A 230686-nucleotide genomic window follows, 5' to 3' on the forward strand; every position below is an offset into this window, starting at 1 on the left:
TGAAGGGTAAAAGGCATATTTGTATTCTATGGGTAATTCACAAGCATCGCAGAAGCCTCTAGAATGACCCTATGACAAATAAAGTACAACTGAATGCGGCAACTCAGCTTGCCAATCTGGGCGAAGAGCTTAATGTCCCCTTTTTAAAGTTACTAGGGGTGCGTCTAATTAGCGCTGAAATGGGTAAGGGCGAAATACTCCTCGCCTTAAAGCCAGAACACACAAACACTTGGGATGTGGCCCATGGTGGCGTATTGCTCACCCTAATGGACGTTGCTATGGCTGTTGCCGCTAGGTCTAGTGATCCCGATGATCGCAGTGTTGTGACAGTCGAGATGAAAAATAATTTCATGCAAGCCGCCAATGGTGTTTTGCGCGTCAAAGCAGATACTGTCCGTCGTACTGCCACAATGGCTTTTTGTGAGGCTAAGCTTTACAACGATCAGGGTGAGGTCTGCTGTATGTCAACAGGAACTTTTCAATTTTTAAAGCGATTAGCTAGCAAAAATGCGAGTGGGGAACGGGTCGTCAATGCGGACTCACGCCAGAAGTAACGATTTGGCGGGTATTGAATGTCTAGACTGAAAGGTTTGATCCTGGTACTGCGCTCAGTTCTCCAGTAACAACGTCATGGCCTACTGTGCCATTGACATCAAAGCGCCTTTCTACCATTTCAAATTGACCATCTTTGCGTACCCGCAAAATGGTACTTGAACGTGTTCCGTAAGAGGGTGTCTTAATAAATGCAGCAGATAAAGCCCTCTCCCAATCTGGATTGACGCCGGTACTAGGCAACTCTTGCGGACTTGCCTCATGCGTGTCGGCCAAGAGGCGTAAATAGTGATCGGAGTTCTTGAGTTGACCACTATCCATTGCTAGCGTCTGAGCAAAAGCTGCAACCCGGTGATTGACTTTGGGCCAGGGTGTGTCGAGCATGGCATTCGATAGACCATATACCCCAGGACTTAAGGCCTGCTCAGGAAAAACTTTTCTTGGGCGAATATTTTGCCCCATCATCAGGCGATTGCTAACCCAATGCATTTCTGCATTTTCTGGATCGCTAAGATCCGCCATTAAGAGATTAAAGCCGTTGTATTGCTCAAACTGTTTGGCATTTTCTTGAATGTAGGCATGGGGTTTATGTTGCCCCGTCAGGTAGCGCAAACTCAACTCCCCACGAGTGCGTGCATCAGGTTTTTTTTCACTAGGCGCCCTTACATTAGTAAGCGCTGCGAAGCGACCTGTCTTTGTAAAACCAAGCCAAGTGCCCGGGCTACCTAAGACATCTGCCCGATCCTTCCCCGCTAAGACGTGCGGGTGTTCCGGCCACCATCCCATGGGCTCAGTTTTGCGCTCGTAGAATTCATCTCGATTCGCAGCTACCACTAATGGATAGTCTGGATGTGATTTCCAAGCAAAGAGAATGAGGCACATAAAAAATAAAAGTTGATGAGATCGAGTTAAATTTCTATCAAAGGGTAGGGTAGTGATTCCATTTTTAACACGGGGCCATCACTACTACCTAGATGAATTTCTCCAGCAACTAAGGCATCGAGCTTGCATTCGATCTGAAAGTCTATGCGATCAGGGTGGTCCGGGTTTAATGCTGCAAGTACTACCATACCGCAAGGCTGGGCAGCATCAGCCTCATGAAACAACTCTATACCCGGTTTAGCTAATTCCTTTGAGGACAGGCTTGATGCATTGTGTGCGAGCTGTAGCCTTCTCTTTACAGCGCCACGATATTGGCTGCGGGCAACGATTTCTTGACCCGGATAGCAACCTTTCTTGAAATCCACACCTGCAACAGATTCAAAGTTCACCATCTGGGGAACAAATTGTTCTTGGGTAGCTGAAACAATGCGGGGGATTGCGCTTAGTACCTCCAATGAGTTCCAGTGCGCTAGAGCAGATTCATCGGTTTTTAGTGAATCAGATTCGGTTTTCTTTTGAGCAATCAGTACACGCTTGAATAACTGATTGCCACTCAATACATCGGGCATCTGTAATGCGAGTGAGTGTTTAGGTGTAGAAATGAGGTCTTCCACTTGATTTTCTTGATAGGCGCCGCAAACCTCCCAATCATTTGAAGCATCAAGTACTTTTACTTTTGATCGCAGGACGTACATCGATAGCCGTTTTGCCGTACTAGCCGCGATATCTTTAGAAATAAAGAGGGCAAAACGATCATCTGATTCTATCGATTCAGGACAGAGAGCTAGCCAAGCGCTAGCCAAAAGACGGCCTTTTGGGTTGCAGTAGCCGATCAGGCGGACCGCATCAGAACCCTCAGCAGTTTCACCGGGAATGGTTCGCTTCAGGCCCAAAACAGAATTACTCAGTTGATTTTGAAGTAGAGCAGCAGCATCTGGGCCTTCCACCAAGATCAAACCCCAATCAGAAAGTGCGGTAATTCCGGAGTTCAGGTGGGTATTGGGCATAGTGTGATTTTTCGAGCTGAGCGTCATGAGCTTTTATCATAGCTTGATGAGCGGAAAATTTCAGAGAAAAAGTCTCTTTTTAAAAAGGACCAATGGTAGAGGGTCTTGGCGAACTTACTTGATTTATCTGCTGGGTCTTATCAGCGTTTTCTACGGAGCAATTTTTTTAATTCCCGTTGTTCCTATTGCAAGTAATAGCTCAGCAGATAGCGTTTACAGGGTAAAAATAGCCCCTCAATCAGGCTTAAGCGCGATTTCGCAACAGTTATCTGACCAAGGTATTCCATCGAATGCTCTGATTTTTCAGTTGGCTGCAAGAGGGCTTTTCGTGGGCTCAAAACTGAAGCCGGGGACTTATCTGCTGCCAACCCACGCGAGCCTAGGGATCATCCTATTGCAAATAGCTCGGGGTGACCGTGTTCGGGAAAGTATTGCGATTATTCCCGGCATGACTATTTGGCAACTCAGGAAAATAATTGACGCACATCCAGCGCTAATCCATCAAACTAAAGGTATGGGTTCTCAGGAGCTATTGCAGGCCTTAAACCTTTCTTATCCCGGTGATGAGGGGCTTTTCTATCCAGATACCTATATTTTTGACCCAGATGACTCCGATCTTTCCATTTATAGACGCGCTTCTCAAGCTATGCAAAAGCAATTGAATACAGCTTGGGAGCAAAAAGAGGCGACTAGCCCCTTAAAAAACCCTTACGAATTACTCATTTTGGCCTCGATTGTCGAAAAAGAGACTGGGCGGTCAAGCGATCGATCCCAAGTAGCCGCAGTATTTATCAACCGCCTCAACTTAAAAATGCCGCTACAGACAGATCCAACAGTCATTTATGGCATTGGCCCGAACTTTGATGGCAACCTTCGAAAAGCTAACCTTCGCAAAGACAGTCCCTACAATACTTATATGAACAAAGGTTTGCCACCAACCCCTATCGCAATGCCGAGTAAGGAGTCCCTCCTCGCGGTTATTCATCCAGCAAAAAGCGATGCTATTTATTTCGTGGCTCGAGGCGATGGCAGTAGTCATTTTTCCAAAACCTTGCAAGAGCATGAAAAGGCAGTTGATCAATTCCAACGAAAACGCAGTCCTACCAAAACATACTCAAAACCCTAGTTATGACAGATCAATTTTTAGGTTACTTTATTACCTTTGAAGGCATCGATGGTGCTGGTAAGAGCACGCATATTGAATCCTTCGCTAAGCTGATGAAAGAGCGTTATCCAGAGCGCAATATTGTTGTGACTAGAGAGCCAGGAGGCACTCAATTAGGTGAGCAATTACGCGCCTTATTGCTAGATGCTCCTATGAATTTAGAAACTGAAGCATTATTAATGTTTGCCGCACGTCGTGAGCACATTGCACAAGTAATAGAGCCGGCATTGATGGCCGGTAGCATCGTGATATCCGATCGCTTTACAGACGCCAGCTTTGCCTATCAGGGTGGTGGACGTGGCTTAAGTCTAGAAAAGTTAAATAGTTTAGAAAAATGGGTTCAAGGGCGTTCAGATGGCACTTTGCTTCAACCCAATCTCACTTTTTTATTTGATTTGCCAGGCTCGATTGCTGAAGCCAGAAGATCTAAAGTCCGTGTCCCAGATAAGTTTGAGCAGATGGATTTAGATTTCTTTGAAAAAGTACGTCAAGAATATTTACGCAGAGCAAAAGCAGACCCTCAGCGCTTTCACTTAGTCGATGCTACTCAAAACCCAGAAGCGATCTGGAATGAGCTTAAGTCATTAGAGATCAAGCTCTAAATGGGTGATGCAATGTTTTCAGAAATCTCTGATAAGAAAATAGCACCCTGGCTTGAACCCATTTGGAATGGTATCGACCTATCCGCATTTCCAAGTGCAGTATTGATTCATGGTCAATCAGGTATTGGTAAGTTTGAATTTTCAATCGAGTTAGCTAAGGCACTATTGTGTGAGGCTTCGGCTTCAGCCAAACCCTGCAATCAATGTGAGGGCTGTCGCTGGTTTGACTCCGGTAATCATCCCGACTTTATTGCGCTGGTACCAGAAACACATCGCAAACTATTGCCTCATGGTGACTTTGATACCGATGTCGATACGCCTAAAAAATCGAAGGCTAGCCAAAGTGATGCCGATGGTGATTCACCAGAGAAAAAGGAAAAGAAAAGTATTTCTATTGAGGATGCTCGTAGCGCAATTGAAGGTCTTTCGATTGGCTCACATCGCGGAGGCAATCGAGTGATATTGGTTTATCCACTCGAAATGCTAAGGTCTGACTCAGCAAATACCTTACTGAAGTCTCTTGAAGAGCCGCCCAAAAATACAATCTTTATTTTGTTGGCTGACCGCCTTGATCGAGTTTTGCCAACCATTCGCTCTCGTTGTCGTTTGCTATCAGCACCAAGACCAGATCGTGTCAGTGGATTACATTGGTTACGCGCTCAATTGAATAATGTGCCCGGGTTAAAAATAAGTGATACGGATGTTGAATCTATTTATGACGAGCAGGGTGGGGCGCCATATGCAGTTTTAGATTCTTTAATTGCCCGTCATCTTCAGGATGATAAAGACGAGCTCACTATTAGTATCCAAGCTTCAAAATATTTATTGCAAGCAATGTCGCAGGGCGCTCGCATGAATTGGTTGGATACCGCTGATAAGATTCAAAAAGCGCGTTATGCAGTTTTATTGGCGACTATGCAACGCTGGATTTCTGACTTACAAAGTTGCGTGCAAATGGGCAACCCTCGTTATTATCCTAAACACCAAGCCTCTCTAGTTGCCCTTGCAAAACAAGCGCGCCTATCCAAGCTACTGCGTTTTTGGAAGTCTCTCATTCAGGCGCGCCGCCATGAAAATCACCCTCTGGCTACCCGTATTCAATTGGAGGCCCTACTTTCTCAATACCAACAGGTATTTGAAGACTAAAATGGTCAGCAATGTTCATAGACTCCCATTGCCACCTCGATTTCCCTGAATTTCAATCCCGTTTACCTGAGGTTTTGGAGAATATGGCCGCAAGCAAAGTGAGTCATGCCCTTTGCGTATCGGTTGATATTCCTGACTTTCCAAAGGTTCGCAAATTAGCTGAGGATCATCATCATTTGTTTGCCTCTGTTGGGGTCCATCCTGATTATGAAGACACACCAGAGCCTACTTTTGAGTTTTTGGTCGAGGAAGCCAAGCATCCGAAAATAATCGCCATTGGTGAAACAGGGCTTGATTACTACCGCATGGGTGATCGCAGTTACGAGTCCATGGAGTGGCAAAGAGAGCGGTTTCGGACCCATATTCGAGCATCTATTGCTTCTGGTAAGCCCTTGATTATTCATACTCGGTCATCCTCTGAGGATACTCTGAGGATACTAAAAGAGGAGGGTGCAGATCGCATTGGTGGGGTAATGCACTGCTTCACAGAAACCACTGAAATGGCCAAAGCGGCGATTGATATGGGATTTTTTATTTCCTTTTCAGGCATCGTGACCTTTAAGAGCGCCAAAGACTTGCAAGAAACCTGCAGGCAGGTGCCTTTAGAGCGCATGTTGATCGAAACAGATTCTCCTTACTTGGCGCCAATTCCATATCGCGGTAAAACTAATGAGCCTGCTTGGGTTTCTAAGGTGGGTGAATTTGTAGCCGATCTCAAAGGTGTGACTGTAGAAAGATTGGCTGAGCAAACTTCAAGTAATTTTTTCCAATGTTTTCAATTAAATAGAGCATTATCATGAGAATTCCGTTTAAATTAAATCAGCTAATTAATGCTAGCTTGCTGAGTATCTCTAGTGCAGCTTTTGCCCAAACTGCAGCTCAAATTACCGATTTCACAAAAGCGGCTAAGTTTGATGATGTTTCTGAGGTACAAGCTCTCATTAAAGCGGGAGTTAGTCCAAATACCCTGGATCCTAAGGGTAACCCAATGTTGATCCTAGCTATACGTGATCAGTCGCTTAAGGTGACAGATTTACTTCTTACTAATAAAACAATTGACGTCAATTTAACCAACCAGAATGGCGAAAACCCACTCATGATGGCGTCTATTGAAGGTCAATTGCCTCTAGTGGAGACTTTGGTACTTAAAAACAAAGCTGAGATCAATAAGACTGGTTGGACTCCATTGCATTACGCCTGTACTACCGGAAAATTGAGTGTTGCCGAGTTCCTAGTATCTAAAGGTGCGAAAGTAAATGCATTGAGTCAGAGCGAAACAACGCCTCTAATGATGGCTGTTGGCTCAGGTAATGATCAATTAATAAAATTCTTATTGGACAACGGCGCTGATTTACGGATGCGCAATCATGAAGGTTATTCAGCGATTGATGTTGCAACATTATTCAGTAAAGACGATATTCGTGAGGGCTTAATGTCACGCTGGCAGAAGCTTTACAAAGAGCCATATCCAGGCGGTCCAAAGAAGTCTCCTACATAAATATCATATGCTATACCTGCGTATAATCATTATTATGTCAAATAAGAAATTACACCAATACGCCGGCCCTAATCTCTAGTAATTCATGTCCATATTTGAACACATAACAAATCTTCCCGGCCTGAACAATTTACCCAGTTTCAGCACGCTGTTTGCTGAAATTAATACAGATATGGGTAATAGTGAGATCTGGTTCGTGTTGGTTTTGGCCTGTTTGATGCTGACATTTCATGGTTTAGCTGTATTGATGATTGCAGGTGCATTCCATTGGCTTGATAGTAAGCTTGAAAACAAGCGCGTTTATGGAGCTAATTTCCTCTCGTACTTCATGGCTATTTTGTTAATTATTGCCAGTCATTTGTCAGAAATCGTTGCGTGGGCTTATGTCTGCGTTGCTTTGCAAGTGTTTCCCACTAATCCCCAAACTTTTTATTTCGCCGGCGAGATGTACACCACGGTTGGATTTGGCACCTACAACTTATCTGAACAATGGAGAATCTTGCCCATCATCATCTCCTTCACGGGTATTTTTGCCGTCTCCATGTCTGGTGCAGCGCTTTACTCAATGATGGGCGCTTTACTTGGCAGATCCAATAAGAGCCCAAAATCAGGCACTGGATTCTAGGCCTGTCTACTTCTGAGCGTTAGTTGAAGAGCTTTGCTTTATCAACAGGTGCTCTCTGCTTGAATACTAGCTCTAGAACACGTCCATTGGACTCTAGAGAGCGCATTCTTCCTGGTAGCCAATCCAGATCCTTAGCCAGCCAAATATCTACCTGGCGCTTATAAGGACTGCTTTCACGTTGCATTAAGGCGTAATGGCGGTTAACTGACTTACCGAGGCTCGGAATATCTTCCGAATCCTTCTCACCATAACTTTTAAACTGCCACATCTCTAAGGTGTCATAGTCGACAACTGGTATACCTCGAATACTTCCAGCCTCGTCAATCTGATCGCTGCCATTGAGTAGAGAGGCAAGTTGAAACATCAGACTAAATCGGTCTTGGGTGCCTGGAAGTAAATCAGGGGTAAATTCAGGCTTCTCTGAGAAATACATCTTCCCTGCCCCATTTTGATCTCGATCGAAGCGAGAGAACCGTGGTGGTTTTGTACCCCGCTGTGTCCAGTAAATCGATGGCGCTATGCCATATGCATCAACAGAGCCGCGAGATTCGAATACAAATGGCCCAACTACCGCATAAGGGATATTGATGTAGAGGCGATAGTTGTTGCCCTCGGTGATCCAATCAAGTTGTGCCGTTTGAAGTATTTGCCCATCAAGATAAGCATCAAAATAAAACGTTCCAGATTCAGGAAGGCGAAAAGCTTGTCCAGATTGATTGCCTAAGGCGCCAGACTTCCCTACCCCCTCACCATTTGAATCTGGTAGAGGATCAGCAGAGATTGATGATGAGGTTTTGGGCTGCGCTTTCTTTTTTGGCGCACTCGTGAGCAGAATCTTTTTAAGGGGCTCTACTCGAAGCTCTGTTTTGATAATCAAATCTTCAGGAATAGGAGGCGCACTACCGAGCGAGAAAAATGGCAAGCCAAAAAATACAATCAAATGCCCAAAAACTGAAATGACGATGGCAGCCACCAATATCCACAGCGATCTTCTGCGAATAAATTGAATGAACTTGCCAGATGCATCCATTACAAAATCAATGCTCGATAAATTTAATTACTGCTGGCAAGTGGTTTGCATAGTCAGCAATACCATGATCGCTACCCTCTAAAACAAGTTGCTTGGCTCCTGAATAAAAAGCCACCATTTCCTTCCAGTCGAGTAACTCGTCGCCCTTAGCTGCGATTAAGAAATAACGTACTGGATTTGAAATTGCATGTACTTGTAAGTCTCGAAGCTCTTCAATGTACTCGGCCTTAAAGTCGAACGGCTCCTCGCTATCGTAAGCGGTCATCATACCGACATGAGGCTCCAATTCTCTTGGGGCATACACTGCAGGATTGAGAGCAACACCCTTGCATTGGTATTTCTCGGCAAGGTAGTTGGTATAAAAGCCACCCAAGGAGGACCCAATAATCACTACACGGTCAGCGCTCGATTGATCAATATGCTTGACTACCATTTTCATACTCTCTTTCGGCGAAGCGAGTAATTGCGGGCAATACCATTCATATAGATCACTGGCCGTCGACAGTGCCTGCACCGCCTTCCCAGTCATGACCGCCTTGCTTGAATTCGGTGATGAACGAAAGCCATGAAGATAAACGAGTAGAGTTTTGCGCATGAAATCTCTTAAACTTTCTGACCAATTTCAAAGTTGGCCATCTTCTCAAGGGCTTTCACCATAGCAGAGTGATCCCAAGCCTTACCACCATGTGCGCTGCAGGAGTTCAATAGCTCTTGGGCAGTTGCGGTATTAGGCAAAGAGACGCCCAAAGCCTTAGCACTGCTCAGTGCAAGATTAAGATCCTTTTGATGCAATTCAATCCTAAAGCCCGGATCAAAGGTTCTTTTGATCATGCGCTCACCATGCACTTCTAATATCTTGGAGCTAGCAAAGCCGCCCATCAATGCTTCACGAACCTTGGCTGGGTCAGCACCTGCCTTAGAAGCGAATACCAGCGCTTCAGCAACGGCTTCAATATTTAAGGCCACAATGATTTGATTGGCTACCTTAGTGATTTGACCAGTACCGTTGCCGCCTACCAAAGTAATGTTCTTACCCATTAACTCAAAGACAGGCTTTACCTTAGTAAAGGTTTCTTCGCTACCACCCACCATAATAGTGAGAGTTGCACCTTTAGCACCAAGCTGACCACCGGAAACGGGAGCATCTACATATTCACACCCAAGAGCATTAATTTTTTGGGCAAATACTTTTGTGGCAATTGGAGAAATTGAGCTCATATCCACCACAATCTTGCCCTGGGTTAAACCAGCAGCAATACCGTGCTCGCCAAACAGAACTTTTTCTACATCGGGGGTATCGGGCACCATCGTGATAATGATGTCTGCTTTTTGCGCCACCTCTGTAGGGCTAGCGCAAATAATTGCTGCGCTATTGGCAAGTTCTGCAGGAACCTGGCTGCGGGTGTTGACAAACACTTCATGGCCTGCAGCAACCAAATGGCCTGCCATTGGGGCACCCATAATACCTAGACCAACAAAACCGATTTTTAATTTACTCATGACTGCATTCCTAATGTATTAATTTTTAATGTGAATTGATGTCAGCTGTATTACATGATCAATGTTGCTCGTATTGACCCATCCATCCTAGACCTGCTGCAGTAGTTTTAAGGGGCTTGTATTCACAGCCGATATAACCTGAATAGCCTAAACGATCTAAGAGATCAAATAAGTAGGCGTAATTAATTTCACCGGTACCAGGTTCATTGCGGCCCGGATTATCAGCCAGCTGGATGTGTGCAATACGACTTAAGTGCTTCTGAATCGTATTAGCCAGCTCCCCTTCCATGCGCTGGGCATGGTAGATGTCGTACTGTAAGTAAGCATTATCTGAACCAACAGCGTCCAGAATGGCAATACCCCGCTCTGTTTTAGAGAGGTAAAAGCCAGGGATATCAAAAGTATTAATCGGCTCAATGAGAAGTTTGAGGCCAGCTTTTTTAAGCTCACTGGCTGCATATTGAAGATTACCCACCAAGGTGTCATGTAACACTTTTGAATCAACTCCTGCTGGGGCTTTCCCAGCAAGGCAGTTTAATTGGGGGGCGCCAAGGACAGAAGCGTACTCAATGGCCTTAGTCACTCCAGAGCGAAACTCTTCAATACGATCTGGCAAGCAGGCAATACCACGCTCTCCTGCATCCCAGTCACCCGCAGGTAAATTGTGCAAAACCAACTTTAAAGCGTTGTTATCTAGAGCAGATTTAATCTCTTGCACATCATAGGCATACGGAAAAAGGAACTCAACTGCGGTAAAGCCTCCAGTTTTCGCTAGCGCAAAGCGCTCTAAGAATGGGACTTCATTAAAAAGCATAGTGAGATTGGCGGCAAAACGGGGCATTTGATTCCTTTGGTTTATTGCTCTATGTAAGGTGTTGATGTTATCAAAGAAGCCCATAAGTTTCCTTAGCTGTCAAACACTGCTACTTAATGCAAATTTGGGGCTGAAAATACGCTAATATTGATATAGAACTACTCAATACTAAGGAAAGCCATGAAAATGAAATTCGCCCCAATTACCCTCGTCGTTGCCGCCTTGTTTGCAGGCCCAGCATTAGTAATGGCTCAGACCCCCGTTGCGGCAAATGCTGTTGTGGTTGATGCAGCAATGACGGACACTGTTTTCCAGCTTTATGAGGGCACTGTTACTAAGATTGATAAGAAAACACGTACGATTTTCTTTCAAAACAATGATGGTGAATCTAAGTTTATTGCCGGCCCTGAGATCAAAAACTTTGATCAGATTAAAAAAGGTGATCGCCTCAATGTGACCTATGAGCTTGCTGTTGCAATTGAGTTGATCAAAACCAAGAGCGATGGTATTCGCAGTAAAGTTGAAACATCATCAGAAGCGACTTCAAAAGCCGGTGAAAAGCCAACACGCACAATTAGCAATACCACCACTATCATCGCCGATATCGTTGCCGTGGATCGCGCTAAGAAGCTGGTTTCAGTTAAGGGTCCGAGCGGTAAGGTCACTGTAGTAACCGTGAAAAACCCACAGCTTTTAGCCGACGCAAATGTTGGCGAGCAGGTTAAGGTGATTTACTTTGATGCCATGGCTGCATCGATCACCACTCCGAAGAAGAAGTAGCATCAAAAGAAATGTGCTGTAAATGCAAGGGCTCAATATAAGCTTCTTCAATACCAAGCTATTATTGCTTCTTGCATTTTCTACTCTCCTCTCGGCTTGTGCTAACACTACTCGCCCTGGGGCAGTTGGTGTCAATCGCTCTCAATTCATGATGATCTCTTCCGCTGAAGTTGATCGTCTCTCTACCGTTAGCTATAACGAACAAAATCAAAAAGCAAAAGAGAAAAATGTCTTGGTAACATCGGGGCCGACTTTTGATCGACTTAAGACTATTGCTAATCGCTTAATTCCTCAAACTGAAGCGTTTCGTGACGATACAAAGCAATGGGACTGGCGTCTCACCTTAATAGATGCACCTGTTCTGAACGCGACTTGTGCGCCTGGCGGAAAGATTACCTTCTACACAGGAATCATTGAGCAACTGAATCTCAGTGATGATGAGATTGCCGCCATTATGGGTCATGAAATTGCTCATGCCTTGCGAGAGCATGGTCGAGAACGGGTTTCACAGGCGATGGCTCAGAACCTGGTGGTAAATGTTGCCATGGCCGCAGCAGGTAGTTTCGGTTCGGTAGTTGGTGCAGCAAATCAAGTTGCTCACTATGTTCTCGTATTACCCAACTCAAGAGAGAATGAATCAGAGGCAGACGCCATTGGTTTGGAACTAGCAGCAAGAGCGGGGTACAACCCCATGGGTGCTATTACCGTTTGGGAAAAAATGATCAAGGCTACCAAAGGTAAGAGCTCCCCAGAGTTCTTATCAACCCACCCTTCTGGTGAAACCCGAATTGAGCAATTGTCTGCACTCATGCCGGCAGTAGAGCCACTGTACAAGGCGGCCCCAAAACCACCACCCACTAAGAAGCTGTAAAGAGAATCTGCAGGAATAAAAAAAGCCCCTCAAAGAAGGGGCTTTTTAAACACTACTGGCGGAGCGGACGGGACTCGAACCCGCGACCCTCGGCGTGACAGGCCGATATTCTAACCAACTGAACTACCGCTCCAAGTACATCGATTGCTACTTGTGTCACAACTACTACTTCTCACAACTAGCCAAAATTTTGGCGTCCCCAGGGGGATTCGAACCCCCGTACTCACCGTGAAAGGGTGATGTCCTAGGCCTCTAGACGATGGGGACTTGGACTACTACTAAAACTAATGCAGCTATCTTAAATGCTTGGTGGAGATAAGCGGGATCGAACCGCTGACCTCTTGCATGCCATGCAAGCGCTCTCCCAGCTGAGCTATACCCCCGTAATCTCATAAAACAACTACAAGACACTCAAAACAATCCAAGATTTTATCCTATTTTTGTACCGAAGCGCAAATTCTGCATCAGACGACCTTGGAAAGCCTTTGTATAACCTCTTCCTTACCCAAAACAACCAAGACAGAATCAATCGCTGGCGTCTGGGTAGTGGCAAATAAAGCGTAGCGAACAGGCATAGCTAATGCCGGCATTTTGATCTGATGCTTTGCTAATACTTCTTTAAAAACTGCGCCATAAGCCGACTTTGCATGATCCGATGATTGGATTGCAACTATCAAATCTTTTAATGCAGGAACAATTTCCGATGGAATATTGGCGGCGATATTTTCAGCGCTATGTGTAGGCGCTGGTAGGTAGAAAAGTTTTGCGCCTTCTGCGATTTCAATTAAGGTATTGGCACGATCTTTGAGGAGTGCAACGACCTCGACAAAGTTAGGACCCTTCTCTGTATCAATGCCTAGTTCATGGGCAAATGGTTTAGCGGCTTCGGCCAAAACCACAGAATCTGCATTCTGAATATATTGGTGGTTTAACCACAGCAATTTTTCAGGGTTGTGCTGTGCCGGAGATCTTCCAAGACTAGCTAAGTCAAACCACCCTACAAACTGATCTTTAGTAAATATCTCAGCATCACCATGTGACCAACCTAATCTTGCAAGGTAATTCAAGATTGCCTCTGGCAAGTACCCCGCCTTTTGATAATCGCGCACACTCATGGCACCATTACGCTTACTCATTTTTTCACCAGAATCATTGAGCACAGTGGGTAGGTGTGCATATACCGGTGGTGTGCCACCAAGCGCCTTCATGATGTTGATCTGACGGGGCGTATTGTTTACATGATCATCACCACGGATCACATGGGTGATGGTCATATCCAAATCATCAACTACGACACAAAAGTTATAAGTTGGGGTGCCATCAGGGCGAGCGATGACTAGATCATCTAGCTCATCATTACTAATTTCAATTTTGCCTTTAACGGCATCTTCCCAAATAACAGAACCACCGATCGGGTTCTTAAAGCGAATGACTGGTAAAACACCCTCGGGAACTGTCGGCAGCATTTTGCCAGGCTCGGGACGCCATAAACCGTTGTAGCGCGGCTTTTCTTTATTAGCCATCTGCTGATCACGTAGCTTGTTAAGCTCCTCTTCACTCATATAGCAGGGATAGGCTAGGCCAGCATCCAACATTTGCTTTACAACTTCACGATAACGATCGATACGCTGCATTTGGTAGATTGGGCCTTCGTCTAAATCCAAGCCAAGCCAAGCCATGCCTTCAATAATGACATCTACTGCTTCTTGAGTGGAACGCTCTACATCAGTATCTTCAATTCGTAGGATGAAGTCGCCCTGATTGTGACGGGCAAACGCCCAGGGGTATAAGGCGCTGCGGAGGTTGCCCAAGTGAATAAAGCCCGTTGGACTGGGGGCGAAACGTGTACGTATATGCATAAATCACATTATCTCAGGTTGGCTCTGAATTTTGCCATTTAGCACCCTCGCCCTCAAAAAAGTGGATACTTTCACTTATGAATGAATTACTTGTATTTATCTGTGATGGCGCCCCGGTTCGAGGGGAAATTGTTTCCATTAGTAGTGCCTGGCAGGCTGTTTTAGAGCGCCGTAATGATCCACCTGCAGTTAAACGAATTCTTGGTGACTTCGTTGGCGCCGCCACTCTGTTGAGCGCTAGCCTCAAATTTGATGGAACCTTGATTATTCAAGCTCAAAGTAAGGGCCCCATTCAGCTCCTCGTGGTCGAATGTAAATCTGACCTCACCATGCGGGCTACAGTAAAGCTATCGGTTGATGCCTCTACAATTCAACCGGATGCTACCTTAGGCGAATTGTTAGATGCAGACAACACGGGCCGTCTCGTGATCACTCTTGACCCTTCTAACCGCGAGCCAGGCCAACCCCCTTACCAGGGCATAGTAGCCCTTCAGGAGCATCATGGCACGATAGTCAGGCCGGTTACTAGTGCTGCGGAAGCAATTGCGCTTTATATGCAAAACTCCGAACAACTCGATACCCGAATTTGGCTTGCCTCGAACGATACGCATGTGGGCGGCCTTCTTTTGCAACGCCTACCGGATTCTGGTGGCCATGCCCATCTGGACCCTCAACTTGCCGCCGAGGGTTGGTCGCGTATTCAGACGCTTGGTGAAACCATCACCAATGAAGAGTTACTCACGCTTTCCCCGGAAACCATCTTGCGCCGCCTCTTTTTGGAGGAATCCGCTGAAAATGGCGTACGCAGCTTCCCTGCCCGTCCTATCCAATTTTCATGCCGTTGTTCACGGACCAAGGTTGCTGATGTATTGAGGATGCTAGGCGAAGAAGAGGTAGAAAGTATTCTTGCTGAGCAGGGTGTTGTTGAGACTGAATGTGATTTCTGTTCAAAAGCCTACCGCTTCGATGCTGTGGATTGCAGACAAGTATTCAAAACGGATCTTTTAGCAGATGCAACTAGACCACCATCTAGCGGGCATTAAATAGTACTTATTATTGCTTAGTAGTTTCAGGCTTAACGCCGTCAGATGTATTTGTGGTCGGCTTTTCACTTGGTAATATCTGCACAAAGAATTCACCTTCTTTGATCATGCCATGCTCGATGCGAGCACGCTCTTCTATTGCTCGGGTACCATCTTTCAGATCTTTGACATCGCCGGTTAACTTTGCGTTGCGCAAGCTCAGCAGGCTATTTTTAGCCTGCTGTAACTCAAGTTGTTTCTCCATCTCGTAGACTTTAAGCCAGCCACCCTTGCCCAACCACAATGGATACTGTATCGCGATGAGCAATAGCAGCATAGAGTAGATAACGATACGCATAATCTAAAAGATGGCGATCAGTTAACGTTTTAAGTTGTAAAAAACCGACTTCCCTGGATAGGTGGCAATATCACCCAAGTCTTCTTCGATGCGCAGTAATTGGTTGTACTTTGCAATGCGATCCGACCGAGACAAAGACCCTGTCTTGATTTGACCAGCATTGGTGCCCACGGCAATATCAGCAATCGTACTATCTTCAGTCTCACCAGAGCGATGAGAAATCACAGCCGTGTAATTGGCTCGTTTAGCCATTTCAATTGCAGCAAAGGTTTCAGTCAGAGTACCGATTTGATTAATCTTAATCAGAATGGAATTAGCAACACCCTTCTCGATACCTTCTCTAAGAATGCGAGTATTGGTTACAAAGAGATCGTCTCCAACCAGCTGGATTTTCTTGCCCAGCTTTTGTGTGATGTCAGCCCATCCATCCCAATCGCTTTCATGCATGCCATCTTCAATCGACACGATAGGGAATTGGTCGGCCAAATTACCAAGGTAATCTGAAAACTCACTGGAGGTGAGTTGTAAGCCTTCACCGGATAAGTGATACTTGCCGTCCTTGTAAAACTCGCTAGCAGCGCAATCTAGTGCTAACAAGACATCTTCGCCAGCTTGGTAGCCTGCACCCTCAATCGCCTTCATGATGGTCTGCAAACACTCTTGATTACTCTTGAAGTTAGGGGCAAAGCCACCCTCATCGCCAACAGTTGTTGGCATGCCTTGCGCACCTAAAATTTTCTTGAGCTCATGAAAGATCTCAGCGCCACATCGCAGGGCTTCACGAAAGCTTTGGGCACCAACGGGCATCACCATAAATTCCTGAATATCCAAGCTGTTATTGGCGTGAGCGCCGCCGTTCACAATATTCATCATAGGAACAGGTAATTGCATACCGCCGGAGCCGCCAAAATAACGATACAAAGGTAGGCCAGCTTCTTCAGCTGCAGCGCGCGCCACTGCCATAGAAACAGCCAGCGTTGCATTGGCGCCTAAGCGGGCTTTGTTATGCGTTCCATCCAGATCATTTAAGGTGTGATCTAAAAAAGCTTGCTCACTAGCATCAAGCCCTAAGATGGATTCAGCGATCTCAATATTGATATTTTGTACGGCTTTCAGAACACCTTTACCCAGATAGCGATCTTTATCGCCATCTCGGAGTTCAATGGCTTCGCGTGAACCAGTCGATGCACCCGAAGGCACAGCTGCGCGTCCCATGACGCCAGACTCCAGCAATACATCGCACTCCACAGTGGGATTGCCGCGGGAATCTAAAATTTCTCTACCGATGATGTCAACAATGGCGCTCATGCACCTTCTCCTAAATGATTTGAATTTGAGGTGTTACTTAAAACTGTCTTCTAAAAATGATCCTGATTTTTTAACAACTGAATCAATTGCCACCAAAGATTCAAGTAGTTCTTTCATGCGATTCAATGGCACCGCATTAGGACCATCTGAAAGTGCCTTGGAAGGATCTGGGTGCGTCTCCATAAACAAGCCACTAATTCCTACTGCCACAGCAGCACGGGCCAGAACCGGGACAAACTCTCGCTGTCCCCCACTCGCAATACCTTGGCCGCCAGGAAGCTGAACGGAGTGGGTGGCATCAAAAACGACGGGGGCCTTAGCTTCTCGCAAAATTGCTAGGCTACGCATATCTGAAACTAAGTTGTTGTACCCAAATGAAGCGCCACGCTCGCAAACCATGAATTGATCCGGAATATGGGCTTCGGCAGCGGCTGCACGTGCTTTGTCGATTACATTGAGCATTTCATATGGGGATAAAAACTGACCTTTTTTGAAATTCACTGGCTTACCACTTTGTGCGCAAGCCCTGATGAAATCAGTTTGTCTACATAAGAATGCTGGCGTTTGAAGTACATCTACTACTTTAGAGACTGGTGCAATTTCACTAATGTCGTGAATATCAGTCAACACGGGTACACCAATATCGCGTTTAACGCGTGCCAGAATTTCCAGCCCTTTTTCCATGCCTAGACCACGAAAAGAAGTCCCTGATGAACGATTGGCTTTATCAAAAGATGATTTGTAGATAAACGGGATGCCTAGTGAGCTAGTCATTTCTTTAAGCTCGCCTGCAATATCCAAGGCAGATTGCTCAGACTCAATAACGCAAGGTCCCGCAATCAAAAAGAAACGGTGATTTAATCCGACATCAAAACCACACAGCTTAAATGCACTCATATCAATCTCCTAGGCTGCTTGCTGAATAGTGGCATTTTGATGGACCAATGACGCTTTGATGAATGCGGAAAATAATGGGTGGCCATCCCGCGGTGTTGAGGTGAACTCAGGATGAAACTGCACACCAAAGAACCAGGGATGCATTGAGCTAGGCAGCTCCATCATTTCAGGCAGAGACTCATTGGGTGTTCTAGCAGAAATAATTAAGCCAGAGTGCTCAAGACGAGGGACATAAATATTATTGACTTCATAACGATGGCGATGACGCTCGTTTACTTCAGCTCCGTAGATTTCATGAGCTAAAGTGCCTGCTTTTACTGGGCAGCGCTGTGAACCTAATCGCATCGTTCCACCCAGATCGGATTCATTAGTGCGCTTCTCAACACGACCTTCGCGATCAACCCATTCTGTAATGAGAGCAACAACTGGACTCTCGGTCTCGGGGTCAAACTCGGTACTGTTGGCCTGAGCAATATTAGCAACATGACGGGCAAATTCGATGACTGCCAGTTGCATGCCTAAGCAAATACCTAGATAGGGAATGTTGTTTTCGCGGGCATAACGAATAGCGGCAATTTTGCCCTCAGTGCCACGCTTACCAAAGCCGCCTGGCACCAAAATGGCATCTAAACCCGTAAGGCAATCGATGCCATCTTTCTCAATTACCTCAGAATCAATGTAATTGATATTGACGCGCGTGTGATTGTGAATACCCGCATGACGCAAAGCTTCAATGAGTGACTTGTAAGACTCTATCAACTCAACATACTTGCCGACCATACCGATGGTGACTTCATGCTGTGGGTTAGCTAATTCATAAACTAACTTGGCCCAAACAGATAAATCTGCTGGCTTTGCTTGAATATCGAGTTCACGACAAATCAAATCATCCATGCCCTGGGCCTGGAGCATCTCGGGAATCTTGTAAATAGTATCTACATCCCAAACTGAAATCACTGCTTCTTCGCGCACGTTTGAAAAGAGAGATATCTTTGACCGCTCGTCTTCAGGAATTGGGCGATCAGCTCGGCACAACAAGACTGTAGGCATGATGCCAATTTCACGAAGCTTTTGTACAGAGTGCTGCGTCGGTTTTGTTTTTAGTTCTCCGGCACTGGCAATATAAGGAACTAAAGTGAGGTGCACAAACGCGCAACTATGCTTTGGTAGGCGAATACTCATCTGGCGCGCCGCTTCAAGGAAAGGCAAAGATTCGATATCCCCTACCGTGCCACCAATTTCGCAAATAGCAATGTCAGCATTGCCATCATGACTTGCTTTAGCGCCCCGCTCTACAAACGCCTGAATCTCATTGGTAATGTGTGGAATAACCTGAACAGTTTTACCAAGGTACTCACCGCGACGTTCTTTACTGATTACTGATTCATAGATCTGACCAGTAGTGAAATTATTACTTTTACGCATCTTTGCCGATACAAAGCGCTCGTAATGACCCAGATCAAGATCCGTTTCAGCGCCATCTTCAGTAACAAAGACTTCACCATGTTGAAGCGGGCTCATGGTCCCAGGGTCAACGTTAATATAGGGGTCTAATTTTAGGAGGGTGACTTTCAGGCCGCGGGATTCGAGAATCGCGGCAAGCGAGGCAGCTGCGATTCCTTTCCCTAAAGAAGAAACCACACCACCAGTGACAAAAACGTATTTGGTCATCGCTTAAGCTCTGTTGGAAAAAGTAATTATAACGATAGCGACTGTGTAATCAAAAAATCTTCCGCCCTCTCAATGACACAAAGGCTGCGCTGGGTTGTTCTTGATTGTGAGACCCTATTTTTTATCTTTTGTAATTATGGAAGACCTTTCCCAGAAGAGCTCACTCAAAAGTAAGGCTCTCTTTCCCCTGCTTACAGAACACAATAAATCGAAAAATTGACATTAGAATCAACTAAATAACTTGTAAATGCTTAAATTTTAAGCATTTTGGAGTATTTTGATAATTAAGTCTTATATAAGACATGAATTAGGAATTACAATAGGAATCTAGGGGACAACACCCTGCTTAGCCTTACTGTTGATAACTCTTACCCAATAGGAAACACGATGCTAGAAGCTTACAACGCCCAAGTTGCTGAACGCGCAGCCCTAGGAATTCCAGCCCTGCCCCTGACAAAAGATCAAACTGCCGAGTTGGTTGGTTTGCTCAAAAATCCTCCAAAAGGTAAAGAGGCGGAGCTAGTTGAGCTCATAACAAATCGCGTACCTGCTGGCGTTGATGAGGCAGCTAAAGTAAAGGCGGAATTTTTAGATGCCGTTGCCAAAGGGCTTGAGAAATCCCCTCTGATTTCACGCATCAAAGCAACTGAGCTCCTAGGAACCATGCTTGGTGGTTACAACATTAAGCCTTTGGTTGAGTTATTGACCGATGCTGAGTGTGCTGCGGCTGCCGCTGCAGCTCTCAAGAAAACCCTGCTGATGTTTGATTATTTCCATGATGTTCAAGAATTGGCAGAAAAAGGAAATGCTGAAGCTAAGGGCGTTCTACAAAGCTGGGCTGATGCTGAGTGGTTTACCAGTCGCCCTGCCGTTCCAGAAAGCATGAAGCTCACTGTTTTCAAAGTTACTGGCGAAACCAATACTGACGATCTGTCTCCAGCCCCTGATGCTTGGAGCCGTCCAGATATTCCATTACATGCGACCATCATGTTGAAAAATCCCCGTCCAGGTATAGAACCAGACGAGGTAGGTATTCGTGGCCCAATGAAACAAATTGAAGTACTGCAGAAAAAAGGCAATCAAATTGCTTACGTAGGTGACGTAGTTGGAACCGGATCTTCACGCAAGTCTGCGACGAATTCAGTACTCTGGTGGACCGGTCAAGATATTCCCTTCGTTCCAAACAAGCGTTTTGGTGGTGTTTGCTTAGGTACGAAAATTGCCCCAATTTTCTTTAACACCATGGAAGATGCTGGCGCACTGCCTATTGAGCTAGATGTCTCCGATATGAATATGGGCGATGAAATTGAGTTGCGCCCATTCGAAGGCAAGGCCTTTAAAAATGGTAAAGAAATTGCATCCTTTTCCCTGAAGTCTCCAGTCATTCTCGATGAAGTGCAAGCTGGTGGACGTATTCCTTTGATCGTAGGTCGAGGACTCACTGCAAAAGCACGCGCTGCACTGGGTTTACCTGCATCAACAGTATTCAGAATTCCGGTCAGCCCTCCAGATAATAAAAAAGGTTTCAGCTTGGCTCAGAAAATGGTGGGTCGCGCTTGTGGTCTACCAGAGGGTCAAGGCGTTCGCCCGGGCACTTACTGTGAGCCACACATGACAACTGTAGGCTCGCAAGATACTACCGGCCCAATGACGCGCGATGAATTAAAAGACCTCGCTTGCCTAGGCTTCTCCGCTGATTTAGTAATGCAGTCCTTCTGTCATACCTCTGCTTATCCAAAGCCGGTAGACATTCGCACACACCATGAATTACCAGCCTTTATGACCAACCGTGGTGGCGTTTCATTGCGCCCAGGTGATGGCGTGATTCATAGTTGGCTAAATCGCTTGCTAATGCCTGATACTTGCGGCACTGGTGGAGATAGCCACACCCGTTTTCCAATCGGAATCTCATTCCCTGCGGGTTCAGGCTTAGTTGCCTTCGCAGCCGCTACCGGTGTGATGCCATTGGATATGCCAGAGTCCGTATTGATTCGCTTTAAAGGCAAGATGCAACCTGGCATTACTTTGCGCGATATGGTTAATGCAATTCCCCTGTACGCAATCAAAAAAGGTTTATTGACTGTTGAGAAACAGGGCAAGAAAAATATTTTCTCTGGCCGCATTTTAGAGATCGAAGGTTTGCCTGATCTAAAAGTTGAGCAAGCATTTGAATTGTCTGATGCCTCTGCTGAACGCTCTGCCGGTGGTTGCGCAGTGCAACTAAGCAAGGAGCCAATCATTGAATATATGCGCTCTAACATTACTTTAATGAAGTGGATGATCGCTAATGGCTACGAAGATAGGCGTACTTTAGGTCGCCGCATCAAGGCAATGGAAGCATGGATTGCTAAGCCTGAATTACTCAAGGCTGACGCCAATGCTGACTATGCTGAAATCATCGAAATTGATATGGATGATATTAAGGAGCCGATTTTGGCTTGTCCTAACGATCCAGATGATGTGAAATTCTTGTCCGAAGTTTCTGGTGAGAAAATTGATGAAGTATTTATTGGCTCTTGCATGACCAATATTGGCCACTTCCGTGCTGCCGGCAAGGTTCTTGAAGGCAAAACAGATATGCCGACGCGTTTGTGGATTGCCCCTCCAACCAAAATGGATCAAATGATTTTGACTGAAGAGGGTTACTACGGCATCTTAGGTCGTACGGGCGCCCGCATGGAAACCCCAGGTTGCTCACTTTGTATGGGTAATCAGGCGCAGATCCGCAAAGGCTCTACTGCCGTTTCAACATCCACACGCAATTTCCCCAACCGCTTAGGTATTGATACACGAGTTTATTTGGCTTCTGCTGAACTTTCTGCGGTTGCAGCACTCTTAGGTCGCTTACCTACCCCGAAGGAATACTTCGAACAAGTGGAGTCATTGAATGCTAAAGCTGGTGAAGTTTATAAATATATGAACTTCGACAAGATTAAGTCATTCAGTGATGTTGCTGATACCGTAACAATCTAAGTCTCAATCAACCCAAAATATTGGGAAGCAAAAAGGCGATCAGTTGATCGCCTTTTTCTTATCTTTATTTTTATTAAATGAACAATTTATTTTCTTGATTGGCGTTTTCGCGATTTAGGCCAGAAGCCCACGAATTGGTGGGCAAACCCGTCTTCTCTTGAATGAGCTTAGCGCGTTTAGACACTTCTTTCCACTCCACATCTAATTGCGGACCTTTGAAAGCCATCGCTACAACATTGCAATCATGAGACTCCGGGAACAAGAGCACTCGATTATCAAAAGCCTCGCAAATATTATTCAAATTGAGATCAAAGCTCTTGTGCCGCGAAAACAGATTCACCGTCAATACGCCAGGCGACTTCAAAACATCCCGGCAGCCTTTGTAAAAGTCTAGCGAGCTTGCGGCAGGGCCATCACAAATAGCGTCGTACAAATCGACTTGGATGGCGTCAAAATGATTTTGATACTGAGCGTTTTGAACAAACGTCTTAGCATCTATCTGCAGAGTCTTCAGACGACGATCATCATTTGGAGTAGAGAACATGCTCCGAGCAGAAACAATCACAGCGGGATTGAGTTCAACTACTGTCGTTTTTACTGCTGGGCAATAGCGATGGGTAAACTTCGTTAAGGCACCAGTTCCGAGACCCAGTTGCGCAATGCACATCCCTGGCTTAGTTTCTAGAAATAGGAGCCATGCCATCATCTGTTGGTTGTATTCAAGATAAATCTCATCGGGATCCCGAATGCGCATAGCGCCTTGAATCAGCTCACTACCAAAATGAAGGTAGCGAATACCCCCACTCTCAGAAAATGTGACTGGCTCCATGACCAATGATGCATCTGGCATGAATTACTTTGCCCAGACTCTAGCGTTACGGAATAGACGCATCCAAGGGCTAGCACCGTCAGGCGTGCTCAACCATTCCTTTGGCGCCCAACTCATCTGCACGGACCTGAATACACGCTCTGGGTGGGGCATCATGACGGTGAATCGTCCATCAGGCGTAGTAACGCCTGTTAAGCCACCTGGTGAGCCATTGGGATTCAAAGGATAGATTTCTGTAGGGGTGCCTTGGTGGTCCACAAACCGTAGAGTCGCTAAACCTTGGTTTTGAAGTGCAGTTAAATTGCCTTGCTGACTAAAGTTGGCAAAGCCTTCGCCGTGGGCAATGGCAATCGGTAACTGACTACCCACCATGCCTTGCGTAAAAATTGAAGGTGAGGCCATCACTTCAGCCATCACTAAACGCGCTTCATATTGCTCAGACTGGTTACGAGTAAATTTAGGCCAAGCTTCAGCACCCGGAATAATTCCGGCCAAATTACTCATCATTTGGCAGCCATTACATACGCCTAGCGCAAAACTTTCTTGGCGATGAAAGAATGCAGAGAACTGATCACGCAATTGGGTATTAAAGAGGATGGTCTTTGCCCAACCCTCGCCAGCACCTAATACATCTCCGTAACTAAAACCACCACAAGCAACTAGGCCCCGGAAATCAGCTAAGCTTGCTTTACCTGAGAGTAAATCGGACATATGTACATCGTAGCTATCAAAACCAGCCCAGTTCATGGCATAAGCCATCTCTACATGAGAATTAACACCCTGCTCGCGCAAGATGGCAATCTTCGGACGAGCATTTTGATTAATGAATGGCGCAGAAATATCATCTGCAATATCAAAAGTAAGTTTTGGAGACATACCAGCATCAGCAACCTGATCTAGCAAAGAAAATTCGCTATCGGCACAGTCTGGGTTGTCGCGTAGACGAGCAATTTGGTAGCTAGTGTTGGCCCACATCTTTTGCAGGACTTCACGGGGCTCTGCAAAAATATTTTTTGCATCACGCCAAATTTCAATACGACCAGTGGTGTTTGGTTTGGCAATGACGTGGCTATAGGCGCTAAGACCAAGCTTGCGAAGCACTGTAAATACCACATCACGATCCGCCTTGCGAATCTGAATAACTGCACCGAGCTCTTCATTAAACAATGCGCGTAAAGTTTGCTCGTGACGTAGACCAGAGACTTGATCAGCCCAGTTTTTTGCATCACCCCAATCGGGCTCCTGTCCAACGTCAACTGCAATCATGTCAACATTCATAGAAATGCCAACGTGGGATGCAAAAGCCATTTCGACGATGCAGGCAAATAGCCCGCCATCTGAGCGATCGTGATACGCCAGTAAACAATCTTCCTTACGCAGCTCAATGATGGCCGAAGCGAGGGCTTTGAGATCTTCCGGATGGTCGACATTAGGTGTCGATTTTCCAGATTGATTGAGAACTTGAGCCAAGATGCTTCCGGCCATACGATTCTTACCACGACCCAAATCAATCAGAATCAATTCGGTTTCTAGTGGAGCACCAGACTCGTCTTGAAGTTTGAGCAAGGGCGTTGTCGTTTTACGAACATCTTGAACTGCTGCAAAGGCAGAAATGATCAATGAAACTGGGGATATCACCTTCTTATCCTGGTTACCTTCTTGCCACGCGGTAGCCATAGATAAAGAATCCTTGCCAACCGGAATCGAAATCCCTAAAGCTGGGCATAAATCCATGCCGATAGCTTTAACCGAGTCATAGAGCTTTGCATCCTCACCTGGAGCACCGCAGGCTGCCATCCAGTTGGCAGAGAGCTTGACATCTTCCAGGCGACGAATATCGGCAGCCAGCAAATTAGTAAGCGCTTCACCAACCGCCATTTTGGCTGCAGCAGGTGCATCGATAACAGCCAGTGGAGTCCGCTCGCCCATACTCATTGCTTCACCACGATAACCCTGGTAATCCATCAGCGTGACTGCGCAGTCAGCTACCGGAACCTGCCAAGGACCTACGAATGGATCACGAGCATTGAGACCGCCAACGGTACGATCACAAATGGTGATCAAAAAAGACTTACTAGCAACGGTGGGTTGCTGCAAAACCCAAGCGATACATTGAGCTAACTCGGCATCAGTAACATTGAGTTCATCAAAATTTTGAGTAACGCGTTCGACATCACGATGCATCCGTGGTGGTTTGCCGAGCAACACTTCCATTGGCATATCAATTGGCAATGAAGCATCGCTATCAGCAATCTCTTTACTATCCGAAAGCTGGAGTTGGCGCTCTGTAGTCGCCTCGCCCACTACCGCAAACGGACAACGCTCACGTTCACAGAGGGACTGGAATAAATCTAAGTCATGAGCGTCGATAGCCAATACATAACGCTCTTGAGACTCGTTACACCAGATCTCTGCTGGACTCATACCACTTTCTTCCAGTGGTACTTTACGAAGTTGAAATTGTGCACCCAGGCCGGCACCATCTGCAAGCTCTGGGAATGCATTAGATATGCCGCCGGCTCCAACATCATGAATCGAGACAATTGGGTTCTTGTGACCCATAGCAATGCAAGAATTAATTACTTCTTGTGCACGGCGTTCCATTTCAGGGTTACCACGTTGTACAGAGTCAAAATCCAAGTCAGCTGTGTTGGTCCCTGTTGCAACCGAACTACCAGTGGCGCCGCCCATACCAATACGCATGCCGGGACCACCTAATTGAATAAATAAATGCCCGGCTTTAATCTGCCCCTTGGCGGTATGAATGGAATCAATACTACCGATACCGCCCGCAATCATGATGGGCTTGTGATACCCGCGACGAACGCCATCTAAGGTTTGCTCAAATACGCGGAAATAACCACCCAGAATTGGACGACCGAATTCATTATTAAAAGCGGCGCCACCCAAAGGACCGTCAATCATGATCTGTAGAGGCGTAGCAATACGCTCAGGCTTGCCATATTTCTCGGACTCCCAAGGCAGATCGGTGCCCGGGATATTGAGATTAGAAACCGTGAAGCCAGTAAGACCAGCCTTTGGTCGACCTCCAACTCCAGTAGCACCCTCATCGCGAATTTCGCCACCCGCTCCAGTAGATGCCCCAGGAAAGGGAGCAATTGCAGTCGGATGATTGTGTGTCTCTACCTTCATTAAGGTATGTACTAAACGCGTATCTTTTTCATAGAGGTGATTTGGACCTTTTGGAGCCCAAGTCTCTGACTCACAACCTACCATGACAGCAGAGTTATCAGAATAGGCAACGATGGTGCCTTCAGGTTGAAGCTGATGGGTATTGCGAATCATTGCAAACAAGGATTTTTCTTGATCATCACCATCAATTGACCAAGTAGAGTTAAAAATCTTATGACGGCAATGCTCGCTGTTGGCTTGAGCAAACATAATCAGCTCGACGTCGCTCGGGTTGCGCTCTAAACGGAGGAAATTTTCAACGAGATACAGCACCTCATCTTCTGAAAGCGCCAATCCTAATTCTTGATTGGCTTTATCTAAGGCTGCCCTGCCTTCAGTAAGAACCGGAATACGTACAAATGGTCGATCGGGAAGTGACTGATATAGATCACTTGCATGCGAAGAATCAGTAATGACTGCTTCAGTCATCCGATCATGCAGCTCTGCTAGTACTAGTTGCTCTTGTACTGGGCTGAGCAGTTTTTTGCTTTGCCATCCGTACTGAATGCCACGCTCAATCCGCAAAACATCGAGTCCGCATTGACGAGCAATATCAGTTGCTTTGCTGGACCATGGCGAAACAGTACCAAAGCGAGGGATCGCAATGGCGGACTGTCTCTCAGAAGATTTACTAAATAAGGAGCTCGCTACCTTCATTCGCGATTCGAAGGGCTGCCCATAAGTCAGCAGACTTTCGAGAACACCTTGATCTTTAGGGTTGAGTTCAGACTCTGTCCAAATGAAATGAAGGTATTGAGCCTCAATAGACTCAAGTTGAATTCCTTGGGCGGCGAGCGAAGCTAAAAGTCGCTGTTGGCGAAAGGCTGAAAGGGCATTTGCCCCGGGCAAGCAACAGAATGATGGCATCCCTAGATTATAAGGTTTTGATTAAGCCAAGCGCCCGCCTTGTAGACTTAATTGACGACCACACCGTGCAGCCAAGGCTGGATCATGGGTGACCAAAACTAGTGTTGAGGAATTCTCTCGATTTAACTCAAAAAGAAGCTCAATCACCTTATTTCCACTGGCCTCATCAAGACTTCCAGTTGGCTCATCGGCAAAAAGGATGGCTGGTTTATTAATAAATGCCCGAGCCAGAGCCACACGTTGTTGCTCGCCACCAGAGAGAGTTCTAGGAAAATGATTTGCTCTTTCGGCTAGTCCAACCTTTTCAAGCCATTTCTCAGCTGATTGTTTTGCCTCCAATTGGCCATCTCCCGCAATTTCTAGAGGAAGCATCACATTTTCCAGCGCCGTTAAATGAGGCAATAATTGAAAGGATTGGAATACAAAACCAACGAACTGACCCCGCAAACGTGCCCTTCCATCCTCATCCAGGAGATTGAGGTTTTGCCCCATTAAATCAATTTGTCCATGCGTTGGAAGATCTAAACCAGCCAATAAGCTTAACAAAGTGCTTTTGCCAGAGCCAGAGGCGCCGATGATCGCTACACTCTCTCCCCGCTCAATCTCGAAGCTAATGTCGTGCAAAATAGCAAGATCACCATCGGTCGTATTGACTAGCCTGCCTACTTGATTGGCAACTATAGATTTAGACTGCTTGTTCATGTTGAAAATTTTCTAGAATTGAAAAATGCAAATTCAGCCTTTATTAGCCAATAAATTCATTACAGCCCTATTTTGCCTCTTAATGAGTTTTTGCTCTTGGGCTCAAACAAATCCAGTGATCCTGGTTTTGGGGGATAGCCTCTCTGCTGAGTATGGCCTTCCCCGCGGCACAGGTTGGGTCACTCTATTGGAGAGGCAGCTTCAGAATGAAAAAAGCCCTTGGACCGTTTTTAATGCCAGCATCAGCGGAGAAACTAGTTCAGGCGGACTGACGCGATTACAGCAACTTCTAAACCAAAAGAAGCCAGGAATTGTCATGATCGAGCTGGGAGCAAATGATGCTTTGCGCGGACTCCCACCAGCCCAAACCGAAGCCAATCTGCGCAAGATGATTCAAATGAGCAAAAAAATAGGTGCACGGGTATTGCTGTTTGGAATTCAAATCCCCTCAAATTACGGTCAGAATTACACCACCCAATTTAAGGAGATTTATCCTAAATTGCAATCTGAAGAGCGTATTGAATTGCTGCCATTTTTTTTAGAAGGCGTTGCTACTAAAGCACAGTATTTTCAAGCAGATCGTTTACACCCCAATGAAGAGGCACAGCCCATCCTCTTTAAAAACGTATGGGGCTCAATGGCCCCATACAGTAATCTTCTAAAGAAATCGCCTTAGTAATTACTTGGTAATTAACTACCCGCACTACCGGAATTGGCTTGCTTAAGGGAGTTAATCACCTTTACGTTAGCACCATTACGCCAGTAGCTCATAAAGCCGGCAAATTCAGATTGTGCTGCTAGTGACTGAATCTGTTGCGCTTGAGCCTTGTGAACTTTCGCATCTGCTGCAGGAGGCTGACGAACTTGATCGATACGATAAATCGTAGTACCAACACCAGGGTTGGCAACAGAAACCAGGGCTGGTAATTTATCCGGGCTAATTGACATGATCTCATCCATGGATGAACCGACGAGATTGCCCGGCTTATTCCGAGAGATCCAATTGGCACTGCTAAATCCAGCGGAGTTCTTGGGATCCTTCTCTAGAGCGGCCAATTTTTCATCGGCTGTGGCAATTGCTAATTTCTCAGCAGCGCGCTGAGTAACTTGACGTTTTACCTCAGCAGCAACATCTGGATAAGGCAAGATTTGCGCCGGATGCAATGTTACAACACGTGCAGATACAAATACACCTGGAGATAATTGCATGGCTTCAGTATTACGTTTATTCCTCAAAGCTTCATCACCATACAGAGACTGTACCAACTTGGGATTAGCCAAAGGGTGATCCTTAGTTACGCCGGTAGCGCCACCGCGTGTAACACCTTTCTGAGATTGGATGCTGAGCTTCAGTTTGTCCGCAGCCGGCTTCAAGCTGTCCGCTTGATCATAAGTGATGTTGGCAAACTGATCCGCCTTCTCGTTAAAGACTTTGGAGTCTTCTTTTGGATCGGCTCTCAGAACAATATACTCAACATCAATATATTCAGGACGCTCAAAAAGCTTAGAATTAGCTTCATAAAAAGCCTGCAGCTCTTGCAGGCTGGGATTTACTTTAGCCAAGTAGTCTTTGGCATTAAATTGCAGAGTCTGAACCTGTCTCTCTGTTTCATACAGGGAGGAAATGATTTCAGACAGCTTGGGGCTGGACAGTTCGGTTCGAGCAACAGAGTTCACCAACTGTTGGATCTTCAGATCAAAGCTTTGACCAGCATAGAACTGCTCTTCATTCATGCCATTGCTTGCTAGCAATTGTTTAAAGCGTGCATCATCAAATGAGCCATCTTGGCGATACAAAGCACGAATTTGTGGAATCTTTTGCAAGCTATTGACGAGCTCCTGCTTACCTACTTGTAAGCGTAAATCGCTGACTGCAAATCCTAAGACACGCTGCTGGAGTAACTCATTCAGAATAGCTTGACGAAAAGGCAGGCTCTGAGCAATCTGCAAATTCCCACCAACACGCTCAGCCTGATGTTTAGCCGCCATGTCCACCTCTTGAGCGGTAATAGGCTTGCCATTCACCTTAACGATGTCGGTCTCTTTATCCATAAATTCGGTGTAACTGGAGACGCCAAACAAAGCAAAGGACGGAACAATAAACAGCAACAGCACAAACTGAAGAATTTTTTGATGCTTACGTACGGAATCAAACATGAATTAATCGCTCGAAAATAAAGTCAATGATGCGAGTGTACAAGGCGCGAGGTCTAGAGGAGCTAGAAAGCCTAATGAAGGAGGAAAACTGCGTTTTGGGAAACTGGTGGGCGCTGACGGGATCGAACCGCCGACATTCTGCGTGTAAGGCAGACGCTCTACCATCTGAGCTAAGCGCCCCAAATTAATACAGACGAGATTGTAACCTAGTGTCGGAATAACGGAGGGATTCTTTATCAAGATGGAGATTAATTTACGGTCCAAATTGACTCAAAATCTCTCAGCATCCCTAAACATTAATGTTTCAAGGCCTCTCCAGAAGAAATTTTCTCACTGGCTTTGCTAGCTTCAGCAGCCTTTTTAGCAAGCTCTTCTGGGGTGGGGTCTAGCAAAGCTACAGGCTTACGCTCTAAAGCAAGCTCCAGTACTTTATCAATCCAGCGAACTGGCACGATTTCGATTGCATTCTTGACGTTATCAGGAATATCAATCAAATCTTTGACGTTTTCCTCTGGAATTAAAGCCAGCTTTATGCCGCCCCGATGTGCTGCCAACAACTTCTCTTTCAGTCCACCAATCGGTAAAACTTCACCGCGTAAGGTGATCTCACCCGTCATGGCGACATCTGAGCGAATTGGAATGCCTGTAAATACAGACACCAAAGCAGTGGTAATCGCAATACCAGCCGATGGACCATCTTTTGGTGTTGCACCATCCGGGAAGTGAATGTGAATATCTTTCTTCTCGAAGGCTTCATCAAGAATGCCAAGTGATCTTGCTCTGGAACGAACCACTGTTTTTGCCGCCTCGACAGACTCTTTCATGACATCGCCAATCGAACCCGTACGAGTAATTACACCCTTACCAGGCATAACAGCTGCTTCAATCGTGAGAAGATCACCACCCACCTCTGTCCACGCCAAACCAGTTACCTGACCCACTTGATTCTCTTTTGCGGCGAGACCAAAGTCATACATCTTCACAGATAAGAATTTCTCTAGGTTGCCAGCATTCACAGTAACTGGAGCAGCTTCCTTTTTGAGCAGAAGTAACTTGACGACCTTACGGCAAATCTTGCTGATTTCTCGCTCTAAAGAACGAACGCCAGCCTCACGCGTGTAGTAACGAATCATGCTGCGCACAGCACTTTCCTCAATCTTCAGCTCATCCTTTTTGAGGCCATTATTTTTAATCTGCTTAGGGATTAAATAATTGGTAGCAATGCTAGTCTTTTCATCTTCTGTGTAGCCAGCCAAGCGAATAATCTCTAGACGGTCCAACAGTGGGCCAGGAATATTCAAAGAATTGGAGGTGGCAACAAACATCACATCCGACAGATCAAAGTCGACTTCAACATAGTGATCTTGGAATGTATGGTTTTGCTCAGGATCTAACACCTCCAGCAACGCACTCGCAGGATCGCCACGGAAATCCATACCCATCTTGTCAACCTCATCCAAGAGGAATAAAGGATTGCGGACACCAACCTTAGTTAAGCTGGAAAGGATCTTTCCAGGCATCGAGCCAATATAGGTACGACGATGCCCACGAATTTCAGACTCGTCGCGTACACCGCCCAAAGCCATGCGAACAAACTTACGATTGGTTGCACGAGCAATAGATTGACCCAAGGAAGTTTTGCCAACACCTGGGGGACCAACCAAACAAAGAATTGGAGCCTTCACACGATCGACACGTTGCTGAACCGCGAGGTACTCTAAGATGCGCTCTTTTACCTTATCCAAACCGTAATGATCTTCATCCAATACTTTTTCAGCATTAGTCAAATCGTTATTGATCTTGGTTTTTTTCTTCCAAGGAAGATTGACCAAGGTATCAATGAAATTCCGAATCACGGTGGCTTCAGCAGACATAGGTGACATAAGCTTGAGTTTTTTCAGTTCAGACTCTGCCTTCTTTAAGGCTTCCTTAGGCATGCGAGCAGCCTTGATTCGTTTTTCTAGCTCCTCAAGATCAGCACCCTCCTCACCTTCGCCCAACTCTTTTTGAATCGCTTTAACCTGTTCATTCAAGTAATACTCACGCTGACTCTTTTCCATCTGACGCTTTACACGTCCACGAATGCGCTTTTCTACTTGCAATATATCAATCTCACTTTCGAGATCAGCTAGTAGACTTTCTAAGCGCTGAACAACATCAGTCATTTCTAGTAAGCGCTGCTTTTGCTCAAGCTTGACTGGCAAATGTGCGCAGATCGTATCTGCTAAACGACTAGGATCATCAATACCGCCTAGTGAGGACAGAATTTCTTGAGGAACTTTTTTGTTGAGTTTGACGTACTGATCAAACTGCGCCATGATGGCGCGCCGCAAGGCTTCCGTTTCATGTGCGTCTAATGAGGACATTGCAGTTGGAGTAGCCTCACAACCGAAGTAGCCTTGACTATCTTCAACTTGACTTACCTCAGCACGTTGGATGCCCTCTACCAGGACCTTCACGGTGCCATCAGGAAGTTTGAGCATTTGCAGAATATTGGCAATACAACCAACCTCATAGAGGTCATCAATACCTGGTTCATCCTTAGCAGCCGTCTTTTGGGCTACTAAAAGGACGTTTTTGCCACTCTCCATGGCAGCTTCAAGAGCTTTAATCGATTTTGGTCGACCCACAAACAAAGGGATCACCATATGTGGGAACACCACAACATCTCTTAATGGGAGAAGCGGTAGTTGAATGGGTTCAGAGGGTAGTAACAAGTGGCCAGGCATGGGGCAATTCCTCCAAAATAGTCGTTCCGTAAAAGTCTCTAAAAATGCCGCACTACTACATACGGACACTGTTAATGACTAGGATACTACCTATATGGATGCCAGCTCATGTAAAACAAGGGGTAAATATGCGAAAAAAGAGCAAAAAACTAAGAAAAACTACTGAAAAAACCTAAAAATTAGGCTTTTTTACTCAATTCAGGGGTTTGGTCACCTTGCTTGTAGACCAAAATCGGCTTACCGCCCTCGGCAATCGTGCTTTCGTCGATAACAACCTTTTGGACATTTTTCAGCGATGGCAAGTCATACATGACATCCATCAAGGAGCCCTCCAGAATCGAACGCAAACCTCGAGCACCAGTCTTGCGTGCAATTGCCTTTTTAGCAATGGCAGATAAAGCTACAGGGCGAACTTCGAGCTCAGAGCCCTCCATTGTCAACAGGGCTTGGTATTGCTTTACTAAGGCATTCTTAGGTTCAGTCAAAATCTGAATCAGGGCCGGCTCATCGAGCTGCGCTAGAGTAGCCACCACCGGTAGACGACCAATTAACTCAGGAATGAGACCAAACTTAATTAAATCTTCAGGCTCAACCTCGACCAAGAGGTCACTTACGCCACGATCATCTTTACCTGGTACGGTTGCATTAAACCCGATTCCCGTCTTGGCAGTACGCTGCTGAATGACCTTCTCTAGACCATCAAATGCACCGCCGCAGATAAAAAGAATATTGGTAGTGTCTACCTGCAAGAAATCTTGATTGGGATGCTTACGTCCACCTTGTGGCGGAACCGAAGCCATCGTACCTTCAACCAGTTTTAACAAAGCTTGTTGGACACCCTCACCCGATACATCGCGGGTAATTGAAGGGTTATCTGACTTACGAGAAATCTTATCGATCTCATCAATGTAGACGATACCGCGCTGTGCTTTTTCTACGTTGTAATCGCAGGCTTGCAACAGCTTTTGAATAATATTTTCAACATCTTCGCCAACGTAACCCGCTTCAGTTAGCGTTGTTGCGTCAGCCATAACAAAAGGCACATCGAGCATGCGCGCCAAAGTCTGCGCTAACAATGTTTTGCCAGAACCCGTTGGGCCGATGAGCAGGATATTACTCTTAGCGAGCTCGACCCCGTCTACCATTGCTTTAGCGGGAACTTTAGTTTCTTTTTTATCGACAGCTTTATCGCTAGCCTCAATAGCCTTGCCGTCTTTATCCAACTTCACCTGCTTTGGCTTGGGCAAATACTTCAAACGCTTGTAATGGTTGTAAACGGCTACAGCCAGAGTCTTCTTAGCATGATCTTGTCCGATAACGTATTGATCTAAGTTTTCACGAATCTGATGAGGCGTTGGCAAAGAGTCATCGCCATCTACTTTAGGAAGCTTTGCTAGCTCTTCTTGAATGATGTCGGTACAAAGTTCGATGCACTCATCGCAAATAAAAACGGAAGGCCCAGCGATGAGCTTCTTAACCTCATGCTGACTCTTGCCACAAAAAGAGCAATAAAGAATCTTGTCTGTACTGCTGGGAGTGTTTGTATCGCTCAAGGTAGATTATAGAAATGGGTGCTGTATTAAGGACGCTTATCGATCACTTTGTCAATCAAGCCGTACTCTTGGGCTTGATCAGCAGACATGAAATTATCACGGTCGGTATCTTTAGCGATCGTTTCAATCGATTGGCCTGTGCGGTCAGCCAAAATTTTATTCAAGCGCTCACGTAAGTAAAGAATTTCACGAGCTTGAATTTCAATATCAGAAGCTTGTCCACGTGCACCGCCTAATGGCTGATGAATCATTACACGAGAATTTGGCAATGCATAGCGCTTGCCCTTCTCACCGGCGCACAACAAGAAGGCGCCCATACTAGCAGCCATGCCCATACATAAAGTACTGACATGTGGCTTGATAAATTGCATTGTGTCGTAGATTGCTAAACCTGCTGATACAGAACCACCAGGAGAGTTGATATAGAGAGAGATCTCTTTATCTGGATTTTCACTCTCTAGGAATAAAAGCTGGGCAATGACCAGATTTGCAGTCTGATCATTAACTTCACCAACTAAGAAAACTACGCGCTCTCTTAGTAAGCGAGAGTAAATGTCATAGGCCCTCTCACCTCGACCAGAGGTTTCAATCACCATGGGAACTAAACCCAAACCTTTGGGCTCTAAATTCTCAGACTGGAAATGATTCTGGTTCATGTGATCGTACCTTTATTTAATGAATTCTAAAACTTAATTGAGTTTACTGAGTTCTTCGAAAGTAATCGCTTTGTCAATCACTTTAGCTTGCGAAGTGAAATACTTGATCACGTTATCCTCCAGCACCATGTTCTCAACGTCTTTGAGGCGACTTGGATTGCTATAGAACCATCGAACGACTTCTTTTGGATCTTCGTAAGTCGCAGCCTGCTCATCGATCTCTGCTTTGATCTGATCTGCAGTTGCAGCTAAATTCTGCTGCTTGACTAGATCACTCAAAATAAGACCAAGACGAACGCGCTTGAGGGCTCGTTCAGCAAACATCTCAGCAGGTATAGGCGCATCTTTAGCATTCGGGATGCCACGTTGAATCAAATCTTGACGGGCGGACTCAGCTAGACGCTCTTGCTCTTGAGCAACCAAAGACTTTGGTACATCAAGCTCGCAAATGCTATCTAACTTATCCATTACTTCGCTTTTGAGCAAAGAAGTAATGCGACGCTTTGTTTCACGATCAAGATTTTCCTTAACCTCTTCACGCATTTTTGCAACGCCACCCTCTGTAACACCCAAAGACAATGCAAATGCATCATCGATAGCAGGTAAGTGAGCCCAGTTCACTGACTTAACAGTAATCGTGAAATCAGCAGTTTTGCCAGCGACATCTTTACCATGGTAATCAGCTGGGAAACTTAATGGAAAGGTTTTGCTCTCACCTGCTTTGAGGCCAAGGGTAGCTGCCTCAAACTCGGGGAGCATGCGGCCTTCGCCGAGCACGTACTCAAAGTTTTCCGCCTTACCACCATCAAATTCAACGCCATCAATTTTGCCTACAAAGTCGATGACCACTTGATCGCCAGCTTGTGCAGCTGTACTAGTACCGCCATCACCATGGGCTCCGGATTCGCCACGTGGGTGATAGTGAACCTGTTGCTTGCGTAACACATCTAAGGCACGATCGATTTCTGCATCAGAGATAGCCGTTGTGTATCTGGTCACTTCGGCTTTGCTGAAGTCGCCGATTTTTACTTCTGGCAATACTTCAAAGTAGGCATCAAATACAACTTTATCTGCATCTAATTCGCTCTTAGGGTCCAAGCGTGGCTGACCAGCCAACAAGAGTTTTTCATTTTGAGCTAAGTCATAGAACAGTTCGGAAGCTTTATCGAACTGAAGTTCGAAATCCACTTGCATGCCGTATTGCTTTTCGACCATATTCTTAGGCACTTTGCCTGGACGAAAGCCTGGGGCTTTCATGGACTTACCCAATTGAGCCAAACGGGCTTCTCTTGCCTTAGCCAAATCGGCACGAGCGAACTCTAAGGTTACTTTGCGGTCTAATTGACCTAAATTTTCTATCTGCACAGCCATTCTCGTCTCTCAATTGAAAATCTGAATATATGAAGCCCAAGCCAAGTAGCTATCTTGTGGTGCGAGGAGGGGGACTCGAACCCCCACACCATTGCTGGCGTCAGGACCTAAACCTGGTGCGTCTACCAATTTCGCCATCCTCGCGCGAATTCCGCAAACACTACTAAGCTCAAGCTTCACTCTAAAGACCGTAATTCTACAATGCTTGGCGGTTTTGGAGGATATTTAGGCCTTGTACAGCAACGCTACAGCATGGACAGCAATGCCCTCACCTCGACCAAGGTGCCCCAGGGATTCATTTGTTTTGGCTTTGAGGTTCACGTGGCTGGGCGTAACGGCTAAATCTGCTGCAATATTTCGGACCATATCAGGCAAGAAAGCAGCCAATTTGGGCTTTTGGCAAATAATGGTTGCATCTACATTACCTATTTGAAAGCCCACAGCCTGCACTTTTTGCAATGCGGCTCTGAGCAAAATACGGCTATCCATATCCTTAAACTGGGGATCAGTATCCGGAAAAAGTTGGCCAATATCATTCAAGCCTGCGGCCCCTAAGATTGCATCTGTCAAAGCATGAAGCAGAGCATCTGCGTCAGAGTGACCTAATAGACCTTTTTCATTCGGAATATGAATGCCGCCCAAAATTAACTTACGGTCAGCTACCAAGGCATGAACGTCATAACCTTGACCAATTCTAAATTGTGGGATGTGAAGGGTGCTTGTGGTCATTTATTAGCCTGAAGTATTGGCAAGGAATTTACTGTGCTGAAGCTTGCAATAGGGTCTGCATTAGTTGCCAGTCTGCAGGATGGGTTACTTTAAAGTTGCTTGTCGCCCCTTCAACGAGCAGTGGGCTTGAGCCCGCCAACTCCATGGCGCTGGCTTCGTCAGTAATGTCAGCCTCCAAACGAATGCCCTCCTCAATCGCATCATGTAAACGTTTTAAATTAAACATTTGGGGTGTTTGAGCCTGCCATAGATGCACTCGAGAAATTGTTTTCAATGCGCGAGGTGTATTGCCTGCAATGGCTAAGTTGCTATCAGCCATTTTGAGCGTATCGGCTAAAGGCATTGCCAATAAACCACCCTCACCCGACTGGGTGACCACGCCAATGAGTTTTTGAATCAGTGCGGGCGAGATTCCTGGGCGAGCGGCATCGTGGACCAGCACCCAATCATCCTCAGGAATACCCGCCTTGAGCATTGCCGCAAGGGTATTTCTGACAGTTTCTTGGCGTGTGGGCCCGCCGCTTGCAATGAATTTCACGCAAGAGAGATTATTGGTGAGGGTGCTGAAAATCGGGTTATCCATAAAACTTGGACTCACACCTACCCAAATGGATTCAATCTTAGGGGTATTGATAAAGGCTTCCAGAGCATAAGCCAGCATCGGCTTGCCTGCAAGCTCCTGAAACTGCTTAGGCAAAAGTCCGCCAAGTCTTGAACCCGTTCCAGCTGTCGGGAGCAAGGCGTGACATTGGCGCAAAGATGACGAAGATTGAATTCCTGAATCCATACCTGATTCTATAATGAGCCTAGATGTCTGATGGATTAAAACTAGCACCCCCTATACCTGCGCCGCGGGCTGGGCAGCGCTTTACCTTTTCAGGCCTAGTTGGCTCTGCAGATGCTGCCCTCATTGCCCAATCCGCCCTCCGCTACCGCTCAAAATTCTCAGTCATGGTGATTTTTTGCGCTCAGGCGCAAGAAGCTCAGCGACTTTTAGAGGAAATTCCTGCCTTTGCGCCACAGCTTAAGACACGCCTACTCCCCGATTGGGAGATTCTGCCGTATGACCATTTTTCTCCGCATCAAGATTTGGTATCTGAGCGCCTAGCGACGCTATATGAATTATTAAATGGTAGCTGCGACATTGTCTTAGTACCAATCACTACAGCCCTACAAAGACTGGGTCCTCCCAACTTTTTATCAGGTCATACTTTTTTCTTTAGGCAAGGCGACAAGCTCAATGAGGCAGCACTAAAGCTACAGCTACAACAAGCCGGATATGATCCGGTGAGCGCAGTTATGCGCCCTGGTGAATACAGTATTCGCGGAGGCTTGATTGATCTATTCCCCATGGGCTCCAGCTTGCCGTATCGCCTCGATCTCTTTGGTGATGAGATAGAGCAAATACGAGCTTTCGATCCCGATACCCAGCGTAGCTTGTATCCAGTTAAGGAAGTGCGCCTCTTACCGGGCCATGAATTTCCGTTTGACGATGCGTCACGCACCGCCTTCCGTGGCCGCTGGCGTGAAGTATTCGAGGGTGATCCGACGCGTTGCTCCATCTACAAAGATGCCAACTTGGGTATTCCGAGTGCCGGCATTGAGTCTTATCTTCCCCTCTTCTTTGAAGAGTCCTCCAGCGTGTTTGATTACTTCCCGCGCTCAGGTGATCCAGTATGGATTGTGAGTACTGGTGATGTCGAAGAAGCGATTAAGAGTTTTTGGAAAGATACACTTTCTAGATATGAATTTTTAAAACACGATCTTGATCGCCCTATTCTTCATCCCTCTGAATTATTTCTGGATGTAGATCAATTCTTTACTGCAACTAAATCCAACGCAAGATTAGGGCTAGAAAAAGAAACAAAAGAACCGCCACAATTTTTAGCGGTACCAGATTTAGCAGTACATCGGAGAGATACTGATCCAATAAATCGACTGCGAGCTTTAGTTTCTCAAGAAAAAGTGCGCATACTGATTTGTAGCGATAGCAATGGCCGCAAAGAATCTATTCGCCAGCTATTTGAAGAGAGTAATGCGATCGCCGGTCAAAATGGACGACCTCTTTACTCGCTAAAACCTGAAAGCTTCGAGGGTGTTGCTGATTTCATCAAGAGCGATGCTTTGTTTGGGCTGGTTACCGCCCAACTATTTAATGGTTTTACTTGGCCTTCTGAGAACCTCATCATCGTTACAGAGGCCGAGCTGTTTACTACAACAGCGCGCCAGCGACGTAAGGGCAAGGTAAGCGAGAGTGCTGATCCCGATATGTTGTTCAAGGATTTATCTGAACTCAAAATCGGTGATCCCGTAGTACATTCCGACCATGGTATTGGCCGTTACCAGGGTTTAGTGCTGCTGAATTTAGCGCCCCCCAAGGAAGAGCCTATTTTTGAAGAGTTCTTGCACCTAGTCTATGCCAAAGAGGCTACCCTGTACGTGCCTGTGCAGCAACTACAGATGGTCACGCGCTATGCAGGTTCTGATCCTGACTCAGCACCATTACATCAACTCGGTAGTGGGCAGTGGGATAAAGCAAGACGCAAAGCTGCACAACAAATTCGAGATACCGCTGCAGAACTATTAAGCCTCTATGCAGCCAGAGCGATTCGCAAGGGTCACGCTTTTGAATTCTCAGCTCATGATTACGCTGCTTTTGCAGAAAGCTTTGGCTTTGAAGAGACGCCAGATCAAGCCAATGCGATTGCTGCAGTCATTGGTGACATGACGAGTGGCACCCCCATGGATCGTTTGGTGTGTGGTGACGTAGGCTTTGGGAAAACTGAAGTTGCTCTACGTGCCAGCTTCGTTGCAGTCATGGGCGGCAAACAGGTAGCCATATTAGCCCCAACCACATTGCTCGCTGAACAACATGTTGCCACCTGGAAAGATCGCTTTGCTGATTGGCCGGTACGGATTGTTGAGCTCTCCCGCTTTAAAACCACTAAAGAAATCAATGCCGCTTTAGAAGCTATCGCCAAAGGCGATGCTGACATCATTATTGGTACTCATAAGCTCCTCTCAAAAGAAACCCAGTTTGCTAACTTAGGCTTAGTGATCGTCGATGAAGAGCATCGCTTTGGTGTGCGCCAGAAGGATGCACTCAAAGCATTGCGTGCTGAAGTCGATATTTTAACTTTAACAGCGACACCTATCCCGCGAACTCTAGGCATGGCGATGGAAGGCTTGCGAGAATTCTCTGTCATTGCCACGGCGCCTCAAAAACGTCTTGCGATTAAAACTTTTGTACGGCGTGAAGGTGATGGTGTTATTCGAGAGGCGGTCCTCCGTGAGATTAAGCGCGGCGGCCAAGTCTATTTCTTGCATAACGAAGTAGAAACTATTCAAAATCGTAAGCATGCTTTACAAGAGCTCATACCCGAAGCGAGTATTAGCGTTGCTCATGGCCAAATGCATGAGCGGGAACTAGAATCAGTGATGCGTGAGTTTGTTACACAACGCACAAACATCTTGCTATGTACTACCATTATTGAAACAGGCATTGACGTTCCGACTGCAAATACCATCATCATGCATCGCGCCGATAAGTTTGGCTTAGCGCAGTTACACCAATTACGCGGTCGCGTTGGACGCTCGCATCACCAGGCATATGCCTATTTATTGGTTCCCGATCCTGAGGCTTTAAGCAAGCAAGCACAGCTTCGCTTAAATGCAATTCAAGCGATGGAAGAATTAGGCTCTGGCTTCTATTTAGCAATGCATGATCTTGAGATTCGTGGTGCGGGTGAAGTCCTAGGCGATAAGCAATCAGGTGAGATTCATGAAATTGGCTTTCAGTTGTATACCGAGATGCTAAATCGCGCTGTTAAGTCCCTGCGTAGCGGTAAAGAACCGGACCTTTTATCGCCCTTGCAGGCTACAACGGATGTCAATCTAGGTGTTCCCGCCCTATTGCCCAGCGATTACTGCCCAGATGTTCATGAAAGACTCTCGATTTATAAGCGATTTGCAGGAACAAATGATTTTTCAGAACTAATGGGCCTCAGAGAGGAATTGGTTGATCGTTTTGGTGATTTACCCGATCAAGCAAAATCCTTCTATGAAACCCATCGCCTACGACTCGAAATGGATGGATTTGGTATCAAAAAAATTGATGCGACCCCAGCATCCATTCAGATTCAGTTCATCCCCAATCCGCCCATTGATCCTATGAAGATTATTCGGCTAATTCAGTCCTCAAAACATATTCAACTCAATGGACAAGATAAGCTCAAGATTCTTCCGCAAAAAGAGAAGGATTTCGAGAAGCTAGAGCAGCGTTTAGACCATATCCGCAAGATACTCAGGAGCCTCAATGAATCGGCTATGCTTAATACGGTGCATGTTAACTAATAAGCAAATATTCTCTCACCATGTCTAGCCACATTACCCTTGTAGCCCTTGCGAATAAGCCGATTCCCACTGAGTTTAGTGCGGCACTCATTGAACACGCAAATGTTCTGGGTATACAAATTACAAAGGACAGCAAGGTACTTTCCCAATCAAAATACTTTACTAGCCGCTGGATCAGCAATCAAGTCTTAATGCCTGAGGCACGGATTGCTATGCGCAATATTGCTGCAGCTCACGATACGGATTTAGCCTTCCTATCGCCAGGATTCAAACCGAGTGAAGTAACAGTCTTAGCGATGGACATGGATTCCACTCTGATTAACATCGAATGCATTGATGAGATCGCCGATTTCACCGGCAAAAAAGCTGCTGTTGCAGAAATCACTGAAGCCACAATGCGTGGTGAGATTAAGGATTTCAAGGAAAGCTTACGTCGTCGTGTAGCACTCTTAGCCGGCGTTTCATCCAATGTACTGGAGTCTGTCTATCAAGAACGTTTACGTCTTAACCCTGGCGCATCTGAATTGCTTGCTGGAGCAAATGAGCAGGATCTCTACACCCTACTTGTTTCTGGGGGGTTTACTTTCTTCACAGAAAAGCTGCAAAGAGAGTTAGGCTTTAAGCAAGCACAAGCCAATACACTTGAAGTAATTGACGGCAAACTCACTGGGAAAGTTATTGGTGACATTGTTGATGGTGCCGCTAAATCGGGCTACCTTGACCAAGCTTGCGCTCTCCTAAATTGCCACAAGACCAACGCCATCACCATAGGTGACGGCTCTAATGATCTACCCATGATGCATGGATCTGGCATCAGCATTGCCTATCGAGCAAAGCCCATTGTGAAAGAAAAAGCCGACGCGGCTTTTGACCGAGTCGGCTTGGATGCAGCCTTACTACTAATTGCTTAGTTAAAAAGCAAACCCCGCAACAGTAGCAAGCGCTTCTTAGAGGCGCTCAAAAATGGTTGCAATACCTTGCCCGCCACCGATACACATCGTGACTAAAGCATATTTACCTTGGACGCGATGTAGTTCATGAATAGCTTTCGTAGCGATTGCAGCGCCTGAACAACCGATTGGGTGACCCAAAGCAATTGCGCCTCCGTTGACATTGGTCTTAGCAGGATCTAAACCCAAGCCCTTAGTAACGGCCAATGCTTGAGCTGCAAAAGCCTCATTCGATTCAATGACATCAATTTGATCTAAGGTCAGACCAGCGCGCTCTAAGGCAATTTTAGTTGCAGGAATTGGTCCTTCACCCATGATGTGATTGGGTACGCCGGCAATGGCATAAGACACCAAACGGGCGATTGGCTTGTGACCAGCCTTCTTAGCCGCTTCAGCTTCCGCCAATACAAAGAAAGCTGCGCCATCGTTAATGCCTGATGCATTTCCTGCAGTTACGCTACCGCCTTCTTTTTTGAAGACAGCCTTCATCTTCGCCAAAGTTTCCATGGTGGTATCTGGCTTGCAATGCTCGTCAGTATCAAACACCACATCACCCTTGCGAGTTTTGATCGTGATGGGGACAATTTGTGACTTGAATCGACCTTCTTTAATGGCATGCGCCGCACGACGATGAGATTCCACCGCCAAGGCATCCTGCTCTTCACGGGTGAGCTTCCACTTTTCAACGAGGTTCTCTGCAGTAACGCCCATATGACCAACCCCAAATGGATCTGTTAAGACGGACACCATTAAGTCGATCATTTTGGTATCGCCCATACGAGCACCGCTGCGCATTGCTGGGGAGCCGTACATACCTCTTGACATCACCTCAACACCACCGCCAACGCCATAGTCGCAGTCACCCAACATAATGGCTTGCGCCGTTGTAACGATAGCTTGCAAACCAGAGCTGCATAAGCGATTTAATCCCATTGCCACAGATTCCATTGGCAGGCCAGCTTGAATAGAGGCAACACGCGCCACATAGGCATAGCGATTGTCAGTAGGAATCGTATTGCCGACAGTGATGTAATTAATCAAAGCTGGATCGACTCCAGAGCGGGCTACCGCTTCTTTCATGACGATACCGCCGAGCTCACAAGGCTCAAGGCTACTCAATGATCCATTGAATGCACCAATTGCTGAACGTACAGCACTTAAAACGACGACATCACGACTCATAACCATCCCCTTTGCTGTGCCTTGTTAGGCAAATAAACGACCTTAACTTCAGACTGAATTAATATTTTTATTCCAATAGTCAAGTTTCGGCTATTAGGTCATGCCCTTGGGAGCTAATCACCATCACTTTGATGATTTCACCAGCACGGAAGCGCTTAGATGGCTTGCTTGGGGGTAAAACCCGCACTAAACCATCTATTTCAGGGGCATCACCAGTAGTTCGACCAATACCACCAGATTCGTCTACTCGATCAATCAGAACCTGAATGCGTTTACCGACCTTTTTAGCCAGTCGCTTGACCGAAATTTCCTCTGCCTTGGCCATAAAGCGTGCGCGACGCTCTTCACGAATCTCAATTGGTACGGGATTGTCTAGTGCATTAGCTGTTGCCCCATCAACGGGCGAGTAAGCAAAACAGCCAGCACGGTCAATCTGGGCCTCATCTAGGAAATCCAGCAGATACTGAAATTCTTCCTCGGTCTCCCCAGGAAACCCTGCGATAAAAGTACTTCGAATGACTAAGTCTGGACATGCTGCGCGCCAAGCTTGAATGCGTTCCAAATTTTTCTCACCACTCGCAGGACGCTTCATGCGCTTGAGCACATCAGGATGGGCATGCTGCAATGGAATATCTAAATAAGGCAATACTCCGAAACCGTACTCAGAAAACTCTGCCATCAAGGGCAAAATGTCATCCACATGAGGATAGGGATAAACATAATGCAGGCGTACCCAGGCTTGATGCTCTCGTGCAATAAGATTTAGCGCGTTTACCAAGTCAAACATCCGAGTCTTCACAGGCTTGCCATCCCAAAAGCCGGTACGGTATTGAACGTCAACGCCATAGGCACTCGTATCTTGCGAAACAACCAGCAATTCTTTCACGCCTGACTCAAATAATCGTTTGGCCTCAAGCAGCACCTCTCCGATTGGTCGGGAGACTAAATCGCCACGCATGCTCGGAATAATGCAAAAAGTGCAGCGGTGATTGCAGCCCTCAGAGATTTTTAAATACGCATAATGCTTTGGCGTTAACTTCACACCAATTGGTGGGAGTAGATCCGTAAAAGGATCATGTGGCTTAGGTAGATGCAAATGAATAGCCTGCATCACCTCTTCTGTAGCATGCGGGCCAGTAACTGCCAAGACTTTTGGATGAATACTCTGAATGAGATCACTGCCATCCGCATTTTTACGGGCACCCAGACAACCGGTCACAATTACCTTGCCGTTCGCTGAAAGCGCCTCACCAATCGCCGCTAGGCTCTCCTCAACTGCAGAATCAATAAAGCCGCAAGTGTTCACCACCACGAGATCTGCACCAGCGTAATCTTTAGCCGTCTCATAGCCCTCGGCACTCAATTGAGTCAGAATCAATTCAGAGTCAACCAATGCCTTGGGACAACCCAAGGAAACAAAACCTACTTTTCCAGCCACGACTATTCTTTTTCTGTTTTATTGGCTTGCGCCGGGAACGGGAAGCCGCTAAATATTGCCGGGGAATTTTGCATTTGCTCCTGCATCTTCACAAACAAATCTTTACTTTGCTCCATATAGCTACCCATCAAGCCTTGCATCATCGGGTTTTGGAGGTTCAGCATATTGGCCCAAGCTTCTGGCGTACTTCCTGAACCCAAACCTTGAGTTTGGTCACCAAGCTTATTGTGAATATCCACAAACGATTGCATGGTCTTTTCTAGATAGTTACCCATCAGACCCTGCATCGAGTTTCCGTAAAAGCGAATAATTTGAGACAGCATTTGAGTAGAAAAAACAGGCGCTCCACCCGCCTCTTCTTCCAAAATAATTTGCAGCAAAATATTGCGAGTTAAGTCATCCTCAGTTTTTGCATCGACAACGCTAAAAGTATCTCCTGCCATCACTAAATTCTTGATGTCGACTAAGGTCACATAGGTACTGGTTTGGGTATCGTACAAACGCCGATTCGGATACTTCTTAATCAAGCGACTATCGCTGGTTTTTTTGGAGCGTGTGACCATGTAATTTTCCTAAATTCAATACCGCAATGCAACATCGGCATAGTTTATCCCTAGATTTGAGCTAAAGGTAAAAAATGCCGACGAGGATGGCTTAGTTAATACATTAATTGGGTTGATTTAACCCGTATGCAGACCGCCATTTAATGAAAAGTCTGCCCCAGTGGCATAACCGCCATCATCTGAAGCTATCCAACAACAAATAGAAGCGATTTCCTCAGGGGTACCAAGGCGCTTGACTGGAATGCCAGACACAATCTTCTCAAGAACATCCTCACGAATCGCCCGAACCATATCAGTGCCAATATATCCAGGGGAAACCGTATTGACCGTAACGCCTTTAGAGGCTAATTCTTGTGACAAGGCCATCGTAAAACCATGTAAACCCGCTTTAGCTGTGGAGTAGTTGGATTGTCCAAACTGACCTTTTTGACCATTTACTGAAGAGATATTGATAATACGACCCCATCCGTTATCAGCCATACCATCGACCACTTGCTTGGTCACATTAAATAATGAATTGAGGTTGGTATCAATTACCGCCTTCCAGGCCTCTGGAGTCATTTTACGAAAAACGCTGTCTTTAGTAATGCCGGCATTGTTAACCAGCACATCGACACGCCCTACTTCAGCCTTGACTTTATCAAAGGCAGCAACGGTGCTATCCCAATCGGAAACATTTCCCTCCGAGGCGATAAAGTCATAGCCCAAGACTTTCTGCTCACCAATCCAGCGATCCTTTCGCGGAGAATTCGGGCCACAACCAGCGATGACTTTAAAACCATCTTTAGCCAGACGCTGACAAATAGCGGTACCGATTCCACCCATACCACCGGTGACATATGCAATCTTTTGTGACATGTATTCCCCTTTTGAAAATATTATTGAGCAGCTGTACTAATTTTTTCTTTCACGTACTTACCAGGCGCTGCCTCTAGTTTTTTGTACTGCTTGTTACCAAACGTTTTACTAGCTTTTATCTTCTTACCGCCGAATTGCCCTAACCACTGTGCGTAGTCAGGCCACCAGCTACCTTTGATGTCCTTAGCTCCTGATAACCACGCATCAGCAGTTTTGGCCAGTTTGTTGTTTTCAAAATAATGACGTTTATTTTTTACTGGCGGATTAATCACGCCCGCAATATGACCAGAAGCCCCTAAGACAAATCGATTCTTACCCTTGAGGAGTTGAGTAGATTCATAGGCAGACTTCCAGGGAACAATATGATCATCATGCGACGCATAAATATAGGCAGGGACAGTAATCTTGCCAAGATCTACCTTTTCACCACACATAGTGAGTTTGCCTGGCTTAATTAACTCATTTTGCAAATAGGTATGGCGCAAGTACCAGCAATACATAGGTCCCGGCAAATTAGTCGAGTCACCATTCCAATACAGGAGGTCAAATGGTGGCGGTGAATTTCCCTTGAGATAGTTCTCTACTACATAATTCCATACCAAATCATTGGGGCGTAAGAAGGAGAATGTATTGCCTAAGTCAAGACCTGACATCATGCCGTAATTCCCGCCCTCTCCACCTATGGTGCTCTCGCGAAGCTTGACCATGCTTTCGTCGATAAAGACATCCAAGATACCGCTATCACTAAAATCCAGCAAAGTTGTGAGCAAGGTTAAGCAAGCAACATAATCTTTTTTGCGTGCGGCCAAAACTGCCAATGCGCTAGAAGTTAATGTGCCGCCAACACAAAAACCCAGTATATTAATCTGCTCTGTTCCGCCGATATCCCTGGCGACCTCAATCGCCTTGATGACGCCATCGCCAACATAGTCATCCCAAGTGACCTGAGACATAGTGACATCTGGATTTTTCCAAGAGACTAAGAAAACGGTATGCCCTTGCTCAACCATATAACGTACAAGCGAGTTATCCGGCTGCAAATCTAAAATGTAATATTTATTAATACAAGGCGGCACCATTAGATAAGGACGCTCGTACACTGTCTCGGTTAAAGGGGTGTATTGAATCAACTCAAAAAGCGCGTTACGAAACACGACCTGGCCTTCAGTAGTGGCAATATTTTTACCTACTTCAAAAGCACTTTCATCCGTTTGGGATACTTTGCCTTTTTTTAAATCACCCAACAGGTTGACGATTCCATTTTGAATCGATTGACCCTGAGAGCTAATAATATTTTCCAGAACTTCTGGATTAGTTGCGATAAAGTTAGATGGTGAAAAAGCGTCGATCATTTGTTCGGTAGTGAACAAAATTTTAACTTTTGTCTTTTCATCAGCCTCTACTGCTTTAGCCAGTGCTAACAAATGCTTTGAGTTCAGCAAGTAGGTTGCTGCAATCATCTTGCTCCAAGAAGAATGCCAAGCCTTACCTGAGAAGCGACGATCTTTTACTTCAATTTCTTCAGGATTCGTTGCTAGATGCGCAAACTCAGCGAAATATTCTTTTTGAATTTCTGACAAACGCTCTGGGGGAATTAGCGCCATATGGTGCGGTGCCAGGGATGGCGCAACACCTGTATTCATACCTGCGAACATAATGATCCCGTCAATTGATTAAGACCATTCTCCATCTATCAGGCTATAAGGGTTATACGCACTAACCCTAGCCCTAAAGCTAATCAGGTTCTTACGCCATGATTAGATCTATGCAGAAATCCAAATCAAAGAAGCGAAACGCCCTGTTTGCTTATCGCGTCGATAGGAGAAAAATTGATCTGGATCGCTAAAGGTGCAGTAGTCGCCACCGCCAATCTGCGCAATACCCAAAGAATCGAGGCGATCCCGAGCCAAAAGATAAAGGTCGGCTAAGTATTTGCCTGGCTGACCGCTGATGGGGGTAAATGCCCTTGATAGGATGGATTGAGGCTGTTCCGAGAAAGCTTGTAGTACATCCTCGCCCACCTCAAAATGCGTGGGCCCAATTGCTGGACCCATCCAAGCTGAAATATCTTGTGGGGCCAGCTTGGGAGAGATCTCACGCATTGCTTTAACAGTCTGCTCCAAAACTCCCCCACTCAGACCTCGCCAGCCAGCATGTGCCGCACCAATGACATCGCCATTGTTGCTTGCAAACAATACCGGCATGCAATCTGCGGTCAGAACCACTAATACTTCATTGGGAATGTTGGTCACCGAGGCGTCAGCCTCAAAGGGCCCAGCACCCATTGAATGCCTTAAGGCCGGAGTACTGACGTTGATACCGTGAATCTGCCTTAACCAAAGAGGCTCAGATGGAATAGCTGTCCGCAAGATGCTCCGATTTTGCAAGACAGAGCTCGGATCATCGCCGGCATTTAAGCCCAAATTCAGGCTGTTAAAGGGCTCTTGGCTCACTCCGCCCAATCTCGTTGTGCAGAAGGCTTGAATTGACGGGGCCGTGACCCAACCCGGCTGAATCTTTTTACTGGCGCTGGTCATTTTTAATGGAGGCCAATAAAGCCTCCTCCCGAGGCAGATCCAGCTCGCTCATCCCCACTGTAGGCAGTAAATCCATTAAATCTTGTGGGGGCAATCTAAACCAGGTCATGATCTCTTGAGTGGCAGGATGTTGCAAACTCAGGGCAAAGGCATGTAGCGCTTGACGATGAAAAGGGAGGGTCTTAGCGACGCCCGGAGTCCTTTTGCGATAGACGGGATCGCCCAGCAAGGGAAATCCGAGAGACTCAAGATGAACTCGAATTTGGTGGGTACGCCCGGTTTCTAAGCGGCACTCCAGTAAAGCTACGGGACTTTCAGCGAATAGGCCTTTGGCAAGACGACGAAATAAGGTAGCAGCAGGCTTACCTTGAGTAGATCCGGCAGCCATTTTTAAGCGATCTCGCTGGTCGCGACCAACGGTTGCAAGAACCTTGCCTTGAGAGGGAGCATCGCCCCATACCCACGATAGATAACGACGGCCAACAGTACGTTCTTGTAACTGCCTAACCAAGGACGTTTGGGCGATATCGGTTCGAGCAACCACCATCAATCCAGAGGTATCTTTATCCAGACGATGCACAATCCCCGCCCTAGGCAGTAGCTTTAGCTCCGGAAATCGATATAACAAGCCGTTGAGTAGTGTTCCAGTCCAATTGCCTGCTGCGGGATGAACCACCAATCCAGCAGGCTTATTAACCACAATAATTGTGTCGTCCTCGTAGACCACGTCCAAAGGGATGTTTTCGGGGGCAAAAGCAAACTGTTCGGGCATTTCTTGAGGAAATACCTTGATACTCTCGCTCCCACGCAGCAAATGGCGAACTTTGGTGACCTTTCCATCAACAGTAACAGCACCAGCCTCCACCCAGGCCTTAAGCCGGTTCCGTGAATAATCGGGTAAAGCACCCCCTAAAAATTTGTCCAAACGCTCGCCGCTCACATCATCGGGAACTTCTAGGGCTATGAAATCCTCTTCATCGATATAATCGGTGGGATTCGAATCGGGAGTATGCGGCAATGCCACGCTTAAAGAGCCTTTTAGTTATGTCGGACGTTATTACAGACGCCAGTTTAAGGCTTGCTGCCAAACTTGGGCTATCTTCTAGAAAATCCCTCGTCAATCTGATTGCCGGCACAAGTGTCGCCTGCCTCATACTCAGTGGTTGTGCTGGTAGCGATGGCCAAAAAGACGATACCGATATTTGGTCAGAAACCAAGCTGTACTCAGAAGCAAATGCCAAACTTAATGATGGTGATTTTGCAAAGTGCGGTAAATACTTTGAGAAACTAGAAGGTCGCTTTCCCTTCGGACCTTACTCGCAACAAGCACAAATTAATGCGGCTTATTGTTACTGGAAAGCACAAGAGCAAGCTCAAGCGCAAATTGCGATTGATCGCTTCATTAAACTCCATCAAGGAAGTCCTAGTTTAGATTATGGCTACTACCTCAAAGGTCTCATTAGCTTTAATGATGATTTAGGTTGGCTTGGTAAATTTACAGGCCAAGATCTCAGCGAGAGAGATCCAAAGGCAGCTAAAGAAGCTTTTGAATCTTTTAAAGTAGTGGTTGAACGTTTCCCCGATAGTAAATATGCGCCGGATTCTTTGGATCGCATGCGCTATATTGTCAACTCACTGGCTGAGGCAGATGTGATTGTTGCCCGTTTCTACTATCAGCGTGGCGCTTACCTAGCGTCCGCTAATCGAGCGCAAATGGTAATTCGTGATTATGATCGTGCGCCAGCAGTTGAAGAGGCACTCTACTTATTAGTGAAATCCTACGAAAAGCTTGGCATGGTTGATCTGAGCAATGACTCAGCACGGGTCTTCAAATTGAACTTCCCTGATAGCCAAATGTTAGTGACTGGCCAACGCGTTCAAAAAGAGCGTCGCTGGTGGCAAATCTGGAATAAGTAATGCGCTCCCCAGTAATCAAGTTGCCCTACTTGATTACTACCGGCACCCTTTGCGCCAAAGCGCAAATGAGCTCATAGCCAATGGTTCCGCTCATTTGGGCCACATCATCTACTGGCACCTCACTACCCCATAGTTCGACGATACTGCCAATTTTTGCATTGGGCGCGCCTCGCAAATCAATAGTCAACATATCCATCGATACTTGACCAACGATTGGACAAATCACGCCGCCGCCCTGAGCATCGGCAGCTTCAACCCACACTGGCGTTCCATCCCCAGCATGACGGGGATACCCATCAGCATATCCACAGGCAATCACACCGATCAACATATCTTCCGGTGCTTGATAGCGGCCACCGTAACCTACGTGATCACCTTTTTTCAACTCCTGAATATCAATAATTTCACTGCGTAATTGCATAACAGGATGAAAGTCAGAGCGCACAATGTCAGCATGAACTCCAGTAGGCGAAACGCCGTACAACAGAATTCCGGGGCGAACCCAATCGCCTAAGGCATTACGGTGCCAAAGGATTGCCGCGGAGTTGGCTAGGGAACATGGTGCATCTAAACCAGTAGTGACTTTCTCAAAACACTCCATTTGCTCACCAACGGAGGGCGATCGCTCGACTTGATCCGCGTTAGCAAAGTGGGTCATGTGATGCAGGCGATAACCAGCGGCGTGCAAGCGATGAAAAGCTGCGCGGTATTGCTCAGGCTTAAAACCGAGGCGATTCATACCAGAATTCAATTTCAAGAAAACATTGATTTGCTGGTTCGAGCGGTTCTGAAAGGACTCGAGCCACTCTAGCTGTTTTTGACTATGAATAACCAAGTCACATTTGAGCTTAACGGCTAATTCAAGCTCTTGTTCGCTAAAAAGTCCTTCTAGCAACAAAATACGCCCACCCCAAGCATGGTCTCTCAACCATTGTGCATCTGCAATATCCAGAAGTGCAAAACCATCAGTAGATTCAAGACCCTGCAAAACTGCACCTAAGGTATGGCCATAGGCCTTCGCCTTTACAACCGACCAAATCTTGGATTCCGGGGCAAGCTCACGAATACGGCCTAAGTTATGACGAAAGGCGTCTGTGTGTATAGTTGCGATGATTGGTCTATTAATCAAGCGATTTACTAATGTGCTCATATTCACCCCTCCTTTCATGCTTTAATAACATTCATGACTAGATTGTACGAATGAACCGCAGTTTTTACACCATTATGGCGGCGCAATTTTTTTCGTCGCTTGCTGATAATGCATTGCTGATTGCAGCGATTGCCCTCTTGGTCCAGCTCGAAGCTCCGGCCTGGATGACTCCTTTACTCAAATTGTTCTTCGTTCTCTCATATGTTGTCTTAGCAGCCTTTGTGGGGGCCTTTGCAGACTCCCGCCCTAAAGGTAATGTCATGTTCATTACCAATACGATTAAATTCGTTGGCTGCGTAGTGATGCTCTTTGGAAGCCACCCTTTGCTGGCCTATGCGATCGTGGGTTTAGGCGCAGCCGCCTACTCTCCAGCTAAATACGGCATCTTGACAGAATTACTCCCCCCGGAAAAACTGGTAGCAGCTAACGGCTGGATTGAAGGGCTGACTGTAGGCTCAATCATTATGGGCACCGTACTTGGTGGCGTTTTGATTAGCAAGTCGGTTTCTCAAAGTCTGCTGGGGCTGGATATGCCCATCCTTGAGACTAATATAGACACTGCAGCAGAATCGGCCATTTTGATCATCATGATGATTTACGTGCTTGCGGCACTGATTAATCTTCGCATTCCAGATACTGGAGCGCGATATGAGTCACAAAAGACCAACCCAATTGAGTTGATAAAAGACTTTTCGCATTGCTTTACGACGCTTTGGAACGATAGGCTTGGTCAGATTTCACTTGCAGTGACCACCTTGTTTTGGGGTGCCGGTGCCACGTTGCAATTTATTGTGATTAAGTGGGCTCAGGTGTCCTTGCACATGACCCTATCCCAAGGGGCCATTCTGCAAGCAATCTCCGCTTTTGGTGTTGCGGGTGGGGCCGTTTATGCAGCTTGCCGCATTCCTCTTCGCAGTTCGCTCAAAGTGCTCCCATACGGTATTGCTATGGGTTTAGTGGTCTGTGTAATGGCTGTATACAACTCCGATATGCTACCAAATACAACGATTTTCTCTATTGCCGGTTTTGACATCTCGCTCAATTTATTGCCGGCGTACTTCTTACTTATTTTGGTTGGCTGGTTAGCAGGTTATTTTGTGGTGCCAATGAATGCACTACTGCAACATCGTGGCCATGTACTCATGTCTGCCGGACACTCTATTGCAGTGCAAAACTTCAATGAAAATATTTCTGTGTTGATGATGCTCTTAATCTACTCTGGATTAATTTGGCTTGATGCGCCAATTCAAGGAGTCATCATTGGCTTTGGTGTAGCAGTTAGCATCATCATGTGGCTGGTTATTAAGCGCCATACCGCCAATCAAGCTGAGTATGACTCAATGCACCTGATTGGTGAGCACAAACACTAAACTGTAGGCTTAGGTGTTTTGTAATACCGATTTGGCAAGTAATAGATCTTGCCAAAACAAGGCCTTATTCTTTGGACTTGCAAGCAGCTGATTGAATTCAAAAGTAGCAATCAGCGGTAAATCTTCAGCACCATCAGCACTCATGGCCAAGACAGTTTCTCGTAATTCAGCCAACCCATCGCGCTCACCCGATAACTTTTGTGCGGCAGGGCCACCAAAAGCTAACGCCACTATGGGCGTTCCATCTTGCGGCAATAGTTCAGGGTTGAATGTTTCCAAAGGACTTTTCCAAGTCCACTCTTGTGGGGTTAAGCCCAGCACCCGAATCGTATTCTGAAAAAGGACTTCTGCTTCACCTTGAGGCTTGCTACCAAAAAACCACCAGATTCCATAAGACACTCTTACTTTTGCTTCAGTGGTCGAAGTAGTTTCATTTGCCACCATCGTTTCATTGACAGCATTGAGTGCCTGACTACCACTTTCCTCTGCAGCAACTATCGCTTGGCTTGTATTTGGAGAAGCATCCCGTAAAGTCCACTCGGTAATACCCATCTCTTTAAGAAAAGTGGAGTTGGCAGGCATGTTCATACCTCAAGCTTAATCGATTTAGCAAAAACCCATGCATCTTCACGCAAACCACTTGCGACATCTACAGGGTAATAGTTTTTACGCGTACCAATTTGCTCATAGCCCAAGCTCTGGTAAAGCTGAAGCGCATTCATATTGCTTGGTCTAACTTCTAGGATGATCCGTGGCATGCCTTGCTGAGCGGCAACGCCTTCAATCGCATGCATCATTTTTGCGCCAATACCCAGACGACGTAGTTTTGGTGATACGGTGATGTTGAGGAGATGCAACTCATCTACTCCAGGAAACAAGATGCAATAGGCCCACAGAATCTCTGGATCCAAATAACTGCCTTTTACCGCATCAGCTAGTTGTGGTCTCACGCAATAGGCCCAATGCCCTGCAGCAAGGGAGTCGGAAAAATTACCTTTAGTCCATGGATGTATATGTGAAACCGATTCAATTGACAAAACTGCATTAAGGTCTGCAGTCGTCATCGGCAAGAAAGAAAGCTCGGATACCCCTTCTGCACCAGACTGTAATGCGCTGTTGTTATCAACCATGTTGTTGGCTGCGCTCTACAGAGGTCAGTGCAACTTTATTACGAACATAGAGGGGCTCTAGCAGATGAACATCTTGCTGCAGACCTTTGCGCCACATATCTTGTGCGCAAGCCAAAACACCTTGTGCATTAACACGAATATCGAGACCCAAGTGGCTAGCGGGAGGTGGACTCTTAATGGATGCAAACAGACGGTCTCCAAACTCCAAAATGGCATTACCGGCAAGATACTCGATATTACCCAACTCCACTAATTCCGGGCTACTTAAATGGATATCCCCCAAACGCTGCGGCACTTGATTGTGAACTGTTCGATACTTTGCCCAATAGACTTCACCCATGCGAGCATCCACAGCAATAGCGAAAGATTGGGCGCTGCTGCTAATAAATCCAGGCTCTAGTACCAATTGGTTAGCCATGGCATCCAAACTGGCTACAGGCAATACGGGTAACTTGGCAGCAGTTGCTAGACCCTGGACAACAGCAACACCCAAACGAACGCCAGTGAAAGCACCGGGACCAATGTCAACAGCAATGGCATCAAGTGAGGAGAGTTTGCTGGCGGTCTCATTGAGCAATTCTTCAACCCAAGGCAATAGGAGTTGACTAGCGCCCGCCGACACCTGGCGGTGACGGACTAACGGGCTTTCATCATCTAAAGATAAGGCCACCGAACACCATGCAGAGGAGGTGTCGATGGCCAGTATGCGGGTCAATTTAGGCTCACTTTATTGCTTATGTACTTAGACCCGCAATGATAGCTGGTGGAGCCTGAACCAGCTCTATTAATACGCCCTCACCGCAAAATGGAAATTCTTCATTTCCCTTAGGGTGCACAAAGGTGATGTCATAACCTGCCGCCCCCTTACGAATGCCACCGGGTGCAAAACGTAGACCTTGTTCTGACAGCCATTCCACAGCAATCGGAAGATCATCAACCCAGAGGCCAATATGATTTAAAGGCGTCTGATGAACAGCAGGTTTTTTGTCGACATCTAATGGCTGCATGAGATCGACTTCAATCTCATGTGCACCATGGCCAATTGCGCAAATATCTTCATCCACGTTTTCACGCTCAGATACAAAGGTACTCTTGTATTCAAAACCCAATAAATCTACCCAAAGCTTTCGAAGGCGATCCTTATCTGCACCGCCAATAGCAACCTGCTGAATACCTAATATTTTAAATGGCTTATTCACGATGCGCCTTATTCGAAACGGATAATCAATTGATCAACTGCCAGACTTTCGCCTACATTAGCGCAAACTTCAGCAACTACGCCGTCTTGAGCAGCAAGCAAAGTATTCTCCATTTTCATTGCTTCAATCGCAGCTAATTTTTGACCGGCTGTGACTGTATCACCAGCTTTGACAGCAATATTGGTTAATAGCCCGGGCATCGGTGACATCACTAATTTAGAGGTATCCGGTGGAACTTTCACCAACATGCGACGCTGTAACTCTGCGCCTAGAGGACTTAAAACCATGCATTCGTATTGCGCGCCATCTAAAATTAATGTGTATTTGACGCCATTTCGCTCGACTTGCGCCGTGACATGTTGAGCGCCATTAATAGTTGCGCGCAAACAAATCTCGCCTGGGCGCCAATTGCTAGCGATATCGTAACGACTAATATCGCCTTCTTGTTCAATATAGACAGAGTAAATACCATCTTTCAACTCAACTCGAATTGGAATCTCTTGGATATCTTCACTAGAGCCAACACGCGCACCAGTCACAACGACAAACTGTTTTGCTATTGTCATTTCATGACCAGCTAATTGACCATCAATCATCTGGATATGCTCAAGATAACGATAACGCATAAAAGCAGCGAGCGCTGCTAAGCGTCTAGGATCCGAGGGTTGTACAGAATCTTTTTTGAAACCATCCGGGTATTCTTCAGCAATAAAGCCAGTAGTGAAATCGCCAGATACGAAGCGTGGGTGTTGCAATAAAGCCGCCTGAAAAGGAATATTTGAATGAATGCCGCGAATCACGAAATCATTCAGTGCGGCACGCATCTTTTCAATTGCCTCAGTACGATCTTTGCCATGAACAATTAACTTCGCAATCATGGAGTCGTAGTACATCGGAATCTCGCCACCCTCGTAGACACCGGTATCTACACGAACGCCATCCTTCTCGGCTGGAGGTCGATATTTCACCAATCGTCCAGTCGATGGTAAGAAATTGCGAAATGGGTCATCGGCGTTAATACGGCATTCCATTGACCAGCCATTGAGTTGAATATCTTCTTGCTTAAATGCTAACTGCTCACCAGCAGCCACCCGAATCATCTGCTCTACTAGATCAAGACCCGTGATACCTTCCGTGACTGGGTGCTCTACCTGTAAACGGGTATTCATCTCCAGGAAGTAGAAGGACTTATCCTTGCCCACCACAAATTCCACAGTACCTGCAGATTGGTAATTCACAGCCTTCGCCAAAGAAACGGCTTGCTCTCCCATTGCCTTACGAGTGGCAGGATCAATAAATGGGGATGGGGCTTCTTCAATCACCTTTTGATGACGCCGTTGAATCGAGCAATCACGCTCACCCAGATACACAATGTTCCCCTTCGAGTCACCTAGCACCTGAATCTCAATATGGCGCGGACCTTCTACAAATTTCTCAATGAAGACACGGTCATCTCCAAAACTATTGAGCGCTTCAGTACGGCAAGCCGTAAATCCCTCGAAAGCCTCTTTGTCGTTAAAGGCTACCCGCAATCCCTTGCCGCCACCACCTGCAGAAGCCTTAATCATGACTGGATAACCAATGCCCTGAGCAATCTTGACAGCATCTTCTGCCTTTTCAATCGCTTCATTAAAACCAGGAATCGTATTAACCTTCGCTTCTATGGCTAATTTTTTGGAGGCAATCTTGTCGCCCATAGCTGCAATCGACTGATATTTAGGGCCGATGAAAACGATACCCTCTTCCTCGCAGCGACGGGCAAACTGTTCATTTTCAGACAGAAATCCGTACCCAGGATGAACTGCTTCAGCACCAGTATCTTTACAGGCCTGAATGATGCGATCGATCAGTAGATAGGATTCACGTGATGGTGCTGGCCCTATACACACAGCCTCATCAGCCATTTGCACATGACGCGCCTCTCTATCCGCTTCGGAATACACAGCCACCGTCTTGATGCCCATCTTCTTGGCTGTTTTCATCACACGGCAAGCAATCTCACCGCGATTCGCAATCAAAATCTTCTTAAACATTTTCGTAGTCATGATGTATCGGCGCCTTAAAGGGGAATATTGCCGTGTTTACGAGCTGGGTTAGTGAGCTCTTTATCTTTAAGCATGGCCAAGGACCGTGAGATACGCTTGCGGGTTTCATGTGGCAGGATCACATCGTCAATATAACCACGACGGCCTGCAACAAAAGGATTGGCAAACTTGGCTTTGTATTCAGCTTCACGTGCAGTGATTTTCTCGGGGTTTGACTTCTCCTCTCGGAAGATGATCTCTACAGCACCTTTCGGACCCATGACAGCAATTTCAGCTGAGGGCCAGGCAAAGTTAACATCCCCACGCAGATGCTTAGAGGCCATCACGTCATAAGCGCCTCCATATGCTTTGCGAGTAATCAATGTCACCTTCGGCACCGTGCAATCAGCATAGGCATATAGCAATTTGGCGCCGTGCTTAATAATTCCGCCGTATTCTTGCGCTGTCCCCGGCATAAAACCAGGCACATCTACCAATGTCACGACAGGAATATTGAATGCATCACAAAAACGCACAAAACGTGCAGCTTTAATGGATGCCTTGATGTCTAAGCAACCTGCCAACACTAAAGGCTGATTAGCAACAATCCCAATCGAGCGACCTTCCATACGGGCAAAGCCGATCAAAATATTTTTTGCATAGTCTGGCTGTAATTCAAAGAACTCACCATCATCGACAATCTTTTCGATCAACTCTTTCATGTCGTATGGTTGATTGGGGTTGCTTGGAACTAGGGTATCCAGTGAAAAATCAGGCTCTTCAGTACGCATCGCTCCATTGATCATGGGCGGTTTTTCACGATTAGATAATGGCAGGTAGTTAAAGAAACGACGGAGCATCATGATTGCATCCACGTCATTATCAAATGCCAAATCACAAACACCTGAGATGGTAGAGTGTGTAATAGCACCACCCAGCTCTTCTGCAGTAACATCTTCATGCGTCACAGTCTTGACCACTTCTGGTCCAGTGACAAACATATATGAGCTATCTTTAACCATGAAAATGAAGTCCGTTAGCGCTGGCGAGTAGACAGCGCCGCCAGCTGATGGCCCCATGATCAGAGAAATTTGTGGAATGACGCCAGAAGCAGTTACATTGCGCTGAAAAATTTCTGCATAGCCACCTAAAGATGCAACACCTTCTTGGATGCGTGCACCACCAGAGTCGTTCAAGCCGATGACCGGTGCACCAACTTTAATTGCTTGATCCATGATCTTGCAAATCTTCTCTGCATGGGCCTCCGAAAGAGAGCCACCCAAAACAGTAAAGTCTTGTGAGAATACAAACACTAGACGACCATTAATCATGCCGTAACCCGTCACAACGCCATCGCCAGGGACGGCTTGATCAGCCATACCAAAATCATGGCAGCGGTGTTCTACAAACATATCCCATTCTTCAAAAGTTCCCGCATCCAACAAAAGCTCAATGCGCTCACGTGCAGTGAGCTTACCCTTTGCATGTTGAGCGGCAATACGCTTTTGACCGCCACCGAGTCTGGCAAGTTCACGCTTGGCTTCAAGCTGCTGAATGATTTCTTTCATAACTATTCCTTAGAAAAATTCGTGCCCCATTGCCTCAAGTAAACGCCTTGCCGCAACTGAAGCAGCCATAGTTCCTTGATTTACTTGAGCGCTTAAATCAGGCAACAGTGCCTGAACTGCTGGGTGGTTCTGAAAAGCATTTTTAAGTCCAGCATCAATTCGATCCGACATCCAAGCGCCTGATTGTGCTTTGCGACGAGCCTGTAGGAGACCGTTTGCATTTTGTAGTTCTTGGAAACGTAGAATTTTTTCCCACAACTCTGGCAGTCCCACTCCTTCTAAAGCACTCAGAGTCATTACGGTGGGATGCCAAAACTCTTGATTGTGAGAAGCGTGTTCAGGGTTTCCCTGAAAACCCAAAAGACGAAGCGAACTCGTAATAAATAATTGCGCACGCATGGCGGCATCAGGATCGATATCCGCCTTATTGATCACAATCAGATCGGCAATTTCCATAACGCCTTTTTTAATGGCCTGAAGATCATCGCCAGCATTAGGTAATTGCATTAGCAAGAACATGTCTGTCATGCCAGCAACTGCAATCTCACTTTGCCCAACCCCGACCGTTTCTACGATCACAATGTCAAAACCAGCTGCCTCAGCAACCAACATGGCTTCACGGGTTTTTTCAGCAACACCGCCTAAGGTACAGGAAGATGGGCTTGGTCGAATGAACGCGTTATCCAAAACGGATAGCCTTTCCATACGAGTTTTATCGCCCAAAATAGACCCCCCAGATAGACTGGAAGAAGGATCGATTGCAAGCACAGCAACACGGTGGCCCTTGTTAATCAAATACAAGCCGAGGGTTTCAATCAAAGTCGATTTACCCACACCAGGGACTCCAGAAATCCCAAGACGAAACGACTTTCCGGTCTTCGGCAATAAAGCATTGAGCACGTCATCCGCACGTTTGCGGTGATCCATGCGAGTAGATTCAAGCAAAGTAATAATCTTAGCTAAAGCACGGCGCTGTAATGACGAAGGCTCGCTAGTGAGATCATTCACTAAAGTTTGGTCGACTACATTAAGCATGCGGATGCGTCCTTATTTAGTCTGCGCTTACTGTGGCTTTGTAGATTTACGAATCTGCTCTAGTACATCCTTAGCTGAAGCCGGAATCGGGGTACCGGGTCCATAAATGCCTTTGACACCAGCTTCGTACAAGAACTCGTAATCCTGTCTTGGAATAACGCCGCCAACGAAAACGATGATGTCATCGGATCCCTGTCTTTTGAGCTCCGCGATGATCGCGGGAACTAAAGTCTTGTGACCTGCTGCTAACGTAGAGACTCCAAGAGCATGAACGTCATTCTCGATCGCTTGTCGAGCACACTCCTCTGGAGTTTGAAACAAAGGACCTATGTCCACGTCAAAACCCAGATCGGCAAAGGCGGTCGCCACTACCTTGGCGCCACGATCATGGCCGTCCTGGCCTAGTTTTGCGATCATTACGCGTGGACGACGGCCGAAGTCTTTTGCAAATTCAGCGATTTCTACTTTCAATTTTTCCCAGCCTTCCGCTGAATCGTAAGCAGCTGCATACACACCAGTCACTTTTTGAGTATCGGCGCGATGGCGCCCGTAAACTTTTTCTAACGCATCAGAAACTTCACCAACCGTGGCACGTAAGCGAATGGCTTGAACAGCCAACTCTAGTAAATTGCCGGAACCATCTTCTGCAGCTTGAGTTAATGCAGCTAATGCATCCTCTACCTTATGAGTGTCGCGCTTTGCTTTGATATTTTTCAATCGGACAATTTGGCTCTCACGAACCTTATCGTTATCGATCATCAAGACATCGACTAAATCTTCTTTATCGAGCTTGTATTTATTTACCCCAACAATTACATCAGAACCAGAATCAATCTTGGCCTGCTTTTCGGCAGCAGCCGCTTCAATCTTCAGCTTAGCCCAACCACTTTCTACCGCCTTCGTCATACCACCCATAGCATCAACTTCTTGAATAATCTCCCAAGCTTTGTCAGCCATTTCTTGGGTGAGGTTTTCCATCATGTAGGAGCCGGCCCAAGGATCGATCACGCTCGTGATGTGCGTCTCTTCCTGGAGAATCAATTGGGTATTACGAGCAATGCGACTGGAGAACTCGGATGGTAAGGCAATTGCCTCATCAAATGAGTTCGTATGCAAAGACTGTGTACCACCAAACACCGCTGCCATTGCCTCTACAGTCGTACGCACAACATTGTTGTAGGGATCTTGCTCTGTTAATGACCAGCCTGATGTTTGGCAATGTGTACGTAACATTAAGGACTTTGGATTTTTAGGTTCAAATGATTTCATGATGCGCCACCACAGTAGTCGTGCTGCGCGCAACTTGGCTACTTCTAAGTAAAAGTTCATGCCAATAGCAAAGAAAAAAGAAAGGCGACCGGCAAAGCCATCGACATCTAATCCCTTGGCCAGTGCGGTTTTGACATACTCTTTACCATCCGCCAAGGTAAACGCTAATTCAAGAACTTGGTTCGCACCCGCTTCTTGCATGTGGTAACCCGAAATTGAGATCGAGTTAAATTTAGGCATATGCTTGGCGGTGTACTCAATGATGTCACCAATGATTCGAATAGAGGGCTCAGGTGGATAGATATAGGTATTACGCACCATAAACTCTTTCAGAATGTCATTCTGAATGGTCCCTGATAGCAATTCTTGTTTAACGCCCTGCTCTTCACCAGCCACAATGTAGCCTGCTAGCACAGGTAAAACTGCGCCATTCATCGTCATCGAAACAGATACTTTGTCCAATGGAATGCCATCAAACAAAATCTTCATATCTTCTACGGAATCAATTGCGACACCAGCTTTACCAACGTCACCGGTAACACGCGGATGATCAGAGTCATAACCGCGATGTGTTGCCAAGTCAAATGCTACGGAGACACCTTGGCCACCCGCATCCAGCGCTTTTCGATAAAAGGCATTCGATTCCTCCGCGGTTGAGAAACCCGCATATTGGCGAATAGTCCATGGACGCACCGAATACATCGTTGCTTGAGGTCCGCGAACAAAAGGCTCAAATCCTGGCAATGAATGTGTGTACTGAAGGCCATCGATATCTTCTGCTGTGTACAAGGCTTTTAGATGAATTCCATCCGGGGTCTGCCAGCCCAATTTATTAATATCGCCATTAGGCGCAGACTTTTGGGCAGATTTTTTCCAGTCATCCAGATTGCTATCCGGCACATTGGGCCAACTGTTTGTTGAATTCGTTGCAGGCTTTTTTCCACTCGCACTCATAAAGCGCTCCTTTGGCTTTACTACGTTGTCACTAAAAATGAACACCCATTTTGCTTGACATTTCTGAATTTGTCTAGATACTGTATACATAATTATGAATACAAAACTCATTAACAGGCCACTTTACGAAGATGTTGCCGAACGTCTGCGAGAGCAAATCTTTGCTCATGAATTAGCTCCAGGTAGCTGGTTGGATGAGCAAAGTCTGGCTTTAGCATTTGGCATTAGCCGCACACCCATGCGTGAAGCAATCAAAGTACTTGCCTCAGAGGGGCTCGTAACCACCAAAATGAATAAAGGTGCTTACGTTACTGAGGTTGAAAGGCGTGATTTAGAGCAAATCTTTACTGTTCTATCCCTCCTGGAGGGTCAGGCTGCAAAAGAAACGGCTCTCAAGGCAACTGAAGCGCAACTGACCCAGCTAGATGATCTGCACCACCGCCTAGAAAAGGCTGCAGCTGACAGAGATATGGGCCAATTTTTTGAGATTAATGTCAAATTTCATGAATTGATCCAAGAAATTGCCGGCAACCCTTGGATGAATGGAGTCATCGCTGATTTACGCAAAGTTCTTAAACTACAAAGGCGAGATTCATTAAGTAGGAATGGTCGCTTGCTAAGCTCACTAATTGAGCATCGCGAGATTCTCCAAGCCATCCTCAAAAGAGATCCTTTAGCTGCCGAAGCAGCTATGCGTAAACACCTGGCTCATGGACTGGAAGCAGCCCAGTAATCTAACCTTAGATACAGGGAGTGAAACCCCTTAAAGAACAAAGGCTTAGGTGATCAACCTAAGCCTTTCGGTAAATACTAGAGTGCTGGAATTCTATTTCTTTACTACGAAATTTCCAGGCAGTGATGCGATATAAGCAGCCATATCCTTAAGATCGGCATCGGAAAAGGGTTGGGACTGAGAGCTCATAATTGCATTATTGCGACCAAATTGAGGATTGGAATTGCCCACTTGATAGGCGCGTAAGGCATAGTAAAGATATTCTGGATATTGTCCAGCTAGCTTTGGATAAGCAGGTAGGATTGGCGCATTGAGGTTGGCACCGTGACAGGCGGCGCAATTGGCCTTCTCTACCAGAGTCTTACCTTTGTCAATGCTAGAAGCTTGAGCAAAGCCAATGCTGGAAAATAAAATAGCAGTAATCAGTGCGAATTTCATAAACGTGTCTCTAAAAATCACTTCAATGGGTTTTTGGGCGAGCTAGTGGTTTGCGCGGCGTAGTACTCACCAATATCGGCCATGTCCTGATCAGACAGGCTAGCTGCGATCGCTCGCATTGTTGGATGCTTTCTTTCGCCCTTCTTGTAAGCCGCTAAAGAACCGGCAATGTAGGCAGCGTTTTGACCGCCAATCATGGGTACTTTGTAGACCAAAGGATAGTCGGCGCGGTAATCAGGAATTGCATGGCAACCAATACAGAGCCAAACTTTGCCTTGGCCAGCTTGGGCCGAGCCCTTGACATCCTGAGCTTGAGCAGCAAAACCAACTAGAGCCAAAGCTGCGCAAAGGGTCAATTGGGAAAGAATGAGGTGTTTTTTCATAGAAATCATTGTTAACGAGTTTGATTTAAATCAACATCAAGATTATAGCGGAGACGGGTTGAGAGTCCCCATTTCAGATGCTGAAAACGCTAAAAACGCAGGAACAGTCGTATGCCCACTTTCGAAGTAAGATTTGTTAGTTACCTAAAACCCACAAACATACTGCCAAGCCATGACAAACCACATTAGCGATCGACTGAAGACCCTTGGCATTGAATTGCCACCCTCTGGGGCCCCTGCCGCCGCCTACGTGATGGCTGCCACCACTGGTAATACAGTGTTTCTTTCCGGTCATATTGCCAAGAAAGATGGCAAGCCTTGGGTTGGTAAGCTCGGTTTAAATATGGATACAGATACAGGCAAGGAAGCTGCAAAATCGATTGCGATTGACTTGATCTCCACCTTACAGAATCACTTGGGTTCATTGGATAGGGTAAAGCGCATTGTCAAGGTAATGGGCTTAGTCAACTCCACTAGTGAATATACCGAGCAACACTTGGTTGTGAATGGCTGCTCAGAATTACTCTTCGAGGTATTTGGCGATGCGGGAAAACATGCCAGAAGCGCATTTGGTGTCGCTCAAATTCCTTTGGGTGCTTGCGTTGAAATTGAACTCATTGCTGAAATTTAGAAATCTAAGGCAAGCTTAATTTGTATTTAAGGATGTCCTCTGGCGTGTCAACATCCATTACAAAAGCTGGATTTTGCGTTTCCATGATTCGCACCCTCTCAGGGTGCATATCCATATAAGCTCGACAAACCATTCCTGGTATTGTTAAAACCGCTTGCACTGCCGCTTTGGAAAATAGGACTGGGTTGCCGCGCCGTCCACCCAACATCGGTAGGATTATTTCCTCACCTGGATTGCGCCTAGAAAATGCTTCTAGTAACTCTTGAATTTCTCGAGCGCCAATCTGAGATTGGTCTGATAGCGCGACTAATAAAACGTCAAATTCACTTTGGAGTGACTCCAAACCCAAACGCACAGAGGATGCTTGGCCTTTTTCTGGGGTGATATTACGAACAGTCTTGAGTAGAAAAGTGAGAGCGGTATTGATCTTGGCTATTTCGGACTCAATCGTCTCGGCATGAAAACCTGTTACAACAAGGTATTCAACAGGGGCAAATTGTTGAATTGCAATTGAAAATCGCTCTAGGAGAGTGTGTTTATCTTTACGAAGTAAGGCTTTAGGGTGTCCACCCAAACGACTACCCTCACCGGCAGCAAGCAAAAGAACGGCAAGTCGTAACTTCGAGGTTTGAGCGGATGGGCTGGAACTTGTCATTAGAGTGATAATAATTACATTAGCAGCAAATAATAAGTATAAAAATATTTAAGACATGAAATGAATAGCACCGATTTAAGCGTATTAAAAGCCTCCGTCGATTGGCTTAAAGGCGGCCATCCCGTTGCTATTGCCACTGTAGTGCAGACTTGGGGTTCAGCCCCTAGACCTATTGGCTCTTGGCTTGCTATTAGGGGCGATGGTCAAGTGACCGGATCAGTTTCTGGTGGATGCGTCGAGGATGACTTAATTCGGCGTGTTCAAACTGAAATATTGACTAATGACTTGCCAGAGATGGTCGTCTATGGCATTAGCCAACAAGAAGCCGCTCGCTTTGGCCTGCCCTGCGGTGGGACACTGCGATTGCTAGTGGAACCAAAACCTGAGCTCGCTGTTTTAGAGGCAATCCTGGCCTCGATCTCTGAACACCAAATCACCTCACGTACGGTTGACCTACTCACTGGTAAATCTCGACTTGAATCTGGTGATCGTAATGAGGCCTTTATTTGTAATGATCACCTGATGAAAACTACTTATGGACCGCGTTGGCGCATGGTGATCATTGGCGCAGGACAGTTATCGCTTTACACGGCAGACTTTGCCCTGGCATCGGATTTTGAAGTGATCGTGATTGATCCACGTGAAGAATATGCCGAAGGGATGAATCGCGAGCATATTCAATTTATCAAAGGGATGCCCGATGATGTACTACTAGAAATTGGTGTCGATTCACATACGGCTGTGGTGGCCTTAACGCACGATCCCAAGCTGGATGACATGGCGCTGATGGAGGCTTTAAAGTCGACCGCCTTTTATGTTGGGGCGCTAGGTAGTCGAGTCAATACTCAAAAGCGCAAAGCCCGCCTAATAGACTTTGATGTTACGCAAGAGCAAGTAGAGCGACTTCATGGCCCTGTTGGCTTATTCATTGGTGCCCTCACACCACCAGAAATCGCTGTTTCAATTCTGGCAGAAGTCATTTCCGCCAAATATGGCGTACCCATACCCAAAAAGATGTGAGTGGAAAATAAAAAACCCGATCAGTTGAAGACCGGGTTTTTAAGCTCTGAAAACGATTTAGCTTCTTAATTCGCTTTTAGCTTCCCATCTTTTAATCTAGGTTCGACAAAGTGGCCTTTACGAGCACGATTACCTGCGAACGATTTCAAGGTTTTAGCATCCAGATTGAGCTCGGTTGGCTTACCAGCACGTCCAGCCCCAGAGTAGGTAGCGCCTTGGGCACTAACCGCAATTGCGGAAGCCAGCTTCTCTTTATCATCCAAGCCCATCAAGATCACACCCTTGCCACCAGTGGGCAGACGCTTGAGTTCATCCAATGGAAACACCAATAATTTAGAGCCTTCAGACAGACAAGCGACCTGCTTCATACCAGCAGTAACCTTAGCGGCCCCCAGAGGCGCATCACCGCCCGGGAATTTACTATCGATACCAACGAAGGACTTACCTGCTTTATTACGGGTAGTCATATCAGCCACATTAGCCAAGAAACCGTTTCCAGATCTGGTGGAAATCAATACCAAATCATCAGCTTGACCAGCGTAATACGCCACCATCTGCGATCCAGCAGCGAGGTTCACAAAGCTCGTTAGTGGCGAACCATCGCCTCGGGCGCCCGGCAACTCGCTTACTGGGACCGTGTAAACGCGACCATCACTGCCAAAGCCCTGTATGACATCGACAGTACGACATTCAAAGGTGCTGTAGAGGGCATCGCCTGCTTTAAAGCCGAACTGAGTTGCATCATGCTCATGGCCTTGTCGAACGCGTACCCAGCCCTTTTGAGAGACGATCACTGTAACCGGTTCATCCAATACTTTCGTCTCTGCGATAGCGCGCTTATCTTCTTGAATCAAGGTACGACGATCATCGCCAAAATCCTTCATATCAGATTCAATTTCTTTGATGATGCGTTTACGAAGAACGATATCACTCTGTAACAAGCCTTGGAGATCATCACGCTCAGACTTCAGCTCTTTAAGCTCTTGTTCAATCTTGATGCCTTCGAGACGAGCCAATTGACGCAAGCGGATATCGAGGATATCTTCTGCCTGTCGATCGCTGAGCTTGAATTCTTTAATCAGATCTACTTTAGGCTCATCGCTATTGCGAATAATCTTAATGACCTTATCAATATTCAGAAGAACAATTAAGCGCCCTTCCAAAATATGCATCCGGTCATTCACTTTTCCTAAGCGATACTGAGTACGACGTGTAACCGTACCCACCCTGAAAGAAATCCACTCAGCAATGATCTCTTTTAAACCTTTTTGACGTGGACGACCATCGGTTCCGATCATCACCAAGTTCATTGGCGCATTGGACTCTAAGGAAGTGTGGGCAAGTAATAAGTTGGCGAACTCGTTGACATCAATATTTTTACTCTTAGGCTCAAATACCAGACGAACGGCAGCGTCTTTACTAGATTCATCGCGAACGCCATCGAGCACATTCAAAATAGTCGACTTGAGATTACTCTGCTCTGGAGTCAAGGTCTTCTTACCGACTTTGACTTTAGGATTGGTGATCTCTTCAATCTCTTGTAGCACGCGCTGGGATGAAGTAGATGGGGGCAATTCATTGACAACAATCTGCCACTGACCGCGTGCCAATTCTTCAATAGACCAACGTGCGCGCACTTTCAGACTGCCACGACCAGCTTCATAAATCTGTGCAATTTCTGCCGGGGAAGAAATAATTTGGCCGCCACCTGGATAGTCTGGTCCAGGAATAATTTCAAGCAGCTCTGCAGTGCTCATCTTTGGAGACTTCATAAGTGCAATAGCAGCACTAGCGACCTCACGTAAATTATGTGAAGGGATTTCAGTTGCCATACCCACAGCAATACCGGATGCGCCGTTCAATAGAACAAACGGCAAGCGCGCTGGCAATAACTTGGGCTCCTGGAAAGAGCCGTCATAGTTCGGTGCAAAATCTACCGTACCTTCATCAATTTCACTGAGCAATAGACCAGCAATTTTTGTTAAGCGTGCTTCCGTATAACGCATGGCAGCAGCACCGTCTCCATCACGAGAACCGAAATTACCCTGACCATCAATTAGCGGGTAACGCAAAGAGAAGCTTTGCGCAAGGCGAACTAATGCGTCATAAGCCGATTGATCGCCATGAGGATGAAATTTACCTAATACATCCCCCACAACACGGGCGCTCTTAACGGGCTTTGCATCAGCTCGCAAGCCCATTTCGCTCATCGAGAACAAAATGCGGCGCTGTACTGGTTTTTGGCCATCGGATACATCAGGCAATGCGCGGCCCTTTACAACACTAATTGCGTAGTCCAAATAGGCACGCTCTGCATAGACTGCTAGCGTGAGGCTATCTTTGTCATCCTCATTCAGCTCGACTATTTTTGGATCATGTGGATCCCGAGGACCACCTACTTCTGCAGGGATTGACTCGCGGACTTCAGTAATATTCATTTCAACTGACTCACCAGCAAATAGGTCTGCTTGGTCAGTCGTAGCATCACCTGGGGTTTTTTTGATCGCCATTAGATATCCGCCTCTACTTCGTTACCGCGCTCTTCCAACCAATCACGGCGTGCCCCCGATTCAGATTTACCCATCAGCATATCCATTGTTTTAATTGTTTCATCTTCCGTCCAAGTACCTAGCGTCACTGGTAATAAACGACGGGTATCTGGATTTAAGGTGGTATCCCATAGCTGCTCTGCACTCATCTCACCCAGGCCTTTAAAGCGGGAGATTTGCCAAGCAGATTCTTTAACACCATCTTTACGTAACTTATCTTCAATAGCTTGAAGTTCGTTGGCATCTAGGGCATAAATTTTTTGTGCGGGCTTTTTACCCCGTGCTGGTGCATCAACCCTAAATAATGGCGGACGTGAAATATGAATGTGGCCCAACTCAATTAACTTAGGAAAATGCTTGTAAAACAGGGTCAACAGTAGCACCTGAATATGCGCACCATCAACGTCCGCATCTGACAAAATGCAGACTTTACCGTAACGTAAGTTCGATAAATCGGGGCTGTCATTAGCGCCATGTGGATCCACACCAATTGCTACAGCAATATCATGCACTTCATTGTTAGCAAATAAGCGGTCGCGTTCAGCTTCCCAAGTATTTAGGACTTTGCCTCGCAAAGGCAAGATGGCTTGATATTCTTTATTGCGGCCCATCTTGGCAGAGCCACCTGCTGAATCACCCTCGACAAGGAAGATTTCATTGAGGCCAATATCTTCGCTTTCACAATCAGTTAGCTTTCCAGGTAGAACGGCTACACCAGAAGATTTTTTCTTTTCTACCTTCTGACCAGCGCGGGTTCTTGCCTGGGCTTGCTTGATGACTAAGTCAGCCAGTTTGCGGCCGTAATCTACGTGCTCATTTAGCCAAAGCTCTAATGCTGATTTTGCATATCCAGAAACTAAGCGCACTGCATCTCTAGAATTCAAACGCTCTTTAATTTGACCTTGGAACTGCGGATCTAATACCTTAGCGGACAATATGAATGAAGCACGAGCGAAGACATCTTCAGGCATTAACTTGACACCCTTTGGCTGCAAAGCATGCATCTCAATAAAACCTTTGACTGCGTTAAAGAGGCCTTCACGCAAACCGCTTTCATGGGTTCCGCCTGCAGGAGTCGGAATCAGGTTCACGTAGCTCTCGCGCACTGGCGCACCATCTTCGGTCCAGGTCACGACCCAAGCCGCACCCTCGCCTTCGGCAAAAGAATCGTCTTCACCATTCCCGGTGGCATATTGCTCACCCTCAAAAGGCGGAATGACTTCTGCGCCATGACCTGCATGAGCCATCGCTTCATTTAAATAGCCACGTAATCCTTGGGCGTATTGCCAAGTTTGGCTTTCACCAGACTTTTCTTGAATGAGCGTGACTTTAACGCCGGGTAGCAAAACTGCCTTAGAGCGCAGTAAACGAATGAGCTCTGGCATTGGTATACCCGGGCTATCAAAATACTTACCATCAGGCCATGCACGCACACGAGTGCCGTGTGATTTATCTTCTTTACCAGCAGCGCTGATCTTGAGTTTCTCGATTACCTTGCCATCAGCAAAGGTCAGAGTCGAGATTTGGCCTTCACGCCATACTGTGACCTCTAAACGTTTTGACAAGGCATTGGTGACGGATACGCCGACGCCATGTAAACCACCTGAGAAGGCGTATGCGCCACCGCTACCCTTTTCAAATTTTCCGCCAGCATGTAACTGGGTAAAGACGATTTCAACAACAGGTAATTTCTCGGTGGGATGCATTCCTACTGGAATACCGCGCCCATCATCCTCTACGCTCACACTACTATCGGCATGCAAAGTCACGATGATGTGCTTGCCAAATCCGCCTAAGGCCTCATCAGAAGCGTTATCCAACACCTCCTGAATGATGTGTAAGGGATTATCAGTTCGGGTGTACATTCCCGGCCGTTGACGGACGGGTTCAAGCCCTTTGAGGACTTGAATCGATGATTCGCTGTATTCGGAAGTTTTACGGGTAGCCATGCGCGCAAATTGTAGTCATGTCTGAGTCAAATCCAGAATTTTCCTGAATTACCCCTCTATTCATGCCAAAATCTAGGAATGGGAGCCTTAAGTCATATTCGCGTTTTAGACCTCAGCCGTGTTCTTGCCGGCCCGTGGTGCGCACAAAATCTTGCCGATCTCGGCGCCGATGTCATCAAAGTGGAGCGACCAGGTGTTGGAGATGACACTCGTCATTGGGGCCCTCCCTTTGTGAAAGATGCTCAAGGCAATGAAACTGCAGAAACGGCATATTTCATCTGCATTAATCGCAATAAGCGCTCTATTACGGTCGATATCAGCAAGCCAGAAGGCCAAGAAATCATTCGTCAGCTCGCTAAAGAGTCTGATGTGGTGATTGAAAACTACAAAGTCGGGGATTTGGCCAAATACGGCCTAGATTATGAAAGCCTGAAAGGGCTCAAGCCAGACCTGATTTATTGCTCCATTACGGGTTTTGGACAAAACGGGCCGTATGCCCAACGTCCCGGATATGATTTCATCATCCAGGGAATGGGTGGTTTTATGAGTGTTACCGGAGAAGCGGACGACTTTCCGGGCGCTAGCCCCCAAAAAGCTGGTGTCGCTATAGCGGATATCTTCACTGGCATGTATGCCAGCACAGCTATCTTGGCTGCAGTAATACATCGGGACCAAACTGGTCAGGGTCAATATATTGATATGGCCCTACTAGATACTCAAATTGCGGTCATGGCTAATGTTTCTAGCGCCTACCTATGCTCTGATAAGGTGCCTCGTCGCTGGGGTAATGCCTCGCCCATTATTGTTCCCTATCAAACCTTTCCCACCGCAGATGGCTGGATGATTGTGGCGGTTGGTAATGACGGTCAATTTAAGCACTTTGTCACAGCGGGTGGCGAAGCTCACTTGGCACAAAACCCCCTCTTCATCAATAACCCTTTGCGCGTTGAAAATCGTAAATCATTGGTTCCGTTATTAGAAGTGATGACCCGTCGAAAAACGAAAGCTGAATGGATTGCCCTTTTGGAATCAGCCAATGTACCTTGCGGTCCAATCAATAACTTTGAAGAAGTCTTCGATAATGAACAGGTGAAAGCGCGAGGCGTTCAAGTTGAAGTTCCTCACCCAACCGCAGGCACTATGAAATTAGTTGCCAGTCCAATGAGGCTATCTGAGACCCCAGTAGATATTCGTCTTGCGCCTCCAACCCTTGGGCAGCATACCGATCAGATTTTGCGGGAGCGATTAAAGCTCGATCCTGAGACAATTGCCGCATTACAAGAAAAAGGCATCATCTAACTCCTAACAAGCGCTTGTAATGCTGATCATGACGCCGATGCAGTCATTGCAGTAATTTCCAGAACTTCTCGCCGTAGCACAATGGATAGTGCACATGCCTCCTAAGCGTGGGATACAGGTTCGATTCCTGTCGGCGGGACCACTCCTTAATAAAAAACTTATCCACAGCCCATGTGGATAAATCTCTAAAAGTTTTCGTAAGTCTCAGATTTGTATGGAGCGACCTAGATTGCTTAAATTATGTGCATCTGTCTCTGATAATAAAATCAGAAAAGATCTGTTGACAATTCAAATTTGCTTATGAATTTAAAGGCAGATTTTTTAAAAGTTGGCAATTTCTCTTACACTGAAGCCATGCATAAGATCACTACTAGCACCATCGCAGCTCTCGAGGAGATGCTCCAAAACTCAGCACGGCCAGCCCCGCAGGACTTTTTACCCATTTACTTTTTAGGTGGCGCTACAGTGAGGCTAGTTATTGGGCACCTAAACCCGGATTTCGCTCCTTATTTACTGGAATCCTTGGCTAAAAACCCGATTGCTCATGTAGAAATGGGTCATGATCAAATGACTATCGGTCGCGCAAGGCCCCTAGCACTCTCAGGGAGTCTGGCGAAATTAGCCGATCGGATGCACCAAGGCGGGTTCATTCCTGGCTGGCGAAAAGAGGATTTTGCGTGGATTGACGAAAATGGTCATGAATACTTCCGTTTAGAACGTTCAGCCTTCCGGACTTTTGGCTTTCGTAGCATGGCAACCCATATCAACGGCTATACCAAGGCCGGCAACCTCTGGCTTGGACGCCGGAGCGAAACCAAGGCTACTGACCCTGGTCGCTTAGATAACCTGGCGGCAGGCGGGATTGGAGCTGATGAAACACCGTGGGTGAACGCCCGACGTGAACTTTGGGAAGAAGCGGGTGTTCCTCCCCAGATTTCTGATCAAATCGAGCCGATCGGTCGTATTCATATGCGCCGCCCCATTCCGGGACGGGGTTTTCATGATGAGCAGCTCTATATCTATGATTTAGAGCTTGCCGAAAACTTTGTACCCACCAACCATGATGGCGAAGTCAGTAGTTTTATTGAAATCTCACTTTCTGAGGCTGCAGCGCGCATTTTGGCCGATGAATTCACAGGCGATGCTGCCTTTGTAACGGCCGATTTCATTTTGCGCAATACCAAGGCCAGCTGAGTTTGACCGACTAAGCTGGTAACTTGATTTTGATCATCCATGCCAGAACTAATTCGTGGTTAAATGTGTCTTAAGGATGAAACAGGGGTGCCCTCCAGCGTTGTTTGCTACGAGGAGCTGAGAAAGACCCTATAACCCGATCCAGGTAATGCTGGCGTGGGGAGTTTTTATCAGACCGTCACCCGGTTTCGTCCATCTAAATTAAGTCAGGAGATGGACATGAGTGCGAACAATAAAACAAAACAAGAGATTCCAAGTTTAAAGAGCTTGGAGCGCGATTTCGGCCAGAAATTTGCCTACCCAGCGTCTACGAAAACCTATCTAGAGGGATCACGCCCAGATATCAAGGCGCCGATTCGAATGATTGAACAGCTATCGACGCGCGTTGGTGAAGAGATGGTGGCCAATCCCCCTATTCCTGTTTATGACACCTCTGGTCCTTATAGCGATCCTGAAGTGTTAATTAATCTTGAAAAAGGTTTGCCTTTATTGCGCAAAAATTGGATCGAAGAGCGTGGCGATACTGATCAACTAACAGGCCCCTCTTCTGAGTATGGGGTTGCTCGGTCCATCGATGAGGCAACACAAAGCTTGCGTTTTGCCCACATCAATCCCCCGCGCGTTGCGAGAGCCGGTAATAACGTAAGCCAGATGCATTACGCCCGCAAAGGAATCATTACCCCTGAGATGGAGTATGTTGCTTTGCGTGAGTCCATGGGCCTTGAGCAATTACGTAAGAATCCGGAATACAAGCAATTACTTAAGCAACATGCCGGCAAGAGCTATGGCGCCAACCTACCAGACATCGTTACTGGTGAATTCGTGCGCTCAGAAATCGCAGCTGGTCGCGCAATCATTCCGGCAAACATTAATCATCCAGAACTAGAGCCAATGATTATTGGCCGCAATTTCAGGGTAAAGATTAACGGTAATTTGGGTAATTCTGCTGTGACTTCCTCGATCAATGAAGAGGTCGAGAAGATGGTGTGGTCCATACGTTGGGGTGCAGACACCATCATGGATCTGTCTACCGGCAAACACATTCATGAGACTCGTGAGTGGATCATTCGTAACTCTCCAGTTCCTATTGGTACAGTTCCGATTTATCAGGCATTAGATAAAACTGGTGGTATCGCTGAGGACCTGACTTGGGAAATGTTCCGTGACACCTTAGTTGAGCAAGCTGAGCAGGGCGTGGACTATTTCACAATTCATGCGGGTGTATTGCTGCGTTATGTTCCATTAACAGCAGATCGTATTACCGGCATTGTCTCTCGCGGCGGATCTATCATGGCCAAGTGGTGCTTAGCCCACCATAAAGAAAACTTCCTTTATACGAAGTTTGATGAAATTTGCGAAATCATGAAAGCCTATGACGTGTCATTTAGTCTAGGCGATGGTTTGCGTCCAGGCTGTATTGCCGACTCCAATGATGCAGCGCAGTTTGGTGAGCTCCATACCCTCGGTGAATTAACTGCTAAGGCCTGGAAGCATGATGTTCAAGTCATGATTGAAGGCCCTGGTCATGTTCCAATGCAGCGCATTGAAGAGAATATGACAGAGGAGTTAAAGCACTGCTTAGAGGCGCCTTTTTACACTCTCGGACCACTCATTACCGATATCGCTCCAGGTTACGATCACATCACTAGCGGTATTGGTGCTGCGCAAATCGGTTGGTACGGCACAGCGATGCTCTGCTATGTCACACCAAAAGAGCATTTAGGTTTACCCGATAAAGAAGATGTCCGCACTGGCATCATTACTTACAAGATTGCAGCGCATGGCGCAGACTTGGCTAAAGGTTTGCCGGGTGCTCAGGTGCGAGATAACGCCTTATCGAAAGCGCGTTTTGAGTTCCGCTGGGAAGATCAATTTAATCTAGGCTTAGATCCAGAGCGTGCCCGTGAATACCACGATGCCACCTTACCTGCTGAAGGCGCAAAGATTGCACACTTCTGCTCGATGTGTGGTCCGAAGTTCTGCTCTATGAAGATCACTCAAGAAGTGCGTGATTACGCGGCAACATTAGATGCAGACGGCAATCCAAAAGCGAAAGTCATTCCGATCACCGCAGAGGCAGCTAGCGATCCTGCAAAAGGTATGGAAGAAATGTCAGCAGAGTTTCGTAAGCGCGGTAGCGAGATTTATCAGTAAGTGAACAACGTATTCTCAAGCGGTAAGTACGCCATCGTTGGCGCCGGCCTCATGGGCCGGCTGCTGGCGGTCGCACTTGCTAAGCGCGGTGCTCAGGTAGAGTTGTTTGAGAAAGGTAGCTCTGATGCTTCGGGTTCTGCTGCCCGCATTGCTGCTGCGATGTTAGCCCCGCTCGCCGAATCAGCCATTACTGAAGATAACGTTGTGCGCATGGGTGTCCATAGCCTTCCGCGCTGGAAGCAGCTGATTAATGAGTTGGCTAAGCCAGTCTTCTTTCAGCAAGATGGCACCCTGATTTTGTGGCATCGGCAGGATGCGAGTGATGCGGAACGCTTTGCCTCTCACCTAGAGAGAAATTGCGATCGCAATACAGCCTTATCCAGACCATTACATTTGGATAGTCAGTCTTTAGAGAAGATTCAGCCTGGTATTGCCGATCGATTTGCGCAGGGACTTTACCTTCCCAATGAGGGCCAGTTAGATAATCGTCAATTATTGGAGGCCTTGTTAGTCGAATTAACACTGATGAAGGTTCCTTGCCATTGGCAACAATCTGCTAATCCAGAGCAACTTCGTAAAGATGCAAATGGCTTCAATTGGGTTATTGATTGTCGCGGGCTTGGCGCAAAGAACTCTTGGAAACATTCCGGCGATGCTTCCAAAGATTTGCGTGGCGTACGTGGTGAAGTGATTCGTCTGTATGCCCCAGAAGTAAAACTGTGTCGCCCCACTCGTTTGATTCATCCACGCTATCCAATTTATATTGCGCCTAAAGAAGACGATGTCTATGTTGTTGGCGCTACCGAGATTGAATCGGAAGATCTATCCCCAATGAGCGTGCGATCTGCCATGGAACTACTCAGCGCCACCTATACCGTCCATAGCGGATTTGCTGAAGCGCGTATTTTGGAAATGGCTACGCAATGTCGCCCTACGCTCAAAGATAACCTTCCCGAAATTGCCATCGATCGCAGCTCAAGTAGTGCTGACCTCATGATGATTAATGGGCTGTATCGACATGGCTTCATGATCTCACCAGCTATTCTGGATTGCGCTCTTGAACTTCTCAGTGAAGGCACTAGCGCTACGGCGATGAGCTTAGGTTTGCAGGTGACAGCCGCTAACACTCATCAGGAGATGAGCGCATGCGCGTAATCGTTAATCAGATTGCAAAAGAAGTTTCTGACGGTAGCACTATTGATGATGTTCTCTTGCTCATCGATGCAAAGCCGCCTTTTGCTGTCGCAATTAATTATGAATTCGTCCCGAAGACTCGCCATGCCGAAGAAGTTTTGCGTGAGGGCGATGAGATGGAAGTGATTTCACCAGTCACTGGTGGCTGATTTACAGAGATCTTTATAAGTAATTTATTAACATGACTGCTCCCTTAGCCATCCCAACGAATACATCAGATCCCTTGGTACTGTATGGTGAAACTTTTGCTAGCCGTTTATTGCTAGGTACATCACGCTACCCTTCCCCACAAGTTCTGGAGAATGCCGTTAAGCAATCGAACCCCGGCATGATTACTGTGAGCTTGCGCAGACAAGGCACCTCAACCACTGAAGCCCATTCGGGATTTTGGGAGCTACTCAAGAAGATGGCTGTCCCTGTCTTGCCCAACACTGCTGGCTGTCATAGCCCCAAAGAAGTCATTACGACTGCACAAATGGCGCGTGAAGTATTTGAAACACATTGGATTAAGTTAGAACTGATTGGTGATGACTACACCTTGCAGCCCGATACTCTGCGTTTAGTCTCTACAGCGGAAACATTAATCAAAGATGGATTCAAGGTCTTACCTTACTGCACCGAAGATCTGATTTTGTGTCAGCGTTTGGTCGATGTGGGATGCCAGGCAGTGATGCCGTGGGCTGCCCCCATTGGCACAGGTCAGGGCCCTTTAAATCCATATGCATTGAAACTGTTGCGTGATCGCCTAAAAGTTCCGTTATTAGTTGATGCTGGCTTAGGCCTACCATCTCATGCCTGCAGCGTGATGGAGTGGGGTTTTGATGGCGTACTGTTAAATACTGCGGTTGCGCTAGCTGATGATCCCGTTGCCATGGCCAATGCTTTTGCATTGTCAGTGAGTGCTGGTCGTACCGCTTATCTTTCAGGCGCTATGAAAGCCCAGCAATCTGCTCAAGCAAGTACTCCTTTGGTTGGTACGCCTTTCTGGCATCAAAGCTAATAAAGAAATATTCATGAGCTTAGTGCGAGACCTTGCAGATCAAATTATTGCCGCCCACAGTGCGGATGATTTATGCCTGCCGATTCCAGCGTACAGTATGTCATCGCCACCACCTAAAATTGATAATGAGCATGCAGCCGACCACTACGAACTTGCGGGAATGGTTGCCGCGATTACGATGGGCTTTATCGAGAACGATGCCAAAGTATTAGGCAAAGCCTGGTCGCGGATGGTGCATCAAGATGGTGGCTTTAATCCCTTTAAATGGCCCTCAAGGCCTGAGCATTTCGATCTCCTGCCGTGGACTCGGAATATGAATCCCAATGCCTTCGCGGAATGTCCAAAGCGTTTAGGTTTGTATGCCGTGATGCCCGATGCCGATTGGGTTAAACGCATGGTTGAGGCTGAAGTACCGACAGTGCAATTGCGATTAAAGTCTTCAGATCGACAACTGATACGCCAGCAGATTTCAGAATCAGTGAATGCGGTTAAAGGCAGCAAGACCCTTCTGTTTATTAATGATTTTTGGCAGGAAGCCATTGAAGCTGAAGCTTACGGCATTCACCTAGGACAGGAAGATTTAGAGACGGCAGATTTGGATGCCATTCGATCTGCAGGTCTACGTCTAGGTTTGAGTACCCATGGCTATGCGGAGATGGTGCTTGCAGATCGTTTTTGCCCTAGCTACATCGCTATGGGCGCGGTTTTTCCAACCAATCTCAAAAAGATGGCTACTGCCCCACAGGGCTTAGGGCGCCTCTATCAATATGCCAAACTGATGGGTCACTATCCTTTAGTTGCTATTGGCGGCATCGACGAAAGCAGCATTCATGCGGTGGCACAAAGTGGCGTTGGCTCAGTGGCGGTGGTGAGAGCTATTAATGGGGCAAGCGATCCGAAGGCGGCAGTGAAGCATCTTCAAGAATTGATGAAAACTTAATATTGACTTTCCTCGCCCGGCAATGCTGTTGGGTAAAAATCATGCATGTGCCACAAAGGTCCTGGACCTTGTCCGATATTCAAGAAACGTCCCGCTTCTAAGCCAGCCTCTACATAAGAAATACCTTTAGCAACAGCATGCGCAAGATCATGACCATCAGCTAAATAAGTCGCAATGGCTGAGGCTAATGAACATCCTGTGCCATGGGTATTGGAGGTATTTACGCGATAGTGCTTGAACTCTTTTGATTGAACTACTTCCAATCCATCTTCAATGGTTTTCCACATCAGGAAATCCGTGAGTTGGGTATGAGTAGCATCTAAATGACCACCCTTAATTAAGACAGCTTGCGGGCCCATATCGAGCAACTCTTGAGCGGCTAGCTTGAAATCTTCTGGCCCAGTAATTTCACGGCCCAACAGCAAGGAGGTCTCCTCTAAATTGGGGGTAACGAGAGTTGCCATCGGAAATAAATCCGCAATCATGGCTTGAGCAGTGTCATCCCCGCCAAGACTGGCACCCGAAGTTGCTCTTAATACGGGGTCCAAGATGATTCGCTTAGCTCCATGGCGTTTGAGGGCTTTTGCAACTATGCGGACAATTTCTGGGCTAGCCAACATGCCAATCTTGACGATATCCACACCAATGTCTAGAAACACAGCATCGATCTGGGCCTCGACCACATCTAGGTCAATATCCTGAATACGACTGACCCCTAAGGTGTTCTGGGCCGTGATGGCCGTGATAACTGACATGCCATATCCACCAAGGGCCGCGATGACTTTGAGGTCCGCCTGAATGCCAGCGCCACCCCCACTATCGGACCCGGCAATGGTCAATACTTTGGGGATCTGCACAGAACTGGGAGTAGATGATTTCATCTTGCTATAATATCGGCTTATTCCTCGATAGCTCAGCGGTAGAGCAGCAGACTGTTAATCTGTTGGTCCGTGGTTCGATCCCACGTCGAGGAGCCAGATACAAGAAAACCACCTTTTTGAACTGACCCCCAAAAGTTGGACGTTATGTCCAACCAAGGGGGTTTTGTTTTATGAGCAAGTACAGCAAGCAGTTCAAGCTAAAGGTAGTTAAAGAGTTTCTAAAGTCAGGTGGTCTTAAGCGGGTAAGTCACTTATTTGAGATTAGTCACTCAGATGTCCGCAAATGGGCTTTAGCCTATCAAGCACGTGGCCATAGTGGTCTTAATCCTAGCTACCAACGCCACTCCCCGCAGTTCAAAGTACAGGTTCTAGAGTACATGGCACAGTATCAGATATCAGCTAGGCCAGCTGCTGCCCACTTTGGGATTGGTAGTATGACCACCATTTTGCAATGGCAAAAACTCTACAATGAAGGCGGTATTACAGCCCTTGCCAATCGACAGAGAGGACAACCGCCGATGTCCCAATTTAATATCAAAGCATTACTCAAAAAGCCTATCTCGGAGCTCACGCCGGCAGAGTTGCGAAGACGTTTGGGGTATGCCGAAGCACAGGCTGCCTACCTAAAAAAGTTAGAAGCCTTAGCTCAGAGCAAAGCAGTAAAAGAGAACAAGCCCAAGTAATTACTGAGCTAAGGCCGCATTACCGTTTACCAGACTTACTACTCATCGCCAAGATGGCTAAAAGCGTTTACTACTACTGGCGGGCAGCCAGTAGTAAAGCTGATCCTTATCAGGGGGCTAAAGAGCATATCACCCAGATCTTTAATGCCCATCGGGGTCGCTATGGCTATCGGCGGGTACATTTAGAGCTGCGTAATCAACAGCAATACCTAAACCACAAGACCGTGCAAAAGCTGATGGGCCAACTAGGACTGAAGTCCCTTGTGAGGCCCAAGCGCTATCAGTCTTATAAGGGGTCTGTGGGTAAGGCAGCCCCTAACTTGTTAGAGCGCAACTTTATAGCTAAAGCACCCAATCAAAAGTGGGTGACTGATGTGACTGAGTTCAATATCAAGGGCGAGCGAGTTTATCTCTCACCCATCCTGGATCTATATAACCAAGAGATCATCTCCTATGAGATTGCTGATCGACCACAGATTAGCTCAGTAATGCAGATGCTAAAGAGCGCCTTCAAACGACTCAAGAATGAAGACAGGCCAGTATTGCACTCAGACCAGGGCTGGCAATACCAAATGGGGCTGTATCAACAGGCCCTACACCAGCAAGGCATTACTCAAAGCATGTCTAGAAAAGGTAACTGCTTAGATAACGCAGTGATGGAAAACTGGTTCGGGATTATGAAAACAGAGTTCTTCTATCGGAGAAGGTTTGAAAGTATCGAATCATTTAAAACAGAACTTAAAGAATATATCCATTACTACAACCATGATCGAATCAAACAAAAACTAAAGGGATTAAGCCCGGTGAAATACCGAACTCAATCCCTCGTGCTAACCTAACTAAACTGTCCAACTACTGGGGGTCAGTTCATTTTGGTGGTTTTTTCTTTTGCGACACGGGTAAGCAAATGGGCTTAGATCAAACCCTTCTTTTTTAGATTAGCAAGGCGGTTATTAAGGGTTTTAATGGTGAGAAGATTGTGTTTATCACCCTCCGTCCAAGCGCTCCCTCTCCATTCAATACCTTCTGGTGTGACATTGACAAATGGCTCTCTACCCTCTTTTGCGTAAGCCTCTAGGATCGTAATCAATGCAGGGCGATCATCTGATCCACCCGCATCTTTTATTGCATCCAAAATTGGCTTGGTGATCGTATCGCCATAAGTCACCTTGGAGTCTGGGTGCTTTGCTGCTACCGGCTCATCAAAGATGTACTCGTGAGGCCACTCAAAGACATTTCTGGCTGAATTTTTTACTGACTCGGGGCTCACTGAGCCGCTATCAGGATTTTTAGGATCAATAGGAAGATTTAATTCCACAATCCAAGCCTCGAATTCTGCAATACGGGCGTAGCGTTTTTCTTCACTATCGCGCTTCTGCTCTTCCTGTGACAACAGCAAAGTAACCCATGCCCAGGCAATATCTTTGGGTAGTGCAAACTCCTGAGCCAAAATACCGCTGGCTTTTTTTAAGATTGGCTTGGATGTCAGTTTTGTCATTATTTGCTTTCTGCACTCACGAATAAGTGCCTTTAATTTGGGGTGGCAAGCTTCAGAGAAGTCTTTCAATTTATTAATGCAATGCTCGCCTAGACCCCGTAGGATACTCTTGATTGACCTGTAGTTTGCTTGTTGGATACTCAAAAACCTATGCCAAAGCAGCTTTGGGGCTTGGCAGTGGCAAATATTGAGCAAGATCACCTGTATTCACTAAAATATCTAAATGATTAAGATTCCAGAACTTCTAGCCCCTGCAGGTAGCCTATCCATGCTGCGTACCGCCTTTGACTTTGGTGCCGATGCCATTTATGCAGGACAGCCACGCTATTCCCTTCGAGTGCGCAATAACGACTTCGGCAAGATGGAGACCTTGAAGGAAGGTATCGATACTGCCCATGCACTAGGCAAGAAGTTTTTCTTAGTTTCGAACCTCCTTCCCCATGGTGGCAAGACACGCACCTATATTAAGGATATGGATCCAGTGATTGCATTGAAACCCGATGCGATCATCATGTCTGACCCAGGCCTCATCATGATGGCAAGAGAAGCTTGGCCAGATATGCCAATTCATTTGTCAGTGCAAGCTAATACCGTTAATGGTGCATCCGCTAAATTTTGGCGCTCTGTTGGTATTAGTAGAGTCATTTTGTCGCGTGAATTGTCCTTTGATGAAATTGAAGAAGTTCGTCAAGACTGCCCTGAAATGGAATTAGAGGTATTTGTACACGGCGCTTTATGCATAGCCTACTCGGGTCGTTGCTTGCTCTCTGGCTATATGTCCCACCGGGACTCGAACCAAGGAGCCTGCACCAATGCCTGTCGTTGGGATTACAAAGTCAAACCCGGTCAACAAAATACCAGCGGTGATGTAGTTCTTCTTCAGGAAGCACGTCGCCCAGATGATTTGATGCCGATGGAAGAAGATGAGCATGGCACTTACATCATGAACTCAAAAGATTTGCGTGCGATTGAGCATATTGAGCGCTTGACCAAAATGGGTGTAGATTCATTCAAGATCGAGGGGCGCACAAAGTCACCCTATTACGTTTCTCGTACTTGCCAAGCTTATCGCACGGCAATTGACGATGCATTAGCTGGTCGTCCCATGAATATGTCCCTCATTGGTAATTTAGAAGGTCTTGCGAATCGAGGCTATACCGATGGCTTTTATGAGCGTCATCACGACAAAGAATATCAACTCTATATGCGTGGCCACTCTTTATCCGGCAGAAGTCTGTACGTTGGGGAAACCTTAGAAATTGATGAGACGACAGGCCGCGTCAAGGTAGACGTAAAGAATCGCTTTTCAATTGGCGATAAGTTGGAAATCATTGAACCCGAAGGTAATCAGGATATGGTCTTAGATGCCATGTGGAATCTCGAAGGGGAATCCATCACTATTGCCCCTGGATCAGGTCACTTTGTTTGGATTCAATTACCGCTTAAGAGTAAGCATGCATTTATTGCGCGCTATACCAATGAACCAGCTCCTGTTGAAGCGGCAAGCTCTTGCAGCAACTGCTAAATAAAAATAATAGAAGGCTTTCATGACAGCAACCCCTCCACACTTAATTCCAGCGCACAATCTTAAGGAAAAGTTAAAGGAAGAGTTTATAAAAGCATTTCAGCTAACCATTTATTTTGGAATTTGGTTTTGCGCACTTGCTTTTTTAGCAGCAACGTTACTAGATGAGAGGCCGATTCCCTTATCTATCTTTGGCTTTGCTTTATTTAAAGCGGCTATTTGTGCCAAGTTTATGTTGATTGCACAGGCAGCCTACCCCATTAAAGTCGATCGAAGGTATGGCATCGTCAGCTCCTTACTCCTGGAATCCATGGTTTATCTCCTAGTTGTCCTTGGCCTCAATTATTTAGAAGCCGGCGTTCGCGGATTAATTCATGGAAAAGAATTCCTGATATCGATGACTGATTTTAGTCAATCAAATCCGTTGCGAGTAGTAGCTATGGCCATTGTCTATTGGTTGATTGTCTGGCCCTATTTATTGTTGTCTGGTTTTAAATTGGCTATTGGTAGTACAGCGACTATAGAGATACTGTTTGGCAAAAAATCTCCGCCCAATAAATAAAGTGTTAAATCGCCTCAAGCGATCGTCGCGTTCTGTCAATAGAGCCTCAATAGTCGTTAGCCTATTTCTTGGATTGCTAGTCCAGTCGATATCGCCTTCGTATGCCCAAGAAATCGAGGCACGTACCTATTCCAATGCGCCAATCGGCATTAACTTTCTGAGTGCCGGAGTAGTACAAGCAAAAACAAACAACTACAGCTTAACTAGTGAAGTGATGAGTCTGACGCACATCTTTGATGCCGGCGGTCAATCCGGCAAGATTACTCTGGTTCTTCCATACGCTCGATTCAATGGCTCAAAGAATGTGAATGGGAGAAGTGTGAATGCCAGTACCGAAGGCTTGTCTGACCCGGTGATTAAGGCCGCGGTTAATCTTTACGGCGCTCCTGCATTATCACTTGACCAATTTAAGAGCTATCAACAAGACCTCATTGTCGGTGTCAGTCTGGCCGCATCAGTACCTTGGGGAAAATATGATGACAATCAGCTCATTAATGTGGGTGCAAATCGATGGTTTGTACAGCCGGGACTTGGGGTATCCAAGGCTTTAGGTCCATGGAGATTGGAGTTGGCTGGTGCGGGGATTTTTTATACCAGTAACACTGACTTTATGGATGGCAACTCTTTATCTCAAAACCCGGTCTACTCAACACAGACTCATGCAATTTATTATTTTCAAAATACGGCATGGATCTCAATGGATGCGACGTACTTCACTGGCGGGCAGTCTTACTTAAACGGCAAGCCCATTAGTAATAGTCAAGAAAACTGGCGCTTTGGCAGCACAATGTCTTACCCTGTCAATAAGCGTAACTCGATTAGGTTATCGGCCAGTACTGGTGTGTACTCACGAACCAATAATAGCTACGACTTATATGGTATTTCTTGGCAATATCGCTTTGGCGGCGGTCTGTAATCGTTGATTAATCTCGCAGATGGCGGCGAAGAATTTTGCCAACATTGGATTTTGGCATTTCATCAATAAAGGTAATTTTTCGAGGGCGCTTATAACTACTCATCTGCTCTTTGCAGTACTGAATTACCTGCGCTTCAGTTAACTCGGGATTATCTTTGACGATATAGGCCCTCACGATTTCACCCAACTTGCGGTGAGGCAATCCGATCACAGCGCACTCGCTTACACCGGGCATCATTGAGATCACTTCCTCGATTTCATTGGGAAACACTTTAAAGCCAGCCACCACAATCATGTCTTTCTTACGATCCACAATGTGTACATAGCCATCTGCACTCATGATGCCGATATCGCCAGACTTAAAATATCCCTCAGGGGTAAAAAATTGCTCAGTCTCTTCTAATCGATTCCAATAACCTGCCATGACTTGCGGGCCTTTAATACAAATTTCTCCAGGGCTTCCAAATGGAACTTCGACCCCTTCATCATCTAATATCAATACATCAGTGCTTGGGACTGGCATACCAATCGAGCCCGTAAATTCTTTTACAAACGGCGTATTCACGCAGACTACCGGTGAGGTTTCTGAGAGACCATAACCCTGTGCAATCGGCACTCCCATCATTTTTTGCCAAAGATCAGCGGTTTTCTTAAGTACCGCCATACCACCGCCAATAGTGACTAACAAGTTAGGCAATTGAACCGCCTTAAATTCAGGGCGATGAATAAGCGCATGAAATAAAGTATTCACGCCTGGGAAAATATTAATATCAGGATACTTCATCAACAATTTGATGAAGCCAGAAATATCGCGCGGATTGGCAACCAAAATTAACTTAGCACCCTTGCGCATTCCCAGTAATCCACAAGCAGTAAGGGCAAATATATGGGTCATCGGTAAGGCGCACAAGAAAACGAGTTGCTGTTGATGACGATGTTGTAGGGCGGGCTCCAACCAACACTCGATTTGGATAATATTGGCCAATATATTTCGGTGCAGCAAAACTGCGCCTTTAGAGACACCAGTAGTTCCGCCGGTATATTGCAAAAAGGCAATGTCATCTAAGCCCAGCTTTTGCTTGGTAAAGCCGTGCCCCAAACCGATTTTAAGAGCCTGATTGAATTTGATGCACGGAAAGCGCCACTGCGGGACCAGTTTTTTAATGTGTCGGGCAATCAGATTGATGATCACGCCTTTAGGCCCCAAGACTTCACCTACGCTGCTCACAATCACTTTTTTTACTAGTAACTGGTCAGCTATTTCCTGATACACATGGGCAAAGTTTTCTAATATGACCAATACAGATGCACCGCTATCACGCAATTGATGCTCTAACTCGCGCGCTGTATATAGTGGATTGACATTCACAACAACAAAGCCGGCGCGAAGGGTGCCCAACATCGCAATAAAGTACTGCGGAACATTGGGAAACATAATAGCGATACGTGCACCCGCATCAAGGCCCAAGGTTTGAAGATAGGCGGCAAAGTCTTGCGAAAGCATGTCGAGCTGGCAATAGCTCATGGCATGACCCATGGATACTATCGCGATGCGATCCGGATACTTCCTTAAGGACTCCTCCAATAGCTCTACGATGGAAGAGTGACTCCCTAAATCAATCTCATGCGGCACTCCCGCAAGATAGTTTTTCAGCCAAGGTTTTTGTGGATTGATCTGCATTGATAGTTAGAGAGCTTAGGCTTAAGGACCCATCAGCTCTTTGAGTTTTTCTAAATAAAGTTCCTGCCCATGATTTACTCGATGCTGCCATTCATTTCCTGAGTCTGCATTTGCATCATCGGTGACGTATTTAAATGACTGCCACGGAATATCAAATTGATAAGCAATATTAGCGATCGCAAATAGTTCCATATCCACTACATCAATACCTTGAGAGGCTAGCCAGGGGTCATGCGCAGTAACAAAGCTATCGCCAGTCCCGCAAATATGTTCACCACTAGAGGATAGGTATGCTGAAGGCTTAGAACAAAAAGGGGTTTGCCCACGCGGTGCTAGGGGCAAGGTCATCATATCTCGCTGAATCACTTTGCCAATCTCCAGCAATCCCTGTAAAGCGGGATTAATTTTTCCGACGGTGCCAAAGTTCACGATGCGTTTGGGCTCAAACTGATGGATAGCCTGAATACTCGCTGCAGTTGCGTTGATCTTGCCAACCCCGGAATACACAATATCGACACCCGCCGGTAATAGGCTTTTATTAAGCTCAGACTCTAATGCGGTAATAATCAGTAAATGTGTTTTCATATTAGCCAAAAATGAATTTATTAGATTATCTACCCGGAGTGCCCGACTTTCCTCGGCCAGGAATCCTATTTAGGGATATCTCCCCTCTTTTAGCCCATCCCGCTGCATTTAAGGAGGCAATTTTGCAGCTTGAGGCTTTAGCCCGAGAGTTTGACTATAGCCATATCCTGGGCATTGAATCCCGTGGATTTATCTTTGGCAGCGCCCTAGCCCACCAAACTCACAAAGGGTTTGCTCTAGCACGCAAACCCAACAAGCTGCCCCTGGCTAGCCATCGCGAATCTTATGGCCTTGAGTACGGCTCTGATTCTCTTGAAATTCAGCAATCTACTCTGCCCCAGGGAGTACGGGTGCTGATAGTGGATGATGTCTTAGCGACCGGTGGAACCATCATTGCAGCTAGCCAATTACTCCAAAAAGCAGGATTTGAAGTAGCTGGTGCTTTAACGTTATTAGAAATTACAGGCCTCAATGGCGGTGCGACCCTAAATCAAAAGGGGATTGCCAATAGGACTGTCTTAGTCGCCTAGTCCGAGAACTTACAGCAGGTTTTTAGCGCTTTTGAGTAGCTTCATAGCGCCCCAACCAGTTGCCAACACTTTGCTAGCTAATTTGGGCTTGTAGTGTGCCAACACAGCAAAGACACTAGTCCAGATGACTGGGCTACTCCTCACAAAGTTGAATGCATCAATGCCCTTGTCAGCCCAAAACAAGGGCTTTTCAATAGGCTCAAAATGTAGTGCAAAATCCGCACGCTCTTGCGCCGCCCGTTCTTGCAAGACTTTTTGCCTTACCTCTAGCTCTGCTAATTTGAGACTCATCGGTTTGCAAGCTCCTGCCGATCTTTAGCCAACTCTGCAATAGTCGCTTCAAACAACTTCGGCATCGTCTTGAGTGAACGCAGCACTATCAAGGCTAGAATGCAGCCGACCGCTAAGAACCCACTGGTAAGCAGGCCAAGTGCCAGCATGCGATTACTCTCCCAACTGTAGATCACGATGAGCAATGCCAGCATGATTAATCCGAAGAATAAAAAAAATAAGGTGAAGATGACCATGACCAGCAAGCTAAGGAATTTAGAGCGTGCGATTTGTACATCGATGGAAATTAATTCTAAGCGCGTTTGAGCAATCGAAGCCCCAGTAGCAACTAAGTTTTTCAGAGAAGACAACAGGTTTTCTTGAGACATAAGTGCCTAGCGACGACGGATGAAAAGACCAATAAGCAAGCCCAATCCGGCAGCTACTCCGACAGCCTCCCAGGGGTTACGGTGTACAAACTCATCAGCGCCCTCTGCAACTACTTTAGCTTTATCAGTCAAGCCACCCTCTATGGAGGAAAGACTTTCTTTAGCATTATTTAAAGTGTCTAAGGCTTTTGAACGAATCATTCCGAGTGGACCATCCTCATGACTTGCAGTTGCATGAATGAGTTCTTCGGCATCTGCCATCAATGCTTTGAAATCAACGATTAATTGCTCGGAATTTAATTTGACTTCTTCATGTGTTGCGGTTGATTTTCTAGCAGTCATCACCACTCCTTGGAATTAACGAATAAATTACTTGTTAAGCCCATTCTAAGCAATTCCAAACAAAATTACAGTATTAATACCGTCATACCAGCATTGCCCTCTTTAAAGTGCTTGAGATGCGCCTTTAAGCCCGGTCTCCTTCTTAATAGAGCGTGATAGGCCTCACTACCAAAGGCAGTCTGCTCACCAAAATGATATTCATCCACTCGGTCTGAGAAATAATTGTTTTCCAGAGCATCGTGCACAATCCATTTGATCTTGCCTCCCTCGCCGCTTGCACCATAGCCATGAATGAGGATCATCGCCTTAATACCCAATTCCGATGCTCTACGAAGAGCAATGGTGAGTCTATCCAAAGCCTCTTCAGCGCTAGGACTATCGAATTTCAGATTTAACACTAAGGTATCGCTGTGCGGCAACGGGAGATCATCGCTGCCACATTGACGACACTCCCCAAGCATTCCCCTAGGATTGCCGCATTCTGGACATTCAAATGAATGGGTCATCACACACCTTCATAGATGATTGAGCAATAACCCACTCATGAAAATATTAAGAGCAATATTTTGCTTCTAAAGCAGAAGCAGTATTAACCGGATCATCAACCATGCGATTTAAGGTCAACTGAGCAGCATCTTTATTCTCTTGCACCTTTAAATTGAGATTAATCAATCCTGCCACATCTTTACGGATCGAGGTATTGCCATAACGCAAAATCTTTAAAGTCGAAACTGCTTCGGCTGAAATCTTGCATTGCTCATTTACCAATGCAGAGGAGTCTGATGAAGTATTGGCATAAGCAAATGCAGCTACAGAGATTGAGGCAATAGCTAAGAAAGTTTTCTTCATTTTATTTCCTTATTTTGTGACCACATGTTGGACAACAACCTAAATCACTTGCTCTTGTTTTTCTAAGGGCGGCATAGACGCTAGATTCGGAAATTTCCATCTTTCTGGCGGCTTGAGCTGCAGTCATCCCCTTCCCTATCCAATCTAATGCTTGATGTGTTTTTGGTATTGCTTTTCTCATTTCACCTCCTATTTAATTACTATACCACAAAAGTTGTGAAGTTGTGAAGTTGTGAAGTTTAGTAATAAATATTTAAGGGGTTTTGATACCGGTAAAAATCAATGAGTTGAGTTGGTAGAACTAAAAATTGCTGCCGCTGAAATAGGCCTACCTGGGCTAAAGGTATTGCATGTAGATAGTGATTGAGGCAATAAAAAAGCCCCGGTGAAGGGGCTTAGTTATATGTCGTATTGGATCAAGCAGTTAAATCACAAGGATTTTGGCGGAGACGAGAGGATCACAAACCCCATACTGGGTATGAGTTTGAAGACCAATATACCGAACGATATACCCAGATTTTGCTGTTTCCTATGTAATCTAAAAATAGCCTATTTCCGATGGCAATTAATAGTTTTTTGGCTATCTTAGCCATGCTCTACGTCTGCTATGGGAAGGTTGCGGCCTTATTTTGAATTAGGTATCAGACTCTAATCGACCCTAAGGAGACGCCTGTAGACAACAAAAAACCCGCCGAAGCGGGTTGATTGCCTGAATTCAAATGAACCTCTTTAGAAACCCACTGTATATGTTGCCATCACAGTAGTTGTTGCTGCAGCTTGATAAGCCTCTTGACGATAAATGCCGGTCACTCCAACACGCTGGTTCTTCTCAACATCATAGCTAGCACCTAACATTGCTGTTGGACGTGTTCTTACTGGATTGGAATTAAAGTTCACTGGAGTTAAACCAGTTACACCAGTAGCTGAGTAAGAGCCATTAGCAGTATTAGTATCTGTTTCTACACCAGCGCTAGCAAACAAATTGGTTTGCGGGATGCCTCTGTAGTTAACGCCAACACCAGCTAAAGCAGTTGTAGCATTTGTGTTCAATGCTGAGTAAGTCAGCGGTGCTGTTACTGTAGAAGATGATCCTTCGGTATAGCCACCCATATTGTTCTGGGTGTAACGGATGCCAACGTATGGGGAAACTACTACTTGATCAACAAAACCAAAGCCATACTTAGCAGTTACCTGTGCGCCTTGACTGTTGAGTTGTGAGCCGCCTGAACCTGCTTCAGAGGCAGTAGCACCAGCGCCGACTACAGAGCGATTAATGGTGGTGTTCTTTTGACCGTATGCTGCTGATACCTTTACTTCTGTACCAGTACCATCTAAGCGCTCATTCCATACACCGAATAAACCGAGTAATGGGGTGTTATTACCCAAGTTCACAGTAGAGCCAGCATTACTAACGGATACATTCTGATCGGCATAAGCACCAATACGAACAGATGGTAGAGCGCGGTAAGCAGCAATTAACAGAGCGCTAGAGTTATTCAAACCATTAGCTGCTGATACAGCGGTATTACGACCACCAGCAGATATGCAAATATTGTTCGCGCCAAATACAGAGCAGTCATAGCTAAAGCTATTGGCTAGTACCGCATTTTGTAGTGTGTAAGTGCCTTGTAAAGCCTGGGCTGTGTTCGCTACTGAGGCTTGGGTATTGGCGAGGGATGGGCCTGTTGGAGTTGGAGTTGGAGCTGGTCCAGAGCCGGTATAGACCAATAAATTTGAAATGTAATACTGGGTTGCGGGAGCGCTAATAGCTCCAGAACCAGTTAATGCCAAACTAACAGCATTACCACTTAGCACGAAAGACCCGCTGTAATTTGCGGATGATGTAGTTAATAGATGGATAGCTCTACCCACATTTGACCCATTGAGAGTTGTTGTTGGATAGGCATTTAGACCAAGATTAGGTGCAGCCCCTCCTGAACCCGGATTCACCACATAACCAGTGTATGAATAGGAAATTGTTTCACCACTTACAAGAGAATAACTAGTGCCAAGCGCAAAGCCAGCCCCCGGGACTGAAGCCGGTCCAGCACGGAATCCTTGAGTAGGATCCCCGTTAAATAATATCGTCTGAGAATTTGCATTAATAGAAACAAGACTTCCAGCAACCAAGGCTGAAGCAAAAGCGATTTTTTTGATATTAAGTGATTTCATAATTCTTTAGGGGTATGTTGTGTAAATTAGCTTTAGAGCTAATTTTTAGCAAATCGAATTATACGGAATGACTAGACCGTCACCACGGTTTCTATAAGTAAATCACTTAAATACAACAACCATGGGCTTGATTGACCTCAGTGGCACCTAGTGGCCGTTCTGAGACAGTGACTTACTTACAGTGCTATGTCCGCTTATACGCAAATAAGAGCCTTGGGCATCAGGCCACAATCCCAAAAAATGCAATGCACTTAACTGTTCATAAATTTCAGCACGAAACGATGTTAAAAAAATATACCATCCGATATACCATCCGATATACCAAAGGCAATATACCGAAGAGCTATAGTTTCAGCGCTCTATTTTTTATAAGTCATTGATTTAAATGAATAAAAAAACCCGCTATGGAAGCGGGTTTTAATAAAAAAATTCCTTTAAAATCAATGGTATACAAGCAGGTGGCGGAGACGAGAGGATTCGAACCTCCGATCAGAGTTTTAGCCCCGATGCTCCCTTAGCAGGGGAGTGCCTTCGACCAGCTCGGCCACGTCTCCCTGCTTGATACCTTTACAACGCCCACAGTTTAACGGATTCCGTTGACTGCGGGGTTTTACTACGGTTTTAAAGCGTTTACTGCGTATTTTTACTTCTGATCTAGCTCAAAAGCCTTATGGAGCGCACGTACAGCCAACTCCATATATTTTTCATCGATCACAACAGAAATCTTGATTTCACTCGTGGAGATCATCAGAATATTGATGCCCTCTTCAGATAAAGTGCGGAACATTTTGCTTGCCACACCAACATGGGAGCGCATACCAACACCCACTACAGAGACCTTGGAAACCTTTGGATCACCAGTAATTTCTTTAGCCTCAATATGGGCCTGGACATTACTCTTAAGCAAATCTAAGGCTTTTTGATAGTCAGCACGCGGTACGGTGAAGGTAAAGTCAGTCTTACCTTCAAAGGATTGGTTCTGAATAATGATGTCTACATCAATGTTGGCGTCGGCAATCGGACCCAAAATTTGATAAGCGATTCCCGGGCGGTCAGGAACTCCCAGAACGGTAATTTTTGCTTCATCACGCGCAAAGGCGATGCCGGAAATAACTGCGGCTTCCATAGTGCTGTCCTCTTCAAATGTAATCAAGGTACCCGACTTCATCTCCAGATCAAGGGGCATCAACGGATCTGTCAATGATGACAGAACACGGGTTTTCACTTTGTACTTCCCAGCAAACTCGACGGAGCGAATTTGCAATACCTTAGAACCCAGACTTGCCATCTCTAGCATTTCTTCAAAAGTAATCTTGTCTAGGCGACGCGCATCTTCGCAAACACGGGGATCGGTTGTATAAACACCATCAACGTCCGTATAAATCAAACACTCGTCCGCCTTGAGGGCAGCGGCCATTGCAACAGCCGAGGTATCAGAGCCGCCACGACCTAAGGTCGTGATATTGCCATTCGGATCGACACCTTGAAATCCAGTAACGACCACAGCACGGCCAGCATTGAGATCAGCCAGAATTTTTTGATCGTCAATACTTTTGATGCGCGCTTTAGTAAAAGAAGAGTCTGTATGTACGGTAACCTGCCAACCTGCATAGCTGACAGCATCAACACCTTCACGAAGCAAAGCCAAAGCCAATAGGCCGGAGCTCACCTGCTCACCGGTCGAAGCAATTTGATCTAGCTCACGCGGGTTAGCGTCGGGATTGATATCTTTTGCCAAGCCAAGCAAGCGATTGGTCTCACCTGACATGGCAGAAGGCACCACTACAACCTGGTGACCTGCACGCATCCACTTGGCAACGCGTTTAGCGACATTCTGAATGCGCTCAACTGAGCCCATTGAGGTGCCACCATACTTATGAACGATAAGAGCCATAAAAGCCGTTGTTTTATCTATTTATAGGGAACTGCATTCCCTAGGGTCTAAAAGGGGCTTATTTTACAGGGTTTTATCCCTTTGCTATGGCTTGACAATCCACTCAGGAATAACTCGCTTACCAGTTGACGTTAAATGAGGATAGCTTACCCCAACCCCAGCCACCGCAATAAGCTCATCGTTGATATACAACAGAGGTGCCTGCCGCTCCCAAGGTGGTGTACCTGACTCCTGAAAGAGATTCTTAAGTGTTTTGCGGGGTGTATTGAGCTTGATTTGAATCTTTTCTGCACCTTGGCGCAATCTTTCCTCGATAAGACCCTGCTCTTGGGCTCTGTGTACCCAGGTCAGCGATAAACCTAGCGCCTTACTGCGTAGCGGCAAGCTCTTAAATATCCACTGACCAGCATTGCTGTTGGCTACCTGCAAGATACTGCGCCATAAATAAATACTCACCCCATCATGCTGCCATTCCAAGCTAGAGTCCGGCTTTACCGACATGAGATCTTTCCACCAGGATTCGAGTCGATCTTGAGATGGCATTCCTAAATTATTTAACTTCAACCAATAACGCATGAGATTATTGGCAGCTGCTTTATCTGCCTGAGCTAGGGCAAGCAGGGGCGACAGCTTTAAGTTATCGCCCTGAAGAATATTTTTCGCATCCTGTCGAGCCAAACGATCGAGCAGCACTTGGGACTGAGCCAGTAAATCTGCACTTCGAGCTAAATTGGAGATGGCTCCAGGCTGAATTTTTTCCAATCTCGGAATAATTACCTTGCGCAAAGCATTGCGGCGATAGCGTGTATTTTGATTGCTAGGGTCTTCTACCCACTTTAGCCGATGCTCCTTAGCGTATGCCTCTAACTCTGCTTTACTGTTATTTAACAATGGGCGCCAAAGCGTAATTGAGTGACCCTCTTTTGACATAGAGCGACCGAGGGGCATACCGGAAAGGCCAGCCACTCCGGAGCCACGCAACAGTTGCAAAAGAATCGTTTCAGCTTGGTCATTTTGATGATGCGCTAGTAGCAAATCTTCAACCTCATGCTCCCTGCATAAATCGATCAAAGCATCGTAGCGCTCTGCTCTTGCTCTAGCCTCAATATTGCCTTGAGATTGATCGGCAAAATGCAGTAGGCGAAAATCAAAATGGACGTGATATTTTTTGGCTAGTTTCTCGCAAAACTCCAACCATTGATCAGCCGGCTTTTGTAATCCATGATGGATATGAAAAACCCAAACTTCAATTGAAGGATCTTGAAGATTGCTTGCTTGCACCCCTTTACAAACAGTATCGAGCAGCACAACCGAATCTAGCCCACCGCTGAGGGCGAGGCCAATTTTTCTAGCCGCTACTGGAGCAGCTTTAAGGCTTGGCTTCGATTTCCTTAAACTTGCCATAACTCATCAAACGCTCATGGCGACGCTCAAGTAGCGCATCCACTTTCATGCCATCGAAGGTCTTCAGGGATTCAGCCAAAGCTTTGCGCATATTAGTCATCATGACATCGTAGTCACGGTGAGCACCACCAGTTGGCTCGGCTACGATTTTGTCGATCAGACCTAATGTTTTCAAACGTTGTGCAGTCAGCCCCAGTTGCTCGGCAGCTTCAGGCGCCTTCTCTGCTGTCTTCCAAAGAATCGAAGCGCAGCCTTCAGGCGAAATCACGGAGTAGGTAGAGTTCTGCAACATCAGCACCACATCACCCATAGCAATAGCCAATGCACCGCCAGATCCACCCTCACCAATAATAGTGGCGATGATAGGCACTTCTAACTCTGCCTGAACATAGAGATTGCGGCCAATCGCTTCAGATTGATTGCGCTCCTCGGCATCGATACCTGGAAATGCCCCTGGTGTATCTACAAAAGTAAACACGGGTAATTTAAATTTCTCTGCCAAACGCATTAAGCGCATAGCCTTGCGATATCCCTCAGGACGACTCATGCCAAAGTTTCTTAGAGCGCGCTCTTTGGTATCCCGCCCTTTTTGGTGACCGATCACCATACAAGGCTGATTCTCAAAACGCGCCAAACCTGCAATGATGGATTGATCATCTGCAAAATTGCGATCGCCATGAAGTTCATGAAAATCAGTAAACAAGGCGCCCACGTAATCTAATGTGTAGGGACGCTGCGGATGACGCGCTACTTGTGAAACTTGCCAAGGACTGAGGTTGGCATATACATCTTTAGTCAGCTGCTGACTTTTTTCAGTCAGCGTTTTGATCTCATCAGAAATATCTACCGATGATTCGTCTTGCACAAATTGCAGCTCTTCAATCTTTGACTCTAGTTCAGCGATCGATTGCTCAAAATCCAGGAAAGTCGTTTTCATAGCTCGATTTTAGTATTCAACGGGAACGGGGTCGATACTTCTCCACATATACCAGGTGGCTACCGTTCGCCAGGGGGCCCAATTTGCTGCTACTTCACGAGCCTCATGCCTACTAACCGGCTCTCCACTGAAGTAATTGAGTGAAATAGCCTTAATGAGGCCCACATCGTCCAAAGGGAGAATATCCGGCCTCACCATGTTAAAAATCAGGAACATTTCTGCCGTCCAGCGGCCAATTCCCCGAATAGCACTCAATTCTTTAATAATGGCCTCGTCCTCCATGCCTTTCCACTGATTAGCATGTAAGCGGCCAGAATCAAAATGCTCGGCCAAATCTCGAATGTATTCAACCTTTCGACCCGATAAACCCGCTGCACGCAACTCTTCTACAGTAAGGGCAAGAATATTTTTGGGGCTGACTTTCTTTTTAAGGGCCAAGAGGACTTTGTTCCAGACGGATTGGGCTGCAGCTACGGAGATCTGTTGACCGACAATCGATCTCGCTAAAGTAGTGAATGCATCACCGCGGGTCATCAAAAAGAGAGAGTCGTATTTAGGGATGATTTTCTTCAGAATACGATCCTGTTTCATAAGCTCAGTACAAGCCCGCTCCCAATACTCGGGGGCTACTTCCTCATGAATTAACTGCTCTGCTGCTTTACTCAAGATACATTCTCAATCACTCAATATCTAAACACTATTTTTTAGATTTAACTTCTACGCCACTCGGTGATTCCACCGGGCTTGTCTTCCAATACTACGCCCTGCTCTATTAATTCTCGACGAATCAGATCAGCTTTCGCAAAGTCTTTAGCTAGCTTAGCTGAAACCCGTGCTGCAATCTGCTCTTCAATTTGATCAGCGGATAAACCTTCAACGCTACCACGCGACCCTGCTTGTAAAAAGTGGGTTGGATCACGCTGTAAAAAGTTGAAGGTGCCGGCCAATTGTTTTAAGGTGGCCGCCAATTGCGCTTTTTCTTCACCCTGTGCACGATTAACCTCACTTGCTAAATCAAATAATGTAGCAATTGCCTCAGGCGTATTGAAGTCATCATTCATGGCGTCTGTAAAACGCTTGGCCCAGACTGCGTGGGGGTCAATCGGCTGATTGCTCGCGGGTACTTGTGCCAGCGCTGTATAGAGACGAACTAATCCAGCGCGAGCTTCTTCGAGCTGTGCATCACTATAGTTAATGGGACTGCGATAGTGGGCACGCAACATAAAGAAGCGTAATACCTCTGGATCAAAACTCTTGAGAACATCTCGAATCAAAAAGAAGTTACCAAGTGACTTGGACATCTTTTCTTCATTCACCCGAATGTGGCCGTTATGCATCCAATAATTAACGAAAGGTGCATCGCTCGCTTTGTGGTCTTGGCCATACAAGGCGCCTTCGCTTTGTGCAATCTCATTCTCGTGGTGAGGAAACTGTAAATCCGCACCGCCGCCATGAATATCAAAATGCTCACCCAATAAGTCACAGGACATTGCTGAACATTCAATATGCCAGCCAGGGCGGCCATCGCCCCAAGGAGATTTCCATCGAGTATCTGCTGGCTCTTCTGGTTTAGCGCTTTTCCACAATACAAAATCAAGGGGGTCACGTTTACCGCCGCCAACTGCAACGCGCTCACCAGCATTGAGTTCGTCTAAGGATTTTCCTGAAAGATGGCCATATCCCGGAAACAATCGCACGGCAAAATTCACGTCAGCATCTTCACCCTGATAAGCCAGTTCCTTGTCGACTAAACGACCAATGATTCCTTGCATTTGTGCAATGTAATCCGTAGCACGGGGCTCATGATCGGGATGGATCAATCCCAGTTCATCCGAGTCAAAATGCATAGCATCAATAAAACGCTGAGTCAGAGCAGAAATGGGCTCACCATTCTCCACAGCGCGATTGATGATCTTGTCGTCAATATCCGTGATGTTACGGACATACACCACTTCATAGCCGCTAGCTCGTAACCAACGAACCACCATATCAAAGACAATCATGACCCTAGCATGCCCAATATGGCAGAAGTCATAGACCGTCATCCCGCAGACATACATCTTCACCTTACCCGGCTCGATGGGTTTAAAGGCCTGTTTTGAACGACTGAGGGTGTTATAGATTTGCAGCATAGGGGCGATAAAGGTGGGCAAGTAGCGCCAATTTGTTAGACTGAGCGCTGAGTATATCGAATGAGCCAGTTTTCCACCCTGCCCCCTATGCCTGCTAAGCCCTTTTTTTGTCGTCCAGCCCTTGTGGGCGGTTTGAGCTCCCTAGCAACCCTTCTGATTCTGGGTGGGTGCAGCACACCAGGCCAACAGTTAGCGGATGCTGAAATCCGAGCTCTTAATAGCGCTCCTGCCAGCCCCTCAACAGGCCCTCAAGCACCCTATTTGGGCTCTTATGGCCCCAATGACCCACCAAGACTCGCAGGCAATGACGCGGGATATGACCAATTCAATGCAGAGCTATCAGATTCTGTGGCAGTGCCCTTTTTATCATTTTTGATTATTGAGCCCGACCCAGTAACTCGAAATGGCGTCCCGTCCGATATTGAAAAGCTTGTAAAAGCCAAGAAATATCCGGATGCGATCGACCTGATCAATCAAAACCTAAAGAAAACTCCCGGTAACGTGCAGTTACGTTACGTCAAAGCGCGCATGCAAATTGAAATGCGTCAATGGGAGCCAGCCAAAAAGACCTTGATCGAAATCACTCAGCAATTTCCAGAATTACCAGAGCCCTATAACAACTTAGCAGCCCTAGCAGCCAACCAAGGCAATTGGATTGAAGCAAGAGATTATTTAGAACTTGCATTGAAATTGCGTCCTAGCTACACAGTAGCTTCGGCAAATTTGGGCGAAGTCTACATTCGCTTGGGCGCCCAAGCTTATGACAATGCCGCCAAAGATGCTGTGCTTAATCAACGCCAATACACCAATCGTGCCAAAGCATTGATGGAAATACTCAAGCCCACAAAAAAATCTGTCCCACCGACTCCAGCTATCTCAAAATAATTTTTTACTGTTTTTATCTACTCACTCATCAGAAAGTAAATTCATCATGACTCAAGTTTTACTCAAAACAAATAAAGGGGATATCACCCTCACACTCGATGCTGTTAAGGCGCCTAAGACGGTTGCTAATTTTTTACAGTACGTCAAAAGCGGTCACTACGATGGCACGATCTTTCATCGTGTAATCGATAACTTCATGGTTCAAGGTGGCGGCATGACGGCTGGTCTGAAAGAAAAATCATCCGGTGCTCAGATTGAGAATGAAGCAAACAATGGCTTAAAAAATGATCGCGGTACAGTGGCAATGGCTCGCACCAGCGATCCACATTCAGCTACAGCGCAATTTTTTATCAATGTGAATGACAATGGTTTCTTAAATCACACAGCACCCAACGCTCAAGGTTGGGGCTACGCCGTTTTCGGTAAAGTCACCGGTGGCTTAGATGTAGTTGATGTCATCCGTAAAGTCAAAACAGGGAATTCTGGTTTTCACCAAGATGTACCTGCTGAAGACGTCGTCATTGAAAAGGCAAGCGTTCTCGAAGAATGATTCCGCAGTACGCGAGCGCGTTATTCATTTCTGATTTGCATCTCACGCCGTCAATGCCATTGACGGCCCAACGGTTTTTTGATTTTTGTGAGAAAGATGCCCCCAAAGTCGAGGCTGTCTTTATTTTGGGTGACCTGTTTGAGTATTGGGTCGGAGATGATGCAGCTCTCCACTCACCATTTCAGCAAGAGGTGAAGCGCGCGCTAGCAACCCTTTCTACTAAAGTGAAAACGTATTACTTACATGGCAATAGAGACTTTTTACTGGGAGCTCATTTTTTAAGTAAGACTGGCATGACCTTGATGCATGATCCCACCAAGGTATCGATCGCTGGAAATGAATATGTGCTGTGCCATGGAGATTCACTTTGCACTGCTGATATTGGCTATCAAGTTTTCCGCAGCTGGGTACGTAAATCTTGGATTCAATCGTTGTTTTTGAAAATGCCCTTGCATTGGCGTCGCGCCATTGCAAATCGTCTTCGTAGTAATAGCGGGATGCAATACCGACGTGATAAACAAACTGCGCCCCAGGGAGCTCAGGATAAAACGGATGTGACCCTAGCAGCTTGCTCTGAAATATTAAAGAATCAATCAGGCAATCTGTTGATTCATGGGCACACGCACCGCCCAGCCCATCACCAAGAGAGTTTGCTAGATCAAGAATGGCAACGTTGGGTTTTGTCGGACTGGGACCTAGATCATCCAGAAAGTCTGCAGCCTCGGGCAAGTGCCTTACTCATTAATCAAAACGGCGTACGCTATACCGATTTGATTAAAGCGGGATAACTATTGGTTAGTTATTGGAGTATTTGGATAAGCACTGCACCATCTGAGCAAAAATTCGTGGATTAGCGCACATCACTTCACCACTTTGCAAGAAGCCTTCCTCGCCACGGTAATTACCTATCAAACCACCAGACTCCGTAATCAATAATGCCCCTGCAGCCATGTCCCATGGCTTCAGATCACTCTCAAAAAATCCATCGTATCGACCAGCAGCAACATAAGCTAAATCTAAAGAAGCAGCACCAGGACGACGAAGGCCTGCAGATTGACGCGACATATCAGCGAAGATTTTTAAATACTTCTCTAAGTCTTGGTCTTCACGATAAGGAAAGCCAGTGCCTAAAAGGCAATTTGCTAGGCGATCTTGAGTGGCAACACGCAAGCGCCGGCGATCTAAATAAGCGCCTGCACCACGGGTGGCTGTGAAGAGTTCATCGCGAGTGGGGTCATACACTACAGCTTGTTGGGTAACGCCATTAACAGACAGGGCAATCGAAACTGCATATTGCGGAAAGCCATGAATAAAATTGGTAGTGCCATCTAGTGGGTCAATGATCCACACGTTTTCAGCATCAATGTTTTGAGCGCCAGTTTCTTCAGCCAAAAACCCATGAGACGGGTAAGCCTCGCTGAGCGTTTCAATTATGGCCGCTTCGGCCTGTCTGTCCACCTCGGTTACAAAATCATTATGCTGTTTACGGTCAACCTGAAGACGCTCTAAATTGAGAGAGGCTCTGTTAATCACGGTTCCGGCACGACGGGCAGCCTTCACGGCCACATTTAACATGGGATGCATAGTTTTGATGGACAAATTAAATAAGAACAAGCTCAGCAGACTGCGGGACAATCAGGAGCTAACATGATGATTCTAAACGATTGCCCCTTTGAACTCCTAAGCTCCTAGAGATTACGCCTTTATGAATACTACTCAAGCACAATTATTGCGCTGGGTGATGGTTGAAACTAGCCATCCCGGAAACGTCGGTTCCGCCGCGCGTGCACTTAAAACCATGGGATTTGGAGATCTACGCCTGATAAAGCCAAAGATTTCTGGGGTTGCCAAGATGCCAGAGGCAATCGCTCTTGCTAGTGGTGCGGTCGATATCCTGCAAGCCAGCCAAGAATCCCCCGCCCTTGAATCGGCTGTACAGGATTGCGCTCTCGTCCTGGGTCTTACGAGCCGTGACCGAGAGTTTGGACCGCCCGCTCTCAATTGGCAGGGTGCTCGCCCCTTAATTCAGGCGGCGATTCATGGCAAACAACGTGTCGCCCTCCTGTTTGGTCCCGAGCGAACAGGTTTGGATAACCATCATCTTTCCCTCTGCACCCATCGAGTGTGGCTAGATGCTAATCCACTCTACCCCTCACTCAACCTTGCCCAAGCAATGATGGTCTGCGCTTTCACTCTAAGAGAGACCTTAGTAACGAATTCAAAATCTATGCCGGCGGACTTAATTCAAAGCTCCTCAGAGCTTGTGGACTATGCTGATCCAGCGGCCGTGGCTGCAATGCTTGATCATTGGCGAGCAGGGCTTGAGGCTATTGGCTATCTTGATCCTGCTAATCCCAAGAAACTGATGCCCCGTCTACAAGCCCTATTTGCAAGGACCCGACTCCATCAGGAGGAAATCGACCTTCTACGGGGAATTGCCAAACAGATGCTCTTAAGAAAGTAAGTCTAGCCTTTACCCGTTAAAATTAGACGATGTTTAATTCACTCTTCGACCAAGTCGATTCCATCATTGTTCGTGACCCAGCCGCCAGAAATCGCCTGGAAGTAATTACCTGCTACCCAGGTTTGCATGCAGTATGGATTCATAAAGCATCACATGGCCTCTGGAACCTTGGCTTTAAATGGATTGCGCGACTCTTGTCGATGGTGGCACGTTGGATTACTGGCATTGAAATCCATCCGGGTGCAAAGATCGGTCAGCGAGTATTTTTAGATCACGGTCTAGGTATCGTTATTGGGGAAACCACAGAAATTGGTGATGATTGCACCATCTACCAGGGCGTTACTTTGGGCGGTACCTCCTTATATAAGGGGGTTAAGCGTCATCCTACTTTAGGTAAGGGAGTGGTGATTAGTGCTGGCGCCAAAGTCTTAGGAGGCTTCACTGTAGGTGATGGTGCACGTGTTGGCTCAAATGCTGTGGTACTAAAAGAAATTCCAGCCGGAGCAACTGCAGTCGGGATTCCTGCGCGCATCTTGCACCCAGATTTACCGCAGGCTAGCACTCCAGAAAGTAAGGCAAAAGAGTATTTCTCTGCCTATGGAGTCACTCCTAACGTGGACGATCCAGTCTCTATGGCTTTAAAGGGTTTGATTGATGCCACTCTAGAGCAAGAAGCCAAAATCGCCGCACTAGAGAAAGCGCTTGCAAAGTTAAGCAATACACCGACATCAGATGCCAATGAGTCTAGTGATACAAAACGTGATCTTGGCGCTTTAAAAGAGTGGCTAAAAGAATAAGTTAATGCAGGGTTGGTGACGAAGTACCCGCACTTGAAGTACCACCTGCCGACTCATCATCACCATCATCGGGCTCATCGCCCGGCATCCCAAAAGCAAATGCTTCGCCACCTTCAGGATAGCGATTTTCAATTTCTTCATCGGTAGCTGTGCGAACATCCTCGACCTGAACCCAAAATCGCAGAGCCATACCAGCTAAAGGATGGTTGCCATCTAACACTACTTGACTGTCCGCTACATCAGTTACGGTGTAAATTAGGGGGTCATCATCTCCATCACCAGCATCGCCCTCTTCCTCGGCGTCAGGCACGCCCTCAAATTGCATGCCGACTTCTAAGGGCTCTGGAAAACGGGCACGTGGCTCAATCTTTAATAGCTCTGGGTCATATTCACCAAAAGCCTCGCTAGGCTCAAGCTGAATGCTGGCCTCATAACCGAGGTCTTGACCATCTAATAAGGTTTCGATCTTTGGAAAAGTGCCCTCATATCCACCGTGCAGGTATACCATCGGAGCATCTGGTTCCTCGATAATATTGTTTTGCGCGTCAGTCAATTTGTAGCGCAGGGACACAACGGTATTTTTTTCGATCTTCATGCGTAATTCATTCAACAATGTGTTTTAAATAGCTTCTTACTTATATGACTACATTTTACTTGAGCAAGCCCTATGATCCACCGCAGGCACCCCAAAATCTTCCTCTAGATCGTCCTTGGGCTCTTCTAGGGGGAAATAGTCCTCAAAAGTTCATGAAAACCTTCTGGCATAAAAAGCCGCTTTTGGTTCGTGGTGCTATCCCCGCATTTGAGCTTGCAAAACAAATGGGCGAGCCCCTTGGTAGCGCAATTTCACCGGAGGAGCTATTGAAGATTGCAGGCAATGAAGTAGTTGAATCAAGATTAATTCAAGCTCAGCCTTGGAGTTTTACAAACGGCCCATTCAAGAAAAAAACTATTCCGCCCCTCGATGCACCGAACTGGACGCTCCTACTTCAAGGCATGGAAGCCAGACATCCAGCAGCAGCAAAAGTACTCTCTTGGTTTCGCTTTATTCCAGATGCCCGTTTAGATGATCTGATGATCAGTATTGCTGGTCCGGGTGGCGGCGTTGGACCTCACTTTGATTCTTATGATGTCTTTTTAATTCAGATGTCGGGTCGTCGGCGTTGGCGCATCTCAGAACAAGGAGGCTTAAGCTTAAATCCCAATCTTCCCTTAAAAATTTTGCAACAATTTAAGGCGGAGCAAGAATGGGATTTAGAGCCAGGGGATATGCTGTATTTACCCCCGCATGTAGCGCATGAAGGAATTGCATTGGATGCGGCTTGCCAAACTTGGTCAGTCGGATTTAGATCGCAAAGCTATAGAGAAATACTTCAAGAGGGCTTATGGCGTCTTGCTGAATCACTTGAAGATTTTCCAGATCTGGATAAACACTTTGCCGATCCAAACCAATCGGCAACTAGCGCAGCCGAACAACTCCCAGAAGAGCTTATTAAGCAAGTAGGCCAGAAATTAAGAGGCTTAAAGCTCGATCGTGTAGAAACATTCCTCCCAGGAATAGCTGCCTATTTGAGCGAACCTAAGCCACAGGCCTATTTTGATGGACTGGCAAATACGCATTCCCCGGAAGCATTCAAACTTCTACTTGAAATACAAGCCCTGAAACCTCACCCCCAAACCAGGATACTTGCACTAGGCAAGGTGATTTACTGCAACGGTGAGGATATGACTAGCGACCAAGAAGCTCGGATTCAAAAGGCATGGCGCGCTCTTGCTGCCAAAAAACAAATCAACGGCCCTATTGGTGCAGTAGCCCCAGATAACAGTCTTTTCGAAGCCTTCACAGCTGGCTGGCTCATTTTTAATTAGCAGATAAAGACAAAGCTATAATGATTCATGGAAAGTACCTAAGGGCTTACCCTGTGCAATCCTGGTATTAATAACCGGTTATTAATGATCATTTTTTAAGAGGAAATTACAAATGAAGAAGTCACTCGCACTCGTAGCAATGTTGGCAATCGCTTTGGCCGCATGCGGTAAAAAAGAAGAAGCAAAACCTGTAGAAGCTGCTCCTGCTGCTCCTGCTGCTGCTCCTGCTGCTGATGCTCTTGCTCCTGCTGCTGCTCCAGCCGCGCCTGTTGCTCCAGCTCCTGACGCTAAGAAGTAATCTTCTTCTTGAAGAAAAAAAGCCGCTGAAAAGCGGCTTTTTTATTGACTAAGAATTCATCTAACTCAATTGCTTATCGAATCATCTGCTCGGTGAGCAAGGTCAAAAGCTGTAATCCAGCAGCAGTGTTTTCAGGCTTACCATCAGCGCCTTGCACATAAATGGATGAAGCATTCTCGCTGGTTGATTTAACAACCACTTGATACTTTTTAGCCTTCAGGCTAGAGTCGTCCTTACTGCTAAATAAATTAGTGAAGAACCCTTTAGTATCACCCAAATCTTTGGGGTTTACGTAGCGAACATAGTAAATGCCGTTAGCACGGTTACGATCTTCAACGGTAAAGTTCGAGCGATCCAAGGCAAGCCCAGTATCGCGCCATGCACGGTCAAAGCCAGCCGCTATATCAATATAAGCCGTATTGACGCCCTGTTGAACTAATTTTGCCTTTGGCGTCTTGGGGCCTAGTGGAGCTGCAACCTGAGCTTTGGCCTGTTCCTGGCTCATGCCTAAACGCTCCATCAATCGAGCTAAGAAAGCTGCCTCGAGCTCAGGATCATTTGGTCGCGCCGTCCAAATTGTGGAAATACAAGAGCCAGTGCTATCAGTCGTACATTTTTCAATGGCACCACGCTGGGTGATGTAAATTTCTGTTTCGTTTGGCTTACTGACTTCCAGACGTGTTTTATATTTATCGCGCTCGCCAGTGTCGTACAAGGAGTCCAAAGCTCCACCAATAAAGGAACGGATAAAGTCTTGAGCAATCTTGGCACGATTCTCAGCCCAATCCGTCTCCATAATGCCAGTCGATGGGGAATCAATCACCAATAAGAAGCCATTCTCCTGCCAAAAATCTTTAATTTGTGGATAGAGCTCAGGGGCCGGCTTTTCAACTACCAACCAACGGCGCTCTCCATCACGGGCAATGCGCATACCTGGAATACCAGTCATCACGTTTTTTCGTGTCTGGACTGATTTTTTCACTGCAGCGTTGTACTCAGACATTGTGGCGGAGCCATCTTGAACAATATAGCGACGATCCGCCTGGGAGGTAACTAAGTCCGGAGGAAGAGATAAGTTAGGCCCACGAACTGCTCCAGCAGACTTATAGTCAACAGTGTCATTCGTTGTCACTGATTTGCAAGCTGTTAAGCTAAAGCACACAGCGGAAAGTATCAGCAAGACTGCGAAATACTGGCGCAGAAGTTGGAGCAAATTCATCATAGTAAGCCGGCCTGTTTCATTGCAGTCTTCAAAGGTTCGCGCAAAGCAACACTCAAAGGGGTTAAAGGCAAACGAATTCCAGCTGTGATTTTGCCCATTTCATGCAGGGCCCATTTCACGGGAATTGGGTTCGCCTCGGTAAACATGGCTTTATGTACAGCCAATAATTGATATTGAATCGCACGCGTTTTAACAACATCATCAGACATAGCCGCCTGACATAAGTCATGCATCAAACGTGGCGCAATGTTTGCTGTAACAGAAATATTTCCTTTGCCACCCATCAGCATCAGCATTGCAGCAGTTAGATCATCGCCAGAGAATACCGAGAAATCATGATGTCCAGCACGCTTTAAATCAGCGAGCAATAAGGTGCCTCGCTCAATGCTACCGGTTGCATCTTTAATACCGATAATTCCAGGCAATGCGGCAAGACGAACCGTAGTTTCACCAGCGAGGTCAGCAACCGTTCTACCAGGAACGTTATAGAGAATAACTGGCAAATCAACAGACTCTGCGATCTTCTTGAAGTGAGCAAACATACCGTCTTGAGTAGGCTTGTTGTAATACGGGACAACCTGCAGACTTGCATCAGCGCCAACTGATTTAGCAAATTTGGTTAACTCGATTGCTTCTGTGGTGGAATTTCCACCAGTTCCAGCGATGACAGGAATGCGTCCAGCAATGTGATCAACAGCTACTTTAATCAGTTCACAGTGTTCTTCAACAGAAACTGTTGGCGACTCGCCACTGGTACCCACGATGACGATACCATCTGAACCTTCGTTGACATGCCAGTCGAGCAATGAACGCAAGGCAGGGAAATCTAAACTTCCATCCTCTAGCATCGGAGTCACAATAGCCGGCATGCTGCCAGCGATGGGCTTTTTACTGACTTGGGATTGGCTTGTATTAGTCACTGAATGTGTCTGATTTATCTGAATGTTAACCACCAAATTGTAACGGAACGTACCCTTTTAAATGCCCTTTTACAGCAACAATCCGCTGAACCATGGCTGGTTTAGGCTGATCAAGGTAAATATCCTCGTAAGCAATCACTTTGAGGCCCGAGCGTGCAGCCAAAGCGAGTAATTCCCCTGATTTCAGTAGGAAATTAGGGTTGGATGGCCGCCCAAACTGGGCATTTCCATCGGCGAAGGTCTCGTAGATAAAGATACCCCCATCACTCAACATCCTCGGCAGTTCATCTAAAAATGGACGATATAGGTAATTTGTAACCACAATTGCTGAAAACTGCTGGCCTGCCAAAGGCCAAAGGGCACCTTCCAGATTCTCTTGCAGGGCTTGAATATGAGGATTTTTTAAACGCTCAATAGGCTCAATATCTTGATCAACCGCTAAAACCGTATGACCCAGGGATGCTAACAATCCAGCATGCCTGCCAGCACCACAAGCCAAATCCAAAACCAACCCCTCGGCGGGTATAAGAGCAGCAAAACGCTTTACCCAAACGGAGGCATCTGCAATGACATCGTGATTTGAGATCAAGGGATTAACTTCAATCGTACGCAAGACCCATAGACTCACGGACCTCACGCATTGTTTCTTGAGCAACCTTACGCGCTTTATCGCAACCATCAGCAATAATTGAACGCAGCAGGCTTGGATCATCTAAGTACTTCTGTGCGCGCTCAAACATCGGTTGCTGCTCAGCAAGAATCGCATCGATTACTGGCTGCTTGCACTCTAAACAGCCAATACCCGCTGACTTACATTCTTTTTGTACCCACGTTTTAGTATCTTCACTGGAATACACAGTATGCAGTTGCCAAACTGGGCAACGCGCAGGATCGCCCGGATCGGTTCTGCGAACGCGAGCCGGGTCCGTTGGCATAGTACGTATAGAGCGAATGACTTCTTCCGGCTTCTCGCGAATGCTAATCGTATTACCGTAGGACTTTGACATTTTTTGTCCGTCAATGCCTGGCATACGCGAAGCGGAAGTGAGCAAAGCTTGCGGCTCTGGCAAAATAATTTTACGGGCGCCCTCCAAGAAACCAAACAATCTTTCACGGTCCGCCATGGAAAGACTTTGCGCTTCTTGAAGCAATGCCTTAGCTTGCTCTAAAGCCTCGTCATCACCCCGCTCCTGAAACGCTACGCGCAACTCAGCGTACATCTTGGCGCGCTTACTACCTAATTTTTTAACTGCTTCCAGGGCCTTCTCTTCAAAGCCAGGCTCGCGACCATAAAGATAGTTAAAGCGGCGTGCTACTTCACGTGTCATCTCGACGTGAGGAACTTGGTCTTCACCAACCGGCACAAATTGCGCACGATAAATCAGAATGTCGGCAGCTTGTAACAAAGGGTAGCCTAAGAAACCATAGGTCTGCAGATCTTTTTCTTTAAGCTTGTCAATTTGATCTTTATAGGTTGGAACTCGCTCAAGCCAGCCCAGTGGAGTACCCATTGAGAGAAGCAAAAATAGTTCAGCATGCTCAGGCACTTTGCTCTGAATGAATAAAGTCGCCTGATTAGGATCAACCCCACATGCAAGCCAATCAATCACCATATCCCAGACCGACTGCTCAATCAGATCGGGGGTTTCATAATGGGTTGTTAAGGCATGCCAGTCTGCTACAAAAAAGTAGCAAGGATACTCAGACTGCAAACGAACCCAATTCTTTAAAACACCATGGTAATGGCCGAGGTGCAAACTACCGGTTGGTCGCATACCAGAGAGAACGCGTTCTTCAAACATCTTGATCTTTATTCTTTAAAGGTAATAAAACAGGTTGGGTGTAAAAAGTCGCTTAATGAAATAGCGTCCATACAGGGGTTAAATGCTCAGGTAGATGTGGCAAAGTCCCAAGGTCAATATAACTCTCTTCTGGATCGTGAAAATCAGATCCTCGAGAAGCCAAAAATCCATAATGCTGGGCAATCTTGCCATAGGTTTGATATTGATTAGGGCTGTGGCTACCAGTGATTACTTCAATGGCTATCCCGCCGATGTCCTTAAAATGCTTGTAAAGTTCATCCATCTGCATAGCACTCAACTTGTAACGCCCAGGATGCGCAATCACAGCTGCACCACCGGCACCCTTAATCCAGGCTACTGCGTCATCTAATGATGCCCAGAGATGGGGTACATAACCAGGCTTGTCTTCGACTAAATAATTCTTAAAGACATGATCGGTATCACGGCAAACGCCTTGCTCAACCAAAAAGCGTGCAAAGTGTGTACGAGAAATTAAGTCATGGTTACCAGCGAAATGGAGGGCACCTTCATAGGCGCCAGCGATGCCCACCTTCGATAATTGCTCGGCCATCATTTTGGCGCGATTGCCCCGCCCATCGCGTGTACGACGCAATCCCTCTAAAATTCCTGCATGGGTGGCATCAATTCCGAGGCCAACTATATGAATGGTCTGACCCATCCAGCTGACAGAGATTTCAACTCCAGAAACATAATCCATACCTAGCAAGCTCGCCGCAATTCGGGCTCTTTCCTGACCGCCCAACTCGTCGTGATCGGTCAACGCCCATAATTGAACACCATTACCGTGAGCACGCTCTGCCAGCTGCTCAGGCGTTAAGGTTCCATCAGAAACCACGGAATGGCAGTGTAAGTCGGCGTTTAGGCTGGAATGACTGGTCATAGGCCTATTTTAGGTCAAGCTGGTGTCAACCACACGGCGAGGTGCATCTAGGTAGTCGCGAGATTGCATCTCTATCAAGCGAGAAACTGTCCGAGAGAACTCACTAGTAATCTGCCCCTCGGTGTATAAATCGACTGCAGGAACCTCCGCAGAGATGATTAACTTGATTTTATGGTCGTAAAGAACGTCAATTAGCCAGATAAAGCGGCGGGCTTCATTAGTCATCCTAGGGGGCATATAAGGCACCCCGGACAAAATCACCGTATGAAACTGGCTAGATATCTCCAGGTAATCATTCTGGGATCTTGGGCCGCAACACAAGGTTTCAAAATCAAACCACACCACCCCTTCGGCCATGTGAAGCGGCCTTAACTCTCGAGACTCAATACGCAGAACAGGACGAACTAACTCCTTCTGATTTCCAATCAACCTCTGAAACATCTGCATCAGAATCGCACTGGTATTGGCATTTACAGGCGTGAGATAAGCCTCTACTTGGGCCATTTGCACACGACGATAGTCATTACCCGCATCGACATTCATGACATCGAGCTGCTCTTCAAGAAGTTTAATTGCGGGAAGCAAACGGTCGCGATGCAAGCCATTGGGATACAACTGACTCGGTTGATAGTTCGACGTCATCACAAACTGAACGCGATCTTCGAAGAGCGCGCTCAACAAACGATAGAGAATCATCGCATCAGCAATGTCATTAATATGAAACTCGTCAAAACAGATCAGCCGGTATCTATTGGAAATTCTTTTTGCAAGCTCATCCAGAGGGTCTGCCATACCAGAGAGCTCATGAAGCTCACGATGTACTTCTCGCATGAACTCATGAAAGTGAATACGAATTTTTTTCTCTAAAGGGGATGCAGCAAAGAAGCAATCCATTAAAAAGGATTTGCCGCGACCGACACCACCCCATAGATAGACGCCACGGGGTAGCTTGGGTTTAAAGAGTTTCTTTTTTAAGCCGTTACTGCGAATTTCTTTGTAAGCAACCCACTCATCTTCGCAATCTTGCAAACGCTCAATAGCAGCTAGCTGCGCAGGATCACTGTGATACCCGCGCAGCTTTAACTCTTGATGGTAGTACTCTAATGCTTTCAATTACATGTTTAATGCACGTTTATCCGTCGCCAATGCCGCTTCACGCATTACTTCAGATAAGCTAGGGTGAGGATGACAGATACGAGCAATATCTTCAGCGGCCGCTTTAAATTCCATAGCTACAGCTGCTTCAGCGATTAGGTCAGAAGCATTTGGTCCAATAATGTGAACACCCAAGATTTCATCTGTCTTTTCATCGGCCAATATTTTGACAAAACCCTCGGCTCGATCCATACCTAAAGCACGGCCGTTGGCAGCAAATGGAAATTGACCAGCTTTGTAAGCAATACCAGCCTGCTTTAACTCCTCTTCATTTTTCCCAACCCAAGCAATTTCAGGATCGGTATAAATTACCCAAGGAATACAGTTGTAGTCGATGTGCGGCTTTTGACCTGCAATCGTTTCAGCAACTAAGACACCTTCATCTTCAGCTTTATGTGCCAACATCGGTCCGCGCACGACGTCGCCGACAGCATAAACGCCAGGAGCTGCAGTAGCGCAGGTATGGTCATCGACTGGAATAAAACCACGTTGGTCAACTTGTAGGCCAATCTTATCAAGGCCTAACTTATCCGTATTGGGTACGCGACCAACAGAAACAATCAAGCGATCACACTCTAGTTTCTGAGCCTTACCTTCGCTATCGATGTAATTCACGACAACACCTTTTTTATCTGCTTTCACTTCACCAATCTTGACGCCCATATTGATTTTGAGGCCTTGCTTCGTGAAGATCTTTTGCGCTTCTTTTGCGATACCTTGATCGCAAGCACCCAAAAACGTAGATGAGGCTTCAAGAATAGTCACATCAGAACCAACACGACGCCATACAGAACCTAATTCCAATCCGATTACGCCAGCGCCAATGACACCCAGCTTCTTCGGAATAGAGTCAAACTTGAGACCGCCTTCGTTATCGCTAATCAATACGTTATCCACCGGAATATTCGGTAAGTGACGTGCTTTAGATCCAGTAGCAATGATCACATTCTTAGCAGTAACGACTTCTTGATCTTTGCTGTCGATCTTGACCTGGTAGCCATCAGCACTCTTGCCTTCAAAGGAGGCGTGACCCTTTAGCAAAGTAATTTTGTTTTTACGGAATAAGAACTGAATACCAGCAGTCATCTTGGTCACAATCGCATCTTTACGAGCGATCATTTTGTTTGAATCCAGCTTGACAGAGCCCACGGTAATACCATGATCCGCAACATGATGACTAATCTTCTCAAACTCTTCAGAGGACGCGAGCAAGGCCTTTGATGGAATGCAGCCGACATTCAGGCACGTACCGCCTAAACGTGGCTCACCTTTTGGATCGTCATAGGCATTCGATTCAGCACAGGCTACCTTGAAGCCCAATTGGGCTGCACGAATCGCAGCAATATAGCCGCCAGGGCCGCCGCCAATAACTACTATGTCAAATGATTGACTCATATTCTCCCCTCTTATAAATCAAGTAGGAGACGTGAAGGATCTTCTAAAGCATCCTTCATTGCAACCAAACCAAGGACAGCCTCACGGCCATCGATGATCCTGTGGTCGTATGACAATGCCAAATAGTTAATTGGGCGAATGACGATTTGACCATTCTCTACTACAGCGCGCTCTTTAGTGGCATGAATACCCAAGATGGCAGACTGTGGAGGATTAATAATTGGGGTAGATAGCATCGACCCAAATACACCACCGTTAGAGATCGAGAATGTGCCGCCAGTTAAATCCTCTAAAGACAATTTACCTTCGCGAGCTTTAGTGCCAAACTCAGCAATCTTTTTCTCGATATCCGCCAAATTCATTTGATCAACATCACGCAAAATAGGAACTACCAAGCCACGTGGTGAGCTCACCGCAATGCCGATATCAAAATAACCGTGATAAACGATGTCATTGCCATCAACTGAGGCATTCAACAATGGGAACTTCTTCAATGCATGAGTTGCAGCTTTAACAAAGAAAGACATAAAGCCCAACTTCACTCCGTGAACTTTCTCAAACTGATCTTTGTACTTGTTACGCATGGCAATGACCGGCGCCATATTCACTTCATTAAATGTGGTCAAAATGGCGTTATTTGCTTGAGACTCTAGCAAACGTTCAGCAATACGAGCACGCAAACGGCTCATTGGAACGCGCTCTTCTGGGCGGTCACCCATCGGAATTGGTGTACTTGGCAATGCAGCAGATTTTGTACCGCCAGCGACCGCATTCAGTGCATCCCCTTTAGTCACACGACCATCGCGACCAGAACCTGCAACTTGACCAGCGCTAATATTGTTTTCGGCAAGAATTTTTGCAGCCGAGGGAGCGGCAGCGGCACTAGGTGACTTAGGGGCTGGGGCTGGGGCTACTTTAGCTGGCGCAGCAGCTGGTGCGGCAACGGCTGCAGGTACAGGTGCAGCAGTAGCAGCGGCAACCGCAGTGCTATCAATCTTTGCAATCAACTGCTCAGCAACAACAGTACCACCATCAGCAATGACGATCTCTGTAATAACACCAGCAGAAGGAGCTGGAACTTCCAATACGACTTTGTCAGTTTCAATTTCAATCAAGATCTCATCTTGACCGACAGCATCGCCGACCTTTTTTTTTCCACTGCAGCAGAGTAGCTTCAGCTACTGACTCAGAGAGTTGGGGAACTTTAACTTCAAAAATAGCCATGATTAATCCTATTTAATATTTATATATAGAGTGATGTCCACGATTACTTCGTAATGACATAACCCTTCAGTTTTGCGAATGCAGCCGTAAGGAGAGACTTTTGTTGTTCTTGATGGAGGTGGGCATATCCACATGCTGGTGAGGCTGATGCTGGTCGACCTGCATATGCCAACTTTGTGCCCTCAGACATATTCTCCAAGATATTGTGCTGAACAAAGAACCAGGCGCCTTGGTTTTGTGGCTCATCTTGACACCACACTATCTCAGTCAGATTGGGATACTTCTTCAACTCCGCAGTCAATGCCTTGTGCGGAAATGGGTACAACTGCTCCAAACGAATAATCGCAACATCATCCAGTTTTTTATCGCTACGTGCTTTAGCTAAGTCGTAATAGACCTTTCCAGAACACATGACTAGACGAGTAACCTTCTTACCGTCAATGGCCACATCGCGCTCAGGCAGAATTGTTTGGAAACCACCCTTAGTAAACTCAGACAACGGTGAAGCAGCTTCTTTATTTCGCAATAATGATTTTGGCGTCATCAAGATCAACGGCTTCCTGAATTGACGAATCATTTGACGGCGTAATACGTGGAAGATTTGCGACGCTGTTGTCGGCTGAATGACCTGCATATTGGTATCAGCACACAACTGCATAAAGCGCTCTAAACGGGCCGATGAATGCTCCGGGCCCTGACCTTCGTAACCGTGAGGAAGCATCATGACCAAACCATTTGCACGGCCCCACTTCACTTCACCGGAGGCAATAAATTGATCGATTACTACCTGAGCGCCGTTAGCAAAGTCGCCGAACTGAGCCTCCCAGATGGTTAACGTATTTGGTTCTGCAGCAGCATAGCCATACTCGAAACCGAGCACAGCCTCTTCGGATAGGATTGAGTCGATAACAACAAACGGAGCTTGATCCTTGGCGATATGACGTAAAGGAATGTACACGCCTTTATCCCACTTCTCGCGGCTTTGATTATGAAGCACCGCGTGACGGTGAGTAAAGGTACCGCGGCCGCTATCCTCGCCGGACAGACGAACTGGATAACCACTAGCAACCAAAGAAGCGAAAGCCATATGCTCGCCCATACCCCAGTCGATATTCACTTCACCGCGTCCCATAGCAGCGCGGTCTTTCAATACCTTCTCTACTAGCGGATGAATCTGAAAGCCTTCACGAACAGTAGAAACTCTCTCGGCTAAACGCTTCCATTCAGTTAATGGAATCGCTGTATCTGCCTCGTCGGTCCACTTCTTATTCAAAAATGGTGACCAATCTACAGCAAACTTCCCTTGATAGTTACTCAATACAGGATCGGAAGTTTGCTTACCAGCATCCATCGCAGCACGATATTCTTTCACCATTAAATCACCGGTGCCAGCTGGTAATATGCCTTGCGCCTCTAACTTGTCTGCATACAGTTTGCGCGTCCCTGGATGCGCAGCAATGATTTTGTACATTAAAGGCTGGGTCATCGCAGGTGAATCCTGCTCGTTATGACCTAACTTTCTAAAACAAACAATATCAATCGCTACATCTTTATGGAACTGACTGCGGAACTCCACTGCAAGCTTAGTAGCTAAAACAACCGCCTCAGGATCATCGCCATTCACGTGCAACACAGGGGCATCGATCACCTTCATGATGTCGGTGCAATATAAACTCGAACGCAAATCACGTGGATCTGAAGTTGTAAAGCCAATCTGGTTGTTGATCACGATATGAATCGTGCCACCAGTGGAATAGCCGCGAACTTCAGCCATGGCCAAAGTCTCTTGCATGACGCCCTGACCAGCAATTGCCGCATCTCCGTGCACGAGCACTGGCAATACTTGCTCGCCCAACATATCGCCACGACGCTCCATACGAGCGCGGGCAGAACCCTCTACGACTGGATTGACGATTTCTAAATGGGAAGGATTAAATGCCAACGACAAATGCACTGGGCCTGATGGTGTTGAAATGTCACTAGAGAATCCTTGGTGATACTTGACGTCACCTGCAGGTAATGTTTCCGGGCCTTTGTGCTCGAACTCAGCAAACAGATCCGTTGGCATTTTGCCCAAGACGTTAACTAGTACATTCAAACGGCCGCGATGGGCCATACCAATCACAATTTCTTGTACACCTTTTGAGCCGGCTTCACGCACCAGCGCATCCATACAAGGGATAAAACTGTCCCCACCCTCAAGTGAGAAACGCTTTTGACCAACATACTTCGCTTGAAGGTAGCGCTCCAGGCCTTCGGCTGCAGTCACACGATCCAAAATTTGACGCTTCTCGTCAACGTTGAATCTCGGGGTCGAGCGGATGGACTCTAATTTTTCTTGCCACCACTTTTTAATCTTTTGGTCGGCAATGTACATGTACTCAGCACCCAGAGTACCGCAGTAAGTTTGACGTAAGGCCTGCAATAGATCACGCAAGGACATCTCTGTCTTGCCAAAGAAAGTATTGCTAGTGTTGAAAACGATATCCATATCGCCGTCAGTAAAACCGTAGAACGCAGGGTCTAACTCCGGAATATCCGGGCGCTCTGTACGCTTAAGAGGGTCAATATCTGCCCAGCGATTACCGACGTTACGGTATGCGGCAATTAACTGTTGAACGGCAACGCGTTTGCGTCCCATCTCCGAGTCAGCTGAATCGGAAACAGTTTTGATGGGGCCTTGTTTGGCCCGCTCAGCAAATGAAGCAACAATCGGCGCGTGCGCAATATCGACTCTAGAGGAGCCATCTGCTGCAGGGACTTGCTTCACGCCATCGAAATAATCTCGCCAATGATCCGCTACGGAAGCTGGATCGTGCAAGTAGGATTCGTAGAGCTCTTCTACGTAAGGGGCGTTTCCGCCGAAGAGATAGGAATTATCTCTTTGATCCTGCATCATGATGCTCACCTTTCATCGGGTTTCCCGAATAAAAACTGTGGTTAAAACCATTCGGTCTACGGCTTTACCGCTTGACGAATTGATCTGTGCAAATACTGTGACAACCTGTCTAATTTAACACGATTACCCATTGATACATAAAGGACTTTCCCTAACTAAGTCGGCTTGGTAGTCATTTTCCCGATTTAGCCTTGAATAAGAATTTTCCTACTGAGGTTTAAACCCCGCCCGACAGATTCCCATGGATTTGCTTCGTATTCTCTAAATCTTCAAATGAATTAATGGGATTAAGGATATATGAAAGCAATTACCCCAGAAATGGAATATTTAAGTACCAGACAGAGTGCAAAGGTATTGCAGGTATCTCTTGGTACAGTACAGAAAATGGTGGAACTGGGTGAGTTAATCGCCTGGAAGACCCGTGGTGGCCATCGGCGTATCTTAGCGAGCTCATTAGAACAGCAGCTAGCACGCCGTAAAAGGTCGATGCGGCAAAAAACGACTCAAAACTGCATTGCCATAGGCATTTTTAGGAGGGTTGAAAATAGCCATGAATTAATCGAATCTATTCAATGCTGGCAATTAAAGGTGGATTTAGAGGTATCGGTAGATAGCCTTGAGGGTCTCATGAAGGCGGTTTCGATTGCACCAGATTTAATATTTCTGGATGCCCTGATACCGCCAGTTGAGCAAGTCCATTTGATCCATTATCTGAGTAAAAACAAGGACACCCAGCGTATTCCTATTTTGGTAGATGAGGGCTTTATCCGACTTCACCCCGGGGTAATGGGTTTAGCTGATGAAAATACTGTTGGCGTCAAACCTCAATGCCCAGATATTCTCCAAGAAAAGCTGGAGAATGGCCTCATTGATGAAAACCCCTTAATTATTGGCTATCCCGCCACAAATCCAGAGCTAGAGAGTACATTGGGGAATCAGAATCGACATGCGCTATTGGAGCCTATTTTTGTCCAAGCGCTCAACAGAAAATGTGCCTAGACTTACCCACCCCTAGATTGATTAAAAGCCGCTCGGTTCACACAGAGCGGCTTTTTTATAAATTAATTCCATTTAAATCAATAGCTTATATCAAGAAGTTGGCGCGATCTCTACCTTCTATCCATTTTGGAGCCTTACCGCGACCCGTCCACGTATCACCAGTAGATGGGTTACGGTACTTTGGAGCAACCTTTCCACTAGAGCTTCGTACACCCGATTTACGACTAAATAAGTCTGAGGCTGTTAGATCGTATTCCTCGATGATCAGCTTAGCTTTTGCAATACCATCAGCCTTTTCACGCTGTACCGCTTCTTTAATTTGCTTGTCCAACTGCTCGCGCTGGGCTAATAGCTCTTTATAGGAAGACATATATTAATTCTCCGAATATGAATTGTCTGAACTAACTAGGAATTAGTTAATCCTATGTTGAGATTATATACATACATTAATAAATAAGCCTATAAATACTGCATATTAGCCATAACCCTACAAAACTAAATGAATTAACTTATTAATATTTAAATAAATAACATAATAATTATAAATACAATATTTATTAGTATTTACTGTTATCTTCTCAGCATAAATGTACCGCTAGATTTTGCGGTGATTTCACCAGCCTCATTCAAAACTACAGCCTCACAGTAATTAATCGTTTTGCCGGCCTTCAGTACGGAGCCCTCCACTACGATTTTGCCAATACTGGGACGCAAGAAGCTAACACTCATATCGATGGTCATGGCGCCAAGTGGTTGATCATTTGTACTCCGGGCCGCTGCACCCATCGCAAAATCCAACAGGGTCATCACTACGCCACCATGGGCAATGTGAAAGCTATTCTCAAACTCGGGCTTAATTACCAAGCTAATCCGTGATTTACCGCCCTCCGCGAACTCCGGCACCACACCCAAGTGAGCTAAAAAAGGAATGCTTAATCCAAAATAAGTAGTGTCGCTGGTGTTTGAAGTCATAGAAAGACCGATGGGTAGGAAAGATTGGGGGAAAAGGATGAATACCAAATTGATTGGTCGGGGCGAGAGGATTTGAACCTCCGACCACATGCACCCCATGCATGTACGCTACCAGGCTGCGCTACGCCCCGACGGAAAAGAAAATTGTATCAGTAACTATTTGGAGAGAATTTGTAAAACGGCTTGCAGCTCATCTCGTAAGCGAAGCTCGCCACGGGCTTCATCGAGACGATTACGGGCACCACTAATCGTAAAGCCCTCTTCATATAAAAGCGCTCGAATCTTACGAATTAAAACAACTTCATGATGTTGGTAGTAGCGACGATTGCCGCGACGTTTTTGGGGACTTAACTGCGAGAACTCTTGCTCCCAATAACGTAAGACATGGGAGCGAACACCGCAAAGATCGGCAACCTCACCAATAGTGAAATAGCGCTTAGCGGGGATTGGGGGGAGCTGCGAGCTGAGCAGCACCGACCCAGCATCAAATACTGTTTTCTCGAGCATGCGACTCAACTACGTCCTTGAGTTTTTGACTTGCGTGGAAAGTGACAACACGGCGAGCCGCAATCGGAATCATTTGGCCTGTTTTTGGGTTTCGGCCGGGTCGTGCAGACTTATTACGTAACTGGAAATTACCAAACCCAGAAATTTTCACCTCTACGCCAGTCTCCAAAGAACGTCCAATGCGATCAAAGAATGCATCAATCATATCTTTGGCCTCACGTTTATTGAGACCCACCTGATCGAAGAGCGCTTCAGAGAGCTCGTTCTTGGTAACGGTGTCATTGCTAGCTAATTCATTCATGTCTGAAGTCTCTTCGTGCTGTATCTAGGGCTAATATTAAACCTAGCGCAGACGAGCTGCGCAATTTTTCTCAAGCGCCGCCATTAAAGCGGCCATAGTTGCTTCAATTTGGGTATCTTGCAATGTTTCTTGGGGATTTAACAAAGTAACGCGGAACGCCAAACTCTTCTCATCATCCGCCATGCTACTTGAACCAGGCTTTGCCTTGAATTCGTCAAATAACTCGATTGCTTTAACGAAGTTCGGCTTCTTTACCTTCATTGCATCGAGTAAAGTCTGTGATGAAACGGATTGCTTCACCACTACCGCCAAATCACGTTGCACTGCGGGAAACTTGCTGAGCTCTTCCGGCTGCGGAATACCCAGATTACGAATAGACTCTAAGTCCATTTGAAACAAAACTGGAGCCTGGGGTAACTCATAAGCTTGCTGTAATCGTGGATGCAATTCGCCGATCCAGCCAATGTTGCAATTACCCGCTGGGGTCATCAATTGAATTTTGGCACTACGACCAGGATGTAATGCAGGATGTGCGGCAGCTTCGGTTGTGAAATACAAGGGATCCAGTACGCGCTCTAAATCACCCTTACCATCAAAGAAATCCACTAAACGGTTATCGCTTGCCCATTGCTCAGGCACAAATGAACCATAAGCCAAGCCACCCACCAGCTGTGGTTGATAAAAACCAGCTACCTTGCCAGCCTCTTCTTGAATATTTTCATCACGTTTAAATACCCGACCCGTTTCAAACAAACGCACACGACCAGCACCGCGATTCAAGTTTGCCTTCAGGTTAGCCAATAAACCACCCCAGAGATTACTTCGCATCACGCCATACTGGCTCGCAATTGGGTTGAGTACGGTAATGAGATCTTTTTCAGTAGCGGCAGCTAGGCGTTGCTCACTTTCTGAGTCGATAAATCCAAAGTTCACCGCCTCTTGATAACCTTGAAGTGCCAAACGTTGGCGTAACAAATGTACCCCACGTTTTGACTCAGCCTTAGCACTCATCTTCAATGAAGCGACTGGTGGCACATCAGGAATGTTTTCAAAGCCGTACATACGGGCGACTTCTTCAATTAAATCTTCTTCTATTTCGATATCAAAGCGATAGCTTGGCGGTGTCACCACAAATACATCACCTGCCTCTTTTTTAAACTCAAACCCTAGACGCTGAAACACATCAGCCACAATTTCAGAAGTCAACGGAATACCAATGACCTTCATGGCACGAGCCAAACGCATACTGACAGGTTTACGCTCAGGCATAGCTAATACTTGGTCGTCAATTGGGCCCGCTTGGCCACCGCAGACTTCAATAATCATTGAAGTTAAGTACTCCAAGCAATTAACGGTATTTTGTGGGTCAACGCCGCGCTCAAAGCGATGCGCCGCATCAGTGCTGAAATTAAAACGACGGGCACGTCCTTGAATTGCTGAAGGCTGCCAATAAGCCGCCTCAACATAAATATTCTTAGTGTCATCAGTTACTGCGCAATGATTGCCGCCCATGATGCCCGCCAATGCTAGTGGGCCTTTTTGATCGGCAACTATGCCAGCATCTTGCATCTTGCCAGCAGAATCAGGCCCTTGTAAGGTAACCGTCTGGCCGTTTAACAACTCGAGACTTTCGCCTGGCTTCGCCCAGCGAACAGATAAATCACCAGTTAGTTTATCAATATCAAATACATGGGTCGGTTGACCCATCTCCAACATAACGTAGTTGGATAGATCTACCAAAGGAGAAATGCTTCTTTGCCCAGCATGACAAAGACGTTGAATAATCCAATCCGGCGTCTTAGCCTGAGGATTCACCCCTCGAATGACACGACCCGCAAAGCGTCCGCAGAGGTCAGCGTTGTCAACAGTTACTTTAAGCTTATCTTGGATAGAGACGTTTACAACATTCCACCGAGGTGCACACAATAAAGCGCCGGTAATTGCGGATACTTCGCGTGCCATACCCATCAACGAAAGACAGTCCGCCTTATTGGGCGTTAACTTAATCACAAAGATTTGATCATCCAAATCTAAGTACTTACGAATATCTTCACCAACTGGTGCATCACCAGGTAACTCCAGAATACCCTCGTAATCATCACCAAGGCCAAGCTCGCGACCAGAGCACAACATGCCCTGACTTTCTACACCGCGTAGTTTGCCTGTCTTAATCATGAAAGGCTTACCGCCAGATTCTGCTGGAGGCAATTCTGCGCCAACTAATGCACATGGGATTCTGATACCGACGCGCGCATTCGGCGCACCACAGACGATTTGCAACTCTTGACCAGTTCCGGCATCCACTTTACAAACTCGCAAACGATCAGCATCCGGATGCTGCTCCGCAGAGAGGATTTGTGCAACAACAATTTTTGTAAATGCAGGAGCTACTGAGTGCTGCTCTTCAACCTCGAGACCTGCCATTGTCATGGCATGACCTAAAGCATTGCTATCCAGTGAGGGGTTTACATATTGGCGTAACCAAGATTCAGAAAATTGCATATGCGCTATCTACTATTAGAAGGTTAGCTAATTAAGCTGGAAATTGCGCTAAAAAACGAAGATCATTCTCAAAGAAAAGACGTAAGTCATCAACGCCATAACGTAACATCGTTAAACGCTCTAGACCAGAACCAAAAGCAAAACCGGTGTAGCGCTCAGGGTCAATACCCATATTACGCAAGACATTCGGATGCACCTGCCCTGCTCCAGAAATCTCCAACCAACGGCCGGCTAACTTGCCGCTACCAAAGGCCATATCGATTTCAGCGGAAGGTTCCGTGAATGGGAAATAGGAAGGGCGGAAACGAACTTGTAATTCATTCGTTTCAAAAAAGGTTCTAAGAAAATCGGTATACACACCCTTGAGATCTGCAAAGGAAACACTTTCTGCAATCCACAAACCTTCGACTTGATGAAACATGGGTGAGTGAGTTGCGTCGCTATCTACCCGATAAGTTCTGCCGGGAGCAATCACTTTGATAGGGGGCATCACATCCGCATCCGCATACTTCTTAACATGCTCGCTCGCGTAACGAACCTGAATTGGGCTAGTATGCGTGCGCAATAACAATGGCTTCCCATTAGCATCTTTGCCATCAATGTAAAAAGTGTCCTGCATAGATCGGGCAGGATGATTCTCAGGACTATTTAAGGCGGTGAAATTAAACCAATCGGTTTCAATTTCCGGGCCATCTGCTACATCAAAACCAATCGAGCGGAAGATCTCTTCAACGCGCTCCCAGGTGCGCATCACAGGATGCAAACTACCTACAGCTTGGCCACGACCAGGCAAGGAAACGTCAATTGATTCTGCCGCAAGGCGTTGCAGCAATACTGCATCAGCCAATGCCTGGCGACGCTCTTGTAGCGCAGCTTCAACTTGGGTTTTGATTTGATTAATTTGGGCGCCAGCACTCTTGCGTTCATCAGGCGACATTCCACCAAGCGCTTTTAAGCGCTCAGTGAGAACACCTGACTTACCGAGATACTTGGCTTTCGCGTCCTCTAGAGCTGCCGAATCGGCAGCTCTGAGGAAATCGCGTTTAGCATCCTCGACAATGTGGTCGAGAGAAACCATTGCAGCTTAGTTTTTAAATGAACTAAGAATTAAGCTGCAGCGCTTACTACGGATTTGATCCGAGTAACCAAAGCAGCAAAAGCCGCTTTGTCAGCAATGGCCATATCAGAAAGTACTTTACGGTCGAGTTCGATCGCAGCTTTCTTCATACCATTCATGAATACGCTATAGGTCATGTCATGCTGACGAACTGCCGCGTTGATACGAGCAATCCACAATGCGCGGAATACACGTTTCTTATTACGACGGTCGCGGTATGCATATTGACCAGCACGCATAACTGCTTGCTTAGCAATACGGAATACGTTTTTACGACGTCCACGATAACCTGTTGCGGCATCGGTGATTTTCTTATGACGGGCTCTTGCTGTAACCCCACGTTTGACTCTTGGCATTTAATTCTCCTAATCTAGTCTGAGGTTAAGCGTAAGGAAGCATGGAGCGAATGGACTTAACGTCTGCCTTCGCAACTTCGGTAGTACCACGGAGGTGACGCTTATTCTTAGTGGTTTTCTTGGTGAGGATGTGGCGTTTAAAAGCCTGACCTCGTTTGATCGTTCCGCCTGCGCGAACCGTGAAGCGCTTTTTGGCGCTACTCTTGCTCTTCATCTTGGGCATAAAGCACCCCTTCTTCTGCATGTGCAACATAGGTGGTAACCGACGGTTACGCTTCCTGTACCTAGAAGCACTTCTCACTACCGGAGTCCTTAGTAATTCACTAGGAACCCCTCCCTACTTAAACAACAAACTTCATCTTGCGAATAGGTTTGTTATGTTTATTACTTCGCCTTACGAATGGGGGCCAATACCATCACCATCTGGCGACCTTCCATTTTTGGAAACTGCTCTACTTGACCAAACTCAATCAGGTCCGACTTCAAACGTTCCAACATTCTGACTCCGATTTCTTGGTGGGCCATTTCACGACCCCGAAACCGCAGCGTAATCTTTGTCTTATCGCCATCTTCCAAAAAGCGGATTAGATTGCGTAGCTTCACACCATAGTCGCCATCATCCGTGCCGGGACGGAATTTGACTTCCTTCACCTGAATCACTTTTTGCTTGAGCTTAGCTTCATGCAAACGTTTGGCTTCTTGGTACTTGAATTTGCCGAAGTCCATAATGCGAACTACAGGTGGCACAGCCGTCGGAGCAATTTCAACCAAATCGGTTTCTTTCTCTTCTGCTAAAGCCAGGGCTTCACTCAACTTAACTACACCGATGGGTTCTCCATCTAGTCCAATCAGACGCACTTCAGGAGCAGTAATCTCCCGATTTATGCGCTGCGATTTATCAGTAGCGATCTTCTTAATTCCTTTAAAAAAACAATAAAAACCATTCCACCCCTAGCTAGGCTCGGGTCCGACTTTCTGAGAAATATCCTGCTGGAGTCGGGCAACGAAAGCATCAAGAGGCATTACACCTAAATCCACTCCGCCACGGGCACGAACGGCCACCGAATTACTTTCTGCTTCTTTATCCCCAACAACTAACAAAAATGGGAGCTTCTGTAATGCGTGCTCGCGTATTTTATACGTAATTTTCTCATTCCGCAAATCCGATTCGACTCTAAACCCTTGTTTTTTCAGAGATTGCTGGACTTGTTGGGCATAAGCAGCGGAATTATCAGAAATATTTAGGACTACAGCCTGGGTCGGAGCAAGCCAAACTGGTATATTTCCAGCGTGGTTTTCGATCAAAATGCCGATAAAACGTTCCAAAGAGCCCACAATTGCCCTATGAAGCATCACAGGAGCCTTACGGGTGTTCTCTTCCGTGACATATTCAGCGCCTAAACGGGCTGGCATCGAGAAATCCACCTGAATAGTGCCGCACTGCCAAGTACGCCCAATCGAATCCTTCAGGTGATATTCGATTTTAGGACCATAAAAAGCTCCCTCGCCCGGCAATTCTTCCCATTGCTGGCCCGAAGCAGTTAAGGCACCGCGTAAGGCAGCCTCAGCTTTATCCCAAATGGCGTCATCACCAACACGCTTGGCTGGACGTAAAGCCAGCTTGACAGCCACTTCAGTAAATCCAAAGTCTTTGTAGACGTCGCGAACCGCTTTATCAAATGCAGCCACCTCTGACTGGATCTGATCTTCAGTACAGAAAATATGGCCATCATCTTGGGTAAATCCACGAACGCGCATGAGGCCATGCAAAGCACCTGATGGCTCATTGCGATGGCATTGTCCAAACTCACCGTAACGCAGAGGTAACTCACGATAGCTATGTAAGCCTGAGTTAAAGATCTGGACATGACCTGGGCAGTTCATCGGCTTTAATGCATAAGCACGATTCTCCGACTCAGTCGTAAACATATTTTCTTTGTAGTTATCCCAGTGACCCGACTTTTCCCAAAGACCACGATCCAGAATTTGTGGGGCCTTGACCTCTTGATAACCTTCGCGCTGATACACGCGGCGCATGTACTGTTCAACTTCTTGCCAAATAGACCAACCCTTAGGGTGCCAAAAAACGAGACCCGGCGCTTCAGGTTGGAAATGAAATAAGTCTAAAAACTTACCAAGGCGACGGTGATCACGTTTCTCGGCCTCTTCTAGCATGTGCAGGTGAGCGTCTTGGTCTTCTTTTTTCAACCAAGCTGTACCGTAAATACGCTGCAGCATCTCATTCTTACTATCTCCGCGCCAGTAAGCACCAGCAACGCTCAGAAGCTTAAAGACCTTGAGCTTGCCAGTTGATGGCACATGGGGTCCACGACATAAGTCAGTGAACTTGCCTTCAGAATACAAAGAGACATCCTCGCCTTGCGGGATGCTAGAAATAATTTCTGCCTTGTAGTTTTCGCCTTGATCTTTAAAGAACTTAACAGCTTCATCACGGGGCATGACTGTTCGATTAACCGGCTCATCTTTTTTTGCGAGCTCAGCCATTTTCTTTTCCAGCGCAACTAAATCATCTGGCGTGAATGGGCGATGAAATGAAAAGTCATAGTAAAAACCGTTTTCAATTACAGGACCAATTGTGACTTGCGCCTCTGGAAATAATTCTTTAACAGCGTAGGCGAGTAAGTGAGCAGTAGAGTGGCGAACAATCTCTAGCGCCTCTGGGCTTTTATCCGTAATGATTGCTAGGCGACTATCTTTATCAACGACAAAGCTGGCATCTACCATGTTGCCCTCAACAATGCCCCCTAAGGCAGCCTTAGCAAGGCCGCTACCAATGCTTTGGGCAACGTCAAGAACGCGAACGGGAGCGTCGAACTCACGTTTAGATCCGTCTGGCAGAGTAACTACAAGCATGACAACTCCATCAATTAACTTACAAAAAAAGAAAGCGCGGCAGCATTTCAGCAACCGCGCTCTTTTGGGTCTTCATTCGTTGGTAGGCTCGATTGGACTCGAACCAACGACCCCCACCATGTCAAGGTGGTGCTCTAACCAGCTGAGCTACGAGCCTATACAGCCATAGAGTTTATCACCGGCGACGCACTTGGGTCACGCCTTTGACCTCCTCTAGGCTATTTTGGATCAGCCGCAAGGCCTCAGAGTCTTTAATTTCAACCGTCAGCAGTATTTGAGCCATGCCCCGCTTGGCTGATTTACGCAAATCAATGACATGGACACCTTGCCGAGTCAATATTTCAAATAGCTCGCGCATCAACTCCGGACGATCTAGGCCGGATACCGCTAAATCTGCAGGAAACACCCGTTTTGCATCCCCCGCGTGCTGCATTTCTTCTGAAGACGCATTCCAAGCTGTCTGGATAACCCGCTCGGGTGCCCTCTCCAAAAGACCACGAAAGGTTTTACAAGACCGTCGATGAATAGATACGCCCCGACCCTGAGTCACAAAGCCAGCAATAGCATCTGGTGGTACAGGCCTGCAACAACGAGCCAACTGAGTCAAAAGAGAATCTACTCCAACTACCAACACATCGCCCACTTGACCCTGCTTGCGAGTACTCTGTTTCAGCACGATCTCTGGAGTGGGCGCATTGATCTTAGGCTCTGGCTTGTGATCTGACCCAATATCAGTGTGCTTTGTACCTGCCTCCTCATCATCTAAGGCATTGAACCAAGTACGAACTCGAGAACGAGCACGTTGTGAACGCAAGTAATTCCGCCTGGGGCTAATCCAATCGCGTGATGGCCCGCCCTGTTTGACCGCAATCACTTCAATTGTCTGCCCATTCTGTAGCGGTGTGTCCAAAGGCACCATGGCACCATCAACCCGAGCACCACGACAGCGATGACCCAGATCGGTATGTACTGCATAAGCAAAGTCGATAGGGGATGAGCCCTTCTCCAATGCAATCACTTTTCCCAATGGAGTAAGGACGTAGATGTGGTCGTCAATCTCATGGTGCTTAAGCTGCTCCCATGCATCCTCTTTCCAAGAAATCAACTGCCGTGCCCAAGCAATTTGGCGCTCATAGGCTACTGCCGCGCTATGTGTACCGGTTTGATGGTTTGGGTTGGAATCGCTTGATTTATTTTTTGGCGGAGTTGCCGCACCACTATAAGCACCCTCTTTGTAACGCCAATGCGCAGCCAGACCATATTCAGCTTGCTGATGCATTTCATAGGTACGCACCTGAATTTCAAAAGCAGTGCCATGCTCATCCATCACAACAGTATGGAGCGATTGATAACCGTTAGGCTTAGGCCCCGCAATGTAGTCATCGAATTCTCGGGGGACTGGCTGCCAAACGTTATGTACTATTCCCAAAATGGCATAGCAAGATTTAACGTCATCCACGAGAACGCGAAATGCCCTGACGTCATAAAGATTAGCAAAGTCCAATGACTTACCCTGCATCTTTTTCCAGATACTATAGATGTGTTTCGGGCGGCCTTGTACCTGACCTTGAATTTGTGAGGCTTTCAGCTCTTCCTGTAGTCGAGTGACGATGAAGTCAATAAATGACTCACGCTCAGCGCGTTTGCCATCGAGCATCTTGGCAATATCACGGTAGATCTCTGGGGACAGGACTCTAAATGCTAGATCTTCCATCTCCCATTTCATTTGCCAAATACCCAAACGATTTGCAAGCGTTGCATCAATATTGAGAATCTCTTGCGCCCATGTTGCAGGCATCTCAATTTTTTCTTGAGTAATCCAGCGTAAGGTCTGCAAACGTGAAGCAAGATAGATGAGCACTACCCGTAAGTCATCTCCAAAGGCAAGTAACATCTTTCGGAGCATTTCTTCTTGCCCAGAAATGCTGAGGCCACCGTCAGCACGAACAAGTTTGCCTTGCGCCTGTCTAAGACCTCGATAGCCAATCAATAGCTTGGCTGACTCCTCACCAATTAACTTAATCAGGGCCTCTTTGCCGTGAGTGCGGGCAATATTAGTAGCAGCTGTTAAGGTAGCTTCATCGAGATGCAGCAGTTTAAGAATACTGAGTACGCCTGCAGCATGATCTGCGGAAGGCTCGCCATACCAGCCATCAATAATTTTGATGTTCACGGCAACCTTGCCAGCATTGGACATAAAAAACTGAAAACCTTAACTAAAAAATTCTTTTGCTAAAGCAACTTGCTCTGGCTTAACAAAAGCAGGCGCATGTCCTACTCCCGGAATTTCAATACTTCGAACATACGGGTTGACCTTACACATCTCCGCCACAGTTTTAGCGGAGAGTAGATCAGAGTCTCCACCACGCACAATTAACATTGGAATATGAATTTGCTTGAAGGCATGCCACATTGCCATCTCACCCGCTTTCGCCATGATCGGATTCACCGATGCAAATGGCACAGCAATATCGGGGTCGTAGTGCATCATCCAAAGGCCGTCCTTTTGCACTAGCATGGGCCCGTTATAAATCTCCCACTCTTCGGGCGAATGCGCACCAAAAGAGGCGCAAATCTCATTTAAACGTTCCAATGCATCAGCGCGGTGAGCAAAAGCAAAAGGCTGCCCAACGTAAGAGCCTAAGCGCTTGACTGCTTCTGGCTCAATACGGGGACCAACATCATTAATAAGCATGCGACGAATGGGGCTATTCGGCATCGATGCATACACCATACCAATCAAGCCGCCCATAGAGGTTCCAAACCAATCCACTTGAGCAACGCCCAATTGCTTAATCAGACAAGCCATATCGGCAACGTATTGAGGTACGGCATACAGCATTGGATTCTGGAGGCGATCAGAGTCGCCACGCCCCACAATATCAGGACACACAACGTAGTACTCCTGACTCATTGCCTCCGCCAAGGTTCTGAAATCACTGCCCCTTCGGGTCAAGCCATGGACGCAAATTAATACTTTTGAATTACTGGGATTGCCCCAGGCGTGATTCGCCATTCGATGAGTGCCGTCACTACTCGCACAGGTCACATAGAAAATTTCACCCTGGTGAATGCCAACATGAGGAGCTTTAGTCTCGTTTTCAGGATCTAAATCCTGCGTCTGCTTATCTGCCATTCCGACCACTTCAGGCTGCAAGGTCACGTGATCGATCCCATGCTGATTCAACAGCATCGTATTAATGCGACCCATGATTTCTGGCCACTCCGTTATATGGGCAATTTCAATATGGCCAATGAGCGCTGGGAAGCTCGGTGTCATCTCCCAAACATGCAAGTCATGAACTGCTAATACACCTGGCACCATTTTTAAATCTGTACCAACTTGTAAATAGTCAATATGGAGAGGCACTCCCTCCATCAAGAAGTGATAGGACTCTTTCAAAATAGAGATAGTCGACTTCAGAATTAACAGAGATACCAAGATTGACAAGATGGCATCAATTGGCATCCATCCGGTGAGCTGAATCACAACACCCGCAATCAGAGCGGCTACAGATCCTAGTAAGTCCCCCATGACATGAACCAATGCAGCGCGCGTATTCACACTCTTTTTGTCGCGTGATAGTACCCATGCCACTGCGATATTCATGACTAAACCAATCGCAGCAACTATGATGACAGTTAAGCCATCTACATGATGTGGATCATAAAATCGACTGATCGCCTCAAACATGATCCATGCAACTAAGGCTAGCATTGCAATGCTATTAACAAATGCAGCCAAGGCTTCCGCTCTTCCAAACCCAAAGGAGTGCTTGGATGACGGTGGGCGACGAGAAATGATTTGAGCCAGTAGTGCCAAGCCTAGCGCGGCGGCATCAGTCACCATATGACCAGCATCAGAGATTAAGGCTAAGGAATTGGCATAGTAAGCGGCGGCACCTTCCACCCCCGAAAAACCGAGGGTGAGCACCAAGGCAATCAATAATAAATTTTGATTAGATACTTCTTTACTGTGCGAATGCTTTGCATCTCCCTGCTTATGGGCATGAAGTGAATGGTCTGTTGCATTCATATAGAAGTCTCTAAAAAGAAATGGGATCGCTAAGACCCCATTATTTCACTAAGCGGTGATAGGGGTTAAAAGCCCGAAGTATCGACAGGGGCACCCGTTTTAGATTTCACATCTTCTTTACTCACTCCGGGTGCCAGCTCTACCAACTTTAAACCTGTTGGCGTAATGTCGAGCACGCAAAGATCAGTAATGATGCGACTAATGACGCCTACACCCGTCAGTGGCAAAGTACATTTAGGCAGAATTTTGATTTCTTCAGTGCCATCTTTTTTCTTGGCAACGTGTTCCATCAATACAACCACATGCTTAACACCAGCAACTAAATCCATAGCGCCGCCCATGCCCTTCACCATCTTGCCGGGGATCATCCAGTTTGCCAAATCACCATGCTCGCTCACTTGCATTGCACCCAAAATCGCAATATTGATCTTCCCACCACGGATCATTCCAAAAGAATCTGCAGAAGAAAAAATGGAGGAGCCAGGTAAGGTGGTAATCGTTTGCTTACCCGCGTTGATCAAATCCGCGTCAATCGTGGCTTCAGTTGGAAATGGGCCAATACCCAATAAACCATTTTCTGATTGGAGCCATACCTCCATTCCCTCTGGGACATGATTCGCTACCAAGGTTGGCATGCCAATACCCAAGTTCACGTAGTAACCATCCTTTAGCTCTTTAGCAGCACGTGCCGCCATTTCATCTCTATTCCAAGGCATGTCGATCTTCCTAACTGTTCAGTACTGTTTTATATAGTGTCTATAGGTATTAAGCAGCAGACAAAGTGCGTTGCTCAATACGCTTCTCAGGCGTGGTGTTGAGCACCAAACGCTGAACGTAAATACCTGGTGTATGAATCTCATCGGGATCCAATTCGCCGTTCTCCACAATCTCCTCTACTTCAGCAACGGTAATCTTGCCAGCCATAGCTACTACAGGATTAAAGTTGCGAGCAGTAAGGCGATACACCAAATTGCCAGACTTATCAGCCTTCCATGCCTTCACCAGAGAAATATCCGAGACGATAGCGCGCTCCATAATGTATCTCTCACCATCGAATTCTTTTTCTTCTTTTCCTTCGGCAACTAAAGTACCTACACCTGTTTTAGTGTAAAAAGCGGGAATGCCACAACCACCTGCGCGCAGCTTCTCGGCTAAGGTACCTTGCGGTGTAAATTCCAGCTCAAGCTCACCAGCCAGAAATTGACGCTCAAATTCTTTGTTCTCGCCCACATAAGAAGCAACCATCTTCTTCACTTGTCTTGAATTGAGCAGCACGCCCAAGCCGAAGCCATCGACCCCAGCATTATTAGCAATAGCAGTCAAATTTTGTGCGCCGAGATCCTTTACTGCAGCAATCAATGCCTCGGGAATGCCGCATAGACCAAAACCACCAACAGCCAACTTCTGACCATCTTTCAAGATATCTCTTAAAGCATCCACAGCCGATGGGTAAGTTTTATTCATAGATTCGTCCTCATATTGCCAAGAAGGGTAAAAACCAATCATAACGCCTTAGACTCCTTGGCCTATTGGCAGCAAGCAGCAAGCCTGTTTTCTCGCTTAGAACTAAACTAGAGGGGCAATTTAAGGCTGGATAAGTGTCATAAACACTCAAAACGCCCAAAATAACGGATTGCCCTTTTTTAAGTCATGTCGGAGAGATTGAATGAACGCCCAGGAATTACTCGCCCAGTTTGGACCAAGAGAATCCATGGACTATGACCTCGTCATCGTAGGAGGTGGCCCAGCCGGTCTTTCTGCAGCAATCAAGGTAAAACATCTAGCGCAGGAAACGGGTAAAGAGATTAGCGTCTGCGTACTCGAAAAGGGCTCCGAAATAGGGGCTCACATATTGTCTGGCGCGGTGATGGATCCCAAGGCCCTCACAGAACTCTTCCCTAACTGGAAAGAGCTTGGCGCACCTTTGGATACTGAAGTCACTCAAGATCAGTTTTTATTCCTGACTAAAGAGAGCGCATTTCAAGTACCCAATTGGATGCTACCGAACTGCTTCAAAAATGAAGGGAACTACATTATTAGCTTGGCCAATGTCACTCGCTGGCTAGGTCAACAGGCTGAAAATCTCGGTGTAGAAATTTTCCCCGGTTTTCCAGCTGCGGATATTCTTTATGATGAGCAAGGCGCTGTTTGCGGTGTGGTCACCGGTTCAATGGGTCTGGATAAAGAAGGTCAGCCTACCGATCAATTTCAGCTTGGCATGGAATTACGCGCCAAGTACACCTTGTTTGCCGAGGGATCACGCGGGCATCTAGGCAAACAACTCATTGCTAAGTTTGGGTTAGATCAAGACGCTGACCCGCAGAGCTACGGCATCGGTATTAAAGAACTTTGGGAAGTTGAGCCCTCCAAGAGTAAGCCTGGACTGGTAGTTCATACGGCCGGCTGGCCATTGGAGAGCGATACCTATGGTGGCTCATTCTTGTATCACTTGGGTGATAACAAAGTGGCAGTTGGCTTGGTGGTGGGTCTTTCCTATAAAAATCCCTACCTATCGCCTTTTGAAGAATTCCAACGCTACAAGTTACACCCCAAAATTCGGGAGACTTTTGAGGGCGGAAAGCGTCTCGCCTATGGCGCTCGTGCCCTGACTGCCGGTGGATTGAATAGCCTACCAAAAACCGTATTTCCTGGTGGTGCTTTGATTGGTTGTGATGCCGGCTTTTTAAACGCTTCTCGCATCAAAGGCAGTCATGCTGCCATTAAGACCGGCATGCTCGCTGCTGAAGCAGCAGTTGCTGCACTTGCTGAACATCGCTCGGCTGATGTGTTAACCGAATACCCAAGTGCCTTTAACAATAGCTGGTTACATACGGAGTTAAGTCAAGCCCGTAATTTCAAACCTTGGATGTCCAAAGGACTATATATAGGGACGCTGATGGTGGGCCTTGAGCAAAAGCTGCTAGGTGGCAATATGCCATGGACAATTCACATAAAGCATGCAGATCATGAATGCCTTGAGCCGGCAGCATTACACAAGCCAATCGATTACCCCAAGCCCGATGGCAAGATCACGTTTGATCGCCTCTCATCTGTATTTATTTCCAATACCAATCATGCTGAGAATCAACCAGTCCATCTCACCTTAAAAGATGCATCGATACCAGTGAGCTTAAATCTCAAAACTTACGCAGGCCCAGAGCAACGTTACTGCCCTGCTGGTGTATATGAATATGTAGAAAAAGATGGTCAGCCGCAATTGCAGATTAATGCCCAGAATTGCGTTCATTGCAAAACTTGTGACATTAAAGATCCAAGTCAGAACATTGTTTGGATCACGCCTGAGGGTGGTGGTGGACCAAACTACGCATCCATGTAATTTGCCTGCAAGCTTTGCTAGTGACTTTAGCTAGCTGGGTAGTGACGAGGTCGCATCTTCCCAATCGCCATACCCGCCAGGCCGCAAGCCAATGCTGCCATTACAAATACATTGCGTGGTTGAGTTGTATCCCATAACCAGCCAGCCACCAAGCCGCCCAGCGTTCCGCCCAGGCCATAAGATACCGTAGCCATGAGAGCTTGACCACGTGCCTGTAACGGTCCAGTAAACCAGCGCTGGAGTAATTTGGTTGCTGCACTATGGTGAGCACCAAAAGTACCTGCATGCATGAGCTGGGCGATGATGAGAACCCAAGTCACAGGGAAAAAAGCGATTAAGATAAATCGAAATACGCCGATCCCAAAAGCAATTTGCAGAACCACTTCCGGATCAAGGCGACTCAGTACCTTGCTTTGGTAATAAAAGAAAATCACCTCAGCAGCAACACCTAAAGCCCAAAACAAACCGATCTGGAATTTGTCGTAGCCTAAATCTGCCAAGTACAGAGAATAGAAAACATACAAAGCCGCATGTGCAAAGATCATAAAGAAGCCTGAGAGCAGAAACCAACGCACATCAGGGTTAAACAAGACTACTAAGAGCTCACCCTTTACCATCTTGCGACGTTCCATCTTGGGCTCATGCAGGCGGAATGTAATTAGCGCCAATAAAACCAGTATCACCGCGCCCACTATTGGGTAGAGTTCAATACCCTCGCGCTGAAACAACTCCCCAGCAAAAAGTACCATTGCAATAAAGCCAATAGAGCCCCATAAGCGCAAGCGCCCATAGCGTTTGTCAAAAGAATTATCCTTAAACAAAGCATGCACAGTAGCTGACTCGCCCAATGGCATCAGGCTACTTAAGATCGTGTGCAGCACAAACATCCAAATAAAGAATGCAGCATAGCTCTGCAGGAAAAAAATCAAGAGAAAAACTACTGCTGCCAAGCAAGCGCTAAAGCGAATAATTCCAATGCGGTCGGAAAGGTAGTCAGATAACCAGCCCCATGAAAATGGACCAACAATACGGGTGATCTGCAACATGGACATTAAGACTGCTATCTCAATCACACTAAAGCCACGCTCGAGAAAAAAGAGGCTAGCGTAGGGAGAAACTAAACCAACGTAAGCAAAATATAAAAAGAAAAAGGACCCGAAGGCCCAGCGCACTGAAGGTGTCATTTTCTTTTTAGTTTTCTTAGATGAATATTTAAATTAGTCGGTCACAGAACCAGGGCGGGCTGATGGAATCGGTGGAATGACGTGCTTCACATCGCCACATTGAGCACGATGACGTAAAGCATGATCTATTAAAACGAGAGCCAACATCGCTTCAGCAATTGGCGTTGCTCGGATGCCTACGCACGGATCGTGGCGACCTTTGGTTTGGACTGTGATGGGTTTACCTTCTAAATCAACCGATTCTTTTGGGCTATGGATGCTGGAGGTTGGTTTGATTGCAATGGATACACGCAAATCTTGACCCGTACTGATGCCGCCTAAGGTGCCACCGCTATTGTTACTATCAAAACCATCTGGATGCAGTTCATCGCCATGCTCACTACCGCGTTGCGCTACCGACTGAAAGCCAGCACCAATCTCAACGCCTTTGACCGCATTGATGCCCATCATGGCATGGGCAATATCAGCATCCAACTTGTCAAATAGAGGCTCGCCTAATCCGAACGGTACATTGCGCGCCCGCACTTCAATCTTCGCCCCACAAGAATCCCCTGCTTTGCGCAGAGCATCCATATAACTCTCTAACTGAGGAACGACATCGGCATTGGCAACAAAGAAAGGATTGCTCTCGATCACCGCAGCATCTTTGAATGGGACCTCGATCTCACCAAGCTGGCTCATAAATCCATAAACCTCAGTACCGTATTGCTCTTTCAGCCACTTCTTGGCAATCGCTGCTGCTGCTACTACTGGCGCAGTGAGCCTTGCTGAAGAACGGCCGCCACCGCGTGGATCGCGCAGACCATATTTGTAGTGGTAAGCGTAATCAGCATGGCCCGGTCTAAATGTTTGTAGGATATTGCCGTAATCTTGGCTACGTTGATCCGTATTACGAATGAGTAAGGCAATTGGCGTTCCAGTGGTTTTACCTTCGTATACTCCGGACAAAATCTCTACCCTGTCCTCTTCCTTACGCTGGGTGACGTGACGTGACGTGCCTGGCTTGCGACGATCCAAATCGATCTGCAAGTCTGCCTCAGACAAAGACATTCCAGGAGGGCAACCATCAACAACAGCGCCAATCGCGGGACCATGGGATTCACCAAAAGTGGTAACGGTGAAGAGAAGACCTAGAGTATTTCCTGACATAGCGACATTATGTCACCTGTCAGAGGCTTGGGCTAGAGCTGCTTCAAGGGGTAGATTTCTCAGTCTCTTCTGGCCAATCCCGGATGTATGCCTTGAGCATGGTGTTTTCAAAATCCTGAGCCTCAACAACCGATTTAGCAACGTCATAGAAAGAAATCACGCCCATCAACATCTTTTGATCTATGACTGGCAAATATCGTGCGTGCTCAACCAGCATCATTCGGCGCACTTCATCTATCTCGGTTTCCATATTGCAAGTCAAGGGCTTGGAGTTCATCACACTCTGAACCCTTAAATCATCAAGCTTGCCATGGTGCTTTGCCAATGCTGCAATCACCTCGCGGAATGTCAGAATGCCAACCAGCTTGTCGTACTCCATCACCACTAAGGAGCCAATATCATGCTCGCTCATGACCAGAACCGCAGTTTGCAACGCTGTGTCTGGTGCAACCGTAAACAGTGTGCTGCCCTTGACGCGCAATATGTCACAGACTTTCATTTGGCCTCCAGCTATCAGTTCTTATGCAATCAATATATTCTCAAGCCCCGTGGGAATCAAGGGTCAGGTGAAATATTTCAGTAACGAATAACCCTTAGCAAGCCACTCCGAATACTGGGAAGGTTGGCAACCAGGACTGCCCCAGCTAGAGTGATCCACCAAGTCAGGTAGATCCAAATGAGCGCCAGAGGGAAGATGGCAAAGGCACCGTAAACCGTGTTGTAGAAGGCGACATGGGTCAAAAAGAGTCCAAATCCAAACTTCATGAGTTCGAAAGTCAGGGCAGCAAAAAACGCTCCACTCAATGCATCACGCCACTGAATTTGAGCGTAAGGAAGAATTTTGTAGGCTACAGAAAAGACGGACATCGCCAAGAGCACCGGCACAACCGTTGCCACAAAACCCAAACTAAAGCTGAGCGCCTCGGTCCACCCTTCTGCTGCGCTAAATAGGAGGCCACTGAGGTAGGTACCGACACCTAGCAGGATGGGGCCCAATATCGTAGCCGCTGAATAAATTGCAATCTTTTTTGAGATAGGTCGACGTTGGGTGACTCGAAAGATTTGATTAAAGGCGCTCTCAATCACTGCCAGTGTCATGATGGTGGTGATCACCAGGCCGATTAAACCGACCAAAGTTAAGCCTTTGGCCTGAGCGGAGAATTGATCTAGATAATTAAAAGCCTGTTGATTCAGTCCACCAGGCATATAGGTGTCCAATAACCAGGCCTGAAAGGCGTATTTAATCCTGACAACGCTGGGCAGGTAACCTATCAAAATGGAGGCAACCGTCAACATCGGAATTAAGGAAAGTGTCGTTGTAAAAGCCAGGCTAGCGGCTACCTGCTTCAAATTTTGGCCGCGATTACGCTCCCAGATCTCTTTTCCAAGAGAGAGCCATAATTGAGGATTCCGAATGAGGCGCATCGCCCATATCATAAGAGAAGAATATGAGCCAATCCGATATTTTAGTGTTGTACTACTCCCGTTATGGCGCAACCCGAGACTTGGCGCGCCTTATAGCTGAGGGCATTGAAAGCATTCCCGGTGCGAATGCCAGACTACGTACCGTTCCGGCTATCTCAACCGTATGTGAAGCCACCGAGGCTGCCGTCCCCTCTGATGGCGCTCCTTACGTGGAATATGCAGACCTACAAGAGTGTATCGGCCTTGCACTAGGCTCACCTACTCGCTTTGGCAATATGGCTGCTCCCATGAAATACTTTTGGGATGGCAGCTCCTCGGAGTGGCTCAATGGCGCCCTCATAGGTAAGCCTGCTTGCGTCTTTACCAGCACCGGCAGCCTACATGGCGGCCAAGAAAGCACCCTGTTGACCATGATGATTCCTCTGCTACACCACGGCATGATGATGATGGGCATCCCCTATAGCGAGCCCGATCTGATGAGCACCTCTACCGGAGGGAGTCCTTACGGCTTAACTCACCTAGCCCATGCAGATGGTCGGGCGCCTATTAGCGCCGAAGAGCAACGCCTAGCCATTGCCCAGGGCAAACGCCTGGCTCTCACGGCACTCAAACTCATTTAAAGACAAATCATCATGCTCAAAGACTGGCGTAACAAAAGCCCATACCAACTTATTGCCACTGCAGCCTTTGTGGACCTGTTTATTCTGTGTGTTGCTTGGGAGTGGTTCATCTCCCCGCTCAGACCGGGAGGCTCATGGCTCATTCTGAAAGCGATTCCCCTGCTATTTGCCATTCCAGGTCTCTGGAAAGGCAAGGTTTACACCATGCAATGGGCATCCATGCTGATCTTGCTCTACATCACTGAGGGCTTGGTTCGGATTTTAGAAACTGGCACCAATTTCTGGATGGCGGCGCTGGAAACCACTTTAGGCACCATCGGCTTTGTTTGCCTCCTAGCCTTCCTCAAGCCAATCAAAGCACGTGCCAAGGCGGCCAAAAAGGAGCGTGAAGCTGCAGAAAGCCGCGTTTAATCGGCCAAAAAGCGGGGGTGCTGACCTTTTTGGGCAATTTATTAAAAAATTGTGTACTTCTTGTCATCTCAGCTACTTTTTCAGGCGTTGTATGCCCATGGAGGTGACAAATATGTCAACAAGACTCAAACGCTGGGCCCGTTCTATTCAACAAATCGACCTATCCAATAGGACGCCTGAAGTGGCTATTGGCTACTTGGATAGCAAATACCGCGATATCGCGTGGCGCTACATTCGCATCCTTGGCTTTGAACGCACGATTAGCTTCATGGCGAGCAACAACTTCCACCCGGAATAGATTGCCAAGTCCGCGCACCCCAAACACCCCAGATGAGGTATTTATCTGGGGTTTTGTGTTTCTGGGGGCCTAAAAACCCAAAATGCCAATAACAAGACAGCTAAAACTGCGCAGGAACCCGAAAACAAAAAGGCATAGCCAGGATTAAAGGATTCATAAAGCCATCCAAAGATCAGGGAGGCTGGCAACAACATCAGCCCTGTAATCAGATTGAACCAGCCAAAGGCTGTGCCTGCCATTCCCTCAGGGGCTAGGTCAGCTACCAGCGCTTTCTCCACTCCCTCGGTAGCAGCCTTGAATAATCCATAGAGCGCAAATAATCCGCACAGCATCCAAAGCGTGATGGCCGAAAAGCTCATCGCAATGTAAAAAAATGCAAAAGCAAACCAGGCAATTAGAATGAAATACTGACGGCTAAATCGGTCTGAGAGTGCCGATAGTGGCGTTCCAAATACAGTGGTAATTAAGGAGATCCCTGCCCATAGCAAAGGAATTTGTTCTTGAGGCACGCCAAGCTCCCGAGCCCTTAACAGCAAAAACATATCCGATGAGTTAGCCAGCGCAAAGATTCCAGCCACCAGAATATAACGCTTAAAGTTCGGCGGCAATCCTTTTAAAGACCAGGAGAATGGTTGAACAACCCGCTGTTCACGTAGCGGTTCCCTAAGGCAAAGAGACAGAACCACAGCGATAATGCCGGGTACGATTGCCCATAAAAAAATATCTCGCAAGGGAACTTCTAGTGACAGTAGCAATGCGGCCATTAAAGGCCCAAAAACAGCGCCAGCGTTATCCATCGATCGATGCAATCCGAAGGTAATACCCCGTTGATTTGGAGCAACACTCTCAGCCAATAATGCATCCCGCGGCGAACTTCTTAAGCCTTTACCAAGACGATCCGTAAACCGAATACAAAGAACCCATGCCCAAGAATTGGCAATCGCAATCAGAGGCCTGCCAATACCCGCCAGAAAATACCCGACAACGATCCAAGGCTTCGTCTTTTTAGTGCGATCAACAATCACACCAGAAACTAGCTTGAAGATGCTAGATGTAGCCTCAGCAATACCTTCAATCAGGCCTAGAGCCTTTGGCCCAGCCATGAGAACAGTAGCAAGATACAGAGGCATTAATGGGTACAGCATTTCACTTGCAGCATCATTCACGAAGCTAATCAAACCAATCAGCCAGACCGTACGAGGTAGAGATCGCAAAGTTTTCCACATACGAACCAATGTAGCATTAAATTAAATATGGCTCTGACTGTCACAAACACTTGAAACTAATCCCGATAAAAAGTAGGATGAAGGCATAGGCATCAGCCTTTGCAACCTGCTTTAATTACCAGCACTCTCCTTAAAGGAATACATCATGAGTCAGAAAAAATTAGTAAAACAATTATTAAAAAAATTAGACAAATTGGAAGCCGAAAGAGAAAAGTTGATCGACAAGCTTGCTAAGGCTTTAGACAAGATGGAGAAAAGCACTCCTGCTAAAAAAGTAGTCGCTAAGAAAGCGCCAGCTAAAAAAGTGACAGCAAAAAAAGCTCCTGCTAATAAAGTAGTAGTCAAGAAGGCGCCTGCTAAAAAAGTAGTTGCTAAAAAGACTCCTGCTAAGAAAGCGGTTGCCAAGAAAGCAGTAGCGAAAACAGTAGCTCCCACAACGACTGCGTAACAATAGTTACACTGTTATCAAAATCTGCCCGTGAGTAAATCAGAGCTCCCAGAGCATACTTACGAGGCAGACTTACGACTGCTGCAAATTGAGCTAGTCAAACTTCAGCGTCTCATTATTCAAAAAGGCAAGCGCCTGTTAGTCATTTTGGAGGGGCGTGATACCGCAGGTAAAGATGGTTCGATCAAAAGCATCATCGAGAACTTAAGCCCCAGAGACACAAGAGTTGTTGCGCTCAATAAGCCATCCCCACGCGAAGAAGGTGAATGGTATTTCCAAAGATATATTGCTGAACTACCCGCTGCTGGGGAATGCGTATTATTTAATCGAAGTTGGTACAACCGCGCCGGTGTCGAACGGGTCATGGGTTTTTGTACTGAAGATCAATACAAGCAGTTTATGGCGACCGTCAATGAGTTTGAGTCCCTACTAGTGAGATCAGACATTCAGGTGATTAAGTACTACTTAGATATCACTAAGGATGAACAAGCAGCGCGCCTGAAGGATCGCACTAAGGATCCATTAAAACAGTGGAAAATCAGTCCGGTTGATCAAAAGGCACAGAAGATGTGGGATGCCTATTCGGATGCACGAGACAAGATGCTCAAGCACACGAGTTCAACTCTTGCACCTTGGACGGTCATTGTTGCAAATGATAAAAAATTAGCGCACCTGAACCTGATTGCCAATTTACTATCTAGGGTTAGCTATCCGGATAAAGATAAAAAACTCTTAAAAATAGATCCAAAGATCGTGTTAACTTGGCCTGCAAACTCTAAGAAGTTGCCGAAGCTCTCCAAATAGATTAACGATCTGCCATTGCCTGAATTTGCGCAACGGTGACATAGCCTCTACCCTGTGAATCAATCCAGGTGAAATGATCATAGACCCTAGGCATGCAACCCTTAGCTTCATCAAGAGTGAGTTTGCCATCACGATTGGTGTCGCATATTGCAAAGCGCTCTTGTATCCCCTTGTTGCGAGAAGCATCATTAGCAAATACTGGAGCCACTAACAATGATGATGCAGTGAGCACAGCAAGCCCTAAACCCTTGATCATTGAATTCATCACGCCCTACTTAGCGGAAGTTGCTCTCGGATCGGCGGAGGTCTCAAGAGCGACCTTTACAACCTTCTTGGCCATTGCAACAAAGGATTCCACTGAGCCACCACCAGTTCTAAAGGATTCACCCTGAATAGTCACCAGGCCCTCGCCAATCACTTCTTTGGATTGACTATCGGTAATCTTGCTCTCCACTAACATCGCAGGAGTTTTTGAGTTCACGCCACCAGCATAAGCAGCCGCATTCATCGCCAAGCCAATAGGTGTGAAATTCCATGGCTGCAGGCTATCGGCAGAACTTTCAGCGCCAGTAATACCGACAGAGATTCGAGCAACTCCTGGGCCCGGCTGGTTTACGATCTTAATATTGCCGCGATTATTAATGGCTTCAACCATCGAAGCTTGCAGTGCAACTTTAGCTTGATTGATGGCATCAACTGATACTTCTTTAGTGGCATTCTGATTTAAATAAATCGGATCTAAGATGACTGCAGTGTAAGAGCCTGGGTTAACACCGGCCTTACGATATCTCCAAATACGTGTATCTGATTCAGAGGTAGCCATTGGCACTAAAACTGAATAATTAGGCAAGAAACCTGACTGAGGCATTGGCTGGCTTGCCAATTTCGGAGTGTTGCTACAGGCAACTAATAGGGTTACAGCAGATATTGCAGCAACTAAAGTGCCTAATTTTTTCATTTTTATTCTCATGTAAAGGTTAAATCAGGAGCTAGTCCGAATCTGATACTGACCATCATACATAGCATTTAAGGCCGCAGGCTAATGGCAAGATTTAAGGGGCTGGGCAAGGCATCAAACTCCCCGATTTTTGATGCAGCTGTGGCTTGCACTCGACTGGTACAGTATTTGCCTTGGGACTGGCTGCCACACTAGCTGAGGCTGCCGTTGGGGTGAGCTCTTGAGCAGGCTTTGAGGTCGGCGCACTTAAAGCGGAAAAAGATCTATAAAACTCTTTATCGGTTCCGGGGCATGGCATCAGGGCACCGGTTTTTGGGTTCATCATCGGCTTGCACTGGGGGTCGGCCTGGAGCCTAGCCTCTAACTTATCCGAGGTACAAGCCGCCATGAAGGCTGAGGAAATCAATAAAGTGGTGATGCTGAGGGCTGTGCTGATGTTCATAAAGCTCTTTAGGTTAAACCTGAAAGCATTAGTAGTGGCAATATATTGCTGCCAATACACTATTACTTTAATTTAGGAGAGCGCTATGAATAAAGAAGCATTTGAAAAAGGTTTAAAAACTCGTCGTGAAGTTTTAGGTGCCGAGTATGTAGATAACTCCTTAAAGAATGCAGACGCATTCAATATGCCGATGCAGGAATTGGTCACTGAATATTGCTGGAATGAAATTTGGAACCGTCCTGGCCTGGACCGCAAAACAAGAAGCATTATTAATCTAGCGATGATCACCGCTTTAAATCGCCCTCATGAGCTTAAGCTGCACGTCAAAGGCGCCATTAATAACGGCCTGAGCAAAGAAGATATCCAGGAGATTTTTTTACAGACTGCGATTTACTGTGGAGTGCCTGCTGCGATTGACAGCTTCCGGTGCGCCAAGGAAGTCTTTGCTGAAATGAAAATATAGAAACAAAAACTGATTATTTCAATCGGTAACTATGGATAGTCGATCTTGAGCGTCAATCCTTTTTTTAATAGAATGATTGATCGCTCCTGAAAGACACCGTCATGAGTACTTGGTTCAATTCTGTTGATATCTATTGCGAACGCATAGATCCAAGTTTTTGGGCTGAGCCTATTAACGCCTTTAGTAATCTATCCTTCATCGTTGCAGGATACTTCCTTTGGCGCCGAAAATGTCACCGCTCTGGTTTGCTAGCTATTCTGATAATCTTCATTGGCTTGTGTAGCTTTTGCTTTCATACCTATGCCAATCGACTAACTGGTTTACTCGATGTCTTGGCAATCGCCTTGTATTTAGTGGTCTTTGCATTTTTGATACCCAAGCAGTGGCCGAGAAGTTCGATATTGATTCAACTAGGATCGGTTCTGTTACTAGTCATTAGCATCGCTTTTGTTCAGTTACTCCTTAGTCATTTAAAACTCGCTTCACCATGGTTACCTCCGGGCATATACCTTGGAGCTTGGCTGGTACTGATTATCTATACTTTAATTACGCAATACACAAATCAATCAGCAGCTCGATTTTTATGGCTAGCAGTGTTTGTTTTTCCATTATCTCTACTGACCCGTCAACTTGATTTACCCATGTGCGAATTGATTGGTGGCACACATTGGTTATGGCACCTCTTTAATGGTCTAACTTTATATTTGACTGCTTACGCTCTATGCATAAGACCTGGCTCTAAATCCAATGGACTCTAACAAGTCGTGTATCTGCTTACTTTTGAGTTTGAGTTCTAAGCCCCATTGGAAACCTCTAAGCCTGATTAGATAAAATTGAGGAAATGTCATTAAGTACTGCTATAAGAATGAGTCTTGTTAAAAATATTTACGATTCCCTGGGGATTTATATGAAAAAAATGAAGTATTGCTTGGTTGCACTTTGCTGCTGCCTTTCCTTTAACGCTATGGCCGATAGATCGAGTGTTAAAGGTGATAGCTCTTATACGCCTAGTCCCGGTCAAGCCGGGAAAGATGTAATTTGGCTTCCAACGGGCACTGAGCTCGTGAGTTTGATGCTCAAAACAGCGAATGTGACAAATCAAGATTTAGTTTATGACTTGGGTGCTGGCGATGGCAAGATTGCGATTGCAGCCGCAAAAGAATTTGGAGCAAAAGCAGTTGGTATTGAGTTCAACCCAGACATGGCTGCGTATGCACAACGCAATGCGATTCAGTCTGGCGTAGGTCAGTTGGTCAAAATTATTCATGGGGATATTTTTGTCGAGGACTTTAGTCAAGCCACTGTAGTCACCCTGTACTTACTGCCTGATCTCAATATGCAATTACGGCCAACCATTCTCAAAATGAAGCCTGGTACACGCGTGGTCTCTCATGCTTTTTCAATGGGCGACTGGGAGGCTGACAAAGAGATGGATTTAGACGGCAAAGCATACTATTGGGTAGTTCCAGCTGATGTTGCAGGTGAATGGTCACTGGAGGGCAATGAAGTAAAAAAAGTCACCCTTACCCTTGCTCAACGATTTCAACGAATTGGGGGGAACATCAAAATTGGGGATCAGTCTCAGCCTATTCTGAATCCCCATCTCGAGGGTAAACAACTGCGCTTTTCATACATTGATCTGAACAAAAATTACATCACAGTTAAGGGCGATATTAATGGCTCAGAGTTCAAGGGTGAATACAAAAATAGCTACTCTCAAGGCCCGGTTCTAGGCAAGCGTCGTTAAGACTTCAGAATGCCAAAAAATAATTCTCCACAGCAATTATTAAGCCCGACAGGGGCGATTGCGATCATTGTTGGTATTGTGATCGGTGCCGGCATTTTTAAGACACCGTCTATGGTAGCGGGCATTACAGGCGATGTTGGTTGGGCACTGACCATCTGGGTTGTAGGCTCTTTAATATCGATTATGGGGGCTCTTTGTTATGCAGAATTAGCCACTACCTTCCCTCATGCCGGCGGCGACTACCATTTTCTTACTCGCGCTTATGGCAAGAATGTTTCTTTCTTATATGGCTGGGCAAAGGCCATGGTGATCAATACGGGCTCAATTGCTTTATTGGCTTTTGTGTTCGGCGATTACATGACTAAAGTTTTACCAATCGGAGCTAACTCGACTATTTATTGGGCGGCACTGATCGTCATTACGCTTACCCTAATTAATCTCATTGGCATCCATACTTCGGCAGGAATACAAAGCCTCTTAACAATTTTGGAAGTGTTTGGTCTGGTGGCAATCATCGTTGCGGGTTTTGGTATTTTTTCGGCTCCGCTACCGTTAGTTGATAACCCTCCTTTGTTTTCTAGCAGTCCGGAACTTGGCACACTAGGATTGGGTATGGTGTTTGTTTTATTGACTTTTGGGGGTTGGAATGAATCCGCCTATATTTCTTCTGAACTCAAAGGCACCAGCAAGACCATCGTGACAGTGATTGTGGCTAGTCTTACAGTCATCACTGTAGTTTATCTACTAGTTAATCTTGCACTGATTAATGGTCTTGGTCTTAAAGCATTGGCTAGCAGTAAAGCAGCACCGGCTGATTTATTAGGCCTTGCTTTTGGCCCCTTAGGTGAAAAGTTACTCGGTCTTTTTGTGGCAATTGCCGCCCTTACCAGCATTAATGCCACCATGATTGTTGGGGCCAGAACGAATTACGCTATGGGGGAAGACTGGCAAGGTTTGAGAAAAATGAGTCATTGGGAGTCATCGCGCGGCTCACCAAGCCTTGCTTATTTAGTACAAGGCATTATCAGCCTTGCTTTAGTAGGCTTTGGTGCCCTACAAAGTGATGGCTTTGAGGCAATGGTGGAGTTCACAGCCCCCGTTTTTTGGATCTTCTTATTCTTGGTTGGGTTGGGCTTATTTATCTTGCGCTTTAAAGATCATTCGGTGCGTCCATTTAAGGTACCACTTTACCCCCTCACCCCGCTGATCTTTTGCGCCTCTTGTGGGTATCTTGCTTATTCAAGCATCATGTACGCACATAGCAGAGGAGCTGTCATGATTTCTATTTACGTAATGATGGCTGGTCTGGTAGCACTGATTTTTCTAAGACTAAAAAAATCACCAAATAGTTAGGTCGCTAATTTGTCTGACCCAGCACAATATACATCTGCGACTAGGCCTTTTTGATTTCTGCAATCACTGGGGTGTGATCTGAGGGCTGCTCCCAAGTACGAGGCTCTTTATCGATGAGGCTTGCCATACATCTATCTTTAAGGGCTTCGCTCAAGAGGATATGATCGATGCGCATGCCTGCATTACGTCTAAAGCCCATCATGCGGTAATCCCACCAGCTATAGGATTTTGGCGCTTGCTCAAACATGCGGAAAGAGTCTGTTAAGCCCAGCTCTAGCAATTGCTGGAAGGCTTTACGCTCCTCTGGAGAAACCAAGTTTTGTCCGACCCATTTTGAAGGATCATATACATCGGCATCAGTAGGTGCAATATTAAAGTCACCCAATAATGCCAGTTGGTTATTTTGGCTGAGCTCATCTTTTAACCAAGATTCGAGGGCCTGGAGCCAAGCTAGTTTGTAAGCAAACTTATCGCTTTCAGGTGACTGGCCATTCGGGAAGTATGCTGAGACCAGTCTGATGGGCTGCATTCCAGCGAAAGGAATACTTGCGGCTAAGATACGCTGCTGCTCATCAACATTCCCGGGGATATTTCTGATGGGCTTTAAAAAGGTAGTGCTAGCATCGGAAGCAATTGGAGCCAAGCTCGCTTTTCTTACAATGATGGCAACGCCGTTATAAGTCTTCTGTCCAGCAGCTAGACTGACATATCCCGCATCCTCAAGTTCCTGATGCGGATACTTATCGTCAGTAAGCTTTAGCTCTTGCAAGCAAAGCGCATCGATTGGCTTTTTGACCTTTTCTTGATCTTGCAGCCATTTCAAGACTTGAGGTAAGCGCACCTTCAGTGAATTGACATTCCAAGCGGCAATACGAACTGACTCAGTCATCTAATCCCAACTCCTGTAACTTACGAGTAATTGTGTTGCGCCCAATGCCCAATCGCTGAGCTGCTTCAACACGTCTGCCACGAGTCACCTCAAGGGCAGCCTGTAAAACCGCTTTTTCAAATTTGGAGCACAAAGCGTCATACACTCCCGTGTCTCCATCCTGAAGCATCTTCACTGCTAGGCGCCCCAATCCAACCTCCCAATCAAGCCCACCAACTCGGGTGCCCGCTAGATTGGCTGGGCTAGTGCCCCCTTGAGGCGCAATAGCTAGCTCACTAGCTTCGGCCAATAAATCCGTAGGAAGATCGCCGCTACCAATGACGTTAGAAGGGGTCATCACTGTTAGCCAGTGACAAAGATTTTCTAGTTGGCGAACATTACCGGGAAACGGCTTAACGCTTATCTCTCGCAAAACATCATCTGAAAGTTTTTTTGCCTCAACACCCAATGACTTTGCACATGACAGCATGAAGTGTCGTGCCAGCACTGGAATGTCTTCAGCACGCTCGCGCAATGCTGGCATACGCAAGCGTATGACATTTAGGCGGTGTAATAAATCTTCGCGGAAAGCACCTGCGGCAACCCGCGCCTCTAGATTATGGTGTGTAGACGCAATGATACGAACATTGGCTTTGATCGGGTCTTGGCCACCAACACGATAAAAGTGGCCATCCGTTAGAGCGCGCAATAAACGAGTTTGTAGGTCAAAAGAGATTTCACCGATTTCATCTAGGAATAAAGTGCCTCCATCGGCCTGCTCAAAGCGCCCACGGCGTAGAGTTAAGGCCCCTGAAAATGCGCCGCGCTCATGACCAAATAATTCCGACTCTAACAAATCTTTTGGGACTGCGGCAGTGCTAAATGCAACAAAGGGTCCCTTGGCTCTTGGACTATGCTTATGCAAAGCTTGAGCGACTAGCTCTTTACCGGTTCCAGATTCACCGGTAATTAATACAGTGGAGTGGGACTGTGCAAGGCGACCGATTGCTCTGAACACTTCCTGCATGGCAGGAGCTTGACCGATAATTTCGGTGGAGTCTTGTCGCCAACCATTAATCTCTTTATTGCTAGATTGATTTCGCTCACTCTGCTCTATCGCCCGACGGATCAACTCTACAGCCTTGTCAATATCAAACGGTTTAGTAAGATATTCAAATGCACCGCCTTGAAAGGACGATACCGCTGAATCCAAATCAGAATAAGCAGTCATGATGATCACGGGGAGCATCGGGTGTGTTTCTTTTACATTCTGCAAAAGATCCAAACCATTGCCACGCGGCATGCGAATATCTGAAATCAATACCTGCGGCGTCTCTTTATCCAAGGCATTCAGTACGTCATTAGGATTGGAAAAACTTTTATGAGGAATGTTTTCACGGGTCAGCGCTTTTTCTAGTACCCAACGAATTGATTGATCATCGTCCACGATCCAAACGGGTTTCATAATGCTTTCTCCTGCCTACGGTACGGAATTTGAATTTGGAAATCAGTCCGTCCAGGACGGCTGTCACATGCAATGAAACCCTGATGCTGCTGAACAAAAGTTTGGGCCAAAGTAAGGCCTAGGCCACTACCACCATCCCTGCCAGAGACTAATGGAAAGAAAATACGTTCACGAATATCTTCTGGGATACCGGGTCCGTTATCAATTACGTGCAAGTCCATCGCCATTTTGTAGCGTTGTTTGGAAATGGTCACCGAGCGAGCAACTCGTGTTTTTAACTCAATCTGAGCAATACCCTGAGCAATTTCCTCTGAAAGTGCTTGGGCTGCATTGTGCGCAATATTGAGGACTGCTTGGATCAACTGCTCACGATCACCCAGCACCTCAGGAAGGCTGGTGTCATAGTTACGAATGATCCGCAAGCCTTTGGGGAATTCCGCTAATACTAAGCTACGAACGCGCTCCAGAGCCTCATGAACGTTAAACAATTCCATAGCATGGGCTTTACGATGCGGCGCGAGCAATCGATCCACTAAATTCTGAAGACGATCAGACTCTTTAATAATGACTTGGGTGTATTCCCGCAAGCCTTTATCTGGCAACTCAAACTCCAGCAGCTGAGCGGCGCCACGAATACCGCCTAAAGGATTTTTAATCTCATGCGCTAAGTTACGCATTAACTGTTTGTTAGCTTCAACCTGCTGCGTGACACGCTCATCGCGCTCACTGCGTAACTGTTGATCGATCGGAAACCACTCCATCAGGATGAGTGAGGGGTCCTCAAGACTAGCCACTACGACGTGCGCAGGGATGGATTCTTGATGAATACTTCCAGGCAGGGAGTGTAAGACCATTTCTTGGCGTTGCGCAGATACATGACCAGCCTTGATCTCTGCAATCAAGTAATTGAGCGAATGATTGTCACCAAACAAGTTATGCAAGGACTGTCCCTCAAGAGACTTACGAGAGAGATCCAGTGCCGACTCTGCGGCTGGGTTCACGTAAATCAATTGCTGGCTTTCTGCCTCAAAAACCACGATGGCATTAGGCAATTGGTCAAGCAATGTCGGAAAAAAAGGGGCAGCCGAAGCCGCCCCTTTTAACGAATTGCGCAAGAGACCTGCGCTCAACTTTTCTCCTTCGCTTACAGGGAGTAGTACATATCGAATTCGATTGGATGCGTTGTCATGCGGAAACGTGTGACATCTTCCATCTTCAATGCGATATAAGCGTCCAACATAGAGTCAGTAAAGACACCACCGCGAGTCAAGAACTCACGATCTTTGTTCAAGGCTTCCAATGCTTCTTCTAAGCTTGCACAAACGGTTGGGATCTTTGCATCTTCTTCTGGCGGCAAGTCATACAAGTTCTTGTCAGCAGCTTCACCTGGATGAATCTTGTTCTGAACACCATCTAAGCCTGCCATCATCAATGCTGAGAAGCAAAGATATGGGTTAGCCAATGGATCAGGGAAGCGAGTCTCAATACGACGACCTTTAGGGCTAGAAACGTGTGGAATACGAATCGAAGCCGAACGGTTACGAGCAGAGTAAGCCAATTTCACTGGAGCCTCAAAGCCCGGAACCAAGCGCTTATAGGAGTTCGTACCTGGGTTGGTAATCGCATTCAACGCCTTAGCGTGCTTGATGATGCCGCCGATGTAGAACAATGCGAATTCTGACAAGCCTGCATAGCCGTTACCAGCAAACAAGTTCTCGCCGTTTTTCCAAATAGATTGGTGCACGTGCATACCAGAACCATTGTCGCCAACGATTGGCTTGGGCATAAATGTAGCTGTTTTGCCATAAGCATGCGCTACGTTTTGAACAACATACTTCTGCCAAATCGTCCAGTCAGCACGCTCAACTAATGTGCTGAATCTTGTACCCAATTCGTTTTGGCCTTGACCAGCAACTTCATGGTGATGCACTTCGACAGGAATGCCCAATGATTCAAGAATCAAACACATTTCAGAACGCATGTCCTGGAATGAGTCTACTGGAGAGACTGGAAAGTAACCGCCTTTTTTGCCTGGACGATGACCAGTATTACCGCCTTCGATTTCAGCACCTGAAGACCATGGCGCTTCTTCAGATTCAACTTTTACAAAACAACCCTGCATGTCAGCACCCCAACGGACGCCGTCAAAAATAAAGAATTCTGGCTCTGGGCCGAAAAAAGCAGTGTCACCTAGGCCGGTGCTCTTCAAGTAAGACTCAGCACGCTTGGCAATAGAACGTGGATCACGATCGTAGCCTTTGCCATCAGATGGCTCGATCACATCACATGTGATGACCAATGTTGGCTCTTCATAGAATGGATCAATGTAGCAAGCTGTTGGGTCTGGCATCAGCAACATATCCGATGCTTCAATACCCTTCCAGCCAGCAATAGATGAACCGTCAAACGCATGACCGCTCTCAAACTTGTCTTCGTCAAAATGAGAAATAGGAACTGTAGTGTGTTGCTCTTTGCCCTTTGTATCTACAAAGCGGAAATCAACAAAAGTACATTCTTTCTCTTTAACTAACTTCATCACATCAGCGACGGTCTTCGTCATGCAAATCTCCTCTATTAACTAAATTCGGAATACAAACTTTAGGTGTACACCCTTGTTTTTTCCAGGCATTAAATATGCCCTCGGGATGTATCTAATTTACTGAAGCAAACAAATGGGAAGGACCATTATTGCACTAATTAAGTGCTGAAATAGGGACAAAAAAGCCTAAAAACCCCCTACTTGCACCAATATAGTGCTTACTGGGGTTTCACAATATCGTGAATTTCATATCCCAAAGCTTCAGTGCCAGCTCGCAGTGCAATCCAGGCACTATCCAAAAGCTGGGCATTGCCCTTGATGCCAAGCTCAATGTGGCGTTCAGCATAAACACCACCTCTGGATACATCCCCAACAGAGGGAAGACTGAAGACCTTTACGTCAGGATAAGCAGCTTCAATATGCTCCATCAAAGGCGTTAAAACAGACTCAATCCCTTTAGGAACAATAAAGCTCTGCTCCGCCCAGTTTTCACGATGAAATAGATCCTGATAGTGCGTATCCAGGCACCAAGCCATCATGGGTGCAGCCATCACGGGAAAACCAGGAACAAAGTAGTGTTCCCGAATATAAAAGCCGGGAATCTGGTTATAGGGGTTGGGAATAATGTTGCTACCAATTGGAAACTCGCCCATCTTGAAGCGATGTTGATTCTCAGCGGTATTGAGATCAGCTTTGGTAGGATCGCCCTCTGCCATGGACTGAATGCGCCCTGCTATTAACTCTTGTGCCGTTAGATGTAATGCTGTTGTAGTGCCCAGCGCCAAAGCAGCGCAATGCCTAGTGTGATCATCTGGGGTGGCACCAATACCGCCAGTACTAAAAACAACATCTCCACTGGCAAAACTATCTTTAAGGGTTGCTGTGATTTGCTCGGGATCATCGGCTACATACTTTGCCCATGACAAACTAAGACCACGCTCATTCAAAAGCTCAATCAATTTGCTCAAGTGCTTATCTTGACGACGGCCGGACAGAATTTCATCGCCAATAACGATCAAACCAAAACGTCGCGACTTCACTTCGGGCGCATCAATAGCAAACTGCTTAACTGCCTCAACCATGATTCGGAAGCTCCATATCAATTACACGTGCCTCAATATTAAGGGACCGATCCAATTCAACGCTACGAAGCTCTTTTAATGCCTCTAGCAAGTAATGCGCAAACCAGAGTGCAGCAAATACAAAGATCAGCGAATAAATCCACAGCGCCACAAAGCTCACGATCGGGAACAAGACCAATGCTAGTGCGGAAGTTGCCCAAAAGAAGGTTGGCACAGCGCCGAGCATGCCTGAAATAATACCCATAGCCAACAAGGGCCAGCGATGTTGATGGAGAAGCGTATCTCGCTCTTGCGGACTGGCGTGTTGTGCAAGCACGTCATAAGACATTAGGCGCATAGTCAACCAACCCCAAATTAATGGTGGCAGCACCGCTACTAAGGGAGGGATCCACCACACAGGCAATGTCAACATCACTAAAGCCAAGCAGATAAATGCTGACCAAATGGTGTAGATGAAGCTACCAAACAGATCCCCACCCTTTTTCTTTGCAATATCACGATAAGCGTGTTGACGGGTCAGCATTTTCACAATCGTAGGTACGGTTGTAAAGGCAATGAACACAAGCAAGCTAATGGAGATGAGGGGAATAAGCAGCATCACAAAAAAAAGTGGTGCAATCCATGCTCGTGCATTTTCAAAGCCAGCCCAGATAAGACCATCTTGAATCCAGCTTGTAAAAATAGAGGTCGTTAAGAAAATACTCAGCACCTCTAGAGCGGGCGTCCAAGTGAACCAAATCAAACAGCCCCATAAAACCGAGACAATCAAAAACGGTTGCAGACTGAGCCACAGCATTTTGGGATGCATGGTACCAACCAACGCTAAGCCAAATGACTTAAAGACCTGTTGCATGCTATCCATATATTCCCATCAACATACTAAGATCAATGAAATTGATTAATGCCTAGAGAAAAGCTCGCGAGCGGCATGCTTAAAGCTCTGCCACTGCTGCAACATAATATGATGTGAGAGCGATAAGTTTCTCACGCCGGTTGGGTGAACTTCCTTTGAGAAAATCGCAGTATTCAAGAGCATATCCCACCAAGGAAATAAAACCCCGAAATTACATCCACCAAGAACACCGGGCTTTCCTTTAGCTTCGTGTCCGTAACCTACAGCGTGATGCAAACGGTGAAACATCGGTGAGACTAAGACGTATTTAAATATCCCAAGATCGACTTTAATATTGGCATGCTGCCAACTTTGGATAAGCTGACTTAAAACCACTAATAAAATAAATTGACTGGGGGAAACGCCAAATAATAAGGCGAAGAAAGAAAACACCAGAGCATGCATGATGTCATCCAAAATATGATTCCGATCATCAGACCAGGCAGTCATGACCGTTTGACTGTGATGCAAGGCATGGAGTTGCCACCACCAATTGAACACGTGTGAGGCACGATGGTAGAGATACTCAACAAAATCCAACAACACAAAGTAGATACAAAAACTAATCAAGGGAATCGACGTGATCGACGGATACCAAGATTCCACATTGAGCCGGGCAAAACGGAAATCATGCAACACGGAATCTATTTCAAAAAAGAATCCTGACAAAGCAATAAAGATTAAGCCGTGAAAGATACCTAAACGATGAAAGAGGGTATAAAAGATATCCGCCTTATAGGCCTTGATAGTGGGTCCCTGGGACTCGGCTGGCGCCAATTTTTCCCAGGTTCGAAAAATAACCATGATGAGGAAAATTTGGATACAACCAAACAAAAACCAGTCCATGCCGTCAAAGGCATCTTCCGCCCAAGCCATCAAATCCAATTGATACAAAACGGGTGCCACTAGGTTCGCAAACAAATACTCTTGAAGGCTGGCATAAGCATCAGCGATATTCGTTAGTAAAGTGGATTCCATGGTGCTTATTGTGTCTTATTTATCGTTTTTTGGCAGGGTTCCAAAGCAAAAACCGCGATTTTTAAGCCTAATGATGAGCTGCTCTAAAACTGCGGGAGCCCAGGGGTCTTTTCTGGACCAGATGCCCAGGTGAGCCATGGCCACATCCCCATCCTGCAACTTGCTGCTGGCTTTATCTAAGAGCATCTGATTGGGATGGGCCTCAGAGTTCAGCTCATCACCCAAAAACCCCGCTGGACTCCAGCCAATATGCTGATAGCCGCATTGACTACCCATCCTGATGGAACGGGATGAAGTTTTGCCGCCTGGAGCACGCCAAATTTTTTGTAAGCTAGTGCCCGTTAAATCCTGAAACCGATCATCCACCCTTCTAATTTCTCGGCAGTAAGTGGCCTCGTTGTAAAGACTCATTACCCCAGCTTTGGGTCCAAATTGTGGTTTAGCAAAGATTTCTGCACCCGGGGCATCTTTAACAAAGTACAGATGATCAAAGGTATGGCTACCGAAATGATGGCCTTCACGAACGCGATCTTGCCAGTAGGATTTCCAAGAGTCATCTAAAGCAAAGTCACCGCGATACGTCTTCTCATTGGAGAGAAAAAAAGTGGCTTTGATATTTTGACGATTCAATACATCGGCCACCGTTTGCGCGACTGACATGTTGCCAGTATCAAAGCTCAGGTAAATCGTTTTTTTACACTGCGACTCTTGTGCATGCACAAGGGACGAAACTATGACTAGCAAAAATAGTGCAATACATTTCAAAAGAGTGGCTCTCCAATGCATTTACAAAGATTACTTACAACGCTTATTCCCAACCAGCACGGGGGGTAAAGAACACGCCATGAGGAGATCTTCCAACAGGTATTACTGACACCAGCTTCATCGAAGGAATGTCAATCACCCCAACTTTTTTTGAGAACCGCAGAGTCACCCATAAGGTCTTACCATCGGGTGTAATCTCCATATCATCTGGACCAGCAGGCAAACCCGCAATCTCGCCCACCTTTTCTAGGGTCTGCATATTGATCAAGCTAATGCTAGAGGCAATGCGATTGGTAACAAACACATGCTTTTTATCCCCTAATGGGCGGAAGTTATGAGCACCCTTACCAGTCTGAATACGTTTGACCTCTTTTCGGTTTTTCCAATCAATCACTTGGACATAGTCTTCGCCAGTAATACCTACTAGTGCATACTGATCACCAGGAGTCAGCCAGACGCCTGCAGGCACTTTACCCGTTGGCATTTTCCAGATAACCGTTTGCGTATCCAAATCAATGGCGGCCAATTCATTGGAATCTTGCAAGGTAATAAATGCAATTTTGCTATCTGCAGTGAAGGCAATATGACTTGGTGTTTTTCCGAGCTTAATGGTTTTAGCCAATTTCAAATCGGCACCCTGTGCCGCCTGGTACACATCCACCCGATCCAAGCGATTGCCGTTCGAAACAAACCACTTGTAGTTCGGTGAGTAGCCGATTTGGTATGGGTCAATGATGTTAGGAATCTTGCCAGTTAATTCACCACTAACAGGGTTCATTAGGGTGATGTCATTACCAACCGCATTAGCTACCAGAAGCGTTTTCTGGTCAGGGGTCATCATCAAGTGATGAGGCTCTTTCCCAACAGGAACAGTCTTGATGACTTTGCGGGTGGGCATATCTATCAGGCTTACCGTTGCCTCTCCGGAGTTCAATACGATCGCTATCTTAGGCTCTGCCTTGGAGTCAGCTGGTGCAGCAACTTGAGCGAGCGCGGCGTGATGGAATCCGAAAAGGGCAAAAGCTGTCAAGCCTGTAATAGTGCCGAATCTAGCTTTACTGATAAATGTATTCATAGCCCTAATTGTAAGCAATTGCCCTAACGCAGGCTTGCCAGGACCTTTTCTAAGCGTTTAAGGGACATTGGGGTTGGAGTCTTTAGCTCCTGGGCATACAGAGCCACTCTTAATTCCTCAAGCTGCCAGCGAAAATCGGTCAGCACCTGATCTTCAGCCATGGCATAAGCAGCGGAGCCACGACTGCCTTGAACTAGTTTTTGCCACGGCCTGGCGACAGACTCCCAATCTTTTTGACATTGCGCATCCCGACTGGGATTGGTGCGTAGCTTATCGATCCGCATGGCAATTGCTTTGAGATACCTTGGAAAATGTACCAATTGACCGTAGGGCGTATCTGAAATCAATTTTTCGAATATCAAACCTTGAACTTGCGTCTGAATATCGGTGTAGGCGGCGGCTGAAGCTGCTTTTGCTTGGGCTAGCTTTTTTTGCAGATCTGCATGCGCCTGCAAGGCTGCCAATGCATGCCTCGCTATTTCTTGAGCTATTAAGGCCAAGCGAGGTTTTCCTGCTTGTAGGCGCTCAGCAAATTGCTCGGCATTGACAGGCAATGGATCGCCCAGGAATGCACGCTCTATGGCGAGATTGAGGATTTGCTCAATCAAACTATCGACTGAGCCCACATTGATAAATAACAAACCGAGTTCACGAATTCCGGGAAGCTGTTTTTGCAAGGCCTTCAGCGTATCTTTATTTGATAGGGCAAACAATCGACGCAAACCATGCCAGTGATGTTTTCTGGCTTCGAGCAAGTCATCAAACACCTCTAGATCACAAGACTCGGTACGATCCACTAAAGCTGGGTAACCAAATAAGGTGCGATTGCCTTTTTGAATCTCTAGAGTTTCAGGTAGCTCACCAAAATCCCAGCTTCGATAGCCGCCCTGCTCTACCGTTTTTACTGCAGATGGATTACTACTTTGATGGATTTTGCTGGCAGGGGCCGCGTTGCTCCCCGGAGCAATAGCGCCGAGCTCCTCATGAACTGCTTGCTGCGCAATCGCCTGAAAAGCAGTTCTGGCAGTCTCCCCATATTCAGCACGCAGACGCGCTAAATTGCGCTCTAACTCTAGCTGGCGACCATGCTCATCCACTAAGCGGAAATTCATAGAAGAATGTGCGGGTAAAGATTCGGGCCTGAAATCAGCGCGCTTGATCTCCAAGCCACGCTCTTTACGAATATCGGTAATTAAACTATCTAAAAAATCGCCGACTCCGAATTGTTTATCCGTCAGCATGCGTTCTAGAAAGGACTTTGCATAATCAGGCAATGGAATACAGTGACGTCGTAGTTTCTGGGGAAGCGATTTGAGTAGCAGATGAATTTTTTCTTCGCACATCCCCGGGACCAGCCAATCGCAACGGCGACCATCGACCTGATTCAATAGCGTCAATGGAACAACGAGAGTCACGCCATCTTTTGGACTACCGGGTTCAAAGTGATAAGTGAGATCAAGCTCACCACCACCAACAGTCATCTTTTTAGGATAGCGATCTACCGTAATACCAGCAGCCTCATGGCGCATGAGATCTGCTTTAGATAAACGCAACTGAACGTCTGGATGGGTTTGGGAAGAATCTTGGTTTTTACTGGATTTTTTTAACCAAGCTTGCATCCCTTCACGACTAAACACCTCTTTAGGTATACGTGAATTATAAAAAGCAAATAACAAATCGTCATCAACCAATACATCGGGACGACGTGAACGATGTTCTAAAGCTTCGATCTCTTTAATTAATCTGCGGTTATGCCAAAAGAACTCAAAACTACCAGGGTATTTTCTCTTGGCGTCCGCCTCGGTCTCACGTATCAATGCTGGCGTATCCATACGTCCAAATATTTCTTCTTGCACTAAGGCCTGACTAATAAATAAGTTGCGGGCCTCTTCTGGGTTGTGAGATTCATATCGCACGCGCCGTCCGTGATAGATTGGCAAGCCATATAAAGTGCCACGTTCAAATGCCATGACCTCGCCCTGGCGGCTATCCCAAAATGGCTCACTAAGGGATTTAATGAGGCGATGCGCGGCGACTTTCTCCACCCATTGAGGCTCAATCTTGGCAATCGTACGGGCATACATACGATTCGTTTCTTGGAGCTCGCCTGCCAAAATCCAAGCACCAGCTTTTTTACCAATGGTAGAGCCTGGCCAAATAAACGGACGAATTCCGCGCGCCCCAATATAACTACCCGTCTTGCTGCCACGCTCTTGGGATTTTTCATCCTCTTCTTTTTTTGCAACATAGCCTAATAGACCGGTCAATAAAGATAGGTGAACCTGTTCATAGGTGGCAGCAGATGGATTTTCTTTCCAGGCTTTTTCACTCAACATGGTGTGCAGTTGACTATGGACATCGCGCCATTCACGCAAACGTCTTGGGGATAAAAATTTGCTCTTGCAAAGATTTTCTAGTTGTCGATTGCTTTGCTTATGCTTGAGCGCATCTTGATACCAATCCCAGAGTTTGACGAAACTGAGAAACTCAGATCGCTCATCCGCAAACTGCAAGTGGGCCTGATCAGCGGCAGCAGCTTGATCCATCGGTCGATCGCGTGGGTCCTGCGTGGCCAAAGCAGAAGCGATGATAGTGACTTCACGTAATGCGTTTTGCTCTTTAGCGGCTAACAGCATTCGACCAATCCGAGGATCAAGTGGCAGGTCTGCTAACTGCTTGCCAGTTGGCGTGAGCTTAAAGCTGTTGTTGATGTCCTTAATATCACCCGTAGTGGAATCGTCATAAATAATCGCACCGAGCTCATCTAAAAGCTGCACGCCATCTGCAATAGCTCGTCCCAGTGGTTTATCAATAAAGGGAAATTCTTGAATTCTGGGTAAACGTAGTGAGCTCATGCGCAGTAAAACCGCTGCCAAAGAGCTGCGCAGAATTTCTGGATCAGTGAACTTAGGACGACTTAAATAATCTTGCTCGCTGTAGAGACGAATACAGATACCATCAGATACCCGTCCGCAGCGCCCTGCCCGTTGATTTGCGGCAGCCTGGGATATGGGCTCGATCTGAAGTTGCTCTACTTTATTGCGATAGGAGTAGCGCTTCACTCGAGCTAAACCACTATCCACCACGTACCGAATATTGGGAACCGTTAATGAAGTCTCGGCGACGTTCGTAGTAAGAATAATGCGCCGCCCATTGCCAGGATTAAAAACGCGCTCTTGTTCAGCAACCGATTGGCGGGCAAATAGGCTAAGTATCTCGGGATGAAATCGTTGTTGAAGTACGTGATCTTTTCTGAGGACTTCGGCGCAATCCCGGATTTCTCGCTCGCCAGGTAAAAAAACCAATACGTCGCCAGCACCTGATACGCCCTCTCGCCACACATTGGCAATAGCTTCTGCAACAGCATCTGGAAGCTCTTTCGCTTCCTTGGATTCTTTTTTACCATCTGGCTTAGGATCCGGCTCGAGTGCTTCATAGCGCTGCTCTACTGGAAACAGTCTACCGCTCACCTCAATCACCGGGGCAGGTTTGCCATTTAGAGTGAAATGATCAGAAAAACGCTTAGCGTCAATGGTCGCTGAAGTAATGATCAACTTGAGATCCGGCCGCTTGGGTAGCAGCTGACGCAAATATCCTAAGAGAAAATCGATATTCAGACTACGTTCGTGGGCCTCATCAATAATGAGCGTGTCATAGGCGCGTAGCTGCGGGTCGCGCTGTGTCTCCGCCAGCAAAATACCATCGGTCATTAGCTTGATAGAGGCGCCTTGGCTGGTCTTATCAGCAAAACGGACCTGGTAACCCACGTCCTGACCTATTGGAGAGCCCAGCTCCTGGGCTATTCGCTTAGCAGTGGCTGTAGCGGCAATGCGGCGGGGCTGAGTATGCCCAATGAGTTTGCCGCCGTTAATGGTGCCCCTACCGAGGTCAAGGCAAATTTTAGGTAACTGAGTTGTTTTACCCGAACCAGTCTCGCCACAAACAATGATCACTTGATGCGAGCTCAAAGCATCCTTGATGATTTGACGCTGGCCAGATACTGGCAACTCCTCTGGAAAACGAATTTCTAGCCGTGAGGGGGTGTTGGAAGCAGGCACAGTCACAGGGCTTGCTTTGGGTTTTTGTTGGTTTATAGGCTCTTGCACCCTATAATTTTCTCACTATGCCAACAAATGCACCAAATCCCGGCTCAAATGCCGAAGAATCCAGCTCCAATTTTCCTTTTGTGGGATGGCTGCGTGATGTTGCGCCCTATATCCATAGCTTTCGCGAGAAGACCTTTGTCATTGCCTTTGCCGGCGAATTAGCCCAAGAAATTGGTCTCGAGAACCTGATTGAAGATATCGCCATGTTGCACGCCATGGGGATGCGGATTGTTTTGGTACATGGCATTCGCCCCCAGATTGAGGAGCAACTCATGCTCCGTAAAATCAAAAGTCAGTTTGGTCAGAGCGCGATGCACAGCTACCGGATCACCGATGCTGCTGCACTAGAGTGCGTCAAAGAAGCTGCTGGCGAATTGCGCTTAGACATCGAAGCTGCATTTAGTCGCGGACTACCCAATACGCCAATGGCTGGATCACGTATCTCCGTGATCTCAGGCAACTTTATTACTGCGATGCCAGTGGGTGTAGTGGAAGGAATCGACTATATCCATACCGGCTTAGTACGCAAAGTGGACTCCACCTCAATAAAGCTCTCTCTCGATAGCAATAAGATTGTGTTGCTCTCACCTTTAGGCTTCTCGCCGACGGGTCAGGCATTTAATCTGGCTTTTGAAGATGTTGCTGCATCTACTGCTGCAGCCTTGAAAGCGGATAAGCTGATTTTCTTGAGTCCCTATACAGGCTTGAAAGACGAAGAAGGCGATTTCATCACTGAACTCTCCATGCCACAGCTTCATGAATATGTTGCCCAACATCCGGAACTAGATATTGGTATGAAGGGTTTACTCAACATCTCCGGTAGAGCCATTCGTGCAGGTGTGAGTCGTGTGCACTTTTTACCTTGTAATCAAGATGGCGCCCTGCTAGAGGAGCTCTTTACCCATGATGGTATTGGCATGATGCTAGCTTCATCAGATATTGAGAACTTGCGCGAAGCAAGTCAAGATGACGTTGGTGGTATCTTGCAGTTAACTAGCCCTCTTGAAGAAGAAGGCATTTTGGCCGCACGTGGTCAAGACGTGATTGAGCGTGACATTCATCGCTTCTCTGTGATTGAGCATGATCGAGTTCTCTTCGGCTGCGCAGCCCTCTTCCCCTTCCCCAATGGTGTAGGCGAGCTTGCATGTTTAGCAGTCGATCCAGATGTACAAGGTTCGGGAGATGGAGAGCGTTTACTCAAACGTGTGGAGATGCGCGCTAAACGCGAAGGCATCAAGAAGCTGTTCGTTTTAACTACTAGAACAGAGCATTGGTTTTTAAAGCGTGGCTTTAAACGTGCGTCCGTAGACGATCTTCCTGAGGAAAGAAAGCAGATTTATAACTGGGACCGTAAGTCAATGGTTCTTACTAAAGATCTATAAGTCTTTTTAGCTTTCTTTGGATTACATTATTTTTTTAGTACACCGTATTTGAAAGGCATCACAAATGGCACGCATGGTTCAATGTATCAAACTTAATAAAGAAGCGGAGGGCATGGACTTTGCTCCCCTCCCAGGCGACCTTGGTAAAAAGATTTGGAATCAAGTTTCCAAGCAGGCCTGGGCCGATTGGCTGAAGCATCAAACAATGCTGATTAATGAAAATCGACTCAACATGGCTGATCCTCGCGCTCGTCAATACCTTTTAAAGCAAGTGGAAAAATACTTCTTTGAAGGTGGTGCAGATATGGCTCAGGGCTACGTACCGCCAACTGAGTAAATATTTTCTCCCACCCCTTGACGACGACTTTGCAGGGGAATAGGATAAAGATGTAGTTAGTCAGCTCTTGTGGCCAGCTACATTGGCGAAAGCCACTACACGTAAGCATATCTATATGCTTATCGGGCACTAGGAACTTAATCCCTTCCTTATGCTCCCGCCATGATCAACATGGCAAACAAACCCGATGGATCAGCTCGCTGACCCGTCGGGTTTTTTAATTAGAAAGTCACCCTGCTCAAGCCCGAGGGATTGCTTACTAGCAGAATGTCGGCCTTCTCTTTAGCAAATAAGCCAACGGTAATCACGCCAGCAATTTGATTCACTTGAGCTTCGAGCGCTAGTGGATTGGCAATCTGCAAGCCGGAGACATCCAGAATCCATCCGCCGTTATCGGTTACAAAAGGCTGACTCGGAGTTTGGCCTAAATCAAGGTTGGTTTCTTTTGCGACTCGAAGACTTATAGTACCGCCCAGCTTTGCCAGCTCTTGAGCAACGATTCCCTTAGACAGGGGAATAATCTCCACCGGCAAGGCAAAGTTGCCTAATACGGGAACCTGCTTAGAAGCATCGCAAATGCAGATAAATTGCTTTGCCATTGAGGCAATGATTTTCTCTCGGGTCAAGGCGCCACCACCACCTTTGATCATATGACCGGCAGGATCGATTTCATCAGCACCATCAACATAGACAGGCAATTCCTGAACATCGTTGGGGTCTAAGACCTTAAAACCGTGCTTTAACAGGCGTTCAGTAGTGGCATTAGAGCTAGAGACGGTTCCAAAAAAATGTGCTTTATGAGGTGCTAGAGCATCAATAAAGTAATTAACGGTAGATCCCGTACCGATACCCAAAACCTGACCAGCAGGTAATTTCAATACCTCATCACGGGCTGCCTCTCCCACTAATTGCTTTAATTGATCTTGATTCATGATCTGACTGACTGCCTTTGCCTGTTCTGGAACGGTGTTATTGATGCATCTATCATATGATATTCAAATTAAGACAACATTAATCCATCCAGGTCAGTAAAAGACTCTTATGAACGCTACCGCTTCTGCACTCAGCCAACTCCAACAACTCAAGCAACTGACTACCGTTGTGGCCGACACCGGCGACTTTGAGCGTATGCAGGAATACCAGCCTCAGGATGCCACCACCAATCCCTCTTTAATACTCAAGGCTGCCCAGCAAGCCAATTACCAAAACTTAGTCAATCAAGTTAAAGCAGCGCATCCTGGTATGAAACCGGTAGATTTGATTGACTACATCCTTGTTGCCTTTGGACTCGAAATTTTGAAGATCGTTCCAGGAAGAGTGTCTACCGAGGTCGATGCCCGCCTCTCCTTTGATACCCAAGCAACCATCCACAAAGCGAAGCACCTCATCTCCCTTTATGAATCTCATGGCATTGATCGTCAGCGCATCTTAATTAAATTAGCCGGAACGTGGGAAGGCATACAGGCGGCTAAGGCTTTAGAAGCCCAAGGCATCCATTGCAATATGACTTTGCTCTTCTCCTTAGTGCAAGCAGCAGCCTGTGGCGCAGTCAATGCAAAACTCATTTCACCATTCGTGGGGCGTATTACTGACTGGTACAAAGCCAAGCTGGGAAGCAATTGGAGTGACACAGCTAACGGTGGAGCAGATGATCCTGGAGTAAGCTCCGTAAAACGAATTTTCCACTACTACAAACACTTTGGTATCGCCACTGAAATCATGGGTGCTAGCTTCCGTAGTACTAGTCAGGTATTAGAGTTAGCAGGGTGTGACTTACTGACCATCAGCCCGGAGCTTTTAGGGGAGCTCCAGATGAGTACGGATATAGTTCAACAGAAGCTTAATGCCAGTAGCGCCGTAAGCACCACAAGTACTTTCACAGATGAAAACATCTCACCACTAAAGTTAGATGAATCTAGTTTCAGACTGCAACTCAATAATGACGCTATGGCTACAGAGAAGTTAGCCGAAGGAATTCGTAATTTTTGTATCGATACTGAAAAGCTAGAAGCACTCTTAAGTCAGTAAGCAACCATCAGCCTGCGAAGGAATTCAGATGATTATTCATTGTCCACATTGCAACAAAGGGAACCGTGTTCCGACTGAGAAGATCAATCAGAGCCCCAGCTGCGGAGCCTGTAAACAAGAGCTTCTCACGTTACCAATCAATGCCAATGCCAATAACTTTAGCGAATTGGTGACACAAACTGTCATGCCAGTCATTGTCGATTTTTGGGCGCCTTGGTGCGGGCCATGCAAAATGTTTGGGCCCACTTTTCAGGCAAGTGCCATTACTCATGCGAATCAAGTGCTGCATGTCAAAGTCAATACCGAGTCTGAACAAGGGCTTGGGGCACAATTCAATATCCGCTCGATCCCTACCCTTGCTGGATTTAAGCATGGCAAAGAGGTGCACCGTGTTAGTGGTGCTCTGCCACCAGCGCAGCTAGAACAGTTTGTGCAACAACTGCTTTCCTAGAGAGGTGAGATTGCTTACTTAGGCCCTTTATTTAGGCTCCTTATTTAGACTCCTTATTTAGACTCTTTAGCTAATCGCTGCCTTAGCGCCTCATACAAGCAGACGCCACTGGCAACAGAAACATTAAGGCTTTCAACAACACCCTTCATCGGAATGCGAACTAATTCATCGCAGTTCTCACGAGTCAAGCGGCGCATGCCCTCGCCCTCTGCACCCATCACAATGCCAATCGGGCCAGTGAGATCAATGTCGTAAATCGATTTTTCTGCTTCATCATCAGTACCAATTAGCCAAACACCCGCCTCTTGCATCTCCTTCATGCTACGAACCAGATTGGTTACTGTAATCACTGGCATTACTTCAGATGCACCACTAGACACCTTGCTCACAGTGGCATTAATAGAGGCAGAGCGGTCCTTAGGAATGACGACAGCGTCTACACCAGCGCCATCGGCTACACGTAAACAGGCACCAAAGTTGTGAGGGTCTGTTACGCCATCAAGCACCAAGAACATCACCTTAGCTTGATTGCCTTCAGCATCCTCTACGACCTCTGTAATAGTACGTGCGATGGTCATTTTTTCAGCCAGCGCTACCACGCCTTGATGACGATCATGGCCAGCCAGCTTATGGAGACGCTCAGCATCAGCTGCATGCAATCGCTCTCCAAGCGCTTCTTCAGCCTGCTTTAAGAAATCACCCATACGACGATCACGCCGACTGGGGTCAAAGTACACTGACTTCAGACTGTCTGCATCCACACGTAAGCGCGCTTGTACCGCATGAAAACCCACTAATATTTGCTTCATTTTTTCTTTATCTCGATTCTGTATTGCTAATTATTTGCGACGCGCTTTAGTGCTTCGTACTGGTGGCTTAGTACCGGCAGGTTTTACGGCTGGTCTACTAGGCTTAGCAGATTGTGCAGCCTGGCTAGTGCTGCGACCCGCTTTGTTTTTAGATTGATTGGCACTCAAATTGCCGCCAGACTTAGCGGCATTGACATTAACACCCGCATGTTTTTGGGGCTCCTTACTACCGGGGCGACCTTTCTTTGGCGATGCCTTCTTATTGGGTCTACCGGTATCACTTGCCAAAACAATTTGGCGGCGATTGGTTGTGCCACCAGGCTCAAGACCTACGGACTTCACCAGGCTGAATTCAATCTTACGAGCGTCTAGATCAACACGACTGACTAAGACATGCACACGATCGCCCAAGCGATAGCGGATACCCGTTCTTTCACCGCGCAACTCTTGGCGGGCTTCGTCATACTGGAAGTAATCACCACCAAGCTCAGTCACGTGAATCATGCCCTCGACAAAGAGATTTTCCAATTGAATAAATAAACCGAATGTTGCTACCCCAGTGACAGTGCCGGCATATTCTTGACCTAAATGATCGCGCATGTAGTAACACTTTAGCCAAGCCTCAACATCACGAGATGCCTCATCTGCACGGCGTTCGTTTGACGAGCAATGAACACCCAACTGACCCCAAATCGGCAATGTCGCATTAGCACCCTTAGGTAATTTAGGTGCACGAGTGCCATTCGCTGCTGCCTCTTTGGCATCACTGTGGGACTTCTTGGCATTGACCGCATTTTCACGACCCTTGCCTTTACGGGGCAACGTGAGATTTAACGGAACTAGTGGTGGCAAAACTGGTACGTAAGGCTTCTTTACTAGAATTGCTTTGATAACGCGATGCGTTAAAAGATCAGGGTAACGTCGAATCGGGCTGGTGAAATGAGAGTAAGCAGGATATGCCAAGCCAAAGTGGCCCTCATTATCTGGCTGGTACATCGCCTGTTGCATCGCACGCAACACGACTGTTTGCAGCATATTGACATCAGGACGATCTTTAATTTCTCGCATCAGCTTGGCAAAGTCCTTGGGCTTAGGCTTTTCACCACCGTCCAATGACAAACCAGAGGTACGCAAAACTTGACGCAATGTTACCAACTTCTCTTCAGAAGGCTCACCATGAACACGATAAAGGCTGAGATGCTTATTCTTATCAATAAAGTCTGCAGCGCAAACGTTGGCCGTCAACATGCACTCTTCAATTAAGCGATGGGCATCATTACGAAGACGAGGCTCAATGCGGAGAATCTTGCCAAGCTCATTACTAATAATTTGGGTTTCAGTGGTTTCGAACTCAATGGCACCACGCTTTTGGCGTGCATCTAATAGGATCTTATAAAGCGAATAGAGATTCGTTAATAAAGGTCTGAGCTCACTAAAACGAGTAGCTTCAGGGCCCTTACTATTAGAAAGAATCTCCCACACCGTATCGTATGTAAAACGTTGCGCAGAGTGCATGACCGCTGGATAGAACTGATAAGCCAACACCACACCGTTGTTATCTACAACCGAATCGCAGACCATACATAAACGATCAACGCCAGGATTTAATGAACACAGCCCATTAGAGATTTTCTCTGGCAGCATCGGTATCACACGTCTTGGGAAATACACTGAGGTTGCACGTAGGAGACCCTCATCATCCAGGGGGTGTCCTGGCTTTACATAATGAGATACATCAGCAATAGCTACGATCAGTCTCCAAGCCTTACTCTTGCCGTACATAACCGGCTCGCAATACACCGCATCATCAAAGTCACGGGCATCCGCACCATCAATAGTGACAAGCGGTACATCGCGCAAATCTACTCTACCCTCAAGATCCGATTGCTGTACGGTATCAGGCAATGCCTCTGCTTCTTTTTTCGCAGCATTAGAAAATTCGTGGGGAACGCCGTACTTGCGGACGGCAATCTCAATCTCCATACCAGGATCATCAATCTCGCCGAGCACTTCAATAACACGGCCAACAGCTTGACGATAACTATCTGGATAGTCGATGATCTCGGCACTCACTACCTGCCCTAATTTGGCGTCACCCTGACCCTTTGGTGGAATCAGAATATCGTGGCCAATCCGCTTATCTTCCGGCGCAACAATCAAAACGCCATTCTCATTTAAGAGACGTCCAATGACTACTTTGTTGGCATGCAAAATGACATCCACGATCTGCCCCTCTGGGCGACCACGTCGATCGGTTCCTAAAACCCTGGTATTTACTCTGTCCCCATGCATGACGCGAGACATTTCTCTTTCAGAAAGAAAAATATCTTCGCCACCATCATCGGGGATTACAAATCCAAATCCATCTCGGTGACCTTGGACCGTTCCTAATCGATCAGCCTCTCGTGGCACCAAGTTTTTTGCTTTACGCATTTAATTCCTTCGGCAATACATGCCTTATATTTCAATAAAAATTCTGAATTAGCCTACTGTATCAAACCATCAAGTCTGAAGGGGGAAAGGTTAAAACGGGTTATAAAGTGGGCCAGGAGGCACATACCTTTATAATAACGGCATGCCCAGGTGGCGAAATTGGTAGACGCACCAGCTTCAGGTGCTGGCGATCGTAAGGTTGTGGGGGTTCGAGTCCCTTCCTGGGCACCAAATACACCTACAAAGACCTATATGGGGACCCAACAGCCCTTTTTCAATAGGTGCTCAAATACCCATGGTTCGATGCAAAATCTTGGGCTTCATTTCTTCCCAAAGACTTTCAAACTCCTCAGCCCTAGCCTCAGATAGCTCAATGGGTGCAAAGAGGCCGCTAAAGAAGATGGTCTTTTTGGGGGCTAAGGTCTTTTCAAACTCAGTCAGCCCAACCGGCTTATCCTCAATATCCCGTGTTAGCTGAGCAGAACAGACAATCGCTTCCTCATCATCGTGATCAATCACAGCGAATTCGATCAACTGCTGGGACCGATCCAAAATAACCAGCGTTCCCCTAGCGTAGCAAACTGCCTCATGCTCTTGAACGACATAAGCCAAAAATTGGTTTTCCTCGTCTTGATTCATGCTGAGGTCATCGACAAAAAAGAGATATTGATCACCCGCACCATTAACCAATGTGAATACCTTAGGAATAACGCCATGGGCTAAAGCGAGGTTGCGGTAATAGGTAGAGATTTCTACTGCGAGGTTTACAGCGAAAAGATGCATTGGATAGATTTATTAGTAACGCGCTTAATCAGATAGTTGGGTTTTTAAGAAAGTCATCGTGCGCTCCCAAGCCAAATCAGCTGCAGCCGAGTTGTATTGCAACGGTGGTAACTGTCTCGAATCTGACTTAGGGTTCGCAAATGCATGTTTGGCATCATAGCGCTGGAAGTCATAACTCACTCCAGCCATCTTTAACTTTTCCTCAAGCTGATCCACACCTGCGATAGAGAAAAATTCATCCTGAATAGCCCAATGGGCTAGCATTGGCTTTTTGATAGCCTGCGCATCCACGTATTCTAATGGCGGGTAGCCATACCAAACCACCGTGCCATCACATTCTGGAACAAGGGCAGCCGACAATACCGTGAGTGCCCCACCCATACAGAAACCAGTGATAGCTACTTTAGCGCTCCCCGTTGCTTTGAGGTACTGAACAGCGCCACGAATATCCTGGCTTGCAACCTCTCCAAAGTTGAGATCATTCATCAAGTGCTCAGCTTCATTTGCCTCTAGCGCCAATTTACCGCGATAGAGGTCGGGCACTAGAGCGCGGTAACCCGCCTTAGCTAAACGATCGGCAACAGATCGAATTTCATCATCATGACCCCACCACTCCTGAATGACCACCACACCAGGTGCATTTTGAACATTCGCTGGCTCCACTAGATAGGCTTCTACTGTTTTGCCGTCAGGTCTTTGAAATGTAATCATTGAAGTCTCTTTTCTTTAAAAAATGAACTAGCTTGTGCTTGATGTCACTGGTTTATCAGTGTGAATATATCCCACTAGCCAGAAGGTCAGCAAGCCGCATGCTACTGCCCCATAGCCAACTAGGTTGTAGTGCTCCATCTTTCCATCAACTCCAATCGTCACTACCATCCCTGCTATGACTGAGGCTAGACCCGATGCCAGCATCTGCACAGAGCCCACTAGACTCATAAAAGTACCACGGTTTTTAGCATCCACCATTTGACTCACCATCGCCATGGCTGGAATCATCCGCCCGGAGATCAGAATAAAAAATGCTGTTGAGTTTATGAGCACCACCCAAAGCGGAACAGGCATGAGATTAGTAGTGACTAGTAAGGGGATGAGGCTGGCGATCGCCAATACCTTAAAGACCATCACCTTACCGTAGCGGTCGGCCATGTGGCCAACTAACCTAGAGGTCATTAAGGTAGCAATGCCACCGCTAAGATAAATCAGTGGAATATATGCATTATCAATACCCACATTGGATGTGAGATACAAAGCAATGTAGGGTATGACGGAAAAACCGGTCAACATGATGAGTGCCATAAAGATAAATGCACGAAGATGTTGATGGGCAGCAAAGACATGCCAAATTTGACTTAGGCGACTACCTTCATGGGTATGGCCCAAGTGACCTACTATCCGAGGAATGTTGCGATAGCCTAAATACAAAATTACACTGGATAACAAGGCAATAAAAATGAATGGGGCACGCCAACCTAATGACGGAATATGGTTGGCCAGAAATAGACTCAGTGGCACACCGGCAACGGTGGATACCGAGAAAGCCGACATCACTATTCCTAATGCTTTTCCCCTGCGCTCAAATGGAATGGAGTCCGCAACAATGGTTTGCACTAAAGATCCTAAGATTCCTCCAAAGGCGCCTGCAAATGCTCGGGCTATAAACAATGAATGGTAATCGGGGGCTAGACCACACACTAAAGTGGCAATAATGAAGCAGGCATATAAGCTGAGTAATAGCACTCGCCGCTCAAACCGATCCACAAAATACGTGGCAAATACGCCGGCAATGGCAGCGGCGAAGGTGTATGAGGATAGTAGAAGGCCAAACTCGTGGGTATTGATGTTGAGCTCCCGGATAAATTCTGGGCCCAAAGGCATCATGATCATGAAATCGAGGATGTGGGTGAACTGAATTCCGGCCAAAGAGAATAAGAAAAAGCGTTCTTTCTGCTTACCTCCTGGGCTGTATTGCTCTGTCAATGGTTGCTTTACATGAATTTAGGGATATGACATTATCAAGGCTTAGCAACAAAATTGCTGATTAATCTTGTTGGCTAGACCAAAACAATTCGTAAAAATTCCCTACATTAGACCCACATACTTATGATTGAAGCGCTCATCAATTTCCCCTTACTCGCACTCGTAAGGGATGCATCGTGGGGGATAGTTGGACTAATCACCATATTGATTTTTCATGGCAGCGCCATTAATCACATTTATATGGTGTTTGAACGACGCACTACTAAATACTTAAAATTGATTCAATACAACCGTGTATTTGCTCACTTCTATGCTTCATTTGTTTTCATCGCAATCACCCACTTGCTTGAAATTCTCCTTTGGGCAATCTTCATTTTTAGCTTCAATCTCTTTAAAGAGCCTATAGATGCCATTCTTTTTGCTGGCAGCTGCTACACAACCGTTGGCTTTGAACCCGATGCCTTACCAGATGGCTGGAAAACCTTGGCCTTCTTCATCTCCTTCACGGGACTTTTCTCCTTAGCGTGGACCACTTCCATCATGTTTGGCATGACCACCACCTATAAAGAGGCTTGGAATTTGAAATACAAAGATCGATTTAACCTATAAACAGGACAAATGTTGTTGCGTTGCAGTAAAGTGGAGTATCATTAGGGTTAACCCTTAAGGAGCTCACCATGGCACATTCAAACTCAGTTCAATATCAACAAACATCACTAGTTAGCTTTAAGCCTTTATTGGCAATTAAAGACTTCTTTGCTCTATTGGCAGCAGCCTTTAACGAAGCCAAGATGATGGAACAGCAATCACGTAAAACAAGCGGAAACTGGTAATTTCTGACTGATTAAGCGCTGTTTTGGCCATTAATGGCCAGCCCGAAGATAAAAGCCTCTGGAATGTGAACTGACCCACAAAAGTTGGACACCCAATCCAACTCAACAGGGTCAGTCTCATGTCCAAATACAGCAAAGAGTTTAAGCTAGTAGTTATTCAGCATTACCTCTCCGGTAGGGGTGGTTTTAAAACTATTGGAGATCAATACGGCGTTAAATACGCCTATGTTCGCAAATGGGTTCATGCTTACAAAGCCCATGGCCCACACAGCCTCAATCAGAGTTACGTCCAGTACACGCCTACCTTCAAGCTATCTGTCTTGCAGCATATGGGGCAGCACCAGCTCTCCATTAATCAAGCGGCAGCCCACTTTAATATCCCCGCACCCAGCACGATTGGTCAATGGCAACGTCTTTACAATGAAGGCGGTATCACAGCCCTAGAACCTAAGCCCAAGGGACGGCCACCCATGTCAAAACCCTGTAAACCATTTATTCCGACTAATAAGCCGGTGACCCAGATGACTCCACAAGAGCTCATGCAAGAGCTTGAGTACCGCAGGGTGGAGACTGATTACCTAAAAAAGCTCGAGGCCTTAGCCCAGCAAAAACACTTGGCAAGCAAGAACAAGCCCAAGTAATTACTGAGTTAAGGCAGCAATACCCCTTACAGATCATCTTGGCTGTCGCCAAGATGGCTAGAAGTGTTTATTACTACCAGGTGGGGCTTAGTAAGCAGACTGATCCCTATCTTGCAGTCAAGACCCAGATCAGCGCCATCTACCATCGCCACAAAGGGCGCTATGGTTATCGGCGAGTCCATTTGGAGCTCGGTAACTTGCAACACTACCTTGATCCTAAGACTGTACAAAAGCTCATGGGACAACTTGGACTCAAATCCACCGTTCGCCCTAAGCGCTACCAGTCTTATAAGGGGTCTGTGGGTAAGGTAGCCCCCAACTTGCTAGAGCGCCACTTTGTAGCTAGCAAACCCAATCAAAAGTGGGTTACTGATGTCACCGAGTTCAATATCGGAGGGCAGAAGGTGTATCTCTCACCCATCTTAGATCTATATAACCAAGAGATCATCTCCTATGAGATTGCGGATCGACCACAGATTAGCTCAGTCATGCAGATGCTCCAAAAAGCTTTTAAGCAACTAAAACCAAAAGATAAACCCATGCTGCACTCAGACCAAGGCTGGCAATACCGGATGGGTATTTATCAGCAGGCCCTGCACCAGCAAGGCATTACTCAGAGCATGTCCAGGAAAGGTAATTGCTTGGATAACGCTGTCATGGAAAACTGGTTTGGAGTGATGAAGACCGAGTTCTTCTACCAACAGAAGTTTGAGACTATCGAATTATTTAAAGCGCAACTGAGGGAATACATCGACTACTACAACCATGATCGGATCAAACAAAAGCTAAAGGGATTAAGTCCAGTTAATTACCGAACTCAATCCCTCGTGCTAACCTAATTAAACTGTCCAGCTTTTGTGGGTCAGTTCAAATGTCAGAGGCTTTTTCTTTTTCAGAATTGATCCCTAACGCTGGATGTAATAACCATAGACGCACCGTGAACCGCCCCGAGAGGGATTGTGCGTGTCCTGAATAACGCCATTCGTTACCGCTGTTAAGTGTTTAGAAACCTTCACGATGAGTGTTCCGTGAGGTAATTCATTAGCAAGTAAGTGAACCTGGCAGCCTGCCCCAATTTTCATAGTGGGAACCCACTTAAATCCGTGGCCCAGAATGTAATCATGAAAGACATTGCGATGATTGCCATTCCGAGGTGAGGCACCCTGAGCGTTTAATCTGCGGGCCAACTTGTCGTTGCGCTGATCTGCATATGTCGCATTGGCTACTCGAAGATCTTCGTATACCTGCATATAGGGCAACTGAGCGGCAATGGCGATGGCCCGAACAACGCAATCGCCTGCCCCACCCTTGAAACCCGCGGCCTCTCTACCTCCATCATTGAATTGAAAACCCAGCGCCTGTCCACTGGCCTTAGGAAGCTTGGCAAAAGGATTTAAAAAGCTAAACATGGATGGGCTGGGTAGTGGAATATGTGGGTTTTAAAGAAAAATGGACTTGCCTCTCAGCAAATCCATTTCATGTTGAGGCTAAATAAAGAAACCTTACGCGTGGGCCTTCTTCACTTCTAAGCGCCATGCATGAAGCAAGGGCTCTGTATAGCCATTCGGCTGCTCAAGACCCTTGAAAATCAAGTCGCTTGCTGCTTTATAGGCATAAGAATCTTGGTAGTTCGGCATCATCGGCTTGTACAGTGCATCGCCAGCATTCTGACCATCAACTACCTTAGCCATGCGTTGCAATGTCTCGTTCACTTGCGCTTCTGTAACGATGCAATGCAATAACCAGTTGGCAATATGCTGACTAGAAATACGCAATGTTGCACGATCTTCCATCAAGCCCACGTTATGAATATCGGGCACCTTAGAGCAACCAACGCCTTGATCAATCCAGCGAACCACATAACCCAAGATACCTTGGCAGTTATTATCCAACTCTTGCTGAATCTCTTCTTTAGACCAGTTGGCTTTTTCAACTACCGGAATAGCCAGCAAGTCATCAATCAATGCTTCCGCTTCAGCGGCAGTGTCTAGCTGCTCCATCTCTTTTTGTAATTGCGCTACGTTCACTTGATGGTAGTGCAGAGCATGTAATGTGGCAGCTGTTGGTGATGGGACCCAAGCGGTATTTGCACCCGCTTTAGGATGAACAATCTTTTGCTCAACCATGGCCTTCATTAAATCAGGCATTGCCCACATGCCTTTACCGATTTGAGCGCGACCACGTAAACCGCAATCCAAACCAGCCAGAACATTACGACGTTCATAAGCGGATAACCATTTGCTGGTCTTCATATCGCCTTTGCGCATCATTGGACCTGCATGCATTGCGGTATGCATTTCATCGCCGGTACGATCTAGGAAGCCAGTATTAATAAAGGCAACTCGTGCACCTGCAGCTGCAATAGCTGCCTTGATGTTGGCGCTCATACGACGCTCTTCATCCATGATGCCTAGCTTCACAGTATCTGCAGGCAAGCCGAGTAACTTCTCAACACGGCCAAAGAGTTCGCCGGCAAAGGCAACTTCTTCAGGGCTGTGCATTTTTGGCTTGACGATATAGACAGAACCTTTACGAGTGTTTCCAATTGCCTGAGTTGCAGGACGATTAATGTCATGCAAAGCAATCAATACAGTCACAACAGCATCTAAGATACCTTCATAAATCTCTTTGCCTTCACCAGTAATGATCGCTGGATTAGTCATTAAGTGACCTACGTTGCGAAGGAATAGTAAAGAACGGCCATGCAAAGTCACCACGCCATCTTTAGCATCAACAGCACCAATACCGGCAGTATATTTACGGTCTGGATTTAAGGTGCGAGTGAAAGTCTTACCACCCTTGCTCACCTCTTCAACCAAGGTTCCCTTGAGAATGCCTAACCAGTTCTCGTAAGCAAGGACTTTGTCATCGCCATCGACTGCAGCAATCGAATCTTCCAAATCCAAAATGGTAGATAGCGCAGCCTCAAGCACAACATCGTTTACACCTGCAGCATCGCTGGAGCCAATTGTTTTACTCTGATCGATTTCAATATCGATATGCACGCCGTTATTGCGCAAAAGTACTGAGGAAGGAGCCGAAGCATTGCCTTGGTAGCCAACAAATTGCTTCTCGTCGGCAAGGCCTGTTTTGCTGCCATCTTTCAGGCTAACAACCAAGCGATTACCATCTACCGTGTAAGCAGTAGCATCCGCATGCGAACCTTTAGCTAGTGGTGTAGATTGATCCAAGAATGCACGAGCATAAGCAACTACCTTGGCACCCCGAATCGGGTTATAGGCACCAGCCTTAGTAGCGCCGCCTTCTTCTGAAATGACATCAGTTCCGTAGAGGGCATCATACAAAGAACCCCAACGAGCATTAGCAGCATTTAAGGCATAGCGTGCATTAAGCACTGGTACCACTAGCTGTGGGCCAGCTTGCAGCGCCAACTCATCATCAACGTTTTTAGTGGTGCCGAGAACTTTTCCTGGCACTTCATCCAAATAACCAATTTCTTTCAGATGCTTGCGATAGGCAGGCATATCTTTGATTGGACCAGGATTGGCTTGATGCCATTGATCCAAAGCCACCTGCAAGCTATCACGCTTGGCTAATAGGGCCTCGTTCTTTGGACCGAGATCTTTAACAATCTCATCAAAACCCTTCCAAAAGTCTGCGCTTTTAATACCTGTACCAGGCAAGACTTTGTCTTCAATAAAGCGATAGAGCGGTGTAGCCACTTGAAGGCCATTACATTGTGTGCGTGCAGTCATCTTTTAATTCCAAAGCAAATAGATCAATTAAATAAAAAGGTTAAATAAAAAGTGTGCGATTAACCCTTGAATGGATGTTGCAGAAGAATCGTTTCATCGCGTTCCGGTCCTGTTGAGACCATGGCGATTGGCTTTCCTGCAACTTCTTCGATACGACGCAGGAACTTCTGTGCCTCTATTGGGAGTTTGTCCCACTCACGAATACCAAAAGTAGTTCCCTTCCAACCTGGGAAATCCTCATAAATCGGTTCACAGCGCGCAACAGCTTCAGCGCCACGCGGCAATACATCTAATCTTTGGCCATCTAAGTGGTAGCCAACACAAAGGCGAATAGTTTCAAAACCATCGAGTACGTCAAGCTTGGTAATGCACAGGCCAGACAAACCATTGATCTGAATGGAGCGCTTCAGTGCAGCAGCATCCAACCAACCAGTACGACGTGGACGACCAGTAACCGAGCCAAACTCTTTACCTACTTCAGCTAAACGAACGCCAACGGGATCTTGCTTGGCTGGGTTATCAAAGTCATACAACTCACTTGGGAATGGACCAGCACCGACACGGGTGCAATAAGCCTTGGTAATACCCAAGATGTACTGCAAGGAATCAGGACCAACGCCAGATCCTGCGGCAGCATTACCTGCTACGCAGTTACTAGAGGTAACGTAGGGATAAGTACCGTGATCAATATCAAGCAAAGTGCCTTGAGCACCTTCGAACAATAAGTTTTGACCTGCTTGCTCAGCAGCATAGAGTGCACTGGACACATCGACCACCATTGGCTTGATGCGCTCGGCATAGGACATGGCCTCTTCTAAAGTCTTATGGAAATCTACCGGCTCTGCGCCATAGTAATTTGTAAGCATGAAATTGTGATATTCCAAATTTTCACGCAACTGAGCAGCAAATTTTTCAGGGTAGAACAAATCTTGAACACGTAAAGCACGACGGGCAACCTTATCTTCATAGGCCGGGCCAATACCTCGGCCGGTAGTGCCAATCTTTGCATCGCCACGTTTTTTCTCACGCGCATGATCAATTGCCACGTGATACGGAAGAATTAATGTCGTTGCTTCAGAAATCTTCAGGCGAGATTGAACATCTAACCCTGCAGCTTCTAGCTCACCAATTTCTTTAAAGAGCGCTTCTGGAGAAAGTACGACACCGTTACCAATGTAGCAAATCACATTCTTGTGCATGATTCCCGATGGAATCAAACGGAGAATGGTTTTCTTATCACCAATAATGAGGGTATGACCGGCATTGTGGCCACCCTGGAAACGCACTACTGCTTGAGCATGATCGGTTAACCAATCCACTACTTTGCCTTTGCCTTCGTCACCCCACTGGGTACCGATGACAACGACATTACGACCATGAGCTTGTTGCTTTAAAGACATATTGAAATCCAAAAGGTAATTACAGAATGAGTTTGCTACTGATTTATTTCTTTTTCACTTCCCATGAGCTGGCCTGTTTAACAAGCTCGCGATCGCAAAGGTATTCAGCGCTTTCCACAGGGTCGCCAGCCATTACCTGAATCACTACCTCACCCGCTAAACGCAGCTCACCAATCTTACTAGTCAGTAGCGCATCATCAATCCAAGGCGCAACAATGGCGGGTTTGCGTTGCGCTAAAGGCGCTAGGCTTGCCAAGGTCAGCAAGTCCATTGAAAAGCCAGTTGCGGGACGAGAACGTCCAAATGCTTGGCCAACATGGTCATATCTACCGCCGCGAGCAATCGGCTGCGGCAACTGATCAACATAGGCAGCAAACATCACACCACTATGGTACTGATAGCCACGCAAGTCAGCCAGATCAATGCTCAGCTCAACATCACCTGAGAACGCTGCAGTAGCCAAGACTAGCATCTCCAAATGCGCTAGAGCCTCATCAATGAGCTTGTGTTTTGGCAAAGTCTTTTTAGCATTAGCCAGGACTTGCGCGCAAGGGCCATTTAACTCCGTTAAAGCCATCAACGCATCTGCAGATTTTGCAGGAAGGCGTTGAGCCCAAATTGCTAAGCGTGAACGATCCTTACTTTGCAATAAGGTGTAGAGGGCCTCAATATCGCTCTTCGCAGTGACTTGACCATCCAGGATTCCCTCGAGAACTCCTGCATGAGAAAGGTCCAGATAGACCTTGCTTAATTGAGCAACACTCAAAGTCTTCAGTAGCAGGGAGATTGCCTCAAAATCTGCTTCCCAAGTAGCACAGCCATAAATCTCAGCACCGATTTGGAGCTCTTCACGAGCAGAGCTACCGACTGGCGTGCGCGCATGCGCAATAGAGCCAGCGTAACAAAGACGAGTCACACCCTCACGATTCAATAAATGCGCATCAATACGAGCCACTTGCGGCGTCATATCTGCACGTAAACCCAGAGTGCGACCCGATAACTGGTCAACCAACTTGAAGGTTTGTAAATTGAGATCTGAGCCAGTTCCAGTCAAGAGCGAATCCAGAAACTCCAAAATAGGAGGGGCCACCAGCTCATAACCATAGGACTGATATAAGTCCAGGATGGCACGTCGCAGAGTCTCTACTTTACGAGCCTCGGCTGGCAAAACATCAGCAATATCTTCGGGAAGTAACCAACGATTCATGTTCTGAAACATTCACATTCAATTTTTTTTGTTTAAGAACTTGAAAAACTCGCCATTAGGTTCAATCACCATGACATCTCTCTTATCCTTAAAGGAGCTACGGTAAGCCTGAAGACTTTGATAGAACTGTGCAAACTGAGGATCGCGCCCAAATGCTTCGGCATACAAGGCAGTAGCTCTTGCATCACCCGAACCTTTAATTTTCTGCGCCTCACGATACGCCTCGGCCAAAACAGTGTCACGTTGTCGCTCAGCATTGGCTCGAATCTTGTCTGACTCTGCGGCACCAGTCGAGCGTAGCTCATTGGCCACGCGCTTACGTTCGGCTTCCATACGCCTGTAGACAGAGTCACTAATTTCCGCCAATAGATCTACACGCTTAAGACGAACATCTACGATTTCAACGCCGATATCGGATGCATCATCAGCTACCTTTTTACGAATACCCTGCATTACTTGCTCGCGTTGATCTGAAATAATCTCTCTGACCGTGCGTTTAGTAAACTCCTCGTTCAAGGCTGAACGAACTAACTGTGTCAGGCGATCTTGCGCTAAACGCTCATCACCCTTAAAGCTCACGAAGAACTTACGGGGATCAACAATGCGCCATTTAACGTAAGAGTCAACCAAGAGATTTTTCTTCTCTGAGGTAATAAAGCGCTCGGCCTCAGGGGTATCGATAGTCAAAATTCGACGATCAAAGAAACGCACATTTTCAAAAGGTGCCGGGAGTTTCATTTGCAGGCCAGGTTGCTCTATCACCCGCACAATTTGCCCGAATGAAAACACCACAGCATAGTTACGTTGATCAACAACAAAGATACTGGAGGTCAGTATGTACACCAGAGCAATCAGGCCAGCGATAGCTGCCAATAGACGATTTGCGTTCATTATCTTGCATCCCCTCTATCACGGCTTCTGAGGCCGTCGCGTTTTTCGGAAGCACCAACGCTTGGAGGCGTGCTCGGGCTTGGGCTAGTTACATTGTTGCTAAATGGAGCTGCGGGATTGCCTGTCGCACCCCCTACTGTTACAGATCCGGTAGGCGTAGAGCCTGACGCTTGTGATGCAGCTACTTGCGCACTTTCTGCACTCACTTGCGCAATGATCTTATCCAAAGGCAAGTAGAGCATGCTATTACTCTTGGTGGTATCCACCAAAACTTTAGACACGTTGTTGTACATTTCGCGCATGCTATCAATGTACATACGATCACGAGTTACACCAGGTGCTTTCGCATACTCTGTCTGCACTTGCTTAAAGCGATTGGCATCACCTTCAGCCGTGGCAACCACTCTGGCCTTGTAACCTTCAGCCTCTTGAATGAGTCGATCAGCCGTACCCTTAGCGCGTGGAATGATGTCGTTAGCATAGGCCTGACCCTCACTCTTTAAGCGCTCCTGATCTTGCCCCGCTTTCACCGCATCATCAAATGACGCTTGCACTTGCTCTGGTGGTTGAACGTTTTGAACGGTCACACTTGTTACATAGATTCCCGTCTTATAGCTATCGAGGATTTTTTGTATCGAGGCAGCCAAATCAATCGCTATCTTTTCACGACCTTCGTACAAAACGGTATCCATCTTGCTACGGGCAACAATTTCACGGACAGCAGTTTCTGCGGCTTGCACCACAGTGGTATCTGGATCGCGGTTATTAAATAAATAATCTGTTGGATCTTTTAAGCGGTATTGAACAGCAAAACGCACATCAATGATGTTTTCATCCTCAGTGAGCATGGAAGTATCTTTTTGATTGGTGGCTTTGATCAAAATTGAACGACCGACCTCAACGGAGCGTACTCCAGAAACATTAACTATTTGCTCAGTCTGCACAGGCCAAGGCATACGCCAATTAATACCTGGGCCTGAAGTGTAAGAGTACTTACCAAACGTGGTAACAACACCAGACTGACCCTCTTGAATGATATAAAAACCACTAAAGATCCAAAACAAGGCTACGCCGCCAGCAGCCAAGATCACTGTCGCTTTAGAGCCAAAGGGGTTAGTGAAATTGAAGTTGGGTGCATTGAAACCACCACCGCCGCCACCGCCATTGCCGCCACCGTTACCGCGCTGAGATGGCGGAGGAATATCTGCACTATTTGGTCTATTGGCTGGCTTGCTGGCGACTGAGCCAGGCTTCTTCTTGCCGCCAAAGATACCGCTAATGCGATCGTTAAAATCACGCCAGAGCTCATCAAGATCTGGTGGGCCATCAGGCCTAGCAGGCTGCGGGCTCTTAGGCTGCACTTCTACCGGCTTATCCGCATCCGGATTGCCTGGCTCTGTCTTGGGGGCTTGAGGGTCCTGCCCATCTTTAGCGTCTTTTGAATCCTTGCCTGGATGACTATTGCCCCAGCCTGGATCATTGACCGAGAACAGCTCGAGAAATTTACGCGTCATTTGGTGAATATTTTCGGTTAGAAATAGGGTTAAATTCAGAAGTCTCTGGTCGTTCGGGTAAAGGAGCTAAAAACTCGTCTGGGGCCATTTGGACCTTGGCACGATTCTGCTCAACCCTTATTCTATCAGTCATTTGCGAGCATTCAGCGAGGGCGGAACGCAATAGATCGAGGCCTAAGCCAGTTTTGGAGGAGAGGAAAATTTGACTTGGAATCCCCTCTGAATCGCGCACCATTACTGCACCTTCCGTAAAGGTCTGGGGCATCTGGTCAATTTTATTCATCACCTCTATTCGAGGGATATCATCCGCGCCAATTTCCCGTAAAACCGCCTCTACTTCGGCCTTTTGCTCCCGAGCAACCAGGCTACAGGCATCAATGACATGCAAAATCAGGTCAGCATGGATGGTTTCATCAAGGGTTGCCCTGAAAGCCTCAACCAACTGGTGAGGCAATTCACGAATAAAACCCACGGTATCGGAAACCACAATTGACCCCACTCCATCCAAATGGACTTTTCGGGAGGTCGTGTCCAGGGTGGCAAACAACTGATCAGCCGCATAAGTCCCAGCTTTTGTAAGGGCATTAAACAGGGTGGACTTACCTGCATTGGTGTACCCCACTAAAGAAACAGAGAAGACATCCCTGCGGTTTCTGGCTCTTCTTTGGGTTCTTTGCTGGCGTTGCAGCTTTTCAAGCTCACTCTCTAAACGCTTCGCTTTGGTGGCCAGCATCCGCCTATCTAACTCCATCTGGGTCTCGCCTGGACCACCGCGCACACCAATACCGCCTCGTTGACGCTCCAAATGACTCCAAGCACGTACCAATCTCGACATGCGATACCGTACTTGAGCTAACTCCACTTGAGTTTTACCAATATGGCTTTGTGCTCGTTGGCTAAAAATATCCAATATCAGGCCCGTACGATCCATGACATGAAAACCAATATGCCGCTCTAGATTGCGTTGCTGGGTTGGCGACAGTGGATGATTGAAGATGGCCAGTTCAGCCCGCTGCTCTTCCATCGCTTTTTTAACTTCGTTTGCTTTACCCGATCCAATGAATAAGGCAGGGTCAGTTTTGCCCTTGCGGGCAATCACGCTGGCTGCAGGTATAGAGCCGGCGCTCTCAGCCAAGAGGCTGAGCTCGGCCATGCTATCCGCAAAATCCTCGCGTCCCGTGTCTACACCCACGAGGACGGCGCGGGCTGCATCTACACCGGTTTTATACAGGGCTAACTTCTTCCGTGCGGAACTCCACGGCACGAGCAGGCACGATCGTAGAGATCGCGTGTTTGTAAACCATCTGGGTTACGGTATTGCGCAAGAGGACGACGTATTGATCGAAAGACTCAATATTGCCCTGCAACTTAATGCCATTTACAAGATAAATGGACACAGGTACATGCTCTTTGCGCAAGGCATTTAGAAAGGGATCCTGTAGTAGTTGGATTTTGCTGTTATTCATACTGCTCCTTATTCGATTTTTATTTGCTTTTTATGATGTTTGGAGTCTTGCTTTTTTATCAAATATTTACGGCCTACTTACCTCAGACATAAGGGGCCTGATTTCAGAAAATCAAGCCCTTGATGTAATGCACTAGTAAAACTGTACGCTGATTTACTACTTTTTGCCTTTTTTGCCCTTATCCGCATCAACATATGGGTTTTTGGCAGTATTCATCTGGATACGCAATGGAGTGCCTGTTAACTTAAAGACCTCTCTGAAGCGACCCTCTAGATAGCGCTTATAGCTATCGGTCACACCACTCAAGGATGTCCCATGAATCACCACAATCGGGGGGTTCATACCACCCTGGTGTGCATAGCGTAGTTTTGGACGACCCATACCCACACGCTTGGGCTGTTGATGTTCGATTGCTTCTTGCAAAATACGGGTGAGTTTTGGCGTTGGTAACTTTGCCATCGCTGCCGCGTAAGCGAGGTCAACATCCTTAAAGAGCTCTTTAAGACCGGTGCCTTTTTTAGCGGAGATCGGGTGTACGTTAGCAAAATCCAAGAAGCGGAGTTTTTGAGCAATCTCTAAACGTGCGCGTTCTTTCACGTAAGCATCCAGACCATCCCACTTGTTTACAGCAACCACCAATGCGCGCCCTGCTTCCACAATAAATCCTGCAATATGCGCATCTTGCTCTGAAATATCCTGCTGAGCATCCAACATCAAAATGACCACATTACAGTCAGCAATCGCTTGCAAGGTTTTCACTACTGAGAATTTCTCAATCGCTTCAAATACTTTTCCGCGACGACGAAGACCAGCGGTATCGACCAAAATATAGGGTTTGCCGTTACGCTCGAATGGCACTTCAATCGCATCACGCGTTGTTCCAGGCATGTCAAACGCGATGACACGCTCTTCACCAATCAATTTATTGATCAATGTCGATTTACCGACGTTGGGACGACCCACTACCGCAATTTTCATCGGGCGATTGGGATCGTTTTCTTGCTCTTCAGGTTCTGGCTCAGGAATCCCGAGAGAATCTAATGCGTCATCGAGCAAGCCACGCACGCCATCACCGTGCGCAGAGGAAATCGGGAACGGTTCACCTAAACCCAGCTCATGGAAGTCTGCAGTAACAACACCAGCCTGCATACCCTCTGTTTTATTGACGGCCAAAATAATCGGTCTGCCAGTCTTGCGCAAAAAATCGGCAATCACACGATCTTGCGGCGCCATACCCAAGCGACCATCAACCAAGAAAATGATAATGTCGGATTCTGCTACGGCTTGTTTAGTTTGCTTTGCCATCTCAGCAACAATGCCGGTCTTTGCAACCGGCTCAAAGCCACCGGTATCCACGCAAATAAATGCCCGTTCGCCAATACGGCCTTTACCGTAGTGACGATCTCGCGTGAGGCCAGAGAAGTCGGCAACTAAGGCATCGCGTGAACGCGTTAAGCGATTGAAGAGTGTCGATTTACCAACGTTAGGACGGCCGACAATAGTAATTACTGGATTCATTTTGGACTGTACGCCGCTAGTTTTCCACCTTGAGATTGAACCAAGATGAGGCCATTCACCGCAATCGGTGCGGCTGTGATTGGACTACTGTCATGACGAATGCGTGCCAGCATTTCCCCATTCGCTTGTGAAAGTGCATGCACATAACCCTGTGCATCACCTACGAGTAATACCTTGCCAACGGCGGTGGGCTCACCAACACCTCTAAATGCCAGTTGGGTATTTTCCCAAGCCTGTGAGCCATCTTTTACTGCAAATGCAGTGATTGTGGATCTCTCATTAGATGAAAAAACCAAGTCTGGACTTTGTGCTGTACCAGTAAAGCTGGAATAGTCTTTAAACCACAATAAGTTACCTGTTCGGGCTTGACCGCAACCAATACGCCCTTGATAAGAGACGGCGCAAATGATCTCGCCCTCCATACTCGGTTTAGCGGTTACATCATTTAAGCGCTCAATCTCAGAAAAACCTTTGGGGAAGGACACTGGTGTCTCCCAAACAAGGCCACCATTGGCAATGGCGATCATGCCAAAACGGCCACCAGAAAATCCAGTCACAATCACTTCATTACCAATCGCCAGCATGCCGTAACCTACCCGCAATGACAATGCAGACTGCTGCCGCTGATAAGTCCATTTACGTTTACCAGTAAGCGCATCAAAACCAATAAAGCGGTTGTCTAACGCTCTAATGATGACGACGCCGCCAGCAACTACTGGCTCAGACAACACTTCGCTGCCAACATTGACATTCCAAATGGGCTTGCCGGTATCGTCGTAGGCATAAACCGTGCCCTTGGTGGTCACAACCGCAGTGGTGCGACCATCCGATCCGGGGCCAATAGAGAGGCGGTCTGGTACCGATGTTTCCCACACTTTATTGCCCGTCATCATGTCAATCTTGACGAGGTTACCGCGATGGGATGCTGCGTAAACTGAATCGCCTGCTACAGCCATATGAAAGTTAAATGATTCAGATGAGCCAACGCTAGTTGACCACACCGGAGCTAATTCAAATTGATTGGTGACCGGGACGAGCTCTGCAGGCTTACGAACACGTGAGCCACCAGAACAGGCCGCCAAGGCCACGACGACAGAGCCCAATATCAGGGTTGCGCTTGCTAGCTTTGCTACACGTTTGAAATCCACCATTACTGAGCTACTCCTCCGACGGCATCCAATTTCACCTTCAGGAGACGACGCGCCTCCTCAGGAAATTCTTTTGCTTGATTTAACTGCACCCAAGCGGCCTCATAACTCTTACGAGCATCAGCAGTATTTTTTTGCGCCAAATACCAATCACCACGACGCTCTAGCCACAAAGCTTCAAAACCTGTCACTGGTTTTTCTTTAAGAATCGCATCGGCCTCAGCAAAATCCTTTTCGGCGCCTTGTTCAATCAATTGCGCTACTAATCGTAATTTAGCAATTGCCACGTAAGATTGATCCGAGGCATTTTTGGCAGCCCAGCGCAAATACGCCATTGCTTTTTCCGAATCGCCCGCATCTGAGGCAATCTTTGCGGCAACCAGACTAGACATAGCCGCATAAGGCGTTCCAGAAAATTGCTTCTGTAAATCATCGGCAGCGCGTAAGGTTTGATCCTTGTCACCCTTATTAATAGCGGTCACCATCGTCTCGTACAACTGGGAAGCAGCTGCCGCTTGACTAGTGCGCCACCATTGATATCCGCTATAGGCAGCATAAGCAAATAAAACAGCCGTCACCACGCCGGTGATGAGGTTGCGATATTTTTGCCAAAACGCTTTCAGTTGATCTATTTGTTCTTGTTCTTCTAGGTCTAAAGGCATGTCATTCCAAGCTAATAAATACGGTATTTAAATACAACTTTAATAATCGGTCAGGTAATTCTATTATGTAGCACCGACGATGGCATCAATTACTGCTTCTACAACCCCATCTAGGGCCACAGCCTTCTGCTCTCCGCTGCCACGCAAGTCCTTGAGTTGAGCCTCATTCTTGGCCAATTCATCTGGCCCAATAATGACAGCATAGGCTGCCCCACTGGCATCCGCCTTCTTCATTTGAGACTTAAAGCTAGCTGCTTGGCCATCAGGAGCGCAAAACAGAATGACATCAATCCCCGCATTACGTAGGCGCTCTGCGATGATTACGGCAGCAGTCAACGTTTCACCGCCCTGGTGAATCACAAAGGCATCGCACTGTGCTGGGGCCTCTGGCAATGAGCCAGAAACCTTCATCAACTCCAATACACGTTCCATACCCATCGCCCAACCGCATGCTGGAGCAGCTTTGCCACCCATGCGCTCTATTAAGGGGTCATAACGTCCACCGCCAGCAATCGTGCCTTGGGCTCCCAGTTCTTCGGTAATCCATTCAAAAACAGTGAGGTTGTAATAATCCAAGCCACGGACTAAACGGGGGTTAATCTTGCAAGGGATGTTATTTGCCTTGAGAAGAGCCTGAACGCCCTCGAAATGCTTGAGTGACTCTTCACCCAAGAAATCCAATAGCTTCGGCGCACCTTCAATGAGGTCCTGCATCTCGGGATTTTTAGAGTCCAAAATCCGCAATGGATTGGTCAATAAGCGACGCTGTGAATCTTCGTCCAACTGATCTTTATTCTTTTCAAAATAGATCACTAAGGCGGCGCGGTGCTCAGCACGCTCATTAGCCTGGCCCAGGGAATTGATCTCTAAACGAACACCCTGAAGACCGAGCTCATCCCACAAGCGCTGCCCCATCAAAATAATTTCCGCATCAATGTCGGGACCAGTAAAGCCTAATGCCTCAATACCAAATTGGTGGAACTGTCGATAGCGGCCACGCTGTGGACGCTCGTGACGAAACATCGGACCGGTATACCAAAGACGCTTTGGTCCTTCGTACAACAAATTGTTTTCAATGACAGAGCGCACGAGTGCAGCAGTCCCTTCTGGGCGCAGAGTGAGTTGCTCACCATTGAGGCGATCTTCAAAGGAATACATTTCCTTTTCCACAATATCAGTCACCTCACCGATACCACGCTGAAATACTGCTGTTGCTTCCACGATGGGGGTACGCAAGAACTCATAACCATAAGCACGAGTGAGATCACGCAAGACATGCTCCAGATGAGTCCACTGGGCAGCATCTGCCGGCAAGAGGTCATTCATGCCGCGCACGCCATTAATTTTCTGAATCTTTTGTGTTTTAGCTTGATCGGTCATGTTGTACATTAATGTGATTCGGAGTGATGCGGAATGATTCTGATGATTTATTTCGGCGCGTAATGCTGATTGACGTACTCATCGACAATCACTTGAAACTCTTGGGCAATATTGTCACCACGCAACGTTTTTACTTTGACGCCATCAACAAACACAGGCGCTGCTGGGGTCTCGCCAGTACCTGGCAAGGAGATGCCAATATTAGCGTGCTTACTCTCACCGGGGCCATTGACAATACAGCCCATAACAGCCACGTTCATCGCCTCTACACCCGGGTGCGTTTTTTTCCAGATGGGCATTTGTTGGCGAAGGTAAGACTGAATATTGGCAGCGAGCTCTTGGAAAGTAGTGCTGGTTGTTCTTCCACAACCAGGACAAGCAATGACCATCGGCGTGAAATTCCGCAAGCCCATGGTTTGCAAGATCTCTTGAGCCACAATAATTTCATTTTCACGTGGCGCACCTGGATCGGGAGTCAGAGAAACTCGAATCGTATCGCCAATACCCTCTTGCAACAAAATGCCCATTGCGGCAGTTGAGGAAACAATCCCCTTGCTACCCATGCCAGCTTCGGTTAAACCTAAATGCAAAGGATAGTCTGAGCGATGCGATAGATCGCGATATACGGCAACTAAATCTTGCACCTTACTTACCTTGCAAGACAAAATAATTTGATTAGGATTCATACCAAACTCAACTGCTTTTTCAGCAGACTGCAATGCAGACTGAATCAAGGCCTCAATCATGACTTCTTGAGCGGTCTTTGGAACTGGTAATGCTGCATTCGCATCCATGATGCTCGCCAGCAAGTCTTGATCTAAGCTACCCCAGTTCACGCCAATCCGAATGGGCTTGTCATATTGACAAGCCGCTTCGATCATTTGTGCAAATTGCGGATCGCGTTTAGCGCCCTTGCCTACATTGCCTGGATTAATCCGGTACTTAGATAGGGCTTTGGCACATTCTGGATAGTCTTTTAATAAGGTGTGGCCGTTGTAATGAAAGTCACCAATCAAAGGCACCAGCACATCCATCTTATCTAACTGCTCGCGGATATACGGCACTGCCGCAGCCGCTGCGGGCGTATCTACCGTAATTCGTACCATCTCAGATCCAGCACGAGCTAGCTCTTTTACCTGAATGGCGGTAGCAATCGCATCCGCAGTATCAGTATTGGTCATGGACTGAACGCGGACAGGTGCATCGCCGCCAATCGTGATGATGTTGGTTTTCCAGGCAACGGTTGCCTGACGCGTTGAACGCTTCGGCTCTGGACCTAAAGGCAATTTGGGGGGATTGCTTGAGGGATTATTTGAGGAATTACTCATTGGCGTTGTGTAATGAAATCAGTCGTCTAATCTTTTGAGCCATTGCACTGGGCGCTCAGCTTGATATTCTGGCTCATCTTCATCATCCAGAATTTCTGCATCATCATCTTGATCGAGATGAATTTGCTTGTCATGTACTGCACGTTCACGAACTCTGGTGCGATCTACTACATCACCCGCCAATTGTCCGCAGGCTGCAGCGATGTCATCACCGCGGGTTTTGCGTACCGTTGCAACCATTCCAGCATCTAGCAAAATGCTCGCAAAGGCGTGAACGCGTTGTGCTGAAGAGCGCTTTAATCCAGACTCTGGGAATGGATTAAATGGAATGAGATTGATTTTGCACTTAATGTTGGCCAATAAGCGCACCAGCTCTTTAGCTTGAATATCAGAATCATTGACACCATCGAGCATGCAATACTCAAAGGTTAAGAAATCTCTTGGGGCAAAAGGCAGATACCTTTCGCATGCTGCAAGCAACTCTCTTAAGGGATATTTTTGGTTTAATGGAACCAGCTGATCGCGTAACTTATCGTTTGGCGCATGCAATGACACCGCTAAGGCAACTGGGCAATCTTGTGCGAGGCGATCAATCATCGGCACAACGCCAGAAGTAGACAGCGTGACGCGACGACGGGATAAGCCATAAGCTCTATCGTCTAGCATTAAACGCAAAGCAGTCACTACGTTGTCGTAGTTCAGCAAGGGCTCGCCCATACCCATCAAGACTACATTCGAAATCACGCGGCCGGTGTGTTCCCAACCCGGTGTTGGATATTGCTCGATACGGCGAACTGCATTAGGGTCATTGCGCAGCAAATGTTCCGCAAACCATAACTGGCCAATAATTTCACCAGCGGTAAGGTTGCGCGAAAAGCCTTGATGCCCAGTGGAGCAAAAACGGCAATTGACGGCACAACCCGCCTGAGAAGAAATGCACAAAGTGCCGCGATCATCCTCCGGAATAAATACCGACTCCACAGCATTACCACCTTTAACGTCTAGTAACCACTTGCGGGTACCGTCTGCTGCGTGCTCATCTTTTAGGACCGGGAGAGAAAGTACTTCTGCTTTATCAAGCAGTGTTGCTCGAAAGCTTTTTGCTAAGTCACTCATGTCATTGATGTTGGATATACCGCGTTGGTGTATCCACTGCATGAGTTGCTTTGCCCTGAAGGGCTTTTCATTCAACCCCGCGACATACGCTGCCATTTGGTCAGCGTCAAAATCTAAGAGATTTACGCGCGGGGAGGTCAATGCGACTACTTATAAATTCAATAGCTGAATCGTCAACAATCGTTAATTAACGATTGAACACGTTCATGCCAGCGAAGAAAAATGCTACTTCGACAGCAGCCGTTTCAGGAGCGTCAGAACCATGAACCGCATTGGCATCGATGCTGTCAGCGAAATCAGCGCGAATCGTACCAGCATCCGCTTTCTTAGGATCAGTAGCACCCATCAAATCACGGTTCTTCGCAATAGCGCCTTCGCCTTCTAATACCTGGATCATCACAGGACCAGAAATCATGAAGCTCACCAAATCTTTGAAGAAAGGACGGGCAGCATGAACAGCGTAAAACTGCTCAGCTTCAGCTTGTGATAAATGCGCCATTCTGGACGCAACAATCTTCAAACCAGCGGATTCAAAACGGTCATAAATCTTGCCGATCACGTTTTTTGCTACAGCATCAGGTTTGATAATAGAAAGGGTGCGCTCAATAGCCATGTAAAACTCCAATAGTGATTTCAAAAAATTAGCTGAATTAGCGCTTAATTAGACTCAGGGTGAAGTTTCTCCCCCCATTTCCTACAGCGCGCCAAGAATTCAGCGACCCCCGAATTATACATCGCCTGACGGTATTTACCCTGATCTGGACATAGCTAAGCTATTGAATTTACAGGGCATAACCCTTCGGTTTGTGGTCTTTTTATGCTTATTTTGATTAGGGGCTTGAAATTACCCCGTTTTGTCTATACTTACTGTCAACAGCCCCTTGTGGGCCCGTGTAATTACTTTGAAGAAGGAGTCAATATGAGCGATCTTAACTCTTACGGCTTTGGGCAAACTGGCTCGGTTAGCACCCCTCAGATTCGCAATCGCGTTCTGCGTAACACCTATGCCCTCTTGGCGCTATCGATGGTCCCTACCGTCATTGGTGCATGGCTTGGCGTTGCTTTCGGCCTGAACTTTATGGCGGGAAGCCCATTTTTGGGTTTCATCGTCTTTATGGCAATCGCTTTTGGCTTTTTCTGGGCGATTGAGAAGAACAAAGAAACCGGTATCGGCGTTCTATTGCTTTTAGGATTCACCTTCTTTATGGGCATCATGATGTCCGGTTTAGTGGGCTATACCTTGAACAGCTATAGCAATGGCGCCACCTTAATCATGCTGGCTTTTGGTGGAACTGCAGCGATTTTTGCTGTGATGGCCACGATTGCCACTGTGAGCAAAAGTGATTTCTCTGGCATGGGTAAATGGTTGATGGTGGGTGTACTGCTCTTGATCGTGGCTTCATTAGCAAATATCTGGCTACAACTGCCTGCCTTGATGCTGACTGTCATGGTCTTGGCAATTGCTATTTTCTCCGCCTTCATCTTGGTTGACGTGCAGCGTGTCATCAACGGTGGAGAGACCAACTACATCATGGCTACCTTAGCCATCTACTTAGATGTCTATAACGTCTTTACTAACTTGCTCGCACTCTTGGGCATTGTTGGCGGCAACAGAGATTAAGTATTTAGATTCAATAGAAAAGGCACCTGCGGGTGCCTTTTTCTTTACTTCAATTTGTTGATCTCTCAAACACCGCCATAGACTCTACATGGGATGTATGGGGGAACATATTGACGATTCCAGCACTCTTGAGAACATAGCCTGCTTGATGACACAAAATATCCGCGTCCCTGGCTAGAGTCTTCGGGTTACAGGAGACGTAGACGATACGCTGAGGAGGGAGATCACTACCCTGCTCATACAATTGGGCTAAGGCCTGGCAAATCTCCATAGCGCCTTCACGGGGTGGATCCATCAACCAGCGCTCCGCTTTTTCCCATGAGGCAATCGTCTCTGGCGTGACTTCAAATAAGTTGCTCTGCATAAAACTCACCGTGTCTGCCAGCTGATTGTGCTCTGCGTTCGCCTTAGCTCTGGTCGTTAGACTTTCTAAACCTTCAATACCCAAGACAGACTGAGCTCTTCGGGCTAATGGGAGCGTGAAGTTACCAATGCCACAAAACAAGTCGAGTACGCGATCACTTGCCTGAACCTCTAGGAGGCGAATCGCTCTACTCACTAAAGCACGGTTCATCAGATGATTGACTTGCGTAAAGTCTGCCGGCTTAAACGGCATCTCAATTCCAAACTCTGGCAGGCGATAGCAAAGCTTGCCAGTGAGCGGATAGAACGGTGCAACGGTTTCTATCCCTTTGGGTTGTAACCAGATCCAAACTGCATGCTCATCAGCAAAATCCCTGAGAAGCTGCTCATCGGCTGATGTTAGCGGCAATAGGTTTCTGAATACTAAAGCGGTGACTGGGCGCGTTTTTTTCGGATCATCTGAATTCGGATCCTCAGGCTCACCTACCGCAATTTCAATTTGGGGCATGCGATCCACAATAGATAAACCATTGACTAATTGACGCATCGCGGGAAGTAAAGCAGATACATGCCCAGGCAAAATCTCGCAAGCAGTCATGTCCGCAACATAGCCACTTTTCCCCTCATGAAATCCAATCAGCACGGTGCCTTTTTTAATCGAGCGATTCACTGCGCTCAAACGTGCACGATGTCGATACTCCCATGCTGGCCCTCCCATAGGACGCAGGATTTCCTCGGGTGCCACTTTAGCGATGTGCTTTAAGTCATCTTCTAGCACGCGTTGCTTCATAGCTACTTGTGCCCGAATATCTAAATGCTGCATCGTGCAACCACCGCAAACGCCAAAGGCTTTGCACTTAGGCTCAGCTCTAAAGACGGCGGGTTTAAGAATGTTGAGTACTTTAGCTTTACTAAAGCGGGCTTTATCTCTAGTGACGACATAGGTAACCAACTCGGTTGGCAAAGCACCTTGAATAAAGATTACTTTGCCGCTTTGGCCTTGGTTAAGCTCTTCCTCGTTAGGCACCAAGCGAGCAATCCCTTGTGCATCTAGATCCAGAGACTCCACTCGTATTGGCTCAGTCACAACAATGTGAACTGGCTTTTCACCTCTACGCATCTGGAGCAAAACCGAGTAGGTACTCTTGCCACTGGGCGCCATGAGGCTCTTTGGATTCCTGCTCTAAGTAGGCTTTTACAAACGTGATTTCTTCTTGGTACTCCGCAAGAGAGAAGCCACCGCGCATCAACTGAAATCGACAGTACATTAAGTAGGTATTGACCACATCGGTTTCGCAATAGCGACGGATGTCGTCAATCTTGCCGTCTTGGTATGCGGGCCACACTTGGCTCCCATCCATCCCCATCTTGCCTGGAAAGCCGCATAACTTTGCCAAGCCATCTAGTGGTGCATTTGCTCTGCCATTAAATTTTGCCAAAAGATCCATCATGTCTAAATGACGCATGTGATAACGACTGATGTAGTTATTCCACTTAAACTCGCGGCTATCGTTCTCTTGACTCTCACCCATTTCCCAATAGCGCGGCGCTTGAACATGATTGGCGAGTGCGCGGTAATGCAGCACTGGCAAATCAAAGCCGCTACCATTCCAAGAGACTAGCTGGGGCGTATATTTTTCAATGAGCTCAAAGAAGGTCTGAATCAATCCCTTCTCATCATCCTGGGGCGTACCTAGAGTGCCCACTTTAATTTGGGGTGCACCCTCTTTCGTTGTCCTGCGAATGACGCAAGAGATGGCGCAAATACGCTGCAGGTAAAGGGGGAGAAATTCACTGCCAGTTTTTTCTGCTCTTGCAGCCATGGCCTTGGCAGCTACCTCACTATCCGACATCGTATCTGGATAATCCTCAAGACGGCGCAGGCCTGCTACATCGGGAATGGTTTCAATATCAAAGACGAGAACAGTTGCCATAGCGAAGCCTAACTCAGCAACTGTTACTGCAAGTATGGCGTTGGATTTACCGGCTTGCCATTCACACGTAACTCAAAGTGGAGCTTGACTGAGTTGGTATCTGTATCACCCATCTCTGCAATCTTCTGCCCTTTTTTGACCGTATCACCCTCTTTTACCGTAAGTGAGCGGTTATGGGCATAGGCAGTGAGATAGGTATTGTCATGCTTGATGATGACCAAATTGCCATAACCACGCAAGCTATTGCCAGCATAGACAACCTTACCGTCTGCGGCTGCAGTAATCGGGTCGCCTAACTTGCCAGCAATATCAATGCCCTTGGTTTTTTCACTGAAATCATCGCTCACCTTCCCTTTAGCAGGCCATGACAAGCGAATACCAGGCTCAGCCACCATCTCTTTGGAGGCGTCTGATTTAGGGGTATCTTCTTTAGGGACATCAGTTTTAGGGGTATCGACATTAGTCGGCGTCTTTGGCGCTGGCTTTGCAGCAGACCTGAAGCCTGGCGGTGGTCTCACCAAAATCAAATCCCCTATTTCAATCTGGTTGGGATTAGCCATATTGTTCCACTGCGCTAAATCCCGCGGTGACTGGCCATTATCCAGAGCAATGCGCGCCAAGGTGTCACCACGTTTCACGCGATAGTAACCAGGAGGAGTGGCCTCACTACTGCTATTAGCACCACTTCGATCCACTACCGTCGCAGGTTTTGCTCTGGGCGTAGTTGAGCAGCCCACATTAACTAGCAATGCGCTGGTAGCAAGGAGCAATAGAAAGGATTTAGTTATTAAATTCATAGGGTTTCTCATACTACCCCTGATTGTAAGGGGACAAAAAAGACCTCGTCCAGAACGGTTCTTTGATAGCGCTGGGAGCTCATTCGCTCAACCATGATCAATTGCTGCTCTTTTTCATTTTTAGCAACTGGGGCAACCAACCTCCCCCCAATAGCCAATTGATCCAATAAGGCATCCGGAATACCCAAACCGGCAGCAGCCAAAATAATCCCGTCAAATGGAGCAGCTTGGGGCAGCCCCAGAATACCGTCACCATAAATAAGGCGCAGATTTTTAATGCGGAATGGGCGCAGCTTTTCCCTGGCCATGTCGTGCAGGGGCCGAATACGCTCTATTGAGTACACCTCATCCGACAGCAAGCTCAGAACTGCGGCTTGGTAACCGCAACCAGTACCAATCTCCAATACTTTTCCCAGTTGTTGCTTTGGCTTGTGCAGAATTTCAATCATGCGAGCCACTACCGATGGCTTAGAAATGGTTTGGGAATGACCAATTGGCAAAGCGGTATCTTCGTATGCCTGAGGGTGCATTCCTGCATCCATAAAAGCATGGCGCGGCACAGTGGCAATTGCCTCTAAAGTTTTGCCGTGCTTGACCCCTGCCGCTAAAACTTTAGCAGCCAGGGCTTGCCGGTGACCAGCGTTGCGCTCTGCCGCTGACTTCAACCGCGATCCCAGCCATTAGCGCGCATAGCAGCCAAACGGGCATGATGGCTCAGGTCTAACTGCATGGGAGTAATTGAGATACATCCCTCATCGATTGCATGAAAGTCCGTGCCTTCTGAGCTATCTTTAGCATCTCCGGCAGCACCAATCCAATAGATGTCATCGCCACGCGGACTCTTCTGAACGACTACGGGCTGCGAGTGATGGCGGTTACCTAAACGGGTGACGCGCCAGCGATAGAGATCGGCGTAAGGACGGTTCGGGATATTGACATTCAATAAAGTTGCGGGGCCTTCACTATGAGCTAGATTGGACACCAGCATTTGAGCGACGATATCGTGGGCAGCTTTAGCGGCATCATCAATTCGATTCCAACCCTTATCGATTTGTGAAAAGGCAATGCCTGGAACACCAAACATGACACCCTCAACTGCTGCAGCAACTGTGCCAGAGTACAAAGTATCTTCACCCATGTTCTCGCCTTGATTGATACCGGAGACCACAAGATCCGGTTTCTCATCCAAAAAGCCGGTCATCGCAATGTGAACGCAATCAGTTGGCGTACCATTAATGAATAAAAAGCCATCGCGCTCACCACCAGCAACGCGGTGAATTGATAGCGGTCGTGAGAGTGTTAATGAGTTAGAGGCGCCACTGTGATTTTGCTCGGGCGCAATGACAGTAACTCGGCCCAATGGGCGAATCGCATTAACCAGCGCCAGAAGACCAGGAGCAAGATAACCATCATCATTTGAAATCAGAATATGGGGCTGTTTTGTATTTTCACTCATGAACTTCAGTACTTTCTTAAAAGGCTTGGGCTTTTACGATCCGATTCAATCTGCGACCCCTGAACCACCCATATATTACTGGTAATACCAGGAGGGTCAGAATAGTCGTCGTCACCATACCACCCACAATGACTAGGGCTAAAGGACGCTGAGCTTCTGAGCCGATCGAATGGGACAAGGCAGCTGGTAGCAGTCCTAGGCCAGACAATGCAGCAGTCATTAGTACTGGGCGAACCCGTAATGAAGCGCCCTCTACCATTACATCCTTCATTTCAGCATGTTCAGTAGCTGCTGTCTTATTAATAAAGGAGATCAAAATGACACCATCCTGAATCGCAATACCAAAGAGCGACAAGAATCCGAAGAAAGCAGAAATACTCAAAGTCTCACCAGCAAGATGCAGAGCAATCACGCCACCGATAGCAGCAAATGGGACATTGATCATCACAATCACAGCATCCCTAAAATTACCAAATGCGCTAACTAATAATAAGAAGATGCCCAATAATGCGAGTGGCACGATCAGCATGAGCTTTTTCTGCGCCTGCTTCATTTGATTGAATTGGCCATCCCAGCTAATAGCGTAGTTTGGTGGCAAGGTAATATTTTTCTCGACGAGAAACTGAGCATCCTCTACAGCACTTCCTAAGTCGCGACCACGAACACTAAACTTAATAGCGATATAACGCTTACCTGCTTCGCGATAAATGAAGAATGGGCCATCACTTAACTGTACAGAGGCAACCATCGATAAGGGGATGGCTGCACCGTTTGGTGCATCTACCAGCAGGCGGCCAATATCTGCAATGTCATTGCGACTACCTTCATTTAAACGAATCGCAATACCAAAGGTCTTCTCATCCTCTAAGAGATTGGTAACGGCAGCCCCACCAATCGCGTTAGCAACAACCGTCTGGATATCATTGACGTTGATACCGTAACGTGCAGCACGTTCCCGATCAATCTGAATATTGAGTGTCGGCTGGCCCAGTTCCTTCAGAATGCCCTCATCTGCGACACCGCGTACTTTTTTGAGCTGAGCAATCACCTCGTGCGCCTTTTGATCTAGGACCTCCAGATCAGTCCCGTAAATCTTGACTGAGTTCTCACCCTTAACGCCGGACAAAGCTTCATTCACGTTATCTTGAATGTATTGAGAAAAGCTATAGGTAATGCCAGGAATCCGATCAAGCTCCTTTTCAAGATGAGCAATTAAGTCTTTTTTACTGGAGCCACTCGGCATCTTGTCGGGACTCTTTAAATACAGGCCATATTCTTGATTAAACACGCCGGTGGAGTCAGTACCATCATCTGGTCGACCGATTTGGGCCGCCACCTTTTCAATCTCAGGCTGCTTTAAGAAAGTCTCGCGCAACTGATTAGCTACCTTAACGGAGTAATCTAAGTCCACAGTATTCGGTAAGGTGACTCGTAACCAAATATTGTTCTCTTCTAGGGTAGGCAGGAATGCTGTCCCTAAGCGGGTCACACTTAATAAAGTCAGACCTAAAACGAATACTGCTACTGAGACTACCGTTAGAGGGCGGTCCATCCATTTTCTCAGCAGAGGCTTATAGGCCTTGAGAAGTTTAGTCATGAACCCTGGTGGCTTATGGTGTAGATTTTCACCAAAGACCAAGGAGATCATGGCAGGCAAGAAGGTCAGGCTAAGAATCATTGCCGCTATCAAGGCAAAACCCATTGTGAAAGCCATGGGCTTAAAGATGATGCCCTCAACTCCACCCATAAAAAATAATGGGGAGTAAGCAACGATGATGATGCCAGTGGAATAAATCATGGCACGCTGTACTTCACTCGTTGCCTGAATGATGCTTTGGTTTAAGCGCTTACCGCCCTCCTCAAGATGTCGCATGACGTTCTCCGTCAAAATGACAGCCGAGTCGACGATCACACCAAAGTCAATAGCACCTAGAGAGATTAGGTTAGCAGGCACGCTCCAGAGATGCATCTGAATAAATGAGACACACAAAGCAAGAGGGATCACTGCGGCTACTACCGCTGCTGCTCGCAAATTACCTAAGAAGAAAAAGAGTACCGCAAGAACTAAGGAGATACCGAAGAACAAGGTGTGCTTAACAGTACCAATAGTGATGTCCAGTAGAACCTGGCGATCATAAAAAGGAACTACTTCAATTCCAGGTGGAAGCACTTGTTTGTTAATGTTTTCAACGGTGTTGCGAACCCTGGCTAATACTTCAGTCGCGTTCTCTCCGCGGCGAAGATAAACAATGCCCTCAACAGAATCTGGATTGTCATTGAACTGGAATAAACCTAAACGAGGCGCATTACCAATTTCTACCCGCGCCACATCACCGATCCGAATAGGTACGCCGTTATGAATGGAGACAACCACCCGCTTGATATCGTCGATATTTTTTAAGAGGCCTACTCCGCGGACCACAAATTGCTGCTCACCACTAGGTAGCAAACCACCGCCTGTATTGCTATTTGCATTGGTTAGTGCAGTAATGAGTTCAGTGACCGTAACCCCTTTTGCCTGAAGACTTTCTGGACTCACAATCACTTGATATTGACGTACCTTGCCACCAAAAGAGGAGACATCAGCCACACCAGGTGTTTGTTTGAGCTCCTTATAGATATCGTAGTTTTGCAGCGTCTTGAGCTGCGTAGAGGAAGCGTAATCCGACTTCACCTCATACCGCATGATTTCGCCAGTCGCATCCGAATCTGGGCTCACACTGGATGTCACCCCAGGTGGAAAACTCACATTCGATAGGCTAGTAATAAAACGTTGCCGCGCCTGAAAGGGATCGGTAGTGTCGTTGAACTTGAGCGTGACAACTGATAAACCAAATAGGGAGACTGAGCGGAAGGCCTGAAGACCCGGAATGCCTGCCAAGGCATTCTCTACTGGAATGGTGACCTGTTGCTCTACCTCGGTAGTGCTTCTACCAGGCCACTGTGAAATTGCCTGAATGGTTAATGGCGCAACGCCAGGGTATGGCTGAATCGGCAACTTGGAGAGACTAAACATTCCCAGGCCTAGCAATACGATCGAGCCCACAATGACAAGCACACGCTTCTCAAGCACACCCCGAATGAAGGAGGTAAATGCGCTCACTTAGTCTTCCTGCTTTGCAAATCGGTCATTTAATAGCACTGCGCCTTGAGCCAAGATGCGGGAACCAGGCTCAACGCCATCGGTAATTGCGAAAGTTTTACTGTTCAAATCATAGCCCTTTACAGGCAAGCGGCGATAGACCTCATCTCCTACTTTAATAATGACGTAACGCATCTCCCGAATACGCACAACTGCGGTTTGTGGCACCACAATTGCATCAGCCATACCGGTTGTGAGCTTAGCTGAGGCGTACATATCTGGACGTAGGAGATCATCATTATTTTCAATCTCTGCACGAACCAATAAAGCGCGGGATTGTGGATCGATCGTTGGCGCAATGTAGTTTGCATAAGCGACAAACTCTTTATCAGGATAGGCCTCTACTTGGAGTACCATTTTTTGACCAGGCTTAATGAAACGAAAATCTTGCTCAAATACATTGCCTAGGAACCACAGTTGCTTAGGATCAGCCAAGGTAGCAATGACATCACCAGAGTTCACGGCCGAACCGGGCTCCACATTGCGCTTAACCACTACACCCTTTAACGGGGAGCGCATGATCAAATTACTTTGCGTTTTACCAGTAGTCTCAATCACCTTAATGTCGCCATCACCAGCACCCAAATTACGCATGCGGTTTGCGGCAGCCTGCTGAGTAATGCGGGCATCGCCCAGCAAGTCGCTCATGGTTTTACTAGATTCTAAAACTTTCGCAGTTTTGGAAGACAGCAAGTACTCCTGCTGTGCAGACATAAATTCTGGGCTGTAAAGCTCTACTATTGGGGAGCCGATGTTGACTTCAGCGCCATCGAATGCATAAATACGCTCTACCCTACCCGGTGCACGCGCGGATATGATTTTGGATTTTTCTGCATTAAATGCAAGACGGCCTGGCACCTTAATATCGACGGGTACCTGAACTTTTTGGGCATCTTGGAAAATATAAATTTCGGGATTCAGTTTTATCCCAGGTAGCTTTAATTCCAGAATGCCGCTCTTCTCTACCTTGAGGGCTTTATCGGATACTTCAATCTTGACATTGCGATGCACATCCGTCAGACGACCCAACACAATACCCAGCGATAAGATGGTGAACGCAACAGCAGCTAAGCGAACGCGCTGACGATTTTGTGGACTTAGATTCCAATACAAGCCGGCAACGCTAGCAAGTGCCACCTGCAATCGATGGCCGCCAAAATGTAGGCCTTTATCGATGACAGGCTTTGCCTTATCAGCGGTCTGTTTTAGAAAAGAAAGAATTTTGTCTTTCAACACTGCTCCTTAAAAGGGTTCTTTGCCAGAAGTCACTAGCAATACTGCTTGCGCTTGCAGAAGATTACTCTCTGCTAGCGCTAATTGAACTTCGAGGCTACGCAATTGGGTTTGCGCTGTCAGCAAGTCATTGAATCCCTGACCGTTATTCGAGTATTGCGTTAAGCCCACCTTGTAGGCAGCGTCTGCCTGGGGTACTTGGCGCTCTTTTAAAAATTGGGTTTGATTCTTAGCCTGCTCATAGGTAGCGTACGCACTATTTACAGCCAAGATGATTTGCTGACGATTAGAAATATTGCCTGCTTCAGCAGCTGCTTGATTGCGCTGTGCTTGCTCTACTCCGTACCTCTCCTTAGTAAAGAAATACAGCGGAATGATGAGGTCTAACTCAAGCTGATAAAACATCGTGCCATTGTTTGCAGAAAAAGGCCCTCTTGGCGTGTATGAAGAACCAATTACCTGAAAGTCAGGTAAGTAGGCTTTCTTGGCCAAATCAACACCCTTGCGGGCAGCCTCTAATTGCAATGTTGAACTCTTTAAAGAGGGATGACTGGTTTCTGCATAGTCCTCTAACTCGATTAAGGTGGGTACGGTATTCATGGCGCGACGCACATCGCCCCGCAAGACCAGCTTTTCTCTCGAGTGGCGACCTACCAAGGTATTAATATTATTGAGTGCCACCTGCAATTGACGCTCAACATTAAATTGATCAGCTTGAGCTGCGCTTTGCGCTACCTGCGCATTGAGATACTCAATATAAGCCGCAGCATTATTAGAGTAACGCGCTTTAGCGACATTCTTAATCATCTCCAAACGCATCACAGATTCTTTTAGAACCTGTAACTGCTTTTGCGATGCTAAGGCGCTGTAATACAAAGTAGAGAGCTGTGCACCCAACTGCAAGTAAGTGGATTCACTTTGGGCCAGTAGAGCCTCTGCATTGGTGTTGGCAATATCGGACGCCAAGCTCTTCTTACCTGGGAACTGGAATGGTTGCGCAACGGATATCGCATTGTTGCTACTTATACCATTGGGATATTGTGGAGATGGCGCATTAGCTCCACCCAATCCTAATGGTGAGTTCGACGGCATGCCTGACCACACCAATCCGACTTGTGGATTGGCTGGTGCATTGATCTGTGGAACAGTTGCCTTGGCAGACAAATAGGATTCGCGCAATGAAGATAACTGCGGGTTATTGAGCTTGAGTTCAGTCCACAGTTGGCGTAAATCCATTTCTGCTGAGCCAGAAGGTGCACCCCTGGTATAGATCTTCGGTGTATTGGTTTGGGTAACCGGTGCAAATAATGACGGAGCAGCGGCAGGCTTAATCTGATTTATAGCCTCATTACTCATTACTGGCGGCGAAGATAGAGAATCTGTGGATAGATTCGTCTGCACAATAACGCTCGCAGGGGATGGTTGCGCAAACACAGGGAAAGCAAAAAACAAAGAGGTGGTAATACAAGCCACCTGCTTTAAGGGGCTTATGGTTTGAGCAATCCGCTTACTAATCTTCAACTGGCCGTGAATCAAGTCGACTGCCTCTTTAAAAAATCTAATAAAGCTGTTTTTTTAGCTCTAAATGTAAATTCCCCTACATTTACTGGGTGTTTAATCATTATAGAGCGTTAGAGGCACTTCTCAATTTATTTTAGATTCTTATCTTATTGATTCTAAAGACAATAATTAAATTAGCCTAGCTTAAAGGACCTAGAATTCAGCATGAATCCTAAAGGACAGGATGTTCACTGGGCCGCGGGCAGAGTTATAGGCTGGATTGATGATGTGCTGAAAGTTCACTCCAGCGAGCACGTTCTTAATGACGTTGGCGTTGTAATAAATCTCGCCAATGCGCTCTGGTGAATAGGAGATGGTTTGACTTGGACTGGCATAGTCACCAATGAAATAAGAAACACCACCTGCCTGAAGATAGCCACGGCGATAACTAGATAAACCGTTTTGCATCATGGAAATACCAACGCTGTCATGGGGGCGCTGCCAACTTGTGCCATTCATACCCATGCCTACCGATATCGAATTATCTACCTCAGTAAACGACATCGTTTCTGTCTGACCATCTGACGTAAAGGCTCGAGCATAGACGCCCAAATTTTTAGTCAATGCCTGCTCACCATGTATACCAATACCAGTCTTGATTTGGTTGCTACTACGGACATTGTTAATGGCTTGCGTACCTTGGGCATTATTTTGAATGACGTAATTCGTTGCATCTTCAAAACGCGCCAAGATCATTTTGTTACGGTAGGCTAAGACGCTGACCTTACCTGGTAAGTCGGCAATATGGTGCTGACGCTCTACTTCAATCTGATCGCCATAGGCATTAAAGATTTGCCAGTTGAGATCACGACCATTGGGCGACTTTGGCGCAAGCATCCGCGAGGCACGCAAGACCCAATTATCGAGATACCACTCCCCTGCTAATCCCCAGCTATAGCCACGCGCATCGGCTGCATAGTCATAAGCCAGATAAGTCATATTGCCCCAGTTCATAAACTGAATGCGGGGGTCTTTGGCATAACGGCTGTCATCAAAGATATCAAGCGTAGAAAACTGACCGCCTGTCAGCACTACCCGATTACTACTCACCGTTTGGGTAATCTGATTAGCCTGATCCTCCAGGACAACCTTATCACCCTCTTGATTAATCGTATGACGAGCAAAGGCCCTTGCAGAATAAAACTTTGCTTGTGCACCCGAAGCTTTACTTCCCTCACCATTGGTAAATCCACCCAAACCTACTAAGCCTGAAAACGGCACTCCAGAAACCACTTCTGGATTGAAATACACATCGGTGTTGGGCGCAATGCGAGCCCCAAGGAATAAAGTACCAGACCAACTGTAGCTCATCGAGCTTTCGGCATTTAAACTATTCTGGCCAGAATAAGGAGAGTTGAAATTCTTATAGCGTTGATTGATATACGTTGTTTGCCCGTGGATATTTACTGGCAATCCAAAGAGCTCTCCTTCAGTGGGAAAGCTCTCAATAGGAGATGCAAATGTAGCAATCTGATCTGAACCAGATCCCGCTTTCTGAGCAAGCGCAGCCGGGCTACAAATTGCAGCTAGCAAGCTCAACAGGAGAAGGTAGGATTTGTGGGTCATTTAGAATTTTAGAAAATACTTGGGCACACCGTGAGACTAAAGCCCGTCAAGAGCGCGGGTGAGATTATCCCCAAAATGTATCAAACTACTTAGAATTTATGTCGATTTAGTGACGATCTTGCCAATCACTGCAATCTACGTGCAGTGAAGCCATCAAACTTTATTGCTTATTAATTAGTTTAATAACCTGTTCTTGAATGATTGGCAGATCCATCTCAATTGTTTTCCAGACAATTTGCAGATCAACCTTGAAGTAGCCATGCGCCAAGGCATTTCTCATCTCGTAAGCAATTAACAATGGCAGATCTGGGTTGCTGCTGGAAAATTCGGGAAAAAGATGATCTATGTTTTTACTGGCTTCACCAATAATCTCAAAATTTCGTATTACCGCGTCCTGAATTAAGTGGCTCTCTAAAAACCCAGTTTCATCAATGTCAGCACAGTAGCCCTGAATTCTATTAATTGCCTGGAGAATATGCTCCAAGTAATCTTGCAACCGCTGGGGATCACGACTCATATTGGCAAGGCTTGGGCAATCACAGAGCTACGAAATTTCTCAGGCAAGGCATTTGGTGTCAAAACATCTACTGGAACACCTAAAAGTTGCTTTAATTTATATCGAATCGCACCTATATCAAATAGAGTGGTCTCTACGGTAGGATCAATCAACACATCTAAATCACTTCCCTCAACGTCAGTACAAGAAGCAACCGATCCAAAAACACGTGCATTGCTAGCATGATGCGCTTCGACAATTGAACGAATTTGAGCTCTGTGAGAGTTCATGGCAGTAGATGGTTTCATAATGGTTGATTATCCGAATTTTTCATCCGAAGATCAATACTTCCGACTTTTCGGCGGATCAAATGATGTTTAAAAGGTATCAGACTGTGGGGCTTGCTTAACAGCCGCCAAATTAATGTTTTTAATTACCTGGTCTATGGGTATTGCCTTAACCCCGCCTCTCCGCATTTCTCTCATGGCCTTATCAGCCAGTTTTAGATCCTCTTGATCTTCAAGTTCATCACGAAATAAATTTACATTAGGTTTTGGGGGCATCTTTTAATTGGTTAGAGAGAATATCTGACTGTGGTGTAGTTAAAAGACGAATGTAGCTCTTTAGCGCATTCATTTCAACGGCAAGAGCAAAAGGGTTTTTAGATAACTACCTTACTTAACGTCTATCCATCAGCGCTCTGGCCAAGGTGCCTGCATCGACATACTCCAACTCACCACCTACTGGAATACCTCTGGCAATTCTGGTGACTTTAATCCCTTTAGCTTTAAGCACTTCACCAATGTAGTGTGCTGTAGCCTCACCTTCGCTAGTGAAGTTGGTTGCCAGCACTACCTCTCTTACGAGAACTCCGGTATCGGGCGCTTCAATCCGATTGAGTAATCGATCAAAATGAATTTCATTGGGACCCATACCATCGAGTGGTGAAATCCGGCCCATCAAGACAAAGTAATTGCCTTTAAAGCTCAATGTCTGCTCCATCATCACTTGGTCGGCCGGTGTTTCTACAATGCAAAGTATTGATGAATCACGGCGATCATCAATACAAGTGATGCAGATTTGGGTTTCTGAGAAAGTATTACAACGGGCGCAATGACCTACAGTCTCAACTGCTTCACCTAATGATTTGGCAAGGATAGCCGCCCCATTGCGATCATGCTGCAGCAGATAAAAAGCCATGCGTTGTGCAGACTTGGGGCCTACTCCAGGCAATACCCGTAATGATTCAATCAAACGACCAAGGGCATCTTGTGGGGCTTCTTGACGTGCCATTAGGATTCTTTACCTAAGGAAATCAAAACGGCAACTTAAATCCAGGAGGCATCGGCATACCAGCAGTCGCTCCAGACATCACTTGGGAATTAGCCGCCTCTACCTGCTTGAATGCTTCCGCATAGGCAGTAACTAATAAATCCTCTAACATCTCGCGATCATCCATTGCACCTGGATCGATCTGTATGCGTTTCATCTCGTGTTTGCCAGAGATAGTGACTTTCACGAGTCCGCCAGCGGCTTGACCAGTGACTTCTAGCGCAGCCAATTGCTCTTGCGCTACCTTCATCTTCTCTTGCATCTGCTGGGCTTGTTTCATCAAACCAGCAAGGCCACCTTTCATCATCGCTTTATTTCCTTGTATCTAATATTGTTAAATCTTGCAATCAAAGAGTCAAAGAGGCTTAACAGAACCACCAACCACTTTGGCTCCAAACTCTTTTTCTAATTGCTGAATAAATGGATCTTGCGCAATCATCTGCTCTGCGTTTTGTCTTTTCTCTTGATGAATCTGGGCATCGACTTTAGCGACTGTCTTGCCTTCAACTTCACCTTTTTCAATCACGACTTTCACTGGCTTACCAAAGTGTGCAGTCAATGCATCGGCAAGACGACCAACGGAGGCTTCTGATGCGAGTTGTGGCATGGGCGTTACCACCGTTGCGCGAATACCTGCTGGAGAGTCACTCCAATCCTGCAACTCCGTCTGAAATGCTAACTGCTGTACCAATCCTTTGACCGGCAACTGGCGCATCAAAGCATGCCAGTCTGGGCGATCTGAGCTGGAGGCTACTGCAGCAGGCTTAGTTGCTGGTGCTGCAACTGGAGCTGCTGGTGCTGCAACCGGAGCTGCTGGTGCAGACCTCGCTGGAGCAGTAGTTTGATTTGCTGGCGCAGCTGGTCTTGGGGAGCTTGCTACTGGAGGTGTTGAGCCCCCTGCTCTGCCGGGAGCTTCATTTCCGGGACGAAAGGCCAGCATACGCAGGAGCGTCATAGCAAAGCCAGTTTGCTCATCCGGTGCGAGTGATAAATCGGGGCGGCTGGTAATACTAATTTGGTAAAAAAGTTGCGCTTCTTCTTTTGTGAGCGCGCTAGCCAAGCGACGAATCTCTGCTGCTTCTGGCCAGTCTTCTAATACTGACTCAGGAACAATTTGTGCGGCGGCGATTTTCTGAATGAGGCTGGATAGATCGGCTAGCGCTAATGAGAAAGACATACTGCGCTCACCCATCTCATTGGCAATTGCCAAAAGTGTTGCTCCATCTTTTGCAATCAATGAATCTAATATTTTGATGAGGTAGGCATCATCAAGAGTACCGAGCATGCCGCGTACCGCTTCTTCAGATACTTTGCCGGCTGCATAGGCGATTGCTTGATCAGTCAGTGATAGCGCATCACGCATAGAGCCTTGCGCTGCTTTTGCTAAAACACGGAGTGCATTGGTTTCAGAGTCAACTTTTTCTGCGGCGAGTACTTTTTCTAAATGCTCAACGATGAGTGATACAGGCATTTGCTTGAGATTGAACTGCAGGCAACGGGACAAAATGGTGACGGGGATCTTTTGGGGATCGGTAGTTGCCAGTATGAACTTCACATGTTCAGGCGGCTCTTCAAGCGTTTTGAGCATGGCATTAAAGGCATGATTGGTGAGCATGTGCACCTCGTCAATCATGTAGACCTTGTAACGCGCATTGCTTGGGGCGTAGGCTGCCTTCTCTAATAGAGCAGCAATGTCATCCACCCCGCGATTGCTCGCAGCATCCATCTCAATGTAGTCAACAAAGCGTCCTGCATCAATTTCCAGGCAGGCCGGGCATTTTCCACAAGGTTCTGAGGTCATGCGACCTTGGCCATCTTCCCCGGTGCAATTGAGGGCTTTGGCCATAATTCGGGCGATTGTGGTCTTTCCGACCCCGCGAGTGCCTGTAAAGAGCCAAGCGTGGTGTAGTCGACCCTGGTCCAAGGCATGGGTTAATGCCTTAACCACATGGTCTTGTCCTACCAATTGGGAGAAAGTTTTAGGGCGCCACGAACGGGCTAAAGCCAATGCTGTCATGCATTACATTCTAACAAGCTAAAATGGAATTGGATGGGCCTCCCCGCATGGCGGTTTGGATAACCTGGTCAGGTCGGGAACGAAGCAGCCAAACCCAATTCTGTCAGTGCCGGGGGTTGGGCTCATCCACCTTCCCTTTAGATTTAAGACCCCGAAGTTAGCTTTTCCAGTTCGTTAATGGGTAAAGTGGCTTTTTCAGCCTCATCTAACTCATTAAGAATTGCCAGCAACCTCGGAAGGTGGCGCTATCACACCCTCTCAAAATGCGGTACATCCACAAACCCCTTAAAGTTACCGCCCCACCTATTTTTAGAGTTTAGGCTTTCCCAATGCTCACCCACTGTTCGAATAAGTTCTTTGTCCCAAACTAGCTTTCCATTCCAAAAGAAGTTCAGGTCAATAGCGCAACGTCTTAAATGATGACTATGCATAGTCTTTGATCTGCCAGTCTTGAAATAAATCTCTTGTTGCTCTGCGGAGCGCCAAAGCTCCCCACCGGTCAGAACCCAGCCCTTGTTCGTGGCAAATTGAATCAGATTACAAACATCTATTAAAAATGCAGCTTGTTCTTCGACTAGGTTAGTTTTTATTGTGCTCATTAAATACCTTCCTCATGTCGAGGGGCGCTCATGCGAATTTCAAAGATCTTCTCCACCGACCTGCCCCCAAAATAAGCCAGCATGACTAATTGCCCCCACTCACCCAAAAGGTGCACATAAGCTTCATTGATATCAATGCCCATGGCTGATAACAATGCAAATAATAGGTATGCAGTGAGAATGTAGACCAATGTCCCAGGACGGATGTTCTTTGATAGCCTGGAATCACTCACCATGTCAGATTGCCAGCGGTTGGTGGCATTGTCTTGCGAAGCTCGATGCATCTCAGCAAGAAGTTTGGATTCCTCAATCTCAAGCTCTTTTTGCTTAAGCGTGTATTGCAAGAGTAATTGCTCTTGCTCGATTTCAAGCTGTTTAAGTCTAATCAGGTCTTCTTGATTGGGGTTGTCCGGAATGCGAACCCCAGTCTTTTTCTCAATAAACTCTTTGCCTTTTGCCTGAACGGCTCCTGCCAATAGGCCAAGACCATTTACGGCCAAAGTTTGTACTAGTGATGTAAATATAGGAAGCATAGGATTATTTTTTGAATAATGACAAATGATTTAAAAATTGCAGCGCTTTACTAGATCAAGCTTTTTTAATGCGAAGACTTAAGTTGGCAATGTGAGGGAGCGCAATAAATACGCCCCTACATATACACACCCACAAATACACCCACATACATTCACGACAACATCACAGTTAAATTAGGGTTGCCAATAAAAGCTTCTTTCTACTAACGCTTGCTTCCTTTCTGAGCCTCAGAAATCTCAAGCTCAAATGTTTTACCTTTTTTATCCTGCTTACTGGGACTAGTGGCGCCGCCTCCCTCTTCCATTAATCCCATTACGATTTCCATCAGGCGATCACCATCATCTTCGCCAAAGACTTTAGCCACGACTTCATGACCATACTTAGCGCAGAGTCTGTCGTACTCTTGCTCCGGAGTAATGGTGGTCTTTGATGGCCGCTCGAACACCGTGACGTTCTCGCGCCCAAAGAGGTTTCGAAGGATATTGGTCTCATATGGCGGTACATGTACATGAATTGTTGTGAAGGCATCCCTACGCACTACCGCTTCCACCTCCTTAATTTGGAAGTCGCTATGAATAAGCTCTTTGTGATTCATGCTGTTATTCATTCACCTCTCCTTATTGAATGGCTAATACCGCATGGGCATTAGCTCGTGAGATGGATAAAGCACAGCGTAAGTTCACCATGGCGTACATAGCGAGCGTATCGTGCGGACGGATTGGGGCAACAATGTCTAGATCATCATCCCGAAGCTTCATAAAGCGGGTATTGAGGAAATAGCAGCGCTTACTCCACTCCACTGTTCTATTGGCCATGGCATCGAGCTCATCAAACTGCGGATCCCAGATAATTTCCACCCCTTTGAAGGCAAGACCAGTATTTACGCCTGCACCTACGCCAGCATCGATGTACTTGGTCTCACCCGATCCAGCGATATGAGTCACTGTGACTTGCTTGCGATAGGTATCAATGAACTTACCCCCAGCGATGATGAAATCAGGGCTACCGCCATTTTTAATACATTGACGCCATGCAGTCTCCATCTCACCTACCAAGCTACCTGGCGCTGTTGAGGCGATCTCTTTGACGGCGTAGTTACGCCAGTAGCTTGCTTTGGCTCGATCGATACCACCAACTGTGCCGGCATCTGGTGCAAGGCTCACTAAGCTATCTAAACCTACTAAGGCATCGGCACCGTGCGAGCCGTCGCGGTGTAACTCTAGGTCCAGCTTATTGAGGAAGCCTTCTCGTAGGACCTCTAACTGCTCATCTAAGAGATTAATCAGCTGTACGCGTTCGTTGTATTCCAATTGAAAGCCTCGCGCCCCACCCTCACGTACTTTGATGCCATTGCTAAAAAGCCGGTCATAGTCGATGTAAAGACCATCTACCGCCCTTCGCCATGGGAAGGAGGCTTGCTCAGTCGTATTGCGTTTATTGAACTTGACCGTCTCCTCTCCAAATGCCCAGCTAAAGTTACTGCCGTGTTCTTTACGGATGTTCTCGACTACGTTCTGCTTTGCGCCTAATAAACTTTTGCGCCCTTCCATGAGTTTTTTAAGGAAAGGTCTCTCTACGGCGATTTGATCGACTGGTAGATTGCGCAAGTACTCATCTAAGGAAACCTTAGCTAACTCTTGCAAATCTGTATTTGAAATTGGCATATGCCACCCCATCAATAGTTATTTAAGAAATTGGTTGGCTTCAATACCTAGTGATCGAGCGTGAACCCATCCATTGCTACGCTACTAGGCGCTACTCTAGCTTTAACGCGCTGGTGTGAAGCAGCAGTCAGAGTGTTTAACTCTCACCGCATGAATTAATTATTACGTTGATTAGCGGAGGGATTGGATATTTCTGGGGTTTTTTATTGGTCGATGATCTGTGGCAAGAATGCACCTTCTTTTGAAGATGCATTCTCTCGGCTTGCCTAATGAAGAACTAAATTCCCATATTGCCTAGATGCTGGGCTATGCGATCCATTGGATTCCCAGAGCTTGCAACTGGTGCTCCTAGGGTTGAGGTTCTTGCCCGAATAGGTTGAGGACGATGATGAGCAATCGGTTTGACGTTTGCAAAGCTTGGCTCTGGCCTCTCTATTGCTTCATAAATTGATTCAATCATGGTTTGCCACTGCTCAGGTTGATTATTTTGCACAAACACCTGCATATAGAACGGGTCTGACATATATTTGTTAAAACAAACCGCCTTATCAATATGATCGATTTCGTCTGAACGGGTATTCAAAAAATTGATCATCTGTAGCTTTGCTTCGGAAACCAATTCTGAGGGGTTTTTCTTGGCATTACTCAGAGTCATGACATTACCTACCAAGTTACTTTCTATTTCGAACTTACGAATAGTCTCTTGTAAGCTCACCACGGTAACTTGCAAATCCTCAACTTGTTTTTCGAGGTCTCGCTTCTCATTGATGATCTTTTGGATCCGCTCACGCCCACGCTTTGACTTGATATTTTCAAGCGCTGCCTCCTTTTCTTCACCATTGGTATCAGGGCTCGAATCCCCAAGCCCAAGATTGATCATCCGGTTGATGAACTCCTGGGCTGTTTCAACCTGAATGGCTGGTAGTGGAAGAGCATCTACGGTGAGGGCTACTGGTGCAGGCATGAGTTCGCCCAAATCATGGGCCTGAGGCTCTGCGTTACTTTCCAATACAGGAATGAAAGTCGGCACATAGACTTCACCTTTTACTGGCGTAAATATAGGCTCTTCCTTCACATCCTCAGACTCGCAAAGCTCCTCACCCTCTTCAAGATCTTCAGAAATCTGCAAAAGCGATATGCTAGGCTTGGAATCTTTACTTAGATCGTCAAGCAAGTTGGTAGCTGGGCTCTTGCGATCTGCCTTTTGAGCTTGATTCTGAGTTTGCTTCTTCGCGTTCTGAATTTCAGCCTCTTGATCTCTCAAGAGTCGTTGTGCTGCAGTCTTCTTGGCCGCCTCCTCGTCAGCGAGTTTTTGAGTCTTTGCCTTTTCAAGCAATTTAATGGCGCGCTCTTCCCTTTCTTTACTGCGCCTTGCAGCAACTTCAGCCGCATGTTTCTCATAAGCTTCTTTTTCAAGGCGTTCGCGCTCGTTCTTGGCCTCCCTATCTTGAACTCTCTGAATCGAGCCACCGTTTGTCAGCACTTCAGACTTAAAGCCCTTTACTTCATTCGCCACTTGCGTCATTGCCTGTCTCCTCTTTTAATGAATTTCCTTCGTTATCTGTCTGCATATCTACTCTTTGCCTGCAACCGGAGAACCAATTGCCTCCTAAATTGGGGTCGTCAGCACGTGACCATCCCTCCGCTTGCTTTTCTACATTCGGTATAAATAGATTGGAATCGATGCGATCGTCATACCGCAAGAGGGTCTCTTGTAGGAGATTACGGATATGCTCGTAATCCATTCCTCTGGCTTGTAGGTTCTGAATCTGAATTGATAGATTCGTAATCATGGGTAGCACTTTGAGCCAACCCTCTTTTTCTTCTACGCCATCCTGCGCACCGGTAGTACCCGCTCTGATGCGCAGATCAACCATGTCAAAAATGCGTCCCTTTGTAAGACGTGGCCAGTCATAGGTTTTCTCTTGGGTCGTCGTAAGCTTGCCTTCAACTAGGGTAGTTCTGGTAATGGGTGCTCCCATATAGCGCTCTACCTGTTCTTTGGTCAGCTCTTGGAGAAGGACTTGGGCACTGTACTGCGCTATCTCTTGGAGCCAATCCTCAATCTGGTCTTTGAATTCAAATACCCGTCCTGATAAGGCCCTTTGCAAGATATTGGCTTCGGTAGCGGTCTTAGGCCGGACAACGGTAGAGCGTGCGGCATCTTGTAAACCAGTGACTTGCTCCCAGTCATAGCGCACGGCACTGGTGTCATACACAATGGGGTCGATCTTGGGGTGACCCCGAGGAATGATGACTTGGTTGAGAGGCTTACCTTCGGTATCCACAATGGTGATTTCTCCAAAGCGGGAGTCTGCGTGTTTCTTGATGGTTTTTTCATTGATATCAGCAGAAGCTACCCAACCCGGTATGCACAGGTCTCGGTGTTGATTAAAACGGTCTCTGGCTTCGTTGTGCTCTTCTTGCAAGCGCTCTGTCAGATCTACAAGGCTTGGGCCAACGAACTGTCCATCTACAACTTGGTAAGGCAATAAGAAGAATGGGTACCAACGCTCTCCTACCTTTGGTGGTGAATAGGGTTCACGTAACCATTCTGTAGCACCCTCCACCATCGTATATACCCGCTGGGTAGTTCTATCCCAGATCTCTAAAACGGCTATTTGCTGATCGTCTACTACTGGGGCAGATTTAGCATCTAGGTTCATTGAGGCTAAGCGTCTAGTTTTCCTATGGGAAGTTTCACCTTGGCCTGGTTGGTAAATCTTGGCATTAGCTAGGTTCTTTTTGTAGAGCGCCTCTGCTTGACCACGCTTCATTGGGATGATTTGGCAAATCCAGTCTGCATCGGTGTAGTCCCAGAACTCACAGATGGAGGGGTCGATGAGTAGGTTTTCAGTGAGGACTCTATCGATTACCAAGCCTTCAGCAGACTGCACCTCGGATTGCTCTAGTAGTGACTTAATGAGCTCTTCTAACTCAGCCCGCTTAGCATCATGATGACTTTGGTCTGTATTAGCATCCTTTTCTTGAAGATCTCGTACTAGCTCTTCTATAGCAAGGAGGTTTTCTTGGGCATCGTTAATACGACCTTGTATATAACCATCCCGACCTGGATCTCGTTGATACATCACTTTAAGAATCCCAAAACTACAGGTCAAAGCCGCTCTAACAGTAGACTTAGCCCGATTTTTAAGCTGGGCATGCTCTAGCGCTCTATTGGTAACCTTCTCTAATGTTTTGCAAAAGAGTTTGATATCTGCGCCGCTATGGGTGGGCGTTGTCGATATCTCTGGGTTACGTGCATAGACGTTAGGCAGAACTGCGGAGATGGTGCCATGAATGAGGTTGGCTCGAAGACTGTAGAAGTCTTTGCCAGTAGGGTCGGCATTCCAATTGAAGCCAGCTACAGTATTGCGATTGTGTCTTACGCGCTTATGAAAGGATGACCAGTGGGCTCGCGCATGAGTGATGCGGGCGGTCCATTTTTGTTGAAGGGCTTTGGAGTTTTGGGGCACTCCCCATTTATAAATCGCTCGCTCTTTGCTCGTGAATTTATTTAGGATAAATTCATTAGTGCGTCAGCTATAGGATGAAGAGCAGACATCCTCATGTCACAATCCAACAGGCACTAGTCGACCCATTGCAGACGTAGCAATCCAAAGACCGGTTACCCAATAGCAGACATCTCAGCGTATCCAACCCCCATCCCTAATGATCACTTAAATGACGGTCTGTCAATTGGCAATGGTCGGGGTTGGGCCCGGTCTATTTTCTTTGCTAACGACAATATTGACTTATTTGTAGCCGTGAAAAACGGAGAGTCGGCGAACCGCATTGCGTTCAGAAGAGTAGGACGCAAGGATCATTGTCTGGCGTGAGAATCGTAGTAGTCCTCTTACCTCGTGTGATGCTCACACGCATGTTCTGCCTAGACTGACTGTCGGCGTTCTTGCGGTCGTTCCCGCGCACAATACGGTCTGGGTTGGCGATAATCTCTTTATTGACGTATCTGGGCCAGCCTTCAAAGATTATTACCTCGTCAAACTGCTTTCCTTTTGCCTTGTGCATGTTCATCACAATCACTCCCTGTTCAGGCTTGGATTGTGTTGAGAAGTGTTCCCGCACAAATGCTTGTTGCGTGATGGCTAAAGCGTCTTTGTAACCCCCAAAGTCACGCCAGTTTTTAGACAAATCCTGCCGGAGCTGTGTTCCACGTTCAAGAAGTCTGATATTTCTGACTTCAATCGCTATGCTTTTGAGGCGGGTACACGGGCCACCATCAAGAGCTTTTCTGATTGAGACCCAGTCTTTCTCAGGATCGCCCGTAAAAACTGCGGCGCAAGCTGCCTCGTAGCTAGCAACCATCGCCACAGCGATGCTGTTTGCAGGAACTGCTTGACCAGCCGACTTCTTCTCACGGTACTTCGCAAATGCCTTCCTGATGGAGTCAGCTTTTGCAAGGTCAGTCTTTGAGGGGTCATCACCACCCTTGCCACGGAAGTAGTTGCAAATCAAATCGATGAATCCCTCCAAATGAAAGAGACTCGGCGGCTGAAGTAGGTAAGAAACTACTTCTGCAGCGAGGATCGCCGCGTCGAGGTCTATTGAGGCCATATGGTGAATCGGTGTCAACTTTTCAGGGGGCTCCCGAAAAGCGTCGGAAACAAGCCTAGTCATTTTCTTCGTCGGTACCAACACGGCGAGAGACCATCCTTTTTGGTTTGAGGCAACAAGACGCTTTCTTATGGCGTAAGTCGTCGTCATAAGCGTGGCAAGGGCCTGATTCTCATTCGCCGGGTAAGTGTTGACCTCGATGCCAACGTATTCATTCTTCGTGAATTTTCCCTTGAGCACATCATTGCCAAAGAGGAGGATGTCAGTACCGTTGCTTCGGTGGTTGTCACCCTGCATATCAACCTCAGTGTGCATAAACTCCATACGAAATTGATCGAGCCGTGCGGGGTCTGCTCCAATCCAATCGTAAATTCTTTGTTCGGGATCAGCAAGGGCCATCAAGGTCGCCTCTCTGCCGAGTTGCCGAACCACTCGCCACTGGTCGGCATTTGTGTCCTGGAATTCGTCCAACACAATCAGTGGATAGCGTATTGCAATAAGCTTACGAAGTCTGTCGCTGCGCTCTAGAAGTTCAGCAACATAACGCGCGAAGAGATCAAAGCTGACTCGGCCTTCATTTCTAGCCTGGCGCTCACGTTCCTTCTGCAGCTGAGCTCTTTTATCAATCTTTTGCTCCGAGGTTAGCTTTTTCTCGGCCTCGAATGAATTTCGGATGTTCGAAAGGGCTATGGCCTCACCAGCGGGCGTAAGTATGGCCAGCGAGCGCGGCAAGCCGAGCAGATAGCCGTGTGCGTTTAGCAAACGCCAGAAGAACGAATGGTAGGTCTCGACATGGATCCGCCGCTTGATCACAGGATCTATGTCGTGTTCATTCTCAATAGCTTCGATCACCCGGCTGATCGTTGCTCGCGCGAAACTCAGAAACAAAATTTCCTGGCTCGGTCGTAGCCTGGTCTCGGCAGCCTGTGCAGCTTTAAGGATTGAAATAGTCGTTTTCCCAGAGCCAGGTCCTCCTGCGACTAGAAGATGGCCTTCAGCGGCAAATATCTGCTTTTGCTTCTCAGAGAGCTTCATTGCCATCGCCTGGTTCTCCTCCTGGCGACACATCGGCTGCAAAAGACAAAGGAGCAGGTGGCGTGCACAGTTCTTTCAAGTGGATGCAGGCATCGCGAATCCATTGAGGAATCTCGTCCTCACTGCACTGGGCCAGATAATCGGCAACTCCCAAGTCCGCCTTCGTCTTGCCGAAGTAGTCACTCAGAGCATCGATGATGTTTGTTTTTGGGTCTGGATACTTCTGGAGCAGGTCCTGAGGCCACTGGATCAGGTCAGAGAACCTCTCCATTGCGGCTTTGGGGGTGTTCTTGAGTACGAGATTTTCAATACCCTTTTCCCCGTGCATGTACAAATGTTCGACCTGAGCCTCAATCAGGGCCTTCGCAGGAGCATCTTGTAGGTCGCAAAGGGCGAATGTCCGTTTGCCAATAGCTTTGTAAAGTCTTGCCATATCAGGGATATTGCCATCACCATCGGCATTCACGATGCAGACACCAAGCGCCTCAATGGAAGAATAGGTCTCGGGCTTGAGTTCTGCGAGTCTCCGGCATGCAACCGGGAACGAATCAGATTCTGTCGCTCCTTCAGCTATTAGGACTCGTCGCGCAAGCAGCCCCTCGCAGAATCTTTGCCGAAATTGTTGCCGATACCGTTTCAACTTCACACTGTCTGGGAGTACAACCTCCGCCTGCTGAAGTTCCCCGGCCGCGTTGCGCGCCAGAACAATCGTCTCAGTCAGCGCAAACTCTTCTAGCACATAGGGCGAGTGTGAGGTGAACAGCGTTTGTGAGGCAAGCTTGCGGACCTCATGGATAATAGTTTTCTGCGCGTAAGGCGGGATGGCCGTCTCCGGCTCCTCCATTGCGAAGATGACGTTCTGCTTGTCTTCGGCAATCTGAGACAACATAGCAAGGACCAGCATGTTGATCGTTCCTGTTCCTTGACGGTAGAAGGGGGCGGCGTGGTCACCTTCACCTGTTGCGATGAACGCGGTGATGACTTTTCGTAAATGTTCACGGGTCAGATTTGAGACTTTTAGATGAGGCTCTACTCCCCACTCTTTTGGAACGTACTTCTTCAACGCCGTGTTGATGCTCTTCAGCACACCTGATATGCCTAGTGCTGGGTCTTCAGCTACCGAGAATGACGCCAGGTTCTCGATTGCACCCTCCCACATCTGCGGACGTACTTCCTTCAGGCGCAGGATGATGTCGAGCAGGCTTCCTCGTTCAAGACTTAGCGCACGTGAACCAGTGCGCACTGAACGTAGATAGAGGAAGCCACAGACCTGCTTATCCTTCTTGTTAAATGACACTGGCGAACCGCCGGTAATCGAACTTGCGTAGTATGTCTTTCCTTCAAAATCGTCTTCCTCTGGGTCATAGTGGCCCAAGAACGTGACACGCAGGGCATGCGTTATGTTTGCAGCGTCCACACCTTCCGGCACAGCATCGCTGTAAAGTTTTTTCTGTTTCGAGTCCCAGAACTCGACATAGTCGCCAAACCGCGCCTGCTGCTCCCCCGTTAGGTCAATGATAGTCACTTCAATATTGATCATTAGGGCCTCCTTCGGAGCCACTTCCTCCCCTGCAGCCTCTCCTTTTGCGCCTTCGGCACCAAGTGCACCTGGTGCGTCAACTGCGACGATAGGCTGGGCAGCCCCTATGTTTTTGGTGTGGTACTGCCCTCGATAGAAGTCATGCTCATCAATTGGGGGAGTGCGATTCAGCCTGTCCGGACCAAGTGTCAGGTCTAGGGCTTCCAAAACTGTCGTCTTCCCCGTATTGTTATCACCGAGCAGAACGGCGTGTTGGGAGAAAAAGAGGGAGGCCTCTTTGACGCCTCGGAAGTTCTGGATATGAATGTGTGCGACCTGCATGAGCTCATCCCTTTTGATATTGTGAAAGCGAATGTGCCCCGCCTATCTTTGAGATAGTTTGGTTTATTTGAGCGACTCGTGTCAAGGCATTTTGCAGCTTAGTCAAACGGCAGACCGGAAGTTGGGTTCTGTCAACCAACGGGCTATGTAGGTGTGGATACTATTACGCCCCATTCTAGTTGACCTTTTCTAAGACGTACCACCTACCGCACATTGAACTCAGCATATCGTCATCAACTGAGCTATTCAGTTAGCCAAGGTTCAGGGACATGCGTGCACTAAATCTAGATCTATTGAAACCAGGGTGCAACAGTGAGCTCCGACCTCGGCAGTTCCAACACGTCGCCAGATAACTGCCGTTCGCGAAGGACTGCAATTGGCCGTTGTCTATCTGTCAAGCACCACAAAAAAACTTAGTTGAATGACAGAAATGGGATCTAAAGCAGATTTTTCGTTTATCAAATAACAGTATCGGCAATCCTTCTCGCCCTCATCACCCCATACCTCGTCGCATCCCAAGCATGATCTTCGGCATCGGTATCTATATCTTCCGGGTTTAATGAATCTGGCGGTAATTGCGGAACAGTTCTTATCCAATGCTTGCAATTGTTAAATATCTTTAACCTTTCTTCGGCTAATAGACGGATGATTTCTTGAGCGCCATTGACTCTGCTTCTAGGAGCGTTATATGCCTCGGTCCATTTCACACCTTTGTCTCTAAATATTTGCCCTATCGACCTCTCTGCTCCGATCTTTGAAAAAATAGATGGGTCAGCTAGGTTCATGCGGTATTCATATCCTAGGCGCTGGTCGTGGATCTCGATATTCTTAATTTTTTCAGCAACCACCGTCGCGTCTTCTCTAGTGCCAGTGTTTTCTTTATCACCATACCCATAGAGCTCTCTCCATAGGTAATAGACTCCATCATTAGATAAAGCAAACCAATAGACGGCATATGGTCTGGCGTATCCCCAATCCATGGATCGCCAAACCTTCCATGTCGGTGGGATTGCGAATGGTTCTACAACGTGTTTAGAGGGCTGCCACACGCCTTCAAGGAAACTTCCCACGTGGATATCCCAATCACCTTCTAACCAGGCTCTACGCCTGTTTGGATCGCTTAGTGACTCTAGGCTCATCAGGTAGTTGGGATCGTTTTTTAGGAGATGGGTATTCTCATAAATCGTTGAATGAATTCTGACCCTAGGTAGTGCACCCTCATGCCTAATAATCTGTCCTGCGGGGACTGCCCCAATCTGAAATCTTTCCTTTACTGATGCATGGCCTACTCCAAATGGATTGCATGTAGCTCTTACCATCCTAGGCATACCGGGGTGTGAAGAACGGCAAGTAGAGTGCATTGCTTCGTAGAACGAGAGATTGCGCCAGTTGGTTAATTCTTCAAATCCTAGCCAAGGGTATTCATGACCATGGTAATTCCAGTAATCGTCTTCATTGGCCCCATAACGAAAGTACAGCATCTCCCCGGTGGGCCACTTCCATACGTAATCAGATTCATTGAACTTGGCACCTGGAAAGATTTGATAGAACCAGCGCTTGCTCTTGGCCACTACATCAGCCAATTGTGGATAGGTCAGACGGAATAAGGTACCACGCCAATGATCCCCGAAACCTCTACCTACATGCTGGGCATAGCTCATGAGCAATGTATCTGTCTTGCCCCCTCCTCTGGTGCCTTCGAGCAACACTTCATACACAGGACATGTCAGAAACAAGGTCTGGCTACCAGGCAATGGTGCCCAGATGGTTTTCATGAGCTAGTGTTTTGCTTGGGCTGCTTGCTCCCAATCATCTATGCTCATAGCGCTTGGTACAACCAAGACTCCACTTTGTAGTGGTGCGCCATCTTTACCGGTGTGCTCAATAGCAGATAAGCGAGGGTGAATATAAGGCGCCACATGCCTTCCAACAGAAGCAGCCATATTAAGAAGCTTGACACGGGTTTCGTTACTGTCTGCTCGGCCAAAAAGATCTGCACTTTGATCTGCATTGGCGGCACAGCGCTCCGCCTCCGCATAAAGCTCGTGCATGATCTTGAGCATTAACTTAAGTGGAGTAATGTCATCAGAGGCGCATGGATGGTTTGCCACAATCTGACTTATCCCAACATTGGGAAGATCCTTGGTTTTTAAAGAAGTTTGCTTTTTTACCCCCTTTGACTTCTTAGCAGTCATGACTCACCTGGATTCTATTAACCATGGTTAATAGGTGGGGTTGCAGTGCTACGGTATCTCCAATAGGTTCATGAAACTCAATGATGATTCTCTGAAATAGGTCATGACGACTCTGGGCTCCTCGATGCTTAATCACGGTACCAATACGACCACTTGGCGTTTGAACCTCTGAACCAATCGGAAAGTCCTCCATATCAAGGCGCTCCACCACACCCGCTAAACGGTAATTAGTTGACATGGCGCCCCTCCTGATAAACCTCTGCAATCAAAACAGGGGCTTTCGACTCAAGCGCCACCTGAGGATCAGGCATCTCCTGGGATTTGCGCAGTTGAGCAAAAATACGAGCCTTGTAGGACTCATAGGATTCAGAACCTTGAGCACGCATGGATAGCTCACGTCCCTTTGCATCAATTCCGTCGTTAGTTTTCCACCAAGCAAGATCACCGGCGCTAGCGACCGCTCTTTTTTTCATCTCGCATTTCACGATCGCCAATACATAACCAGCATTAATGGGGCTAGCAGTAGAAATCTTCTTACGCATTTCCCTTGCAATTGCGATTGCGCTAATCACTTCGGCTTCACTTGCACCAGTTGCAACCATGTCTTTAATTCGACAATCAGCAACCGAGACCGAGGAGCCTTCTTTGCAGATCAATTCGGCAAAGCGTTTATGCATATCGCCAGGAACTCCTTGAGCATCCTTTTCTTCAACGGGTACTGAATCAGGAATATTTTTTACCCTGGTTTCACCTTTTGATTTGATTGATTGGAGTTTGGTGTTTGGAGACTGGTGATTGGTGTCTGGTGAGCATTGCCTTGGCAATGCGTCTGCAATGCGAACGCATGCTGGTTTTGAATCAAGATCTATCTTGACCTCAGCAACAGCACCAACAGCAATAGAGGGCTGCCAACGACTATCAGCACTGCGTTTAGCTTTAGCCTGCTTATCCTTAAAACGCGCGATTTCATGATCGCATCGGCCTTGTCTCCACCCATCGTCAGTCAGAATGAAAAATTCATTGAGAACCAATTCCACTGCATTTTTCTCTTCTTTGGATTTGGCATTCACTAAACGCTGCACAGTCTTGATATCAGCTGGCATAGGCTTTTCAGTGGCATAGTACTTTCGAATGAGGCGACTGTAAGTCGCGTCTTCAATGAAGCTTAAATGCGAAGTAGCTTGTGAGTAATCTCCGATGTGATGCTCATAATAATTCATATAAGACAGTCTCCGTTTGATGTGTTGATGAGAATGAAACACATCACAATCTATCAACTGAAATGCTCGACGTCAAACGTGTTTTTTCTGAATTTTTCTTTAACTTATTTATTCATCAATTCTCTGTAATCCATGTTTAGTAAATTCATAAGAATGATTTTCTTTATCTGAAGTGTTTGTTGGTCTAAGTGTGTCCACCACCCTCCTCGCGCTATCAGAACTTACTGACAAGACTGTAGCCATTTATTTATATGGGTTATGTCACTTCTATGAATAAATATTTTTTTGTAGTCAAAAATGAATATGCGTCTTCAAAGTGGGTATTGACATTTGATTGACCGCCCAAATTTCGTTGACTACATTGCACTTCAGCAGCACACAAAATGATGCATAAGAAAACACAATGGGAGATTAATTTAATGGTGGCAATTCGACTTTACAGTTTGTATCGCTCGTATGGATACACAAAAATAAGTTCTGCAAAATTGGTATTGGAGGTATATCGAAAACACTCAAAGCCTGTCCGTTAAGGAGAACGATATGAATGAGATCACAGCAAAAGATAGACAGGTCACCTTAATGCGCATTCCTCAGATATTGGAAATGCTACCGATTTCGAAATCGAAGTTTTGGCTCATGGTTCAGAAAGGCGAGTTTCCGAAGCCAATCAAAATTGGTAGGTCTTCTTTTTGGACTATTGAGCAGGTACAGGATTTTATAAGGGGGAAAGTTGGAATGTAACGATGAGTGGTGCCGTGGGGCGGGCCTAGAGGGCCTGTCTTAATAAAGATCTAAAGTTCGCCTCTGGCTCACGCCTTGAGCTAGCCAGATGGAATAGTATATAAATTACAAATATGCTAATTAATACACCCTCATCATGACCAAGCCCTGCCCCTTCTGCACCTTACCAGTTGAGCGAATCATTGACTCAAATGAATTTGGCATGACGATTCGGGATGGATTCCCTATTTCTCCAGGCCATACCTTGGTTATCCCCAAAAGACATGTTGGTTCTTGGTTTGCTACCAGCAAGGAAGAGCAACTGGGGCTATTGGAACTACTCGAAAGAGCCAAAACTAATCTGCAAAATGAATTTAGCCCTGATGGTTACAACATCGGCATTAATGATGGACCAACAGCAGGTCAAACAGTGCCCCACCTACACATGCACCTCATCCCAAGATACAAGGATGATCAAGATGATCCTAGGGGCGGCGTGAGATGGATTCTTCCTGAGAAAGCGAAGTATTGGGAATGACTAATTCTGAAATCCTCAAACTCTTTAGCTCAATTAATTGTGGAAGGCTGGGTAATGGTTATGCGCTGCACAAGCCAATTCTGATTTTGTTATTGCTTGAAAGATTTCTGAACGGACATGCTAATAACTTTACATTTGAAGAACTTGATCATGATCTCAAAAAGTGGCTTGAGAAGTATGGCTCTAACAACGCCTCAAATACCCGGAATGAGCCCTTCTGGCGATTAAAGAATGATGGGTTATGGGATATCAATGCCCCAGCTGAATTGAGCTCACAGAGCAGCACGCCCACTCCCAGCCAACTGATTGAAGCTAAAGTCTCTGCACAACTTAAAGATGGCCTTTATCTGGGAATCAGAAATAATCCTGAATTGATTGCGGAGATTTCTGAGAGCCTCATGACTCAGTTTGTGCCAGAGCCCTTACAGTCATCTTTACTAGCTGATGCTGCACCCACAATAAAGCTATTAGATAGAAAATATTGGTGGGTAAGCCAAAATCAAACCTACAAACATGAAGTTCCCGGCAACTTCATGTGGTCACCTAAAACAAACTCCAGGGGTGGCCGAGTACCTTCGTATGATTTCATGAAAGATATGAAAATAGGTGATGTTGTATTTTCCTTTGCGGATACCTATATCAAAGCTATTGGGGTTGTTACAAACCCAGCACAGTCCAGCGTTAAACCTGACTTTGGTAGTGCAGGAGCTAATTGGTCGGACGACGGTTGGCTAGTAGATGTCGCTTTTCAAGAATTGGGGATGGCCCAATTTAAGCCTAAAGACCATATGGGTCTTTTAAGCCCTACGCTGCCTGATTTACTCTCACCAATTCGTCCCGATGGATCTGGCAACCAAATCTATTTGGCAGAGATTTCTGAGGAAATGGCTGATGTACTAATAGCACTATCTCGGGGCGTAGGAGATTCGATTGTTGATGAGTTATCTAAAAATCTAAACTTTGTTCCCCCCAATGATGAAATCGCAGAAGTTAAAGAAATCATCATGAGAACCGATATTGGACCCACACAGAAAACCCAAATCGTTAACTCAAGACGAGGCCAAGGAATTTTCAAAGCACAAGTAAGGCAAATTGAGCGAGCTTGTAGGGTAACTAAGGTCACAAATCCAAGACACCTCATTGCAAGCCATATCAAGCCATGGACTAAATCGAATGATGCTGAAAAAATTAGTGGCTATAACGGCCTACTGTTAGCACCCCATATTGATCATTTATTTGATAAGGGATTTATCTCATTTGAGGGAAATGGCAATCTAATTCTTTCAAGCCAATTAGATAATTCTGTTCTAGATAAATGGTGTATCGATAAGAGCATCAATGTAGGTGGCTTTAGGAATGAGCAGCAACAGTTTTTGGAGTACCACAGGGATGTGGTTATGGTGTGACGCAAAAGCTCATTATTTCCAAACCACTAAATATGCTTGCTAGGCTCTAGCCCTTAAATAACGGACAACAGTTTCCCAATCTGGAAACTCAGGGGTTGCAAAGTGAATATGCTGACCCTTAAATCGATCTACCCCATTCTTAAGACGATCATCGACCAAGAAATCTCCATCATTCAGATTCTTATGGTGACTTAGGATTAAGCGTTTATATGCTGGCTTACCTAGATAGTCTTTTACCCACAGCAATTTATCCGACCAAGCGCTCGGATTACCCCAGGGGGCAGTTGAAAGAATATAGGTGTCGAACATGGTAGCCAACTCTTCATATGCAGCAATTGCACCCGGAATTGGATCCATTAAATAGAAGATGCCTGGAACCTCATCAAATCGGTCTTCATACTGGTCTTGTATATGCTCAGGGGTTCTTGCGATTCCTGATGGAAAATCTACTAATACGTTATCCATATCTATGTAGAGTGTTTTCATCCTTTAACCTCCGAGTTAATATGCCCAGCTCTCATGTCTCACTGGCAAACTATTTAGTAACTGTCGATGAGACTGCCACTTAGGCATATAGTGATCCATTAACTGGATAAATCGATCGTTATGCGACGGCTCTAACAAATGAACCAGCTCGTGAACAACAACATATTCTAAGCACTCTCGGGGCTTTTTTGCCAAATCCGTATTCAATCGAATGGTTCTGGCATGGGGATTACAACTACCCCATTTAGTTTTCATGCGTCTTACAAAAAAACCACTCACCTGAACACCAATTTTTTTTTCCCACTTCCGTAAGATGCCTGGAAGAGCTTCAGCAAGTTGAAGCCTATACCAAGAATCAAGCAACTCATGCTTCTTATCTTCATGCCAGGCCGGACGAACCCGAACAACTATGTGCTTATGATTTAGCGAGATTGACGCTGCAACATCGCTTTCAATCACTTTCATCAAATAGCGTTCGCCCCAAACATAATGACTTTCGCGATTGATAATTTCACGTAGCGTCTCGCGATCTTGTGACTTCATTAGTGCCTGCTGTTGACGAATCCAGCCAACCTTGGCAACAGCAAATACACGAATGGTATCCAGCTCCATGTGTATTGGGGCTGAAATAGTAACGCGCCCAAGCGGTGGATGCACGCTAAGGTGCACATTCTTAATATTTTTACGGACAACTTCCAGGGCCATCTCACCAATTTGAATTTGAGATTTCATCAGTATTCAGTCTGGGCAACAATGATAGAAAAAATACGCTCTACTTCAGCCTGGTCATTCCCAAGAATGGGCATAAGCGCAGCCTTTATTACCCTCTCCTTGGCCAAATTTCCCCGGAAGGAGTCGGGTCGAACATGCTTCACCATCGCATCAATTTGGAGTGCCAGCACTTCATTGCCGCCTAGGTTATTAAATAAGGCTCTTTTACCGGCGGTGTTAAGTGCAATCGGAGTATCTTTCGCCGCACCAACCTGAACTTGCTTGGCAATATCAGCAATCCGCTTTAAAAATTCCTCATAACTTATCTGTTGCTGGCGTAAATGATCCAAGACTTCTATCAATAAGACTGACATCTTATCGTAGAACGCTGGGTCATTGAGGTGTTTTTTTATAATTTTGCTTCGAATATTATTAGCAATGGTTTCCGCAACTGACTGTGAATTTTTCTTAATGCCTTTTGGTAGATTATTAATGGCTTCAGCGATTCCACTTTTAACGATCAGATCTAGAAGGCCCGTTTCGCCAAAATCAGATATTTCTCTCGGCTCTGAAGCCTCAATATATGTGTCAATTAAATGGCGCATATCTGCCTCATATGCCTTTAGGTCAATAGTTTCGCCGCTAGCCTGGCGAATAATCTCGCGCAACTTCAAATAGACATCGATTTCACGTTTAATCTTCTCGATTTCAGTTTGGGTATAGCCTGCCTTAGACATTTCATCCGCAATATTCGCATATGCACGAACCAATGCTACCGTCGCCTGATAGAGTGCAACGCGTTGTGGTTCTGTAGCCTTGAGATCATCGACTTTTTCAGTATTCCCGCAAAAGTAGTGAATATGCTCCAACTCCCCTTGGGGTGGCTGCACTGGCTCGCACAATAATGCAATTCCTTCTAAGGCTCCATCCAGTCGTTGACGACCTTTCTTTAACCGATCTTGCAAAATGATATCGGGACTGCCTCCCCCCGCATCATCATGATCAACTTCTGAGGTGTATACAGAAATTGCACCCTGTACTTTATTAAACAAATCTTTGTAATCGACAATATAGCCAAAGGGCTTGTCGTCTCCATCGAGACGATTAGTTCGACAAATAGCTTGGAATAAGCCATGGTCTTGCATGGATTTATCGATATACAGATAGGTGCAATGTGGAGCATCAAACCCGGTAAGCAATTTATCCACCACAATCAATAAGCGCATATTCGCAGGCTGATCTTTGAATAAATTCTTAGCCCAGTCCTCGTAGGTCTCGGTTTTACTCTTGTTGGGGGCTGGCTCAACTTCTTTAAGTAGCGCAGTGTAAGTGTTATACAAAAACTGCTTATCCGTCTCGCTATTTGCCCCGGTCTCTTCTAGAGTCACATCCTGAGCTTGAGGGTTGTAAGAGGTGATAACTGCGCATTTTCCTTTAAATACTGTCTTTTGAAATAGTTCGTAGTACTTACAGGCATCGTAAATACTCGCCGCTACAAGAATTGCGTTACCTCTCTCGCTTGATAATCGCGGCTTAACACCAAAATCAAATACGATGTCGCTTACTATTCGCTCCATTCTTGAACGCGAGCTAACTACGTTTTGCATTGTTCCCCACTGATTACGCAACGCAGCTTTCTGCCAATTATTTAGCCCCTTAGTCTTCGCCTCAAACCATGCATCAACTTTGTCTTGAGAGCCAAGACTTTGCTCAACATCACGGGCTTCATAAATAAGATCAAGCACGACCCCGTCCTCTACCCCCTCATCAAACTTATAGGTGTGGATATAACCGCCAAAAACCTCAAGAGTTGTCGCCTTGTCTTCCTTAAGCAATGGTGTACCAGTAAAACCAATAAAGACTGCTCCGGGTAGCATCGCTTTCATAAGCTGATTTAGCTTTCCACTTTGCGTGCGGTGGCATTCATCCACGAAAACAAATAGCTCACCCACAGCAAGGGGTGGCTGCTTCTTTAACTCTTCAATGAAAGCATCAAAATTTTCAACACCCTGCTTACCAAACTTATGTACAAGAGAACAAAGCAATCGAGGCTTAGCCTGCCCCAGCTGCTTCATTAGATCCTGACCGCTATTGGTACGGTGAATATCTTCACCGCTGCCTTTGAATACGCCCTCAATCTGCTTGTCTAGCTCATCCCGATCTGTCAATATCAGAATACGAGCATTAGGCTTATTCTCAAGTATCCATTTCGCCAGCAATACCATCACAATGCTCTTACCACTACCTTGCGTATGCCAAATAATGCCGCTCTTATAGGAGTTGACATTGCTTTGCGCAGCCTTGATACCAAAATATTGGTGAGCACGAGGCAGCTTTTTAATGCCACCATCAAAAAGAACAAAGTCGTGAATCAGTTCAAGCAAGCGCTGTTTAGAGCACATCTTAAGCAGATATTTATCCAACTTAAAGAGCTGGTTATCAGCCTCATCCTCTTTCCAGCCTAAGAAGAACTTCTCTTCTGTGCAGATTGTTCCGTAACGAAGTCCTTCGGAATCATTTCCAGCGAAGACGATTTGCACTGTTGAGAAAAACCACTCATTGAAGTCTTTTCTCTGATTGGAGAGTAATTGTCGAATGCCATCGCCAATGGATGTGCGACTATTTTTTAGCTCAATAACTCCAACTGCTATGCCATTAACATACAAGACTAAATCTGGGCGACGCTCTAAATTGCCCCGTAAGGTGACTTCCTCAGCTATCGAGAAATCATTATCTTCTGGATGGTTCCAGTCAATTAATTTAACGGTATCTGAAACAGAGCTAGCGTCGACCTTAACGTCAACACCATAACGCATTAAGCTGTAGACCGCCTTATTGTTGTCATACAAACTGCGATTTGGATTATTTGCTTCGGCTCTTAAAAAATATATTGCGCGACCAATTTGATCGGCAGTGTAACCACGAGATATGAGATGGGAAGCGAGTAAATCTTCCTCAATATTGCTATTTGCTTGGTCACTTTTATCACCAAGATATCGGTAACCCAATTCACTTTTAAATAACGAAATGACTCGGTTTTGCGTAGCCCTCTCTGGCAATCCAATGGCACTCATATCAAGCGTGTCTTTCCTGTGAGCAGTTCTTGCATCATGCCTTGTTTTAAAAGGGCGGTTTTTTCGCGGCGAGCCTCAAGCTTAGCTAACTCAGCATCAAGGTCGGCAAGAATATTTGAGATGGCAATTTGCTCTTCAATGGCAGGATATGAAACTTGAATTTTTTTAATGTCACCCATGCCGATATTGCCCTGGGATGAGGAATTTGTTAGGAGTCTAATTTGATTGATGCAGTCTGCGCTTAATAATTGATAATAGAGGAATCTGGGGGTCATCTGATTACCAGTTCTAACCAGAGCAATTGGTGACCAAATATTGAAATCAAGGTCTGATTCAACTATAGCCACCTTTCCCACTGAGGCAGCTTTCCCTAACAGTACATCCCCCCTTTTGGGCTTGCACTTTTTTGCAAAAATGCTGTCGTCCTCTTTGGAGATATAGCGCAAATCATTTAAATTAATTCTGTTATCAACCAAGTTGTTAACAGATAAAAATGGAACCCCAGTATCGTAAAATTTTGGCGTCAAGTGGGGGCCATCAGTGATCGGGGTTGAGACAAGGCACCTCAATTCATTGCGGGACCACTGACCAACAAACCCGGGCAGTCGAACCTGCCCCGTGAGGAGTTGCTGCATGGCGGCTTGTTTTAGGTTACGCTTCTTGGTTATGAGGTGATCTAGAGATTTCAGCAGACTATCCACATCAGAGAGAGTCTCGGCAATGGCACTCCGTTCAAAATTGGTTGGCGGCAAAGGTACGTAAAATGAATTTAAACTCTTATTAGTTATTTGATTAATTGTTGCGCCAAGATGCTCATTTATTTGCCTCTTTATTATTCCCGACTGAAATAATTGATTCAATAATTTTCCATGGCTGCTTCGAAAGACGGCCATGAACGCCCCGAATGTCATGCCATTTGCGCGATCATCTAATAAAGCACATTTACCAATGAGTTCACGGCTACCATTTCTAACGCAAACAAGTATGTCGCCGTTTTGAACCATAATTCGCTGAGGCACATCAACCTCAACGAATACATTGCCCTCAAAACATAAATCGTTATGTTGAACATTTGAAGATCGAAGTACAAGTACCCCATGTTGCCTAACGTCTACTGGACGATAAGTAAGCCCAATCAAACTCTCACCAATTTCTCCAAGTTTTTTTACAGACCAATCTTTAGGTATAACCCCAACCTCGGTCAACTTGTATCCGGACATCACCCCCATGTGACCCCCATCTTTTTAAGATGTTCATCTATACGTTTTGAGAGTTCCTCTACCCCACTGGCGATCTGGGGCAATGGTGATTCATAGCGCTCTGCTAGCTCACGAAGGCGCTCTGTTAGAGTTTGGGAGACGCGATCTAGCTCACCTTGTACCGCAGCTGATAGCGCTGCAATCCATTTGCCCTCTACTACTAGGGTTTTTATGTCGTCTTCACTTAGCTGGCTATATTTAGCAAAGACCTTGGTGAATAAAGCCTCTTTCGCTGCTTTAATTTTGCTATTTGCCTCTGACTCTTGCTCCACTAAGGCGAGGTAATCTTGCAGCGCCTTACGCTCTTCATCAACATCTTTGTCGGCTTTGATTTCTTTTAACCTTGCAGTAGCAGATGCTTTGGTTAACTTGTCTTTTTCGTTTTTTGCCTCTTCTAATAAGCCGCCTTCGCCGCCATGCTCCTCTGCCACCTCTTCCAATTGCTGCTCAAGGGTGGCTAATTGAGACTCCAGCTCCTCAATGGCAGCTTGTTCATTTGTAAAGTAGCGTGCAATTACTAACGCAGAAGGAATCAGCTCTGCTGTGTATTTCTTTTTGCCCACAATAAAATCAGCGTCCACCTTATTCTTTTTGCCTTTTTCCTCGATGATCAGTCTAGGCTGCGCAGAACCTATCCAACCATCGGCAGATATAAGGTAGCAGTCATCCTGCACTCCCTCATCCCAAAAGTCCATCAGATGCTGGTAGATGTCGTAGCAATCAAGTAAGGGGGAGTTTTCAAATGCTGCCAAGAGAGATTCAGAAATAGATTCAATTAAGGCTTTTGGGTGACCGTCCTTATCAAAACCTTTTAATAATGGGACGTTAGCTGCCTTCCAATCGGCAAACAACTTGGTTGCCTTAGAATTAAATCTCGCGAACTCAGGATGGTCAAAAATCGCAGGCTTGATATCGTTAGTTGCAATATTTAACCGACTATAACCGGGGCGATCCTCCTTAAATAATGCTGCCCGTACTGCAGGAATAACATCCCAATAGGGTTTTAGATTATCTAAATCACGATTCGGAATACCTCCGCGAAGGTGCCCTTCAATATCTTGCAAGTCTTCAGCTTCCGTACTGTCGATATAGCGCGGCAAATTTAGGTTGTAGCCGTTTTTTTCATCGCTAATTTCACTTACAGGAACCATTCTTGCAAAACCTGGAGTGTCTAGCTGCTTGGTAAAGATATCAACGATACGGTGCAGATCTTGTTCGCGCAGTCGATTCTTGGGGCCATCTTTACGATATCCTTTGGAGGCATCAATCATAAATATGCCCTTGCGAGCTGTGGCACCCTCCTTATCTAGCAAGATGATGCATGCAGGAATTCCGGTTCCATAAAACAAATTAGCCGGCAATCCAATAATCCCTTTAATCAAGCCGCGCTGAATCAAATTCTTTCTAATTACACCCTCAGCATTACCTCTAAATAGAACGCCATGAGGCAAAATGCATGTCCCTTTGCCGGTAGACTTAATAGAACGCAGAATGTGTAATAAATAGGCGTAATCACCCTGCTTACTCGGGGGGATACCATAGCCTTCAAAACGGCCGTAAGGGTCAGAGTCAGGAGTCAATCCTGTGCTCCAACGTTTATCACTAAACGGCGGATTGGCAACCACATAGTCAAAGGTTTTAAGGCCCGCTCCGTCGGTAAATAGTGGATTCGCTAAGGTATTGCCTTGCTTAATTTCTGCGGTGGCATAGTCGTGCAGGATCATATTCATACGCGCAAGTCCGGCTGTTGCATTGTCTTTCTCCTGACCATAAAGCGTTACCCTCACATCTTTGCCGCGCTTAGCTTCATCACCAATTTTTAGCAATAAAGAGCCAGATCCACATGTTGGGTCATAAACCGTGGTGTCATTTGTGGTCTTTGCATTACGAATACCTAATATCTGCGCCATGATGCGACTGACCTCTGCCGGGGTATAAAACTGCCCCTTACTTTTTCCGCTCTCGGTTGCAAAGTGGCGCATGAGGTATTCATAAGCATCGCCAAGGAGGTCATCGCCATCAGCACGATTTTGAGAAAAATCTAAAGCTGGATTTTCAAAGATGGTAATTAAGTTAGTGAGTCGATCAACCTTTTCTTTGCCGTCCCCCAATTTCGCAGGGTCATTGAAATCGGGCATGTCGGACAACTTATTAGCTAGAGCTAAAGGGCCTAGAATTTTCTTATTAATTTGATCGCCGATATCACTCTTGCCCTTAAGGGCTACCATATCGGCAAAACTTGCGCCAGGAGGAATGACAATGGGGGCGTATGGCTTTCCAGAGAATTTATCGCTGACGTACTTTAAAAAGAGCAATACAAGCACATAGTCTTTATATTGACTAGCATCCATACCACCG

212 protein-coding genes, 11 tRNA genes, 1 other RNA gene, 3 pseudogenes and 1 riboswitch (2 of these 228 cut by a window edge) are annotated in these 230686 nt (G+C 46.6%); of the genes and pseudogenes, 64 read left to right on the forward strand and 163 right to left on the reverse strand.

Translation table 11 applies throughout. The features are described 5' to 3' along the window. Window positions 1–17: the start of a protein adenylyltransferase SelO gene (locus DN92_RS05435; RefSeq protein ID WP_173960298.1), read on the reverse strand. The gene continues 1450 nt to the left of window position 1, outside the view; 17 of the gene's 1467 nt are visible here — the first part of the coding sequence; it begins with the start codon at window positions 15–17; the stop codon falls past the left edge of the window. A 54-nt stretch (window positions 18–71) separates the two neighbouring features. Here DN92_RS05435 and DN92_RS05440 point away from each other — a divergent pair, with 54 nt between their 5' ends. Continuing rightward, window positions 72–554, forward strand: a complete 483-nt coding sequence (locus tag DN92_RS05440) for a PaaI family thioesterase (RefSeq protein ID WP_173960299.1) — start codon at window positions 72–74, stop codon at window positions 552–554. A gap of 22 nt (window positions 555–576) precedes the next feature. On the opposite strand, the gene DN92_RS05445 is transcribed toward DN92_RS05440, so the two are convergent. Together DN92_RS05445 and ygfZ are read right to left on the reverse strand one after the other, a co-directional pair. Further along, the gene (locus DN92_RS05445; RefSeq protein ID WP_173960300.1) at window positions 577–1434 is read right to left on the reverse strand and encodes an NRDE family protein; all 858 of its coding nucleotides are present in this window, start codon (window positions 1432–1434) and stop codon (window positions 577–579) included. Window positions 1435–1460: 26 nt separating this feature from the next. After that, the gene (gene ygfZ / locus DN92_RS05450; protein ID WP_173960301.1) at window positions 1461–2468 is read right to left on the reverse strand and encodes a CAF17-like 4Fe-4S cluster assembly/insertion protein YgfZ; all 1008 of its coding nucleotides are present in this window, start codon (window positions 2466–2468) and stop codon (window positions 1461–1463) included. Window positions 2469–2559: 91 nt separating this feature from the next. Here ygfZ and mltG point away from each other — a divergent pair, with 91 nt between their 5' ends. From mltG to DN92_RS05480, 6 genes are all read left to right on the forward strand, one after another. After that, window positions 2560–3567 carry an endolytic transglycosylase MltG gene (gene mltG, locus DN92_RS05455; protein WP_254598257.1) on the forward strand — a complete coding sequence of 336 codons (1008 nt, stop codon included), beginning with the start codon at window positions 2560–2562 and terminating at the stop codon, window positions 3565–3567. A 2-nt stretch (window positions 3568–3569) separates the two neighbouring features. Further along, window positions 3570–4208 carry a dTMP kinase gene (tmk, locus tag DN92_RS05460; RefSeq protein ID WP_173960303.1) on the forward strand — a complete coding sequence of 213 codons (639 nt, stop codon included), beginning with the start codon at window positions 3570–3572 and terminating at the stop codon, window positions 4206–4208. Window positions 4209–4220: 12 nt separating this feature from the next. Beyond that, on the forward strand, window positions 4221–5354 hold the full coding sequence (locus DN92_RS05465; protein WP_217426006.1) for a DNA polymerase III delta subunit-related protein: 1134 nt from the start codon (window positions 4221–4223) through the stop codon (window positions 5352–5354). 11 nt (window positions 5355–5365) lie between these two features. Beyond that, the gene (locus tag DN92_RS05470) at window positions 5366–6154 is read left to right on the forward strand and encodes a TatD family hydrolase (RefSeq protein WP_173960305.1); all 789 of its coding nucleotides are present in this window, start codon (window positions 5366–5368) and stop codon (window positions 6152–6154) included. Beyond that, a complete protein-coding gene (locus DN92_RS05475; RefSeq protein WP_173960306.1) occupies window positions 6151–6852 on the forward strand; it encodes an ankyrin repeat domain-containing protein in 702 nt (233 codons plus the stop codon). The genes DN92_RS05470 and DN92_RS05475 overlap by 4 nt, the downstream gene beginning before the upstream one ends. An 85-nt stretch (window positions 6853–6937) precedes the next feature. Next, complete coding sequence (locus DN92_RS05480; RefSeq protein WP_217426007.1) at window positions 6938–7477, forward strand: ion channel; 540 nt, start codon at window positions 6938–6940, stop codon at window positions 7475–7477. A 19-nt stretch (window positions 7478–7496) separates the two neighbouring features. On the opposite strand, the gene DN92_RS05485 is transcribed toward DN92_RS05480, so the two are convergent. The 4 genes from DN92_RS05485 to hyi are packed head-to-tail and all read right to left on the reverse strand — an operon-like array spanning window position 7497 to window position 10848. Continuing rightward, window positions 7497–8507, reverse strand: a complete 1011-nt coding sequence (locus tag DN92_RS05485) for a DUF3108 domain-containing protein (protein WP_173960307.1) — start codon at window positions 8505–8507, stop codon at window positions 7497–7499. A gap of 7 nt (window positions 8508–8514) precedes the next feature. Then, window positions 8515–9102 (reverse strand): YqiA/YcfP family alpha/beta fold hydrolase, encoded by a 588-nt coding sequence (locus tag DN92_RS05490; protein ID WP_173960308.1) that lies wholly within the window; start codon window positions 9100–9102, stop codon window positions 8515–8517. Window positions 9103–9110: 8 nt separating this feature from the next. Next, window positions 9111–10007 (reverse strand): 2-hydroxy-3-oxopropionate reductase, encoded by an 897-nt coding sequence (locus DN92_RS05495; RefSeq protein ID WP_173960309.1) that lies wholly within the window; start codon window positions 10005–10007, stop codon window positions 9111–9113. A 58-nt stretch (window positions 10008–10065) separates the two neighbouring features. Beyond that, entirely contained in the window at window positions 10066–10848 is a 783-nt protein-coding gene (gene hyi, locus DN92_RS05500) for a hydroxypyruvate isomerase (protein WP_173960310.1), read from the reverse strand. 153 nt (window positions 10849–11001) lie between these two features. On the opposite strand from hyi, the gene DN92_RS05505 reads away from it, so the two are divergent. Beyond that, on the forward strand, window positions 11002–11601 hold the full coding sequence (locus DN92_RS05505) for a hypothetical protein (protein ID WP_173960311.1): 600 nt from the start codon (window positions 11002–11004) through the stop codon (window positions 11599–11601). Between the two features lie 64 nt (window positions 11602–11665). After that, the gene (locus DN92_RS05510) at window positions 11666–12472 is read left to right on the forward strand and encodes a M48 family metallopeptidase (protein ID WP_254598258.1); all 807 of its coding nucleotides are present in this window, start codon (window positions 11666–11668) and stop codon (window positions 12470–12472) included. Window positions 12473–12528: 56 nt separating this feature from the next. Here the strand turns inward: DN92_RS05510 and DN92_RS05515 are convergent. The 4 genes from DN92_RS05515 to gltX form a co-directional block, all read right to left on the reverse strand. Next, window positions 12529–12605: transfer RNA gene (locus DN92_RS05515), tRNA-Asp, on the reverse strand. Window positions 12606–12663: 58 nt separating this feature from the next. Continuing rightward, window positions 12664–12739: transfer RNA gene (locus DN92_RS05520), tRNA-Glu, on the reverse strand. 40 nt (window positions 12740–12779) lie between these two features. Further along, window positions 12780–12855: transfer RNA gene (locus tag DN92_RS05525), tRNA-Ala, on the reverse strand. Between the two features lie 81 nt (window positions 12856–12936). Further along, the gene (gene gltX, locus DN92_RS05530) at window positions 12937–14331 is read right to left on the reverse strand and encodes a glutamate--tRNA ligase (protein ID WP_173960313.1); all 1395 of its coding nucleotides are present in this window, start codon (window positions 14329–14331) and stop codon (window positions 12937–12939) included. A gap of 77 nt (window positions 14332–14408) precedes the next feature. Between gltX and hslO the strand changes: the two genes are divergently transcribed. Beyond that, window positions 14409–15374 (forward strand): Hsp33 family molecular chaperone HslO, encoded by a 966-nt coding sequence (hslO, locus tag DN92_RS05535; RefSeq protein WP_173960314.1) that lies wholly within the window; start codon window positions 14409–14411, stop codon window positions 15372–15374. A gap of 10 nt (window positions 15375–15384) precedes the next feature. Here the strand turns inward: hslO and ftsB are convergent, their stop codons facing one another. From ftsB to pyrG, 4 genes are read right to left on the reverse strand one after another with little or no spacing between them, the layout of a single operon-like run. Continuing rightward, the gene (gene ftsB / locus DN92_RS05540; RefSeq protein ID WP_173960315.1) at window positions 15385–15711 is read right to left on the reverse strand and encodes a cell division protein FtsB; all 327 of its coding nucleotides are present in this window, start codon (window positions 15709–15711) and stop codon (window positions 15385–15387) included. Window positions 15712–15732: 21 nt separating this feature from the next. After that, window positions 15733–17019, reverse strand: coding sequence for a phosphopyruvate hydratase (eno, locus tag DN92_RS05545; RefSeq protein ID WP_173960316.1), 1287 nt, complete (start codon window positions 17017–17019; stop codon window positions 15733–15735). Between the two features lie 33 nt (window positions 17020–17052). Then, on the reverse strand, window positions 17053–17916 hold the full coding sequence (gene kdsA, locus DN92_RS05550) for a 3-deoxy-8-phosphooctulonate synthase (protein ID WP_173960317.1): 864 nt from the start codon (window positions 17914–17916) through the stop codon (window positions 17053–17055). Window positions 17917–17925: 9 nt separating this feature from the next. Next, on the reverse strand, window positions 17926–19587 hold the full coding sequence (pyrG, locus tag DN92_RS05555; protein ID WP_173960318.1) for a CTP synthase: 1662 nt from the start codon (window positions 19585–19587) through the stop codon (window positions 17926–17928). 387 nt (window positions 19588–19974) lie between these two features. Here pyrG and DN92_RS05560 point away from each other — a divergent pair, with 387 nt between their 5' ends. Further along, window positions 19975–22560, forward strand: coding sequence for a bifunctional aconitate hydratase 2/2-methylisocitrate dehydratase (locus DN92_RS05560; protein WP_173960319.1), 2586 nt, complete (start codon window positions 19975–19977; stop codon window positions 22558–22560). 73 nt (window positions 22561–22633) lie between these two features. Here DN92_RS05560 and DN92_RS05565 read toward each other — a convergent pair whose 3' ends face one another. From DN92_RS05565 to DN92_RS05575, 3 genes are read right to left on the reverse strand one after another with little or no spacing between them, the layout of a single operon-like run. Beyond that, window positions 22634–23410, reverse strand: coding sequence for a spermine/spermidine synthase domain-containing protein (locus tag DN92_RS05565; protein WP_254598259.1), 777 nt, complete (start codon window positions 23408–23410; stop codon window positions 22634–22636). A 3-nt stretch (window positions 23411–23413) separates the two neighbouring features. Then, entirely contained in the window at window positions 23414–27448 is a 4035-nt protein-coding gene (purL, locus tag DN92_RS05570; RefSeq protein WP_173960320.1) for a phosphoribosylformylglycinamidine synthase, read from the reverse strand. A gap of 21 nt (window positions 27449–27469) precedes the next feature. Continuing rightward, window positions 27470–28150 carry an ABC transporter ATP-binding protein gene (locus tag DN92_RS05575; RefSeq protein ID WP_173960321.1) on the reverse strand — a complete coding sequence of 227 codons (681 nt, stop codon included), beginning with the start codon at window positions 28148–28150 and terminating at the stop codon, window positions 27470–27472. Between the two features lie 25 nt (window positions 28151–28175). Here DN92_RS05575 and DN92_RS05580 point away from each other — a divergent pair, with 25 nt between their 5' ends. Next, window positions 28176–28826 carry an arylesterase gene (locus DN92_RS05580; RefSeq protein ID WP_217426008.1) on the forward strand — a complete coding sequence of 217 codons (651 nt, stop codon included), beginning with the start codon at window positions 28176–28178 and terminating at the stop codon, window positions 28824–28826. 14 nt (window positions 28827–28840) lie between these two features. Here DN92_RS05580 and DN92_RS05585 read toward each other — a convergent pair whose 3' ends face one another. From DN92_RS05585 to ispD, 9 genes are all read right to left on the reverse strand, one after another. After that, the gene (locus DN92_RS05585; RefSeq protein WP_173960322.1) at window positions 28841–30307 is read right to left on the reverse strand and encodes a peptidylprolyl isomerase; all 1467 of its coding nucleotides are present in this window, start codon (window positions 30305–30307) and stop codon (window positions 28841–28843) included. Between the two features lie 104 nt (window positions 30308–30411). Beyond that, window positions 30412–30487, reverse strand: a tRNA-Val gene (locus tag DN92_RS05590). 116 nt (window positions 30488–30603) lie between these two features. Further along, window positions 30604–33036, reverse strand: coding sequence for an endopeptidase La (gene lon, locus DN92_RS05595; protein WP_173960323.1), 2433 nt, complete (start codon window positions 33034–33036; stop codon window positions 30604–30606). A 179-nt stretch (window positions 33037–33215) separates the two neighbouring features. After that, window positions 33216–34589, reverse strand: a complete 1374-nt coding sequence (clpX, locus tag DN92_RS05600) for an ATP-dependent Clp protease ATP-binding subunit ClpX (RefSeq protein WP_173960324.1) — start codon at window positions 34587–34589, stop codon at window positions 33216–33218. A 26-nt stretch (window positions 34590–34615) separates the two neighbouring features. After that, window positions 34616–35245, reverse strand: a complete 630-nt coding sequence (clpP, locus tag DN92_RS05605) for an ATP-dependent Clp endopeptidase proteolytic subunit ClpP (RefSeq protein ID WP_015421102.1) — start codon at window positions 35243–35245, stop codon at window positions 34616–34618. Window positions 35246–35278: 33 nt separating this feature from the next. Then, window positions 35279–36616 carry a trigger factor gene (tig, locus tag DN92_RS05610; protein ID WP_173960325.1) on the reverse strand — a complete coding sequence of 446 codons (1338 nt, stop codon included), beginning with the start codon at window positions 36614–36616 and terminating at the stop codon, window positions 35279–35281. Window positions 36617–36673: 57 nt separating this feature from the next. Then, window positions 36674–36760: transfer RNA gene (locus DN92_RS05615), tRNA-Leu, on the reverse strand. Window positions 36761–36841: 81 nt separating this feature from the next. Then, window positions 36842–37345, reverse strand: a complete 504-nt coding sequence (gene ispF / locus DN92_RS05620; RefSeq protein WP_173960326.1) for a 2-C-methyl-D-erythritol 2,4-cyclodiphosphate synthase — start codon at window positions 37343–37345, stop codon at window positions 36842–36844. Between the two features lie 28 nt (window positions 37346–37373). Further along, window positions 37374–38132 carry a 2-C-methyl-D-erythritol 4-phosphate cytidylyltransferase gene (gene ispD / locus DN92_RS05625; RefSeq protein ID WP_173960327.1) on the reverse strand — a complete coding sequence of 253 codons (759 nt, stop codon included), beginning with the start codon at window positions 38130–38132 and terminating at the stop codon, window positions 37374–37376. A gap of 23 nt (window positions 38133–38155) precedes the next feature. Between ispD and mfd the strand changes: the two genes are divergently transcribed. Next, window positions 38156–41698 (forward strand): transcription-repair coupling factor, encoded by a 3543-nt coding sequence (mfd, locus tag DN92_RS05630; RefSeq protein ID WP_173960328.1) that lies wholly within the window; start codon window positions 38156–38158, stop codon window positions 41696–41698. Between the two features lie 20 nt (window positions 41699–41718). Further along, entirely contained in the window at window positions 41719–42609 is an 891-nt protein-coding gene (gene serB, locus DN92_RS05635) for a phosphoserine phosphatase SerB (RefSeq protein WP_173960329.1), read from the forward strand. Window positions 42610–42645: 36 nt separating this feature from the next. Here serB and DN92_RS05640 read toward each other — a convergent pair whose 3' ends face one another. The 7 genes from DN92_RS05640 to DN92_RS05670 form a co-directional block, all read right to left on the reverse strand. Continuing rightward, window positions 42646–43830, reverse strand: coding sequence for an acetyl-CoA C-acyltransferase family protein (locus tag DN92_RS05640; protein WP_173960330.1), 1185 nt, complete (start codon window positions 43828–43830; stop codon window positions 42646–42648). A gap of 79 nt (window positions 43831–43909) precedes the next feature. After that, complete coding sequence (gene rimO, locus DN92_RS05645; RefSeq protein WP_173960331.1) at window positions 43910–45268, reverse strand: 30S ribosomal protein S12 methylthiotransferase RimO; 1359 nt, start codon at window positions 45266–45268, stop codon at window positions 43910–43912. 2 nt (window positions 45269–45270) lie between these two features. Beyond that, entirely contained in the window at window positions 45271–45831 is a 561-nt protein-coding gene (phaR, locus tag DN92_RS05650) for a polyhydroxyalkanoate synthesis repressor PhaR (protein WP_173960332.1), read from the reverse strand. A gap of 117 nt (window positions 45832–45948) precedes the next feature. Beyond that, on the reverse strand, window positions 45949–46689 hold the full coding sequence (locus DN92_RS05655) for a 3-ketoacyl-ACP reductase (protein ID WP_173960333.1): 741 nt from the start codon (window positions 46687–46689) through the stop codon (window positions 45949–45951). 20 nt (window positions 46690–46709) lie between these two features. Then, a complete protein-coding gene (gene phaC / locus DN92_RS05660; RefSeq protein ID WP_173960334.1) occupies window positions 46710–48344 on the reverse strand; it encodes a class I poly(R)-hydroxyalkanoic acid synthase in 1635 nt (544 codons plus the stop codon). A gap of 108 nt (window positions 48345–48452) precedes the next feature. Then, window positions 48453–49226, reverse strand: a complete 774-nt coding sequence (pgeF, locus tag DN92_RS05665) for a peptidoglycan editing factor PgeF (protein WP_173960335.1) — start codon at window positions 49224–49226, stop codon at window positions 48453–48455. Further along, window positions 49210–50250 (reverse strand): RluA family pseudouridine synthase, encoded by a 1041-nt coding sequence (locus DN92_RS05670; RefSeq protein WP_173960336.1) that lies wholly within the window; start codon window positions 50248–50250, stop codon window positions 49210–49212. The genes pgeF and DN92_RS05670 overlap by 17 nt, the downstream gene beginning before the upstream one ends. A 20-nt stretch (window positions 50251–50270) precedes the next feature. Here DN92_RS05670 and DN92_RS05675 point away from each other — a divergent pair, with 20 nt between their 5' ends. After that, the gene (locus DN92_RS05675) at window positions 50271–51143 is read left to right on the forward strand and encodes an outer membrane protein assembly factor BamD (RefSeq protein WP_173960337.1); all 873 of its coding nucleotides are present in this window, start codon (window positions 50271–50273) and stop codon (window positions 51141–51143) included. Between the two features lie 25 nt (window positions 51144–51168). Here DN92_RS05675 and alr read toward each other — a convergent pair whose 3' ends face one another. Then, window positions 51169–52269, reverse strand: a complete 1101-nt coding sequence (gene alr / locus DN92_RS05680; RefSeq protein ID WP_173961269.1) for an alanine racemase — start codon at window positions 52267–52269, stop codon at window positions 51169–51171. 74 nt (window positions 52270–52343) lie between these two features. On the opposite strand from alr, the gene lplT reads away from it, so the two are divergent. Beyond that, entirely contained in the window at window positions 52344–53663 is a 1320-nt protein-coding gene (gene lplT / locus DN92_RS05685; RefSeq protein ID WP_173960338.1) for a lysophospholipid transporter LplT, read from the forward strand. 9 nt (window positions 53664–53672) lie between these two features. Here lplT and DN92_RS05690 read toward each other — a convergent pair whose 3' ends face one another. The 8 genes from DN92_RS05690 to scpA are packed head-to-tail and all read right to left on the reverse strand — an operon-like array spanning window position 53673 to window position 62842. Further along, window positions 53673–54245, reverse strand: coding sequence for a uracil-DNA glycosylase family protein (locus DN92_RS05690; protein WP_217426009.1), 573 nt, complete (start codon window positions 54243–54245; stop codon window positions 53673–53675). A gap of 2 nt (window positions 54246–54247) precedes the next feature. Beyond that, window positions 54248–54793: a GNAT family N-acetyltransferase gene (locus tag DN92_RS05695; protein WP_173960340.1), complete on the reverse strand. Its 546-nt coding sequence runs from the start codon at window positions 54791–54793 to the stop codon at window positions 54248–54250. Next, window positions 54786–55508 carry a tRNA (adenosine(37)-N6)-threonylcarbamoyltransferase complex dimerization subunit type 1 TsaB gene (tsaB, locus tag DN92_RS05700; RefSeq protein WP_173960341.1) on the reverse strand — a complete coding sequence of 241 codons (723 nt, stop codon included), beginning with the start codon at window positions 55506–55508 and terminating at the stop codon, window positions 54786–54788. Before tsaB ends, DN92_RS05695 begins: the two co-directional genes overlap by 8 nt. Before the next feature lie 19 nt (window positions 55509–55527). Then, on the reverse strand, window positions 55528–55992 hold the full coding sequence (locus DN92_RS05705; RefSeq protein WP_173960342.1) for a VOC family protein: 465 nt from the start codon (window positions 55990–55992) through the stop codon (window positions 55528–55530). 8 nt (window positions 55993–56000) lie between these two features. Further along, window positions 56001–58025 (reverse strand): acetyl-CoA carboxylase biotin carboxylase subunit, encoded by a 2025-nt coding sequence (gene accC / locus DN92_RS05710; RefSeq protein WP_173961270.1) that lies wholly within the window; start codon window positions 58023–58025, stop codon window positions 56001–56003. A 26-nt stretch (window positions 58026–58051) separates the two neighbouring features. Continuing rightward, complete coding sequence (locus tag DN92_RS05715; RefSeq protein ID WP_173960343.1) at window positions 58052–59584, reverse strand: acyl-CoA carboxylase subunit beta; 1533 nt, start codon at window positions 59582–59584, stop codon at window positions 58052–58054. Window positions 59585–59593: 9 nt separating this feature from the next. After that, window positions 59594–60619 (reverse strand): methylmalonyl Co-A mutase-associated GTPase MeaB, encoded by a 1026-nt coding sequence (meaB, locus tag DN92_RS05720; protein ID WP_173960344.1) that lies wholly within the window; start codon window positions 60617–60619, stop codon window positions 59594–59596. A 27-nt stretch (window positions 60620–60646) separates the two neighbouring features. Next, window positions 60647–62842, reverse strand: coding sequence for a methylmalonyl-CoA mutase (scpA, locus tag DN92_RS05725; RefSeq protein WP_254598260.1), 2196 nt, complete (start codon window positions 62840–62842; stop codon window positions 60647–60649). A 94-nt stretch (window positions 62843–62936) separates the two neighbouring features. On the opposite strand from scpA, the gene DN92_RS05730 reads away from it, so the two are divergent. After that, window positions 62937–63575 (forward strand): GntR family transcriptional regulator, encoded by a 639-nt coding sequence (locus tag DN92_RS05730; protein WP_173960345.1) that lies wholly within the window; start codon window positions 62937–62939, stop codon window positions 63573–63575. 93 nt (window positions 63576–63668) lie between these two features. On the opposite strand, the gene DN92_RS05735 is transcribed toward DN92_RS05730, so the two are convergent. Together DN92_RS05735 and DN92_RS05740 are read right to left on the reverse strand one after the other, a co-directional pair. Beyond that, the gene (locus DN92_RS05735; RefSeq protein ID WP_173960346.1) at window positions 63669–64013 is read right to left on the reverse strand and encodes a c-type cytochrome; all 345 of its coding nucleotides are present in this window, start codon (window positions 64011–64013) and stop codon (window positions 63669–63671) included. Window positions 64014–64030: 17 nt separating this feature from the next. Continuing rightward, entirely contained in the window at window positions 64031–64405 is a 375-nt protein-coding gene (locus tag DN92_RS05740) for a c-type cytochrome (protein ID WP_437342744.1), read from the reverse strand. A 163-nt stretch (window positions 64406–64568) separates the two neighbouring features. On the opposite strand from DN92_RS05740, the gene DN92_RS05745 reads away from it, so the two are divergent. After that, window positions 64569–65027 (forward strand): RidA family protein, encoded by a 459-nt coding sequence (locus DN92_RS05745; RefSeq protein WP_173960347.1) that lies wholly within the window; start codon window positions 64569–64571, stop codon window positions 65025–65027. A 4-nt stretch (window positions 65028–65031) separates the two neighbouring features. Here DN92_RS05745 and DN92_RS05750 read toward each other — a convergent pair whose 3' ends face one another. Next, window positions 65032–65682, reverse strand: coding sequence for a nucleotidyltransferase family protein (locus DN92_RS05750; RefSeq protein WP_173960348.1), 651 nt, complete (start codon window positions 65680–65682; stop codon window positions 65032–65034). A gap of 60 nt (window positions 65683–65742) precedes the next feature. On the opposite strand from DN92_RS05750, the gene DN92_RS05755 reads away from it, so the two are divergent. After that, window positions 65743–66702, forward strand: coding sequence for an XdhC family protein (locus DN92_RS05755; RefSeq protein WP_173960349.1), 960 nt, complete (start codon window positions 65743–65745; stop codon window positions 66700–66702). A gap of 65 nt (window positions 66703–66767) precedes the next feature. On the opposite strand, the gene parC is transcribed toward DN92_RS05755, so the two are convergent. Continuing rightward, window positions 66768–69140, reverse strand: coding sequence for a DNA topoisomerase IV subunit A (parC, locus tag DN92_RS05760; RefSeq protein ID WP_173961273.1), 2373 nt, complete (start codon window positions 69138–69140; stop codon window positions 66768–66770). A 71-nt stretch (window positions 69141–69211) separates the two neighbouring features. Next, window positions 69212–71200 (reverse strand): DNA topoisomerase IV subunit B, encoded by a 1989-nt coding sequence (locus DN92_RS05765; RefSeq protein ID WP_173960350.1) that lies wholly within the window; start codon window positions 71198–71200, stop codon window positions 69212–69214. Between the two features lie 78 nt (window positions 71201–71278). Here DN92_RS05765 and DN92_RS05770 point away from each other — a divergent pair, with 78 nt between their 5' ends. The 8 genes from DN92_RS05770 (at window position 71279) to DN92_RS05805 (ending at window position 78981) form a co-directional block, all read left to right on the forward strand. Continuing rightward, complete coding sequence (locus DN92_RS05770; protein WP_173960351.1) at window positions 71279–72499, forward strand: CaiB/BaiF CoA transferase family protein; 1221 nt, start codon at window positions 71279–71281, stop codon at window positions 72497–72499. A gap of 67 nt (window positions 72500–72566) precedes the next feature. Then, window positions 72567–72641, forward strand: a tRNA-Arg gene (locus DN92_RS05775). Between the two features lie 212 nt (window positions 72642–72853). Further along, window positions 72854–73693: an NUDIX hydrolase gene (locus DN92_RS05780; protein WP_173960352.1), complete on the forward strand. Its 840-nt coding sequence runs from the start codon at window positions 72854–72856 to the stop codon at window positions 73691–73693. A 73-nt stretch (window positions 73694–73766) separates the two neighbouring features. Continuing rightward, a riboswitch (TPP riboswitch) is annotated at window positions 73767–73873 on the forward strand. A 33-nt stretch (window positions 73874–73906) separates the two neighbouring features. After that, complete coding sequence (gene thiC, locus DN92_RS05785; protein ID WP_415836364.1) at window positions 73907–75847, forward strand: phosphomethylpyrimidine synthase ThiC; 1941 nt, start codon at window positions 73907–73909, stop codon at window positions 75845–75847. 51 nt (window positions 75848–75898) lie between these two features. Continuing rightward, window positions 75899–77002 (forward strand): FAD-dependent oxidoreductase, encoded by a 1104-nt coding sequence (locus tag DN92_RS05790; protein WP_217426090.1) that lies wholly within the window; start codon window positions 75899–75901, stop codon window positions 77000–77002. Further along, window positions 76993–77190 (forward strand): sulfur carrier protein ThiS, encoded by a 198-nt coding sequence (gene thiS / locus DN92_RS05795; RefSeq protein WP_173960354.1) that lies wholly within the window; start codon window positions 76993–76995, stop codon window positions 77188–77190. The genes DN92_RS05790 and thiS overlap by 10 nt, the downstream gene beginning before the upstream one ends. 32 nt (window positions 77191–77222) lie before the next feature. Beyond that, entirely contained in the window at window positions 77223–78041 is an 819-nt protein-coding gene (locus tag DN92_RS05800) for a thiazole synthase (RefSeq protein ID WP_415836365.1), read from the forward strand. A gap of 13 nt (window positions 78042–78054) precedes the next feature. Beyond that, window positions 78055–78981, forward strand: a complete 927-nt coding sequence (locus tag DN92_RS05805; protein ID WP_173960355.1) for a thiamine phosphate synthase — start codon at window positions 78055–78057, stop codon at window positions 78979–78981. Here DN92_RS05805 and thiD read toward each other — a convergent pair. After that, window positions 78978–79862: a bifunctional hydroxymethylpyrimidine kinase/phosphomethylpyrimidine kinase gene (gene thiD, locus DN92_RS05810; RefSeq protein WP_173960356.1), complete on the reverse strand. Its 885-nt coding sequence runs from the start codon at window positions 79860–79862 to the stop codon at window positions 78978–78980. The genes DN92_RS05805 and thiD overlap by 4 nt on opposite strands. A gap of 21 nt (window positions 79863–79883) precedes the next feature. Here thiD and DN92_RS05815 point away from each other — a divergent pair. Both DN92_RS05815 and DN92_RS05820 read left to right on the forward strand, forming a co-directional pair. After that, window positions 79884–79958: transfer RNA gene (locus DN92_RS05815), tRNA-Asn, on the forward strand. Window positions 79959–80032: 74 nt separating this feature from the next. Beyond that, window positions 80033–81384, forward strand: a protein-coding gene (locus tag DN92_RS05820; protein ID WP_437342745.1) for an IS3 family transposase whose coding sequence is annotated in 2 segments (ribosomal slippage) — window positions 80033–80495 and window positions 80495–81384 — 1353 coding nt in all. Because the reading frame shifts where the segments join, the coding sequence is not laid out codon by codon here. Window positions 81385–81458: 74 nt separating this feature from the next. On the opposite strand, the gene DN92_RS05825 is transcribed toward DN92_RS05820, so the two are convergent. Next, window positions 81459–82043, reverse strand: coding sequence for a hypothetical protein (locus DN92_RS05825; RefSeq protein WP_173960357.1), 585 nt, complete (start codon window positions 82041–82043; stop codon window positions 81459–81461). Between the two features lie 223 nt (window positions 82044–82266). Here DN92_RS05825 and DN92_RS05830 point away from each other — a divergent pair, with 223 nt between their 5' ends. The 3 genes from DN92_RS05830 to DN92_RS05840 are packed head-to-tail and all read left to right on the forward strand — an operon-like array spanning window position 82267 to window position 85046. Further along, the gene (locus tag DN92_RS05830; RefSeq protein ID WP_173960358.1) at window positions 82267–83568 is read left to right on the forward strand and encodes a peptidase U32 family protein; all 1302 of its coding nucleotides are present in this window, start codon (window positions 82267–82269) and stop codon (window positions 83566–83568) included. Between the two features lie 22 nt (window positions 83569–83590). Continuing rightward, window positions 83591–84130 (forward strand): hypothetical protein, encoded by a 540-nt coding sequence (locus DN92_RS05835; protein WP_173960359.1) that lies wholly within the window; start codon window positions 83591–83593, stop codon window positions 84128–84130. Beyond that, window positions 84102–85046: a transporter gene (locus tag DN92_RS05840; RefSeq protein WP_173960360.1), complete on the forward strand. Its 945-nt coding sequence runs from the start codon at window positions 84102–84104 to the stop codon at window positions 85044–85046. Before DN92_RS05835 ends, DN92_RS05840 begins: the two co-directional genes overlap by 29 nt. A gap of 7 nt (window positions 85047–85053) precedes the next feature. On the opposite strand, the gene DN92_RS05845 is transcribed toward DN92_RS05840, so the two are convergent. Both DN92_RS05845 and DN92_RS05850 read right to left on the reverse strand, forming a co-directional pair. After that, window positions 85054–86727: an AMP-binding protein gene (locus DN92_RS05845; protein ID WP_173960361.1), complete on the reverse strand. Its 1674-nt coding sequence runs from the start codon at window positions 86725–86727 to the stop codon at window positions 85054–85056. 21 nt (window positions 86728–86748) lie between these two features. Further along, window positions 86749–87312, reverse strand: coding sequence for a phosphorylase family protein (locus DN92_RS05850; protein ID WP_173960362.1), 564 nt, complete (start codon window positions 87310–87312; stop codon window positions 86749–86751). An 11-nt stretch (window positions 87313–87323) separates the two neighbouring features. On the opposite strand from DN92_RS05850, the gene DN92_RS05855 reads away from it, so the two are divergent. Next, a complete protein-coding gene (locus DN92_RS05855) occupies window positions 87324–87842 on the forward strand; it encodes an adenine phosphoribosyltransferase (protein WP_173960363.1) in 519 nt (172 codons plus the stop codon). A gap of 9 nt (window positions 87843–87851) precedes the next feature. On the opposite strand, the gene DN92_RS05860 is transcribed toward DN92_RS05855, so the two are convergent. The 13 genes and pseudogenes from DN92_RS05860 to cysS all read right to left on the reverse strand — a co-directional run bounded on the left by DN92_RS05860 (window position 87852) and on the right by cysS (window position 98231). Next, window positions 87852–88133, reverse strand: coding sequence for a YqjK family protein (locus tag DN92_RS05860; RefSeq protein ID WP_173960364.1), 282 nt, complete (start codon window positions 88131–88133; stop codon window positions 87852–87854). Further along, entirely contained in the window at window positions 88130–88501 is a 372-nt protein-coding gene (locus DN92_RS05865; RefSeq protein ID WP_173960365.1) for a phage holin family protein, read from the reverse strand. Before DN92_RS05865 ends, DN92_RS05860 begins: the two co-directional genes overlap by 4 nt. Before the next feature lie 6 nt (window positions 88502–88507). Next, the gene (locus DN92_RS05870; protein ID WP_173960366.1) at window positions 88508–88843 is read right to left on the reverse strand and encodes an ElaB/YgaM/YqjD family protein; all 336 of its coding nucleotides are present in this window, start codon (window positions 88841–88843) and stop codon (window positions 88508–88510) included. Window positions 88844–88908: 65 nt separating this feature from the next. Beyond that, window positions 88909–89349 (reverse strand): Smr/MutS family protein, encoded by a 441-nt coding sequence (locus DN92_RS05875; protein WP_173960367.1) that lies wholly within the window; start codon window positions 89347–89349, stop codon window positions 88909–88911. 46 nt (window positions 89350–89395) lie between these two features. Further along, entirely contained in the window at window positions 89396–89692 is a 297-nt protein-coding gene (locus DN92_RS05880; protein ID WP_173960368.1) for a hypothetical protein, read from the reverse strand. 1 nt (window position 89693) lies between these two features. After that, window positions 89694–89873 carry a helix-turn-helix domain-containing protein gene (locus tag DN92_RS05885; protein ID WP_173960369.1) on the reverse strand — a complete coding sequence of 60 codons (180 nt, stop codon included), beginning with the start codon at window positions 89871–89873 and terminating at the stop codon, window positions 89694–89696. A 548-nt stretch (window positions 89874–90421) separates the two neighbouring features. Further along, a complete protein-coding gene (locus tag DN92_RS05890; RefSeq protein ID WP_173960370.1) occupies window positions 90422–91864 on the reverse strand; it encodes an autotransporter outer membrane beta-barrel domain-containing protein in 1443 nt (480 codons plus the stop codon). Between the two features lie 459 nt (window positions 91865–92323). Further along, a tRNA-Ser gene (locus DN92_RS05895) sits at window positions 92324–92418 on the reverse strand. Between the two features lie 89 nt (window positions 92419–92507). Then, window positions 92508–93758 carry an aspartate kinase gene (locus tag DN92_RS05900; protein WP_173960371.1) on the reverse strand — a complete coding sequence of 417 codons (1251 nt, stop codon included), beginning with the start codon at window positions 93756–93758 and terminating at the stop codon, window positions 92508–92510. Window positions 93759–93842: 84 nt separating this feature from the next. Continuing rightward, window positions 93843–95162: a tRNA lysidine(34) synthetase TilS gene (gene tilS, locus DN92_RS05905; protein ID WP_173960372.1), complete on the reverse strand. Its 1320-nt coding sequence runs from the start codon at window positions 95160–95162 to the stop codon at window positions 93843–93845. Beyond that, window positions 95128–96099: an acetyl-CoA carboxylase carboxyltransferase subunit alpha gene (locus tag DN92_RS05910; RefSeq protein WP_173960373.1), complete on the reverse strand. Its 972-nt coding sequence runs from the start codon at window positions 96097–96099 to the stop codon at window positions 95128–95130. Before DN92_RS05910 ends, tilS begins: the two co-directional genes overlap by 35 nt. A 9-nt stretch (window positions 96100–96108) precedes the next feature. Then, window positions 96109–96744, reverse strand: a pseudogene (locus DN92_RS05915) (DNA-3-methyladenine glycosylase family protein); the annotation flags it as partial. Between the two features lie 65 nt (window positions 96745–96809). Continuing rightward, the gene (cysS, locus tag DN92_RS05920; protein WP_173961276.1) at window positions 96810–98231 is read right to left on the reverse strand and encodes a cysteine--tRNA ligase; all 1422 of its coding nucleotides are present in this window, start codon (window positions 98229–98231) and stop codon (window positions 96810–96812) included. A 60-nt stretch (window positions 98232–98291) separates the two neighbouring features. Between cysS and DN92_RS05925 the strand changes: the two genes are divergently transcribed. Genes DN92_RS05925 through DN92_RS05935 form a run of 3 tightly spaced genes read left to right on the forward strand, consistent with a single transcriptional unit; the run spans window position 98292 to window position 100454 of the window. Further along, entirely contained in the window at window positions 98292–99116 is an 825-nt protein-coding gene (locus tag DN92_RS05925) for a tetratricopeptide repeat protein (RefSeq protein ID WP_173960375.1), read from the forward strand. Between the two features lie 46 nt (window positions 99117–99162). Then, complete coding sequence (locus DN92_RS05930) at window positions 99163–99666, forward strand: peptidylprolyl isomerase (protein WP_173960376.1); 504 nt, start codon at window positions 99163–99165, stop codon at window positions 99664–99666. Between the two features lie 53 nt (window positions 99667–99719). Continuing rightward, entirely contained in the window at window positions 99720–100454 is a 735-nt protein-coding gene (locus DN92_RS05935; RefSeq protein WP_254598262.1) for a UDP-2,3-diacylglucosamine diphosphatase, read from the forward strand. 7 nt (window positions 100455–100461) lie between these two features. On the opposite strand, the gene DN92_RS05940 is transcribed toward DN92_RS05935, so the two are convergent. Next, window positions 100462–101250, reverse strand: a complete 789-nt coding sequence (locus tag DN92_RS05940) for an inositol monophosphatase family protein (RefSeq protein WP_173960378.1) — start codon at window positions 101248–101250, stop codon at window positions 100462–100464. Window positions 101251–101371: 121 nt separating this feature from the next. Between DN92_RS05940 and DN92_RS05945 the strand changes: the two genes are divergently transcribed. Together DN92_RS05945 and cysE are read left to right on the forward strand one after the other, a co-directional pair. Beyond that, window positions 101372–102130, forward strand: coding sequence for an RNA methyltransferase (locus tag DN92_RS05945; RefSeq protein WP_173960379.1), 759 nt, complete (start codon window positions 101372–101374; stop codon window positions 102128–102130). Window positions 102131–102159: 29 nt separating this feature from the next. Next, window positions 102160–102927: a serine O-acetyltransferase gene (cysE, locus tag DN92_RS05950; protein WP_173960380.1), complete on the forward strand. Its 768-nt coding sequence runs from the start codon at window positions 102160–102162 to the stop codon at window positions 102925–102927. A gap of 1 nt (window position 102928) precedes the next feature. Here cysE and DN92_RS05955 read toward each other — a convergent pair whose 3' ends face one another. After that, window positions 102929–103522 carry an FKBP-type peptidyl-prolyl cis-trans isomerase gene (locus tag DN92_RS05955; protein WP_254598263.1) on the reverse strand — a complete coding sequence of 198 codons (594 nt, stop codon included), beginning with the start codon at window positions 103520–103522 and terminating at the stop codon, window positions 102929–102931. A 44-nt stretch (window positions 103523–103566) separates the two neighbouring features. Between DN92_RS05955 and DN92_RS05960 the strand changes: the two genes are divergently transcribed. Together DN92_RS05960 and DN92_RS05965 are read left to right on the forward strand one after the other, a co-directional pair. Beyond that, window positions 103567–104796, forward strand: a complete 1230-nt coding sequence (locus DN92_RS05960; protein ID WP_173960382.1) for a cupin domain-containing protein — start codon at window positions 103567–103569, stop codon at window positions 104794–104796. Window positions 104797–104908: 112 nt separating this feature from the next. After that, window positions 104909–105094 carry a hypothetical protein gene (locus DN92_RS05965; protein WP_173960383.1) on the forward strand — a complete coding sequence of 62 codons (186 nt, stop codon included), beginning with the start codon at window positions 104909–104911 and terminating at the stop codon, window positions 105092–105094. Window positions 105095–105167: 73 nt separating this feature from the next. Here the strand turns inward: DN92_RS05965 and bamC are convergent, their stop codons facing one another. The 9 genes and pseudogenes from bamC to DN92_RS06010 form a co-directional block, all read right to left on the reverse strand. Further along, window positions 105168–106316, reverse strand: a complete 1149-nt coding sequence (gene bamC / locus DN92_RS05970; RefSeq protein ID WP_217426011.1) for an NlpB/DapX family lipoprotein — start codon at window positions 106314–106316, stop codon at window positions 105168–105170. Next, the gene (gene dapA, locus DN92_RS05975) at window positions 106313–107185 is read right to left on the reverse strand and encodes a 4-hydroxy-tetrahydrodipicolinate synthase (RefSeq protein WP_173961278.1); all 873 of its coding nucleotides are present in this window, start codon (window positions 107183–107185) and stop codon (window positions 106313–106315) included. Before dapA ends, bamC begins: the two co-directional genes overlap by 4 nt. 76 nt (window positions 107186–107261) lie before the next feature. Then, complete coding sequence (locus DN92_RS05980; RefSeq protein ID WP_367651926.1) at window positions 107262–107864, reverse strand: class I SAM-dependent methyltransferase; 603 nt, start codon at window positions 107862–107864, stop codon at window positions 107262–107264. After that, window positions 107836–109038, reverse strand: coding sequence for a tryptophan--tRNA ligase (locus tag DN92_RS05985; protein ID WP_173960385.1), 1203 nt, complete (start codon window positions 109036–109038; stop codon window positions 107836–107838). Before DN92_RS05985 ends, DN92_RS05980 begins: the two co-directional genes overlap by 29 nt. Before the next feature lie 52 nt (window positions 109039–109090). After that, the gene (locus DN92_RS05990; protein WP_173960386.1) at window positions 109091–109939 is read right to left on the reverse strand and encodes a 3',5'-nucleoside bisphosphate phosphatase; all 849 of its coding nucleotides are present in this window, start codon (window positions 109937–109939) and stop codon (window positions 109091–109093) included. Window positions 109940–109948: 9 nt separating this feature from the next. Next, window positions 109949–111052 (reverse strand): cell division protein ZapE, encoded by a 1104-nt coding sequence (gene zapE / locus DN92_RS05995; protein ID WP_173960387.1) that lies wholly within the window; start codon window positions 111050–111052, stop codon window positions 109949–109951. Further along, window positions 111053–112489 (reverse strand): dihydrolipoyl dehydrogenase, encoded by a 1437-nt coding sequence (lpdA, locus tag DN92_RS06000; protein WP_173960388.1) that lies wholly within the window; start codon window positions 112487–112489, stop codon window positions 111053–111055. An 11-nt stretch (window positions 112490–112500) separates the two neighbouring features. After that, window positions 112501–113713 (reverse strand): annotated as a pseudogene (gene odhB, locus DN92_RS06005) (2-oxoglutarate dehydrogenase complex dihydrolipoyllysine-residue succinyltransferase). 43 nt (window positions 113714–113756) lie between these two features. Next, window positions 113757–116612: a 2-oxoglutarate dehydrogenase E1 component gene (locus DN92_RS06010; RefSeq protein ID WP_173960389.1), complete on the reverse strand. Its 2856-nt coding sequence runs from the start codon at window positions 116610–116612 to the stop codon at window positions 113757–113759. A 297-nt stretch (window positions 116613–116909) separates the two neighbouring features. Between DN92_RS06010 and DN92_RS06015 the strand changes: the two genes are divergently transcribed. After that, complete coding sequence (locus DN92_RS06015; protein WP_173960390.1) at window positions 116910–117611, forward strand: excisionase family DNA-binding protein; 702 nt, start codon at window positions 116910–116912, stop codon at window positions 117609–117611. An 85-nt stretch (window positions 117612–117696) separates the two neighbouring features. Here the strand turns inward: DN92_RS06015 and DN92_RS06020 are convergent, their stop codons facing one another. From DN92_RS06020 to DN92_RS06095, 16 genes are all read right to left on the reverse strand, one after another. Continuing rightward, window positions 117697–117981, reverse strand: coding sequence for an H-NS histone family protein (locus tag DN92_RS06020; protein ID WP_173960391.1), 285 nt, complete (start codon window positions 117979–117981; stop codon window positions 117697–117699). A gap of 200 nt (window positions 117982–118181) precedes the next feature. Continuing rightward, window positions 118182–118583, reverse strand: coding sequence for a PaaI family thioesterase (locus DN92_RS06025; RefSeq protein ID WP_173960392.1), 402 nt, complete (start codon window positions 118581–118583; stop codon window positions 118182–118184). A 54-nt stretch (window positions 118584–118637) separates the two neighbouring features. Then, window positions 118638–118714: transfer RNA gene (locus DN92_RS06030), tRNA-Pro, on the reverse strand. A 25-nt stretch (window positions 118715–118739) separates the two neighbouring features. Continuing rightward, window positions 118740–119090, reverse strand: a complete 351-nt coding sequence (locus DN92_RS06035) for a MerR family transcriptional regulator (RefSeq protein WP_173960393.1) — start codon at window positions 119088–119090, stop codon at window positions 118740–118742. Beyond that, a complete protein-coding gene (locus tag DN92_RS06040; protein WP_173960394.1) occupies window positions 119068–119391 on the reverse strand; it encodes an integration host factor subunit alpha in 324 nt (107 codons plus the stop codon). The genes DN92_RS06035 and DN92_RS06040 overlap by 23 nt, the downstream gene beginning before the upstream one ends. Window positions 119392–119433: 42 nt before the next feature. Then, window positions 119434–121893, reverse strand: coding sequence for a phenylalanine--tRNA ligase subunit beta (gene pheT / locus DN92_RS06045; protein WP_173960395.1), 2460 nt, complete (start codon window positions 121891–121893; stop codon window positions 119434–119436). A 31-nt stretch (window positions 121894–121924) separates the two neighbouring features. After that, the gene (gene pheS / locus DN92_RS06050; protein WP_173960396.1) at window positions 121925–122971 is read right to left on the reverse strand and encodes a phenylalanine--tRNA ligase subunit alpha; all 1047 of its coding nucleotides are present in this window, start codon (window positions 122969–122971) and stop codon (window positions 121925–121927) included. A 29-nt stretch (window positions 122972–123000) separates the two neighbouring features. Next, a complete protein-coding gene (gene rplT / locus DN92_RS06055; protein ID WP_015421011.1) occupies window positions 123001–123366 on the reverse strand; it encodes a 50S ribosomal protein L20 in 366 nt (121 codons plus the stop codon). Between the two features lie 25 nt (window positions 123367–123391). Further along, on the reverse strand, window positions 123392–123589 hold the full coding sequence (rpmI, locus tag DN92_RS06060; RefSeq protein WP_046330084.1) for a 50S ribosomal protein L35: 198 nt from the start codon (window positions 123587–123589) through the stop codon (window positions 123392–123394). 161 nt (window positions 123590–123750) lie between these two features. Beyond that, window positions 123751–124284 (reverse strand): translation initiation factor IF-3, encoded by a 534-nt coding sequence (gene infC, locus DN92_RS06065; RefSeq protein WP_415836384.1) that lies wholly within the window; start codon window positions 124282–124284, stop codon window positions 123751–123753. Between the two features lie 33 nt (window positions 124285–124317). Further along, window positions 124318–126240 carry a threonine--tRNA ligase gene (thrS, locus tag DN92_RS06070; RefSeq protein WP_173960397.1) on the reverse strand — a complete coding sequence of 641 codons (1923 nt, stop codon included), beginning with the start codon at window positions 126238–126240 and terminating at the stop codon, window positions 124318–124320. Between the two features lie 80 nt (window positions 126241–126320). Then, window positions 126321–126397: transfer RNA gene (locus DN92_RS06075), tRNA-Val, on the reverse strand. An 18-nt stretch (window positions 126398–126415) separates the two neighbouring features. Beyond that, a complete protein-coding gene (locus DN92_RS06080) occupies window positions 126416–128437 on the reverse strand; it encodes a RelA/SpoT family protein (RefSeq protein ID WP_173960398.1) in 2022 nt (673 codons plus the stop codon). Between the two features lie 15 nt (window positions 128438–128452). Next, window positions 128453–130276: an alpha/beta fold hydrolase gene (locus DN92_RS10750; protein ID WP_173960399.1), complete on the reverse strand. Its 1824-nt coding sequence runs from the start codon at window positions 130274–130276 to the stop codon at window positions 128453–128455. A gap of 65 nt (window positions 130277–130341) precedes the next feature. After that, on the reverse strand, window positions 130342–130992 hold the full coding sequence (locus tag DN92_RS06090) for a CoA transferase subunit B (RefSeq protein ID WP_173960400.1): 651 nt from the start codon (window positions 130990–130992) through the stop codon (window positions 130342–130344). Between the two features lie 49 nt (window positions 130993–131041). After that, on the reverse strand, window positions 131042–131740 hold the full coding sequence (locus DN92_RS06095) for a CoA transferase subunit A (RefSeq protein WP_173960401.1): 699 nt from the start codon (window positions 131738–131740) through the stop codon (window positions 131042–131044). Between the two features lie 202 nt (window positions 131741–131942). Here DN92_RS06095 and DN92_RS06100 point away from each other — a divergent pair, with 202 nt between their 5' ends. Continuing rightward, on the forward strand, window positions 131943–133613 hold the full coding sequence (locus DN92_RS06100; RefSeq protein ID WP_173960402.1) for an electron transfer flavoprotein-ubiquinone oxidoreductase: 1671 nt from the start codon (window positions 131943–131945) through the stop codon (window positions 133611–133613). Between the two features lie 26 nt (window positions 133614–133639). Here DN92_RS06100 and DN92_RS06105 read toward each other — a convergent pair whose 3' ends face one another. The 4 genes from DN92_RS06105 to DN92_RS06120 all read right to left on the reverse strand — a co-directional run bounded on the left by DN92_RS06105 (window position 133640) and on the right by DN92_RS06120 (window position 137371). After that, the gene (locus tag DN92_RS06105) at window positions 133640–134797 is read right to left on the reverse strand and encodes an MFS transporter (RefSeq protein WP_173960403.1); all 1158 of its coding nucleotides are present in this window, start codon (window positions 134795–134797) and stop codon (window positions 133640–133642) included. A 33-nt stretch (window positions 134798–134830) separates the two neighbouring features. Continuing rightward, complete coding sequence (gene aroC, locus DN92_RS06110) at window positions 134831–135946, reverse strand: chorismate synthase (RefSeq protein ID WP_173960404.1); 1116 nt, start codon at window positions 135944–135946, stop codon at window positions 134831–134833. 43 nt (window positions 135947–135989) lie between these two features. Beyond that, a complete protein-coding gene (locus DN92_RS06115; protein ID WP_173960405.1) occupies window positions 135990–136445 on the reverse strand; it encodes a CBS domain-containing protein in 456 nt (151 codons plus the stop codon). Window positions 136446–136522: 77 nt separating this feature from the next. Further along, complete coding sequence (locus DN92_RS06120) at window positions 136523–137371, reverse strand: YihY family inner membrane protein (RefSeq protein ID WP_173960406.1); 849 nt, start codon at window positions 137369–137371, stop codon at window positions 136523–136525. Between the two features lie 23 nt (window positions 137372–137394). Here DN92_RS06120 and wrbA point away from each other — a divergent pair, with 23 nt between their 5' ends. The 3 genes from wrbA (at window position 137395) to DN92_RS06135 (ending at window position 138700) form a co-directional block, all read left to right on the forward strand. Then, window positions 137395–137991, forward strand: a complete 597-nt coding sequence (gene wrbA, locus DN92_RS06125; protein WP_173960407.1) for an NAD(P)H:quinone oxidoreductase — start codon at window positions 137395–137397, stop codon at window positions 137989–137991. A 12-nt stretch (window positions 137992–138003) separates the two neighbouring features. After that, window positions 138004–138402, forward strand: coding sequence for a DUF2069 domain-containing protein (locus DN92_RS06130; protein WP_173960408.1), 399 nt, complete (start codon window positions 138004–138006; stop codon window positions 138400–138402). Between the two features lie 112 nt (window positions 138403–138514). Then, window positions 138515–138700 carry a hypothetical protein gene (locus DN92_RS06135; protein WP_173960409.1) on the forward strand — a complete coding sequence of 62 codons (186 nt, stop codon included), beginning with the start codon at window positions 138515–138517 and terminating at the stop codon, window positions 138698–138700. 41 nt (window positions 138701–138741) lie between these two features. On the opposite strand, the gene DN92_RS06140 is transcribed toward DN92_RS06135, so the two are convergent. Further along, window positions 138742–139926 carry an MFS transporter gene (locus DN92_RS06140; RefSeq protein WP_173960410.1) on the reverse strand — a complete coding sequence of 395 codons (1185 nt, stop codon included), beginning with the start codon at window positions 139924–139926 and terminating at the stop codon, window positions 138742–138744. A 145-nt stretch (window positions 139927–140071) separates the two neighbouring features. On the opposite strand from DN92_RS06140, the gene DN92_RS06145 reads away from it, so the two are divergent. Both DN92_RS06145 and ppk2 read left to right on the forward strand, forming a co-directional pair. After that, complete coding sequence (locus tag DN92_RS06145) at window positions 140072–140374, forward strand: serine/threonine protein kinase (protein WP_173960411.1); 303 nt, start codon at window positions 140072–140074, stop codon at window positions 140372–140374. 30 nt (window positions 140375–140404) lie between these two features. Further along, window positions 140405–141178, forward strand: a complete 774-nt coding sequence (gene ppk2, locus DN92_RS06150) for a polyphosphate kinase 2 (RefSeq protein ID WP_173960412.1) — start codon at window positions 140405–140407, stop codon at window positions 141176–141178. Between the two features lies 1 nt (window position 141179). On the opposite strand, the gene DN92_RS06155 is transcribed toward ppk2, so the two are convergent. The 3 genes from DN92_RS06155 to DN92_RS06165 all read right to left on the reverse strand — a co-directional run bounded on the left by DN92_RS06155 (window position 141180) and on the right by DN92_RS06165 (window position 142578). After that, window positions 141180–141443 (reverse strand): EF-hand domain-containing protein, encoded by a 264-nt coding sequence (locus DN92_RS06155; protein ID WP_254598264.1) that lies wholly within the window; start codon window positions 141441–141443, stop codon window positions 141180–141182. A gap of 6 nt (window positions 141444–141449) precedes the next feature. Beyond that, the gene (locus DN92_RS06160) at window positions 141450–142136 is read right to left on the reverse strand and encodes a DUF3313 domain-containing protein (protein WP_173960413.1); all 687 of its coding nucleotides are present in this window, start codon (window positions 142134–142136) and stop codon (window positions 141450–141452) included. A gap of 94 nt (window positions 142137–142230) precedes the next feature. After that, on the reverse strand, window positions 142231–142578 hold the full coding sequence (locus tag DN92_RS06165) for a hypothetical protein (RefSeq protein WP_173960414.1): 348 nt from the start codon (window positions 142576–142578) through the stop codon (window positions 142231–142233). Between the two features lie 85 nt (window positions 142579–142663). Here DN92_RS06165 and DN92_RS06170 point away from each other — a divergent pair, with 85 nt between their 5' ends. The 4 genes from DN92_RS06170 to DN92_RS06185 all read left to right on the forward strand — a co-directional run bounded on the left by DN92_RS06170 (window position 142664) and on the right by DN92_RS06185 (window position 146141). Further along, entirely contained in the window at window positions 142664–143041 is a 378-nt protein-coding gene (locus DN92_RS06170; protein ID WP_173960415.1) for a carboxymuconolactone decarboxylase family protein, read from the forward strand. Between the two features lie 101 nt (window positions 143042–143142). Beyond that, on the forward strand, window positions 143143–143799 hold the full coding sequence (locus DN92_RS06175; protein WP_173960416.1) for a ceramidase domain-containing protein: 657 nt from the start codon (window positions 143143–143145) through the stop codon (window positions 143797–143799). Between the two features lie 149 nt (window positions 143800–143948). Next, on the forward strand, window positions 143949–144788 hold the full coding sequence (locus DN92_RS06180; RefSeq protein ID WP_173960417.1) for a class I SAM-dependent methyltransferase: 840 nt from the start codon (window positions 143949–143951) through the stop codon (window positions 144786–144788). A gap of 9 nt (window positions 144789–144797) precedes the next feature. After that, window positions 144798–146141, forward strand: a complete 1344-nt coding sequence (locus DN92_RS06185) for an APC family permease (protein WP_173960418.1) — start codon at window positions 144798–144800, stop codon at window positions 146139–146141. Between the two features lie 40 nt (window positions 146142–146181). Here the strand turns inward: DN92_RS06185 and xth are convergent, their stop codons facing one another. The 10 genes from xth to hrpA form a co-directional block, all read right to left on the reverse strand. Then, window positions 146182–147030: an exodeoxyribonuclease III gene (xth, locus tag DN92_RS06190; protein ID WP_173960419.1), complete on the reverse strand. Its 849-nt coding sequence runs from the start codon at window positions 147028–147030 to the stop codon at window positions 146182–146184. After that, entirely contained in the window at window positions 147023–148474 is a 1452-nt protein-coding gene (gene ntrC / locus DN92_RS06195) for a nitrogen regulation protein NR(I) (protein ID WP_173960420.1), read from the reverse strand. The genes xth and ntrC overlap by 8 nt, the downstream gene beginning before the upstream one ends. Next, window positions 148471–149589: a nitrogen regulation protein NR(II) gene (gene glnL / locus DN92_RS06200; RefSeq protein ID WP_415836383.1), complete on the reverse strand. Its 1119-nt coding sequence runs from the start codon at window positions 149587–149589 to the stop codon at window positions 148471–148473. Before glnL ends, ntrC begins: the two co-directional genes overlap by 4 nt. Window positions 149590–149618: 29 nt before the next feature. After that, window positions 149619–151034 (reverse strand): type I glutamate--ammonia ligase, encoded by a 1416-nt coding sequence (gene glnA, locus DN92_RS06205; protein WP_173960422.1) that lies wholly within the window; start codon window positions 151032–151034, stop codon window positions 149619–149621. A 197-nt stretch (window positions 151035–151231) separates the two neighbouring features. Further along, window positions 151232–152095 (reverse strand): competence/damage-inducible protein A, encoded by an 864-nt coding sequence (locus tag DN92_RS06210; RefSeq protein WP_173960423.1) that lies wholly within the window; start codon window positions 152093–152095, stop codon window positions 151232–151234. Further along, entirely contained in the window at window positions 152088–152957 is an 870-nt protein-coding gene (locus DN92_RS06215; protein WP_173960424.1) for an EI24 domain-containing protein, read from the reverse strand. Before DN92_RS06215 ends, DN92_RS06210 begins: the two co-directional genes overlap by 8 nt. 36 nt (window positions 152958–152993) lie before the next feature. Continuing rightward, entirely contained in the window at window positions 152994–153965 is a 972-nt protein-coding gene (locus DN92_RS06220; RefSeq protein WP_173960425.1) for a sterol desaturase family protein, read from the reverse strand. Window positions 153966–153980: 15 nt separating this feature from the next. Next, a complete protein-coding gene (locus DN92_RS06225) occupies window positions 153981–154625 on the reverse strand; it encodes a polysaccharide deacetylase family protein (protein WP_254598265.1) in 645 nt (214 codons plus the stop codon). A gap of 148 nt (window positions 154626–154773) precedes the next feature. Then, complete coding sequence (locus tag DN92_RS06230) at window positions 154774–155805, reverse strand: YVTN family beta-propeller repeat protein (protein WP_173960427.1); 1032 nt, start codon at window positions 155803–155805, stop codon at window positions 154774–154776. Between the two features lie 23 nt (window positions 155806–155828). Then, window positions 155829–159863, reverse strand: coding sequence for an ATP-dependent RNA helicase HrpA (gene hrpA / locus DN92_RS06235; RefSeq protein ID WP_217426095.1), 4035 nt, complete (start codon window positions 159861–159863; stop codon window positions 155829–155831). Between the two features lie 65 nt (window positions 159864–159928). On the opposite strand from hrpA, the gene argA reads away from it, so the two are divergent. Together argA and DN92_RS06245 are read left to right on the forward strand one after the other, a co-directional pair. Beyond that, window positions 159929–161293 (forward strand): amino-acid N-acetyltransferase, encoded by a 1365-nt coding sequence (gene argA / locus DN92_RS06240; RefSeq protein ID WP_173960429.1) that lies wholly within the window; start codon window positions 159929–159931, stop codon window positions 161291–161293. Window positions 161294–161357: 64 nt separating this feature from the next. Further along, window positions 161358–161630: an oxidative damage protection protein gene (locus DN92_RS06245; RefSeq protein WP_173960430.1), complete on the forward strand. Its 273-nt coding sequence runs from the start codon at window positions 161358–161360 to the stop codon at window positions 161628–161630. 221 nt (window positions 161631–161851) lie between these two features. Here DN92_RS06245 and rpiA read toward each other — a convergent pair whose 3' ends face one another. After that, complete coding sequence (gene rpiA / locus DN92_RS06250; protein WP_173960431.1) at window positions 161852–162562, reverse strand: ribose-5-phosphate isomerase RpiA; 711 nt, start codon at window positions 162560–162562, stop codon at window positions 161852–161854. Between the two features lie 109 nt (window positions 162563–162671). Between rpiA and tal the strand changes: the two genes are divergently transcribed. Further along, a complete protein-coding gene (tal, locus tag DN92_RS06255; RefSeq protein ID WP_173960432.1) occupies window positions 162672–163658 on the forward strand; it encodes a transaldolase in 987 nt (328 codons plus the stop codon). A gap of 28 nt (window positions 163659–163686) precedes the next feature. Continuing rightward, window positions 163687–164109: a thioredoxin TrxC gene (trxC, locus tag DN92_RS06260; protein WP_173960433.1), complete on the forward strand. Its 423-nt coding sequence runs from the start codon at window positions 163687–163689 to the stop codon at window positions 164107–164109. Window positions 164110–164162: 53 nt separating this feature from the next. On the opposite strand, the gene rlmB is transcribed toward trxC, so the two are convergent. Together rlmB and rnr are read right to left on the reverse strand one after the other, a co-directional pair. Then, window positions 164163–164918 (reverse strand): 23S rRNA (guanosine(2251)-2'-O)-methyltransferase RlmB, encoded by a 756-nt coding sequence (gene rlmB, locus DN92_RS06265; RefSeq protein ID WP_173960434.1) that lies wholly within the window; start codon window positions 164916–164918, stop codon window positions 164163–164165. Window positions 164919–164948: 30 nt separating this feature from the next. Next, window positions 164949–167351 (reverse strand): ribonuclease R, encoded by a 2403-nt coding sequence (gene rnr / locus DN92_RS06270; protein ID WP_173960435.1) that lies wholly within the window; start codon window positions 167349–167351, stop codon window positions 164949–164951. A 144-nt stretch (window positions 167352–167495) separates the two neighbouring features. On the opposite strand from rnr, the gene DN92_RS06275 reads away from it, so the two are divergent. After that, a tRNA-Leu gene (locus DN92_RS06275) sits at window positions 167496–167582 on the forward strand. A 54-nt stretch (window positions 167583–167636) separates the two neighbouring features. Here DN92_RS06275 and DN92_RS06280 read toward each other — a convergent pair. Genes DN92_RS06280 through DN92_RS06290 form a run of 3 tightly spaced genes read right to left on the reverse strand, consistent with a single transcriptional unit; the run spans window position 167637 to window position 170114 of the window. Then, window positions 167637–168134, reverse strand: a complete 498-nt coding sequence (locus tag DN92_RS06280) for a hypothetical protein (RefSeq protein ID WP_173960436.1) — start codon at window positions 168132–168134, stop codon at window positions 167637–167639. A 24-nt stretch (window positions 168135–168158) separates the two neighbouring features. Further along, entirely contained in the window at window positions 168159–168845 is a 687-nt protein-coding gene (locus tag DN92_RS06285) for a dienelactone hydrolase family protein (protein ID WP_173960437.1), read from the reverse strand. A gap of 27 nt (window positions 168846–168872) precedes the next feature. Then, complete coding sequence (locus DN92_RS06290; RefSeq protein ID WP_173960438.1) at window positions 168873–170114, reverse strand: MFS transporter; 1242 nt, start codon at window positions 170112–170114, stop codon at window positions 168873–168875. Between the two features lie 123 nt (window positions 170115–170237). On the opposite strand from DN92_RS06290, the gene DN92_RS06295 reads away from it, so the two are divergent. The 3 genes from DN92_RS06295 (at window position 170238) to DN92_RS06305 (ending at window position 172427) form a co-directional block, all read left to right on the forward strand. After that, complete coding sequence (locus tag DN92_RS06295) at window positions 170238–170723, forward strand: ion channel (RefSeq protein WP_173960439.1); 486 nt, start codon at window positions 170238–170240, stop codon at window positions 170721–170723. Window positions 170724–170791: 68 nt separating this feature from the next. Beyond that, window positions 170792–170947: a hypothetical protein gene (locus DN92_RS06300; RefSeq protein WP_173960440.1), complete on the forward strand. Its 156-nt coding sequence runs from the start codon at window positions 170792–170794 to the stop codon at window positions 170945–170947. A gap of 119 nt (window positions 170948–171066) precedes the next feature. Further along, a protein-coding gene (locus DN92_RS06305; protein WP_173959528.1) for an IS3 family transposase occupies window positions 171067–172427 on the forward strand; the annotation gives its coding sequence in 2 pieces (ribosomal slippage) (window positions 171067–171526 and window positions 171526–172427; 1362 coding nt in all). Window positions 172428–172493: 66 nt separating this feature from the next. Here the strand turns inward: DN92_RS06305 and DN92_RS06310 are convergent. From DN92_RS06310 to ndk, 15 genes are all read right to left on the reverse strand, one after another. After that, on the reverse strand, window positions 172494–172997 hold the full coding sequence (locus DN92_RS06310; RefSeq protein WP_173960441.1) for a hypothetical protein: 504 nt from the start codon (window positions 172995–172997) through the stop codon (window positions 172494–172496). A gap of 93 nt (window positions 172998–173090) precedes the next feature. Next, window positions 173091–175304: a malate synthase G gene (locus DN92_RS06315; RefSeq protein ID WP_173960442.1), complete on the reverse strand. Its 2214-nt coding sequence runs from the start codon at window positions 175302–175304 to the stop codon at window positions 173091–173093. A gap of 59 nt (window positions 175305–175363) precedes the next feature. Beyond that, window positions 175364–176704: an adenylosuccinate synthase gene (locus tag DN92_RS06320; protein ID WP_173960443.1), complete on the reverse strand. Its 1341-nt coding sequence runs from the start codon at window positions 176702–176704 to the stop codon at window positions 175364–175366. A 43-nt stretch (window positions 176705–176747) separates the two neighbouring features. Then, on the reverse strand, window positions 176748–177911 hold the full coding sequence (locus DN92_RS06325; protein ID WP_173961280.1) for an ATP phosphoribosyltransferase regulatory subunit: 1164 nt from the start codon (window positions 177909–177911) through the stop codon (window positions 176748–176750). Window positions 177912–177929: 18 nt separating this feature from the next. Next, the gene (hflC, locus tag DN92_RS06330) at window positions 177930–178802 is read right to left on the reverse strand and encodes a protease modulator HflC (protein WP_173960444.1); all 873 of its coding nucleotides are present in this window, start codon (window positions 178800–178802) and stop codon (window positions 177930–177932) included. Continuing rightward, window positions 178802–180316 carry an FtsH protease activity modulator HflK gene (gene hflK / locus DN92_RS06335; protein WP_173960445.1) on the reverse strand — a complete coding sequence of 505 codons (1515 nt, stop codon included), beginning with the start codon at window positions 180314–180316 and terminating at the stop codon, window positions 178802–178804. The genes hflC and hflK overlap by 1 nt, the downstream gene beginning before the upstream one ends. Next, window positions 180306–181469 (reverse strand): GTPase HflX, encoded by a 1164-nt coding sequence (hflX, locus tag DN92_RS06340; RefSeq protein ID WP_254598374.1) that lies wholly within the window; start codon window positions 181467–181469, stop codon window positions 180306–180308. Before hflX ends, hflK begins: the two co-directional genes overlap by 11 nt. A gap of 70 nt (window positions 181470–181539) precedes the next feature. Then, window positions 181540–181782: an RNA chaperone Hfq gene (gene hfq, locus DN92_RS06345; protein WP_173960446.1), complete on the reverse strand. Its 243-nt coding sequence runs from the start codon at window positions 181780–181782 to the stop codon at window positions 181540–181542. Window positions 181783–181938: 156 nt separating this feature from the next. Then, window positions 181939–183300: a ribosome biogenesis GTPase Der gene (gene der, locus DN92_RS06350; protein ID WP_173960447.1), complete on the reverse strand. Its 1362-nt coding sequence runs from the start codon at window positions 183298–183300 to the stop codon at window positions 181939–181941. Beyond that, a complete protein-coding gene (bamB, locus tag DN92_RS06355; RefSeq protein WP_173960448.1) occupies window positions 183297–184451 on the reverse strand; it encodes an outer membrane protein assembly factor BamB in 1155 nt (384 codons plus the stop codon). Before bamB ends, der begins: the two co-directional genes overlap by 4 nt. Beyond that, the gene (locus tag DN92_RS06360) at window positions 184451–185110 is read right to left on the reverse strand and encodes a YfgM family protein (RefSeq protein ID WP_173960449.1); all 660 of its coding nucleotides are present in this window, start codon (window positions 185108–185110) and stop codon (window positions 184451–184453) included. Before DN92_RS06360 ends, bamB begins: the two co-directional genes overlap by 1 nt. 63 nt (window positions 185111–185173) lie before the next feature. Next, window positions 185174–186490, reverse strand: coding sequence for a histidine--tRNA ligase (hisS, locus tag DN92_RS06365; RefSeq protein ID WP_173960450.1), 1317 nt, complete (start codon window positions 186488–186490; stop codon window positions 185174–185176). Between the two features lie 47 nt (window positions 186491–186537). Continuing rightward, the gene (gene ispG, locus DN92_RS06370; protein WP_173960451.1) at window positions 186538–187818 is read right to left on the reverse strand and encodes a flavodoxin-dependent (E)-4-hydroxy-3-methylbut-2-enyl-diphosphate synthase; all 1281 of its coding nucleotides are present in this window, start codon (window positions 187816–187818) and stop codon (window positions 186538–186540) included. 18 nt (window positions 187819–187836) lie between these two features. Further along, the gene (gene rlmN, locus DN92_RS06375; protein ID WP_254598375.1) at window positions 187837–189030 is read right to left on the reverse strand and encodes a dual-specificity RNA methyltransferase RlmN; all 1194 of its coding nucleotides are present in this window, start codon (window positions 189028–189030) and stop codon (window positions 187837–187839) included. Window positions 189031–189121: 91 nt separating this feature from the next. Beyond that, window positions 189122–189547: a nucleoside-diphosphate kinase gene (ndk, locus tag DN92_RS06380; RefSeq protein ID WP_015421250.1), complete on the reverse strand. Its 426-nt coding sequence runs from the start codon at window positions 189545–189547 to the stop codon at window positions 189122–189124. Between the two features lie 306 nt (window positions 189548–189853). Here ndk and DN92_RS06385 point away from each other — a divergent pair, with 306 nt between their 5' ends. Next, window positions 189854–190555: a Bax inhibitor-1 family protein gene (locus tag DN92_RS06385; protein WP_173960453.1), complete on the forward strand. Its 702-nt coding sequence runs from the start codon at window positions 189854–189856 to the stop codon at window positions 190553–190555. 49 nt (window positions 190556–190604) lie between these two features. On the opposite strand, the gene rlmD is transcribed toward DN92_RS06385, so the two are convergent. The 15 genes and pseudogenes from rlmD to dnaX all read right to left on the reverse strand — a co-directional run bounded on the left by rlmD (window position 190605) and on the right by dnaX (window position 206451). Beyond that, the gene (gene rlmD, locus DN92_RS06390) at window positions 190605–192038 is read right to left on the reverse strand and encodes a 23S rRNA (uracil(1939)-C(5))-methyltransferase RlmD (RefSeq protein ID WP_173961282.1); all 1434 of its coding nucleotides are present in this window, start codon (window positions 192036–192038) and stop codon (window positions 190605–190607) included. After that, on the reverse strand, window positions 192031–192852 hold the full coding sequence (locus DN92_RS06395) for a 3'-5' exonuclease (RefSeq protein ID WP_173960454.1): 822 nt from the start codon (window positions 192850–192852) through the stop codon (window positions 192031–192033). The genes rlmD and DN92_RS06395 overlap by 8 nt, the downstream gene beginning before the upstream one ends. 23 nt (window positions 192853–192875) lie before the next feature. Next, window positions 192876–193649: a peptidoglycan DD-metalloendopeptidase family protein gene (locus tag DN92_RS06400; protein WP_173960455.1), complete on the reverse strand. Its 774-nt coding sequence runs from the start codon at window positions 193647–193649 to the stop codon at window positions 192876–192878. Between the two features lie 8 nt (window positions 193650–193657). After that, window positions 193658–194281, reverse strand: a pseudogene (locus tag DN92_RS06405) (protein-L-isoaspartate(D-aspartate) O-methyltransferase); the annotation flags it as partial. 29 nt (window positions 194282–194310) lie between these two features. Next, the gene (surE, locus tag DN92_RS06410) at window positions 194311–195105 is read right to left on the reverse strand and encodes a 5'/3'-nucleotidase SurE (RefSeq protein ID WP_173960457.1); all 795 of its coding nucleotides are present in this window, start codon (window positions 195103–195105) and stop codon (window positions 194311–194313) included. A gap of 16 nt (window positions 195106–195121) precedes the next feature. After that, entirely contained in the window at window positions 195122–198208 is a 3087-nt protein-coding gene (locus tag DN92_RS06415; protein WP_173960458.1) for an efflux RND transporter permease subunit, read from the reverse strand. Then, a complete protein-coding gene (locus tag DN92_RS06420; protein WP_173961283.1) occupies window positions 198209–199480 on the reverse strand; it encodes an efflux RND transporter periplasmic adaptor subunit in 1272 nt (423 codons plus the stop codon). Window positions 199481–199489: 9 nt separating this feature from the next. Continuing rightward, complete coding sequence (locus DN92_RS06425) at window positions 199490–201016, reverse strand: TolC family protein (RefSeq protein WP_254598266.1); 1527 nt, start codon at window positions 201014–201016, stop codon at window positions 199490–199492. A 177-nt stretch (window positions 201017–201193) separates the two neighbouring features. After that, window positions 201194–202606, reverse strand: a complete 1413-nt coding sequence (locus tag DN92_RS06430) for a carbohydrate porin (protein ID WP_173960459.1) — start codon at window positions 202604–202606, stop codon at window positions 201194–201196. Between the two features lie 160 nt (window positions 202607–202766). Further along, the gene (locus DN92_RS06435; protein ID WP_173960460.1) at window positions 202767–203123 is read right to left on the reverse strand and encodes a HepT-like ribonuclease domain-containing protein; all 357 of its coding nucleotides are present in this window, start codon (window positions 203121–203123) and stop codon (window positions 202767–202769) included. After that, window positions 203120–203410 (reverse strand): nucleotidyltransferase family protein, encoded by a 291-nt coding sequence (locus DN92_RS06440; RefSeq protein ID WP_173960461.1) that lies wholly within the window; start codon window positions 203408–203410, stop codon window positions 203120–203122. The genes DN92_RS06435 and DN92_RS06440 overlap by 4 nt, the downstream gene beginning before the upstream one ends. A gap of 69 nt (window positions 203411–203479) precedes the next feature. Continuing rightward, complete coding sequence (locus DN92_RS06445) at window positions 203480–203665, reverse strand: hypothetical protein (protein WP_173960462.1); 186 nt, start codon at window positions 203663–203665, stop codon at window positions 203480–203482. A gap of 115 nt (window positions 203666–203780) precedes the next feature. Then, window positions 203781–204395 (reverse strand): recombination mediator RecR, encoded by a 615-nt coding sequence (gene recR / locus DN92_RS06450; RefSeq protein WP_173960463.1) that lies wholly within the window; start codon window positions 204393–204395, stop codon window positions 203781–203783. A gap of 22 nt (window positions 204396–204417) precedes the next feature. After that, window positions 204418–204741, reverse strand: a complete 324-nt coding sequence (locus tag DN92_RS06455; RefSeq protein WP_173960464.1) for a YbaB/EbfC family nucleoid-associated protein — start codon at window positions 204739–204741, stop codon at window positions 204418–204420. Between the two features lie 48 nt (window positions 204742–204789). Then, the gene (dnaX, locus tag DN92_RS06460; RefSeq protein ID WP_173960465.1) at window positions 204790–206451 is read right to left on the reverse strand and encodes a DNA polymerase III subunit gamma/tau; all 1662 of its coding nucleotides are present in this window, start codon (window positions 206449–206451) and stop codon (window positions 204790–204792) included. Window positions 206452–206483: 32 nt separating this feature from the next. Here dnaX and ffs point away from each other — a divergent pair. Beyond that, an RNA gene (ffs, locus tag DN92_RS06465) (signal recognition particle sRNA small type) lies at window positions 206484–206581 on the forward strand. A 118-nt stretch (window positions 206582–206699) separates the two neighbouring features. Here ffs and DN92_RS06470 read toward each other — a convergent pair. From DN92_RS06470 to DN92_RS06525, 12 genes are all read right to left on the reverse strand, one after another. Further along, on the reverse strand, window positions 206700–207050 hold the full coding sequence (locus DN92_RS06470; RefSeq protein ID WP_173960466.1) for a M15 family metallopeptidase: 351 nt from the start codon (window positions 207048–207050) through the stop codon (window positions 206700–206702). Continuing rightward, the gene (locus DN92_RS06475; protein ID WP_173960467.1) at window positions 207050–207583 is read right to left on the reverse strand and encodes a hypothetical protein; all 534 of its coding nucleotides are present in this window, start codon (window positions 207581–207583) and stop codon (window positions 207050–207052) included. Before DN92_RS06475 ends, DN92_RS06470 begins: the two co-directional genes overlap by 1 nt. A gap of 203 nt (window positions 207584–207786) precedes the next feature. Further along, window positions 207787–208191 (reverse strand): hypothetical protein, encoded by a 405-nt coding sequence (locus DN92_RS06480; protein ID WP_173960468.1) that lies wholly within the window; start codon window positions 208189–208191, stop codon window positions 207787–207789. 10 nt (window positions 208192–208201) lie between these two features. Beyond that, window positions 208202–209248 (reverse strand): phage major capsid protein, encoded by a 1047-nt coding sequence (locus tag DN92_RS06485; RefSeq protein ID WP_173960469.1) that lies wholly within the window; start codon window positions 209246–209248, stop codon window positions 208202–208204. A gap of 277 nt (window positions 209249–209525) precedes the next feature. After that, window positions 209526–210773 carry a hypothetical protein gene (locus tag DN92_RS06490; RefSeq protein WP_173960470.1) on the reverse strand — a complete coding sequence of 416 codons (1248 nt, stop codon included), beginning with the start codon at window positions 210771–210773 and terminating at the stop codon, window positions 209526–209528. Further along, on the reverse strand, window positions 210754–212724 hold the full coding sequence (locus tag DN92_RS06495) for a hypothetical protein (RefSeq protein WP_173960471.1): 1971 nt from the start codon (window positions 212722–212724) through the stop codon (window positions 210754–210756). The genes DN92_RS06490 and DN92_RS06495 overlap by 20 nt, the downstream gene beginning before the upstream one ends. A gap of 325 nt (window positions 212725–213049) precedes the next feature. Beyond that, the gene (locus DN92_RS06500) at window positions 213050–214864 is read right to left on the reverse strand and encodes a UvrD-helicase domain-containing protein (protein ID WP_254598267.1); all 1815 of its coding nucleotides are present in this window, start codon (window positions 214862–214864) and stop codon (window positions 213050–213052) included. Continuing rightward, complete coding sequence (locus tag DN92_RS06505) at window positions 214845–216719, reverse strand: ATP-dependent nuclease (RefSeq protein WP_173960472.1); 1875 nt, start codon at window positions 216717–216719, stop codon at window positions 214845–214847. Before DN92_RS06505 ends, DN92_RS06500 begins: the two co-directional genes overlap by 20 nt. Before the next feature lie 458 nt (window positions 216720–217177). Then, window positions 217178–218494 carry a terminase large subunit domain-containing protein gene (locus DN92_RS06510; protein ID WP_173960473.1) on the reverse strand — a complete coding sequence of 439 codons (1317 nt, stop codon included), beginning with the start codon at window positions 218492–218494 and terminating at the stop codon, window positions 217178–217180. A gap of 3 nt (window positions 218495–218497) precedes the next feature. Beyond that, window positions 218498–218914, reverse strand: coding sequence for a hypothetical protein (locus DN92_RS06515; RefSeq protein WP_173960474.1), 417 nt, complete (start codon window positions 218912–218914; stop codon window positions 218498–218500). Continuing rightward, on the reverse strand, window positions 218904–219152 hold the full coding sequence (locus DN92_RS06520) for a hypothetical protein (RefSeq protein WP_173960475.1): 249 nt from the start codon (window positions 219150–219152) through the stop codon (window positions 218904–218906). Before DN92_RS06520 ends, DN92_RS06515 begins: the two co-directional genes overlap by 11 nt. Then, complete coding sequence (locus tag DN92_RS06525) at window positions 219142–220134, reverse strand: YdaU family protein (protein WP_173960476.1); 993 nt, start codon at window positions 220132–220134, stop codon at window positions 219142–219144. Before DN92_RS06525 ends, DN92_RS06520 begins: the two co-directional genes overlap by 11 nt. A 540-nt stretch (window positions 220135–220674) precedes the next feature. On the opposite strand from DN92_RS06525, the gene DN92_RS06530 reads away from it, so the two are divergent. The 3 genes from DN92_RS06530 to DN92_RS06540 all read left to right on the forward strand — a co-directional run bounded on the left by DN92_RS06530 (window position 220675) and on the right by DN92_RS06540 (window position 222798). Beyond that, window positions 220675–220875 carry a helix-turn-helix transcriptional regulator gene (locus tag DN92_RS06530; RefSeq protein WP_173960477.1) on the forward strand — a complete coding sequence of 67 codons (201 nt, stop codon included), beginning with the start codon at window positions 220675–220677 and terminating at the stop codon, window positions 220873–220875. 136 nt (window positions 220876–221011) lie between these two features. Further along, complete coding sequence (locus tag DN92_RS06535) at window positions 221012–221392, forward strand: HIT family protein (RefSeq protein ID WP_173960478.1); 381 nt, start codon at window positions 221012–221014, stop codon at window positions 221390–221392. After that, window positions 221389–222798, forward strand: coding sequence for an HNH endonuclease (locus tag DN92_RS06540; protein ID WP_217426013.1), 1410 nt, complete (start codon window positions 221389–221391; stop codon window positions 222796–222798). The genes DN92_RS06535 and DN92_RS06540 overlap by 4 nt, the downstream gene beginning before the upstream one ends. A 39-nt stretch (window positions 222799–222837) precedes the next feature. Here the strand turns inward: DN92_RS06540 and DN92_RS06545 are convergent, their stop codons facing one another. The 5 genes in view from DN92_RS06545 to DN92_RS06565 are tightly spaced (at most 15 nt apart) and all read right to left on the reverse strand, a layout consistent with a single transcriptional unit that may run on beyond the window. Then, window positions 222838–223284, reverse strand: coding sequence for a 5' nucleotidase, NT5C type (locus tag DN92_RS06545; protein ID WP_173960479.1), 447 nt, complete (start codon window positions 223282–223284; stop codon window positions 222838–222840). A gap of 15 nt (window positions 223285–223299) precedes the next feature. Further along, complete coding sequence (locus tag DN92_RS06550; RefSeq protein ID WP_173960480.1) at window positions 223300–224016, reverse strand: M48 family metallopeptidase; 717 nt, start codon at window positions 224014–224016, stop codon at window positions 223300–223302. Continuing rightward, window positions 224016–227069, reverse strand: coding sequence for a type I restriction endonuclease subunit R (locus DN92_RS06555; RefSeq protein ID WP_173960481.1), 3054 nt, complete (start codon window positions 227067–227069; stop codon window positions 224016–224018). Before DN92_RS06555 ends, DN92_RS06550 begins: the two co-directional genes overlap by 1 nt. Next, window positions 227066–228298 (reverse strand): restriction endonuclease subunit S, encoded by a 1233-nt coding sequence (locus tag DN92_RS06560; protein ID WP_173960482.1) that lies wholly within the window; start codon window positions 228296–228298, stop codon window positions 227066–227068. The genes DN92_RS06555 and DN92_RS06560 overlap by 4 nt, the downstream gene beginning before the upstream one ends. Next, on the reverse strand, window positions 228289–230686 hold the 3' portion of the coding sequence (locus DN92_RS06565) for a type I restriction-modification system subunit M (protein ID WP_173960483.1). The gene runs 59 nt beyond the window's last position; the window shows 2398 of its 2457 coding nt (coding positions 60–2457); the start codon falls outside the window, past its right edge — the gene reads right to left on this strand; the stop codon is at window positions 228289–228291. Before DN92_RS06565 ends, DN92_RS06560 begins: the two co-directional genes overlap by 10 nt.

It is taken from the genome of Polynucleobacter arcticus (genome assembly GCF_013307205.1).
Classification (GTDB): Bacteria; Pseudomonadota; Gammaproteobacteria; order Burkholderiales; family Burkholderiaceae; genus Polynucleobacter; species Polynucleobacter arcticus.

Excerpts from the sequence above, each read along its gene's own strand:
- DN92_RS05930 (WP_173960376.1), top strand. The coding sequence starts at position 99,163 with ATGACTCAAGTTTTACTCAAAACAAATAAAGGGGATATCACCCTCACA.
- DN92_RS06220 (WP_173960425.1), bottom strand. The coding sequence starts at position 153,965 with ATGGAATCCACTTTACTAACGAATATCGCTGATGCTTATGCCAGCCTT.
- mfd (WP_173960328.1), top strand. The coding sequence starts at position 38,156 with ATGTCTGATGGATTAAAACTAGCACCCCCTATACCTGCGCCGCGGGCT.
- DN92_RS06300 (WP_173960440.1), top strand. The coding sequence starts at position 170,792 with ATGGCACATTCAAACTCAGTTCAATATCAACAAACATCACTAGTTAGC.
- DN92_RS06280 (WP_173960436.1), bottom strand. The coding sequence starts at position 168,134 with ATGCATCTTTTCGCTGTAAACCTCGCAGTAGAAATCTCTACCTATTAC.
- DN92_RS06140 (WP_173960410.1), bottom strand. The coding sequence starts at position 139,926 with ATGTGGAAAACTTTGCGATCTCTACCTCGTACGGTCTGGCTGATTGGT.
- pheT (WP_173960395.1), bottom strand. The coding sequence starts at position 121,893 with ATGCAATTTTCTGAATCTTGGTTACGCCAATATGTAAACCCCTCACTG.
- DN92_RS06105 (WP_173960403.1), bottom strand. The coding sequence starts at position 134,797 with ATGACACCTTCAGTGCGCTGGGCCTTCGGGTCCTTTTTCTTTTTATAT.
- DN92_RS06120 (WP_173960406.1), bottom strand. The coding sequence starts at position 137,371 with ATGCGCCTCATTCGGAATCCTCAATTATGGCTCTCTCTTGGAAAAGAG.
- rplT (WP_015421011.1), bottom strand. The coding sequence starts at position 123,366 with ATGCCAAGAGTCAAACGTGGGGTTACAGCAAGAGCCCGTCATAAGAAA.
- DN92_RS06295 (WP_173960439.1), top strand. The coding sequence starts at position 170,238 with ATGATTGAAGCGCTCATCAATTTCCCCTTACTCGCACTCGTAAGGGAT.
- DN92_RS05990 (WP_173960386.1), bottom strand. The coding sequence starts at position 109,939 with ATGACCAGTCATTCCAGCCTAAACGCCGACTTACACTGCCATTCCGTG.
- DN92_RS06225 (WP_254598265.1), bottom strand. The coding sequence starts at position 154,625 with ATGTCAGTCGCGCAAACGGTGGCCGATGTATTGAATCGTCAAAATATC.
- hflK (WP_173960445.1), bottom strand. The coding sequence starts at position 180,316 with ATGACGCGTAAATTTCTCGAGCTGTTCTCGGTCAATGATCCAGGCTGG.
- hflC (WP_173960444.1), bottom strand. The coding sequence starts at position 178,802 with ATGAACGCAAATCGTCTATTGGCAGCTATCGCTGGCCTGATTGCTCTG.
- DN92_RS05505 (WP_173960311.1), top strand. The coding sequence starts at position 11,002 with ATGAAAATGAAATTCGCCCCAATTACCCTCGTCGTTGCCGCCTTGTTT.
- DN92_RS05870 (WP_173960366.1), bottom strand. The coding sequence starts at position 88,843 with ATGACTGCTAGAAAATCAACCGCAACACATGAAGAAGTCAAATTAAAT.
- DN92_RS05855 (WP_173960363.1), top strand. The coding sequence starts at position 87,324 with ATGAATTTATTAGATTATCTACCCGGAGTGCCCGACTTTCCTCGGCCA.
- DN92_RS05935 (WP_254598262.1), top strand. The coding sequence starts at position 99,720 with ATGCCATTGACGGCCCAACGGTTTTTTGATTTTTGTGAGAAAGATGCC.
- DN92_RS05805 (WP_173960355.1), top strand. The coding sequence starts at position 78,055 with ATGAGCTTAGTGCGAGACCTTGCAGATCAAATTATTGCCGCCCACAGT.
- DN92_RS06245 (WP_173960430.1), top strand. The coding sequence starts at position 161,358 with ATGGCACGCATGGTTCAATGTATCAAACTTAATAAAGAAGCGGAGGGC.
- DN92_RS05475 (WP_173960306.1), top strand. The coding sequence starts at position 6,151 with ATGAGAATTCCGTTTAAATTAAATCAGCTAATTAATGCTAGCTTGCTG.
- phaR (WP_173960332.1), bottom strand. The coding sequence starts at position 45,831 with ATGGTCACACGCTCCAAAAAAACCAGCGATAGTCGCTTGATTAAGAAG.
- rlmB (WP_173960434.1), bottom strand. The coding sequence starts at position 164,918 with ATGAAGCAAATATTAGTGGGTTTTCATGCGGTACAAGCGCGCTTACGT.
- DN92_RS05880 (WP_173960368.1), bottom strand. The coding sequence starts at position 89,692 with ATGAAGAAAACTTTCTTAGCTATTGCCTCAATCTCTGTAGCTGCATTT.
- DN92_RS06560 (WP_173960482.1), bottom strand. The coding sequence starts at position 228,298 with ATGGGGGTGATGTCCGGATACAAGTTGACCGAGGTTGGGGTTATACCT.
- tilS (WP_173960372.1), bottom strand. The coding sequence starts at position 95,162 with ATGGCAAGTTTAAGGAAATCGAAGCCAAGCCTTAAAGCTGCTCCAGTA.
- DN92_RS06520 (WP_173960475.1), bottom strand. The coding sequence starts at position 219,152 with ATGTCAACTAATTACCGTTTAGCGGGTGTGGTGGAGCGCCTTGATATG.
- DN92_RS06360 (WP_173960449.1), bottom strand. The coding sequence starts at position 185,110 with ATGCCTTTAGACCTAGAAGAACAAGAACAAATAGATCAACTGAAAGCG.
- scpA (WP_254598260.1), bottom strand. The coding sequence starts at position 62,842 with ATGAGTGCGAGTGGAAAAAAGCCTGCAACGAATTCAACAAACAGTTGG.
- lon (WP_173960323.1), bottom strand. The coding sequence starts at position 33,036 with ATGCCTGGCCACTTGTTACTACCCTCTGAACCCATTCAACTACCGCTT.
- DN92_RS06285 (WP_173960437.1), bottom strand. The coding sequence starts at position 168,845 with ATGATTACATTTCAAAGACCTGACGGCAAAACAGTAGAAGCCTATCTA.
- wrbA (WP_173960407.1), top strand. The coding sequence starts at position 137,395 with ATGAGCCAATCCGATATTTTAGTGTTGTACTACTCCCGTTATGGCGCA.
- DN92_RS06160 (WP_173960413.1), bottom strand. The coding sequence starts at position 142,136 with ATGAAAAAATTAGGCACTTTAGTTGCTGCAATATCTGCTGTAACCCTA.
- DN92_RS06170 (WP_173960415.1), top strand. The coding sequence starts at position 142,664 with ATGAATAAAGAAGCATTTGAAAAAGGTTTAAAAACTCGTCGTGAAGTT.
- DN92_RS05465 (WP_217426006.1), top strand. The coding sequence starts at position 4,221 with ATGTTTTCAGAAATCTCTGATAAGAAAATAGCACCCTGGCTTGAACCC.
- DN92_RS06180 (WP_173960417.1), top strand. The coding sequence starts at position 143,949 with ATGAAAAAAATGAAGTATTGCTTGGTTGCACTTTGCTGCTGCCTTTCC.
- hyi (WP_173960310.1), bottom strand. The coding sequence starts at position 10,848 with ATGCCCCGTTTTGCCGCCAATCTCACTATGCTTTTTAATGAAGTCCCA.
- DN92_RS05470 (WP_173960305.1), top strand. The coding sequence starts at position 5,366 with ATGTTCATAGACTCCCATTGCCACCTCGATTTCCCTGAATTTCAATCC.
- DN92_RS06035 (WP_173960393.1), bottom strand. The coding sequence starts at position 119,090 with ATGCTCGAGAAAACAGTATTTGATGCTGGGTCGGTGCTGCTCAGCTCG.
- DN92_RS05890 (WP_173960370.1), bottom strand. The coding sequence starts at position 91,864 with ATGAAATCACTTAATATCAAAAAAATCGCTTTTGCTTCAGCCTTGGTT.
- DN92_RS05740 (WP_437342744.1), bottom strand. The coding sequence starts at position 64,405 with ATGATTTCTATGAAAAAACACCTCATTCTTTCCCAATTGACCCTTTGC.
- DN92_RS05655 (WP_173960333.1), bottom strand. The coding sequence starts at position 46,689 with ATGTCACAAAAGATTGCATATGTCACCGGTGGTATGGGTGGAATCGGT.
- DN92_RS05780 (WP_173960352.1), top strand. The coding sequence starts at position 72,854 with ATGCATAAGATCACTACTAGCACCATCGCAGCTCTCGAGGAGATGCTC.
- xth (WP_173960419.1), bottom strand. The coding sequence starts at position 147,030 with ATGACTGAGTCAGTTCGTATTGCCGCTTGGAATGTCAATTCACTGAAG.
- DN92_RS05835 (WP_173960359.1), top strand. The coding sequence starts at position 83,591 with ATGACAGCAACCCCTCCACACTTAATTCCAGCGCACAATCTTAAGGAA.
- ispG (WP_173960451.1), bottom strand. The coding sequence starts at position 187,818 with ATGAGTAATTCCTCAAATAATCCCTCAAGCAATCCCCCCAAATTGCCT.
- glnA (WP_173960422.1), bottom strand. The coding sequence starts at position 151,034 with ATGACGAAGACCGTCGCTGATGTGATGAAGTTAGTTAAAGAGAAAGAA.
- DN92_RS05800 (WP_415836365.1), top strand. The coding sequence starts at position 77,223 with ATGACTGCTCCCTTAGCCATCCCAACGAATACATCAGATCCCTTGGTA.
- DN92_RS05885 (WP_173960369.1), bottom strand. The coding sequence starts at position 89,873 with ATGAGAAAAGCAATACCAAAAACACATCAAGCATTAGATTGGATAGGG.
- cysS (WP_173961276.1), bottom strand. The coding sequence starts at position 98,231 with ATGCTGCAAATCTATAACACCCTCAGTCGTTCAAAACAGGCCTTTAAA.
- DN92_RS05750 (WP_173960348.1), bottom strand. The coding sequence starts at position 65,682 with ATGACAAGTTCCAGCCCATCCGCTCAAACCTCGAAGTTACGACTTGCC.
- purL (WP_173960320.1), bottom strand. The coding sequence starts at position 27,448 with ATGCCATCATTCTGTTGCTTGCCCGGGGCAAATGCCCTTTCAGCCTTT.
- DN92_RS06540 (WP_217426013.1), top strand. The coding sequence starts at position 221,389 with ATGACTAATTCTGAAATCCTCAAACTCTTTAGCTCAATTAATTGTGGA.
- hisS (WP_173960450.1), bottom strand. The coding sequence starts at position 186,490 with ATGACCGATCAAGCTAAAACACAAAAGATTCAGAAAATTAATGGCGTG.
- DN92_RS06535 (WP_173960478.1), top strand. The coding sequence starts at position 221,012 with ATGACCAAGCCCTGCCCCTTCTGCACCTTACCAGTTGAGCGAATCATT.
- DN92_RS06445 (WP_173960462.1), bottom strand. The coding sequence starts at position 203,665 with ATGCCCCCAAAACCTAATGTAAATTTATTTCGTGATGAACTTGAAGAT.
- DN92_RS06480 (WP_173960468.1), bottom strand. The coding sequence starts at position 208,191 with ATGAATAACAGCATGAATCACAAAGAGCTTATTCATAGCGACTTCCAA.
- DN92_RS06215 (WP_173960424.1), bottom strand. The coding sequence starts at position 152,957 with ATGGATAGCATGCAACAGGTCTTTAAGTCATTTGGCTTAGCGTTGGTT.
- DN92_RS06210 (WP_173960423.1), bottom strand. The coding sequence starts at position 152,095 with ATGGTTGAGGCAGTTAAGCAGTTTGCTATTGATGCGCCCGAAGTGAAG.
- DN92_RS06470 (WP_173960466.1), bottom strand. The coding sequence starts at position 207,050 with ATGAGCACAATAAAAACTAACCTAGTCGAAGAACAAGCTGCATTTTTA.
- DN92_RS05730 (WP_173960345.1), top strand. The coding sequence starts at position 62,937 with ATGAATACAAAACTCATTAACAGGCCACTTTACGAAGATGTTGCCGAA.
- DN92_RS06555 (WP_173960481.1), bottom strand. The coding sequence starts at position 227,069 with ATGAGTGCCATTGGATTGCCAGAGAGGGCTACGCAAAACCGAGTCATT.
- DN92_RS05585 (WP_173960322.1), bottom strand. The coding sequence starts at position 30,307 with ATGTTTGATTCCGTACGTAAGCATCAAAAAATTCTTCAGTTTGTGCTG.
- thiC (WP_415836364.1), top strand. The coding sequence starts at position 73,907 with ATGGACATGAGTGCGAACAATAAAACAAAACAAGAGATTCCAAGTTTA.
- DN92_RS06385 (WP_173960453.1), top strand. The coding sequence starts at position 189,854 with ATGAGCGATCTTAACTCTTACGGCTTTGGGCAAACTGGCTCGGTTAGC.
- accC (WP_173961270.1), bottom strand. The coding sequence starts at position 58,025 with ATGTTTAAGAAGATTTTGATTGCGAATCGCGGTGAGATTGCTTGCCGT.
- DN92_RS05715 (WP_173960343.1), bottom strand. The coding sequence starts at position 59,584 with ATGAAAGAAATCATTCAGCAGCTTGAAGCCAAGCGTGAACTTGCCAGA.
- DN92_RS06100 (WP_173960402.1), top strand. The coding sequence starts at position 131,943 with ATGAACGCCCAGGAATTACTCGCCCAGTTTGGACCAAGAGAATCCATG.
- eno (WP_173960316.1), bottom strand. The coding sequence starts at position 17,019 with ATGAGCGCCATTGTTGACATCATCGGTAGAGAAATTTTAGATTCCCGC.
- DN92_RS06315 (WP_173960442.1), bottom strand. The coding sequence starts at position 175,304 with ATGACTGCACGCACACAATGTAATGGCCTTCAAGTGGCTACACCGCTC.
- surE (WP_173960457.1), bottom strand. The coding sequence starts at position 195,105 with ATGAGTGAAAATACAAAACAGCCCCATATTCTGATTTCAAATGATGAT.
- thiD (WP_173960356.1), bottom strand. The coding sequence starts at position 79,862 with ATGAAATCATCTACTCCCAGTTCTGTGCAGATCCCCAAAGTATTGACC.
- DN92_RS05480 (WP_217426007.1), top strand. The coding sequence starts at position 6,938 with ATGTCCATATTTGAACACATAACAAATCTTCCCGGCCTGAACAATTTA.
- ndk (WP_015421250.1), bottom strand. The coding sequence starts at position 189,547 with ATGGCTATTGAGCGCACCCTTTCTATTATCAAACCTGATGCTGTAGCA.
- DN92_RS06310 (WP_173960441.1), bottom strand. The coding sequence starts at position 172,997 with ATGTTTAGCTTTTTAAATCCTTTTGCCAAGCTTCCTAAGGCCAGTGGA.
- DN92_RS05735 (WP_173960346.1), bottom strand. The coding sequence starts at position 64,013 with ATGAAATTCGCACTGATTACTGCTATTTTATTTTCCAGCATTGGCTTT.
- DN92_RS10750 (WP_173960399.1), bottom strand. The coding sequence starts at position 130,276 with ATGAATGCAACAGACCATTCACTTCATGCCCATAAGCAGGGAGATGCA.
- ntrC (WP_173960420.1), bottom strand. The coding sequence starts at position 148,474 with ATGAAACCCGTTTGGATCGTGGACGATGATCAATCAATTCGTTGGGTA.
- DN92_RS05985 (WP_173960385.1), bottom strand. The coding sequence starts at position 109,038 with ATGTTTGAAGAACGCGTTCTCTCTGGTATGCGACCAACCGGTAGTTTG.
- DN92_RS06515 (WP_173960474.1), bottom strand. The coding sequence starts at position 218,914 with ATGACTGCTAAGAAGTCAAAGGGGGTAAAAAAGCAAACTTCTTTAAAA.
- DN92_RS06485 (WP_173960469.1), bottom strand. The coding sequence starts at position 209,248 with ATGCCAATTTCAAATACAGATTTGCAAGAGTTAGCTAAGGTTTCCTTA.
- DN92_RS06500 (WP_254598267.1), bottom strand. The coding sequence starts at position 214,864 with ATGGCAATGAAGCTCTCTGAGAAGCAAAAGCAGATATTTGCCGCTGAA.
- DN92_RS06505 (WP_173960472.1), bottom strand. The coding sequence starts at position 216,719 with ATGCAGGTCGCACACATTCATATCCAGAACTTCCGAGGCGTCAAAGAG.
- DN92_RS06185 (WP_173960418.1), top strand. The coding sequence starts at position 144,798 with ATGCCAAAAAATAATTCTCCACAGCAATTATTAAGCCCGACAGGGGCG.
- DN92_RS06400 (WP_173960455.1), bottom strand. The coding sequence starts at position 193,649 with ATGAATTTAATAACTAAATCCTTTCTATTGCTCCTTGCTACCAGCGCA.
- DN92_RS06135 (WP_173960409.1), top strand. The coding sequence starts at position 138,515 with ATGTCAACAAGACTCAAACGCTGGGCCCGTTCTATTCAACAAATCGAC.
- DN92_RS06155 (WP_254598264.1), bottom strand. The coding sequence starts at position 141,443 with ATGAATTCAATGATCAAGGGTTTAGGGCTTGCTGTGCTCACTGCATCA.
- DN92_RS06550 (WP_173960480.1), bottom strand. The coding sequence starts at position 224,016 with ATGAAATCTCAAATTCAAATTGGTGAGATGGCCCTGGAAGTTGTCCGT.
- dnaX (WP_173960465.1), bottom strand. The coding sequence starts at position 206,451 with ATGACAGCATTGGCTTTAGCCCGTTCGTGGCGCCCTAAAACTTTCTCC.
- DN92_RS05830 (WP_173960358.1), top strand. The coding sequence starts at position 82,267 with ATGATTAAGATTCCAGAACTTCTAGCCCCTGCAGGTAGCCTATCCATG.
- DN92_RS06175 (WP_173960416.1), top strand. The coding sequence starts at position 143,143 with ATGAGTACTTGGTTCAATTCTGTTGATATCTATTGCGAACGCATAGAT.
- DN92_RS06435 (WP_173960460.1), bottom strand. The coding sequence starts at position 203,123 with ATGAGTCGTGATCCCCAGCGGTTGCAAGATTACTTGGAGCATATTCTC.
- DN92_RS06095 (WP_173960401.1), bottom strand. The coding sequence starts at position 131,740 with ATGAATAAAACTTACCCATCGGCTGTGGATGCTTTAAGAGATATCTTG.
- DN92_RS05490 (WP_173960308.1), bottom strand. The coding sequence starts at position 9,102 with ATGCGCAAAACTCTACTCGTTTATCTTCATGGCTTTCGTTCATCACCG.
- DN92_RS06440 (WP_173960461.1), bottom strand. The coding sequence starts at position 203,410 with ATGAAACCATCTACTGCCATGAACTCTCACAGAGCTCAAATTCGTTCA.
- DN92_RS05875 (WP_173960367.1), bottom strand. The coding sequence starts at position 89,349 with ATGACCCATTCATTTGAATGTCCAGAATGCGGCAATCCTAGGGGAATG.
- rpmI (WP_046330084.1), bottom strand. The coding sequence starts at position 123,589 with ATGCCCAAGATGAAGAGCAAGAGTAGCGCCAAAAAGCGCTTCACGGTT.
- rlmN (WP_254598375.1), bottom strand. The coding sequence starts at position 189,030 with ATGGCAGCGTATGTCGCGGGGTTGAATGAAAAGCCCTTCAGGGCAAAG.
- DN92_RS06130 (WP_173960408.1), top strand. The coding sequence starts at position 138,004 with ATGCTCAAAGACTGGCGTAACAAAAGCCCATACCAACTTATTGCCACT.
- DN92_RS05845 (WP_173960361.1), bottom strand. The coding sequence starts at position 86,727 with ATGCAGATCAATCCACAAAAACCTTGGCTGAAAAACTATCTTGCGGGA.
- ispD (WP_173960327.1), bottom strand. The coding sequence starts at position 38,132 with ATGGATTCAGGAATTCAATCTTCGTCATCTTTGCGCCAATGTCACGCC.
- DN92_RS06025 (WP_173960392.1), bottom strand. The coding sequence starts at position 118,583 with ATGACTTCAAACACCAGCGACACTACTTATTTTGGATTAAGCATTCCT.
- DN92_RS06040 (WP_173960394.1), bottom strand. The coding sequence starts at position 119,391 with ATGAATGAATTAGCTAGCAATGACACCGTTACCAAGAACGAGCTCTCT.
- bamC (WP_217426011.1), bottom strand. The coding sequence starts at position 106,316 with ATGATGAATTTGCTCCAACTTCTGCGCCAGTATTTCGCAGTCTTGCTG.
- DN92_RS06165 (WP_173960414.1), bottom strand. The coding sequence starts at position 142,578 with ATGAACATCAGCACAGCCCTCAGCATCACCACTTTATTGATTTCCTCA.
- DN92_RS06010 (WP_173960389.1), bottom strand. The coding sequence starts at position 116,612 with ATGATGCAGGATCAAAGAGATAATTCCTATCTCTTCGGCGGAAACGCC.
- ygfZ (WP_173960301.1), bottom strand. The coding sequence starts at position 2,468 with ATGACGCTCAGCTCGAAAAATCACACTATGCCCAATACCCACCTGAAC.
- pgeF (WP_173960335.1), bottom strand. The coding sequence starts at position 49,226 with ATGACCAGCGCCAGTAAAAAGATTCAGCCGGGTTGGGTCACGGCCCCG.
- DN92_RS05485 (WP_173960307.1), bottom strand. The coding sequence starts at position 8,507 with ATGGATGCATCTGGCAAGTTCATTCAATTTATTCGCAGAAGATCGCTG.
- DN92_RS05580 (WP_217426008.1), top strand. The coding sequence starts at position 28,176 with ATGCAAATTCAGCCTTTATTAGCCAATAAATTCATTACAGCCCTATTT.
- recR (WP_173960463.1), bottom strand. The coding sequence starts at position 204,395 with ATGGCACGTCAAGAAGCCCCACAAGATGCCCTTGGTCGTTTGATTGAA.
- DN92_RS06430 (WP_173960459.1), bottom strand. The coding sequence starts at position 202,606 with ATGACCCACAAATCCTACCTTCTCCTGTTGAGCTTGCTAGCTGCAATT.
- hflX (WP_254598374.1), bottom strand. The coding sequence starts at position 181,469 with ATGGCCGAGCTCAGCCTCTTGGCTGAGAGCGCCGGCTCTATACCTGCA.
- DN92_RS06020 (WP_173960391.1), bottom strand. The coding sequence starts at position 117,981 with ATGTCTTCCTATAAAGAGCTATTAGCCCAGCGCGAGCAGTTGGACAAG.
- bamB (WP_173960448.1), bottom strand. The coding sequence starts at position 184,451 with ATGGTGGATTTCAAACGTGTAGCAAAGCTAGCAAGCGCAACCCTGATA.
- DN92_RS06115 (WP_173960405.1), bottom strand. The coding sequence starts at position 136,445 with ATGAAAGTCTGTGACATATTGCGCGTCAAGGGCAGCACACTGTTTACG.
- der (WP_173960447.1), bottom strand. The coding sequence starts at position 183,300 with ATGAATCCAGTAATTACTATTGTCGGCCGTCCTAACGTTGGTAAATCG.
- trxC (WP_173960433.1), top strand. The coding sequence starts at position 163,687 with ATGATTATTCATTGTCCACATTGCAACAAAGGGAACCGTGTTCCGACT.
- DN92_RS05965 (WP_173960383.1), top strand. The coding sequence starts at position 104,909 with ATGAAGAAGTCACTCGCACTCGTAGCAATGTTGGCAATCGCTTTGGCC.
- thiS (WP_173960354.1), top strand. The coding sequence starts at position 76,993 with ATGCGCGTAATCGTTAATCAGATTGCAAAAGAAGTTTCTGACGGTAGC.
- DN92_RS05910 (WP_173960373.1), bottom strand. The coding sequence starts at position 96,099 with ATGAAAACGACTTTCCTGGATTTTGAGCAATCGATCGCTGAACTAGAG.
- thrS (WP_173960397.1), bottom strand. The coding sequence starts at position 126,240 with ATGCTTGTAGTTACTCTGCCAGACGGATCTAAACGTGAGTTCGACGCT.
- DN92_RS05445 (WP_173960300.1), bottom strand. The coding sequence starts at position 1,434 with ATGTGCCTCATTCTCTTTGCTTGGAAATCACATCCAGACTATCCATTA.
- DN92_RS06395 (WP_173960454.1), bottom strand. The coding sequence starts at position 192,852 with ATGGCAACTGTTCTCGTCTTTGATATTGAAACCATTCCCGATGTAGCA.
- DN92_RS05560 (WP_173960319.1), top strand. The coding sequence starts at position 19,975 with ATGCTAGAAGCTTACAACGCCCAAGTTGCTGAACGCGCAGCCCTAGGA.
- pheS (WP_173960396.1), bottom strand. The coding sequence starts at position 122,971 with ATGGTTTCTCTCGACCACATTGTCGAGGATGCTAAACGCGATTTCCTC.
- DN92_RS05675 (WP_173960337.1), top strand. The coding sequence starts at position 50,271 with ATGTCGGACGTTATTACAGACGCCAGTTTAAGGCTTGCTGCCAAACTT.
- DN92_RS06525 (WP_173960476.1), bottom strand. The coding sequence starts at position 220,134 with ATGAATTATTATGAGCATCACATCGGAGATTACTCACAAGCTACTTCG.
- rlmD (WP_173961282.1), bottom strand. The coding sequence starts at position 192,038 with ATGCGTAGAGGTGAAAAGCCAGTTCACATTGTTGTGACTGAGCCAATA.
- DN92_RS05790 (WP_217426090.1), top strand. The coding sequence starts at position 75,899 with ATGGGCCGGCTGCTGGCGGTCGCACTTGCTAAGCGCGGTGCTCAGGTA.
- DN92_RS06015 (WP_173960390.1), top strand. The coding sequence starts at position 116,910 with ATGAAAGCAATTACCCCAGAAATGGAATATTTAAGTACCAGACAGAGT.
- DN92_RS06080 (WP_173960398.1), bottom strand. The coding sequence starts at position 128,437 with ATGTCCAATGCTGGCAAGGTTGCCGTGAACATCAAAATTATTGATGGC.
- lplT (WP_173960338.1), top strand. The coding sequence starts at position 52,344 with ATGAACCGCAGTTTTTACACCATTATGGCGGCGCAATTTTTTTCGTCG.
- DN92_RS06320 (WP_173960443.1), bottom strand. The coding sequence starts at position 176,704 with ATGTCTTTAAAGCAACAAGCTCATGGTCGTAATGTCGTTGTCATCGGT.
- DN92_RS06530 (WP_173960477.1), top strand. The coding sequence starts at position 220,675 with ATGAATGAGATCACAGCAAAAGATAGACAGGTCACCTTAATGCGCATT.
- gltX (WP_173960313.1), bottom strand. The coding sequence starts at position 14,331 with ATGCATATACGTACACGTTTCGCCCCCAGTCCAACGGGCTTTATTCAC.
- DN92_RS05745 (WP_173960347.1), top strand. The coding sequence starts at position 64,569 with ATGACAAACCACATTAGCGATCGACTGAAGACCCTTGGCATTGAATTG.
- DN92_RS05640 (WP_173960330.1), bottom strand. The coding sequence starts at position 43,830 with ATGAGTCGTGATGTCGTCGTTTTAAGTGCTGTACGTTCAGCAATTGGT.
- dapA (WP_173961278.1), bottom strand. The coding sequence starts at position 107,185 with ATGCCGGCTATTGTGACTCCGATGCTAGAGGATGGAAGTTTAGATTTC.
- tmk (WP_173960303.1), top strand. The coding sequence starts at position 3,570 with ATGACAGATCAATTTTTAGGTTACTTTATTACCTTTGAAGGCATCGAT.
- DN92_RS05865 (WP_173960365.1), bottom strand. The coding sequence starts at position 88,501 with ATGTCTCAAGAAAACCTGTTGTCTTCTCTGAAAAACTTAGTTGCTACT.
- DN92_RS06455 (WP_173960464.1), bottom strand. The coding sequence starts at position 204,741 with ATGATGAAAGGTGGCCTTGCTGGTTTGATGAAACAAGCCCAGCAGATG.
- DN92_RS06545 (WP_173960479.1), bottom strand. The coding sequence starts at position 223,284 with ATGAAAACACTCTACATAGATATGGATAACGTATTAGTAGATTTTCCA.
- DN92_RS06325 (WP_173961280.1), bottom strand. The coding sequence starts at position 177,911 with ATGAATCGTTGGTTACTTCCCGAAGATATTGCTGATGTTTTGCCAGCC.
- kdsA (WP_173960317.1), bottom strand. The coding sequence starts at position 17,916 with ATGAGTGCATTTAAGCTGTGTGGTTTTGATGTCGGATTAAATCACCGT.
- ispF (WP_173960326.1), bottom strand. The coding sequence starts at position 37,345 with ATGACCACAAGCACCCTTCACATCCCACAATTTAGAATTGGTCAAGGT.
- DN92_RS05925 (WP_173960375.1), top strand. The coding sequence starts at position 98,292 with ATGAGCCAGTTTTCCACCCTGCCCCCTATGCCTGCTAAGCCCTTTTTT.
- clpP (WP_015421102.1), bottom strand. The coding sequence starts at position 35,245 with ATGAACCAGAATCATTTCCAGTCTGAGAATTTAGAGCCCAAAGGTTTG.
- tig (WP_173960325.1), bottom strand. The coding sequence starts at position 36,616 with ATGGCTGTGCAGATAGAAAATTTAGGTCAATTAGACCGCAAAGTAACC.
- phaC (WP_173960334.1), bottom strand. The coding sequence starts at position 48,344 with ATGTTCGCAGGTATGAATACAGGTGTTGCGCCATCCCTGGCACCGCAC.
- DN92_RS05960 (WP_173960382.1), top strand. The coding sequence starts at position 103,567 with ATGACTACATTTTACTTGAGCAAGCCCTATGATCCACCGCAGGCACCC.
- meaB (WP_173960344.1), bottom strand. The coding sequence starts at position 60,619 with ATGCTTAATGTAGTCGACCAAACTTTAGTGAATGATCTCACTAGCGAG.
- DN92_RS05860 (WP_173960364.1), bottom strand. The coding sequence starts at position 88,133 with ATGAGTCTCAAATTAGCAGAGCTAGAGGTAAGGCAAAAAGTCTTGCAA.
- DN92_RS05825 (WP_173960357.1), bottom strand. The coding sequence starts at position 82,043 with ATGACAAAACTGACATCCAAGCCAATCTTAAAAAAAGCCAGCGGTATT.
- DN92_RS05940 (WP_173960378.1), bottom strand. The coding sequence starts at position 101,250 with ATGCATCCCATGTTAAATGTGGCCGTGAAGGCTGCCCGTCGTGCCGGA.
- rnr (WP_173960435.1), bottom strand. The coding sequence starts at position 167,351 with ATGCGTAAAGCAAAAAACTTGGTGCCACGAGAGGCTGATCGATTAGGA.
- DN92_RS05565 (WP_254598259.1), bottom strand. The coding sequence starts at position 23,410 with ATGCCAGATGCATCATTGGTCATGGAGCCAGTCACATTTTCTGAGAGT.
- cysE (WP_173960380.1), top strand. The coding sequence starts at position 102,160 with ATGTTTAATTCACTCTTCGACCAAGTCGATTCCATCATTGTTCGTGAC.
- DN92_RS05955 (WP_254598263.1), bottom strand. The coding sequence starts at position 103,522 with ATGAAGATCGAAAAAAATACCGTTGTGTCCCTGCGCTACAAATTGACT.
- DN92_RS06090 (WP_173960400.1), bottom strand. The coding sequence starts at position 130,992 with ATGCCTTGGAATAGAGATGAAATGGCGGCACGTGCTGCTAAAGAGCTA.
- DN92_RS06230 (WP_173960427.1), bottom strand. The coding sequence starts at position 155,805 with ATGAATACATTTATCAGTAAAGCTAGATTCGGCACTATTACAGGCTTG.
- DN92_RS05765 (WP_173960350.1), bottom strand. The coding sequence starts at position 71,200 with ATGGCTACCCGTAAAACTTCCGAATACAGCGAATCATCGATTCAAGTC.
- DN92_RS05695 (WP_173960340.1), bottom strand. The coding sequence starts at position 54,793 with ATGGTTGATAACAACAGCGCATTACAGTCTGGTGCAGAAGGGGTATCC.
- DN92_RS06145 (WP_173960411.1), top strand. The coding sequence starts at position 140,072 with ATGAGTCAGAAAAAATTAGTAAAACAATTATTAAAAAAATTAGACAAA.
- DN92_RS05945 (WP_173960379.1), top strand. The coding sequence starts at position 101,372 with ATGAATACTACTCAAGCACAATTATTGCGCTGGGTGATGGTTGAAACT.
- argA (WP_173960429.1), top strand. The coding sequence starts at position 159,929 with ATGCCAACAAATGCACCAAATCCCGGCTCAAATGCCGAAGAATCCAGC.
- lpdA (WP_173960388.1), bottom strand. The coding sequence starts at position 112,489 with ATGAGTCAATCATTTGACATAGTAGTTATTGGCGGCGGCCCTGGCGGC.
- DN92_RS06490 (WP_173960470.1), bottom strand. The coding sequence starts at position 210,773 with ATGACGCAAGTGGCGAATGAAGTAAAGGGCTTTAAGTCTGAAGTGCTG.
- DN92_RS05770 (WP_173960351.1), top strand. The coding sequence starts at position 71,279 with ATGGGAGCCTTAAGTCATATTCGCGTTTTAGACCTCAGCCGTGTTCTT.
- ftsB (WP_173960315.1), bottom strand. The coding sequence starts at position 15,711 with ATGCGTATCGTTATCTACTCTATGCTGCTATTGCTCATCGCGATACAG.
- tal (WP_173960432.1), top strand. The coding sequence starts at position 162,672 with ATGAACGCTACCGCTTCTGCACTCAGCCAACTCCAACAACTCAAGCAA.
- pyrG (WP_173960318.1), bottom strand. The coding sequence starts at position 19,587 with ATGACCAAATACGTTTTTGTCACTGGTGGTGTGGTTTCTTCTTTAGGG.
- DN92_RS06510 (WP_173960473.1), bottom strand. The coding sequence starts at position 218,494 with ATGAAAACCATCTGGGCACCATTGCCTGGTAGCCAGACCTTGTTTCTG.
- DN92_RS05495 (WP_173960309.1), bottom strand. The coding sequence starts at position 10,007 with ATGAGTAAATTAAAAATCGGTTTTGTTGGTCTAGGTATTATGGGTGCC.
- DN92_RS05850 (WP_173960362.1), bottom strand. The coding sequence starts at position 87,312 with ATGAAAACACATTTACTGATTATTACCGCATTAGAGTCTGAGCTTAAT.
- hfq (WP_173960446.1), bottom strand. The coding sequence starts at position 181,782 with ATGAATAACAGCAAAATCCAACTACTACAGGATCCCTTTCTAAATGCC.
- hslO (WP_173960314.1), top strand. The coding sequence starts at position 14,409 with ATGAATGAATTACTTGTATTTATCTGTGATGGCGCCCCGGTTCGAGGG.
- serB (WP_173960329.1), top strand. The coding sequence starts at position 41,719 with ATGTCTAGCCACATTACCCTTGTAGCCCTTGCGAATAAGCCGATTCCC.
- DN92_RS05690 (WP_217426009.1), bottom strand. The coding sequence starts at position 54,245 with ATGCCTGCCAACTCCACTTTTCTTAAAGAGATGGGTATTACCGAGTGG.
- DN92_RS05755 (WP_173960349.1), top strand. The coding sequence starts at position 65,743 with ATGAATAGCACCGATTTAAGCGTATTAAAAGCCTCCGTCGATTGGCTT.
- DN92_RS05440 (WP_173960299.1), top strand. The coding sequence starts at position 72 with ATGACAAATAAAGTACAACTGAATGCGGCAACTCAGCTTGCCAATCTG.
- DN92_RS06475 (WP_173960467.1), bottom strand. The coding sequence starts at position 207,583 with ATGCTTCCTATATTTACATCACTAGTACAAACTTTGGCCGTAAATGGT.
- DN92_RS05575 (WP_173960321.1), bottom strand. The coding sequence starts at position 28,150 with ATGAACAAGCAGTCTAAATCTATAGTTGCCAATCAAGTAGGCAGGCTA.
- aroC (WP_173960404.1), bottom strand. The coding sequence starts at position 135,946 with ATGTCAGGAAATACTCTAGGTCTTCTCTTCACCGTTACCACTTTTGGT.
- DN92_RS05900 (WP_173960371.1), bottom strand. The coding sequence starts at position 93,758 with ATGGCTCTTATCGTTCATAAGTATGGTGGCACCTCAATGGGCTCAGTT.
- rpiA (WP_173960431.1), bottom strand. The coding sequence starts at position 162,562 with ATGAATCAAGATCAATTAAAGCAATTAGTGGGAGAGGCAGCCCGTGAT.
- parC (WP_173961273.1), bottom strand. The coding sequence starts at position 69,140 with ATGAATATTACTGAAGTCCGCGAGTCAATCCCTGCAGAAGTAGGTGGT.